Here is a 230,686-nt window from a genome sequence, read left to right on the forward strand (position 1 = left end):
TGGTGATGTAGCTGGCGATCCATCTGCTCAAACAGCATGGCGACCAGTTCAACGGTATCGCCCTGCTCGTCGGTCAGCTGCATGTGCGTCGAGCCATCAGGCCGCCCGGCGTTGAGCTGGCCAAGCAGCTCTTCCCGCAACGCACGCGCACTGAGCAGCTCGCGTCGCGCATGGTCGGCGACATCGCTGACGTGCAATTGCAGGGCGTCCAATGCCAGTTGCAACTCTTCGGGTGTCGCGGTGCGGCCGCCATCCGGGTTGTTCAGCGCACCCTGGCCCGCGCGGTGCTGCGCGAGCATTTCGCGCAAGCTGTCGAGCACGGCGATGCTGTCGCTGCGCGGCTGGCCGGGTGCAGCGGGTGTGGTCGCAGTAGACGGCTGGCGGTTGAACGCGGCTGGCTGAGTGTCGCTGTCGGCAGCGCGCGGCTGCCGTTCCTGCGGCGCGCGCGACGCGGTCGGGAACGCGCGCAACTGCGGCAGGATGCCGTCAGCGCGCAGGTGTTCGTTGACGGTGTCGTACAGCGTCGATAGGCCGTGCACCACGACGGTGTCGAAACTGTGCAGCACCAGCAAGCTGTGCTCGATGGACAGTTCCAGTGATGTCAGCGCCCCACGAAATGACGCGGCCAGGGCATGTGGCCCCAGCGGCAGGCGCTCACCCTCCAGGGGCGGCAGGCCCACCAGCACGGCAAGGCGATAACCCAGCTCGAACAGCGATGAGCCATGGCGGGCTTCGCCGCGCGCGACCAGCTTGTCCAGTGCCACGGTCTGTTCATGCTCGGTGGTATCGAGCAGTTCCAGGGGGCGACGCGGTGCGTCGGTGGTTGCTTCGGGCTCCGGTACGGCGCCCACACCGTTGAAATATTGCCGGACGCCTTCCATGAAGCTTCGCTCCATGCCGCCGCGCCGTTGTTGCAGCAGTTGGCGGGAATACAGGCACTGTTGCTGTTCGTTCGGGTTGCGGGACCGCTCCGCCAGTGCATAGAGGCGTTGCTCTGCATCGCTCAGGCACTGGCGCAAGGGCATCTCCAGCCAGCTGATGCACAGCGCGTGCGTTTCTTCGATCAGTCGACGGGCACGCGGCGCCCAGCCTGCACGATCAGGACGCAGCTCCCGATCGGGTGCAAGCGGTGGCCGTCGACCCTGCTGTTCGACTTCCATACAGACCCTGAGATTCATTCCCCCCGGATGGCTGAGAGTCTAAAGCCCGCGCTCTGGGCACGCCATCGGCCGGACGGTGGACTCAGTCAAGAAATCCGGAAATGACGTCATTGAGAAAGCGCTGGCCGAGTGCCGTCGTCTGCAGCTGGTCGGGACTGTCGGTGAGCCAGCCTTTCCGGTGCGCTTGGGCCATGGCGTCGGCGATACGCTCCGGGGGCAGTCCGGTGCGTTCGGCGAAGTCGGTCATGGGCACGCCGTCAATCAGGCGCAGGGCGTTGAGCATGTACTCGAACGGCAACTCGTCGCGGGCTACCGGACCGCTGCCTCCGATGCGCTCCGCGCCACCAGGGGCGGCCAGGTAAGCCTTGGGGTGGCGGGTCTTCCAGCGCCGGATGATCTCGCCCTGGGCAACATCGGTGATCTTGCCGTGGGCGCCGGCACCGATGCCGAGGTAGTCGCCGAAGCGCCAGTAATTGAGGTTGTGCGCGCAGCGGCGATCGGGGCTGGCATAGGCGGATACCTCGTATCGCCTATAGCCGGCTGCGCCCAGCTGTTGTTCGCAGGCCTCTTGCATGGCCCAGGCGTGGTCGTCGTCGGGCAGTGGCGGCGGGTTCGCGGCGAAGGCCGTGTTCGGCTCCAGGGTCAGCTGGTAGTGCGAGATGTGTGTGGGCTGCAGGGTGATGGCACGCGCCACATCGGCTAGCGCACCTTCCTGCGATTGCTCAGGCAGGGCGTACATCAGGTCGAGATTGATGTTCGTGTAGCCGGCGTCCTGCGCTGATTTCACAGCGGCTTCGGCTTCGCTGGCCGAATGGATGCGCCCCAGGCGGCGCAGTTTGGCGTCGTCGAAACTCTGGATGCCGAACGATAGGCGGTTCACGCCTGCCGACAGATAGCCGTCGAAACGGCCATGCTCCACGGTGCCGGGGTTGGTCTCCAGCGTGACCTCCGCACTGGGTGCCAAGGACAGCCGGCCACGCACGCCATCGAGGAAACGATCGATCAGTTCAGGCGTGAACAGGCTGGGCGTGCCGCCGCCAAAGAAGATGGTGTGCACGACGCGACCGTGGACGGCGCTACCGAAATCGCGCAGGTCGGCATCGAGGTCGGCGAGCAGGGCGTCGACATAGGCGTCATACGGCGGTTCGCCGCGCAGGCCGTGGGAGTTGAAATCGCAGTAGGGGCACTTCTTCACGCACCACGGCATGTGGACGTACAGCGACAGCGGTGGTGCGATCAGGGACATGATTTACGTGTGTTTCTCGGCAAGCTGGCTACGCAGCAACGCCAGCGCGCGACCGCGATGGCTGATGCGGTTCTTCATGCCGGGTGGCAGTTCGGCGGCGCTGACGGTCTCGTTCTCCGGCAGGAACAGTGGGTCGTAACCGAAGCCGTGTGTGCCGCGCTCTTCGGTCAATACATGCCCATACCAGCGGCCCTCGGCGATCAGTGGCGCGGGGTCATCAGCGTGCTGAAGCAACACCAATACGCTGATGAAGAACGCGCCGCGCTGTTCCGTCGGCACGCCATCCAGTTCCCGCAGTAGCCGCGCGTTGTTCGCTGCGTTGTCGCCGTGCGCGCCGCTGTAACGCGCAGAGTAGAGCCCCGGCGCCCCACGCAGGTGGGCCACACACAGGCCCGAATCGTCGGCTAGTGCGGGCAGCCCGCTGATGCGCGACGCGTGGCGCGCCTTCAGCAGTGCGTTCTCCACGAAGGTGAGTCCGGTTTCTTCAGCATCCGGCACGTCGTAAGCGGACTGCGGTTCGGCGTGCAGCCCGCTGTCGGCCAGCAGGGCGTTGAATTCGGCCAATTTGCCGGGATTGCTGCTGGCGAGAACGATGCGTGTCATGGGCCTTTCGCTCGGTGTTACGGCAGTTCCAGCGCGGCGCGCTGGGCGGCCACCAGTTCGGCGATGCCCTTTTCGGCAAGGCCAAGCAGTGCGTCCATCTCGTCGCGACGGAAGGCATGACCTTCAGCGGTGCCCTGCACCTCGATGAAGCCACCGCCGTCGTTCATCACGACGTTCATGTCGGTATCGCAGTTGGAGTCTTCGGCGTAATCCAGGTCGAGGACTGGCACGCCTTGATAAATACCCACCGATACCGCTGCCACCGCACCCATGATCGGGTTGCGGCGCAGGTTTTCGCGCTTCATCACCGTGGTCACGGCATCCACCAGTGCCACGTAGGCGCCTGTGATGGCCGCCGTGCGTGTGCCGCCATCGGCCTGGATGACGTCGCAGTCGAGCGTGATCACGCGTTCACCCAGTGCCTGGCGATCCACGCAGGCGCGCAGGCTGCGGCCGATCAGGCGCTGGATCTCCATCGTGCGCCCGCCTTGACCGCCGCGTGCGGCTTCGCGCTGGGTACGGGTGTTGGTCGCACGGGGCAGCATGCCGTACTCGGCCGTGACCCAGCCTTCACCTTTGCCGCGCAGCCACGGCGGCACGCGGTCTTCGATGCTGGCGGTGCACAGCACGCGGGTGTCGCCGAAGCTAACCAGCACCGAGCCTTCGGCGTGGCGCGTGAAGTGGCGTTCGATGGTGACGGTGCGCAGCTGGTCGCTGGCGCGCCCACTGGGGCGGCTGGGTGAACTCATGGAATGGGGGCCATTGGGCAAGGCAGGGCGGGAAAGTTTACCATTGCCCCCTTTCCAACACCCGCAGGCTCCCAATGACCCGCAGCATGACGGCTTATGCCTCCGCCGAGACGACTGGCCCTGCCGGCACGCTCAGCTGCGAGTTGCGCACAGTTAACCACCGTTACCTGGAGCTGAGCCCGCGCCTGCCAGACGAGCTGCGCGTGTTCGAATCGGCTCTGCGCGAGCGCATCGCGGCCAAGCTGTCGCGCGGCAAGGTGGACGTCACGGTGCGCCTGCGTGGCGAGGCTCGTTCCGAATCCCTGCAGGTCAACGCCACTGCGTTGGCGCGCCTGTCCGAGCTGGCGATGGATCTGGAAGCGCGTTTCCCGCGCATGAATATCGAATTCACCGAACTGTTGCGCTTTCCAGGTGTGCTGCAGCAATCGGATGTGGACCCTGACGTGTTGCAGGCAGCCTTGCTCGATGTGCTCGAACGGGCGCTCGACGCGCTCACCGCGACTCGCGAGCGTGAGGGTGACAAGTTGGCCGAGTTGCTCAAGGAGCGACTGGATGCCGTCGAGCGCATTGTTGCGGACGTGCGCAGCTTCATGCCGCAGATCCGTGAAGGCTTGCGCACCCGCCTGGAATCGCGTCTGGCCGATCTGAAACAGCCTGCTGACCCGGGTCGCCTGGAGCAGGAGCTGGTGCTGCAGATCACTCGCAGCGACGTCGACGAGGAGCTGGATCGCCTGGCCACGCACATCGCCGAAACACGCCGCGTGCTGGGAACCAAGGAGCCGGTCGGTCGCCGCCTGGATTTCCTCATGCAGGAATTCAACCGCGAAGCGAACACGCTCGGCTCCAAAGCCGTCGACGTGCGCAGCACCAATGCCGCCGTTGACCTGAAGGTGCTGATCGAGCAGATGCGCGAACAGGTGCAGAACATCGAATGAATACGACCACGTCTCCTGCTGATAGCGCCCCGTGTACCTTGTTTGTGGTGGCTGCGCCCTCGGGCGCGGGCAAGTCCACGCTGGTCAACGCGCTGCTGGAGCGTGAGCCGTCCATTTCGCTGTCGATTTCGCACACCACGCGCCCGCCGCGCCCGGGCGAGCAATATGGCCGCCATTATTTCTTCGTGGAGCGCGGGGTATTCGAGCAGGAGATTGCCGACGGCATCTTTCTCGAGCACGCCGAAGTGCACGGTAACCTTTACGGCACCTCGCGCAATACGGTGAATACGCTGCTGGGCGAAGGCTGCGATGTGCTGCTAGAGATCGATTGGCAGGGCGCGCGGCAGATCCGCAAGAGCAAGCCCGACTGCGTGAGCGTGTTCATCCTTCCACCATCGCGTCCTGAGCTGGAGCGACGCCTGCGTGGCCGCGGCTCGGACAGCCCTGAAGTGATTGCGCGCCGGTTGCATAATTCGCGCGAGGAAATCGCCCACGCGCACGAATTCGACTACATCATCGTCAACGACAATTTCGAAACCGCGCTGCAGGACCTGCAATCCATCGTGCGCGCCGTTCGCCAGCGCTCGGCACCGCAATGGAAGCGTCATGAGGCATTGATCCAGGAATTGCTGGCCTGACCTCCGTTTCCGCCGTAGGAGCGCAGGCTGCGCGACTGGCAGGGAACTGTTGCCCGTAAGCAAGGTCTTGTTTCGTTAGCCATTCCTGAGCCGCCTGACCACGGGCTCATGGCCTTCGCGCCCCTATTCAGCTAACTTGCCCTCTTTCCCCCAGCCTTGTGCCGCCCATGACCGACTCCGTTAGCGCCAAGCCCGACGACAGCGCCCTCGTGCGCGTCCGTGGCCTGACCACGGTGCTCAATGGCAAGAAAGTCTTTGATGCGCTGGATATAGACATCCCGCGCGGAAAGATCACCGCCATCATGGGTCCCAGCGGCACTGGCAAGACCACCTTGCTCAAGCACATTACCGGGCAGATGCGCGGCGATGCGGGCGAGGTACGGGTGGATGGTCAGAACGTTCCGACGCTGTCACGAGAAAAGCTGTTCGAGCTTCGCGAGCGTATTGGCTACCTGTTCCAGAATTCCGCGTTGCTCACCGACTTCGACGTGTTCGAGAACGTGGCGTTTCCGCTGCGTCAGCACACCTCGTTGCCGGAAGTGCTGATCCGCAACATCGTGCTCACCAAGCTGCAGGCCGTGGGTCTGCGTGGCGCGGCAGGGCTGATGCCGACGGAGCTGTCAGGTGGCATGGCGCGTCGCGTGGCACTGGCACGTGCGATCGTGTTCGACCCGATGCTGATTCTGTACGACGAACCCTTCGTCGGCCTCGATCCCATCGCGCTCAACCAGGTGCTCAAATTGATCCGCACGCTCAACCAGACGCTCGGCATCACCAGCGTGTTGGTAGCGCACGAGCTGGAGGCCATCAAGCAGGTGGCCGACCACATTTATCTCATCGCCAACGGCAAAGTCGTGGCGCAGGGCGATCCGAAGACGATTGCCGATGACGGCTCGCCGTGGACGCGCCAATTCTTCGGCGGCGACGCCGACGGCCCCGTACCGTTCCAGTATCCGGCGGGTGACCTTGGCAAGGCGCTCGGTTTTCCAGGGAGTGGCGCATGAGCGCGGTGCGTTCTGAAAACATCGTGACGCGTTCGCTGTCGCAGATCGGCGAATGCGGCCTGTTCCTGCTGCGTATGCTGGCAGCGGTGCCGCGCAGCATGCGCCACTATCGCGAGACGATACGTCAGCTGTGGTTCGCTGGCGCGATGAGCTTGATCATCATCATGGTCTGCGGACTGTTCGTGGGCATGGTGCTGGGCCTGCAGCTGTATGACGTACTGTCGATCTTCGGTGGCACCTCGGCGACCGGCACGGTAGTGGCTATCGCCATCTATCGCGAGCTGGGCCCCGTCGTCACCGCTTTGCTATTCGCAGGCCGCGCAGGCACCTCGATTACCGCCGAGATCGGCCTGATGCGCGCCACCGACCAGATCGCCGCGATGGAGATGATGGCGGTGGACCCGATCGCCTACGTCGCCGTACCGCGATTCCTTGCCGGCGTGATCGCCATGCCGCTGCTGACCTGTGTGTTCTGCGCGCTGGGCATCTTTGGCGGCCATCTGGTGGGCGTGACGTGGCTGGGCATCGATAACGGCACCTTCTGGTCGAACATGACCGCCACCGTCGACCTGGTGAAGGACGTCATCAATGGCGTGCTGTGGAAGAGCGTCGTGTTCGGCATCGTGGTGTCGCTGATCGCCGTGTTCCAGGGCTACACCACGCCACCCACCAGCGAGGGCGTGGCCTATGCCACTACGCGCACCGTGGTCGCCTCGTCCATCGCCATCCTGGCGCTCGACTTTGTTCTCACCGCATTCCTGATGTGAGTAGTCCGATGAGTGCTGCCCAGACCCTATACAACCATCTATTCATGAGGATCGTGCCGTGAGCCAGAGACAATCCTATGCCGTCGGCACCGGCCTTTTCATCGTGCTCGGCTTTGCCGCGCTTGGCTATCTCGCCACGCAGACCACCTCGGTGGCCAACAGCAGCCGTGGCCCCAGCTACACCGTCGAAGCGCACTTCGCCAACATCGGCCAGCTCAAGGAGCGCGCGCCGGTGAAGGTGGCCGGTGTGCGCGTCGGCCAGGTGCAGTCGATCGTGCTCGACCCGGGCAAAGAGACGGCCGACGTGAAGCTGTCCATCGACAAGCGCTACGACCAGATTCCTGATAACTCGGTCGCGACTATCTTCACCAGCGGCTTGCTGGGTGACCAGTACGTGGGCCTGCAGTACGGCACCTCAAAGAAGAGCCTCGCCGACGGCGGCACGCTGGCGCTCACGCGTCCGGCGCAGCAGTTGGAAGAGATGCTCGGCAAGTTCTTCGGCGCCGGCGGCGTGGCGGACAACCTGGGCGGCAGCTATGCGGTCAAGGGCCGCTTCACCAACGTGGGCTCGCTGTCCGTGGGTGCGCCGGTGAAGATGGCCGGCGTGGCCATCGGCACAGTGCAGTCGATCGTGGCCGACCCGGTGAAGCTGGACGCGGAGGTCACGCTCTCCATCGACAAGCGCTACAACCAGATCCCCGACGATTCGGCCGCGGCCGTGTTCACCAGTGGTTTGATCGGCACCTAGTACGTTGCCATCCAGCCCGGCGGTTCGCCCGACATGCTCAAGAACGGCGATGAGCTGGTGCTGACCCAGTCGGCCATGCAGATCGAGGATCTGATCGGCAAGTTCCTGGTGAGCGGCTCGTCCTCCGGAAAGCCGGCTGACGGCGCCAAGCATTGAACCGGCGCATCGCGTACCGATATTCCAACGACATCTTCTTCAGGAGTTTCCCCATGTTGCGCAGTCTGGCCATTGCCACCGCCATCGCCTTCGGCAGCGTGATTGCTGCCCCTGTGTTAGCGCAGGACGCTGCCACCCAGGGCGCCGCTACCCAGCAGACGCCGGTGCAGGTCGTGCAAGCGGTGTCCGACGATCTCGCCAAGGCGATCGACGGTCATCAGCAGGAGCTGAAGAGCAACCGCGAGAAGCTGATCGGCGTGATCGATGGCGCGTTCCTGCCGCATTTCGACATCGACTACGCCTCGATCCTGGTGCTGGGACAGCACGCCCGTGAGGCGACGCCCGATCAGCGTTCGCGCTTCGCCAAGGCCTTCTACAACTCCATCACCCATCGCTATGCCGAAGGCCTGCTCGACTACACCAAGGGTCGCGTGAAGGTGCTGCCGTTCACCGGTGACCTCAACGACAAGCGCACCATCGTGCGCAGCCAGGTGGTGATGGACGACGGCAAAACCGTCGCCGTTGACTACGCCTTCCGCAAGGACAAGAACGGCACCTGGAAAGCCTACGACGTGATCATCGAGGGCATTTCGTACATCACCAACTACCGCAATCAGGTGGATGCCGAAATCCGCAAGGTCGGCATCGAGAAACTGATCAGCAACCTGGAAACCCAGGGTGATCAGGCTCTGAAGGAAATGGAGCAGGACGATAAGGCACAGCCGGGCGCCAAGCAGTGAGCGCAGCGTCTGCCGCCGTGCGCATCGACGAGGCCACGCCAGGCAGCGTCCGCGTGTCCGGTGAGCTGACCTTCGGCAATGCGGCGGCGGCCCTGGCTGCCATCGGTGTGGCGGTGGGGCGCGATGGGCGCTCGGTGCTGGATCTTTCGGGCATTACCCGCAGTGATAGTGCAGGCCTGGCCTGCGTGTTGGCGGTGCTCGCACAGTCGGCAGAGCGTGGGCGCAAGCTCAGCGTGCAGAACATGCCTGAAGGTATGCATCTGCTGGCTAGCGTGTGCGAGGTCGAAGGCCTGATGGTCTGATCGCCGCGCTACGGCCGGACAAGAAAAGGGGCCTCTCGGCCCCTTTTTCTTGTCCGGAAGCCGGGCCTCAGTCCTTCTTGGGCTGGGCCGGCGCAGGCTGGTTATCGCTCGCCTGGGGCTTCTTCTCGCTGTTCTCCCACTTCTGCTGCTCTTCCAGCAGTTGGTCGGGGTCGAAGCTCTTGTCATGCAGGCCCTGCATCTGTTCGATCACATCTTCCGGCGGATTGCCGTCGTAGATCTGGTAGATGCGCTGCTGGCGATACGCGTCGCGAATGAAGGCGTAGGGATCGTAGGCCGAATTGAGGAAGCTTTCCGCGTCGATGGCACTGGAGCGGAGGGTCACCAGGTACATCAACTCAGGCAGGTATTGCTGGCCGTACTCGTAGTGGTTGTTCCGTGTGAAATAGCTGATCGGATCGAAGAAGTAGCCATCCACCGGCACGCGCCAGAAGTCGCGCCCCGTGGTCGGGCCGAAGAACGGAATCACCAGGTACGGACCGTCCGGTACACCCCAGCGCGCCAGCGTGATGCCGAAGTCGGTTTCCTTGAGCGGGATACCCAGTTGGCTGGCCGGGTCGAAGAAGCCGCCGATGCCCAGGGTCAGGTTGACGATGAAGCGGCCACTACCCTGCAAGGCTTCCTTCGGGCGGGCTTGCAGCAGATCGTTCGCCACCGAGATCGGCATATGGATGTTGGTGAAGAAATCACTCACGCAACGCCGCATGGTCGGATTGGTCACCTTGCGGTAACCCACAGCGACGGGGCGGATGACCGCCTTGTCCAGCGAGTTGTTGAACGAGTAAACCTTCCGGTTCATCTTCTCGTACGGATCGTCCGTACGAGGCTTGGCGATCGTGCAGCCGGCGAGCAACGCGATAGCCACCAGGGGCAGGCTTCGCATGACAAGGGAGCGGAGGGCGGACGGCATGGAGGCGACTGTCCCGAGGGGGTAGAGGGAGTACAATATTGTACTGTCTGGTTTTTTATTGTGTACAGGCCCCCATAAGTCTAGGAGGCTCTGCGATGAGCGGTGTGAACCGCGCATGATAAGCCTTGCTGCATTGCCAGCAAAGCCGCCTCTGGCTACACTGACAGATGATAAGTCGTTTTATTTTCTGAGGATTTCAGATGGCCCGCATTACCGTGGAAGACTGCCTGCAGGTGGTCGACAACCGCTTCGAACTGGTGCTGATGGCGACCAAGCGCGCCCGCCAGCTCGCTAACGGTGCCGAGCCGGCAGTCAGTCCCGATCATGACAAGCCGACCGTGCTCGCCCTGCGCGAGATCGCCGATCGCCGTATCGACCAGGCTACCATCGACGAGATCGACAAGGCCGAGCGCGAGCGCGCCGAGCGCGAAGCGCTGGAGTGGGCCGCCGCCGAAGTGGACGACGACCTCTCTAAGGGTGGGGATGACTGATGGAAGGCAGCGGCTGTAGTCAGCAACGCCACGGCGCCGGCTTGTCCGGCGCTTTGCGCTGCGGGCTTTACGCCGCCACCCTCGCGCCACTCAAACGCAGCGAGGCGGTCGCCTGAGCGGGGACCGAACATCCATGCCGGCTGTCACGGACTCCACCCCTTTGGATACGTCGACGCTGCCCCCGTATGTGCTGGCCCTGAAGGAGCGCGTCGCCTACCTGCCCGAAGCGCAGGTTGCCAAGGTGATCCGCGCCTACGAAGTGGGCGCCGTCGCGCACGAGGGCCAAGCCCGCAAGAGCGGTGAGCCCTACATTACGCACCCTGTCGCTGTGGCTGGCATCCTGGCCGAGCTGGGGATGGACGCCGAGACCATCATCGCGGCGATTCTGCATGACACCCTGGAAGACACCTCGCTGAGCCGCACCGAGCTCGCCGGCGAGTTTGGCGAAACGGTCGCCGAACTGGTCGATGGCGTCACCAAGCTGGACAAGATGCGCTTCTCCAGCCGCCAGGAGGCGGATGCGGAAAGCTTCCGCAAGATGCTCCTGGCCATGGCGCGCGATCTGCGCGTCATTCTGATCAAGCTGTCCGATCGCCTGCACAACATGCGCACGCTGGGTGCGAAAGACGGCTCGTCACGTCGCCGCATTGCGCGCGAGACGCTGGAAATCTACGCACCCATCGCCCAGCGCCTGGGTATGAACAAGTTCAAGGCGGAGCTGCAGGATCTGGGTTTCCGAGCACTCTATCCCGACCGCTACCGCGTTATCAGTGAGCGCATCCGCGCCGCGCTGGGCAATCGCCGCGAAGCGATGGGCAAGATCGAGACCGCGCTGTCCACGCGCCTGGCCGCCGACCACATCACCGCCAGGGTGGTGGGTCGCATCAAGTCGCCGTGGAGCATCTATTCGAAGATGCGTAACGAGCATAAGAGCTTTGCGCAACTGATGGACGTGTACGGCTTCCGCGTCGTGGTCGACTCGGCGATGAGTTGTTACATGGCGCTGGGCGCAGTGCACGGGCTGTATAAGCCAGTGGATCGCCGCTTCAAGGATTTCATCGCTATTCCCAAGGCCAATGGCTACCAGTCGCTGCACACCGTGCTGCTGGGGCCGTTCGGTGCGCCGATCGAGGTGCAGGTCCGCACGGCGGAAATGGATTCGGTGGCGGAGCGCGGTGTTGCCGCGCACTGGGCTTACAAGACCGATTCCGGCCCTGCGAACAGCGCGCAGGCGCGTGCCCGCGAGTGGCTGTCGTCGCTGGCGGACAGCCAGGCCAATACGGTGTCCTCGTCCGAGTTCATCGAGAACGTCAAGATCGACCTCTTCCCGGACGAGGTCTACTTGTTCACGCCGCGTGGCGACATTCTGGCGTTACCGCGCAACGCTACTGCGCTCGACTTTGCCTATGCCGTGCATACCGATGTGGGCGACCACGCTGTGGCGGCCCGCGTGGACAAGAAGCTCGTGCCGCTGCGCACGCGCCTGGAATCGGGCCAGTTGGTCGAAATCATCACCGCGCCGTCGGCGCTGCCGAACCCAGCGTGGCTGGAATCGGTGGTCACCGGCAAGGCGCGCACAGCAATTCGCCAGTACCTGAAGCATCTGCAGCACGAGGATGCCGTGGACTTTGGCCACCGCATGCTGGATCGCGCACTCGATGCGCTAGGTACCAGCCTGGACGCCATTCCGCCGGCGGTGTTGGATCGCTTCCTTGAGACCTCCAAGCTCAAGCGGCTGGAAGAGTTGCTCTCGGATATCGCGCTGGGCAACCGCATCCCGCATCTGGTTGCGAACCAGCTGGTGGCTGCGCGCGGCAAGAAGGCCACTGATGTGCAGCAGTCGCCGCACGCGATGGAAAAGATCCACATCACCGGTGCCGAGCGCGGCGTGCTCAGCTTCAGCAATTGCTGTCATCCGCTGCCGGGCGACGAGATTATTGGTTACCTCTCCTCGGGTAAGGGCATCGTGGTGCACCGCGTCGAGTGCCCGAACGTGGTCGAGCTGCGCAAGTCGCCTGAACGCTGCGTGGCGATCGAGTGGGATCGCGACGTGCAGGGTGACTACCGCGCGGAGCTGCGCATCGAGGTCATCAACCGTCCGGGCGTGCTCGCCACCGTGGCAGCGGCCATCGCTGCCGCCAACTCGAATATCGAGAACGTGGAGTACGTCGAGCGCGATGCCGCGGCGGCCACGCTGCTGTTCGCGCTCGAAGTGAAGAACCGTAAGCATCTGGCCGACGTGATCCGCCGCGTGCGCCGCACTGGCGTGGTAAGTGGGGCGTACCGCTACCCCCTCTGAGCGGATGGCGTCGTCGCGCATTCCTCAAGGGGCGGGTCTGGTTCTAGACTGTCAGGCCTGAGCAACCACGAGGCTTTCCCATGTCCCGCAGCATCATCACCACCGACAAGGCGCCCGCCGCCATTGGTCCGTACTCGCAGGCCGTGCGTACCGGTAATACCGTGTATTTCTCGGGCCAGATCCCGCTGGATCCGTCGACCGGCAACATGGTTGAGGGCGACATCGCGCTGCAAGCGCGCCAGGTGTTCGTGAACCTCAAGGCAGTTGCCGAGGCGGCAGGTGGTTCGCTCGAAAAGATCGTGCGCATCGGCATTTACGTGACCAATCTCGGCCACTTCGCCACCGTCAACGAGATCATGTCCGAGTACTTCAAGGCGCCATTCCCTGCGCGCTCGACCATTGAAGTTTCCGCGCTACCCAAGCTGGCGGCCATTGAAATCGACGCCATCATGGTGCTCGACTGACCGATCCGCAGGTTCCACGCTGACAGCCGGATCATCATGACCGGCTGCGGCTGGACGGCTCGCTCGGTTAGGCTTTGTCGATGCCGCCCTCTCGCGCCAACGCTGCCACGATACTTTCCGATCCCGGCGCTACGCCGGTGTCGTCGTTGCCGGGTGTGGGCCCTGCACTAGCGGAAACGCTGTCACGGCTTGGGCTGGAACGCGTGCAAGACCTTTGGTTCCATCTGCCGCTGCGTTACGAGGACCGCACACGCGTCACGTCGATCGCCGATCTGCGTCCCGGTGAGCGCGCGCAGGTCGAGGGCGTCATTGAGGCCGTCGAGCGGGGCTTCCGCTATCGGCCGCAGTTAAAAGTCGCCATCACTGACGGCTCGCACCAGACCCTGGTACTGCGTTTCTTTCATTTCAATCGCAATCAGGCGGAGCAGCTGAAGCTTGGCGCGCGCCTGCTTTGTTACGGCGAAGTGCGACAGGCGGCGCAAGGGCTGGAGATGGTCCATCCGCAGTATCAGCGCCTGGTTGGTGACGAGCCGGCGACGGTCGATGATCTGCTGACACCGGTCTATCCGACCACGGAGGGGCTAGGCCAAAAGCGCCTGGCTGGCGTGATTGCGAAGGCGTTGGCGCTGTTGCCGCCCGATGCGCAGCTTGAGCTGATTCCCGCCGAGCTCTGCGTCGAGCATGGCCTGGCCTCGTTGCGTGAGGCCCTGCTTTACGTGCACCGTCCTCCACCCGATGCGCACTTGGGTCAGCTCACCACCGGTCGCCACCCGGCACAGCAGCGGCTGGCGTTCGAAGAACTGCTTACCCAGCATCTGAGCCTCAAGCGCATGCGTGCCGCGGTGCGCCGCCGTCACTCGCCTCGCCTGAAGGGTACGGGTGAGCTACGCAAGCGCCTGCTGGCGAGCCTGCCTTTCGGGCTTACGGGGGCGCAGCAGCGCGTCAGTGGCGAGATCGCCAAGGACATCGCCGAGCCGTGTCCCATGTTGCGGCTAGTGCAAGGTGACGTCGGCAGCGGCAAGACCATTGTCGCCGCGCTCGCAGCACTTGCCGCCGTCGAGTCGGGCCAGCAGGTCGCGTTGATGGCGCCTACGGAGCTGCTGGCCGAGCAGCACTTGCAGCACTTCCGTCACTGGCTGACCCCGCTGGGCATTGAAGTGGCGTGGCTTGCCGGCAAGGTGACGGGCAAGGCTCGCCAACAGGCATTGCAGCGCGTGGCGTCGGGTGCGCCTGTGGTGATCGGCACGCACGCTCTGATGCAGGAAGGCGTCGAGTTCGCACAGCTTGGTCTGGTGATCGTGGACGAGCAGCATCGCTTCGGTGTGCAGCAGCGCCTGTCGTTGCGTGACAAAGGAGCAGATCGTGAATCCGGACTAGTGCCACATCAGTTGGTGCTGACGGCTACGCCGATTCCACGCACGTTGGCGATGAGCGCTTACGCGGATCTCGATGTGTCAGCCATTGATGAGCTGCCGCCAGGGCGTACACCTGTGCAGACCATCGCCATCTCCAATGCGCGTCGCTTCGATGTGATTGAGCGCATCCATGCCGCGTGCCTCGAAGGGCGGCAGGCCTACTGGGTGTGCACGCTGATCGAAGAGTCCGAGCAGTTGCGGGCACAGGCTGCCGAGGTGGCTCACGCAGAGTTGTCGACGGCGCTGTCCGAGTGTCGCATCGGTCTTATCCATGGGCGTATGAAGCCCAAGGAAAAGCAGGCGGTGATGGACGCCTTCAAGGCTGGCGAACTATCGGTGCTGGTGGCCACGACGGTGATCGAAGTGGGTGTGGATGTACCCAATGCCAGCCTGATGGTGATCGAGAACAGCGAACGGCTTGGGTTGGCTCAGCTCCACCAATTGCGCGGGCGGGTGGGACGCGGCGCGATCGCTTCCAATTGCGTGCTGTTGTACCAGCCGCCGCTTGGTCAGCTCGCACGTGAGCGCCTGCAGGTGATGCGTGAAACCAATGACGGATTCCGTATCGCCGAGAAAGACCTCGAATTGCGCGGCCCTGGCGAAGTGCTCGGCACGCGACAGACCGGCCAGTTGAATTTCCGTATTGCTGACCTCGCGAGGGATGCGCATCTGCTGCCTGCCGTGCAGGAGGTTGGTGCGGAGTTGCTGGCGCGCCATCCAGGGCAGGCCGAATTGCTCATTACTCGCTGGATCGGCGCCGCTGCCCGTTACGCGCACGCGTAAACGGGGTTTCATGATGCGGGCGCATCCTGCCAAGCAGGGCCTCGCAAGGCTTTGCGCAGGGGCTGCAAGGCCCTAAGCTAACCAATCCCTCATCTGAAAGATCGCCATGAGCCAGCTGCAATTGTTGATCGATACCGACCCGGGCGTGGACGATGCGCTCGCCATCCTGATGGCTCATGCGCATGCCGACGTGCTTGGCCTGACGATCGCTGCGGGCAATGTCGGTCTCGATCACACCGTGCGCAATGCGCGCACGCTGGTGGATCTGGTTGGCAAGCCGACTCCGGTGTTTCCTGGGTGCCCAACGCCGCTCGTGCGTATGCCGGAAGAGGATGCAGTGCACGTGCATGGTTCTGATGGCCTGGGTGACGTCGGCTTTTCGGAGCCAGTTAGTCGCGCCGCTGACGAGCATGCGGTTCACGCGATCCTGCGTTTGACGCGCGAACAGCCCGGTCTGACGCTGGTGGCGCTTGGGCCTCTGACCAATCTCGCGCTGGCCGTGCGGCTTGATCCTACGCTGCCGCAGCGCGTGAAGCGCCTTGTGATCATGGGTGGCGCCGTCACCGGCCTTGGCAACACCGGCAAGATTCCCGCGGAGTTCAACATCGGTTTTGACCCCGAGGCTGCGCACGTCGTTTTCGAGGCATTCCCGACGTTCGATCTTGTCGACTGGGAAGTGGTGCTGCGCCACGCGTTCGATGACGAGGAATTCAATACGTGGATTGCAGCGGGCGATAAGCGCGCGACTTTCTTCGATCAGGTATTCGGTACGGCGCGTGCCTTCAACGCTAAGCGCGGGCGTCGCGGTGTGATCGCGGCAGATGCGCTGGCGATGGCGGTGGCCATTGATCCGAACATGGTTACTCGCTTCGAAGAGCGCCATGTCGCGGTGGAGATGGACGGTCGTCTGACCCGCGGAGCCACGGTAGTCGATTGGACCGCGCGCCTGGGTAGGTCGGCCAATGCCCGCATCGTGATGGAGGTCGACCAGGCCCGTTTCGGGGCGATGGTGCGGCGGGCGCTGGGGGCCTGAAAGGCCCCACTGTGCGGGGCTGGCGGGTCCAAGTGACTGACCGGCTTGCCAATGGGTAGGGGCTGTGGTTAAAATGCCGCTCTTTTCACCCAACGCTTTGAGTCAGTCATGAAGCCCGATATCCATCCGAATTACCGCCCGGTGGTGTTCCAGGACCTGTCGTCGGAATTCGCGTTCCTGACGCGTTCGACGATTACCACCAAGGAAACCGTCAAATGGGAAGACGGTAACGAGTACCCGCTGATCAAGGTGGATATCTCGAGCCAGTCCCACCCGTTCTACACCGGCAAGCAGAAGACGCTGGACGTTGGCGGTCGCGTCGACAAGTTCCGTAAGCGCTACGCGCAGAAGTAATCGCGCGAACGCATCTGCTGTCACGCTGCGGCCACGCGGCGTAAGCATGCTAGATCGCACGGGGCGAGCATTAGCTCGCCCCGTGCTTTTTTGCGTTCGCCATCCGACCATCCGCTAGGGCATGTTGGCGAATCGATATGCGATAATTCGTGGCGAGGTGTCGCAGCCATCCCCCATACGCGACATCAACCCTACCTCGCCGGCCATCGCTTACCGCGATACGTCGACGATGACATTTCGTGAAGGAGGTTTTCCGTGTCCGATTCCAAGATCGTCAAGTTGGTGGATGAGTCGACCAACCGCAGCAGCGAACTACCCCTGCTGAGCGGTACGCTCGGTCCCGCATGCATCGACATCGGAACGCTGTACAAGGACACGGGCCATTTCACCTATGACCCGGGTTACGGCAGCACTGCCAGCACCAAGAGCGCCATCACCTACATCGATGGCGACGAGGGCGTGCTGCTGTACCGTGGTTACCCGATCGAGCAGCTGGCCGAGAAGTCCAACTTCCTCGAAACCTCGTACCTGCTCCTCAACGGCGAACTGCCGACCAAGGATCAGTTCGTCAAGTTCGAAGACCAGATCACGCATCACACGATGATGCACGAGTCCCTGAAAGACTTCTTCAAGGGCTTCCACCACGACGCGCACCCGATGGCCATGCTCGCCGCCTCGGTGGCTTCGCTGTCGGCCTTCTACCACGACGACATCAACGTCGATAACGCCGACGACCGCAAGTTGGCCGCGATCCGCCTGATCGCCAAGATGCCGACCATCGCCGCCGCTTGCTACCGCTACTCGATCGGCTGGCCGTTCCGCTATCCGCGCAACAACCTCGAGTACGTCGATCGCTTCCTGCACATGATGTTCGAAGTGCCGAGCGAGCCGCTGGAAATGAGCCCGGTCGCCGCCAAGGCGTTGGACCTGCTGTTCATCCTGCACGCCGACCACGAGCAGAACGCTTCGACCTCGACCGTTCGCCTGGTCGGTTCGACCGGCGCCAACCCGTACGCCTCCATCGCTGCGGGCATCACCGCGTTGTGGGGTCCGGCACATGGTGGCGCGAACGAAGCTGTGCTCAAGATGCTGGAAGAGATCGGTACGGCCGACAAGGTCGAGACCGCCGTCAAGCGCGCGAAGGACAAGAACGATAACTTCCGCCTGATGGGCTTCGGCCACCGCGTGTACAAGAACTTCGACCCGCGCGCCAAGATCATCCGCGAGATGTGCCATAAGGTGCTCAACGAGCTGGGCGTCAACGACCCGCTGCTCGACGTGGCCATGAAGCTGGAAGAGGCCGCGCTGAAGGACGATTACTTCGTCGAGCGCAAGCTGTACCCGAACGTCGATTTCTACTCGGGCATCATCTACAAGGCCCTGGGTATCCCGACCGAGATGTTCACAGTGATGTTTGCCATCGCGCGTACGTCCGGCTGGATCTCGCATTGGATCGAGCAGCACGAAACCCCAGGTTCGCGCATCGGTCGTCCGCGCCAGATCTACACCGGTGCCGACGTGCGCAACTACGTGGCTGCCGACAAGCGTTGATCGCCGCGGTCGTCGCGTAAGAAAAAAGCCCCGGGTTTCCGGGGCTTTTTTTATGGGTGATGCTTTCGGTGGGCGCGCGTTGCGCAAGTCGTGCTTCAGCGCAACGCAGAAGACAGCATGCGTTCGAACTCGTCATCGTTGTCAGCGGTGGCGAGCAGTTCCTCGACAACGGCGAGTGACGCGCGGCGCATGGGCTTTTCGTCGATGCGGTCCAGGGGTGGCTGTTTCAATGCATCGCGTGGCAGCACGGTGATGTCGAAGGGAAGGCTATCTGCTGCGAACAGCAGTACGGGATATTCCTTCTGTTCGTCACGCGTGATGCGCAGGCGACGCGTCTGCTGAGTGAGAGGGATGCCGCGCTCCTGCAGGAACAGCACCACACTTTCCGGTGTGTCGCTGAAAACGTGCAGGCATACGGCCGAATGCGTATCGGCGGTGCCTTCGAGTACCGCGCCGACCAGGCGGGGATCGAACCGTTCGAGGAAGCGCATGGCTTCCGCGGCTGCTTCGCGGCGTTCTTGCAGCAGCTGGGGTTGGGACTCGGCGTGGAAGATGCGCTGGTGTTCGCGCAATGCATCTTCGATTTCGTTGTTGCGCGGCAGTGCCTGCGCGTCGAGGATGCCGAGCCGTTCGGCAGCTTTGATCTTGGCGTGGTGGAAATCGCGGATGCCGTGTTCGCTCATCAGTCGCGCCGCCTCTTGGGCGACGCGCAGACGGTTGCGCTGAAGGCGATCCTGCGCGTGGATGCGATGGTGCTGACCTCGTGCCATGCCTCATTCCTCCGGCGATCTGACGCCCACGTGGGTGGGCGCGAGCGGCAGGGCGGTCTGGGGAACGAATCCGCGCTGCCGACGATTAGAAGATGTCGTAGGCGTGCTGCTGATCCTGATCCTCCTGTTCCTGGTTGGCTTGCTGCTTCATGCGGTCTACATCCTCGACCTTCATTATTTCCGACTTGCCATTGATCTGCACGGTCGAAATACCCGGGGGCATGGGCAGGGTAGTGGGCGGCTGGTCCTTCAGGACGGTGCCCATGTACGACATCCAGATCGGCAGGGCCGCCTTGGCGCCGAACTCACCCTTGCCGAGCGAGCTGAAGTCGTCATAGCCCACCCACACCGTCGCCACCACGTCGCCGTTGAAGCCTGCGAACCAGGCATCGCGGTGGTCATTGGTGGAGCCGGTCTTGCCGGCCAGGTCGGTGCGGCCCAGGGCCATCGCAGCCGAGCCTGTGCCGCGCTTGATCACGTCCTGCATCATCGAGGTGATCAGGTAGTCATTGCGCACGTCGATGACCGGCGGGGCAAGCACTGGCGGGTGCGTACCTTCGCCGTGGGCATCGGCCGGGAGCACCGCGTCGCCCACACCGGCCACGCTGCCTGACGTCGTTGGGGCACCCGCAACGCTGCCGGCAGTAGCCAGGGCATTGCCCGGGGCAGCGCTAGCATTGGCTGGCGGCAGGCCCGGAGCCCGGGTGTCCAGCAGGCGCTCGGCGCAGGTACGGCAGGCGCGGGCCGGATTGGCTTGGTAGACCGGCTTGCCGTCGCGATCGTCGATCTCGCTGATGAAGTACGGCGTCACCAGATAGCCGCCGTTGGCGAACACCGCGTAGCCGCGGGCCATGCTCATCGGCGAGACCGAGGCGGTGCCCAGGGCCATCGACAGGTTGCTCGGCAGCGAATCCAGGCTGAAGCCGAAACGGGTCACGTACTCGCGGGCATAGCGCACGCCAATGGCGTCCAGCAGGCGCACTGAGACCAGGTTCTTGGATTGCACCAGGGCTTCGCGCAGGGGGATCGGACCGTCGAACTTGTCGTCGTCGTTGGACGGCGTCCACAGGCCGCCCGGTCGCGAGGGGTCGGGCAGGGCCAGCGGTGCGTCGTTGACGATGGACGCCGGGGTGAAGCCCCGTTCAAAAGCTGCCGAATAGATGAACGGCTTGAAGCTGGAGCCCGGTTGGCGGGCTGCCATGACGGCACGGTTGAACTTGCTGCGCAGGAAGTTGAAGCCGCCAACCAGTGACTGCAGGGAGCCGTCCTCCGGGTTGAGCGAGACCATCGCGGCCTGCGCGCCCGGGATCTGGGTGAGCTGCCATTGCCCCTTGTCGTCACGCGCGACGCGCACGATGTCGCCACGCTTGAGCACCGTCGACACACTCTTGGGTGTTGCGCCGACGCGCGTGTCATCGATGCGGGGGCGTGCCCAGCTCATGGCATCCAGGTTGAGTTTGATCTGCTCGCGGCTGACCAGATAGACACTGGCTTCGGTGGCCGATACCTGGGTGACGATGCCGGGGTCCATGCCGGAGATGTCGGTATAGCCAGCCAGGGCGCGCTCCAGCTCGTCCGTATCCGCATCGGCGGCAAGTTCCTGATGAGCCTCCGGGCCGCGCCAGCCGTGGCGGTGGTCGTAGTCGACCAGTCCGGCACGGACGGCGTCTACGGCCGCCTGCTGGCGCTTGCTGTCGATGGTGGTCTTGACGATGTAGCCCTCGGTCAGGGCGTCGTTGCCGAGGCGGTCGAGCACCTGCAGACGCACCATTTCCGCCAGGTAAGGGGCATCCACCTCAATCGGCGGCTCATGCGGCGAGGCGTTGTTCGGCTCGGCGATGGCCTGGTCGTACTCGGCCTTGGAGATGTAGTGGTTCTCCAGCATCTGGCCCAGCGTCCAGTTGCGGCGCGCGATCATGCGCTTGGGGCTGTTGAGTGGGTTCACCAGCGACGGCAGCTGGAAGGTGGAGGCGATGGTGGCGCATTCGGCCACCGATAGCTGGTCCAGCGTCTTGCCGTAGTAGTAGGAGGCGGCCGCAGCTACGCCGTAGGAGCGGTGGCCCAGGAACATCTTGTTGAGGTAGAGCTCCAGGATCTGGTCCTTGGTCAGCTCGCTCTCCATGCGCAGGGCGATGAAGATCTCCGTCAGCTTGCGCGAATAGAGCTTTTCCGGGCTCAGAAAGAAATTGCGGGCCACCTGCTGGGTGATGGTGGAGCCGCCCGGCCCCTTGTCGCCGCCCGAGACGATGACATGCCAGCCGGCACGGGCGATGCCGTGCCAGTCCACGCCGGGGTGCTGGTAGAAGCTGGCATCCTCGGCAGCTAGCACTGCGTGCTTGAGCCGCTCGGGAACCTCGCTGATGGCCACCGGGATGCGGCGCGTCTCGCCGAAGCTGGCAATCAGCTTGCCATCAGCGGAGAGCACCCTTAGGGGGACCTGCATGTGGTAGTCCTTAAGGACGGCCACGGAGGGCAGGCGGGGCGAAATAAGCCAGTAGGCCACGCCGACCGCCGCGACACCCAGCAGCAAACCCGTAAAGGCCAGGACGAGGATCCAGCGCAGCAACCGCTTAAGAATTTGCATGATTTGGGTGTTTGCGAGACGTGAGTCAAAACAATACAGAGTATAGATGTAGCAGTATCCACGGCATGAACCGTGGTCGTCACAGCAAAAAACAGGCCACCGACCCATTCGTTAAAGCTGTGCATGCCGTCACGCGAATGAGTCGAGAAAAAGCTCGTAGGCCGTTGCCAATACGTTAATTTTTGGATTAAATGCCGTCGCGCACTGTGTCAGTCTCTGACCCGGGCGCCCAGGGGCAAGGGGGAAAACGTGGGGCTTTTTACACCCAAGAAGCCGCCGCTTGTTGGCGTCGACATCAGTTCGACGGCCGTCAAGCTGCTGCAGCTCAGTCAAGCCGGCGGTCGCTATCGCGTGGAACACTACGCGGTCGAGCCACTGCCCCCCAATGCTGTGGTCGAGAAGAACATCGTCGAGGTCGAGGCGGTGGGCGAAGCCATCCGGCGAGCGCTTTTCCGCTCCGGCTCCAAGCTCAAGCATGCGTCCGCGGCGGTGGCGGGATCGGCGGTCATCACGCGCGTGATCCCGATGCCGAGCGAACTCTCCGAGGATGATCTCGAAGGCCAGATCCAGGTCGAGGCCAACCAGTACATCCCGTATCCGATCGAAGAAGTCAGCCTGGACTACGAAGTACTCGGTCCGGTGCGTGACAACCCGGAAATGAATAACGTCCTGCTCGCTGCCTCGCGTACCGAGAACGTGGACATGCGCGTGGCCGCACTCGATCTGGGCGGCCTGGCCGCCAAGGTCATCGACGTCGAAGCCTTCGCGATGGAGAACGCCTTTGCGATGGTGGCCGACCAGTTGAACGTCGGGCGCGATGCGCTGGTCGCCGTGGTCGACATCGGCGCCACCATGACCACGCTGTCGGTGCTGCGCAATCAGCGCACCATCTACTCGCGCGAGCAGGTCTTCGGCGGCAAGCAGCTCACCGATGAAATCATGCGCCGCTATGGCCTTTCCTATGAGGAAGCGGGTCGCGCCAAGCGTAAGGGTGGTTTGCCCGACTCCTACGAGAGTGAAGCGCTCGAGCCCTTCAAAGAATCGCTGGTGCAGCAGATCAGCCGCCTGCTTCAGTTCTTCTTCGCAGGCAGCGAGTACAGCAAGGTCGACCAGGTGGTGCTGGCCGGCGGCTGCGCGTCCATCGAAGGCATTGGCCCCATGCTGGAACAACAGCTCGGCGTGCCGTGCGTGGTGGCTAATCCGCTCGCTCGCATGTCGCTGTCGCCTCGCGTGCAGGCCCAGTCGCTGGCACAGGACGCCCCCGCCTTGATGATCGCGGTCGGCCTCGCGCTGAGGAGTTTTGACTGATGGCACACATCAACCTACTCCCTTGGCGCGTTGAGCGCCGCAAGCAGCGCGAGCGTGAGTTCTTCATGCAGTTGGGCGCCGCGTTCGTCGCGGCGGTGCTGGTCGTATTGGTGTGGTCGCTCTGGATGGATGCGCGCATCAATACCCAGAACGATCGCAACACCTACCTGCAGGGTGAGATCAAGCAGCTCGACGAACGCATCGCAAAGATCAAGGATCTGGAAAAGGTCCGTGAGAGCCTGCTGGCCCGCAAACAGATCATCGAGCAGCTGCAAGCCAATCGTTCGCAGATGGTCCATCTCTTCGATGAGCTGGTGAAGACCATTCCTGCGAGCGCGCGCCTCAACGGCCTCAAGCAGACGGGCGATTCGATGTCGCTCGACGGTGTGGCGCAGTCCAACGCCAGCGTCGCCGAATACATGCGCAACATCGAGACCTCGCCGTGGATGGGGCATGCCGATCTGCGCAAGACCGAGAACACGCACGGCGATAGCCGACTGCCCTATTCCTTCGGGCTGGACGTTGCGCTGAATCGTCCCAAGGCGGAGGAGGACAGTGGCAGTGCCGACGAAGCCAAAATGCCGCCGCCACCCGTTGCCAAGACGCCGGCAGAGCGCGCGCAAATTGAAACAATGGTAAAGGCGTTGGATGCCGGGTCGGCAAACTCCAGCAAGTCGCCCGCCGAGCGCGCCAAACTCGGTGCGATGGCAAAAGCGCTGGAAGGTGCGCAGACGGTACCGAACCCTGGCGCGCCAGCTAAATCGGAAGTCAAACCGGCGAGTGCGACGACTGCAGGAGGAGCCAAGTAATGAACTTCCTCCAGGAATTGCAGAACCTCGATCGCAACAATATCGGTGGTTGGCCGAAGTCGGTGAAGATGTTTTTCACCGGTCTGGTGCTCGCCATCATCGTCTTCTTTGGCTGGTATCTATTCATTGGCGACCAGCAGGATCAGTTGCAGGCGGCGGTGGCCAAGGAAGACCAGCTGAAGAAAGAGTTCTCCGACAAGCAGGCCAAGTCGGTCAATCTCGAAGCGCTTCAGCAACAGTTGGACGAAATGCAGGACATGCTGCGCCAGTTGCTGCGCCAGCTGCCGAGCAAGACGGAAATGCCTGAGCTGTTGGTCGACGTCTCGCAGACAGCCTTGTCGGCGGGCCTGGAAACCGAGCTGTTCCAGCCAGGCCCGGAGTCACCGAAGGACTTCTACGCGGAGAAGCCGATCCAGCTGCGCATGGTGGGTACGTATCACCAGTTCGGTACCTTCATCAGTGGCGTGGCCTCGTTGCCTCGCGTGGTGATCTTGACCATGCATGACGTGTCGTTGACCCCGAAGGACAAGGCAGGTGGTGTGCTTGTGCTGCAGGGTACGGTCAAGACCTATCGCTATCTGGATGAAGACGAAGGCGCGTCGGCCAAGGCGGCCAATGCCAAGTCGTCGCACGGTGCGCCGGCGAAGACAGGGGGGGCAGAAATGAGCAAGTTGACTGCCGTTACGCCTGCCTTCCTGGCAAAAGCGTCGCTGGTGTTGTGCGTGGGCCTGATGCTCGCCGGTTGCAGCGGGCAAGACGACCTGCACCAGTGGGTTGCGCAGGAAAAGCAGAAGAAGGGCGCGCCGATCCCGCCGCTGCCTGTGATCAAGACGTTCGAAACCTTCCAGTACGCCGACCAGGACAAGCGTGATCCGTTCAGTCCGAGCACGGCTGAGCTCCAGACCAACGCCAATACGGGTCCGCGGCCGGACGAAAACCGTGCCAAGGAGCCGCTGGAAATGTTCGCGCTGGACAGCCTGAAGATGGTGGGCACCGTAGGGGCCGGTGCCGGCATGGAAGTGCTCGTGAAGGATCCGGGGGGCGTGATCCATCGCGTGCATCGCAACGAATACATGGGCCAGAACTATGGTCGGGTCACCGCGATAGGCGATGACCATCTCGACCTGGTGGAACTGGTTTCCAACGGCAATGGTGGCTGGATGGAACGTTCCGCCAGCATCGCGCTCAGCGAGAAATAAGAAACAGGGGCTGATGCAATGAGCAACCAATCCAAAACTGTTCGGGGTCGCGTGATGCGCCAGGCTAGCCGTTATGTGGTGGTGAGCCTGCTGGCGCTGGGCGCTGCCTGGTCGAACGCGGCGGCAGCCGCCACCAGCACCCTCAAGGACATCAGCTACGACGCGCTGCCCGGTGGCCGCATCGAGTTGCGCCTGAACTTCGCCCAGGGGCCCGTGCCGGAACCGAAGATCTTCACGACCGGCAATCCGCCGCGCATCGCTGTGGACCTGCCGGATACCGACAATGCGGCAGCCCGCCATCTGGATATCGGCAAGGGCGCGGCGACGGGTGTGTCGGCGGTGTCCGCCGGTGGGCGTACCCGCGTGGTGGTCGAGCTGGTCCGTGATTCGACCTACCGTTCACGCGTGGAAGGCAACAGCCTTGTGCTGACCGTCAACAACGGCACGGATGCACAGACCACGACGACGGCCGCAACGATCGACCCGTCCAAGGCGTTGCCGTCGATGGCTAACGGCCCGGCCGTGTCCAATATCGACTTCCGCCGTGGTCCGAATGGCGAAGGCCGCATCCTGATCGATTTCAGCGGTGCTGGCGCCAACGCCGACATGAAGCAGCAGGGTGACAAGGTCGTGGTCGACATCGATCATGCCAACCTGCCGTCCAACTTGGCTCAGCGCCTGGACGTGCTCGACTTCGCTACGCCGGTGCAGCAGATCGTCACCAAGGCGGGCCCGCGTGGCGGCGCGCATATGGAAATCAGCGTGAAGGGCGCCGTGGATACCTCGGCGTACCAGAGCGGCAATCAGTACGTGGTGGAAGTCGCGCCGAAGAAAAAGGATGCCAAGACCGATCCCGTGCTCGCCAAGGGTCAGGATCCGGTCTACACGGGTAACCGCGTGACCTTCAACTTCCAGGACATCCCGGTGCGCTCGGCCCTGCAGCTGCTGGCCGATATCTCCGGCCTCAACCTGGTGGCTTCGGATACCGTGGGCGGCAGCGTCACGCTGCGACTGGTTAATGTGCCGTGGGATCAGGCGCTCGATGTGGTGCTGCGTGCCAAGAGCCTGGACAAGCGTCGCAACGGCAACGTGATCTGGATTGCGCCGCAGGAAGAGCTGGCCAAGTACGAACAGAGCATTGCCGACGCCCGCATGAAGGCGGAAGACAACGCCGAACTCGTGACCGACTACGTACCGATCAGCTATGGCAAGGCGAAGGACATCGCCAAGTTGCTGACCACCGGCACTACGCAGGGCACGGGTGGCGGTGGTAGTGGTGGCTCCAACGGTTCGCGTGGATTCCTCTCTTCCCGCGGCAGCGTGTCGTTCGATGACCGCACCAACACCCTGCTGGTCAACGACAACCCGCAGAAGATCCGCGAGCTGCGCGCTCTGATCGCGGTGCTCGACAAGCCGGTGCAACAGGTGTTGATCGAATCGCGCATCGTGATCGCGACCGATACCTTCACTCGTGAGCTGGGCGCCAAGTTCGGTGCGCAGGCCAAGCGCGTCAATCCGAGCGGTCAGACCATCTCCACGGGTGGTACGGACCTGGGGAACGGCACGGCGAGCGGCACCAACGTGAATCTCCCGGTGGCCAGTCCGGCCGGTAGCTTTGCGCTGGGCGTCCTGGGCAAGAACTACGCGCTCGACCTGGAGCTCTCTGCTGCGCAGACCGAGGGTCGTGGCGAAGTGATCTCCAGTCCGCGTGTCATCACCGCCAACCAGCAGGAAGCGGTGATCCGCCAGGGTCAGGAAATCGGCTACGTGACCTATCAGAACAGTGCGACCGGTGCGGCCGGCAGCGGTACCGCCACCGTGCAGTTCAAGGACGCCGTGCTGGAACTGAAGGTGACGCCGACCATCACCTCCGACAACCGCGTGTACCTGATGATCAACGTGAAGAAGGATGCGCTGGCCGGTTACATCACCGTGCCGGGCAGCGGCCAGGTGCCGACCATCGACACACGCGAGATCAACACCTCGGTGCTGGTCGACAACGGTCAAACGGTGGTGCTGGGTGGCATTTACGAGATCACCAAGCAGAACAACGCGACCAAGGTGCCGGGTCTGGGCGACATTCCGGGTATCGGTGTGCTGTTCCGCAACACCTCGCGTCAAAGCGATAAGGCGGAACTGCTGATCTTCGTGACCCCGCGTATCCTGAGCGAAAGCCTGCAGTAACCGGCGCAAGCTCGACGATGGAGAAAGGGGCGGCCTTGGCCGCCCCTTTTGTTTTCAGGGAGTTGCTGTGTGACGACAGGGGCCGGAAGTCATGGGCATTAAACTTCCGGCGCAAGTTAAGGTCTGTCGTACGTTCAACCCCCTGATGGAATTCCCCGATGGATATGCCCGAGGCCTCCCCCTCAACCCGCCTGCAGCAGGCGTTCCTGCACGTTCGAGATGAGCTGCGGCGTGGCGTCATCGGCCAGCCGCACCTGATCGACTGCCTGCTGGTGGCGTTGCTGGCGGATGGTCACCTGCTCGTCGAAGGCGCACCGGGACTGGCCAAAACCACGGTGGTGAAAGCGCTGGCGGGCTGCATCGAGACGGATTTCCATCGTGTGCAGTTCACTCCTGACCTGCTGCCTGCTGATCTCACCGGCACCGATGTATTTCGTCCCCAGTCAGGCAATTTTGAATTCGAGAAGGGGCCGTTGTTCCACAACATCGTGCTGGCCGATGAGATCAATCGGGCTCCCGCCAAGGTGCAGTCCGCCCTGCTCGAAGCCATGGCCGAACGCCAGATCACTGTTGGCCGCAGCACCTGGCGCTTGCCGCAACTTTTCATGGTGATGGCGACGCAAAACCCGATCGAGCAGGAGGGCACGTTCGCGCTGCCTGAGGCCCAGCTCGACCGCTTCGTCATGCACGTGACCATCGGTTATCCGGATGCCGCAGCGGAACTGGCGATTCTTCAGCTCGCCCGCGAGCAGGCGCGTACGAGCCTGCATCCGGCGCCCGCAGCGCGCCCGTCGTTGAGCCAGGCGGACGTATTCAGCGCGCGTGATGCCGTCCTCGACGTTCACATGGCGCCGGCGCTGGAGGAATACATCACGCAACTGGTGTTGGCCACGCGCAACCCGGGCGCCTACGGACCGGAGCTGAAGCGCTGGATCGCCTGGGGCGCAAGCCCGCGCGGCACCATTGGGCTGGATCGCTGCGCGCGTGCGCATGCCTGGTTGGCAGGCCGCGATTACGTACTGCCAGAGGACGTCCATGCGATCGTCCACGAGGTGCTGCGCCATCGCGTGCTGCTCAGCTACGAAGCGGAGGCAGAGGGTGTGCGCAGTGATCAGGTGATTCGTCGCGTGCTGGATCTCGTGCCGTTGCCGTGAGCGCCATCGTCGATATGAACACGGATGCGGATGGCCGCACGCGCGTCCGCCTGGCCGAACTGGTGGCCCTGCGCGCTCGTGTCGCCAAGGCGGCCTTGCCGAGGTTGGAAAGTCGCGCCATGCGCTCGGGGCAACAGTCCAGCCGGCTCTACGGCCGTGGTATGGATTACGCCGAGTCGCGGATCTACCAGCCGGGCGACGATGTGCGTCGCCTCGATTGGCGGCTGACGGCGCGTAGCGGTCGCTTGCACACCAAGTTGTTCCAGGAGGAACGCGAAGGCCGCCTGCTGATCTTGCTGGATGCGCACGAAAGCATGCGTTTCGGTACGCGCGTGCGCCTGAAATCCGTACAGGCTGCGCGCTCTGCGGCACTGGCCGCATGGTATGCGGTGCGCGCGGGTGAGCGGGTAGGCCTGATGTCGTTCGGCAATGGACACCACCTGCTGCGGCCCTTGGCGGGTACGCGCGGTGCGCTGTCGGTGTGCGGTGCGCTCGCTGATTGGGACGCGAACGACGCGCCCGTGCCCGGTGAGTTGTTGTCGGATGCCTTGTTACGCGCGGGACGGTTGATGCATGGAGCGAATCGTGTGCTGCTGATCAGCGATGGCCTGAGTACCGACGAGGCCGCGCGTGGGCGTTTGCTGGATCTCTCGCACAAGGCGGGCATACGCGTGTTGATCGTGGCTGATGCGTTGGAATTGGGCATGCCTCCGGCCGGCCGGTATCCAATGGAGCACGATGGCGTGCGTCGCGACGTGGCTTTGTTCGGCGAGCGCCAGCGCCGTGAGTTCCAGCAGGCGTTGGGCGCGGGTCAGGCCCGGCTCAAGGGCATGGCGCAATCGCTCGGGCTTCCCTGTGCAGTGCTGGATACGGCAGCCGATCCGCTGGATGCCGTGATGTCGCTGCTGGCTCCCGGGGTTCGTCGATGAGCGCATCCACGCCAGCGGCACAGAACGGCCCTTTGCTACGGGACATCCATTTGCCGCCTCAGCCATCCTGGTGGCCGCCGGCACCGGGATGGTGGGTGCTCGCTGCGCTGGTGATCGTGGCTGTCGCTGTAGGCATCTGGTGGTGGCGGCAACAGCGACAGCGTCGCGCCCTGGAGAGCCAGGTGCTGGCGGAGGTCGATCGCGTGCTCGCCTTGTGGCGCGAGCAACCGCAGGCGTTGGCGTCGGCGTTGCATCAGTTGTTGCGTCGTGGCGCGTTGCGCATCGATCCTCTCGCCGCACAACACCGCGGTGACGAATGGCGTCAGACCTTGGCGCGTGTTCCCGTCGATGCGTCAACGCTTGAACAACTACAGGCTCTCGAGGCTGCGATGTACCGGCCTTCGGCATCACTGGATGTCGAGCACGCGGCGAGTGCAACGCGTCGCTGGTTGCAGCTGGCCTGGCGCCAGGGTGCATCGCCGCGCGCGCGCGCCTTGGAGAAGGTTGTCGAGGTGCGGTCATGACCGAACTCGCATGGCCGTGGGTATTCGTGCTGGCGCCGTTGCCGTGGCTTCTACGCTGGTGGTTGCGGCCTGCCGCGCCGGAACAGGCGTTGCATCTTCCGCATCCGGGTCTGCATTTCGACGCACCCGAGCGTCAGGGCAGCGGCGGTTGGCGGACATGGTTGCTCGTGCTCGCCTGGCTGGCGTTGCTGGTTGCCGCGGCGCGGCCCCAATGGGTGGGGCCCCCGCAGGCGCAGCAGCGCAGCGGGCGCGCGCTGATGCTCGCAGTCGATCTTTCTGGAAGCATGCGAACCGACGACATGCAGCTGGGCGGACAGCCGGTAAGCCGTTTCGGTGCTGTCGAAGCGATTGCCGGCGACTTCATCGCGCGCCGCAGTGGCGACGAAATGGGGTTGATCCTGTTCGGCAGTCGAGCCTTTTTGGTCACGCCGTTGACCTATGACCTTCACGCGGTGCAGGCGCAGTTGCAAGGTGCGGCCGTTGGCCTGGCCGGCACGGAGACGGCGATCGGCGATGCTATCGGCGTGGCCGTCAAGCGCCTTGCGGGCCAGCCGGAACAGGCGCGCGTGGTCGTGCTGCTGACCGATGGCGTGAACAACGCTGGCAACATCGCCCCCCCTTGATGCGGCGCACGCGGCCAAGGCGGCGGGTGTACGCATTTACACCATCGGCATTGGCGCCACCGAGATGAGCATTCCCGACTTGTTTGGCACGCATACGGTCAATCCGTCGGCGGATCTGGATGAGGGCATGTTGCGTTCGATTGCCACGCAGACCGGTGGCCACTATTTCCGCGCCACGGATTCGAAACAGCTGGCCGAGGCCTATCGCGCCATCGATGCGCTGGAGCCGATGCCGCAACAAGGTCCCTCGTTGCGTCCACGCCATGAGCTGTTCCGTTGGCCGCTCGCCTTTGCGGTGGCGGTCTGGCTGCTGGCGTTCGTGCCGCGGACGCGTCGACGGGAGGCATTCGCATGAGCGAGGCCTTGCAGCAGTTCCATTTTCTTCGTCCGTGGTGGTTGCTTGCCTTGTGCGCGCTGCCGCTATTGGTCGCCTTTGCCGCGCGCCACCAGGGTGCCCGTGAGCAACTCTCGCGCCTGGTCGACCCGGAGTTGTTGCCGTTCCTGCTGAAAGGGAAGGTGGCGAGCCGGCGCGCTTCGCCATGGTTGCTCGCCAGCGCGTGGCTACTCGCCACGCTGGCCATGGCGGGACCCACTTGGAGTCGCGTGGCGCAACCGCTCTACGCGAAACGCGCGGCGCAGGTGGTGGCGGTGTCGATGTCGCAGCGCATGCTGGCACGTGACGTGACGCCGAGCCGGCTGGATCGCGCGCGTTACAAGGTGCGCGATCTTCTCGCCGCCAATCATGATGGATTGAATGCGCTTATCGCTTATGCGGGCGAAGCCTTTGTGGTGGCTCCGCTGACGTCCGACGTCTCTGCACTCAATGATCTGCTTGATGCACTCGCACCCGACACTATGCCGGTCGACGGCGACAACGCCGCGCAAGCCATCGAGCGCGGCGTCGCGTTGATTCGCGATGCCAAGGTGGGTGGCGGCTCGCTGGTGCTGGTGACCGACGATGCCGATGCCGCGGCACAGGCCGCAGCGGGCAAGGCGGCGGCCGATGGCGTGCGCGTATCGGTACTGGGCATGGGCACCTCGCAGGGCGGCCCGGTGCCACTGGCGGACAACGGTTTTCAGCGCGACTCACAGGGGGGTGTGCTCCTTGCCCGCCGCAACGACGACGCCTTGCGCGCCTTGGCGGCAAGTGGCGGTGGCGAATACGTCCCGATGACGGATGACGATCGCGATATACGTGCCCTCGCGGCAGAGCTGTCGGCCAGCGGCCCGACGACCCTGGCTACCGACATGCAGGGCGACGAGTGGCAGGATCGTGGACCGTGGTTGCTGCTGTTGTTGCTGCCTCTTGCTGCGGCCTCGTTCCGCCGCGGTTGGCTGATGATCTTGGCATTGGCGTTTCTACCCGCCCTGCCAGGCAATGCGCGAGCGAGTGCGTGGAGCGACCTGTGGCGTCGTCCCGACCAGCAGGCCGCCGCTGCCTTGCAGCAAGGCGATGCCGGGCATGCGCAGCAAGTGGCACGTGATCCTGCATGGCGTGGGGCCGCAGCCTATCGCGCGGGTGACTATGCGGCGGCGAGCAAGGATCTACGGTCTCTTCCCAGTGCGGATGCGCAGTACAACCTCGGCAACGCGCTGGCGAAACAGGGCGACTATCAGGGAGCGCTGGACGCCTACGATCGCGCGCTCAAGGCCGACCCCAACAACGCCGACGCGCGCACCAATCGCAAGGCAGTGGACGACTGGATGAAGCGCCAGCCGAACCCGCCCAAGAACGACAACGGCGCGAAGGACAACAAGGGCAAGGCAGGGTCCGGCCCGACGACCACGCCGCCCGACAACGCGCAGGGCCAGTCAGGCCAGCAGCACGAACAAGGCAAGAAGGACCAGGATCAGAGCCAGGGTAAGCCGCCGCAGGACGCGCACGGCGACTCGCAGGGCAACGGTAGCCAGCAAAACCAGCAGGCCGGCCAACAGCCCATGGATCGTTCCCCCGACCAAGGCTCCGCCAATCCGTCGCAAACGCCCGAGCAGCAGGCCCAGGAGCGCGCGCGCCAGGAACAGGCCCAGCAGGCTCTGCAGAAGCAGATGGATGCGGCGCTGGGCAAGGAGCAGGGCAAGGACCATCCGCAGCAGGGCACGCATGAACTAGGTGCCGTCGAAAAGGACGATGCCCAGGCCCGGCTGCCGGCCGACGTACGGCAGGCGCTGCAACGCGTTCCCGATGATCCGGGCGCGCTCTTGCGGCGCAAGTTCGAACTTGAATACCGGCAGCGTCATGGTGGCGCCGGACCGACAGAAGGTGATTCGCCGTGAAGCTGCGTGTGCTGATGTTCCTGTTGTGTGGCTTCGCGCTGTTCTGGCCGGTGGCATCGCTGGCGGCCGATGTGCAGGCGACGCTGGACCGCCAGCATGTGACGCTGGGCGAGACTGTCACGCTCAACTTGCGCGCCAACGGCGGCGGTATGGTTTCCGTACCTGACTTGCATGCCTTGTCGCAGGACTTCGCCGTACTGGGTTCGTCCAGCAACACCAGCATCAGCATCATCAACGGCCAGCGCACCTCGCAGGTGACGGTGGGCGTAGCGTTGCGACCGCTGCACGCCGGCACGCTGCGCATACCTTCGTTGTCGTTCGCAGGAGGTGCCACCACGCCGATCGATCTGGAGGTGGTGCAGGCCACTGCCGATGCCGGCACGGGGGCCGCAGCGACAGGGCAGAAAGACGTCTTCGTCGAGGCCACCATCGATCCAGCGAGCGCTTACGTCGGCCAGCAGATGGTCTACACCGTGCGGCTGTTCTTCGCGACCGATCTGACCAGCGGCGCACTGGAAGATCCGCAAGTGACGGGCGTCGACTTGCCTCGCCTCGGCGGTGAGATCAACTATCAGGCGGAGCGAGGCGGCCGACGCTACAACGTCATCGAGCGCCGCTACGCCGCCATTCCGCAGCGCGAGGGCCACATCCAGATTCCATCGGTGGCGTTCCAGGGCGAGTCGGTCAATATGGCCAACCCGGATGCCTTCTTCGGCAACGGCACGCCGGTTACCGCGGCGTCGCCGGCGGTCGATATCGACGTGCGCGCCGCTCCCGCGCAGGCATCGCAGGGTGCATGGCTACCAGCGCGCGCACTCAGCCTCAGCCTGGACGGCGGCCCCGCGCATGGTGACTTGCATGTCGGCGAGCCGCTCAATGTGGTGATGAGCGTGCAGGCCACAGGCCTGCCCTACGAGGCACTCCCCTCGCTCAGTATGCCTTCGCTCGACGGCGCCACGGTGTATCCCGACAAGCCGGTGAACGGCACGCGAGTGGAGGGACAGTGGCTGGTGGGTCAGCGACAGCAGGGCTTCGCCGTGGTGCCCAACCGGGCCGGCACGCTCACCATTCCCGAAACCACGCTCACCTGGTGGAACGTGGTGGAGAACCACGCCGAAACGGCGCGCGTCCCCGCCCGTACCTTCAACGTGCTGCCCGGCGCGGGCACGCCGCCCTCAGCGCCGCCGCCGGTTGCTGCGGCCAATGCCGTGCCAGCCGTGGCCGCAGCCAGCCAGACGCCGGCTGCGACGGGCGAGAGCGGCATATGGCGCACCGTGGCCGTGGTCAGCCTGGGTTTGTGGGTGTTGAGCCTGCTGGCGTGGTTTCTGTGGCGCAGGCGCCATCCAGCGTCGGCTCGCATCGCTGGCGCACACACAGAGGGCGTGGCGGGATCGGCATCCCGTCTTCGCACAGCCTTCCTGGCCGAGGCCCGTGACAACGACGCGGGCCGGATGGCCATCGCCCTGCTGGCCTGGGCCCGGGCAGAGCGGCCGTCGCTGCAGAACCTGGGTGAACTGGCGCAGGCGCTATCGGCGGGTCTCCAGCCGGAGGCGATCGACGCGCTGCAACGCAAACGGTATGCCGGCGCGGAGGAAGCCAATCTGGGTCAACGGTTCGCCGCGGCTTTCAAGGATGGCTTTGCATGGCAGCCAGCCACGGAAACCAAGGATGCATCGCCCTTGCCACCGCTCTATCCGTTCAAGCTTCGTCGTTGAGCGCGTTCCGCCAGATGTCGGCCATCGCGTCGCTGAAGCAGCAAATCAGCACGCGTTCCGGGCCACCATTCGGTGTATCGAGCAGGCTGCGCACCGCCACGCGTGACGCCTGTTCGGGCGGGTAGCCGTAAACCCCGCAACTGATCGCGGGGAAGGCGATGGAAGCAAGGTCATACTCCATGGCCAGGGTCATGCTTTGTCGATAGCAGCGGGCCAGCAGGTCCGGTTCGCGGCTCCCGCCGCCGTTCCACACCGGGCCCACGGTGTGGATGACGTACTGTGCTGGTAGGTCAAACCCCAGCGTGATGCGGGCCTCACGGGTTGGGCAGCGCACGCCGGGGCTGACCTCCGGGATGGCTCGGCAGGCTTGCAGCAGGCGGGGCCCTGCGGCACGGTGGATAGCGCCGTCCACGCCACCGCCGCCCAGCAGGGTGGGGTTGGCGGCGTTCACGATCGCATCTACATCCAGGCTGGTGATATCGCCAGTAATGATTTGTATGTCCATAGGCATTGGATTCGTAAAATGTTGCGACGTATGCTTGACCTTCCATCCGGCCCGCAGGGACTGATCCATCGCCATGACTAAGGCAGAAGACATTTCCTTCGGTTACTTGCTCAACGACGTGACCTTGCTTATCCGCAAGCACTTCGACAGACGCGCCGTGAAATTCGGGTTGACCCGTGCACAGTGGCGGGCCACCAAGATGCTCTATCACCGCGAAGGCATGCGGCAGACTGAGTTGGCCGAATCACTGGAAATGGAACCGATCGCGGTCGGGCGGGTGATCGACCGACTGCAGGCCGCCGGCTTCGTGGAGCGTCGCCCCGACCCCGAAGACCGGCGCGCATGGCGCCTGTACGTTACTGACCAGGCACGCGGTGTCATCGCGGACATGGAGCTCATTGCGCGAGGCATCCGCAAGGATGCCGCCAAAGGCATTTCAGTACCTGAGCTGGAGCAGGCGCTTGGCGTGCTCAACCGCATGAAGGAAAACCTGCAGGCGCTCGACACCGGTTCGGTGGACGAAGAGGGCGAGGTCTAAAGCCTCGCTCCTCAAAAAAACCACATAGTCCAGGCCTTCTGGCAGGTGCGCGTCATCGGCGCGCCACATTACTTTGCCAGCAATATTGCGTCTGCCTGACGGCAGGCGTTAGCCGGTTGCTGTCGGTCGATCATGCGGTCCACGGACGCGGGATGATGTTTCTCCTGCCCGCGTCGTGCACCGGCGAGGACGTCCGCGCACAGGCAAACCTCATTCATTGGCAGGCGGGCGGCCGATAAGGGCACTCCAGCGCATCACGCGCGCGGGTGACGAAGGGCGGTCGGAGAGATCATGCAGGGTAAGTCACGCAGGAAAGGGATAGCGCTCGCGGTGATCATCATCGCGGCCGTCGTTGCCGCACAGATGTTCCGTGGTGGTGAGCGCGCACGGGCGAAGACGCCTGCCACGCCGGCCTCCGTACCTGTGAAAGTCGTCTTGGCGCATCGCGGCGACTTGGACCTCACCCTCAAAGTGATCGGTCGTGCCGAGGCGTTCTCCACGGTCAATGTGCAGGCGCGCGTCAGCGGCCAGCTGCAGTCGCTGCTGTTCACGCCGGGCGGTCAGGTGAAGCAGGGCGACACCATCGTCCGCATCGATCCCAGTTTGCTGCAGGCACAGTTGGATCAGGCGCTGGGCAACCTCGCCAAGGATCAGGCACAACTCGACAACGCCAACACCATCATCAAGCGCTACCAGCCGCTGCTCGGCAAGGGCTATGTCGCGCAGTCGGACTACGACACCTACAAAGCCAACCAGGGCATCTATACGGCCTCGGTCAAGGCAGATCAGGCCGCGGTAGAGCTTGCACGCACGCAGTTGAGTTATGCGCAGATCCAGGCGCCGTTCGACAGCATCGCCGGTGCGCCGCTGGTGTATCCGGGCGCGCAGCTCACGGCAAACGACACCTCCATCGTCGTGTTGAACCAGATCCGCCCGATCAACGTCACCTTCTCCATACCGGAGACAGGCCTGGATGGCATCAAGGCCACCATGGCGCGCGGCAAGGTACCGGTGACGGTGAACATCCCCGGCTCAAAAGGTGCCGCGATGGAGGCCGAGCTCAACTTCATCAACAACGCCGTAGACGCCACCACCAGCACCATCCAGCTGAAGGCGCATTACGCCAACGACGACGTGCGCCTCACGCCGGGCCAGTTCGTGGAAGTGTCGCTGCCCACCACTCGCCTCACCAACGTAGTGACGGTACCCGTGGTGGCCTTGCAGAACTCGCCGCTGGGCAACTTCGTGTTCATCGCCAACGCGAATGGCACGGTGGAGCAGCGCATGGTGACGGCTGGCCCGACGACGGGCGCGCAGATCGTGATCGAGAAGGGACTCGCCGGTAACGAGAGCGTGGTGACGGACGGCCAACTATTGCTCGTCGACGGCACGCACGTGCACGTCGTCACCGACAACGGTTGAGCCGGCCCTACGCATGAATCTGCCCGCTCTCTGCATTCAACGCCCGGTGATGACCACGCTGCTGATGGTGGCGTTGCTGGTGTTTGGTGTCGCTGCGTATCCCAAGCTGCCGGTCAACGAACTGCCCAACGTCGACTTTCCCACCATCAGCGTGAGCGCGAGTCTCCCCGGCGCCGCGCCGGAAACCATGGCAACCGCCGTGGCGACGCCGTTGGAGAACCAGCTCTCCACCATCGCCGGCATCCAGTCGATGACCTCGACCAGTGCCCTGGGTTCGACGTCGATCACGCTGACGTTTGAGCTCGACCGCAACATTGATGGTGCCGCGCAGGACGTGCAGGCCGCCATCTCGGCGGCGCAGCGGCAGCTGCCCACCAACATGCCCACGCCGCCGACGTTCCGCAAAGTGAACCCGGCCGATGCGCCCATCCTCTATCTCACGCTGCGCTCCCGCACACAGCCGCTGTCGGTGGTGGACGACTACGCAGAGACGCAGCTCGCGCAGCGCCTGTCGATGATCGATGGCGTGGCACAGGTCAGCGTGTACGGTGCGCAGAAGTACGCCGTGCGCATCAGCGTGGATCCGCAGAAGCTCGCCGCCAGTGGCATCGGCATCGACACGGTGCAAAATGCTGTCTCGGCATCCAACGTAAACCTTGCCACGGGCTCGCTCAACGGCAATCGCCAGTTGCTGCAGATCCGTTCGGATGGCCAGCTGCAGCGCGCGAATCTCTACAACAACGTCATCGTCGCTTATCGCAACGGTGCGCCAGTGCGACTGTCCGATCTCGGCAAGGCCGAGGACAGCGTGCAGAACGACCAGGTGGCGAGCTGGTACAACGGCGAGCGCGCCATTGTGCTGGCCATCCAGCGCCAGCCGGGCTCCAACACGGTGGCCACCATCGACCGTATCCGCGGCGTGCTGCCCACCTTCGAGGCCACCCTGCCGCCATCCATCAAGTTGGCCGTGCTGTACGACCGCTCCGAGTCCATCCGCGAGTCGGTGAACGACGTGCAGTTCACGCTGATGCTGGCGGGCGTGCTGGTGGTGTTGGTGATCTACCTGTTCCTTGGCAATGCGTCGGCCACGCTGATCCCTGCGCTGGCATTGCCGGTCTCTATCGTGGGCACGTTTGGCGGGATGTTCGCGCTGGGCTACAGCCTGGACAACCTCTCCTTGCTGGCGTTGACGCTGGTGGTCGGTTTCGTGGTGGACGATGCCATCGTGATGCTGGAGAACATCGTGCGCCATGTCGAAGACGGCATGGACCCGTACGAGGCATCGCTCAAGGGCGCCAGCGAGATCGGTTTCACCATCTTCTCGATGACGCTGTCGCTGGTGGCGGTGTTCCTGCCCGTGATGTTCATGGGCGGCATCGTCGGCCGTCTGTTCCACGAGTTCGCAGTGACGCTGAGCGTGGCGATCCTGATTTCGGGCTTTGTCTCGATCACGCTTACGCCGATGTTGTGCAGCCGCTTTCTCAAGCACGCCGAGCACGAGAAGAAGGCGCGCATCGTGCTGTGGTTCGATGCCGGTTTCGAACGCGTGCGCCGCGGCTATGTGAGCTCGCTGACCTGGGCGGTGCATCATCCGCGGAGCATTCTGGGGTTGTTCGCAGCAAGTCTGTTGGCGACCGGCCTGCTGTTCGTGGTGGTCGACAAGGACTTCATTCCGGCCGGTGACTCGGGCCAGCTCAACGTCAACGTCGAAGGGCCGGACGACACCTCGGTCAAGGGCATGATGCAACGCCAGCAGCAGTTGGCGAAGATTGTCGCGGACGATCCCAATATCGACAGCTATATGTCCTCGGTGGGCAGTGGTGGTGCGCGCACCACGACCAACAACGGCTCGCTGTCGCTTACCCTGAAGCCTGCAGCGGAGCGTTCGCTCGACGTCAACGGCATCATGCAGGAACTGCGAGCGAAGTTCGCCGCGGTGCCGGGCATACGGGCGTACATCCAGAACCCACCGTCGATCCAGGTCGGTGGCCGCCAGTCGAAAGCGCAGTACCAGTACACGCTGCAGTCGATCGACACGCAAGCGCTGTACGACTGGTCGGGCAAGGTGATCACCGCCTTTGCGAAGCTGCCCGGCTTCCAGGATGTCACCAGTGATCTGGATCTCAACGGTCCATCCATCGTCGTCAATGTGGATCGCGACAAGCTCGGTACGCTGGGCTTGACCATGGATCAGGTGCAGACAGCGCTGGGTTCGGCGTTTGGTGCCAGCCAGATCTCCACCATCTACGGTTCGGCGTCGCAATACTGGGTGATTCTGCAGGTCTACTACGCGTTGCAGAACGATCCCGACGTGCTGTCGCAGCTCTACGTCACGTCGAGCAGCGGCACGCTGGTGCCGCTCAACGCCGTGGCGAGTTTCGAGCGTAAGCCACAAGCGCTCACGGTGAATCACCAAGGGCAGATTCCGGCGGTGACGGTGTCGTTCAACCTCGCGCCGGGTGTGAGCCTGAGTGAGGCGGTGGGCAGCATCAACGGTGCGATGAAGCAGATGAACCTGCCACCGTCGATCACCGGCAGCGTGCAGGGTACGGCCCAGGCTTTCCAGGATTCGATGCAGGGCATGGGCCTGCTGCTGGTGCTGGCGTTGTTCGTGATCTATCTGGTGCTCGGCATCTTGTACGAGAGCTTCATCCACCCGCTCACGATTCTTTCGGGTCTGCCCTCCGCAGGCGTGGGTGCACTGCTCACGCTGATGATCTTCCGCGCACCGCTGGATCTGTTCTCCTTCGTCGGTATCGTGATGCTGATCGGCATCGTGAAGAAGAACGCGATCATGATGATCGACTTTGCGCTGGAGAAGCAGCGCAGCGAAGGCACGGATCCGGCATTGGCCATTGTCGAGGCCTGCCACGTACGCTTCCGCCCGATCATGATGACCACCATGGCGGCGTTTGCAGGCACCTTGCCGATCGCGCTGGGACTGGGCGCGGGCGCGGAGACGCGTCGCCCGCTGGGGCTCGCCGTGGTCGGCGGTCTGTTGGTATCCCAGGTGCTGACGTTGTACCTGACGCCGGTGATCTATCTGTATCTGGATCGTCTGCATGCGCGGTTGTCGCGCAAGCGGCGATTGGTTGAAGCAGAGGCGGCGCACTGAACGATGCGCGGTCCCATCAAATAAAAAAAGGGCGGCCATGGGCCGCCCTTTTTTATCCTGAAGCCGAAAGATTACTCTTCCGCGCCATCGTTCTTGAACGCCCCCGGCTTCGAGCCGAAGTCGCCGTCCGCTTGCGCGGCCATATACGAGAACGCTGCATAGACGGCCGCGTTCTGTGCCAGTTCCTTCGGGTCGATCTTGTCGAGCGTGTCGTTAGCGGTGTGGTGGTAGTCGAAGTAGTCGGTACCGTCCTGTACCAGTGTCAGCGCGGCCATGCCCTTACCGTGCATCTGCGACAGGTCGGAGCCGCCACCGCCCGGCTTGGTGGCGTCGTAGTCGACGCCAATCGGGGCGAGCACCTTGGCGATCTGCTCGATTGCGCCGCGCGCTTCCGGTTTCACGCTGGCGCTCATCAGCCAGACCTTGCGTGCGCCGAAATCCGACTCCGTGCCGAGCTGGAACTTCGCAACTTCCGCGGCGTGCTTGTCCGCATAGGCGCGACCGCCCCACAGGCCCATCTCTTCATTGGCAAAGGCGATGACGCGGATCGTGCGATCCGGGCGTTGCGGCATGTCGTGGATCAGCTTGCCGGCGGCCATGGCAATCGCTACGCCCGCGCCATCGTCAATGGCACCCGTGCCCGGATCCCACGAGTCGAGGTGGCCACCGATGGCGACGACCTGCTCAGGGTGCTTCTTGCCGGTGATTTCGCCGATCACGTTAGCGCCGGTGTAGGTGCCGTTGAAACCGCAGTCCAGATCGAGCTTGATGCTCACCGGCTTGCCGTAGCCGAGGATACGGGTGAGCTGGTCGGCATCGGGGTTGGAAAGCGCGGCAGCGGGAATGGCGTCCTTCGGGTTCTCGAAGCCGGTCACGCCCGTATGGGGCGTGCGGCTGTTGGCGTCGGTACCGGCGGAGCGCAGCAGGAAGGCGGCCGCGCCCATCTTGGCGGCGATCACCGGGCCACCCACGCGCACGCCCGAACCGATGGCGTAATCATGGCCGTCCTTGTGGCGCTCCATGCGCGCGTCCACGTAGACGATCTTGCCCTTCACGCTGGCGGGGTCGGCCTTCTTCAGCGCATCGAGGCTGTCAAAGCGCACCACGTCGGCGGTCAGGCCGCCCTTGGGCGTGCCTGCGGAATAGCCAAGTGCAATCAAATCCAGCGGCTGCGGGAACGGCGCGACGATCTCGGCGTGTTCGCTCCGGCGCTCCCACAGCGGATAGGTGACTTGCTCGGTATAGACCTTGTCGAAGCCCAGTGCCTTGAACTTGGCAATGGCCCACTCACGACCGCGCACATCGGCGGGCCCACCGGCCAGGCGCGGGCCCACTTCCGTGGTTAGCGAGGTGACGATGTCGTATGCCGTGTTGTCGTTCATTGCCTTATCGCGCAGCTGTTCGGCCGTCTTTACGGCTGCTGCGGGAATGGTGGTCTGGGTGGCTGCGTTCGCCGTGCCGATGGCAAGCATCAGGCTGGCGGAAAGCAGGGTGAGCGACAGTCGGCGCATGGGGTAGTCCTTGGGCGGAAACGGCGATTATGGCCCGCCCCCATGTGGCTGCTTAGGCCAGAAGTCATGGTGCGGGAAACGCAAAAGCAAGTGGTACGAAAAAGGCGCCCGCAGGCGCCTCATTCGCGCATCGTTCCCCGTCGCTTACTTGGGGTTCTGCGACTTCAGCAGGTCGCGGATCTCGGTGAGCAACACCACGTCTGCCGGCGGCGCCGCTGGCGCGGCTTCCTGCTTGCGGGTGAGCTTGTTGATCGCCTTGACCACCAGGAAGATCGCAAACGCGATGATGAGGAACTGGATCAGGGTATTGATGAAGGTGCCGTAGCCAATAGCCACTTCCGCGATTTTGTGCGCTGGATCGGTATTGTCAGCCGCCTTGAGCACCCATTTCATCTGCGTGAAGTCGATGCCGCCGGTGAGCAGGCCGATAGGCGGCATGATGATCTGGTCCACCAGCGACGTGACGATCTTGCCGAAGGCGCCGCCGATGACCACACCGACCGCAAGGTCGATCACGTTGCCGCGCATGGCGAATTCTTTGAACTCTTTGAGCATGCTCATGCTTTTCTCTCCCTGGGCCGGATGGCGTGGAAACTCTAACGCAGTGGACGTTGGACGCGACAGGCAATCGCGTCCATGGATTCAGGCAACCTTGCCTTCCAACGTGGCGACACCGGCGAGTTCCGCACGGAAGTGGTCGCCGCGTTGCAACGCCGATACACCTGCGGGCGTGCCGGTGAAGATCAGGTCGCCCGCCTTCAGCTCGAACAGGGTCGACAGGATGGTGATGATCTCGTTCACGCCATGCACCATGTCGCCCAGGCGGCCGTGCTGGCGCTGCTGACCGTTGATGGCGAGCGTCAGTGAGGTATCAGCATCGAGCTCCACCTCGCTGGCGGGCCGCAAGGCGGAGACCGGCGCCGAGTGGTCGAAGCCCTTGGCAACGTCCCACGGGTGGCTCTTGGCCTTGGCGATGGCCTGCAGGTCGCGACGGGTCAGGTCCAGGCCCACGCCGTAGCCCCAGATCCGCTCGGCCGCCTGCTGGGCGGTCAGGTCGCGGCCACCACCACCCAGTGCCACCACCATCTCCACCTCGTGGTGCAGATCCTGCGTAGCTTGCGGGTAGATGACGTCGGCGCCATCAGTCACCACGGCATCGGCGGGCTTGGTGAAGAACAGCGGGGTGTCCTTGTCCACCGTGGCGCCCATTTCGCGGGCGTGCTCGGCGTAGTTGCGGCCGATGCAGAAGATCCGGCGCACCGGGAAGCGTTGGTCGCTGCCGATGATCGGCAGGCTTGGAACGGCAGGGGGCGTGATGATGTATGACATGGGCCGAAAGGGTACCACCGTGGGCCATACGCGCCAGTCACTTGTCACGTCAGCTTTTTTCGGAGGCGGCTTGCGAGTACAACCGGCCCGGCTTTCGGCCTGTGGCATCGGTGGCGTGACATCTGTCACCGCGTTTGACTGATGAGGGCCTCTGGAGACGACAGCGCCGCTCCAGCATCGTGTGTTACATCGAGGAACCGGCGCGGACCGGCAGGGAGAGCGTGTGGCTAATGCGGATCTGTTGAAAGAACTGCGCATCGAGAAACACCTGCGCGAAGAGCACGGCCAAGGCCCAGGGCGTTGGCCGTGGATTGCCGGTGGCGTGCTGCTCGTAGTGGTGGTCTCAGCGCTGGTGGCGTGGCTGGTGATGGGGCATCGCGCCATCGAGGTGCAGACCGCGCAGGCGCAATCCCCGGTGGCCAATGCCGCGGCCGGCGCCGTGCTGCAAGCCACGGGCTATGTCACCGCGCGGCGGCAGGCCACGGTATCGGCGCAGATCACCGGCACGCTTACCGATGTGCTGATCGAAGAAGGCGACCACGTGAAGCAAGGCCAGATCGTGGCCCGGCTGGACGACTCGCAGTACAAGGCGGCATTGGATGCGGCCCGCACGGCCGCGGCCGCCGCGCATGCACTGGTGGCGCAGTACCAGGCGCAGTTGGCGCAGAACGAACGCGACGCCGTGCGCAACGAAACACTCGCCAAGCGGGGGCTGGTTCCCGAGCAGGTGGCTGAGCAAGCGCGCACCCTGGTCGACAGTACCCGCGCGCAACTCGTGTCGCAGCAACGCAGCGCGGACTCCGCCGATGCGCAGGTGGTGGAAGCGCGCGTCAACTTCGACTACTGCGTGATCCGCGCCCCGTTCGACGGCGTCATCACCACCAAAGATGCACAGGTCGGCGAAATCGTGTCGCCGTTCTCCGCCGGTGGCGGCTTCACCCGCACCGGCGTCGGCACCGTGGTCGACATGGATTCGCTGGAAGTGGACGTGGACGTCAACGAGGCGTACATCGGCCGCGTGAAACCGAACATGCCCGCCGAGGCGGTGCTGGACGCGTATCCCGACTGGAAGATTCCCGCCCACGTCATCGCCATCGTTCCGGCCGCTGACCGTGGCAAGGCCACCGTAAAAGTGCGCGTGGCGATGGAGAAGAAAGATTCGCGCATCGTGCCCGACATGGGCGTGCGCGTGTCCTTCCTGGAACAGAAACAGGACGAGCCGCAGGCGCAGGCACTGCAGGGCGCGCTGGTGCCGGCGGCGGCCATTGCCCAGCGTGACGGCCGTGGCGTGGTGTTCATCGTGCGGGGCGACACCGTGCAGCAGCACGACGTGCCATCGACAGCATCGAAAGTCGGCGACCAGAGCTTGCTGCCGACGGGTGTGGACGTGGGTGACACCGTGGTGGTGTCGCCACCGGCGGAACTGAAGGACGGCGACCGGATCAAGAGCGCAGCCAAGCCTGCGCAGTAACCGGTTGGCAGTGCGTGATCGGGAGCATCGCCACCGGCGATGCCTGGCAATTCGCATCGGGAGTTAGAGCCATGGGCACGTTGATCGAAACCCGCGACCTTTCCAAAGTGTACGAGCGCGGCAGGCAGAAAGTCGAAGTACTGCACCACATCAACCTGGACATCGCCGAGGGCGATTTCCTCGCGCTGATGGGGCCCTCCGGCTCGGGTAAGACCACCTTGCTCAACCTGATCGGCGGCCTCGACACGCCGACCGGTGGCAGCATCACCGTCGCCGGGCAGCGCCTGGACCAGCTTTCGGGCGGTCAGCTTGCCAAGTGGCGCGCTTCGCACGTGGGCTTTGTGTTCCAGTTCTACAACCTGATGCCGATGCTGTCGGCGCAGCGCAATGTGGAACTGCCGCTGCTGCTCACCAAGCTTTCCGCCGCGCAGCGGCGCAAGAACGCATCCATCGCGTTGCAATTGGTGGGTCTGGGTGAGCGCGCTTCGCACAAGCCGAGCGAGCTTTCCGGTGGTCAACAGCAGCGCGTGGCGATTGCGCGTGCGATCGTGTCCGACCCCACCTTGTTGGTGTGCGATGAGCCGACCGGCGACCTGGACCGTCAGTCCGCCGAGGAAGTGCTCGGCCTGCTGCGCGTGCTCAACCGCGAACACGGCAAGACCATCGTGATGGTCACGCACGATCCCAAGGCGGCCGAATACGCCAACCATACCCTGCATCTGGACAAGGGCACGCTGGTCGAACAGGCATTGGCGTGAGGATGCGACGATGAAATATCTCCATCTCATCTGGGCGGCGCTATTCCGGCGCAAGGCCCGCACGATACTTACGCTGGTATCGATCATCGCCGCGTTCTTGCTGTTCGGCATGCTCGATGCGGTGCGTACCTCTTTCAACCAGGCGGGACAGAGCGCCAACGGTGCACAACGCCTGCAGACCGGCTCCAAACTGTCCTTCATCCAGACCTTGCCGCAGTCGCTGGAAGCGCAGATCGCGCAGGTGCCCGGGGTAAAGATGGTCACCTACGCCAACTGGTTCGGCGGTGCGTATCAGGATCCGCACAACCAGGTCTTCAGTTTCGCGGTTGAACCCAATTACATCGACCTCTACCCCGAGATCGACGTGAGTCCGGCCGAGCGCAAGGCGTTCGACGATACGCGCACGGGCGTGCTGGTTGGCGAGGTGTTGGCGAAGCGGTTCAACTGGAAAGTGGGTGACAAGATACCGCTGCAGTCGACCATCTTCCCGAACCGTCAGGGCAGCAAGAACTGGACGTTCGACATCGTTGGCATTCTGCACTCCAAGGACAAGAAAGCCGGCGGCTTCTATGACCAGATGCTGCTCCTGCATTGGAAATACTTTGACGAAACCACACCATTCAATCGTGGCACCGTGGGCTGGTACGTCACTCGCGTGGCGGATGTAAATCAGGCCGATCGCGTCGCCAAGGCCATTGATGCGATCTCCGCCAACTCCGACCATGAAACACGCACGCAGACCGAGCAGGCAGCCACGGCCAGTTGGATGAAACAGCTCGCAGACATCGGTCTTATCGTGGGGTCGATCATGGGTGCTGTGTTTTTCACCCTGCTGCTGCTATCCGGCAACACCATGATGCAGGCGGTGCGCGAGCGTACCAGCGAGCTGGCCGTACTCAAGACGATTGGTTTCTCCAACCACGCGGTGCTCGGCATCGTGCTGGCCGAGTCGGTGTTGCTGTTGTTGATCGGTGGAGTGATTGGACTGGCATTGGCGTCGCTGATCATTCCAGGGATAAGCGCGAACAGTGGCGGCATGCTCAATCTGCCCGTCGTGGGCGCGAGTAGCTGGATTCTTGGCGTGGTGCTGATGATCGCCATCGGCCTGCTGGTGGGCGCATTGCCGGCCATACGGGCGATGCGACTGAACATCGTCGACGCGCTCGCGGGCCGCTAAGGAGAGTGACATGACCAATTTCCTGATCAATCTCGGCCTGTTCATCCTTGTCGTGGCGGCCATTGCCTTCTGGATTGCGCTGCCTTGGCAGGGAGCCATCGTGCTGGTGGTGCTGTTTGCTCTGTGGATGGCCTTCACGCGCTCCGGCCGTCGTGCCGCCTCGGTAGCCAGCGTAGGCATCAGCACGCTGGGCCAGCGACTGGGTTCGTCGGCAGTCATCGTGGTCGGCATTGCCGGTGTGGTGGGCGTGCTGGTCGCACTGCTCGCCATGGGCGAGGGTTACGGTGAAACGCTGCGCAACACGGGCAGTGCCGACACTGCCATCGTGATGCGCGGTTCGTCTGCCGCCGAAGTGATGTCGGTGCTCGATCACGACAGCGTGACGTTGATTCCACAGGCCGTAGGCATCGCAAAGGATGCGAAGGGTCAGCCCATCGCTTCACCAGAGATCGTCGTGGCGGCAAACCTTCCGCTCAAGGGCAGCACCGCGGACGACGAAGGCAGCGTGCAGCTGCGCGGTGTGGGAGAGCAGGCGTGGGCCGTACGTCCGAATGTAAAGATTGTCGAAGGGCGCAACTTCCAGCCGGGCATGCGTGAGCTAGTCGTGGGCAAGGGCGCCGCCAAGCAGTTCGATGGGCTCTCACCGGGCCGCACCGTCAAGCTGGGCAATCAGCAATGGACGGTGGTCGGCGTGTTCTCCTCGGGTGATGCGATGGACTCGGAAGTGTGGGGCGATGCCAGCGTCGTGGCCGACACGTATCGTCGTGGTAGTAGCCGTGCCTCGGTGACGGTACGGCTGACCGATCCCAAGGCTTACGTCGCCTTCAAGAAAGAGCTGGAAGACAACCCGCAACTGAAGGTCGATGTCAGCACTACCATCGATTACTTCAGCAAGCAGTCCGAAGGCATGACCAAAGTGATCCGCATCATGGGCATCGCGGTGGGCCTGATCATGGCGATCGGTGCCATGTTTGGCGCGCTCAACACTATGTTCGCCGCCGTGGCTTCACGTGCAAGGGAAATCGCCACGTTGCGCGCCATCGGCTTCCGTGGTTTTCCCGTGGTGGTGGCAATCATGCTGGAGACCATGTTGCTCGCGCTGATCGGTGGCGTGCTGGGTGGTTTGCTCGCCTGGTTGATCTTCAACGGTTACAGCGCCTCAACGCTAGCCGCCGGTACGGTGGGCAAGCTTAGCTTCGAGCTGCGTGTGTCACCAGAGCTGTTGTGGACCGGCCTGAAGTGGGCGTTGGCCATTGGTTTTATCGGTGGCCTGTATCCGGCCATGCGTGCGGCACGACTACCGGTAACGACGGCTTTGCGCGAGCTTTGATCAACACATCGGGAAGCATGAAGGGCGCAGCTTATGCTGCGCCCTTTTCTATTCGCTAAGGCATCACTGGCGGCACATAGGCCAGGGTCAGGCCCAATACCCACAACAAGCCCAGCACCAGTGGCACGTGAACCAGTAGCTGCATAAACGTGAAGCCGACGACATCGCGCGCCTTCAGTCCGAGTACGCCGAGCAGCGGCAGCATCCAGAACGGATTGATCAGGTTGGGCAACGCCTCGGCCGCGTTGTACACCTGTACCGCCCAACCCAGGTGTACGTGCAGGTCGTTGGCGGCCTGCATGACGTAGGGCGCTTCCACCAGCCACTTGCCGCCGCCCGATGGCACGAAGAAACCGAGCACGGACGAATAAACGCCCATCACCAGCGGAAAGGTGTCGGTGGTGGCGATATGCACAAACAGGCCGGATAACCGGTGCGACAAGGTCACGTCACCGATGCCGGGTGCATGCGTGAGCAGGGCGGCGATGCCGCCGTACAGCGGAAACTGGATCAGTACGCCTGCCGTGCTGGGCACAGCGCGCGCGACGGCGTTGAGAAAGCTGCGCGGACGCCAATGCAGCAGCAGCCCCACGGTAAGGAACAAAAAATTGTAGGTGTTGAGGTTGGCGATGGCGGTGATCGCCGGCTTGGTGACGAATTCATGGCCGAGCCAACCCAATCCAAGCAATCCGATCAGCACAGAGAGCAACGGGCTGTATTCAAGCCACTCGCCGGGGCGCTGGCGCGGCGGCAGGGCAGGTGTCGCCGTCTCGCTGACACCGAAGTCGTTCGCCGTGCGTGCGTTGTGATCGGATGGTGCGGTCAACCAGCAGACCAGCAGCGACACAGTGATGAGCACGGCCGTCAACACGATCGATTGCCACAGGAAAATCGTTTCGCTGAAAGGCAGAACGCCGGTGATGTTGATCAGGCCCGGTGGCATGCTCTTGGGATTGGCCTGCAACTGGGCAGCGGACGACGACAGTCCCATCGCCCACACGGCGCCCAGACCGAGGTACGCCGCCGCGCCGGCTGCGCGATAGTCCATGCGCAGATCCTCGCGACGCGCCAGAGCGCGCACCAGCAATCCGCCGAACACCAGCGAAAAACCCCATGACAGCAACGAGGCGAGCATGCTGATCAGGCCCACGTAGCAGATTGCGCCACGCCCTGTTTTTGGGGCGCGTGCCAGCCATTCGATGAAGCGCGCCACCACGGGCGCAGTGGCGACCACGTAACCGCCGATGACCACGAAGGTCATCTGCATGGTGAAAGGGATCAAGCTCCAGAAGCCGTCGCCGAACGCGCTGACGGCGACGGTGGGCGTAGCACCGAAGGCTAACGCGGCGATGGCGACGATGATCACGCCCAGCGCAGCAAACACCCATGCATCGGGAAACCACTTTTCCGACCAAGCTGCGCTACGCAGCGCGGCGCGGGCCATCAGACCTTCGTTCGTCGCGTTCATCGGCGTGTCCCCGTCCGGATCGGGGTATGGTGACCGCCCCGCCAAAGGCGAGGCAAGCCTACCAAGGTCGAGGCGCCTCAGCGACGCTGGCGGGCCAGCGTGATGGCGCCCACGCCGAGCAGGATGATGGCCATGCCGATCAGGTCATAGGGCCCGACGCTCTCGCCGGCCAGTAACACACCAAACAACACCGCCACTGGCGGGTTCACGTAGGCGTAGCTGGTCGCCAACGCCGGGCGCGCGTGTTTGAGCACGTACAGGAAGGCGCTGAAGGCGATGATGGAACCAAACACTGCCAGGTAGACCAGCGCCGCCGTAGCGCGAACGGTGGGGTGCGCGGGCAGGCGCTCGCCGCTGGCGAACGCCACGATCAAAATGGCCACGCTGGCGCACAGCATCTGGGCCGCCGTATTCATCGGGCCGGTGGGCATGTCCTGCCTCCGGCTCCAGGTGGCGCCGAAGGCCCAACTCATGGCGGCGATCAGCAGGGCGATGGCGCCGATGCGCGAGCCGGAGAGGCTGCTACCCAGGTTCAGCACGATCACGCCAACGAAACCGATCACCAGGCCTACGCTTTCGCGTCGCGTCGGCCACTCACCGTACAGACCGGAGAACATGGCCGCGAACAACGGCATGCTCGCTACGGCCACCGCAGCAATACCTGAGCTCACGCGCTGTTCCGCGAAGCAGACCAGTCCGTTGCCGAAGCCCAGCAGCAAGATGCCGGTGATGGCCGCATTGCGCCATTGGCGTGGCGTAGGCATGGCTACACCGCGCAGGCGCAGGAAGGCGAACAGCGCCACGCCGGCACCAAGGAAGCGGATGCCCGCCAGTAAGAACGGCGGATAGCTCTCCAGGGCGTAGCGAATGCCGAGGTAGGTCGAGCCCCAGATGATGTACAGCGCAAACAGACCCAGCGGTACAAGCACGCGGGCGTCAGCAATGGGCGATGGCACCGCGGGGGCGGCGGTAGTGGTCGTCGTGTCGGTCATGTCAGGGTGCGCGGGGAGCATCGCGGGGCGGATGCCGCCTAGAGTTTACAGGCAGCGCAACATTAATCCGGGCGAGGCGATGGCAGAAGCGAGGCTTCAGCAAGGTAGTCTTGAATGGCGCTCAAGTCAGGCGGCCGAGCGCTTCCTTAGGGGTTCCTCGTGATGCTGCTCGTTGGCGAGCAATTCGCGCTTGCGCTCCACGCCCCAGCGCCAGCCGCCCAGCGAACCGTCCTCGCGGACAATGCGATGGCACGGCACGATCAACGCCAGTCGATTGTTACCGCAGGCGTTGCCGATGGCGCGGGCGGCTTTGGGCATGCCCAGTTCGGCGGCCAGTTCGCCATAGCTCTTGGTGGTGCCGGAAGGAATGCGCGTCAACGCGTTCCATACCCGCCACTGAAAGGCGGTGGCGGCCACATCGAGTGGTGGTAGTTCCGGTGCGGCGCCATCGCTCCAGCCCAGATCGCTGGCAATGCGCGCGATCACTGCATCGAGCCACTCTTCGCGACCGGCGTCCACTCGCTCGCGTGTGGCCTTTGGAAATTCATTGGCCAGCCGTTGCTCGAGTTCCGCATCGGTGTCGCCCAGTGTGACCGAGCAGATACCGCGCGAGGTCGTGGCGACCAGTAGCCGCCCCAGCGGGGTGCTGGTGGTGGTGTAGCGGATGTCCGCACCTGCACCTCCCGCCCGGTAGCTGGCGGGCGTCATGCCAAGCAGGCGGTCGCTGTGTTCGTAGACACGGCTGCCGGAACCGAAGCCGGCGTCATACACGGCATCCGATACGGCGGCGCCTTTGCGCAACGCGTTCTTGAGCTGGCCGAAACGGCGCGCGCGGTGATATTCCGCTGGACTCATGCCGTAGCGGCGGCGGAAGGCGCGTTGCAGATGGCTGGGGCTGAGGCTGGCGGCCTCGGCCAGGGCCAGCAGAGTGGGGGCCTCGTCCGCGCGCTCCAGCAGCTGGCGGACGTGTTCGAGCGTCGTTTCGTTGGCGCGGGCATTCATGATCGACATCCAGGAGAACCGATGGATCCAGCCTAGTGCCTCGGTCCGGCACCAGCTATCCGGATCTTGCGCAGGCATCCCTGCGCCGGAATGCTGAACCCGTGAGAGCGCAGCCCGCGCGCGACCGCAGCCTCGCGGTCAGCCTCGATTGCCGGTATCAGCCAGGAGCAGGCAAAGCTTTCAGCGCGCCGCGTGGCGCGTCTGTTGCAGCACCACGAATTCGCCCTCGATCACCTCGGGCTGGTGCGCACGGCCGCCTGCGGGCGACACGGCGCCGCGCTTGCGCGACCATTGGCGCAGGGCGAACACCACAGCGCCTCCCACCAGGAGCACGCCGGCCACCACGAGACCGAACACCATCAAAACACCGACAACGGCCAGCCCCACGAGAAGCGAGAGGGCGCGAACCAACGGGTGGCGGGAACGACGCGGCATGGGCAATGAAAAGCGCATGTGTTAAAAATCCGTGTGGTAAAATCAACGACTTACGAGCGTAACGATGGGGCCTTACGGCCAAAGAGGCAAGTGCCGATGGATACAGCAACACCCGACCAGGCGCTTTGCCGACTGGACGATATCCCCGAAAACGGCGCGATTGCCGTCGACGCCGTGCTGCGCGACGGCGAGGAAAGCGTGATCGTGCTGCGTCGTGATGACGCGGTGCACGCCTACCTCAACATCTGCCCCCATGCGGGTCGGCGGCTGGATTGGGCGCCCGGCAAGTTTCTGCTGAAAGACAACCTGCTGATCTGCGCCGCGCATGGCGCGTCCTTCCAGGATGTCGATGGCCTGTGCATTGGCGGCCCGTGCCGCGGCGAGCACCTGCGTCGGGTCGGCGTGCGCGTGACGGATGGGGAAGTCTGGCTCGACGACTGAGATCGATGCTGGCCTCAGGCTCTCAGTGATACATCAAGTTGATGGTCACCAACGTCAGCACCAGGACCAGCGCTGTGAGTGGTAAGCCCACGCGCAGGAAATCCTTGCCGCGATAACCGCCCGGGCCCGCCACCATCATGAGTGCGGGATGGCCGGAGCTCAGCAAGAAAGTATTGGACGAGGAGACGGCCACGATCAACGCGTAGGCCGACGGGTTGTTGCCGGTGGCGATCGCGACGCTGATCGCAACGGGCACCATCATCACGGTGGCGCCCACGTTGGACATCACCTGCGAGAAAAGCAGCGTGAGGATGGCCAGCGCCAGCTGCAGTACCCAGTGGTTGGTGTGACCCAGATGTTGCAACACCACCTGCGCGATCCACGCGGCGGCGCCGGTGGCGTCCATCGACCAGCCCAGCGGAATCAGGCAGGCGGTGACGAAGATGGTCTTCCAGTTGATTGCCTTATACGCCTCGTCCATGTTCAGCACGCCGGTGAGCAGCATGCCGATGGCGCCGGTCATCATGGCCACGGACAGGTCGAGATGCGTGAACAGGGCCAGGCACTTGGCTAGCAGAAAGAAGCCCACGGCCTGCCAGATCTTGCCGGGGCGCTGTTCTTCCTTCGGAATGTCAGTAACCACGACGAGGTCGCGGTCTTCGGTGGCTAGCGCCAGGTCGCGCCAGCTGGAATGCAGCACCAGCGTGTCGCCCGCGCGCAGGCTCACCGAGCGCACGTCGTCGCGATATACCTGGTCGCCGCGGTTCACCGCCAACACCGAAATGCCGTAGCGCTTGCGCAGTCGTAGTTCGCCAACGGTCTGTTTGAGGAAGCGCGAACTCGGCGGGATCACCGCTTCGGAAATACCGGCGCGTGAGGGGTTAAACAGCTCGCCCAACTGCCGCATGCGTGGCGAGAGCTTGCATAGCTGATTGTTGGCGAACTGATTCAATTGATCGCGCGGCCCGAGCACACCGAGTACCGAGCCCACCCAGATTATGTGGTCCGCCGGTGGCGCCATGCGTGAGTCGTTGCCGCTCTTGATGGCGAGGATCAGCGGCGCGCCGTACAACTGCTCCACCTCGCCAATGCTCATGCCTACCAGCGGGCTTTCCGCCGTCACCGTAAGTTCGGCGGTCTCGCCGACGATGCCATAGGTGTCAGCGAAATAGCTCTCCGTGCGGCCCGGCGTGACCTTGAGGCGCTCGTCCTCACGTTCTGGCAGGAGCTTCTTGCCGAAGAAATAGAAAAAACCGACGCCTGCGAGGGCGAGCACGAGGCCGACCGGCGTGACGCTGAACAGGCCGAACTTCGGAATCGTGTGCGCACCCGCCGGCAGGTTGGCATTCGAACTGGCCACCAGGTCATTCAGCACGATCAGCGGAGAGTTGGCGATCAGCGTGGTGTTGGTGGCGGTAAGAATGCAGAACGCCATCGGCAGCAGTAGCCGCGAGATCGGCACACCAGTACGGGCGGCAAGACGGCTCGTGACCGGGATCATCAGCGCCGCCAGCGCCTGACTGGGAATCACCGCGCTGAACAGGCTGGTGACGAGGTTAATCACCACGCCCAGGCGCGATTCCACGCCACGGGCCATGCGCATCACGAAGCTCGCCGTGAGCGTGAGCACGCCAGCGCGATCCAGTCCCGCGCCCATGATCATGATGGCAATGATGGCGATGACCGCGTTACCGGCAAAGCCATTAAAGACACGGTCGGAAGGAATGAGCCCGGTGAGGCCGATCACGACCACTACCAGCAGAGCCACCATGTCGGCGCGGATCCACTCCAGCACCAGCATCAGCATGGTGAAGCCCACGAGCCCCAGCACCAGGATCATTTCGGGGGTGAGGGCGAGTCCCACTAGCGAACGCCCCTCGGCTGGGCGTCTTGGCGACGACTGGATGTGGGCAGTGGGAACTTCACGCTGCGACGACTCGTCCCTGTTTGAGACGTGAGTATAAGCGTGTGGTGCGGCGGTCTGGTGAACCTAGGCTGCAATGTGGAACGTGGTGGTGTTTTTGTTTGTTGGGTTGTGAGGCGAGTGGTTGCGCAGCGGCGCATGTTTTCTCCCTCTCCCCGTAGGGGAGAGGGAGAAACGCCGCGGCGTTATGCGTACCGCGCTTGTTCGGCTCTTTCAGCCGAAAATAGCTAGAAATGACGACTCGAATGAAGCGGCCAGCTCGGATTTACCCTCAGCCAGAAATCATCCCAACCACCCTGTGGGCCAGAACCAGCAAAACCGTAACCTCACACCTTGCGATAAAGCAGATCCCACACCCCATGCCCCAACTTCAGCCCGCGACGCTCAAAGTGCGTCTCGATGCGCCACGCGGGCTTCTCCGCGTACTGGCCTGGCCCGATGTCGTTGCGCCAATCCGGCGCAGCCTCCATCACTTCGAGCATGTGCTCAGCGTAGGGCTGCCAGTCGGTGGCCAAGTGCAGCAGGCCGTTCGGGGCCATGCGTGAGGCGAGTAGGGCGACAAACTCCGGCTGGATGATGCGGCGCTTGTTGTGGCGCTTCTTGTGCCAGGGGTCGGGAAACCAGATGCGTGCTTCGGCGAGCGTGCCGGGCGGGATCTCGTTTTCCAGCACTTCGACGGCGTCGTGCTTGTACAGGCGCACGTTGGTCGCATCGCGTGCCGCCAGCGCATTCATCAGGCGGCCCACGCCGGGACCGTGGACTTCGACGCCGATAAAATCGCGGCTGAGGTCGTTCTCGCTCGCCCACGCGAGCGCTTCGCCGTTGCCGAAGCCGATTTCCAGCACCAGCGGCGCGTGGCGACCATAGCGGGTGGCATAGTCTTGCGGCGTAGCGGTGTAGTCGATGCCGAAGCGGGCCCAGTGGTCGTCGAAGGCGCGCTGCTGGGCCGGCGTCATCCGGCCTTCGCGCAACACGAAGCTGCGGATGCGGCGCATGAACTGCGGATGCTCGGCGGCGTCGTGTTCGCCGTTGTGGTCGTGCTGGTCAGTCATGGATCAACCGATGGTGCCGTCGATCGGGCTGGACGCGGAGGCGAAGCGCTTGCGCGGAATGCGGCCCGCTTTGAACGCGGCGCGGCCGGCCTGGATGGCGAGCTTCATCGCGTGCGCCATCAGTACCGGATCCTTTGCACCGGCGATGGCTGTGTTCATCAGCACGCCGTCGCAGCCGAGTTCCATCGCGATGGCAGCGTCGGAGGCCGTGCCCACGCCGGCGTCGACGATGATCGGCACCTTGGCGTTCTCAATGATTTCCAGCAGGTTGTAGCGGTTCTGGATGCCAAGGCCCGAGCCGATCGGCGCCGCCAGCGGCATCACAGCCACGCAGCCGATGTCTTCCAGGCGCTTGGCCAGGATCGGGTCGTCGCTGGTGTAGACCATCACGTCGAAGCCGTCGGCCACCAGCGTTTCGGCGGCCTTGAGCGTTTCCACTACGTCGGGGAACAGCGTGCGCTGATCACCGAGCACTTCCAGCTTCACCAGCTTGTGGCCATCGAGCAGTTCACGGGCGAGCTTGCAGGTGCGTACGGCGTCTACGGCGTTGTAGCAGCCGGCGGTGTTCGGCAGCAGGGTGAACTCTTCGGGCGGCAGCGCATCGAGCAGATTGGGCTGGCCGGCATCCTGGCCGATGTTCACGCGGCGAATGGCGACGGTGACGATCTCGGCGCCAGCGGCTTGGCTGGCGCGGCGGGTCTCGTCGAAATCCTTGTACTTGCCGGTGCCGGTGAGCAGGCGAGAGCCGTAGCTCTTGCCGGCGATGATCAGCGGATCAGAAGAATCGAGCGTCTTGATGTTCATCGTGGGGTCTTCAGTCTGCGGCGACGCGCTGGCGTCGCGTGAACACGGATGCGGGGGCGATCAGCCGCCGCCGATGGCATGGACGATCTCCACGCGGTCGCCTGCGGCAAGGGCATGGCTGGTGTGCAGGCTGCGCGGGACGATCTCGTGGTTCACCTCCACGGCAACGCGGCGCTGGCCGTAACCGGCCTCGTCCAGCAGCTGGGCGACGGTGGTGGCGGGGGAGCAGTCGCGTGGAGTGCCATTGAGTGTGATTTGCATCGGGCCATTGTAGCGGCTGCTGGCGCCGATGCCGGCTCTGGCAAGAAAAAGGCCCGGCATCGCCGGGCCTTTCTGGGCGGGAGGCCTCGCGGGGCCTCAGTTGTGCTGGTCGTCCTTGTGCGGCGGAGGCGGCGCGCGATGTTCCTCGTGGCTGGGCTGCGGCTGACGTTGTTGCTGGGGCTGCTGCTGCGGCGGCTGGTAATTGCCCCGTGGCGGCTCATAGCCGCGCTGCTGCGGCTCCTCTCGCTGCATGGCTTGGCGCTGCTGCATTTCTTGCTGCTGCATAGCCTGACGCTGTTGCATCTCCTGCTGCTGGGCAGCCTGGCGTTGCTGCGAGGCTTGGCGTTGCTGTGCTTCCTGCTGTTGTTGCGCTGCCTGACGCTGTTGCATTTCCTGCTGTTGTGCGGCCTGGCGTTGTTGCATTTCCTGTTGCTGCTGGGCCTGGCGCTGCTGCATTTCCTGCCGCTGGATGGCGTTGTCCTGGTTCACTGGCTGGCGCGGCGCCTGTTGTTCGATACGCTGAACATTAGGCAGCGTGCCCTGGGCTTGCTGGGCGCGCTGGCGATCTTCGGCGGCGTTCGGGATGAAGCTCACGCCGGGGCGCGGTTGGGCGTTATCGTTGCGCTGGACTTGGGGCTGCTCGCTGTTCGGGTGAACGAAGCGCGCCGATGGCAATTCACCGGGTCGCGGCGCTGCGGTCGCGTTGTCGACGCGTTGGGCCGGGCGATTGACAGGGGCCTGCGCTTGAGCAGGCTGATTGCCGCGTACCGGTCCGTTCTGCTGTGCCGGAAGAGGTTGCTGGCGGTCAGGTACGCCCGTGCGCATGCCGGGGCCCGGGCTGTTGTTCAGAAGCCGCACGTTGCTGGGCGCCGCAGCGGCCATGCGCGGCGCGCCGGCCACGTTGGCAGGGCGTCCACCGAAGTTGGCAGCCGGCGGCGTGCGAGCCACCACTTCGCGCTGAAAGCCGCCGACGGGAAGCTGACGAGCGGTGGCCGGGCGCGGTGGCGCGAAGCTGGTGTGCACCGGCGCGATGCCGCTGACGCCGCGGGACATCACCGGTGCGTTCGCGAACTGGCGAGGGTCTACCGGGGCCATGTGCTGGCGCGCATTGCGCGCAGCGACGAAGTCCTGCGCAGACATGGCCCGGAACGCATGCGGCACATCGCGGTTCATGTAACGCTCGTTCGGCATGTCGTGGCCGCCGCGGAAGTAGTTGTAGTTGTTGTTGATGTTGTTGATCACCACGGTGCGGTTATTGCGCACGTAGATGTTGGTGACGTTGACGTTGGTGTAGTAGCCGCGACTGACGCGGTACCAGGGGTTGTAGACCTCGCCCGGACCCAGCGGGAACCAGCCCACCGGGCGGCCGGCGCTCACCGAAACGCTGAAGCCAGCGCCACCGACGAAGGCGACCAGCGCGGGCGCATAGACAGGGCGCACGCCGATCGGGCCCGGCACCCAGCACCAGCGTTCGCGGACATGGGCCCAGCGGCCGTAGTGGTAGGGCGCGAAGCCCCAGGGCGCTGCGTCTACCCACGTCCAGCCCCACGGGCCGACGTAGGACCAATAACCGTCGCTGTAGGGCGACCAGTCCGCGGCTACGTTCGTGGGATACCAGACCTGGCCGTAGTCCGGGTCGGACTGCCAATTGCCGTACTGGTCGAGATCCTGCGCGCCGACGACATCGGGCGACACGTACTGCTGGTCGCTCGGTGCCGCGGCATAGCGCTGATTACGGCTGTTGCACCAGGCGTCGAAGTCGTCGCCGCCTTGGATGTCGTTGATGCTCACCTCGTTGAGCGAGGAGTCGGCAAACTCGTACGAGCGGCCAGCGGCGACCATGCGCTGCGCCCCGCCTTCGCCGTACACCGTGGCCCGGCCATCGAAATCGGTCACGCGGGTGGACTTGCCGTCTTCGCTGATGTCTACGCGGTAGGTGCCGGGCTGGTTGATCACCAGCGCGACGGTGGGCGTGTCGATCTCGTAGCCTTGGCCGTCACCCAAATTGTTCACGGTCAGATTGGCCGTGCCTTGGGTCAGCTCGAGCTGCGTGAGCTGATCATTGAGGGTGAGAAAGCCGACATTGGAGTCGTCCGCGATGCGCAGCGTGCCGCTATCCAACTGCAGTTCGGCGCGGCCGTTGTCGCCGCTAGCCAGGCGGTCGCCGGTAGTCAGTGGCCGGTTCAGGCTGGCGTCGCCCCAGTTCTGTTCGCCAGACGGCAATAGGCTGACGTCGCCCTCCCGGTAGGAGAGCCGTGCGATGCGCGCAGGTGGATCGCCGGCCGTGTTGCCATCGTCCGGTGGCGTCTGCGTCTGCGCCAGTGAGAGTCCACTGACGCAGGTCAGCAAGGCCGCCGCCATCCATCGCCGGGCGCGCGGCGACGTCAGGGAAGCAGTAAGCACACGCATGGAGTTCTCCGGAGCTGGACGCGAAGTCATCGCGGAAGGATTCGTTGGGCATCCGCAAAAACACGTAGGGAAAAACGGATGCCGGCGGACGCATTATGCGGATGGGAGCTCCGTCCATCGCAAGGACCGGCGGCACCGTGGCAAAAAATGGTTCAGCCGGCCGCCATGTCCGGTTCACGCCGTATTTCGGCTGGAGCGTTTCCAGTGCTGCAGGGGGTTGTTCCCAAGTCCTGCGGAGGCGGGTTACCATCTTCCGGCGTTGCGGGTGTAGCTCAATGGTAGAGCTGTAGCTTCCCAAGCTACTGACGAGGGTTCGATTCCCTTCACCCGCTCCAGTCCTTGGTTGGGCCTCCATTTTTGGCGCAGTGCATGCGGATCTGCGAATCCCTGCAAAAACAAAGGGCCTCCAAAGAGACCCTTTGCATCAGACGCGTTCAACGGCGCTGATTCAGCCCGGCGGATAATATCCGTAGTAGACCACCACGCTTCCACCATCGGCAGCGAACTGCGCGACATAGGCCCCAATGTTCGGTCCGGTGGGCGGCGGGAAGGCGTTGCCGCCGTCGCTGTCGGTTTCCATCCCTTGATCGATGAGGTCGTTGAACGAAGTCACCGGAAGGTGGGCAACCACGAAGTAGTGATCGGTGATGGACCAGGCGCCATTGGGCTTGGTGGTCCGCCGCTCGATCTGGATCTCATCGCCCACGCTGACCTGATGGCCGTTACTGGCGGCCAGCGTGGAGCCGTTGTAAAGCGAAATCGCCGATTGCACATAACTGAGCAGGGCAGGGGTTTGCCCCGACACCACGCAGGTGGAGCACTGCAGGAAGACGCCGGTTGTTTGATTCGACTTCGGGGGGTGTGCGGCGTAGGCTTGCCCGAACAAGCAAGCCGTCACAATCGCCGAAAGTGCCAAAATTCCACGCTTAGCTTTCATGCCTTTTCCTTTGGCTATGGGTATGCGACGAGTCTGTCGCGCCGATTTATGTAGCGAAGGGAGGGTGAAGTAGCTGTCAATCCCGATGGCGTGGTCATCTGGTATCAATGACCAGGGCCTGCTTCTGTTGAGGCTCCAATTTCCATAGAATCAACTTTGCGTGCGTGTGCTGATCGATGATGTCGCATGATCGTCGATGCGCTTTACGTGCCTCTGTCCCGGCTCTCCAACCCCACTGAGCTCCCTTCTAGTAACCTGCGGCGCGCGCTGATCATGGCGGAAGTAACTATCCTCGGCTGGCGGGAGCGGCTGTCGTTGCCGATGCTCGGCGTTCCCTTGCTTAAGGCCAAGCTCGATACCGGCGCGCGCAGTAGTTCGCTGCACGTGGATACGCTGGAAAGTTTCGAGCGCGCGGGCGATACCTGGCTGCGCTTCTCCGTCACCGTTGGCGGTCGCCATCGGGTGGAGGTGACCTGCGAAACCCTGGCTCTGGATCGCCGCGCTGTGACTGATACGGGCGGTCGGCGGACCATGCGCTGGTTTATCCGCACCGACGTCGTGCTTGCCGGTGAACGCTTTGCGGTGGACATCAATCTGACCGACAGGCGTCATATGCTGTTTCCCATGCTGCTCGGACGCAGCGCCCTGCACGGTCGATTCGTGGTGGATCCCGCGCTTTCCTATACACAGCCCCGCCTCGTCAGGACGGGCACAACGGGTGTTTCATGAAGATCGCTATCCTTTCGCGCAACACCCGCCTCTATTCGACCCAGCGGCTTGTCGACGTAGCGCGCGAGCGCGGCCACGTGGTGCGGGTGCTCGACCCCTTGCGCTGCTATGTCCGCATTGCCCCGGGCAACATGTCTATCCGCTACAAGGGCAAGCCGGTCAAGGGCATCGATGCGGTCATCCCGCGCATCGGTGTCACCAGCACGTTCTACGGCACCGCCGTGCTGCGCCAGTTGGAAATGATGGGTGTGTACACGCCCAACTCGTCCGATGCTGTGCTCAGCGCGCGCGACAAGTTGCGCTCGCTGCAGATCCTGGCGGCCAAGGGCCTGGACATGCCGGCGACGGTGTTCGGCGATAACCCGGACGATACCGCCGACGTGCTCGCCATGCTGGGTGAGCCGCCGCACGTCATCAAGCTCAACGAGGGCAGCCAGGGCACGGGCGTGGTGCTGGCGGAAAAGCGCAGTGCCTCGCAAAGCGTTATCGAGGCCTTCCGTGGGCTTTATGCCAACTTCCTCGTGCAGGAGTTCATTGCCGAGGCCAAGGGTACCGATCTGCGTTGTTTCGTGGTCGGCAAGAAGGTCGTCGCGGCCATGCAGCGCGAAGCCGTGCCGGGTGAATTCCGCGCCAACATTCATCGTGGCGCTACGGCTCAGGCGGCGACGCTCAGTGCCGAGGAGCGCCGTATTGCCGTCCAGGCAGCGTCAGCGTTGGGATTGGGTGTGGCCGGCGTGGACATGCTTCGCTCGAAGCGTGGTCCGCTCATTCTCGAAGTCAACGCATCGCCGGGTCTGGAAGGCATTGAAGCATCCACTGGCGTGGACGTGGCGGGAGCGATCATTCAGTACCTTGAGGCGGAGGCGGGCGCTCCGCTACAGGTTCCTGCAAGGCGCCGTTCACAACGCGCCTAGAGCGTGGAAAGCCCTAGTTCCTTTGGCACTTTGACCTCCGCTTCACGCGAGATTTAACATCGGGACCTCCTGCAGGGCGCGTCCCGAGGGGGGATGCCGCAGGGTGGAGGAACACAATGAAGCGCAAGTACTGGCTGCCGGTCTCGGCGGCGATAATGCTCGTGTTGCAGGTGGCGTCGGTTCACGCAAAGGAAACCAAGCCTGACGTCAAGGCCAATACCAAGGACGAATTCGCCGCGGTGGCCGATCATGTTCGTCAGCAGATGGGACCCGGCGGCCGGTTCGATTCCGTCAATAAGGACGACCAGACGACCGTCAATCGCGACCTGAGCAGCATGCAGTCGCTGTATGACAAGTTCGGCACGGTCGACGCGATGGATCAACCTTCCAAGGTCGAGCTTTACAACAACCAGTCCGAGGTCAACGCGATCCTGACGCGCCATGACGAGGACCGCGAAGTCTGCGAACAGATCAAGCCGATGGGATCCAACATACCCAAGACGGTGTGCCGTACCCAGCGTCAGATCGACGATGAGAATGGCAAAGCGCAGCGTTACATGCAGGACGTGAGTCAAAAGCCCCAGACCAGGGGCGGCAACTGACGTTAACGCCGATGTGAGTACCGGTTAACCCCTGTGTAACCGCACGGCACCTATAAAGACTCCACTGCAATTTGTTGGCACTTCCGCGAGGTACGGTGACAGCAGATTTCGGTATCGGGGCAGTAGCTTGGGCCCAGGCGAGCGACCACGAGTCGACCAGCCTGGGCTTTTTTCTTGCCTGTCCCTCAACCCTGTTCAGGTTCCTGCCTGTCAGGCCCCCTTTCGGTGGCGCAAGCTTGTTAAGCTTGCTGCCTCAGCCGGCCCTGTTGCCGGCTGCGTATGGAGGACGCATGCGCGTACTGGTGATCGAAGACAACAGCGATATCGCCACCAACATCGGCGATTATCTGGAAGACCGTGGCCATGTGGTCGATTTCGCCGGAGACGGCGTCACGGGCCTGCATCTGGCTGTGGTGCATGATTTCGACGTGATCGTGCTGGACCTCACGCTTCCCGGCATGGATGGCCTGGATGTGGCCCGCAAACTACGCCACGAGGCGCACAAGCAGACCCCCATCCTCATGCTCACCGCGCGCGATGCGCTGGAGCAGAAGCTCACCGGCTTCGAGTCGGGCGCCGACGATTACATGACCAAGCCGTTCGCCCTGCAGGAGCTGGCGGCGCGCCTGGAAGTGCTGGCGCGTCGTGGCAAGGGGCCGCAAAGTCGCGTGCTCAAGGTGGGCGATCTCACCTATAACCTCGACACGCTCACCGTGACCCGCGAGGGCAAGTCGATCCAGCTGAACCCGATCGGCCTCAAGCTATTGCAGGCCTTGATGGAGGCCAGCCCGTCGGTGGTGACCCGTCAGGATCTGGAGCAGCGCGTGTGGGGTGAAGAGCTGCCCGACAGCGATTCGCTGCGCGTGCATATCCATGGTCTGCGCGCAGCCATCGACAAGCCCTTCGAGAAGCCGCTGATCCATACGCGGCACGGCATTGGATACCGGATGGTCGAACCGGATGCAGTCCAGGCGTAAGCTCAGGTTCCGCCTGGTCGTCTCCTTCGCGCTGTTCGGCTTCGGCCTCAGCGCGTTGTTTGCATTTGCGGCGCTCAATATCCGCAGCAGGGTGGAGGACCAGTTGGTCAACTCCAGCCTGATAGATGACGCCAAGTACGCCAATCAGTTTGCCCAGGCTCATCCCGATGCGCCTGGGCCGGGGTCGCGTCTGATCACCGGCATGACCAAGAGCGAGCGCACGCTCTACAAGGCGCCGTTGGCGTGGCAAAACCTCGATACCGGTGTGCACGACATCAACGAGATGGGTGAGGACGGTAGTTCCCACCACTACAAACTCGCGGTGTATCGCGAGAACGGCATCATCAGCTTCGTGCGCTATGACGTATCGCGCGAGGAGCTGGGCAAGCGGCAGCTGATCATTAGCGTGATCGGCGCGGTTTTCTTGTTCGGCCTGCTCTCGCTGGCGATCGGCCTGTGGCTTTCCCGCAAGGTGCTCAAGCCGGTGAGTGAACTGGCTCGCCGGTTGCGCGATTTCCGCAAGAACGGCAAAGCAGAGCCGCTGGCGCCACACTTCGCCGATGACGAAGTGGGCGAGCTGGCCTTCGCGCTCGATGAGTACTCGCAGCGACTCACCGCCATGGTGGAGCGTGATCGCGAGTTCAACTCCGACGTGAGCCACGAGTTGCGTACACCGCTGGCGGTGATCTCCAGCACGACCGAGTTGCTGCAAGGGTCGCCTGATCTCACCGACAAGTTGCGCGAGCGTCTCAAGCGCATCGAACGCTCTTCCCGTCAGGCGGCTGAATTGGTTGAGGCGCTGCTGTTGCTTTCGCGCGCAGAGCGTCGCGGGCCGACACGCGGCGAAACTACCGAAGTGTCGAAGGTCGCCGCGGACGTCATAGAAAGCCAGCGGCCGCAGATGCGCGACAAGCCGCTGGAAGTTGAGCTGATCGTCAAGCAGCAGGTGAGCGTGAATGCACCCGCGTCAGTACTGTCTGTGGCGCTGACCAACCTGATCGGCAACGCCATCAAGTACACGCTTGAAGGGCGCGTCACCGTTGAGGTGAGTGCTGGTCGCATCGAGGTCATCGATACCGGTCCGGGCATCAAGCCTGAAGATGCGGAACGCTTGTTCCAGCGGGGCGTCCGTGGCGAAGGGGCGGGTGGCAGCGGTGCCGGCCTGGGCCTGGCGATCGTGCGTCGCCTGTGCGACCTCTACGCTTGGGATGTCTCAATGCGGCCGCGCTCCGATACCAACGGCGCCATCGCGAGCATTGTGTTTTCCTGATTCTGTCGAGGCGCACGGTATGCGCCCCGACAGCTTTGCTTCCTTAGAGCGGCTCCAGCCAACCCCACTGGTCGTTCGTCTTGCCGCTGAACAGGCCGAAGAACAGTTCCTGCAAGCGACGCGTAACGCGGCCGGCTTTGCCATTGCCGATCTGCTTGCCGTCCACCGAGCGGATCGGCGTGATCTCCGCCGCCGTGCCGCACATCAGCAGCTCGTCGCACAGGTAGAGGTACTCGCGCGGAATATCGCGCTCCACCACTTCGATGCCGTCCTCGTGGGCCAGCGTCTTCAGCGTGTCACGGGTGATGCCGGCGAGGATGGATGCGCTGGCAGGCGTGGTGTGGAGCACGCCGTCGAACACCAGGAACAGGTTTTCGCCCGCACCTTCGCTGAGCAGGCCGGAGGAGGCCATGGCAATGCCTTCGCCGAAGCCCAGGCGACGCGCCTCGCGGGCGATCAGCTGGCCGGAAAGATAATTGCCGCCCGCCTTGGCGCCCGCCGGAATGGTATTCGGCGCGAAACGCTGCCAGCTGGAAACACAGGCCTCGATGCCGGTCTCAAGGGCCTCTGGGCCGAGATACGGGCCCATCGCCCACGCGGCGACGGCCACGTCGATCGGCGTTTCGGCCGACAGACCGAAACCGCCCAGGCCGCGGTAAGCCACCGGGCGCAGGTAGGCGGCGCTCAGGCCGTTCTTGCGTACCACTTCACGGCAGGCGGCGGCGAGCTCATCCTGCGAGTAGGGCAGCACCATGTCGTAGATCTTGGCCGACTGGTACAGGCGCTTGAGGTGATCCGTCAGGCGGAAAATTGCGGCGCCGTCTGGCGTGGCGTAGCTGCGGATGCCTTCGAAAACCGACGAACCGTAATGCAGGGCGTGCGCCATCACGTGGACGGTGGCGTCTTGCCAGGGCTTGATGGCACCGTTCTGCCAGATCCAATCGGGGTACTGCTGCGCCATGGGGGGATCTCCGGGGGGAAAAAATCGCGCCATGATACCGCGCTCGCCCGCGCGGCGATTTTGCGTAGCACCAATGCCCTTGGGGTCAGCCCGAGGCGCGCAACCAGAGGCAGCCCGAGCGGCGCACGATGGTGAAGCGGCTTTCGCGGGGGCTGCCGCTGCCGTCGTTCGAGGGGGTGTGCACGATCAGTTGATCGCCCTGTCCCGTATCGCGCCGTTGTGTTGCGTGATCATCCGCCGCGTTTGCTGCGTCGCTGGTATCCGGGGGCGGGGAGTCGTCATCGTTTGATGCGCGGACATCCAGTAGCGGCTGCTGCATCAACGCTCCCAGCGAGCGGATGTCGGCGACGACAGCGTCACGACCGTAACCGTTCCAGATCATCAGGCCGGCCAGTCGATTCGGATCGCGCGTAGCGAACGCATCCACCATGCTCTGGCGCAGCTCGGCAACAGAGGCAGCGCAGGTAATCGCTGGCGGGGCGGCAGTCGCGATATCCGACGGCCCTTGCGTGGTCGTTGGTTTCAGCGGCGACGGCGGCGCATTCACCGGAGTTGCCTGCAGGGCTGCGCAAGGCTGGTCGGTGAACAAGGGATTGCCGTCGGGCCCGATACAACGATGGATGCCGTCCTGCGCCATGGCGCAAAACGGCAACAGGAACAGCAGCAGCGTCAGCGTCAGGCAGGCTCGGATCATCCGCCGAGCTTACCCTTCGCCTCGTCGCTTATCCGTGCAACCGGTCCAGAATCGATCGCGTGGCGCGTGCGCGATTCAACGTATAGAAGTGCAGACCCGGGGCGCCGCCTTCCAGCAGCCGGCGGCACAACTGGGCCACCACATCCGCGCCCAGTTCACGGATTGAGGCGGCATCGTCGCCATGCGCCTGCATGCGCTTGACGATCCATCGGGGAATCTCCGCACCGCAGGCGTCGGAAAAGCGCTTGAGCTGGGAGAAATTCGAGATCGGCATGATGCCCGGCACGATCGGAACCTTCACACCAAGTTTCCGAGCGTCGTCCACGAAACGGAAATAAGCGTCGGCGTTGTAGAAATACTGCGTGATGGCGCTATTGGCGCCCGCATCGACCTTGGCCTTGAAGTGGCGAAGGTCGGCCAGCGCGTCGTCGGCCTGCGGATGTACTTCAGGATAGGCCGCCACTTCGATATGGAAGTGATCGCCCGAGTGCTCGCGGATGAAGCGCACCAGTTCCGATGCATAGCGGAAATCGCCGGGGGTGGCCATGCCGGAGGGCAGGTCACCGCGCAATGCGACGATGCGGCGATAGCCGGCGGCACGGTAGTCATCAAGCAGCGCCGCCAACTCGGCCCGGGTGCCGCCCACGCAGGAAAGATGCGGCGCCACGCTCAGCCCGTGGGAGGTGTGCAGGCGGTACACCGTTTCGCCCGTGTAGCTGAGTGTCGACCCGCCCGCGCCGAAGGTGACGGAGACGTATTCAGGAGCGTGCGATTTGAGCAGCTTCGCGGCCTGGTCGAGCTGGTCACGCTGTTCATCGGTCTTCGGCGGGAAGAACTCAAAGCTGATGGACGACATCGAAGCGATCCATGGTGGGTGATGCGCGGAGTATATATCTCTTTTTCGCGATATAGAGATATCTACCCGTTGCTCCAGGCCCATGGCTCCAGCGGTGGGATCCCCTGCGACAAACCGCGGCAGCACACTTCAGGCCTGTCCTTGATCCAGATCAACTGGCCCGCCAGGGCTGCAGCTCAGACTTCCCGCCGTTCAGTTATGGCTAGGAGTGGGCCTCATGGTGGGCGTCGAGGGGAGTTACAACGACAAGGTCATACGGCAGTTCTCCGTGATGACCGTGGTCTGGGGTTTGGTCGGCATGCTGGTGGGCGTCTTTATCGCCGCACAGCTGTACTGGCCCGCCCTCAATTTCGACGTGCCGTGGCTCAGCTATGGTCGCCTGCGCCCGTTGCATACCAATGCGGTGATCTTCGCCTTTGGCGGTTGTGCGCTGTTCGCCACCAGCCTCTACACGGTGCAGCGCACCTGCCACGTGCGGTTGATCTCCGACAAGCTGGCCTCGTTCGTGTTCTGGGGGTGGCAGTTGGTGATCGTGGCCGCCGCCGTCTCGTTGCCGCTTGGCTACACGCAGGGCAAGGAGTACGCCGAGCTCGAATGGCCGATCGACGTGCTGATCACCATCGTGTGGGTGGCGTACGCTGTGCTGTTCTTCGGCACCATCGTCAAGCGCAAGGTGAAGCACATCTACGTCGCCAACTGGTTCTACGGCGCGTACATCCTCACCATCGCCTTGCTGCATGTGGTCAACAACCTGGCGATTCCCGCCGGTTGGATGAAGTCGTACTCGGTCTACTCCGGCGCCGTCGATGCGATGGTGCAGTGGTGGTACGGCCATAACGCCGTGGGCTTTTTCCTGACCACCGCTTTTCTCGGCATGATGTATTACTTCGTGCCCAAGCAGGCTGGCCGGCCGATCTATTCGTACCGCTTGTCCATCGTGCACTTCTGGGCGCTGATCGCCATCTACATGTGGGCCGGTCCGCACCACTTGCAGTACACGGCACTGCCCGACTGGGCACAGAATCTGGGCATGGTGTTCTCGCTGGTGTTGCTGGCGCCTTCGTGGGGCGGTGCGATCAACGGCATCCTCACGTTGTCGGGTGTCTGGTACAAGCTGCGCACGGACCCGATCCTGAAGTTCCTCGTCGTCTCGCTCTCGTTCTACATGATGAGCACGTTCGAGGGGCCGATGATGTCCATCAAGACGGTCAACTCGCTCAGCCACTACACCGACTGGACTATCGGCCACGTGCACGCCGGCGCGCTGGGCTGGGTCGCGATGATCTCCATCGGCTCGATCTACGCCATGCTGCCGCGCTTGCTGCGCCTGCCGAAGATGTACTCGATCAAGCTGATCGATACCCACTTCTGGCTACACACTATTGGCGTGGTGGTTTACATCGCCGCCATGTGGATCGCTGGCGTCACGCAGGGTCTGATGTGGCGTGCTACCGATCCAGAAACCGGCACGCTGGTCTACTCGTTCGTCGAAGCATTGAACGCGACCAAGCCGTACTACGTGTTCCGCCTCGGCGGCGGGTTGATCGTGTTGTCCGGCATGTTCGTGATGGCCTGGAACGTCTTCAAGACCTTCCGCCTCGCCGCCGCGAACACCGAGCCGCAACCGCTGCTCGCCCCCGATGCCGCCGACGCCCGTGCCTGAAGGAACAGACATGAGCCAGACACACGCGAAACTCGAAAAGAACATCGGGCTGATGGCCATCCTGGTAGCCGTGGCGGTTTCCTTCGGCGGCCTCGCCGAGATCGTGCCGCTGATGTTCCAGGCGGAAACCATCAAGCCTCTGCCAGGCATCAAGCCTTATCCCGCGCTGGAGCTCGCCGGTCGCGACGTCTACGTCCGCGAAGGTTGCTACAACTGCCATTCGCAAATGGTGCGCACGCTTCGCTTTGAAACGGAGCGCTACGGCCACTACTCACTCGCCGGCGAATCCGTCTACGACCATCCGTTCCAGTGGGGTAGCAAGCGTACCGGTCCGGATCTTGCCCGCGTCGGCCTGCGTGGCTATTCCGACGACTGGCATCGCGCCCATCTGCACAACCCGCGCGACGTCGTGCCGGAATCCAATATGCCGGCGTACCCGTGGCTGGCCGACAACAAGCTGGACGGCGCGGAAGTTACGCAACACATGCGTGCACTCAGGCGCATCGGTGATCCGTACAGCGATGCGGACATCGACGGCGCGGCCAAGGCCGTGGAAGGCAAGACCGAGCTAGATGCCGTTGTCGCCTATCTCCAGGGGCTGGGCACGCACGTGTCCCAGACCGACCTGAAGGCTGGCGAGGGAGCAGAGTGACATGGTGCCAGGACTGATTACGGCCGTGCTGCTGGTGCTGTTTGTCGGCGCCACCGTCTATCTCTGGAGGCCCAGCGTGAAACCGGAAATGGACGCCGCGGCACAGATGCCGCTGGACGATGACAAGGAGGAGATCGCATGACTTCCGGTTGGACGTGGTATGTCATCGCCATCGTGGTGATCAACCTGATCGGTTGCGTATGGCTGTTGCGCGGTAACACCCGCCGTAGCCCATCCGATCCCAAGCCGGACGAAACCGGCCATGTGTGGGACGGCGACATCACGGAGTACAACAAGCCGCTGCCGCGTTGGTGGATCAACCTGTTCTACATCACCATCGTGTTCGCCGTCGGCTACCTCTTGTGGTTCGGCGTGGGAACGTTCCGTGGCTACGGGCACTGGAGCTCCCAGAAAGAGTGGGCACTGGACGAGGCGGCGGAGGATGCGCGTCTCGACGACACGCTGAAACTCTATGCAGGAAAGCCCATCGACGAGCTGGCCAAGAATCCCCAGGCCGTCGCCATCGGTCGCACCATCTTTCTGAACCGGTGCGCGGCCTGCCACGGTTCTACTGGCCACGGCGCAACGGGCTTCCCCGATCTCACGGACGACATCTGGCATTGGGGTGGTACGCCGCACCGCATTCTGGAAACCATCCAAGAGGGACGGCAGGCCGTCATGCCCGCGTGGGCAACGGTGCTCACTGCGCAAGGCGGCCCCACGGCGGTCGACGACACCATCGCGTACGTCTTGTCGTTGTCCAAACCAGCGCAACCGAAGGACGAAGCCACCGATCGCGGTGAGAAGCTATTCGCGACCATTTGCGTGGCCTGCCATGGGCCGCAGGGCAAGGGCAATCAGGTTGTCGGCGCGCCGGATCTCACCGACAGTTATTGGTTGTACGGCAGCAGCAAGGCATCGCTGCATAAGACGCTGAACGACGGGCGTCAAGGCGTTATGCCGGCATGGAAGCCCGTGCTCGGCGATACACGCACGCGTCTGGTCGGTGCGTACGTATGGACCCTGTCGCCGCACAGGGATCCGCCACCTGCTGGCGCCGTGGTGGCCGAATGATCCACAAGAACAGCTCCGTTGCCCCACACGGCTCGTCCATGCCGATGTCTCAACGCTTGGGTGCGCTCCTCTGGCCAAGCTTCTTCGTGGCTGGCGTGGTGACGGTGGTGTTCTTTTCCTTCATCGACCCCATGGCATTGCGGGACATCACTTTCCCATCGCTGAAGATGGGGCGGGAACTGGGCTACACGCTTGGTTTCTTCCTGATCTGGTTGGCGACGGCGTCGTCGAGCCTGTTCACGTGGATACTCCTGCGCCCCAGCCGCGAAGTGAAATCAACTACGCGTTCCGGTAAAGCATCATGAGTCGCCGTATCCCACTACAGGTCATCCAAGACGAGAGCGACTCGTACTACGTCAGTGAGCGCAAGGTCTATCCGCGCGACGTGTCGGGTCGCTTCAATCGCCTTCGTGTGGCGGCCGTCATCTGGCTGCTGGGCATGTTCTATCTGTTCCCCTGGCTGTCGTGGCAGGGTCGTCAGGCCGTGCTACTGGATCTTCCAGCGCGCAAGTTCTACGTATTTGGCTGGCTGTTCCTGCCGCAGGACTTCCTGTTCCTGTCAGTGCTTTTGATCATCGCGGCGTTGGCGCTGTTCTTCTTCACGGCCCTGGCAGGGAGGCTCTTTTGCGGTTACGCCTGCCCGCAGACGGTGTGGACGGAAGTGTCGCTGTGGGTCGAACGCTGGTTCGAAGGCGATCGCAACAAGCGCATCAAACTCGATGCGGGTCCGTGGACGCGCGAAAAAATTCTACGCAAGAGTTCGCGTCATGCCGCTTGGGTGTTGTTCTCATTGTGGACAGGCTTTACCTTCGTGGGCTACTTCAGCCCCATCGGCGATCTCGCGCGCCGCATGCCTTTCGGTTGGGGTAGCTGGGAAACGTTCTGGATACTGTTCTATGCGTTCGCCACGTGGGGCAATGCCGGTTTCCTGCGCCAGCAGGTGTGCAAGTACATGTGCCCGTATGCGCGCTTCCAGAGCGCTATGTTCGATCGCAATACCCTGATCATTGCCTATGATCCGATGCGTGGCGAACCCCGCGGCCCGCGCAAGCGTGGCCTGCATAGCGTGCTGGAACGGGCGCGTGGTTTGCTCAACAAAGTCACCGCCTACGACTATGTCTTTCGTGCCAGCCAGCATCCATCAGCGGCCGATCATCGTGCGCAGGCCGGTGGCACCATCGCGTTGGCGGGTATCGGGGATGCTGCCGAGCCGCTGCCGACGTTCACGCTGGAACAGTTGGGCGACTGCGTCGATTGCACCATCTGCGTGCAGGTGTGTCCCACGGGCATCGATATCCGCAACGGCTTGCAATACGAATGCATCGCCTGCGGCGCATGCATCGACGCCTGCGACGAGGTCATGGGCAAAGTGGGTTATCCCAAGGGACTGATCCGTTATTCCACCCAAAACCAGATCGACGGCAAGCCGGGCAAGGTGCTGCGTCCGCGGGTATTCGTCTATGGCGCGCTACTGCTCGCGCTCATGGGGGGCTGGCTGTACGGCGTGACCCATCGCAGTCCGCTGATGGCGGAGGTACTGCGCGACCGCAACGCCATGTACAGCGAAACGCCGGACGGCAACATCCAGAATGCCTACACGCTCAAGCTGGTGAACAAAGCACAGCAGTCCCATCGGTTCGTGATTGATGTCACGTCGAAAGATGTCTCTGGCATCAGCCTCAACGGCGGTCCGAAAAGTGTAAGCGCCGAGAGCGGCGAGGTGCTGTCAGTACCGGTCACCGTCGTGAGCACATCGGAAGTGAGCGGACGTCACGAGGTGGCTTTCCACGTGCGCGATCTCGATGGCGATGCGTCCGTCACCATCAACAGCAGTTTCTTCGGGCCTCTTCCATGACTCAGACACGCAGTACCTGGCGCGAACCCATGGTGTGGATGCTGATCGGTCTACCGCTCGCATCGGTGGTGATCGGTTTTGCGCTTCTGTTCGCCGCCGTACGGCCCGGCCCGGAGGACATGGAGACCGTAGGTCGCGTCACCCAGGTGGGCAAGCTGCTCGTGTCTGCTCAGGATCGCGAGCCCGCCACGCAGGTCGATACCATGGGATTGTTGCTTCGACTCAAGGGGGACATGGTCGAGGCTGTGCCGATGGATGGTGATTTCCCCCGAGGCGGCAAGCTGCGTTTGACGCTTTCCTCCAACAACCCGGCCATCCAGACGCGTGTTTTCCATCTCTCGCCTAGCGAATTGGGTTGGCGTGGCGTGGGTTCGATGGACGGCGGGCATGACTGGGTTGTCGAGCTTCAGCCCGACAACGCGTCCTGGTCGTTGCATGGGCGCTGGACGGCACAGGCGCGGTCGCTTCGCCTGACGCCCTGATCGTGGATGCGGCGGCTGACATCGGCATAGCAGGTCGCACCACGGCGTGTTACCACTGCGGCGAGATGCTACCGCCGTCGCCGGTTCGCTTTGATGTCAACGGCAAGCCACAAGCTTTCTGCTGCCATGGCTGTGCTGCCGCAGCAGAATGGATCAGGCAATCGGCACTCGATGACTACTATCGGCTGCGCAGCATGGCCGGCACCCGAGTGGAGGATGTGACCGACCTTTCGAGTTGGGATCGTGACGATCTGCTCAGCGAGCACGCGACGCCCATCGCCGGTGGTCTGGAGATCACCTTGCTGACTGACGGCATGCGCTGTGCAGCGTGCGCTTGGCTGATCGACCGTGCCCTGCAGGCTGAGCCGGGCGTGTTTGACGCAGGCGCAAATGCGGTGACGGGACGCATCCGTATCGGCTGGGATCCGACGCGCACACGATTGTCGTCACTACTCGCCCGGCTCGCGATGCTTGGTTACCGGCCCTATCTAGCCACGGGGGCCGCGCGTGAGCGCGAACGTGTGGCCGAGCAGCGCCGATGGCTGATGCGTCTGGGCGTAGCCGGACTCGGCGCCATGCAGACGATGATGTTTTCCGAAGCTCTGTACCTGGACTTTGGTCATCACATGGCCGGGCCGACGCGCGACTTCTTCCGCTGGGTGGCGCTGCTGGTCGCCACGCCCGTGGTGTTCTATGCAGGTTGGCCATTCCTACAGGGCTGTTGGCGTGAGTTACGGCAGCGCCACCCAGGCATGGATACGTTGATAGCAAGCTCAACGTTGCTTGCCTATCTGGCGAGCGTGGTGGAAACGTTACGTGGCGGTGCGCAGGTCTGGTATGACGCCGCGACCATGTTCGTGTTCCTCTTGCTCGCTGCGCGCTTGCTGGAACAACGCGCCCGTCGCATCGCCAGTGCACAGGTGGATGCGCTGGCGCGTGCACGCCCCATGCTGGCGGTGAAGGAGCTTGCCGATGGGACACGTACCACCGTGCCGGTGGCGTCCCTCTCAGTAGGCGAGATCGCCTGCGTGGCCGTGGGCGAAGTGGTGCCGGTCGATGGTTGTCTGCTCGATACGCAGGCCTCCTTCGAAGAGGCACTGCTAACGGGCGAGTCCCGGCCGGTGAGCCGTTCGCGCGGCGCGACGATCTATGCAGGTACGACCTGCCGGGAAACGCCCGCGCGCATAGCGGTGACGCAGGTAGGCAGCGCCACCCGTTTATCGCAACTGGCTAGATTGGTCGATCAGGCGCAATCGGAGCGACCCGCGCTGGCACGCGTGGCAGACCGTATTGGCCAAGTGTTCGTATCGATCCTTCTTGTGCTGGCGGTGGTCGTCTACGTTTGGTGGCGCCTGCACGATCCTGCCCGTGCTTTCGAGGTCACCCTGTCCCTGCTGGTGGTGAGCTGTCCCTGTGCCTTGTCGCTCGCCGTACCGGCAGCGCTGGCGGCGTGCCATGGTGCGCTGGCGCGGATGGGTGTGCTGTCGGTTCGCTCGGGCAGTCTGGAGAATCTCGCGCACATCACGGACGTGGTCTTCGACAAGACCGGCACCTTGACCCGCGTGCAGCTGGCGGTGGGCGATGTGCGTACATTTGATGGATTCAATCCCGCACTGGCTTTGCAGATCGCCGCGGCGCTGGAGCGAGACAGTCGCCACCCGGTGGCCGAGGCATTCGCTGGCGTGCCGTCTCCGCTGTCCGCGCAAGATATGCGTGAGATCACCGGGCATGGTGTCACCGGGTGTATCGATGATCGGGTCTGGCGATTGGGCCGGGCTTCGTTCGCAGGGCATGGTGAAGACGATGGCCAGCTCTGGCTAGGCGATGAGCAAAGTGTCGTCGCACGGTTCTCTCTGCAGGAAGCGCTGCGCCCGCATGCCTTGGAAGCCATCGTTGCACTGCGCGCCCTCGGCTTGCGGCTCCATCTTGCCAGTGGCGACTCGGCAAGCGCAGTGGAAAAGCTGATGCGGAAACTACCGCTGGACGACGCTCATTCGCGGCAGTCATCCGAAGAAAAGTTGGCTCTCGTGCGCGCGCTGCAGGCGGAGCGGCGCGTTGTGGCGATGATCGGCGACGGCCTCAACGATGCTCCCGTACTGGCCGGTGCCGATGTGTCCATAGCGATGGGCGAGGGTGCTTCATTGGCACAGCGTGCGGCGGATATGGTGCTGACCGCGCCTTCGTTGCTGCGCGTTCCATCGGCCATCCGCCTCGCCCGCAGGACAAAGCGCATCATCCGGCAGAACTTCGCCTGGGCAGTGGGCTACAACCTGCTGGCGCTTCCGTTGGCGATGACTGGCCACGTCACGCCGGCACTCGCCGCGCTCGGCATGGCGTTGTCGTCATTGACGGTAACGGCCAATGCCTTGCGGCTGATGCGACAGCATGGTGAGGAGAAGGCGTCTTGATCATCCTGCTCATGCTCATACCGCTGAGCTTGATGTTGCTCGCGCTTGCGATCGGCGCCTTCGTATGGGCGGTCCGCAAGGGGCAGTTCGACGATATGGACACGCCGGCGCTGGATATTCTGACCGACGACGAGCGCGGCCCCGCTCCCATCGCCGCGCAGACCAGGGGTGCCATCAACGATATCGGCGACCATGGCGATTGACCTGCTCGCCTTGTCCGCAGCGCTGCTGAGCGGGTTGCTGGGCGGTGTGCATTGCGCCGCGATGTGCGGCGGCATCGCCACCGGGTTCTCGATGTGGTCACCCAGGCACGGCCTGTTGGCCTCGTTGCAACTGAACGTAGGTCGCGTGCTCGGATACGTGTTGGCGGGCGCGCTGGTGGGGGGGTCTCGGTGACGGTTTGCTGCGCTTGTTCGAATGGCATGCATTCGTCGTGGCAGCGCGCGTGGCGATGGGGCTGGTGCTGATGGTTGTGGCGCTACGCCTGCTGGACCAGCAGGGGCGGTTGCGTTTTCTGGGTCGTCCTGGCGCTCATCTGTGGCGTTGGTTGCAGCCGCTGCAACGGCGGTTGCTGCCTGCGAATACGGTGTGGCGTCGTCTTCTCGCCGGCATGCTCTGGGGCTGGATGCCCTGCGGCCTGAGCGCCACCATGCTGGCCGCGGCCTGGTTGCAGGCGAGTGCGATGAAAGGGGTGGTCACCATGGCCGCCTTTGGCGTGGGTACCTGGTTGGTGATGGTGCCGTTGACCTGGTCAGGCGCACGTGTAGGGCGTTGGTTGCAGCGACCGGGCGCACGGCGCGGCGCAGCAGCGTTCGTGCTGCTAGCCGGTGTGATGACGATGGCGGGGCCGTGGTTGATGCAGGTGCCATCGTTGCATGGAGTGATGGGGTGGCTGGGCTGCGGGCCGGACGCGCGTTGAGGCACGCTTGTGTGCAGCACAAAAAAAGGCCGCCTTTCGGCGGCCTTTTCGATTCACCCGAAGGTGTGATCAGTAGCGGTAATGATCCGGCTTGTACGGACCTTCCACCGGCACGCCGATGTAGTCGGCCTGATCCTGCGTGAGCTTGGTCAGCTTCACGCCGATCTGCTCCAGGTGCAGGCGGGCCACTTCTTCGTCCAGCTTCTTCGGCAGGCGGTACACCGTGTTCTCGTAGGTGTCCTTGTTCGCCCACAGGTCGAGCTGGGCCAGCGTCTGGTTGGAGAAGCTGTTGGACATCACGAAGCTCGGGTGGCCATGGGCGCAGCCCAGGTTCACCAGACGGCCTTCGGCCAGCATGTAGATGCTGTGGTTCGACTTTTCAAACGTGTAGCGATCCACCTGCGGCTTGATGGTTTCGCGCGACACACCCTTGGCGGTGTTCAGGCGATCCATCTGGATCTCGTTGTCGAAGTGGCCGATGTTGCACACCAGCGCGTTGTTCTTCATCGCCGCCATGTGCTCCAGCGTGATGATGTCCTTGTTGCCGGTGGTGGTGACGTAGATGTCGCCGATGCCCAGCGTGTCTTCGATGGTGGTGACCTGGAAGCCTTCCATCGCCGCCTGCAGCGCGTTGATCGGGTCGATCTCGGTCACGATCACGCGGGCGCCAAAGCCCTTCAGTGAGTGGGCGCAACCCTTGCCCACGTCACCGTAGCCGCACACCACGGCCACCTTGCCGGCGACCATCAGGTCGGTCGCGCGCTTGATGCCGTCGGCCAGCGACTCGCGGCAGCCGTACAGGTTGTCGAACTTCGACTTGGTGACCGAGTCGTTGACGTTGATGGCCGGCACCAGCAGCTTGCCGGCTTCGGCGAGCTGATAGAGGCGGTGCACGCCGGTGGTGGTTTCCTCGGAAACGCCCTTCCATTCGGCGGCGATCTTCTTGAACCAACCCGGACGCGCTGCAGCGGTGCGCTTGACCAGATCCTTGATGACCTGCTCTTCGTGGTTGCTGCTCGGGGTGTTGACCCAGTCGCTACCGTCTTCGAGTTCCACACCCTTGTGGATGAACAGGGTGGCATCGCCGCCGTCGTCAACGATCAGCTGCGGGCCAAGCTCACCCGGATGGGTCAGCATGTCGAGCGTGCATTCCCAGTACTCCTCCAGCGTCTCGCCCTTCCAGGCGAACACCGGCAGGCCGCCGACAGCCAGTGCAGCGGCCACGTCGTCCTGGGTGGAGAAGATGTTGCACGAGGCCCAGCGCACGGAAGCACCCAGTTCGCGCAGAGTCTCAGCCAGTACGGCCGTTTCCTTCGTGCAGTGCAGGGAGCCGGAAAGGCGCACGCCCTTCAGCGGCTTTTCCTTGGCGTAGCGGGCGCGGATCTGCATCAGGCCCGGCATTTCCTCTTCCGCCATGCGGATGCGGCGGCGGCCGAGGTCGGCCTGGGAGAGGTCACGGACCTTGAAATCCTGCTGGGCGGAATCCTTAGTAACTGCGTTCATTTGGCTTAGCTCCGGATGTTGTGCGACCCAGGGGTCGCATCGTTAACCGGGCGCCGTTGCAGGAAAAATCCATCGAGCCTGGCCGGTTTCGCAAGTTCACGAAGCCACGGTCGCAGCGCCCCTCGACGGGACATTGGAGTATAGCTTCCCCGAATGATGGTTTCGTGGCCATAAGAGCCTGTTCGGTTCAGTCCGACCCATGACTGATGGCGGGGTTGGGCCGGGCGCGGAAGCGTTAATGTCGCAAAGTATTACGACTCAAGGGGTTCCCTCCGATGGATATGTCGCTCCGACGCTTCGCGCTGGTTGGCTTGCTGCTGGCCGTTTCTCCGCATGTCCTGGCGGACCAGGCGCCCAAGACGCCGATGGCCGCCGCGACCTCCGGCTATCTCACGCCGCCTGCGCCGCTACAGGCGTTGGTGGATGCCCCGCGCCCGCCGCAGCTCTCGATCAGCCCGCACCGTGACCTGCTGGCGCTGACCCAGACGCCGCCCTTACCGGGTATCGACGTCGTTGCACAGCCGGAACTCAAGCTTGCCGGTCTGCGCATCAATCCCCGCACCTATGCGCAGAGTCGCTTCGTGTTCAGTACGGATCTGTGGTTGATGGATGTGGCTTCCGGCAAGGACATCCGCCTGCAGGGTCTGCCGCAACCCTTGTCCATTGCGACCTCGTCGTGGTCGCCGGACCAGCGCTATCTCGCCTTCAACCAGGTGAACGCGCGTGAGGGCACCAACGAATTGTGGGTGGTGGATGTGGCCGCTCGGTCCGCGCGCCGCCTGATCGCGTTGCCTTTGAATACCGTCGCGGGCCGTGGCTATCGCTGGATGCCTGACGGCAAGCAACTGCTCGTCCAGTTGCAACCGCAAGGGCAGGGCAGTGCGCCTGTCGCCAGCATCATCCCGACCGGTCCGGATACGCAGCAGACGCAAGCGGGTGGCGGCGTAAAGGCCATCCGCACCTATCAGGACATGCTGCGCAATGAAGATGATGCCAAGCTGTTCGAGTACTACCTGCGCTCGCAGTCCGCGCTGGTGGACCTGGACGGCAAGGTCACCCCGCTGGGCGAGCCGTCGCTGACGATCGCCATCGCGCCGTCGCCTGACGGGCGTTATTTGCTGCGCCAGCGCGTGGAGCGCCCGTTCTCGTATCTCGTACCGGTGGATAGCTTCCCGCGCCGCATCGAAGTGCTCGACCGTGACGGCAAGCTGGTGAAGGAGATCGCCCATCTGCCGTTGCTGGAAGGCCTGCCCACGGGCAACGACGCCGTGGCCACGGGTGTACGCGACATCAGCTGGCGCGCCGATGCGCCCGCTACGCTGGTTTGGGCGGAAGCGCAGGACGGCGGCGATCCCGCGCGCAAGGTGGACATCCGCGACATCGTGCAAATGCAGGCGGCACCGTTCGATCAGTCGCCGGTGACGCTCGCGAAGCTGGGCAGCCGCTACGCCGGTGCGTACTGGGCCAACGGTGGCCTCGCGTTGGTGGAGGAGTTCTGGTGGAAAACGCGCCAGGTGAAGGAGTGGCGTGTATCGCCGGATCAGCCGTCGCAGGCGCCGGTGCTGGTGCGCGAAGGTTCGTCGGAAGATCGCTACCGTGATCCCGGCACGCCCGCGACCATGCTTGACGAGCACGGCGAGCAGCGGCTCATCGTTACGACGGATGGCCAGAGCATCTATCGCCTTGGCGAAGGCGCCTCCCCGCAAGGTGACCGACCCTTCATCGACCGCGTGAGCCTGCAGTCTGGTCAGAGCACGCGACTGTTCCAGTCGCAGGCGCCGTACTACGAAGACCCCCAGGTGCTGCTGGACGCGGAAGGCACGCGCGCACTCATCTCGCGCGAGTCGCCCACCGAGCCGACCAACTTCTACGTGCGCGAGCTGGCTTCCAACGGCAAGCTGCGCGAGCTCACCCACTTCCCGAACCCGCTGCCGCAACTGAAGGGCGTGAAGAAGGAGCAAATTCGTTACAAGCGAAAGGATGGCGTGGAACTCACCGCCACGTTGTACCTGCCGCCCAACTACGACCCAAAGAGGGATGGTCCGCGCCCGATGTTGATGTGGGCTTATCCGGCCGAGTTCAAATCGGCGGATGCAGCGGGACAGGTGAAAGACTCACCATACAAGTTCAACCGCATCAGCTACTGGGGGCCGCAGGCCTTCCTCACCATGGGCTATACGGTGCTGGACAACTTCTCCGTGCCGATCGTGGGCGAGGGCGACAAGGAACCTAACGACACCTATATCCCGCAGCTCGTGGCCAGTGCCGAAGCGGCCGTGGATGAGGTGGTTCGGCGTGGCGTCGCTGATCGCAACCGCATCGCGGTTGGTGGCCACTCCTACGGTGCGTTCATGACCGCCAACCTGCTCGCTCACACGCGCCTGTTCAAGGCAGGCATCGCACGCAGCGGCGCTTACAACCGCACGCTGACGCCATTCGGTTTTCAGGCGGAGGAGCGCAACTACTGGCAGGCGCCCGACGTCTACAACGCCATGGCGCCGTTCAACTACGCGGATCACATCAAGGACGCGTTGCTGATGATCCACGGCGAGCAGGACAACAACTCCGGCACCTTCCCGATCCAGAGCGAGCGCATGTACGCAGCCGTCAAGGGCCTGGGCGGCACCGCGCGGCTGGTGTTGTTGCCGAACGAGGCGCACGCCTATCGCGCGCGCGAATCGATCATGCAGATGCTGGCGGAAATGAACAACTGGCTGGAGACGTATGTGAAGCAGGCGAAGCCGGCTGAAAAGGCGACTACCTCGCATTGAGCAATCGTGATGGTTGCCAGGGAAACGGGGCGCCTTGGCGCCCCGTTTCTTTTTGAAGTACCGATTGTTTTTGTGGCGGTGCACAAATCCGCGTGGCTTGGGGTAGTCTTGGACGTCCAGACATCTGCAACGTGGCATTGATGAACCAGCACCGCAGTCCTGAGTTCGCCCCGCACGACGCGCCCCTGCGCGAAGACGTCCGCCGCCTCGGCACCCTGGTCGGCCATATGCTGGCCGAACAGGTTTCCCCGGCCTTCCTCGACGAAGTCGAGCGCATCCGCACCGCTGCCATCGAGCGACGTGTAGAAGATGCGCCGTTGGACGTGCTCGGTGGCCTGCTCACTGGCCTGGACACGGACAAGGCCGAGTCGCTGGCGCGGGCTTTCGCCACGTATTTTCAGGCGGTGAACATCGCCGAGCGCATCCACCGCATCCGTCGTCGTCGCGACTACCAGCGCGAGGGTGGAGCGCCGCAGCCCGAATCGCTGCTCGATGTGCTCACGCGCCTGAAAGCGCAGGGTGTGGAGGCAGGCGAGCTGATCGAATGGCTGGAACGGTTACAGGTGGAACCAGTTTTCACGGCCCACCCGACCGAAGCGGTGCGTCGCTCGCTGCTGGAAAAAGAACAGGCCATCGTGCGGGCACTGGTCGACAACTTCGATCCCACGCGCACGCCGCAGGAACGCAAAGAAGACGACGACCGCATCTTCATGGCGCTTAGCGCGGGTTGGCAGACGGCCGAAGCATCTGCCGTCAGTCCCACCGTGCAGGATGAGCATCACCACGTCGGCTTCTATCTGGCCAATCCCATCTATCGCATCGTACCCGCGCTGTACGAGTCGCTGGCCGATGCGTTGCAGGTGGTATACGGCGTGGCCGTACCTATCCCCCGCTTGTTGAGCTTCGCTACATGGGTGGGTGGCGACATGGATGGCAACCCCAATGTGGGCGCCGCCACCATCGCCAGCAGCCTGTCCACGCAGCGCGCCCATGTGCTGGAGCATTACATTGAGGACATCGCGGGCCTCTCACGCTTGCTTAGCCAGACGGAAGATCGCGTCCACGTCGGTAGCGACCTGGCCAACCGCTTGTTTGACTATCGAGTTCGCTTTCCCGAAGCCGCCGCCAAGGTGCGCCCGCGCCATGCCGACATGCCTTACCGCAGCCTGCTCACCATTATCGGTGCACGCCTGGGCGCGACGCACGACGATAATCATCCCGAAGGCTATACGTCGGTCGACGAATTGTTGGATGACCTGCATCTGATCGCGGTCAGTCTGCTTGACCATCGTGGCCTGCATGCGGGTGCTTATGCGGTGCGCCGATTGATCTGGCGCGTACGTACGTTTGGTTTTCATCTTGCGCGCCTCGACGTACGGCAGGATTCGCGCGTGCATGACGATGCGCTGTCGCAACTTCTGCGGGATGTGGACTGGTCAACGCGCAACCCATCGGATCGCGCGGAGCGTCTGCGAGCTTATGCCAGCGGTGAGGAGAGACTGCTAAATAGTGATGACCCCACCGCCGTTGCGCTGCACGATGTGTTCGCCACACTACGCGAGGCACGCGGGCGCTATGGCGCGGAATCGTTGGGCTTGTACATCATCAGCATGGCGCGCTCTGCTGCGGACGTGCTTGCGGTACTGGCGCTCGCACGCCATGGCGGCCTCACCCAAGAGGGTCGCGTTCCGCTCGACGTGGCACCGCTGTTCGAAACCGTGGACGACCTGACCAACGCACCCGCGACGTTGCGGGCGTTACTGGATGATCCTGTCTACCGCGATCATCTCGCCTCGCGTGGTAACCGCCAGTGGGTGATGCTCGGTTACTCCGACAGCGGCAAGGATGGCGGCACGCTCGCGTCGCGCTGGGGATTGCAGCGTGCGCAGGTGGAGTTGTTGGACGTGGCTGCGCAAGCCGGTATCCGGCTGTCGTTCTTCCATGGGCGTGGCGGGTCCGCCAGTCGCGGTGGTTCACGCATTACGCCGGCGCTGATGTCTTCGCCACGTGGCTCCGTCGCCGGTGTGTTGCGCGTCACCGAGCAGGGGGAGGTGATCCATCGCAAGTACGGCATTCGTGCGCTGGCCTTGCGCAACCTCGAGCAAACGGTGGGCGCGGTGCTGCGTGCGTCCTTGCGGCCGCGCACGGACGAACCTCGCGAAGATGCATGGCGCGAGCTCATGAGCCGCCTAGCGGCGCGCAGCCGCGAGCATTACCGCGCGTTCGTCGATCGCGAGGGCTTCGTCGACTATTTCCGGTCCGCCACACCCATCGACGTGATCGAGCGCATGACGCTCGGCTCGCGTCCCGCACGTCGACGCAGCATGCGTGGCGTGCAGGACTTGCGCGCCATCCCGTGGGTGTTTGCGTGGACGCAGTGCCGCTCCATCCTGCCCGGTTGGTACGGTCTTGGCACGGCGCTGGATTTCGGTGCGAGCGAGTACGGTGAGGCCGCGATGTCGGAAATGGCGCATGACTGGCCATTCTTCGCCAACATGCTCGACGATGTATCGATGGTGCTGGCCAAGTGCGATCTTGGTATTGCCGAGGCATTCTCGACACTTGCCGGTCCGCTGCACGAACCGTTCTTTGCGCTCATCCGCGAGGAGTTCGAACGCACCCGTTACTGGCTGATGCGGCTCAAGCACAACGACACTCTGCTGCAGAGCGCACCGCGGCTGTCGACATCGATCGACCTGCGCAATCCGTACGTCGATCCCATGAGTTTGCTACAGGTAGATCTGCTCAAGCGCTGGCGCGCGGGTGGCGAGAGCGATGATGCGCTGCTTACGGCCTTGGTCGCGTGCGTCAATGGCGTGTCGCAGGGGCTGCAGAACACGGGTTGATAGTGGCCAAGCCCCTTGTGAAGAGCACGCAACCGCTCCATGTCATGCCTTCCAGTGGAAGGTGGCGTCGATGATCGAGCTATATCAGTTGCGGTGGTCGCACTATGTGGAGAAGGTGCGGTGGGCGCTGGATTTCAAGGGTCTCCCGTGGCGGGCTATTGATATCGTGGCCTACAAGAAGCAGGAGATGAGTCGTTTTCCCTGCGCGCAAACGGTGCCACTCATTTATGATGCATCGACGGGCGTAGCGCTGAGTGATTCGTCACCCATCCTTCGTTATCTGGATGAGGCCTATCCCGAGCAACCGCTGTTGCCTGCGGACCCGGTTGCGCGCGAAGAAGCCTGGCAATGGATGCTACGTCTCGACTCCACGCTAGGCCTGCACGCACGTCGGCTGGGCTATACGCAATTGATTATGGAGTGCCCGGACGCACTGCCACGCCTGTTCATGACCCAACCATTCGGTGGCTTGTTCGCGCGTCCCGTATGGCGCTCCCTGGCTGCACCGGTGCTCGGCATGATGCTGACCAAGCGCTTTCGCTTCGACCGCAATCGACAGGATCGGATCTACGAGCGGTTGGAGAACTTGCTGTTGCCGCTTGCTCAGATGCTTGAGCGCAACGCCTACGTGATGGGCGAAAAACTGAGCGCCGTAGATATCACATTGGCCTCGCTGTTGCGGCCGCTGCGGATCGTCCCTCACTTCAGCCATCATCCGCGTTTGCAGGGGCTGTTTGTATGGCAACAACGCCTCTTTCGCAGCCACGGCCGGGACGCGGCCTATCCGTACGAAACCATGATCGAGGCGCAGCGGCAACGCAGTGGTGCGATGCGGGGACGCGTGAGTTGGATGGAGACGCCTTCGACCACGGCGGCGGATGCGGAATGCTCACGAGCAGTGGCGGCCAATGACCAGCATTCAGTGAATGGGCTCAGTTTGTTTAAGGCTTGGCCGGGTTATCTGAAGTTGCGTTGGTTCAGTGGCGTCGGCAAGCAGGTCTACTCGCCAGCACCTTATCTCGAAGCCTAAGTTCATCCTTGCCGTATGCCGACGACGGGGTAACCCGTCGTCGGCATGTTTGCCATCGGCACCTACGGCGCCCCGACCTGGAAGCGTCCGATCTCGATCAGTTCCTTCTGATCTTCCAACCGTCGAGTGGTGGCCATGCGCTTGCTCTCGCCGGTATCGAACTGGGTAAGGAATTCGGCTTGAACGGTGACATCACCTGCAAGCTTCTGCTGGTGGTTGCCAAAGTAATGGGCCTTGACGATATAGGTGCCGGGGATAGGGCGACGGATCGTGTAGACCTCCGGGCCGTAGCCCTGGGTGAAGTCACGACTCAAGTGGCCGCCAATCTGCGTACGATTGTGGCTGTAGATCGCCACTTCGCCGGTCGGATCAATCACCCACAGATCGACGTCGGTGTTGTCGGCATCCCACGTGAGGGCTACGCGGAGTTGCACGGGCAATGGCTTGAGCATGTCGTCGCTGGCGCCGTCGTGCGCTAGCTGTTGGGTCAATGCGGCTCGCTCGTTAGCGGGGGCGCGCATCAACACGTCGTTGAGTTCATGCAGGGCAATCGTTTCCACCTCGGGGAAGCGCGCATCCCAGGCATGGTCGACGACATGCCACAGCAACTGCGAGGCACGCGCATAGTCCGGCGTTGGCTGGCGTGACAGCGCCAGGCCAAGGTCACGATAGCTTTGCGGTTCCTCGCCGCGCAGGTGCAGCGCCTGTTCGAACAGCGGCACGGCCAGTTCAAAGCGCTCCCACTGCTCCAGGCGATAGGCAAGGATGCGCAGGAGTGGTGCATTGTCTATGTCGATCTCCGCCAGGTTGGATAGCACGCGCAGCGCCAACCGCGGTTGTTTGGCCTTGTCGCGAAGGTAGTCCGCGCAGTCGAGGTAGAACGATGGCGACTTGGCATAAGCCTCGCGTTCGCTCAGGTAGGCGGCGTACGGATCGGCCGCTGCACGCAGGTGAGCCATATAGGGTTTGTCGGAGGTGGCGGGTTGCAATTGGATCGACGCGGTTCCTGTTCCTGCGTCGGCGGGTCGGGTGGAGGCTGCCTTATGGGCAGCGTCCGCCACCTGAAGTCCTGCCATCGGTTCGGCCATCGCGCTCATCATCGGTGCGGGTGCGGGCATGGATGGTGGTGCTGGCGGAGCCGGCGGTGCGGGCATGGGGGAGGCGCTGCTCTCCACCACGCTCGGTACAGGTATGGCCCGCCGGTTGGCAGATCCAATTGAGGCCACGCTCGCATCGACGTTGTCCGAATCGGGGGCCAAGGCTAGCCGCTGCATGCGCAAGGCATCGAGCTTGAGCATCAGTAACGATGCCGAGTGTTCCCATGGTTTACGCGTGGCATCGCTGGCGCCGTCTTTCAGCCAGTGCTGTTGCAATGCATGCGCCTGGGTGGCGATAGCCTTGGCTTCGGCCAGGGCCACCAGCGTTTGCTTGTGCGAATCGAGTGCGCGCCAGCGCACTATTTCGGCATCCGCCGTGGGCACGAGCACGGTTTCCAGCCAGGGATGCTGCTCATCGTGCCACTGGCGGAAATCGGCCCATTGCTTCGCGACCTGTTCCCGGTGTGCCTGCTCTGTGTCCTGCGTGGTGTTGGTTTTGGGGTGCGTGGCCTGCCACTGGCGGTATTGCGCCAGTAGTTCCGGTTCGCGCGGCTCGACGCCGTAGTGCACGTAGTCTTCGATACGGTCCAGCACCAGCATCGACGTGTTGGTGGTGACGATGCCGTAGCGCTTGGCGAGCGCGGTGATGGCCGCGTCGTCAGGATGGGCGGTGGCCTGTAGATCGAAGATGCGCGCGTTCGCCCAGGCGCGCTGGACGAAGTCGCCCTCCGCTGGGTCAAGCAGGCTTGTGTCATCAATGCGCAGTTGCTGGTGTGCGGTGGCGCCGGCCGCGTCGCCGAAGGTCAGATCCAGCGTCGCCTGGTCATGGCAACGGCCAGACACCACGATCGCGTTCTCGGCGGACGTCGGCAGGGCGGGCGTGAGATCACGGCATTCGCCTGAGACGACACGCACCTGCTGTAGCAACCAGGGAAGGTGATTGAGCTCGCGTAGCGCATCGTCCTGCGTAGTCTGCAGCAGATTCACCACCTGCCCATCGTGGGCCAGCGCGAGCCGGGACAACGCGGCGCCGTCAGCCATCTGCGCTGCATGCAGCACCATCACGCGCGGAGAGGTTCCACTCGCCTGGCCTAGTTGAGGTTCGCTGGCGCCGAAGTTGCTCAGGCCATCGCCCATCACCAGCACAAGGTCGGGGTGGGTGTTCGCGTCAAGACGGATCGCTCCGTAGGAGCTGCCACCATCCAGTGGCAAAGCCTCGATGGCTTGGCGCAATGCGCGTGTGTCACCGTTGTGGATGGGGAAACTGCGTGTCGGGTCCGCGTCGTTACGGAAGGCGATAAGGTCCACCTGCACGTTGCCGAGCTGACTGAGCCACGCCGTCAGCGCGTCCAGCTCCCGTGGCCTGTCACGTCCTTGCGCACTGCCGGAGGCGTCGTAGTAGAGCGCGATGCGATGCGGAGCTGCGGGGGCGGGCCTGGACGGCTGCGTGGCAGGCACCTGTGCGGTAAAGGTGCGCCACGAAGGATCGAGTATGTCCTGCACGGCGAATATCGTGCCGGCCTGTGCGGGCTTGGGAATAGCGAAGCTCAGCTCGCGCTCCGGACGATAGTCGTGGCGCGCCAGCTTGGCGACATAGTTGTTCTGCCACTGCGTGAAATCCAGCGCGCCGGATGCCGCATCGCCGGTAGCAGGCATATCACCACGCAACACCTGCGCATTCACTCGGAAATCGCGAATGGTCTGCGCGAACTGCAAGGGCAGTACATAGCGCCACTGGTTCGCCACATCGAGCAGTGGCTGATCGAACGATACGGATACGCGCTTGGTGCCATGTGCGGGAATCGGATACAGCCGCGTACGAAACACGTTGCCCTGCGTCAGCTCGGCAAGGCCCGGATCGATGCCGCGGGGGTGGTGGCCTCGTAGGCCACGCGCGCGGTTTCCTTTTCCACCACCACGCCCTGGCGCAGTGCGCCGTTCACCTCCAGCGCGTAGCCGCTAACGCTCTGTCCATCCGCCAGTGGAAACACCAGCTCGCCTTCCAGCACGCGCCCGTTCGGGTTGAAGAAGCTCAGCTCCATGGTGGTGCTGGCCATGAAGCCATGGACCTTCACGTCGATGGCCACGTCCTGCAACTGGATGGGCTGCAGCTTGCCCTGGCTCGGGTCGAGCCAGATCTGGGGCGGTCGCGGAGGGATGGGGCGGCGGGTGGTGAGGTCTTGCGCGTTGGCCTGCGCAGCGCAGGCCAGCATGGTACCGAGGACGAACAGCTTCCATGTCTGCATGATCAACTCCGAGGGTGACAGCCGAAGGGGCATATCGGTTGAAACGGAGCGACCGGTGAAAAGGGGTTAAGCCGGCGGTGCGGCTCTACCCCGGTCGGGCCGGCTCGGCCCAAGGAGGCGCATCTTGCTAGACGACGCCTCTCTGGCCCCTGGGACGCGTCCTATCCTTGAGACGCGTCCTTGGTGGCGGGGCGACTCGCGTCAGCCGTCGAGTTCAGCCCAACGGGCGTACGCCGTGTCCAGTTCGGTCTGCAGCTTCGCCAGCGCCTCGTTGGCCTTCAGCACGGTGGCGTTGTCCTGACGGAAGAACTCGGCATCGTTCATCGCCTCGGTGCGCGCGGCGATATCTGTTTCCAGTACTTCGATGCGGCCGGGTAGCTGTTCCAGTTCGCGCGCTTCTTTGTAGCTGAGCTTGCGCTTCGCTTCGGCCACCGGGGCAAGTGTCGCCGCTTGTGCGGTGATGTTCTTGGCCTCCGCCGGCTTGGACGCGGCCGCCATCGCGGCGGGCCGCTGGCGGAGCCAGTCGGTATAGCCACCCACGTACTCGCCAATTCTGCCGTGGCCCTCGAGCACCAGTGTGCTCGACACAACGTTGTCGAGGAACTCGCGGTCATGTGACACCAACAGCAACGTGCCCTGGTATTCGGTGAGCAGTTCTTCGAGCAGCTCCAGGGTTTCCACGTCGAGGTCGTTGGTCGGTTCGTCCATCACCAGCAGGTTGGACGGCTGTGCGAACAGCTTGGCCAGCAGCAGGCGATTGCGTTCGCCGCCGGACAGTCGCGTGATCGGTGCACGCGCACGCTCCGGCGAAAACAGGAAATCCTGCAGGTAGCCGATGATGTGCTTGCGCGTGCCGTTGAGCTCGATGTATTCGCGTCCTTCGGCCACATTGTCCAGCGCGTTGAGCTGGTCGTTGAGCTGCACGCGATGCTGATCGAAGTAGGCGATCTGGATGCCGGTGCCGAGCGTGGCGTGGCCGCGCTCCGGCTTGAGTTCGCCCAGCATGATCTTCAAGAGGGTGCTCTTGCCGGCACCGTTCGGGCCGATGATGCCGACGCGATCACCGCGCATGATGGTGGTGCTCAGGTTCTCGATCAGCACACGCCCGCCATAGGCTTGGTGCACGTGTTCCAGATCGATCACCTTCTTGCCGGACGCTTGTGCGGTGGCAAGCGTCATCTTCACGTTGCCGGAAAGCTCGCGGCGCTCTCCGCGTTCGACGCGCAAGGCCTTGAGTGCGCGCACGCGTCCTTCGTTGCGGGTGCGGCGTGCCTTGATGCCCTGGCGAATCCACACTTCTTCCTGCGCGAGCTTTTTGTCGAACAGCGCGTTCGCCTGTGCTTGGGCATGCAGGCGTTCTTCGCGGCGGCGAAGGTAGTTGTCGTAATCGCCCGGCCAGTCGGTGAGCTGGCCGCGATCGATCTCGACGATGCGTGTGGCGAGTGCGCGCAGGAAGCTGCGGTCATGCGTGACGAACACGATGCTGCCTTCGAACTGGCGCAGGAAGTTTTCCAGCCAGCCGATGGCTTCGATGTCGAGATGGTTGGTGGGCTCGTCGAGCAGCAGCACGTCGGGTTTGCGTACCAGTGCCTGTGCGAGCAGCACGCGACGCTTCATGCCGCCGGACAATGCGGCGAAATCGGTATCGCCCGGGAGTTCGAGTCGGGTCAATACGTCAGTGACGCGGCGGTCGAGATCCCAACCGTGTTGCGCCTCGATCTGCTCCTGCACATCGCCGAGTGCATCCATGTCGCCTTCGGCGAGTAGGTGGTGATAGCGCGCGAGCAATTGGCCAAGATCGCCAAGGCCTTGCGCGACGACATCGAACACGCTGCCGGCGGTATCTTGCGGCACCTCCTGAGCCATGCGTGCAACGACGACGCCCGTCTGCACACGTACTTCGCCATCGTCGGACTTGAGGTCGCCGGCGATGAGTTTCATCAAGGTGGATTTGCCTTCGCCGTTACGACCGACGATGCACACGCGCTCGTTCGCCTCGATGGAGAGGTCGACGTGTTCGAGCAGGAGAGGGCCGCCGATGCTGAAGTCGACGCGCTGGAGTTGGATAAGAGACATCCGGACATTTTAGGCGATATGACGCCGAGGCCGGTCCGTTGGTGGCAGATTCAATCTCGGCAGCGTACGGCCGATAGGGATTTAGGGTGGGGTGCGTTGTCAGGAAAGAGGTGGCGAGGCCATTGCTTTTTCTGACAAAAATGTGGCGATTTTCAAAAAAAAGAGCTTTTCCCCTACCTCGTTTGAAGGCACACTCGCTTGACACGTAGACAAAGCCTTCACGGTGAAATTTGCGTTACGACGGCGCCAGCGGCGCCGTTATGATTTTATCGTCCATGTAAACATGGACTTATGTGACCTAATTCAAGTATTGTCTGGGCCTGTGGCGATGACGTTGCAGTTCAGGGTTTGTAACGTCGGATAAAACGGCGGCGAAGCGAGGAATCGGGTGGCTATCAAGTCCAACACGCCGGCCAGGGGGGGCAACCTGGCGCCAAGGCCTGCTTGCACTGCTCGTGAGCGTCGCAGGCAGTTTCGCGAGCGTGGCCCATGCCGGCTATGCCGCCATCGTCATCAATGATGCCGACGGCCAGGTCATCACTGCAGTCAATGCGGACGAGCCGAACCATCCGGCGTCGCTGGCCAAGATGATGACGCTGTATCTCGCCTTCCAGGCGATCCAGAACGGCACACTCAAGATGGACCAGGAACTGCCTGTGTCCTCGTGGGCTGCGGCTAAGGCGCCGACCAAGCTGGACCTGCGCAATGGCCAGACCATCACGGTCGAAGACTGCGTGCTCGGCATGATCACCAAGTCTGCCAACGACGCCGCCACCGTCGTCGCCGAAGGTCTTGGTGGTTCCGAAGGCCACTTCGTCGAAATGATGAATGCCCAAGCTCAGCTGCTGGGCATGAGCAACACCCACTTCGCCAACGCGTCGGGCCTGCCCGACCCGGAAGACAGCACCACCGCCCGCGACATGAGCAAGCTGGCCATGGCGCTGTATCACAACTTCCCGCAGTACTCGCACTACTTCTCGACCAAGGACTTCATGTTCCGTGGCCGGCTGGTGCGTGGCCACAACAATCTGATGGACAAGTACCCGGGCATGGACGGTCTGAAGACCGGCTTCACCAACGCATCGGGCTTCAATCTGGCTTCCACCGCCGTGAAGGATGGCCACCGCCTGTTCTCCGTGGTGATGGGCGGACGCACCGCGGGTTCGCGCGACAAGTTGATGGCGCGCCTGCTCGACGACGGCTTTGATAACCAGGAAACGCCGGCAGAGCTGGTGGCCCAGGCAGGCGAAAGGCCCGCTGCTACCGCCGTTGCCAGCACCAAGGCCCGCCGTACGACCAAGGGTGGCGTAGCCACCAAGGCCACAGCCGTCGCAGACGCCTCGTCGACATCGCGCCGCCACCATCGCCGCGGCGCCAAGACAGAAGCGGTCGCCAGTGCGGCGACGTGCTCAAAGAAAAGAAGGGTGCCACGTGTCCGGCATCCACCACGCGCACCAAGGCCGCCGCAGGCCAGAAGGTAGCTTCGGCAGGTGCTTCGCCGGACAAGTGAGTCTGGTGGTTGCAGCAGGATTGATGAAAACGGGCCGCGCAAGCGGCCCTTTTTTGTTTCACTCCCTCTCTCCCAAAAGGGGACTACCTTCGGGTCGCCCGGAGGGAAGAGGGAGCTAAGCATAGTCACGCCCACAAAAAAACGGGCCGCTTGCGCGGCCCGTTTTCGTAGCGAAGCAAGCGTGGCTTACTTCAGCTTGGCATCGGCGCGCAGCGCCTCGGCCTTGTCCGTCTTTTCCCACGAGAACGTGGTGTAGGTCTTGCCGTCCGGACCCTTCACTTCCTGCGGGGTACGGCCGAAGTGACCGTAGCTTGCCGTCTGCTGGTACATCGGATGCACCAGGTCGAGCATCTTGATGATGCCGTACGGGCGCAGGTCGAAGTGCTTGCGGATCAGCTTCTCGATCTTCTCGTCGGCGATCTTGCCGGTGCCGAAGGTGGTGACCGAGATGGAGGTCGGCTCGGCCACGCCGATGGCGTAGCTCACCTGCACTTCGCAACGGTCGGCGATGCCGGCGGCCACGATGTTCTTGGCCACGTAGCGGGCAGCATAGGCGGCCGAACGGTCCACCTTGGACGGATCCTTGCCCGAGAACGCGCCACCACCGTGACGGGCCCAGCCGCCGTAGGTGTCGACGATGATCTTGCGGCCGGTCAGGCCGCAGTCGCCCACCGGGCCACCGATGACGAACTTGCCAGTCGGATTGATGTGGAACTTGGTGGCCTTGTGCAGCAGCTTCGCCGGCAGCACGGGCTTGAGGATGTGCTCGCGCACGGCCTCGACGAGGTCCTTCTGCTTCACGCTCGGATCGTGCTGGGTCGACAGCACCACAGCGTCGATGGCGGTGGCTTCACCGTTCTCGTAGCGCAGGGTGACCTGGCTCTTGGCGTCCGGACGCAGCCACGGCAGCGGCGAGTTCTTCTTCTTGCGGACCTTGGCCTGCTGCTCGACGAGGCGATGCGAGTAATAGATCGCCGCCGGCATGTAGTCCTTGGTTTCGTTGGTCGCGTAACCAAACATCAGGCCCTGGTCGCCAGCGCCCTGTTCTTCCGGCTTCTTGCGGTCCACGCCCTGGTTGATGTCCGGCGACTGCTTGCCGATCAGGTTCAGCACGCCGCAGGTCTCGCCGTCGAAACCGACGTCGGAGGAGTCATAACCGATGTCGGTGATGACCTTGCGGGTCAGCGCTTCCAGGTCGATCCAGGCGCTGGTGGTGATCTCACCGGCGACGATCGCGACGCCTGTCTTCACCATCGTTTCGCAGGCCACGCGCGCACGCGGATCCTGCGCGATGATCGCATCGAGGACGGCATCGGAGATCTGGTCGGCGACTTTGTCCGGATGGCCTTCGGAGACCGACTCGGAGGTGAAGAGGAAGTTGCTCATCGCGGGTTATATCCTTCCTTACGGATGAAGAGATGAAAGAGGGTGCCGCATGATACACGGCCTCCCTCGGGTTTGCAGCCTCAGCATGGGGTGCGGAGATGACGATTTCATGCCGATTCAGCCATTTGGACGGCTTTTCGGCTCTCTTCCGGGGCTGTGCCGGAGGCGCTAAAGCCGCTCAGGGAGCGGCAGCGCAAGCGGTCAGGATACCCCAAGGATGTCGCAGGATCTGCTCGATGGGCAGGAGCTGGGACGCCCGGGTCAGGCGTCTCGCCGCAGGCGGGTGAAGCCGTCGTCACTCCAGTCCTCGCCACCCACACCATGGCGAACGAAGAACAGCCCGTCCGGGTCGTAGTGGCGTTTGGCAGCGGCTAGGCGTGGGTAGTTCGCGCCCCAGAACGAGGTCTGCCAATCGCGTTCGAAGTAGTCGCTCTCAGAGACGTAGGAGCCGGCGCGCGGCGCGACCTTCAGCAGGGCGTCTATGCATTGGTCGATGCGTGCCTTTTCGTCACGCGCCTTGTCCAGGTTCGGCTCGGCGCCGGGCATGCCGGGAAAGGCCGGCTCGCTCTCGCCACCCGTGATGACGAGCGCGAAGGCGTCCATCGCACCGGGATTCATGGCCGTGTCGCGTGAACGCGCGATGGCGTCGGCCGGCGCGCCTGCCAGCCCCTTGTTGAAGTGGAATGAGAAACCCCAACGGCGGGTGGCCGCGAACATCGCGTCGACCAGTGCGTCCAGTTGCCGTTGGTCGAGCAGTGACTGCGGCAGCCAGCCGGAACGGTAGCCGTGGATGAACTGGCCGACTTGTCCCTCGTCGCCAGCCCACAGTATGTGATCGCTCGGCGCGCCCGGACGGCGGTCAGACACGATGAAGTCGGGCGCATGTGCGCGGAAGAAATCGGCATCCCAAAAATGGCGGGCGGGCAACGCGACGATCTGCACGTCATCGTGGATGTGCCAATCGGCGCGTGCGCGCACGGCGGCGAGATAGGGAGTCCACACCTTCTCGGCCTCCTGTTTGCTGAGGCCCTGGAACACCATGGAGAGCTTCACTAGGTTATTGCCACGGAAGTTGATTTGCTCGCCCCAGTGGGGATTGAACAGGGCATCGCGATAGAAGCGCATAGTGAAGGCGAGAAGGGCGCGGTAGGCCTCGTCGGAGTCGGCCTTGATCGAGCCAAACACAGCGCCAAACGTTTCCGGTAGTTCGTGCGTGCGCAGCGTCAGCCGCGTCACCACGCCCAGGCTACCGCCGCCGCCACCCTTGATGCCCCAGAACAACTCTGGATCCTGGCTCGGGTTGACCACGTGGACCTTGCCGTCCGCCGTCACGACTTCCGCTTCCAGCAGGTTGCTCGACGCGCTGCCGAAATTCTTGGAGAAACTGCCGAAGCCACCGCTTTGCACCAGCCCGGCGACGCCCACGGTGGTGCAGCCGCCGCCCTGTACATAGCGCCCACCCTTTGTGGTCACGGCGTTGTAGGCGTCGATCCACATGGCGCCGGCTTGTACCGAGACGGCGGGGACCGGCGCCTGTTTGCCTTCGCAGCCTTGCGGAATAAAGGCGTCGTGCAGGCTCACGGCATTCATGTGGCGCGTCCATATCAGCAGTGAATCCGGAGCGGCAGACGTGCCCTGGTAACTGTGGCCGCCGCCTTTCACCACCAATCGCAGGTGGTGCTTACGAGCGAAGTTCACGGCAGCGACGACATCCTGTGTGTTCTCCACGGCCACCGCGTAGGCGCTGGGGTGCGAGGTCCACGCATCCACCCAGCCACTGCTCTGCGTGAGCGCCGGTTGGTCGCCGAGGTAGAACGGATTCTTGATCTGCGCGAGCGCCTCTTGGCATGCCGCGTTCTGCGCGCTGCAGGCGTCGAAAGGCGAGTGCAGCGCCTGCAGCCGGCCACCCACCGCATCCTTGAGCTGCTCCCACTGCGTGGGCTTCGGGCCAGGCGGGATCACTCGGCCGCACCCGTGAGCGCAGCCCAGTGGTAGCGGCACTGGCTCCCAGCGCGCGAGCTCGGATCGGCGAGAACGCCAATGGCAGCAAGGGGAGCGTAAGGGCGGCCTTGAGCAAATCGCGACGATGCATGGCGGACTCCGGGAGGGTGATGGATGCCCCCACTCTGCCCCCGCTGCACCAGGGAACAAGTACAAGGTGATGAATCGCCGTCGTTTTGGGACGAGCGGACAGGCAACAGGGACCGTCGTTGGACATGCTTGCCGAGACACCCATAATCGAACGCTCCCCACCTCACGTAGGAGCGAGCGGATGAAGCGACTGACCTGGCTGGCATGCTTGCTGACGTCTCTGGTGGCCTTGGCCATCACTCACGCGGATGGCGCGCCGCCCTCGCACTGGCAGCCGGACATTGCCGCCTTCGAAGCGAGCGACCACACGCATCCGCCGGCGCAGCACGGCGTGCTGTTCATCGGCAGTTCGTCCATCCAGTTCTGGAAGTCGCTCGCGCAGGACTTTCCGGGGATTCCAGTGATCAACCGTGGCTTCGGTGGCTCGGCGCTAACGGACTCCACCTATTACGCGGACCGCATCGTGTGGCCATACAAGCCCAGCCTGATCGTGATGTACGCCGGCGATAACGACATCAACGAGGGCGCCACGTCCAACCGGGTGCTGGCCTCGTTCCAGTCGTTCGTCGCCCGTGCCCGCGAAGGCGTGCCCGGCGTACCCATTGTCTATGTCTCCATCAAGCCGAGCCTTGCGCGTCTCGCGCTGTGGCCGACCATGAAGGCGGCCAATGACAAGATCCGCGACTGGGCCGCCACGCAGAGAAGCATCCGTTTCGTGGACGTCGCCCCCGCCATGCTCGACGCGCAGGGCAAGCCGCGCCCAGAGCTGTTCCGTCCCGATGGCCTGCATATGCAGCCGGCTGGCTATGCGTTGTGGATCGCTGCGTTGAAGCCGGTGCTCGCCGATTACGGGTTCGTGGTGAAGCACGGCGCGTAAGCCCGCTACGTGTTTCTGGCCAACGCGGCGGCACAGATTCCTGCGGTTTTACCGCATGAACGTGCTCGAGCCTTCGGCTAGCCTGCCTCCACAACCAACAGGGGGATGGAACATGAAGCGGTGGTGGCTTGTGGCAGTAGGGATGCTGTGTGGATCGGTGCATGCGCAGTCCGTGAACGCTCCGGCGCTGAAGGCGGGCGATAGCTGGGTCTACGCCGATACGGTGGAAACCGGCCCACAGGGTTGGTCGCGCAAGAACATCGCCGTCACGGTTGAGCGTGTCGACGGCGATAGCATGCTGGTCTCCGACCGGCAGGAAGGTTCTACCCAGCCAGCTGTCGAACGCCTCGTCGGTCTCGACTGGAGCCGCTCGCGCGACATCAACGGCAAGCAGCAAGTGGTGAATCGCCCGATGGTGTTTCCGTTGACGCCGGGCAAGAAGTGGCACGTGGAATATACGGAAGCCAACCCCAACCGGCAGCACAGCAGCGAAACCGTCGGCGACGACTACAGCGTCGTGGGTTGGGAAGAAGTGCAGGTACCTGCAGGCACCTTCAAGGCCGTAAAAATCGAGGCACAAGGTCAATGGACGGCCATCGTGGCGCCGTCGGTGGCCACCGATTCGCATGGCCAGGTGGATGCGAATGGCGCGTTGAGCGTGTCGCAGAGCCAGATTACGCGTCCACGCACCGTCAGTGGGCGCTTGTACAAGGCTTTCTGGTACGTGCCCGAACAGAAACGCTTCGTGAAGTCGGTGGAGGAGTACTACAACAGCAAGGGTGTGCGGTCCTCCCGCTATACCGAAGAACTGCAGTCGTCGAAGCTGGCGGGCTAATCCTCCTGCCTCAGTAAACCAGTGCCCGCGCCTGCACGAAGGCGAAGAAGAACACCGCATTCGGATCGTTGCGCACGGCTTGCAGTTCCCGGCGCATGCCTTCGACCGTTGCGGTGTCCACCTTGCCGGTGGCTATCAACTGGTCGGCGGCCGACACCAGCAGTTCTTCCCAGAACTCGATCATCTGTTTGCGCTTGCCTGGCTGGCGGTTATCCAGGTGGAAGTTCTTCACCTCGGTCTGCACGTCGCGGTAGCCGCCGGCTAGCAGCAGGTTGCCCAGCTTGGCTCCGATGAACGGATCGCCGCCGTTGTCGTACTGATGATCGTTGAAGGCCAGCCAGTAGCGCAGCAGGTTCGGCGAATACGGATCGAGGAAGAACGACGAGTTGAGCACCTCGGTAACGTAGATGACCGCACCGGGGCTCAGCACTCGGCGCAGCTCGCTCAACACCCGTGCCGGGCTCGGCATGTGTTCCAACACCCAGCACAGATAGGCCGCGTCAAAGCTGCGATCGGCGAAAGGCAGGTCGGTGGCGTCGGCCAGTTGCAGGCTATAACGCGCCGTACACCAGGCGGTGGCGGCGAGGTTCTGCTCCGCCGCTGAAAGCTGCGCGGCGGAGCGGTCGACACCGGTTACGTGCAGGTTGGGAAACCGGCGCAACAGGATTTCCGTCTGTGCCCCCACGCCGCAACCGACTTCGAGCAGGCGCGAGGCTTCGCTGTAGTCGATGCGGCTGAACAGGGTGGCTTCGAACATGCGCGCCTGGCGCATCAGGCGTGACTGTTCTTCTGAAGAAAAGCCGTGGATATAGGGAAATTCACCCGTGACGATGCTGTTCACGGCTGTGGCCCTGGGGTGGCTGAGACTACCCCGAACGCTACGCCGGTCAGCGTTTAGAGAAGGTCGCCGCAGCCTTTAGGGCGTGCTGGCCACTGGGATGGCTTGCGGGTGCGATTGGATGAAGGCCAGCACGTCGTGCAGCGTCGGCGCGGCATTCCGCATGGGTCGAGATAGCGCGAATAGCAGGGCCTCGTGCCCGATGCCGGGGTAGGTTCGCAGGGTGCTATCCCCATGGACAGTTTGTGTGGCGCGATAGAGCGAGATCGCGTTGGAGGGCTCCACCTCGTCGTCGTCCGTGCCTTGCAGCAACAACATGGGCGGCTCGGCGCCGCGCACATAGGAAACCGGCTGGCCCCGTCGCTGTTGCGCAGGCGTCGCGCCGAACACGCCGAGCATGATGGGGTCGTCCTGCGGCACCGGCACGAAGTCATAGCAGCCGGCCAGGCCAATCAGGCCCGCAAGATCAGCGGGTTTCAGCCCATGGGCCCCCAGCCATTCTGGGTCAGTGGCCAACAGGGCGGCGATCTGGCCGCCGGCGGAATGGCCCATGACGAAGACATCGTCGGGCGCGCCGCCCAGTTCGGCAGCGTGCGCATGCGCCCAGGCGACGGCACTCGCCGCGTCCTGCATGAAACCGTCGAGCTTCACCCCGGGGTACTTGCGGTAGTCGGGGATGATCGTCACCACACCTTGCGCAGCGAGCGCCGTGCCCACGAAGCGGTACCACGCGCGTTCGCCACGCACCCAGGTGCCACCGTAGAAGAACACCACCACCGGTGCGTGCGTCGCGTGCGCTGGCATGTACACGTCCAGGGCTAGCCCGTGCTCGCTGTCGAACACGATGTCCTGGCGCGTGATGATGGCCCGATGCTGATCGGTGGTGTTGAGTCCCGCGAACAGCGTTGCCTCACAGCCTGCCAGCAGCAGGGCGGAGGTGAGCAGCAATGCCCGGCTCAACGACCGCAAGGGCAGGGGCCGGAACAAAAACGAAAGACGCATGGGGCGTGGCGTGGCGGGCGGCGTGGTCATGATGCCTTGAAGCGCCCCGCAGGGGTTTGCGTCGGGCCGCAGGGTTCTTCGGGATTGTAGGAATTCGCCTACATGTTTTTGCGATATCCGCCGCTACTGCTATAGCCCTCAGGCTGGGAACGTTCTCAAGTTTGTAGGGGCCTCGCCATCAGGCGGGTGAGTTAATTTCATCAAGAAGGAAGGGGCAAATGGATTTTTGTAAGAAGGCCGCCATCAAGGGCGGAGCATGGAGCGTGGCGCTCATCGTGGCCGTATCGATGTCGGCCCATGCGGAGAGCGCCCAAGATCAGCGCGCCGAGCAGATGACGCAGATTCCCACCTGTACGACGAAGCTCGGCACGCTGGCGGTGGAAGAGCCCGAGCGCGGCGTGGACTGGTGGAGCGAGCGTCAACTGCCCGCCCCCACTAAGCTGATCAAGGTGTTCGTGGCCAAGTCCGGCTGCTTTACCTTGGTCGATCGCGGCGCCGGCATGGCGATGGCCCAGCAGGAACGCGATTTGGCCGCTAACGGCGACTTGCGTGTGCGTTCCAACGTGGGCAAAGGCCAGATCAAAGCGGCCGATTACGTGCTGGTACCCGATCTGATCTCGAGCAACAAGGACGCGGGTGGCACCTCGGTAGGTAGTGTGCTCGGTGGTCTGCTGGGTGGCAGCAAGGTCGGTCGCCTCGCCGGCAACATCAGTGTCTCCAGCAAGACGGCGGACGTCGTGCTAACGCTCACCGACGTGCGTTCGTCCGAGCAAGTAGCTACCGCAGACGGCAGCGCCAAGAAGAACGATATTGGCTTTGGCGCCAGCGGTGCCCTGTGGGGCGCTAGCGGCGTGGGTGGCGCGGGCGTGGGTGGCTACGCGAATACCGAGGTCGGCCAAGTGATCACCATGGCGTACCTACAGGCCTTCAACAAGCTGGTGGCCCAGATCGGTTCGCTGCCGTCCAACGCGGCCCAGTCGAATGCACAGCAGGCCGTGACCATGCTCAAGCCGGGCCGTCTGCTCGCGACCGCCACCGGCGGCGCGGCGGTACGCACGCTTGATCCGGGCATGATGCTTTACCCCACCGGCAACAAGCAGGGCACCATGTGGGAAGTGGAAGACGAACTGGGCAACAAGGGCTGGGTGTCGTCCACCCTGTTGGAACTGTCCAAGTAATCGTTGCATGCCGGGTCGCCGTGAGGCGGCCCGGCACCTGCGATCAGGCGGCGAGGCGCACGCCGTTCTGCAGGCTGTCGAAATAATCGCGCGTGAGGCGCAACTGGTCCTGCGCGTTCTCCGCGCGATTCACTACGTCGCGGAACGCGGCGTTCTCCGGACGATCCTTTGCGTACCAGCCCAGGTGCTTGCGCGCGATGCGCACGCCCTGCAGCTCGCCGTAAAAGGCGTAGAGATGTTCCAGATGGTGCACGAGGATCTCGCACACTTCGGCTGGCGTCGGCTCCGGTAGCGTTTCGCCGGTCGCGAGGTAATGGGTGATCTCGCGGAAGATCCAGGGGCGACCTTGCGCTCCGCGCCCCACCATCACCGCATCAGCGCCGGTCGCGTCGAGCACGTGTTTCGCTTGCTGCGGCGAAGCCACGTCGCCATTGGCGAAGATCGGAATGCGTACCCTGGCTTTCACGGCGGCGATGGTGTCGTATTCCGCCTCGCCTTCGTACTTGTCGGCGCGCGTGCGGCCGTGCACGGCGAGGGCCGCTATGCCGGAGTCCTCGGCGATTTTCGCGATGGTGAGTGCGTTCTTGTTCTGGCGGTCCCAGCCGGTGCGGATCTTCAGCGTTACCGGTACGTCCACCGCGTCCACCACGGCTTTCACAATGCGTGCCACCAGCGGCTCGTCTTGCAGCAGTGCCGAGCCAGACCACACGTTGCAGACCTTCTTGGCCGGGCAACCCATGTTGATATCGATGATCTGCGCACCATTGTCCGCGTTGTAGCGCGCGGCCTCAGCCAACATGGTGGGGTCGTAGCCGGCGATCTGCACGCTGACGGGCTCGGGCTCACCGGCGTGGTCCATGCGCTGGCGCGACTTGCGCGTCTGCCACAGGCGCGGATCGGCGTTGGTCATTTCCGAGACGGCCAAACCCGCGCCCAGCCGTTTGCACAGCAGGCGAAAAGGCTTGTCGGTGACGCCGGCCATGGGCGCGAGCACCACGGGCGGGTCGATGCGGTAGGGGCCGATCTGCATCCGCCTATTGTACCGGCTGTCGGGAATGCCCTCCCGGGGCGGATTCATGGCTCCGCTCAGGGGGAGCGTGCTAGCGTCAGCACTCCTTTCGGAGGGCGCTATCCGCATGTTTATACGAAGATTTTTCCTCATCCTTTGCTGCCTGCCGACCATCGCGCTGGCACACCATGACGACAAGGGGCTGCGCGATGCCACCGTGTTGATCGTGCGGCATGCGGAAAAAGCGGAGCAGGGCGATGGCTTGAGCCCGCGCGGTGAGCAGCGGGCAGCCGCTTACGCGACTTATTTCGATCCCTGGCGCGAGCAAGGCGAAAGCCTGCTGCCGCAGCGCCTGATCGCTACCCGAGACAGCAAGGAAAGCGTCCGTCCGCGATTCACGCTCACGCCCTTGTCGCAGCGCTTGGGGCTGCCCATTGAGCAACCGTATGCGGATGAGCAGGTGGATGATCTCGCACGTTCGTTGCGCGAGGACAACCATGCCAATGTTCTGCTGATCGCCTGGCACCACGGCCACATCGACAAGCTGATCGACGCACTGGGCGGCAAGGCCGGCAAGATCACCGGCCGCAAGTCATGGCCGGAAGACGTCTACGATTGGGTGGTAGTGCTCCACTTCGACCATCACGGCGACATCGACCCATCGCGTAGCGGCGTGGTTGTGGAGCACTTGCTGCCCGGTGACGGCAATTAGTGCGCGATGGCGGCGTTCTCGAGGCGGGCGCGGTCGTGCTTGTGGCGGAACAGCACTAAGAACAGCACGGCCACGATCAGCGAATAGGTCGCGAAGGTCATCCAGATGCCGTGCCAGTCTTTGCTCTGGTCCGGATGGGTAAAGAACGCCTCAATCACCAGGCCACTGATCGAGCTGCCCAGCACCGCGCCGATGCCGTTGGTCATCAGCATGAACAGGCCCTGCGCGCTGGCGCGGATCGACGGATCGCTCTGGCCTTCCACAAACAGCGAGCCGGAGATGTTGAAGAAGTCGAATGCCATGCCGTACACGATGCATGACATCACGATCATCCATAGCCCCGATCCCGGGTTGCCATAGGCAAACAGGCCAAAGCGCAGTGTCCATGCCAGCATGCTGATCAGCATCACGGTCTTGATGCCGAAGCGACGCAGGAAGAACGGAATGGCCAGGATGAAGAGCGTTTCGGAGATTTGCGAAATGGACATGATGATGGCGGGGTAACGCACCGCCACCAGATCCTTGTACTCATCCATCTGCGCGAAGTCGTGCAGGAACGTATCGCCATAGGCATTGGTGAGCTGCAGCGACGCGCCCAGCAACATGGCGAACAGGAAGAACACCGCCATGCGCGCGTCACGGAACAGCTTGAACGAGGTCAGGCCGAACGTATCCAGCCACGACTGATTTTCCTTGCGCTGGAAACGCGGCGGGCAGGGCGGCAGCGTGAACGCGTAGAGGCCCAGCACCAGCGCGGCGGCCGCGGCTACATAGAACTGGCCCGACGAGGTTTCCAGGCGTAGCAGGCTCACCGTCCACAGCGCGGCGATAAAGCCCACCGTGCCCCACACGCGGATCGGCGGATAGTCACGCACCACATCCTTGCCGTCGCTCTTGAGTGCGTTGTAGGCCACCGCGATGGCGAGCGAGATGGTCGGCATATAGAACATCATGTTGATCAGCATCACCCAGAACATCAGGCCGGGCGACTGGATCATCGGGACGGCACACAGGATGGCGGCGCCACAGATATGGAAGATGCCGTAGAGCTTCTCCGCATTGATGTACTTGTCCGCGATCACGCCCGCAATCGACGGCATGAACAGTGAGGCGATGCCCATCGTCGAGAAGATCGCGCCGAACTGCGCGCCCGACCAGTGCTTGGTCTGGAACCAGTACGCGCCGATAGTGATGAGCCACGACCCCCACACGTAATATTGCAGGAAGTTCATGGCGGTCAGGCGCAGTCGCAGGTTCATCAGCGTATTCGTGTGTATCAAACGGTGGTGGACAAAGGGACGGCGCGCTCGTGCCCGCAGGCCGGGTACGGGCCGGGCCTGGTTGGGCGAGCCAATGATCCCCTGCAGACGGCCTGGGACAAGCCCGGACCGTGCCAAAATAGCGGCCAGACTAGAGGACCGCCGCAGTGGCGACAAGCTGCGCCGCCGCGAAATACTGCGGTCCGATTTCCCCAGGAGAGCCTTGTGAGCCTGTTTCTGACCATTGCGTTGGTGCATCTGGTGGCCCTATCGAGCCCGGGCCCGGACTTTTTCTTCGTGTCGCAGACCGCCGTGAGCCGCTCGCGGCGACAGGCCATGTTCGGCGTTGTCGGCATCACCCTTGGCGTCGTCGTGTGGTCTGCGTTGGCGCTGGCGGGTCTTCAGTTGGTGCTACAGCGGCTGGCCTGGCTGGAGCGGCTGATCGCGGTCGCCGGTGGCCTTTACCTCGTGTGGATGGGACTGAAGATGCTGCGCGGCGCGCTCAAGGCGCCGACCACGCAGGGCGAGCCCGTGCAGGTTCTGCAGCAAAGCGATTGGGCCACCTTGCGTGCTGGCCTGCTCACCAATCTGTCCAACCCCAAAGTGGTGATCTACTTCGGCAGCGTGTTCTCCGCCTTCCTGGGTGATCGTGTCGATGCCGCCACGCGCTGGGGGCTGTGGACGCTCGTTATCGTGGAAACGCTGTTGTGGTTTTCGTTGGTCGCTGGCGTGTTCGCCCTGCCGGCGATGCGCCGCGGTTACCTGAAACTCTCACGCTGGATCGACGGTTTTGCCGGTGCTGTGTTCGTGGCGTTCGGCTTGCACCTGATCTTTGCCAAGCGCGCGCTCTGATCTTTCGGCGGGCACGCTTGCACCCCGTGACAGAGCCCGGCAAAAGCATGGATTCGTGATGAACGGGCGCAACGAGTCCGACCTGCGTCGCGATTTCGGCGCATAGATGCCATGTACACTCGGCCGGTGCGGTGGTACCGCACCGGCGCGTGCAAGGGGACGCGGCCGTCCCATGCATGGAGATGCTCATGGAGAAATACGCGATCACAGGCGCTCTCGCCTTTTCGCTGCTGATGGCCGGCCATGTCGCCGTTGCCCGCGCCGACGCGCCATCCCCCGACGTGAATGCCATCGTCAAAGCGGTGATGGAAGACCAGTACGGCACCCAGTACGACAGCAAGCACGCATGCTGGGCCTTTGCGCATACCTCCGAGCAGGGGAATGCGTTGACCTATTGCATGAGTGCGGGCAAGCCACAGATGGTGGATACGGCAAAGGACAAGTTGCTCTACGTCTATGCGGCCAACCGGTACGACATCCACGACGACGATCGCTATAACTACGGTCACGTCGATCCCGGCTTGATGGGCGCTTTCGCCGTGCGGATCGATGCGAAGGGGCAGTGGACCTATCAGTCGCTCAATAACGCCATGGAGTTTGGCTCCAACGGTTATTGCGGCTGCAACAAGGCGGATTTCGTCACCTTGAGCCAACAAGGCGATGCCGGTTGGTTGTTCATCAGTGGCGGGGTGTGGCAGGGCACCGTCGTCGCTGACTACAACATCGTGATGGCGCACAAGGGTGGCTTTGTCGACGTCAGCAAGATTCCCCAGGTTAAGGAATCCGCGCAGGACGTCGAATACAACGTCAAGGTTGCCTCTGCTCCGGCTGGGTCAGGCATGTTTCCGCTCGATGTGACCAAGACCAAGGGCGGTGCAACCGTCAAAACCTTCCAGGTGAAGTTCGATCCCAAGGCTTTCGCATACGTGTTGCCTGCGGGAGATTGAGCGCGAAACGCCCGCGCTACTTTTGACTATTCAAGGACGAAGACATGTCAAACACTACTGACGACCGCTGGAACACTGCCAGGCAGGACTTGGCCAATGCCGCCGCCAGGGCGGGTGTCGATCCAGGGGTGCTGGCCAAGATTGCCGGCTTCGAATCACAGTACAACCCGCATGCGCGTCCCATTGCGTCCCACAAACATGCGGAACTGAATTCGGTGACGCAGTTCGATGGCGTCAAAGCCATGTCGTCTGCCTACGGCTACGGCCAGTTCACCAATGACACGTGGACGGGCATGGTGCGCCAGTACGGCGAAAAGTACGGCGTGATCGATGCTCGTCACCTGACCGAGGCGCAGGCCAACACGCCTGAATTGCGCAACGACACGACGTTGCAGGCCGGCATGCTGGCCGAGTTCACTCGCGAGAACATCGTGAAAGGTGCCTGGCTCGGCGGCGCGGATGCCGACGCGAACGTGTATGCCCTGCATAACCTGGGCGGCGCGGGTGGCGCCGCCTTCCTGAAGGCGGTGCGCGAGCATCCAAACGAGCGTGTGGACGCTGTGCTCTCTGCCAATGTCATCAAGCGCAATCCGGGACTCTATGGCGACGGCACTGGAACAGTGGAAGCTGCCTATACGCGCATGGGACAGCAGATGGAGCGCTATGAGCACTACGCGGAAGACATCCGGCACGTGACGCCCAGTCAGACAGCCGCCGCATCCTTGTCGAAGTCGCAGCCGGCGTCGGCACCGCATGTGCAGGAGCCGCCGCACGCCTCGCCGACACATGCAACGCGACCCGCAGATGTGCTGAGGGAAGGTGCCCATGGCGAGGACGTTCATGCACTGCAGGAACGACTCGAGAAGCTCGGCTACACCGGCGCCCGGAACACCCACCTGCATGTGGACGGCCACTACGGTCCCGTCACGCGCAACGCCGTCGAGGCTTTCCAGCGCGATCACCATCTGACGCCCGATGGCGTCGCCGGCCCTTTGACCATGAAGCAGCTTGACAACCAACTCCGCCTGCACGCACAGGACGCATCCGCCAAGACGCAAGGAACGCCGCTACTGAACGATCCGGCGCACGCTAACAACGCCTTGTTCCAACAGACCATGGCGGGTGTCCGTACGGTCGACCAACAACAGGGTCGCTCCTCCGACCAGCACAGCGAGAACCTGGCGGCTGCGCTGACCGTCGCTGCGCAGGGCAAGGGGTTATCGAAAGTTGATCACGTCGTGATGAGCGACGACGGCAGTCGTGCCTGGGCAGTGCAGGGCAACATCGATTCGCCATTCAAGCAGATGGTTTCCGTCGATGTGGCGAAGGCCGTCAATACGCCGGTGGCGCAGAGCACGGAAGCGCTCGCGCAGACGGCCAAGGTGGCGCCCGATGCCGCCCAGCAGCCAGCGATGCAGGTTCTTCAGCCCTCTGCCGAGGGGCCGCACCGCTGAGTGTGATCCGGCACGGGTCATTGCCCGTGCCGGATCACGGCGCCTGTGACGGCGAGGCTGGGTGGGCGCGCGATATCAGGGCAACAGCTTGCCCGGATTGAGAATGCCATCCGGATCGAAAGCGGCTTTCACGTTGCGCATCAGGTGCAGCGTGGAGGGCTGCAAGGCGAGCGGCATGAATTCCTTTTTGACCAGCCCAATGCCGTGCTCGCCCGATAGCGTGCCTTCAAGCGAAATCACCAGCGCGAAGATTTCAGCGAGGCAGGCATGTGACCGCTCGCGTTCCGCATCATCGCGTGGCAGCAGGTTGACGTGCAGGTTGCCGTTGCCGGCATGGCCGAAGCTGACGATCAGCACGTCGTGCTTTTTCGCTAGCGCCTTGATGCCATCCACGAGTTCCGGCAGATGGCTGACGGGCACCACCACGTCTTCGTTGATCTTGTTCGGCGAGATGGTGCGCTGGGCGGGCGATAGTGCCTTACGCGCGGACCACAGCGCCTGGGTTTCCTCAGCGGTTTCGGCGACGCGCAGTTCTTCCAGTCCATCCCCGCGCGCCGCACGCGACACGGCATCCACGGCGCTAGGTAGCGTTTCCGGCTCACCGTCCACTTCAATCATCAGCATTGCACCGGCCAGCGGCACGCCATCGCCGCCGTAATCGCGGGCGAGTTTCAGCGCCACGTCGTCGATGAATTCTAACGCGCAGGGCGTGACTGGCTGGGCCATGATCCGCGCGACGGCTCGCGCGGCGGCGGATACGTCGCGATAGGTGGCGCGAAGCGTGCGCAACGCAGAGGGCTTGGGTGTGAGCTTGAGCGTGGCTTCCGTGATGAGTGCCAGCGTGCCTTCCGAGCCGATCAGCAGACGCGTGAGGTCGTAGCCCGTCGCGCCCTTGCTGGTGTACGTGCCGCAACGGAAGCCGTCGCCGGTGCCGGCCACTGCGCGCAGGCCTAGCGTGTTCTCGCGCGGACTGCCGTACTTCACCGTGCGCGGCCCCGCTGAGTTGCAGGCGAGGTTGCCGCCGATGCTGCACCACGGCGAGGACGACGGATCGGGTGGCCAGAAGAAGCCGTGTGGTTTCAACGCCTGCTGCAGGTCACCGTTGAGCACGCCTGGTTCCACCACGGCGAGTCGATTGTCCGGATCGATACGCAGAATGCGGTTCATGCGCTCGAAGCTCGCAACCACGCCGCCGTCCACCGGCACCGTGGCGCCCGTCGTGTTGGTGCCACGCCCGCGTCCGATCAACGGCACGCGATGTTCGCGACAGGCTCGCACCAAGGCTTCCGTCTGCTCGTGCGAAGTGGGAAACACCACGGCATCGGGCAGGGCGTTGCGCCGCGAGTTGTCGTAAGCGTAGGCAAGGCGCTCGGCCATGCCCGTGGCCATCGCGTCGCCAGGAAAGTGTTCACTCAGCGCGTTGAGCAGGGCGTCGGGGAGGTTCATAGGGCCAGTATCCCACTCTCCCGCCATGATCGCCGCCTGCCCGTCGGATCAATCCGCTGGCGGCGTTTGCGGCGCCGTCATCTTGGCCGGCGGCAGTGCTAGCTCAGCCGGAAGCAGCGCATCGACCCGTTGGCGGATATAGGGATAGAACGGGTTGGAGCTGACCCGCAGGATGTCGTCCAGGTTGAGTATCAATGCCCCGCGCTCGCCACGCGGTGCGGCCGTGCCCAGGCGGATACCGAAGTCCTCCGACATGTCCGGCTCGGTGCCGTAGAGCGGATCATTGGATGGGAACGGTAGAGCGATGTGTGAGAGCGAGAAGATGTTGTCCGGATACAGAATGGATAGCGGCACGGTCGTGGCTGTGGTCTGGCCGGCGTCGGTCGTACGTGCAACGGTATGGTCGTCGTTCTCCGCCGCATTGCTGATAACGGTGGTCGTGAAAGCCTGAGGGCCAGACGGCAACATGCGGCTGAGGGCGGTGAGTGAGCTCGCCTTGAGCAGCGTGTCGAAGCGGTGGTCGCGATTGACGTCGAACAGCACCACCTCGCTGCCGTTGGCTGGCACATGCGCATAAAGCGTGTGCATCACCGCGGAGGCGCTCACCGTATCGTCCACCACGGACTGAAACGTGAGGATGGGTGGCAGGCGGGAGAGCTGCTTGTCGCGCGCCATGCGCAGCATCTGGCTGCGGATCGCATCGGTAAGCAGATAGGTCTGGCGTGCCGCATTCACCGGGAACGAGTTGTACTTATACGGGTTGTATTCCGGCAGCAAGTCCAGCCACGCGGCCTTGGCAAATCGCGGCAGCATGGCGGGCAGGCCGGCGAGCCCGGCGAAGCGGGCGAAACTGGTCACGCCGATCATTGGCGACAGCAGCACAAGTCGCGTGGGCATGGTCAGGTCACTGTGCTCGCAGGCATCGAGCGTGTACTTCACCGCGAGCGCACCGCCGTTCGAATAGCCGACCATATGGATGGGCGCATTCGGCCCCACGCGCCGGCGCGCCTCACGCATGGCAAGCCGCGTAGCGGCCAGCCAATCCGGCCAATCCACCTTGGTAAGCGCCGCCGGTACTGTGCCGTGACCCGGCACGCGCAAGCCGATAGCAACAAACCCATGCGCCTGATACAGCTCAGCGATGTCGCGCAGGCTGTACGGCGAGTCGGTCAGGCCATGGATAAGCACCACCGCGCCCACCGGTGTCCCCACCGGTTCCAACACGTATGACCGGTTCCAGTCGTGAGCAAAATGGCCCGGATACATCGGCGCGCCGTCGAAATACCGGTTGGAGACGACACGCTGAGAAGGCTCCAGTTTGTCGGTGACCTGCGTTTTCACCTCATCAAAAGCGCGCTGTTCGGCAGCCAGATAGCCGGGCCAGTCGCTGGCGTCGAGCTGCGAGGGAGACAGTTCGTCCGGGACGAAGGTCTGCCACGGAGCAAGCGGTTCACCCTGCTGCGAATCCCAGGCGCGGATGCCCAGCAGCGAAACGAGGAAGACCAGGACGACGACGGCCGTCCATTTGCCCAGCTTGATCAGTACCCGAACCATGGCTTCCCCGCGAACGATGCCGCCATCGGCGGCAGGCGGCAGCAGTCTGCCTCAAAAAGCATGGGGAAACCGTAGAGGAAAACCGATGCCGGCCGTACGCCGCCGGCTCGATATCGATGTTAGGCCACTGGGCTGGCTCAGATCGCCAGCTTGGGAATATCCACCTTGGGCAGCAAGCGCGCGGTGAAGTAGCGATCCTCGTAGTAGCGGATCTTGTCGCACAGCACCGGGTGAGGGATGCCTTCGTAGAAGAACACCTCCTTCTCCGGGCCCATGGCCTTCAACTCCTGCGGAAGCATCAGAGCGCGGCGTTCTTCCGACTGGCTGCGCGACTTGTCGTTGCGCCCCTTGGTCACGTTCTCCTTGCGCACGGTGGTATAGCCGAGCATCTCGGAGTAATCGTTGGCGTCCTGTTGCTCGCGCGGCGCGTAGACAATCTGCAGTGCGTGGTTGGTGATAAGGGCGCGGGATATGTCCTTGCCGTAGGCGGCATCGAGCTGGGCCATGCTCTGGATGATAGGCAGCAGACGAATGTTGTAACCCGCCATATAAGCCACGGCGGTGGCGATGATCTCCACCTTGCCGATCGAGGTGAACTCGTCCATCAACAGCAAGCACTGGTGCTTCAGCTCAGGGTTGTTCTGCGGCAGCTCTTTGGTATTGAGGTTGATCAGCTGGCTGAAGAACAGGTTCACGATCAGCCGGCTCTCGGCTAGCTTGTTGGGCTGAATGCCGATGTAGATGGTCATCTTCTTCTTGCGCACATCGGTGAGCAGGAAGTCGTCCGTGCTGGTGGCCTCATCCAGCACCGGATTGATCCAGGCGTTCAACGGCTCCTTGAAGGTGCCAAGAATGGAGGCGAAGGTTTCGTTGGCCTGCGAGAGCAGATTGGCGAATGCCGACTGCGCGTTGCCGCTGAGGAAGGGCTGCTGCGCCAGATGGCCGTATAGCTGCCGCAAATCGGTGCCGTCGCCGGAAGAGAGTCGGTACACATTACCCAGCGTTGGCTTGACGCGCAGCGCCTGCGGCAGGCTTTCACGCTCGTCGGCGTCCCATTTCTCGAACAAATAGAGGGTGAAGGCCATGAACGCATTACGCGCCTGACTGACCCAGAACTTCTGGTCGTCCGAGCCATCTGGATAGAGCATGGCCGAGATGCTCATCAAGTCCGATACGCGGAAGGCGGGGTCGTTGGACACATAGCTCAACGGATTCCAGCGGTGCGTGCGGCGGTCTTCGGCGAACGGGTTGAACAGGTAGATCTCGTGGCCCTGGCTCGCTCGCCAGCCGCTGGTCAGCTCGAAGTTCTCCTGCTTGATATCCAGCACCACCGCGGACTCGCGGTACTCCAGCAGATTGGGAATCACCACGCCCACGCCCTTGCCCGAGCGGGTAGGCGCCGCGAGTATCACGAACTGCTGGCCGCTCAGGCGCACCAGGTCACCCTTGTACTTGCCCACCAGGATGCCGTTGTCGGACGCCTTGAGCATGTCCTTCTTGCGCAGGTCGCCGCCATGCGCGAAACGAGCATCGCCATGCATCGCCTGCTTCTTGCGGCGAGACAGCGGATACAGCGATACCAGCCACAACAGCACGGGAACGCCAAAGCCGAGATAGCCTGCCCAGCGGAGGCGACCGACATAGGGCTGCACCTGCGGCAGGTCGAGTGCGCGCACGTAGTTGAGGTAGGTATTCCAGGCGAGCGGCTCGTTACCGAGGCCCAGGAACTTCAGCGCGAGAAATCCAGACAGGTACTCGCCGGCGATGATCGCCAGCAGGGCCAGTCCAATGGCAACGTACACTTTGGTCTTGCTCATGCAATCTTCCTGAAGCGTTTCCTGGCGCGTCCGCGCCGGGTCCCAGAGTAGATACGAATGTCGGTCGAGCCGTTGGATTGGGGCCTGTTAGGGGCCAGCCATCGGTGTGTTCTGCTGCAATTGCTGGGTGGGTGCGTTTTGCGCCAGCGCGTGCCCTGCTTGCGGCTGAGCCTGCTGCTGCCATGTCGCACTGCTTCGTTCAATCGGAGTAGCCATGGCCTGTGCCGTATCCACCTGCGCAATGCGCTTGAAGGGCGACTTGATGTCGCCTTCTACTGCATAGGCGCGCGAGGCATCGTCGCTGAGCACCACGTGGTGAATTTGGTTCATGCCGCCCTGGCGCGCCGCCACCGTCAATGCCGCCGCAAGATTGTCGCTGCGTTGGTCTGATGAGCGCTGATGCGAAGCGTCGAGTTGCTGGACGGCACCGCGCGCCTGCTGGAAGAGCGCATGGTCGGGATGCGTGGCCTCGTTGAGCATGGATTTCTCCGCGGCCGGCTTGTTGTCAAACCATGAGCCCGGATGGCTCAAGGTATCGAACACTTTCGAGGCCTTCTCGCTTGTGGCTTCCTCTGCAGCGTGCAGCGCCTTGCCTGCGCTCTCGAACGCATGCTCAGCACCCGCGGCGACGTTCCTTGCGGCGTCACCGACCCTATGCGCAGCCGATGTCGCTGCGTGCTCGACGGCAGCTACATCACGTACCACCTCGTTCTTGACCGCAGTACCCGCACGCTCGGCGGCTTCGACAGCTTCGTGCGCCACATGCGTTGCCGCATGCCAGCCTTCGGTCGCTTTCTCGGCCACGGTGTGGCCCACTGCCTCACCGGCATCCACGATCGTCTTGGGAATCTCCCAGCCAAGGGACAAGCCCTTGCGCAAGTCGCCCACGTCGTTGCGATAGCGGTCGATCATCTGCTGGTGCTCGCGATACAGCGCCTCACCTTGCGGCCCGACGATCGAATGGCCAAGCAGCTTGCTGTCCGGCACAAAGTTATCGATGGCGTGAGCGTTGAAGTCGATCGCCTTGAACGGATTGCGCGGGCTCGATAACGTGCTGTCATCGCGATAGCCGGCCTTGGTTAGCGTGTCGATATCCTGCTGCACGGCATAGGTGCGCACCTCGCCAAAGTGCGGGCTGGCTGCGCTCACCACGTCCGTGGCGCGCACGTGGTCGATCACCTGATGGCCGCCCTCGGGCACGCCCTGCCACAGCCCGGCAGCACCATAGGCGTTGAAGGTTTCGCCCTTGAGTCCGAACTTGGATGCGTTGATTTCCGCAAGCGTGCCGCCAAGGGAGTGGCCGGTTACCGTCACCGGCATGGGGCCGGTTTCCTTCTCCAGCGCATGCACCTGATCGAGAACGCGCTGGGTGAAGGCGATGGCATCGGGCGATTGGACATTGACGCCCGCGATCACCATGCCCGCATCGGTACCACCGTCCTTCAGTGGCTCGCGATCGAACTCCGTGCCGCGGTACGCAATGATGACTTCATGCGTATCCAGGCGCTCGTAGGCCGTGGCCTGAAAGCCCGTGCCAGTGTCCGCGTAGTCGAGGGCCTTGTAACTGACCCCGCCCAGTTCGACGCGCTGCCCTTTGACCGGTGTCTGGTAGGCGTTCTGCGAGAGCAGGGCGTAGTCGGATGTGCTGACCGTCATGGGGTGATCTCCTCGGCGGTCAACGTAGCGGAGAAGGTGCTGGTGGGATCTTTGTAATCCTCACGACGCGCGCGGCCGCTGTCCGTCAGGGAGGGCGCGTCTGGCTTGGTCGAGTCTTCGTAGAAATGTTTGGAGAAGTAAGTGACAACCGGTGTACCGGCCTTGATGTCCTTCAGGAAGATCGACGGGCTGAAATCCATCTTGCCGACTTTCAGCTCAATGCCGGCCGCCACCAGTTCCCACTGGCAGACGCCAAGGCCGTAGTAGTCCTCATCGACAAAGCGATCCGCATACAAAGTGCCCTTGTAGACGTTGTCGCTCACATGCGTGAGCGTCAGGGGAATGTGCTCCTGCGGCACGATGGTGGCGCCACTGATGGGCGTCAGCGGTACGCAACGACCATTGCTGACCTGGTAATCGACCGAGCCGGCCACGCTGTCGAAGGGGCCTGGCGCTCCGTCGATCCTGAGCGTGATGTCGTAACGCTGCTTGGGAGTCGGATTCTGCTTGATGTCGGGCTTTTTCATAGGGCTACCGCAGGCGGAAGAGGTCAGGGCAAGGAACAGGGCAAATGCGATCCCGTTGGACGAGTGTCGCCAGCTCCTTGGTCTCAGGGATAGCTATCGACATGATCGATACCTCCGAGGTGTGCAATGAGCCTTCCAGGTCGGAGCCATGGCGATGATGTTGCATATCATCATTGCTGGCACTCCTCGGCGGTCAGCGTCGTGGAGAAGGTATTGCCGGAAACCCCATAGTCTTCCCGGCGCGGGTTGCCGCTGTCGTTGAATGGGGGCATCGCGAGATGGTGTGCACCGGCATCGACTTGCTTCGACAGGTAGGTGAGGACTGAGCTGCCGGATCGAACGTCCTTCACGAAAAATCCTGGACTGAAGCTCATCCTGCCGACTTTCATATCGAAATCTGCGGCCATGATCTCCCAGTGACATACGCAAAGCCCGTAGTAATCCTCGTCGACGAAGCGGTCCACATGAAGCTTGGCCTTGTAGACCTTGGTGCCCGCCTTCGTCAGCGGATCTGTGTACGGCTGATTGGCGAAGACCGGTTTTCCGTCAGCGTCGTGAGCTGAAGACGAGGCCGGCTTGGCCGAGCTCAGTACCTATTTTATTTGCCAAAAGCAAAAGGACAGACGGCGGTATACAGCTTCGCCGATACCGGGTTGAAGCACTCTTCGTCGGTAACCACGTATGTGCCGGTGGCCGGATTCAAGGGGGCCCAGCAGTCCGCCGGCCAGCCCAGCGTACAGAACAGGAAGGGGTTGTTGTCGTAGTACGGTATGAACTTGTAGAACGGCGTAGCAATGGCGCTAGTGCCTATCGCCATCAGAACAACGGCAAGCAGCGGTTTGAACAGTCGCATATAACGGTCCTTCGTCAGCGGGTGGAGTTGGCATCTAGCCGGTGGTCGTCCCTTCACTTAGGTAGACGCGAGGGTTCGACCCGGAGGCTTTCAACGTATATGTTCCGCGGTAGGTACGGGCTGTTGGTGCGCTAGCGTGGCGGAGTGTTCTCGCTCCAGGTCTAATGAACTTGGATAGGACGGCTGCAGGCGGTGTAGTAAGTGTGGCAATTGTTGGCGCCGGCGCTTTTGCATGTGCTCATGCCTCTCTGCGACGCTTTCTCGATAGTGGTGTCGGCGGCAGCGTTATACCCGGAATCACTTACCGTGAACGCAACGCAGCCGTTCTCGTAGGGTATTTCTACTTTGCATGCGGCCCCGCCTTTTCGTTTGCAATCAGCCATGGCTGCTCGCTCTGCAGCGCTCTGGCTTAGTTGGTCGATGGCGACGCCAAGCACACCATGTGGTTCATCCGACGCGATGGCGCCCCATCGCGATTCCCACTTAGGGGGCGGGGGTTGGAGTGCTTGAGATTGCTCCGGAGGTGGCTCATTGCCTGGTAAGCAGGTGCTCACGCCTCCGGCGGTCGAGAGGATATCCCCAGGAGCGCATCCGGCAACTTGTGCGTTCGCGTGCAAGGACATCGCGCTCATGACAAGCATTAGGCACATCAGAGTGAAGGCTTTCATATTTGCGTGCCCCCGGATTTGACGGCGTCTTGGTTGGCTACAGATTGAGCGAGACCGCGAGGCGTTGTGGCGGGGTTGCTGAACCCACCGCTGCCGTGCTGCTGTGTTTGGCTGGTTTGACTGGTGGCAGGAGCCCCGCCTCCGGCGTACGCAGGGTTGTATCCGCCGCCGCCACTATAGGCAGAACCGCCCGCTTGCTTGCCCGCGCTCACCTGTGGCGCCGGAATGAAGTTACCCATAGCGCCGTTGAAGAAAGCCGCCGCCATCGGTGGCGTGGTGATGATGATTACCGTCATCAACAGGCCGACACCACCCTGCTGCATGGCGGCGGTATTGAAGCCGGGGTTGCCCAAGCCCGCGAGGCGGGTGATGAGGTCGGCCGACCAGATGGCACCGGCGACGCGATAGGTGAGGTCAAGCACGATGGCGATCATGCCGCTGAGTACGGCCATGGAGAACATGGTGCCGACAGCATAGGTGAGCCATCGCCGGAAGAGGTCTTTGGTCTGATCAAACATCAGGCTGAGTATGAACAATGGACCGAGGCCTACGATAAGCGCGAGCGCCACCTGATACATCAATAGCATGGCGCCCGCAGTCATCGCCGGTGCAGCAATACCCAGGGTGGCGAGCAGCGAGGCGCGCGCTTTGGCGTTGTCGGATACGACATCGCCAATAGGTACCTGCACCATGTCGATGGCGCTGGAGGCGGCGGACACGAGCACGAGATTTTTATCGATCTGCGATGCGGGCGAACTGTCCGATCCGTTGACGATCTGATTGACGGCTTCCGGTAGCTGTTTGTAAAGCAGGTCGTACAGGTCGCCGCCGCCGACCGACCAGGCTTTGGCTGCCGCAACGATCAGTGAAACTTTGATCATGTGCGTCACCGTGGTCATCATGGACTCGTGCGACTGCCCCGTGACCATGCGATAGCCCCGGAAGAAGACCCACAACGTCACCAGGATGAACGCGAAGTTCGCGACCCAGCCGGTGGCGTTGCCCATCATGTCAACGCCGTACTGCTCAACCTTATTGGTGAGGTAGTTGTAGATCAGTGCAAAGTATGCGGAGTCCATGGGCTTTCACGATGTTCAGGTGGGGCCTCGGCGCAACATGATGGAGTGGTTTTCCATCACGTCACGAGCGCTGGCTTTGGATCAGTTGCCGACGGACAGTGCTGCGCCGAAGGTGACGACCTGCATGGCATTGCCGAGCATGGTGCCTTTCATGGCGGTCTGGGCGAGCATGGACTGTCGTTCCTTGAGGGTGGCGATGATCGCGTCGTCCGCCTTGATCTGCTGGTCGACATTGGCCATCTCTACGCTCAGTGCGTTCTGCGACTGGCTGGTCTGGGCCTGTGAAACTTGGCGGCTGCCAGAGGCGAAGGCGTCGAGACTGTTCAGGCCACTGACGAGACTGCTCAGATTGTTGGAGTAGTCATTCATGCGGTTGAGCATCCCAGCCACGATGTTGTACTTGTGGATCTGCCGCATCACGATCTGGTAGCAGATCTGGGTCTGCTGGGACTTGATATCACTGCTCATGTCCACGCCGAAGACATTGGCGACCATGCTAACGGGATCGGCGCCCGGACATTGGTTCGTTGCCGTGGTCTGCGCATCGGAGTCGCTGATGATTGGCAGGCTATTCGAGATGGGCAGCAGATTGAGACCCATGCTGCTGATGGTGTTCTTGATGGTGCTGTAGGTCTGTTCCAGCTGGCTCAGCTGATCGGCCAGGCTGGTGATCTGCGTCGCCTGGTTTGCCGTTACCAAGCCCTGCATGGTGGGGTCGTTCACAATCCACTGGGCATTCGCCGGCATGACCGTGAACCCGCCAACGGAAAGACAAGCCAGAAGCGCCACAATCTTGATTTGTATGCGATGCGTGAGTGGACGAATCATGTCGGATGCCTCTTTGGGTGGCGGGTAAAGTGTTGCGGTTAAAACTCAATGGGCCGCGCGGCGAAGCGGTGCTTCAGTCTTGGTCTTGCCCTTGCCGCTGCCTTTGCGCTGGTCGTAGAAGGTCTGCAGCCATTGTTCCGGGCCCAGGCTGTCGACCGGGGCGCCTGCAGCATCCGCATGCTCCTTGAGTACGCGATGCATGATGTCGATGTTGTCGGTAGATGCGGAGATCACTGCCAGGGAGTCATCCATGCCGCGCAGGTTCAACTGGCAAACAGCTGATGCGTGGCCTTGTTTGACCAGGAAGCAGCGCGAACGCTCGTCCAGGCTGACTACCACCTGATACTCCGCCTCAGTCAGCTTCAGCCCCTCCACGTAGTCTTCGCGGCTCGCATTGGGGTTGGGCAACAGAACCATCGTGGCGGTCTGCTCGATGAGCGAGGCAGCGATGTCGCTGGCCAGTGCGTCTTCCGGGCTTTGCGTGGCGAAGATGCCAAGGCCGTTCTGCTTACGGATGGTCTTCTGCTTGTTCTTGGCGAACTCCTTCAGGCCGCCCTGGCCATCGAGGATCTTCCAGAACTCGTCCATCACATAGATGAGCGGCCGACCGTCGATGAGCTCTTCCAGTCGGTGCAGCAGGTAGTTGATCACCGGTACGCGCACTTCCGGGTTATCGATCACGTCGGTGTAGTCGAAGCCGATGATCGGGGCCTTCCTGAGGTCGATCGTATCTACCGGGTTATCGAACACCCAGCCCAGCGAATGGCCCGTGGTCCACTTGCGCATGCGGATGAACAAGCCGTCGTCACCCATGTTGGGCAGGCTCTTCTGGAAGTTGGCCATGGTTCGCAGGTGCATCGGCGTATCGAGGATGTTCTCCACCGCGCGGTGGATGTCCTCTTCCTCGCGGGAGCTGTAGATCGTTTTGCCGGCCAGAACTTTGATGAGCTCAACCAGGAACTGGACGTTGGCTTCTGTACGCTGGCACTGGAAAGGATTGAAGCCGGTGGGCTGTCCGTTCTCCAGTGCCAGGTAGTTACCGCCACAAGCGCGCACGAAGATCTCGGCGCCACGATCCTTGTCAAAGAAAAAGATGGTCGGCGTTGGCGAGAGCTTCTGCACTTGGCTGAGCAGGAAGTTGATCAGTGCGGTCTTGCCGGTACCTGACTTGCCGATCACCATCGTATTGGCGATGGCTTTTTCACCCAGCGAGTTCTCGTTGGGATGGGTGGCATGGAAGTTGAAATAATAGGCCTGACCGTTGGTGGTCTGCAGCGTAGTAACGCAGTCCCCCCCACGGGTTGTTGGCCTTCTTGCCGGTGGCGAAGTTGTGCAGCGGCGAAAGCCCAAGAAAGTTCAGTGAGCTGACGTTGGCCAGACGCGTGCGGTACTTCCAGTTGCCTGCGAATTGCGCATAGAACGCCGAGGTGACAGCAAGATCTTCCTTCACCGAGACGAAGCCCGCGTTAGACAGCTCTGCACGTGTGACGGCAAGCTGTTGCGCCAACAACTCCTGACTAGTCGCGTAAACCGCCATGGAAAAGTGATACTCGCCGAGCACAAAGTTGCCGGACGCCAACTGGTCCATGGCGTGGTCTAGCTCGATGATCTGGCTTACGGCCTTGTCACCGGAGGAGATCATCATGCCCTTGGTACGTTCCAGCGCCTTGATCGCATCGTGGCGGCCCATAGGGCTGAACGAGTGGGTGATGACGTACTCGAAGTCCAGGTACTTCAGGCCGTTGAGAATGCCGGGGTAGGTGCCCTCCGGGTATTCCTTGACGTTCAGGATGGCGCCGAAATGGTTGACGCCGCTCGGCGTGGTGATTGCGAAGTCGCCACTTTTGGCCGAAAAGCGCAGACGGCTGATCGGCAGATAGGCGGGCACGGGTGCAGATAGCACCGGCACAGGTTCATCCATGCGGTTCAACAGATAACCGAACAGCTCTAATGTTTCGGAGAACACCAAGCCGTTGGACGCTTCGTACATACCGAGGCGGTACGGAGCATAGTCCTTGAGTACAGCCTCCACGTTGCCGGCTAGCTCGTTGACCGTGGCGACCGCGTGGGCCTGCGCGGACTCGAGCTGACCGACATCCGACGTCTTATCCTTGAAGCGTTTGCCGCCGACTACCGGGCGGTAGATCAGCGTCAGGTACAGCTCGTTCTGCATCAGCTTCTGACTCGACAGTGCATCGTAGTACTGGTCGGACATCTGCTGATTGAATGCTTGCTTGAACTCGCTGTGATCACGCAGCCGTCGACGACGTCGTACGTCGTGCACCCAGAAGGCTACGTTAACGAAGTCGGGCGCACGCAGCGTCTGCAGCATGCGATTGAAGGTGTTATGGCGGTGCTCCAGCTCCCACTCGTCGCGCCCGACGAAGGGTAAGCCTTCAAGGCGCCACGTCATCAGGTAGTCGCCCTCAACGGTCTTGATCACCGTTGGCGATACATGGGTGGACAGCGGAACGTGTGCGCTGATGGGGGCGTCTGGGGTAAACATGAGAGGAGCTGCCGGTCAAGGGTAAGGGTGAGGTCTTCGACGGAGCAAAACAAAACGTGGAGTAGAGGCATGGGCTGCTATCTGGCTTGCCGCCCATGCCTTACGCCATTACTTCTTCCTGTCGCGCGAATCGCGGTAGCTGTTGGGAGTGAACGCCCACATGCCGTCATGCAGCTGCAGATTCCGTACGCGTGTGCGGAACTGAAGACGCAGGCCAAGCAAGCGGAAGATCAACTCGTCTCGCTTGGCCATCTGGCGCATCACCATGATGGCTGGCGGTATCAGCAACAGAAAGTAAAGATTGAAGTACATGCCAAGCAGCAGCCCGCCGCCCGCGACCAGAAAAAAGGGCACGTAAGGTACGCCCATGAACATGGGCGGACGGGTGCAGCCGCGAAACAGCACGTTCTTATGCATAGTGCTGCAGAAACTGCACGGCCGAATGCACGTGATCCAGCAGCATGGTGGTGTTGTTGGAGGTGCCGCCGCAGGTGGTGCTGGCACTGGAGCTGCCGCCGATGACCATCTTGGCGATCTGAGCGGCAGCGCCGATGAGCACGCCGCCGATGAGTGCCGGCGCCACCTCGGTGATGCGCTTATGCGCAAAGGCGATCTGATAGCCGGAGAAAATGATGGCGATCGTCACGATGGCAAACGATGCGACGTTTAGCAGCGTGTTGACGGTACCGAGAACGCCGCAGAGGTTGGATTGCGCATCATCGGCGAACGCCATGCCCGGAAGGATGATGGCAGCCGTCATGGTCAAGATGACGGCGCGATCCAGCATGCGCTTGCGCTGGGCGGTGGTATTGATGAAGGGTTTGATTGCCATGGGTGTCTTTCCTTGTCGATCGATTGAGAGTGGTTGGAAGTGGGCACCGCGACGCGTCTCGCTGCACGTCCGTAGCATTGGCCCTGCCGGGACTCGACCATTCCGCGATAGCGGAACTATCGGTGCTTGGTATCCGAAGGAAGTCGCGGCGTCTTGCGAGTCATGACGTCGCGGGCTTTCCGTCGGTGTATGTCAGGTTTCAAAACACGAAGGCATCGTCATGCCCTCCCAGTCGAAGATCTGCTCGATCGACTCCCGGCTGTGATGCCGCTGTTTCCTGCTTGGGGGCTGCCACGGGATCGTTAGGGCCACGCACTTGCGGTTCGAAGATGTCGTTATTCGACGGTGAGGCGGGTACTGCAGGATCAGGGGCGGGCAGTTGCGTGCCTGCCACCGCGGCGGCCTGGATATCCAGCGCCGAAGGCTGTGATCCCGAAGCTGCCGGTTCAACCTCGGCTGCATTTGCTGGTAGATGGGTACCCGCAACGGCCGCGGCCTGGATATCCAGGGCGGAAGGTGGCGTATTGGTAGGCAACTCCCTGCTGGGTATCGCCTGCGCTTCCGGCATCAGGTTCTGCGCGATCTTCGCTACGGCAGCGGCGCCGGCATTGTCAATGACCGAACTGCGCATGCGGACCAAGTACTCGGACGCGGTCATGGGTTGGGTACGCGTGGTTTGCGCGAGTTGGATCGGAACGGCGCGCGTCTGTCCGGATATCGCGGACGACGAGCGATTCATCGAGTCAAACACCTTCTGCACGTAGCCGTCTTCGTAGCCCTTGGCGAAGTTGCCCGAGTAGTAGCAACTGAAGGCCTTGCCCCAATCGCCGCCGGCCTGTGCGTAACACTGGGCCAGGATCTGGGTGCCTGCCACCAGGTTGGGGCACACATCGAAGGCTTTCTCGTACGAATCGAGGCCGAACTTTGCGAAGTTGGTGCGATTGACCTGGGCGATGCCCAACGAGTAGTTGTAACCCTGGCTTTCCAGCATGCGTGCCGTGGCTACAGCTTCGTCAAGGTTTTGTGGCTGTCGCTCGAGGTGCGCGCCGACCACTCCGATGGCGAACGGGTTGCTGCCGGATTCCACGTTGACCACGTGCTGCATGACCTGTGCCGGAACGGCGAGTTCATGACAACTGGCGATGTTGGCGATGGGCATCATCCGTGTCTCCCTTATCCGTGGTTGCCTTCGGCCTGGCGGCCAGGGTTGAAGTCGATACCGGTGATGTAGCGACGGCCGGCATGTGCCTTGATATGCACGACGATGTCGATGGTCATCATCAGCAAGCGTTTGATCGTGGAGAACTCGAGCCCCGAACCTTCATTGGAGGCTTTCACCATCAGCGCCAGCTGGTCCCAGGTCTGCTCGGTGCTGCCGGCATGGCAACTGGTGATGGAACCCGGGTGGCCTGAAGCGCAGTTGCGGATGAAGTAGAACGACTCATCGCCACGCAGCTCCGCGAGGATGATGCGGTCGGGCTTCATGCGAAGGCAGGCTTCCATGCAGCTCTTGGCCGTGACATTGCTGGCGCTCTGGCCGCCCTTGGAATAGAGCAGGTGTACGACGTTGGGCTGATCAATGAACAGCTCACGGGCATCCTCGATGGTGACGAGGCGTTCATTGGCCGGGATGTGGTGCACCAGCGACTTCATGAAGGTCGTCTTGCCGCTGCCGGTGGCACCGGAGACGACGATGTTCTTCTTGTTGAGCACCGCCTGGCGGAAGAAATCCGCGTAGCGACGTTGGGAGCGCAGTTGCAGTAGCTCGCGATCCTGCTCGCTGATGCCGTGGGTGTCTTCAAGAATCTCGTCGAAGAAGCCGTCATCCTGGTACTGCGCCAGCGTCTTGGTCTGCTTGGAGGGCAAGCGAATGGTGATGGAAATGCTGCCTGCCTCCACCGCCGGTGGAATGACAAACTGCGCGCGTTGCCCTGTGGGAAAAGTCAGGGACACCACCGGATCGACATCGGTGATGCGCTGGCCGGTGTTGCTCTCATTGACCACGGCTGTGCAGAACTGGCGGGCACGATCGAAGGTCAGCGAGGGCATCTCCACCTTTTGCCACTGGCCGCCAGCCTCCAGATACAGCTCTCCCGGCCGATTGACGCAAATCTCCGTGACCTCGGACGAGGCCATGAATTCCTGGATGCCCAGCACGGAGTACTGGTACTCCAGGAATTCGTTCGGAATGTTGGCGAGGGTTTCGTCGGCCATGGTCGTTGGGCAGGATCGATTAGTAGCGGGCGAGCACGCCGGTGAAATCCACGTCTTTGGCGACGTAGATGGTCACAACGGTGCCTTGGTTGATGGTGACGGTCGCGGGGCGATTGGCGGACCGGCGAACGGCCTGGTTTGCAAGATCCTGGACGGTCTGCGCGGTGTTGCTTTCGAACGGCTCCTGGACCACGACGCCGTTGGCGGCAACGGAATTGGTCTTGGGGCCATGTTCGGCCGCCTCATACTTGAACGCGTCGCTGAGCATGCTGATCAGCAGTGCGGAACTGATTCGACTGGCCCAGTGCGCGTTGTAGTAGCCCGGATGGCCTGCGCCGCCCAGGTTGTCCACGCCAGGGCTGGCCATGTTTACGTCGATGCCGGTCGGAGTGACGATGCGATCCCAGATGACTGCAACGCGGGGGCCGTTGGGCTCTTGGCTATAGCTTCCCAGCACTTTCGAGCCCTTGGGGAGCAAGAGATGCTTGCCGTTGAACGAGTACACGGGCTCAGTGACGATGCAGGAAGTGAAACCCGGGATATCGGTGATGATGTGGGTTTCCAGCACGCAACGGATGTAGGTGCCCCGCAGCATGAGGCTGTCCGGGTGCGTCAAGGGTTGCGCGTTTGATACATCGGGGAGTGCTTTGGCGCCATACGCCGAGTTGCCGGGCATGCGGAAACGATTGGTGCCGTCATCGCCGCCAGGCATACCTGGGATGCCTGGCATCCCAGGCGGGAAGGGCCCACCATTGCCGCCTTGGGGCAAGGCCTGTCCACTGCCGTCCACTGAACTGACGCCCGAGGCACGCTCTGCAGCGGCAATGCGACGTTCGAGCAGCGTCGGCTCATGCGGACCGACGGGGCCTGCGGGCCTGCTGTTTTGCGGCAGCGGGGGCGCTAAGGCAATCGGCTGCTGTACAACTTGTTGTGGCTGAGCGGGTGCGAGCGGCAGGGGCGGAGCCTTAGGGGCCTCCGGTACGCGGACCGTCTCCTCTTTCTGCGCTTGGGGCTTAGCGTTCTTCTGGGAATTGCCTGCGAAGAACATCCATGCCCCGGCGAATACGAGCAGCCCCGCCAGTGCGGCGAGCATGCCCATCGCGCTGCGGTTCATGCTGCGCAGCTCATTGGATTTCAGCTGCGGCGCGCCTGCATCAAGGTCAGGCGAGGATTGCTGCTGGTGATGGGCAGCATAGGGATTCGCGTTACCACTCGGCTCACGTGGTGGCACGCCCTGGCCAGAGCCGCCGTTGCCCTGCTGTTCTTCTTCGTAGTGGTTCATTTGGCGGTGTTCCTGCGCAAACCAACGACGTTGTCGCCGTGACGAATAACCAAGAAGGGATACGTCCCGTGGACAACGATGGTGTTGCCCTCCACGGTCGTATTGACGACGGAATCTTCGCCGTGCGCGGTCTCACGCATATAGACGGAAGGGAAGTTTCCAGTAGGAAACTGCTTCATGTCGCTCATCTTGATGTAGGTGAACTGGCCGTCGTCATACACATTGACGGGCACCAGCCACGGCGCCGCCTTCGAGCGTGTCGCATAGTCGTAGTTGAAGTTGTAGTAGCGCCCTTTCACCAGGGATGTATTCAACTCCGGCGTTTGCGAGGCCTTGATCGCTTCGTTCGAGAACGAGGTGTCGCCGGGGTAGGTGAACGTGATCTTGTATTGCACGCCTTTCGTACGCGCCTGATCCAGCGTGTGCCAGTCCGTGGCGACCACTTTGAGCTCGAAGATGTACGAGTGGGTGGCCGTACGTATCATCAGATTCGTGTCGACATCGACGTTCTTCGGCTTGATGTAGAACACGTTGTCACGACGATTCAGCTCCCATCCGCTGCTGAAGCCGGTGCTATAGTCGAGGATCTTTTCGTTGGGGCTGAGCTCGATCTGCGTGGTAATGCCAAGGCCAGTGCGGACCTGATACACGCGATCAGCCTGATAGTCGTATTGCTGCACTGCCTGCGCGTGGACGTTGCGAGGCGTAGTGACTGCCGCGAGGCAAAGCGCGGTAGCCAGGGCGAATTGACTCAGTCGGTTCATCACCCACGCCCTCCGTTAGGGTTGGTCCGAGCGCTGGTGGCGGGTGTTTGGCGTGGCGCGGACGGTTCCTGGTTACTTTCAGGAATCGTCGGTGGCGGAGGGATCACGCCGGGCTGCAGTGCTTCACCCGCACTGGAACTACTGGCGGGTGCACCGGTGCCGGGCTGGTGGGCAGCACTTTCATCGCCAGTGGCAGGCACTTCGTCTGGTGGCGCGGTCGCATAATCGCTGTCGACGCGATACTCAGTCACCTGGAACCCGAGAGGGTTTTCGATGCGGTACTGCTCGTCCATCCGCAAGTTGGTCTTGTAGGTGAAGGAGATCGTCGCGATCTTGCTGTCGAGTGGTACGGTGGCACCCGTCTGCTTGTCGTACACGCTGCGTTGGAAACGTACCGTGGCGCCCTTCGGGGGCGTGTCGGGGCCGCCGCCCAGTAGCACGATGCTGAGAATCTTCACGCGAACGGCGCGATTCCTTCCGTAGATCTTGGATGGGCTGGCTTCGTTGCGTGGCGAATACAGCTCGGTATACGCGGACGCCACGCTGGACGCCGACATGGTTTGTACGGTTGCCCAGTCGCGCAGGTTGATCATCGCCGAGTCATACGATTCGCGCGCGAGAACGAAGTGCGCGATGTTGCTGCGATTGATCGCCTCGCTCGTCGTGATGCGCTTGTTGTTGAAGTCGTCGGTGAGGCGCGCGACGGTGCTCGTGCCGGTGTAGGCATCAGCCATCACCACGAACGGCACCTTCTCTTTCAGCGGCAGCATGTAGAAATAGCCGCCGGCCAGGATCAGCGACATGCCGATGGCCGAGAACGCGACCCACCACGCGCGACGTTCGCTGCGCCTGGCGAGATCCGCCACGGTGATCTCGAAGTTGACCGACTTGGCTACGGCCTCATCGATCTTGGTGGAAGTCTTTTTCTTTAACATCTGCGAAAGCCCTGCGCGGTCATCTCAACGGTTCCCTGGTCGACGTTATTTGGCCTGTGCAGGCGTGGTGTTCTGAGGAGGGGCAGTGCCTTGTTGGGTCTCGCTCGTGGGTGCTGCGGCGCCACCGCTCGCAGCGCTTGCAGCGCTTACGCGTATCTCATGGCCGTCCGTAGTGACCGACACGCCCTGAGCCGCATAGATGGACGAAAGCTCAGACGCAGCCGAATAGACGTCCGTGGTGTGGATCTGCGTGACCGCCTTGTACAAGGTGTAGTCCGACTGCAGCTGATAGGAGAACTGCAGGCCGGCGTCCTTGGTCCAGCGCCTGAGCATGGTGCGAAGCGTTTCGTCCATCGGCGCGGCGTAATAGGTATAGGCCTGGTTGAGCGGGATTTCCGAAGGGGTGTCCTGGAAATGGTTCACTGGTTTCCACGAGCCGCGGAAGTCCTTGGCCGGTGGTGTGCCGCAAGCAGCGAGGCTCGCCGCGGCCAGCAGCACACAGCACGAGAGGGCACGCTTGGAGAGTTCCTTTTTCACGACGTACTCGCAGACTGGATAGAGAGGGTGGTTACGTTGGAGAACTTCAGTGGCCCGGTGTTTCGATCACGCACATCGGCACGCGCCAGCCTTGGGGGTGGCGTTGGAAAGCGACGGATTCAGTGTTGAGGCTGTATGAGTTGCGAGAAAACATGTGCCACGTGAGCACGCATGCGATCAGCGCCAGCCGGCGAGCGCATGGGGTTTGACGCAACAGCGGGCAGCAAGCGTGTCCGCAAGATGATGACTGTAGATTCCATTCCGAGCTCCCTGTTCCTTGGTCCAGCGACGCTGTGGGCGTTCTGGAATTCCCGCCGGTGCCCGCGATATCGCCGCGTGGCAGCGGTAGGCACCTTATTTAGTAGATCGCACAGATTCTTCTCATGACTACCGTCAGCACCGAAAAATGTGACGGAGTCTGCTTACTTTTTCCCGCATGTCGCTTGTGTTGCCGAATATGTGCAGGCGTATGACGCCACCACTGCGGTCGTGGTCTTCACATTCAAACGTTTGGATAGCCAGCGCCCCTGTCCCAGAAACACGCAAAACAAGTGCATTTCAACTCGACGGACACATGCCTGCTTTTGCAGACTGGTTTGAAGCCGTGAAGCGGTGTCTGGGAAAACGGTTTCACATGTAAGAAAGCAACGGTCTTGCGTTGCTGACTATTGTGCTGAGAAAACTCTTAAAGTGTGTCAGCAATGAAACGATTGACGTGTAGGGTTTTGACTACGCGTGATGAGAGGATTCGTATCCTGTCGTGTCAGATTCTTGATGAACCTGAATTTGGTGGCGCGTTGCGTTCACGTTTGACGCATGCGGCCATGGTGCTGAGGCGCGAAGTGCTCAGCAGCTTTCAAACGCGTTGCGCCAATGGTTCATGCGCGCGTTGGTGACAGGGCCGTCGTAACTAATTACGTCGAAACGGCAGGGGTGTTGCGCGCGTTTCGGATGGGCGGCGAGCCATAGTTCTGCGGCGGCGATGAGGCGAGCTTGTTTGCTCGCGGTGACAGAAATGGCGGCGCCGCCATGAGTGGCGTGGAGTCGGTGGCGAACTTCTACGAAGACAACGGTGCCGCCGTCGAGCATCACCAGATCAAGTTCGCCGTAACGCGTGGTGTAGTTGCGATCGAGCACAACGAAGCCCGCGCGTTGGAGTTCCGCGCAGGCGCGTTGTTCAAAGGCGGCGCCAGCCGCGCGCATCAATGCTGCGTGGCGGGCTGTTCGGTCTGCGGCTGGGGCGTGCCGGTTGCATCGGTCGGCGGTGCCAGTGCGGGCTCGGTGTCCATCTGCAGGCTGCCGTTGATCGGATGGGCAAGGCCATCCTGGAACTTGGCCCATACCAATACACGTCGAATGCGACCGAACTGATCCGACGTCAGCTGTCCGCTCGCGCCCGGTAGGTAGCTGCCCGCGTGTGCGCGGAGCCAGTCGAGGTAGGGCGCGAGGTTCCATGCGTCCATGCCAAAGGCGAACAGGCGTGCGGAGGTGCCTCGTGCGGCGGGCAGCTGTGAGGCGATGTCGGCGTGGTTGGGCAGGCCTGGCTGCGCGTCGAACATCCACGGCGCATCGCAAAACTCTACGCCTTCGAGATCGCGATTGGCGCTGGCGTCATCGGTGCCGGCATAGATATGCGAGGTGCCAAACACCGGCAGGTTCACGCGGGCGAGTTTGATCTGCGGCAGCAGCAGACGTGCCTGCTGGGGGCGCATGCTGATGAACAGGCCTGTGTTGCTACTGGTGCTGGCGTCGCCGTTGTCCGTGGGCATGCCGAGGCCGGAAATGGTGGAGGCAAAGTTGACGCCGCTGCCAGCCAGATTGCCGCTGCCGGCCACTTTTCCGCCGCGCGCTTCAAACTCGGCCTTGAACGATTTGGCTGCACGCTGCGCGAAATCGTCGCTGCTCACGATGACGAAGGCGTTGGTGATACCACCTTCCGACATGTGGTCGGCAGCTTGCGCACCTTCGGTCTCGGGTAGCAGGCCAAACTCGCTGACGCCATTGGATGGCAGGCTCTTGTCGTCCGGATGGTTGAGCGCAAGCAGCGGCACGGGCAGCTCTGGCAGGCTGAACAGCGCGGACACCTCACCGCGGGTCAGCGGTCCTATGACCAGCTGCGCGCCATCGGTCACCGCCTGCTGGTAAGCCTTCACTGCACCATTGGTGGTGCCACCGCTGTCGTAGATGCGTACAGGCGGACGTGGTGTGTGGTTACGCGCGGAATCGGCATAGGCCGCAAAAAAGCCTTCCCTGATCGCCGTGCCCGCTACCGCGAGATTGCCGCTGGTCGGAAGCAGCAAGGCGATATGGGCGGGCATCTTGAAGCCCTCGCGCACGTTGGCACCTTCGCCCGGGATCATGGTGCCCACTTCCTGTTCGAGCGTGGGTGCCGGGCGTGCCACGGCCACGCCGAGCTGCGTCAGCGCTTCGTTGACCCAGGGCAGCATGCGATCGCTCGGCTGCATGGCTGCAGCGCGCTGCTTGAGCGGGTCAACGCCAAGTTTGCTGAGCAGGGAGACGATCTCCTTGCGATTCTGCGCTTGGTCCAGGCCGCTCAATTGAGCATCCATCTCCACGCGCGAGCGCGCGGCACCCCACAGATCGCCGGTTTGCTGCATCGCCTGGGAGCGCAGCTCCAGCAGTCGTAGCTGGAGCGCGGGAGGTACGCTGATGTTGGGTTGGGTGGTGAGTTGCAGGGCGCGCGGCGCGTTGTGTTGCTTCAGCGCCCACTCGGCCTGCAGCAGATCGAGTCGGGAAGGCTCATCACCGGTGAGGCGCTGGCGGCGGATGCCATCAAGCAACGAGGCGGCGCGATCAAGCTGGCCTTCCTGGCGGTAGGCCTCGGCGGCAAGCAGTTGATAGTGATCGCGGTTGCCGCCGGTCTGAGCCAGTGCGAGATACGCCTGAGCGGCTTCATCGAACTTGCCCTGCTGCACCAAGGCATCGGCTTGCTGGCTGGCCGCGATTTCGGCGGGCGACTTTTGCGCTGCCGGTGGTACGCAACCAACGAGTGCAAGAGAAATCAGCAGGGCAACGCCTGCGGCGCGATACAAGCGCATGGCCAAATCCCTTCGAGCTTTTTTGACGACGTGGTGGAGCGGATGGGCGATGATAGCCCATTGGCTCGCCGCACTAATGTCCAGGAAACAGCAAGATGTCACAGATTCAGCCCGGCCTGCTATGGGTGGTCGCCACGCCGATCGGTCATCGGGATGACTTTTCCGCGCGTGCTGTGGAGACCTTGCGTTCAGTTGCGGTGATTGCCGCCGAGGACACCCGGCACAGTCGACCCTTGCTCATGCACTACAACATCGGCACGCCGCTCGTGGCGCTCCACGAGCACAACGAGCGCGAAATCGTCGATGCCATCGTTCGTCGTTTGCTGGGTGGTGAATCGGTGGCGCTGATTTCCGATGCGGGTACTCCACTTATTAGTGACCCCGGGTTTCGTATGGTGCGCGCGGCTCGCGCGGCGGGCATCCGTTGCGCGCCGGTGCCCGGTGCTTGCGCGGCCATAGCGGCGCTTTCCGTGGCTGGATTGCCCAGTGACCGCTTCGTGTTTGAGGGTTTTCTGCCGCCCAAGACGGCCGCGCGCCGTACGCGCCTGCAGGAACTTGCGGGCGATGCGCGTACGCTGATCTTTTACGAGTCTTCGCATCGCGTGGCCGAAAGCCTGGCCGATATGCGCGATGTGTTTGGTGAAACGCGCGAAGGCGTGCTGGCGCGTGAGCTGACGAAATTGTTCGAGACTGTCATCGATGTGCCGCTCGGTGAGCTAGCGGCTCGCGTGGCCAGTGACCCGAATCAGCAGCGCGGCGAGTGCGTGATTCTCGTCGCGGGGCGTGGCGAAGAAACGGATGCGCGCGAAGCGGAGGGGCGGCGTGTGTTCGCCATCCTGCGCGAAGAACTGCCGCCGGCGAAGGCGGCCAAGCTGGCGGCGGCGATCACGGGCGCGCCGCGCAAGCTGCTCTATGAGGGTTGATGGGGCCTCAGGCCGGCATCGCCCGTAAAAAGCCCGATTCTCATGGGGCTTTGCTCGCTGTGTTCCTTTAGATAGGCGGTGGAGTCGGCCGGACAGTCGCGTCGCGCGCAAGCGCATCGAGGAAAGTCCGGGCTCCATAGGGCAAGGTGCCAGGTAACGCCTGGGCAGCGCGAGCTGACGGCCAGTGCAACAGAGAGCAGACCGCCGAACGGCGCCTTCGGGCGTGCGTGGTAAGGGTGAAAGGGTGCGGTAAGAGCGCACCGCGTGCGGGGCTAACGCCGCATGGCACGGTAAACCCCACCTGGAGCAAGACCGAATAGGGGAACGATAACGCGGCCCGCGTTGTTCCCGGGTAGGTTGCTGGAGCCTGGCGGTGACGCCAGGCCGAGAGGAATGACTGTCGCGTCGCAAGGCGTACAGAACCCGGCTTACAGGCCGACTCCACCTCCTTCACGACCGATCGTCACCGTCGCGCCCCAGTCGGCGCGGCGGTGACGGTTGCGTCTGATGCGCCATGAATGGCGATTCATGTCCGGGCGCTTTCCAGGCGCACGGAAGCGTGACGGATGGCACGGTCGCGGAGCAAAAAATCCTAGCCATTCAAACACCTTGAGGTGTTTCCTCAGAAATGGCTGGAATTACTGCCAGATCTCCGCCTTTCTCATTGATTCACAAGAAAAATTTCCTTGACAGTCTCAGGGGGCGAGACTATCGTGGGTTCCTGTGTGAAATCGTGGGAATTAGTGGAGTCTTAGCGTCGTGTTCCAGGGCGAAACCGCCATCACCGTTGACGACAAAGGCCGGCTGGCCATACCGACCGCGTATCGCGAGTTGGTGGCCGATGCCTGCGCCAATCGTCTGGTGATCACCTACAACCCCTTCGAGTCGGGCTGCCTCTGGCTGTTCCCGTACGCGGAGTGGGAAAAGGTGCGCGACCAGGTCAACGCACTTCCCAAGGTCAAGGCGGCGCATCGCGACATGCAGATGAAGCTGGTGGGTGCCGCGGCCGTTGTCGAGCCCGACTCCGCCGTGCGCATCCTGCTGCCGGCGAGCCAACGAGCGACCACGGGCATCGAGAAGAAGGCGGTTCTGTTGGGCATGGGCAACAAGTTCGAGCTTTGGAGCGAACTGGCGCACTTGGCCAAGATCCGCCAGACCATCGGCGAAGACGAGATCACCAACGAGATGGCGGAGCTGCAGCTGTAACCGGCAACGGTGGCGGCGCGCAGTGGAGTGAACGGGACGCGAGCGGGAGTGCGGCGGCATGGCCGAGCAGTTGAAGCACATCCCGGTGATGCTGGGTGAAGCAGTGGAGGGTCTCGCCGTGCAGGCTGGCGGGCGTTATCTCGATGGCACCTTCGGACGCGGCGGCCACGCTCGCGCCGTGTTGTCGCGCCTGGGCCCCGATGGTCGGCTGTTGCTGATGGATCGGGATCCCACCGCCATTGCCACGGCGCAGGCCGAGTTCGCCAGCGATCCGCGCGTGTCCATCCGCCATGCCAATTTTTCCAGCATGGCTGAGTGGGATGAGACCGCCGGCGGTCTTGACGGCATCCTGCTCGACCTCGGTGTGTCCTCACCCCAGCTCGATGAAGCCGCCCGCGGCTTCAGTTTCATGGCCGACGCACCGCTGGACATGCGCATGGACACGACGCAAGGCGAAAGCGCTGCGGACTTCCTCGCCCATGCGTCGGAAAAAGAGATCGCCGATGTGCTGTGGAACTATGGCGATGAGCGCTTCAGTCGCAAGATCGCTCGCGCCATCGTCGAAGACCGCACAGAAAGCCCCATCACGCGTACCGGTCAACTTGCGGCGCTGATCGAGCGCCTGATCGGTCGCCGTGAACCCGGCAAGCATCCAGCCACCCGCAGCTTCCAGGCCTTGCGCATCCGTGTGAACGGCGAGCTGGAAGCGCTTGAGCATGGCCTCAACGCGGCGCTGGAGCTGCTGAAGGTGGGTGGTCGCCTGTCCATCATCAGCTTCCATTCGCTGGAAGATCGCGCTGTGAAGCTGTTCATCCGCGATCACTCCGGTCGCGTGCAGGGCAGTCGCCGCGGTCCGCCGGTGGTCGCCGCACCTGCCCGCCTTGCCGCTGTTGGCAAGGCGCAGTTCCCGTCGGAAGAAGAGCTGTCCGTCAATCCGCGCGCCCGTTCGGCGGTGCTGCGCGTGGCGGAGAAGCTCGCATGAAGGTACTCGGCGGCCTCTTCATGTTCATCCTGATCGCGGCGGTGCTTTCCAGCGCCATTGCCGTGGTGTGGACGCGCCATGAGAGCCGCGTGTTGTTCGTCGAGCTGACTCGTCTGCAGAATCAGCGCGACGACCTCAACATTGAATACGGCAAGCTCGAGCTGGAGCAGGCTACCTGGGCCGAACCGCGTCGCGTAGACGACGAAGCGCGCCAGGTGCTCGGCATGGTCAATCCCAAGCCGCAAGACATCCAGTTGGTGCGCCGATGAAGCCGCGCCCGCGCACATCTTCTTCGTCCCGCCGCCACGCTGCAGCTCCCAGCGCGCGCCGTCGCATGTTGCTGGTGGGCGGCGTACTCGCGGTCGCCTCGCTGGCCCTGGTGGCCCGCGCATTCGATATGCAGGTGGTGCGCAAGGACTTCTACCAGAATCAGGCTGACGCCCGCATCCTGCGCGAAGTGCCGATTGCGGTGTCGCGCGGCACCATTTTTGATCGCAATGGCGAGCCTCTGGCGGTATCCACGCCGGTGGTGTCGATCTGGGCCAATCCGGCGGAAGTGCTGGACAACGAGGACAAGCTGCCGGCGCTGGCCAAGGCCATCGGCATGGACCCGGATGCGCTCAAGCAATATCTGGCGCAGCGCTCCGAGCGTGAGTTTGTCTACCTCAAGCGGCAGATGCCGCCCGATGCTGCGCAGGCGGTGCTGGATCTGGCCGTGCCGGGCGTAAATGGACAGCGTGAGTTCCGCCGCTTCTATCCGTCAGGCCCGGTGACGTCGCACGTGCTTGGCTTCACCAACATCGACGACCACGGCCAGGAAGGCTTAGAGCTGGCCTTCGACGACTGGCTGGCCGGCAAGGAAGGCCGCAAGCGCGTCATCCGTGATCGCCAGGGCCACGTGGTGGAAGACCTGGACCTGGTGCGCGCGCCGCAGCCGGGTCGCGACATCACGCTCAGCATCGACCGCCGCATCCAGTTCCTCGCCTACAACGAACTGAAGAACACCATCCAGCAGTCGAGCGCCGACTCTGGCTCGATGGTGATCATCGACGTGCGTACGGGTGAAGTGCTGGCCATGGTTAATTGGCCGACCTACAACCCGAACGCCCTACGCGGCAGTGATCCGTCCAGTCGGCGCAACCGCGCGATGACCGACGTGGTAGAGCCAGGCTCCACCATCAAGCCGGTCTTGATGGCCGCCGCACTGTCCAGCGGCAGGTACACGCCGACCGGTCCGCTGGTCGATACCGGTAACGGTCACTTCTTCTATATCCGCAAGGACATTCGCGATACGCACTCGAACGGCATGCTGTCGCCCACCGGCATCATCGCCAAGTCCAGCAACATCGGTGCTGCCAAGGTGGCGCTGACGCTGGATACCGGCCTGATGTATGACACCTATCGCGCGTTCGGCTTCGGCGCCAGCACCAACAGCGGCTTCCCCGGCGAAGCGTCCGGCTATCTCAGGCCGGGCAAGAGCTGGGGCATGCTGGAGAAGGCGATTCTGGCGTATGGCTATGGTCTCAACGTGACGCCGCTGCAGCTTACAAACGCCTACGCCACCATTGCCGACAACGGCGTGATGCACTTGCCCACGTTCGTGAAGGGCTCGGATAACGAAGCCAAGCAGATCATCGATCCCAAGATCGCCAACGAACTGGTGCAGATGATGGTGGCGGTGACGCAGCCGGGCGGTACAGGCGCGCCGTACGCATGGATTGCCAACTACGGCGTCGCCGGCAAGTCGGGAACGGCGCACAAAGCGACGGCCGGCGGCTATTCCAGCAGCAATTACAGTTCCGCCTTTGCGGGCATCGTACCCGCATCCAATCCGCGTCTGGCGGCGGTGGTGATCGTCGACAATCCGAGGAAAGGCAGCTACTACGGTGCGCTGGTTTCCGGTCCTGTGTTTTCCAAGGTTCTGGATGGCGCACTGCGGCTTCTGGACGTGCCACCGGACAACATTGGCCGCTGGTACGTCGGCGGACCTCTGCAAGGACAGAACGGCCTAACAGGAAGCAAGCCGCCCGCTGTCGAAACCGTAGATGACGCACCGGTCGATGAGACTCCCCAATGACCGCGCGCCTTGATCAGCTACTCAAAGGCATCGCCGAGACCCCAGGTGTCGGCGATATCGTCGTTTCAGGGCTTACGCTTGACTCGCGCCAAGTGCGTCCGGGTGATGCCTTCTTCGCTCTGCGCGGCACGCGCGAGCATGGCATTGCCTTTGCCCGTGGCGCTGTCGAGCGCGGCGCGCGCGTGGTGTTAGCCGAAGCACCGGCGGCGCATGTCGAGGGCATCGACGCGCCGGTGCTGTGGGTGGATGGCCTGCACGGCAAGGTCAGTGAGATCGCCTCGCGTTTCTTCGGTCGCCCATCCGAATCGCTGCGGGTGATCGGCGTGACCGGCACCAATGGCAAGACCTCAACGGTTCAGCTGCTGGCGCAGGCGCTGGAACATCTGGGCCATCGTGCCGCCACCATCGGTACGCTGGGCGCCGGTCTGCATGGCCGACTCCAGGAAGGCGAGCGGACCACGCCGGATGCGATCAACGTGCAGGGCCTGCTGGCCTCGTTCCGCGATGACGGCGCGACGCACGTGGCGATGGAGGTGTCCTCGCACGCGCTGGAGCAGGGACGCGTGGCGGCGGTGGCGTTCGATGTTGCCGCTTTCACCAACCTCACCCGTGATCATCTGGATTACCACGGCAGCATGGAGGCCTACGGCGACGCCAAGGCCAAACTGTTCGCATGGTCCACGCTCGATGCCGCCGCCATCAATATCGATGATGCCTTCGGCCGCACGCTGGCGCATCGGCTGCCGCAGGGCGTGCGCGCCTTGTGCCTGAGCGCTGAAGGTGACCTGGACGCCGACGTTCGCGCCACCCACGTGGTCACTTCGGCGGAAGGCCTTGCCTTCGACCTGCAGACGCCGTGGGGCAGTCACGACATCCGCAGCCGTCTGCTGGGCCGCTTCAACGTAGCCAACCTGCTTGCTGTGATCGCCTGCCTGGGCGCACTGGGTGAGCAGTTCGAGCGCATCGTGGCTGCGATCGAGGTGCTGGAGCCGATCAACGGTCGCATGAATCGCCTCGGTGGTGTTTCCGACTTGCCGCTGGTGGTCGTCGACTACGCCCATACGCCGGATGCGTTGGAGCAGGCGCTCAACGCGCTGCGTGCGCACTGCGACGGCAAGCTGATCTGCGTATTTGGCTGTGGCGGCGAGCGTGATGCAGGCAAGCGTCCGCAGATGGGCGCCATCGCCGAACGTCTGGCGGATCGCATCGTCGTTACTGACGACAATCCGCGCGGCGAGGACGGTGACGTCATCGTCGCGCAGATCGTGGCCGGGCTGAGCCAGCCCGACATGGCCATCGTGGAGCGTGATCGGGCGAAGGCTATCGAATTCGCGCTGTCCTCGGCCCAGCCGGGCGACGTCGTGCTGATCGCCGGCAAGGGTCACGAGACATATCAGGAGGGCGCGCATGGCAAGCGCCCGTTCGACGACCTGGCCGTTGCGCGTCAGGTGCTGGAGGTACGCGCATGATGCGCTTGAGCACCATCGCGCTTTGGACTCGCGGTCGCCTGGTGGGCGGCGATGTGGATGTGACCGGCGTGTCCATCGATACCCGTAAGGTGCAGGCCGGCGATCTGTTCGTCGCCATCAAGGGCGAGCGCGTTGACGGTCACGACTTCCTCGCTGATGCGCAGGCCCGCGGCGCCATTGCTGCGCTGGTAACGCGTAAGGTCGATTCCTCGCTGCCGCAGGTGGTGGTGGATGACACCGCGTTGGCGTTGGGCGACCTGGCGAGTGCGGTACGCGCGCAAAGCAATGTGCGCGTGATCGGTATTACGGGCTCCAACGGCAAGACCACGGTGAAGACGCTAACAGCGTCCATTTTGTCGCGCCACGGCCGTACTCACGTCAACGCTGGCAACTACAACAACGAACTGGGTTTGCCGCTCACGCTACTGGCCATGCCGCAGGACACCGAGTACGCCGTGCTCGAGATGGGTGCGGGGAAGCCGGGTGACATCGCCTATCTCGCCGCCATTGCACGGCCTGATATCGGCCTCGTGAATACCATTGCGCCGGCGCATCTTGAGCGCATGGGTAGCGTGGAAGGCGTGGCCGAGACCAAGGGCGCGCTGTATCAGGCGCTGCCGGTGGACGGCGTGGCGATCATCAATGCGGACGATGCATTCGCCAGCTTCTTCGCGGGGCTGGCCGGCTCACGTCGACAGTTGCGTTTTGCACTCAGCCACAAGGCCGACGTGGGCGCCGACATCGTCGATCAGCGCGTGGATGGCTCACACTTCGTGCTGAGCACCCCGGCTGGTGATGCCGATGTGCATCTGCCATTGGCGGGCCGCCACAACATCGCCAACGCGATGGCGGCTGCGTCGATCGCGCTGGCGCTTGGCGTGCCGCTCGACACCATTGTGGAAGGCCTGGAGCAAGTGCCGGGCGTGGCCGGGCGTCTGCAGCTCGAGCACATGCCGGGTGGCTGGACGTTGATCGACGACAGCTACAACGCCAATCCGGGGTCCGTCGGCGCCGCCATCGACACGCTGGCGCTCGCCGAGGGCGAACGCTGGCTGGTGCTGGGCGACATGGCGGAGTTGGGGGATAACGCCGCCGCGCTTCACGCGGGCATCGGCGAGCGTGCCCGCAAGCACGGCATCAATCGCCTGTTCGCTGTTGGCCCGCTCAGCGCATCGGCGGTGAAGGCGTTTGGAGAGCACGGCGAGCATTTCGCCGACAAGGCGGCGCTCTCGGCGGCGCTCAAGCAACAACTGCATGGCGGCATCACGTGCCTGGTCAAGGGCTCGCGTTCCGCCGGCATGGATCAGGTCGTTGCCGCACTTCGCGACAACAAGGGAAAAGGGGAGGGCGCATCCGATGCTGCTTGAATTCGCAGACTGGATGGCACGGCACTTTACCGCCCTGCACCTGTTCCAGTACATCACGTTCCGCACCATCATGGCCGCGCTTACCGCATTGGCGATGTCGCTGCTGTTTGGTCCTGCGCTCATCCAGAAACTGGCGGATCTCAAGGCCGGACAGGTGGTACGCAAGGACGGCCCGCAGACGCATCTGTTCAAGGCCGGCACGCCGACCATGGGGGGCGTGATGATCCTGCTCGCCGTGACGGTTTCGACCATTCTGTGGACCGATCTGCACAACCGCTACGTCTGGCTGGTGCTGGCCGTGATGCTGTGCTTCGGCGTGATCGGTTTTTACGACGACTACAAGAAGCTGGTCTTGAAAGACAGTCGTGGCCTTGCGTCGCGCTGGAAGTATTTCTGGCAGTCGGTGTTTGGCCTCGCCGCCGCGCTGTTTCTCTATTACACGGCTCCGCAGGCGACGGGTGTGGCGCCCGTGGCGGAAACTGCCTTGTACGTGCCGCTCTTCAAGCAGGTGGCGATTCCGCTGGGCATCCTGTTCGTGGTCGTTGCCTACTTTATGATCGTGGGCTTCTCCAACGCGGTGAATCTCACCGACGGCTTGGATGGCCTTGCCATCATGCCGACTGTGCTGGTTTCCGGAGCGCTGGGCGTGTTCGCGTATCTCGCGGGTAACCGCCTGTTCTCCGAATACCTGGGCATCCCGTCGATCCCCGGCGCGGGTGAGCTGGCCATCTTCTGTGGTGCGCTGTCAGGCGCAGGGCTGGGTTTCCTCTGGTTCAACACCTACCCGGCGCAGGTGTTCATGGGTGACGTTGGCGCGCTGGCCATCGGCGCGGCGCTGGCGGCCATCGCGGTGATCGTGCGCCAGGAGATCGTGTTGCTGGTGATGGGCGGCGTGTTCGTGATGGAAACCGCCTCGGTGATGATCCAGGTGGCTAGCTTCAAGCTGACGGGCAAGCGCGTGTTCCGCATGGCGCCCATCCATCACCACTTCGAGCTGAAGGGCTGGCCTGAGCCGCGCGTGATCGTGCGCTTCTGGATCATCAGTGTCGTGCTGGTGTTGATTGGCCTCGCCACGTTGAAGGTGCGCTGACATGATCTTCGACGCCACCCAAGCCAAGCGACGACAAGGACCCCGCGGCAGTTTCGACATGCCGCTGGTGATCGCGCTCGTCGGTCTGGCTTGCGTCGGTGTCGTGATGGTGGCGTCTAGCTCGATCGCAGTGGCCGAAAGCCAGCACATCGGCGCGTTCTACTTCCTCAAGCGTCACCTGCTGTTCCTCGCCATCGGCGTGGTGCTGGCCAGCTTCGCGATGCGCACTGAGCTGAAGCTTTTGGAGAAGCACGCCTACCTGCTGTTTGGTGGCGCTGTTGTCTTGCTGATGCTCGTGTTTGTGCCAGGCATTGGCATGAGGCTCAACGGCGCACACCGTTGGCTCAACTTCCGCATCACGAGCTTCCAGCCGGTGGAAGCGGTCAAGTTGATCCTGGTCATCTACACCGCCAGTTATCTGGTGCGCCACCGCGAAAGCGTGGAGTCGAGCTTCTGGGGCCTGTTCAAGCCGATCATGGTCGCGGGCATGTTTGTTGTGCTGCTGCTGGCGCAGCCGGACTTCGGTTCGGCCACGCTGATGATTGCGGTGACCATCGGCATGATCTGGCTGGGTGGCGCCAAGCCTGTCTATCTCGGTGGCATGGGCCTGCCGGTGGTAGCGCTGCTTTGGTTCGTGGCGAAGTTCGAGCCATACCGCATGCGTCGCCTGACCTCGTTTGTCGACCCCTGGGCCGACCCCTTCAACGACGGATTCCAGCTGACGCAGTCACTCATGGCGATCGGCCGTGGCGAATGGACAGGCGTCGGCTTGGGTTCGAGCGTGTTGAAGCTGTCGTACCTGCCCGAAGCACATACCGACTTCATCTTTGCCGTGATCTCCGAGGAGTTCGGCCTCGTTGGCATCCTGGTGGTGATGGGGCTGTTCGCCCTCACCGTAGGGCGCGGCCTCATCATGGGTGTCAAGGGCATGGAACTCGGCCAGCGTTTCGCCGGTTACGTGGCTTGCGGCATCTCGCTGATGATCGGCCTGCAGGCGATGGTGTCCATTGGCGTGAATCTCGGCGCATTGCCCACAAAGGGCCTGACCTTGCCACTGATCAGTTACGGTGGCTCGTCGATCGTGCTTACTTGCGCGATGGCGGGCGTGCTGCTGCGTACGACCTACGAGATCAACCGCGCCATCGATGCGCGCCAGATGGCTGCGCGCATGCCGGCCAGTGCGGTGCCCGATGCGAACATAGCCGCCGCCCCCGGGCGCGAGGCGGTGACCACATGACTGAGCAGCGACCCGTGCTGATCATGGCTGGCGGTACCGGCGGCCATATCTTTCCTGGCCTTGCCGTGGCCGAGGCGCTGCGTGCACAGGGCGTTCCTGTGGTTTGGTTGGGCGCAGAAGGCGGCATGGAAACCAAGGTGGTGCCAGCGCACGGCATTGAACTGGTGACCGTGCCGGTTGGCGGCTTGCGCGGCAAGGGCTTGAAGACGCGCCTGATGGCGCCGCTGATGCTGGCGCGAGCGCTGTTCTCTTCGTTGTCCGCATTGCGCAGGATCAAGCCGCGTAGCGTGCTGTCGATGGGTGGCTACGTGGCCGGTCCTGGTGGTGTGGCGGCACGCATGACTCATCTTCCGCTGCTGGTGCACGAACAGAACCGCGTCGCGGGCTTCACCAATCGCAAACTCGCGGGTCACGCGCAGCGCGTGTTGGAAGGCTTCAGCGATACATTGCCCAATGCCGAATGGGTGGGCAACCCGGTGCGTAGCGCCATTGCCGCCTTGCCGGCGCCGCGCGAACGCATGGCCGGTCGCGAGGGCCGTCCACGCCTGTTGGTGTTGGGTGGCAGTCTCGGTGCACGCGCGCTCAACATCGCCCTGCCGCAGTCGCTGGCGCTGATGTCGCCCGCGCAGCGTCCGGAAGTGTTGCACCAGTGCGGCAGCCGCGGTATCGACGAAGCACGCGCGGCCTATGCCAAGGCCGGCGTCGAGGCACAGATCGTGCCCTTCATCGAAGACATGGCCGGCACGTACGCGTGGGCTGACCTGGCCGTCTGCCGTGCAGGCGCGCTGACGTTGGCCGAACTCACGGCTGCCGGGCTCGGCGCCATGCTCGTGCCGTTCCCTTATGCGGTGGATGACCACCAGACCCGCAATGCGGAGGCGCTGGTCGCCGCGCATGCGGCCGAATTGATTCAGGAGAAGGATCTGGACGTACAGCAGTTGGCGCAGCGCCTGGAAGCGTTGTTGGATGATCGCGAGCGCATGATCGCGATGGGTGAGGCTGCGCGCACGCTGGCCAAGCCCGACGCGGCGGAAGTGATCGCCCGTGCCTGCGTGGAGGTGGCCGCATGACGCCGCGCCGCCTGCTTGCGCACGAAGACCTGATGACCACCTTCCGCCGCGTGCACTTCATCGGTATTGGCGGTGTAGGCATGAGTGGCATCGCCGAAGTGCTGCACAACCTTGGCTATGCCGTGTCGGGCTCTGATCGCTCTAACTCGCCGACGGCACAGCGCTTGGCGAGCCTGGGTATCGTCGTCCACGTGGGTCACGAGGCCGGGCACATTGGCGACGCCGATGTCGTGGTCACGTCCAGCGCCATCCGTTCGGACAACCCGGAACTGCAAGCCGCGCGTGCCGCGCGTATACCGGTGGTTCCGCGCGCGGAGATGCTGGGCGAACTGATGCGCTTCCGTCGCGGTATCGCCATCGCGGGCACGCATGGCAAGACCACCACCACCAGTCTCGTCGCCAGCGTGCTGGCGGAAGCCAACTACGATCCGACGTTCGTGATCGGCGGCCAGCTCAATGCCGCAGGCGCGAATGCGCGCTTGGGCACGGGCCAGTACATCGTCGCCGAAGCCGATGAGTCGGACGGATCGTTCCTGATGTTGTCGCCGGTGATTGCCGCGATCACCAACATCGATGCGGATCACCTCGAGAACTACAACAACGACTTCGCGCAGGTAAAGAAGGCGTTTGACGACTTCCTACATCGCTTGCCGTTCTATGGCCTTGCCGTGCTGTGCGTGGATGATCCGGAAGTGGCCGCGCTGGCCAAGTCCACCACCCGCCGCGTGATGACCTATGGCATCGATACCCAGGATGCCGACGTGCGCGCGAGCAACCTCTCGCAGCATGGTTTCGAGATGCATTTCGACCTGTGGCTGCCGGGCCGCAACGACGCATTGCACATCAAGCTCAACCTGCCGGGCAATCACAACGTGCTCAACGCACTGGCTGCAGCCACCATTGGTTGGCAGCTGGGCGTGGAGGCCGAGGCGATTGCGCATGCGTTGCAGAACTTCCAGGGCGTAGGCCGTCGCTTCCACCGTCGTGGCGAGATCGCGCTGGACAAGGGCTCGGTGCTGTTGGTCGACGACTACGGCCATCACCCGCGCGAGCTCGCTGCCGTGTTTGCGGCTGCGCGTGGCGGTTGGCCAGATCGCCGCCTAGTGGTCGGCTTCCAGCCGCATCGCTACAGCCGCACGCGCGACCTTCTGGACGATTTCGCCAACGTATTGGCCGAGGCCGACGTGCTGGTGCTGACGGAAATCTATGCGGCGGGCGAAGCGCCGATTGCTGGTGCCGATGGCCGCGCGCTGGCGCGCGCCGTGCGTGCACGCGGCAAGGTTGATCCGGTGCTGATTGATCATCCTCGCGACTTGAAGGACACACTGCCCGCGCTTCTGCGCGACGGCGATCTATTGCTGTTGCTCGGCGCCGGTGACATTGGTGCGGCAGCGGTGGAGCTGGCGAATGCCGGCAACCTGAGGACGAACAAGTGAGCAAGACGATGACCGATCCCGCACAGTTTGGCCGCGTCGCCGTCGTCTTGGGCGGCAGCTCGGCCGAGCGCGAGGTGTCGCTGGATTCCGGCCGCAACGTGCTGGCCGCGTTGCAGGCCCGTGGTGTCGATGCCCATGCGATCGATGGCATTCCGGCGCTGCTGGACGCCGTGCGCGCGGGTCACTTCGCACGTGTGTTCAACATTCTCCATGGTGGCGGTGGTGAGAACGGCGAGCTGCAGGGTGCGCTGCAAGCATTGCGCGTTCCCTTCACCGGCTCGGGCGTGCTGGGTTCCGCGCTGTCGCTGGACAAGGTCCGCGCCAAGCTGGTGTGGCAGGCGCTTGGCTTGCCGACGCCGAAGTTCAAGGCGCTGCCGCGCGGCGCAGACGTGCACGCCGCCGCCCGCGCGATCGGTTTCCCGCTGATCGTGAAGCCTGCTTGGGAAGGCTCTAGCGTGGGCGTCACTCGCGTGTTCAAGGAAGAAGATCTCGACGCTGCCGTGGCGTTGGCACAGAAATACCCCGGCGACATGCTGATGGAAACGCTCATCGAAGGTGGCGAGTACACCGTCGGTATCCTCCATCGGCAGGTGCTCGCCAGCATCAACATCGTGCCCAAGGGCGAGTACTACGACTACAACGCCAAGTACATCGCCGAGGACACCCAGTACATCTGCCCGGGTCTGCACGGTGACGCCGAACGCGAAATGCAGGAACTTGCCCTGCGCGCGTTCGATGCGTTGGCGTGCTGGGGCTGGGGGCGCGTGGACATCATGCGTGATAAGCAGGGCCGCAACTGGCTGCTGGAAGTGAACACCGCGCCGGGCATGACCTCGCATTCGCTGGTGCCCAAGGCGGCAGCGGTGGCTGGTATTGATTACCAGACGCTGTGCTGGCGCATTCTCGAAACGAGTTTCCGGGAGGACGTGTGAGGGGAACCGTCCGCCTCATTGCCTGGGTTTTGGCCATTGCGCTCGTGGCGCTGCCGATCGTCGGCGTGCTGCGCGGATGGTTTGCGGCCAATCGTTGGCCGGTGACCCAGCTGATGGTGCAAGCCGAGTTCAAGCATGTGACCGAGGACGAGCTCCGCACGGTCGTCATGCCGCGTCTCGGCAAAGGGTTCTTCGCGCTCGATATCGATGGCGTGCAGAAGGCCGTGGCCACGTTGCCTTGGGTGGAGTCGGTGGAAGCGCGCAAGCGCTGGCCCGATACGTTGATCTTGCGCATCTACGAGCGCCAGCCGTTCGCACGCTGGAACGAGAAGCAGTTGATCAGCCGCCAGGGCCTGGTATTCGACGTGCCGGATGTGTCCGCCAACACCGATCTTCCGGACCTGCGTGGTCCTGACGCACGCCTTGCCGAGGTGGTGAGCTTCTATGCGGAAACGCAGAAGGCCTTCACCAACACCAAATTGAAAATCACTGGCGTCTCGCTGACCGAGCGCGGCAGCTGGAGCCTCACCACGAGTAGCGGTGCGCAGATCATCATCGGTGATCGCGATCAGGCCGGTCGCCGCCTGCGCCGCTTCCTCGATGTCTATCCACAACTGATGGCGGGCCATTCCGATGGTTTCGCCTATGCCGATCTTCGTTATACCAATGGATTTGCCGTTCGATGGCCGCCCCAGGCGAGCACCGTGAACGCTGGAGGCTCCCCCCGCACATGAAGACCAAGAACGACAAGCAACTGGTGGTCGGCCTCGACATCGGCACCTCGAAAGTGGTGGCGATCGTCGGCGAGTACGAACCGGGTGAGCCGATCGAAGTGATCGGCATCGGCACACATGTGTCACGCGGCATGAAGCGAGGATCGGTGGTGGATATCGAGTCGACCGTGCACTCCATCCAGCGCGCCGTGGAAGAGGCCGAGCTGATGGCGGGCTGCGATATCCGCTCAGTCTATGCATCCATTTCCGGCAGCCACCTGGAAACCAAAAACTCCCACGGCACCGCGCCGATCCGTGATCGCGAAGTGACGCCGGGTGACCTGGAACAGGTGCTGGAAGCGGCGAGCGCCGTGGCGATCCCGGCTGATCGCAAGGTTCTTTATAAGGAGTCGCAGGAGTACCGCATCGACGGCCAGGACGGCATTCGCTCACCGGTAGGCATGAGCGGCGTGCGCCTGGAGGCGAGTGTGCATCTGGTCACCGGCGCAGCGGCGGCGGTGCAGAACATCAGCAAATGCATCCAGCGCTGCGGCCTCACTGTCGATGAGCTGGTGCCGTCGGCTGTGGCCAGCGCCAAGTCTGTGCTGACCGATGACGAACGCGAGCTGGGCGTGTGCCTGGTCGATATTGGCGCGGGCACCACCGACATCTCCATCTATACGCAGGGCGCGATCCGCTACACCAAGTCGCTACCGGTGGGAGGCGATCAAGTCACCAACGACATCGCCTATGGCGTACATACGCCGACCGCTCATGCGGAGGAGATCAAGATCAAGTACGCCTGCGCGTTGGCGCAGCTGGCCCATGCCGAAGAAACCATCCAGGTGCCGAGCGTGGGTGATCGCCCGCCGCGCCGCCTGGCTCGCCAGTCGCTGGCCCAGTCGGTGCAGGCGCGCTACGAGGAAATCTTCGAAATGGTGCAGGACGAGCTGCGCCGCTCCGGCTACGAGAGTCTGGTGGCGGCGGGCGTGGTGCTCACCGGCGGTGCTTCGCGCATGGAGGGTGCACTGGAGCTGGCCGAGGAGATCTTTCACAAGATGGTCCGCATCGGCGTGCCGCAACACGTCTCGGGCCTTGGCGAGGTTGTCGCTAATCCGCTGCACTCCACCGGCGTTGGCCTGCTGCTGCACGGCGCGCGCTCCGGCGGCATGCGCGTGAGCGGGCCGAGCGGCGGCAGCGTGGGTGGCCTGGTCGACAGGCTGCGCGGTTGGATCACCAAGAATTTTTGATTTTCGGATGGGGCAGGAAGCCCCGTCCAGGACGAATGGATATTCGTCCACCACCAAGGGGCGACTGGAATGTCGACACCTGCGGTTACAACGACAACGAAGCTCTACGGAGGACGGGAAATGTTTGAACTGATCGAAAAACTCGCACCGAATGCAGTCATCAAGGTCATCGGCGTGGGCGGCGGTGGTGGCAACGCCGTGGCTCACATGCTCAATGCAAACATCGAAGGCGTCGACTTCGTCGTCGCCAACACCGACTCACAGGCCATGAAGGCCTGTGGCTCTCGCACGCACCTGCAGCTTGGTGCCAACGTAACCAAAGGCCTGGGTGCCGGCGCTAACCCGGAAGTGGGTCGTCAGGCTGCGCTGGAAGACCGCGAGCGCATCGAAGAGATGCTCGAAGGTGCCGACATGGTGTTCATCACTGCCGGTATGGGTGGTGGTACCGGCACTGGCGCTGCGCCGGTCGTGGCCCAGCTGGCCAAGGAAAAGGGCATCCTTACGGTGGCCGTGGTCACCAAGCCGTTCCCCTTCGAAGGCCGCCGCCGCATGCAGGTTGCCGCCAAGGGTATCGAAGACCTGTCGCAGCACGTCGACTCGTTGATCACCGTGCCGAACGAAAAGTTGCTTTCGGTGCTGGGTCGCGAAGTCACGCTTCTTAATGCGTTCAAGGCCGCCAACGACGTGCTGCTTGGCGCCGTGCAGGGCATTGCTGACCTGATCACAGCCCCGGGCCTGATCAACGTCGACTTTGCCGACGTACGCACGGTGATGTCCGAAATGGGCATGGCGATGATGGGTTCGGGCACCGCTCGCGGCGACGACCGCGCACAGGCCGCCGCCGAAGCCGCCATCAACAACCCGTTGCTGGAAGACGTCAACCTCAACGGCGCTTGCGGCATCCTGGTGAACGTCACCGCGGGCCCGAACCTGACCATGCGTGAGTTCGACGAAATCGGCCGCATCATCCACGACTTCGCCAGCGAAGACGCCACTGTGGTGATGGGTACCTCGCTCGACCCGGAAATGCAGGACGACGTGCGCGTCACGGTCGTGGCCACCGGCCTCAACCGCGCCACCGCCCGCCAGACGCAGCGCCCGGTCGTCACCCAGCAGGTGGAGATACGCCAGCGTCCGCGCCCGGTCGTGCTGCGTACCGGTACCGGCAACGAAGTGGTCGACTACGCTCAGCCCGAAGTCACCATGACCAGCCGTGTTGAGGCCAGCAGCCAGGCCAAGAGCGCTGATCCGAGCTTCGATTACCTGGACATCCCGGCTTTCCTGCGTCGCCAGGCCGACTGATAAAGCTGACAGGGCAAATAATTTGAAGAAAAATTGAACAAACGGCCGGTTTCACTTGTCAGTAACGAATCGCGCATGGGATCCGCCTCGGCGGAACCCTTGTCCGAGCCCGCTTTCCCTGCCTTTTGAGGGCAGAGGGCGGCTTGTCTGACGCTGTTCCGGCGCTCGTTCTTGAGATGTAGGGCCATGCTTCATGGATGAGCATGACCGGCCTGGAAATGATTTCCGCGGCCGGTCCGACGCCCCGAGACCGGATCCCGTCCCGGTCTTGGGGCGTTGCGCTTCATTCAAGTCATTGAAAGTGCTTGGAAAAGTACTGATCGCCCCACGAATGGATTTCATTCGTGAATGAAAGGAACATGAAAGGGTGAACAGTGTGTGTGGCGCGGATCGCCTTTTCACAGGTTAAGACTGTGTTAGCATCCGTTCCCTAATTTGGCTGCTGCCCCTTACAGGTACCAAAAAAATGATCAAGCAGCGTACGCTCAAGAACATTATTCGCGCCACAGGCGTCGGTCTGCATACCGGCGACAAGGTGTACATGACGCTTCGCCCCGCTGCCCCGAATACGGGCATCGTGTTTCGTCGTACCGATTTGAATCCGCCGGTCGAAATCCACGCGCGCCCCGACAACGTCGGTGACACGCGTCTGTCGACCACGCTCGTTAATGGCGATGTGCGCGTCTCGACGGTGGAGCATCTGCTCTCCGCGATGGCCGGCCTCGGCATCGACAATGCTTACGTCGATCTTTCTGCGCCGGAAGTGCCGATCATGGATGGCAGCGCAGGTCCGTTCGTGTTCCTGCTGCAGTCTGCCGGCATCGAAGAGCAGAACGTCGCCAAGCGCTTCATCCGCATCAAGAAGCCGATCAAGGTGCAGGACGGCGACAAGTGGGCGAGCTTTGAGCCGTTCGAAGGCTTCAAGGTTGGTTTCTCGATCGAGTTCAACCACCCGATCATCAGCAAGCGCACGTCGCGCGCCGAGATCGACTTCTCCACGACATCGTTCGTGAAGGAAGTGAGCCGCGCCCGTACCTTCGGTTTCATGCGTGACATCGAGATGCTGCGCGAACATAACCTCGCGCTCGGCGGCTCGATGGACAACGCCGTGGTGCTCGACGACTACCGCGTGCTCAACGAAGATGGCCTCCGTTACGAGGATGAGTTCGTCAAGCACAAGATCCTCGACGCGATCGGCGATCTCTACCTGCTGGGCCACAGCCTGGTTGGTGCCTACTACGCCCACAAGTCGGGTCACGAGCTCAACAATAAGCTCCTCCGTACCCTGATGGCCGATGCCTCGGCCTGGGAAGAGGTCAGCTTCGCGGACGATCCGGCGACCTCGCCGATCTCCTACGCCCACCCGGCGCAGGCGATCTGATCGTTCCGCCGATCAGCTAAGTCCTCGACAAATCTGAACAAACTGAACGGCCGCGTCCAAAAGACGCGGCCGTTTGTTTTGTGATATATCTCGCGCTTTCTCTCGGCAGCTGTTCACGTACTGATGACATCGGGGTCTGTCAGGTCCGTGGGGGCGTGGTATAAACCCATGCGCACCGATCGAAGGGTCGGTGTCAGGGATGTATCGCTTTTGAGTACGTCGGAGCCCAGAGTCATCGGGTTTCGTCGGATTGGGAATCAGAAACTTCGGCGACGGACGCCAACTCAAGGAACAGTTCCCGTAATTCGGGGTCTGTGGTTGAGGCCGCGGCGGCTCTCAGGTGAGAGGCGGCGGCTGGCGAAAGCGGTTTTGACCGATCCGGCACGATGTCTACCGGTAGAGGGGGGGGCCACTTTCACGGTGACTGAATTGGCGTACGTGCCTACGGCGCGTGCGGTCGAGAGGATTTGTGCCTGGAGTAGGCGCAGCCTGGCGGCCAGAGCCGATGACGGAGCCAAGAAAATAAGACGGCCGTCTTGCAGGTTGGCGAAACGAACTTGCTCGCGGAGTGGTGACGGTAACGTCTGGCGCAGTGCGCGATCCAACGCATCCAGCTTCCGGGCCTTGCGGGCCAGTGAAGCAATGGGACCATACTCGGTGATGGCTTTTAGTCCAGAACCGGTGCGGCGAGAGGGTTTTGGAGCGTCGCGCTGCATGGATGCCGACATCTTCTGACGTAGAACAACATGCAAATCATACTTGTGTCCCGCACCAAAAAGGTGCCCAAAACTTTCAATCTCGCCGACCGGCGCCTGCGCTATCGCCTGATGGGGGCGGCTGCTGCGGCGATCCTGGGGTGTGCGGGATTGGGCGGCGCGGTGGCCATGGTCGCGGCCAGCCCGCATGACCGGGCGTTGACGGAGATACGCCGGCTTCGTCAGCAAGTGCAGCAGCAGAACGATCAGCTCGCCGGTATCCGTAAGGATTCCCAGCGCGACATCGACGCGCTGGCCGTAAAGTTGGGTCAGCTTCAAGCACAGTCCACCCGTCTCAATGCCTTGGGTGAGCGCCTGACCCAGGTCGGCAAGCTCGACGATGGCGAATTCAATTTCGACGAACAGCCGGCGGTCGGTGGTGTGGAGGATGCGTCGGACAGCGGGTATTTGCTGCCCCAGAACCTGGATACCAGCATCAATCAGCTCGCCAACCAGTTCGACAGTCAGCAGGCGCAGCTTTCAGCGCTGCAAAGCCTGCTGCTGGATGCCAAGATCGAGTCCAATCTCAAGCCCACTGGGATGCCAGTCGAGGGCTACATTTCCTCCTACTTCGGTGGCCGGCCCGATCCGTTCAGTGGGCATAGCGCTTACCACACGGGCCTGGACATCTCCGCTCCGAAGGGGACGCCGGTACACGCCGTGGCCGAGGGCATGGTGACCTACGCCGGTGACCGTACCGGCTATGGTGAGGTCATCGAAATCGACCATGGCAACGGCTACATGACTCGCTATGCCCACAACAGCAAGCTCGAGGTCCACCCGGGCCAGCGCGTCCACGTGGGTGACGTGGTGTCCGAGGCGGGCTCTACCGGCCGCTCGACCGGTTCGCACGTGCATTTCGAGGTCTGGTACAAGGGCCGCGTGGTCAATCCGCTGGCTTTCGTGAAGAACCATCGCTGAGCCGCGTCCCAAGGGCGTCCGATGGCGCCCTTGAAAGCCTTTGTGCCCGACGCCACTCCATGGTCGGGACGATGATTTGGGGGAGTCCGCGGTGGTCGCCCGTTAGGGAGAACCACGTTGCGACGCTGGCAGGAACCTGCGGCGGCAGGGCGTTTGGGATAGCTGGCTGACCCTAGTATCATCAATCCTTTCGTCCTGCCCGGATTTGCCGTGGCAGGCGTTCACGAATCCTGATCCGGAAGATCGATGCTCAACCGTGCCCTGACGAGCCTTTTCGGTAGCCGCAATGAACGCGTGCTGCGCCAGCTCTCCAAGAATGTCGCGCGCATCAATGCGCTGGAACCCGAGTTCGAGAAGCTGAGTGACGACGCCCTGCGCGCCAAGACCGACGAGTTCAAGCAGCGCATCGCCGCCGGCGAGTCGCTGGACAAGGTCCTGCCGGAAGCCTTTGCCGTCGTGCGCGAGGGCGCCAAGCGCGTGCTCGGCATGCGCCATTACGACGTACAGATGATCGGTGGCATGGTCCTGCATTCGGGGCGTATCGCCGAAATGCGTACGGGTGAAGGCAAGACCCTGGTCGGCACCCTGCCGGTGTACCTCAATGCGCTGGAAGGCAAGGGCGTGCACGTGGTCACCGTGAACGACTATCTGGCTCGACGCGACTCGGCGCAGATGGGCAAGCTGTATGGCTTCCTGGGCTTGTCCACGGGTGTGGTTTGGCCGGGCATGGATCATTCGGAAAAGCACACGGCCTACTCGGCCGACATTACCTACGGCACCAACAACGAATTCGGCTTCGATTACCTGCGCGACAACATGGCGCTCAGCAAGGACCAGCGCTACCAGCGCGGTCTGCACTACGCCATTGTCGACGAGGTCGACTCCATCCTGATCGACGAGGCGCGCACCCCGCTGATCATTTCCGGCCCGGCCGAGGATTCTCCGCAGTTGTACCTTGCGGTGAACAAGATCGTCCCGAAGATGATCCGCCAGGAGAAGGAAGACAGCACGGGCGATTATTTCGTCGACGAGAAGCAGAAGCAGGTGCACCTGTCCGAAGAGGGCATGTCGCACGCTGATGAACTGCTGCGCCAGGCCGGTGTGATCGATGCTGATAGCGGTTTGTACGATTCCAAGAACCTAGCCGTCGTGCACCACCTCAACGCGGCATTGCGTGCCAACGCCATCTACCACCGCGACGTCGACTACATCGTTCGCGACGGCGAAGTGATCATCGTGGATGAATTCACCGGCCGCACGCTGGCGGGCCGTCGCTGGTCCGATGGCCTGCATCAGGCGGTGGAGGCGAAGGAAGGCGTGCCGATTCAGCGCGAGAATCAGACGCTCGCCACGATCACCTTCCAGAACCTTTTCCGCATGTACAAGAAGCTGGCCGGCATGACCGGTACAGCCGATACGGAAGCCTACGAATTCCAGCAGATCTACGGCCTGGAAGTGGTGGTGATACCCACCCACAAGCCGATGATCCGCCAAGATAATCCCGACATGGTTTTCCTTGCCCAGAAGGCCAAGTACGGCGCTGTGATCGAGGACATCAAGGATTGCCACAAGCGCGGCCAGCCTGTGCTGGTGGGCACCACGTCCATCGAAGTGTCCGAACTGCTGTCGGACCTGCTGCGCAAAGAAAAAATTCCGCACGAAGTGCTCAACGCCAAGCAGCATGAGCGCGAAGCGCACATCGTGGCCCAGGCGGGCGCGCCGGGTTCGGTGACCATTGCCACCAACATGGCGGGCCGTGGTACCGATATCGTGCTGGGCGGCAGCCTGGAAGCGGCGTTGGCTACGTTGCCGGAAACGGCGACCGACGCCGAGCGGGCCAAGGCCCGGGCCGAGTGGAAGAGGCTGCACGAGAAGGTGCTGGAATCCGGCGGCCTCCATATCGTGGGTACTGAGCGCCACGAGTCGCGCCGTATCGACAACCAGTTGCGTGGCCGCTCGGGCCGCCAGGGTGACCCGGGCTCCTCGCGCTTCTATCTGTCACTGGAAGACAACCTGCTGCGTATTTTCGCCGGCGATTGGGTCGGCCGCTGGATGCGCATGTTCGGCATGAAGGAAGAAGATGCGCTGGAAGACCGTATGGTCAGCCGCCAGATCGAAAAGGCGCAGCGCAAGGTCGAGCAGCACAACTTCGACATCCGCAAGCACCTGCTGGAGTTTGACGACGTTGCCAACGACCAGCGCAAGGTGATCTACAGCCAGCGCGACGAACTGCTGGTGGTGGACGATGTGTCGGACGCCATCGCTGACATCCGCGACGACGTGGTCACCGACCTGGTACGCCGCTACGTGCCGGTTGACAGCATCGACGAACAGTGGGACCTCGCCGGTCTCGACCGCGAGCTGGAAAGCGAATTCGGTTTGTCGCTCAGCCTGAAAACCTGGGTCGATCAGCAGCACGAGATCGACGACAAGATGATCCTTGAGCACGTGCGCGAAGCCGTGGAGCAGCTGTTCAAAGCGAAGGAGCAGCAGATCGGCAGCGACACCATGCGTCAGCTCGAAAAGCACATCATGCTGAGCGTGGTGGATAACGCGTGGAAAGAGCACTTGGCGAGCATGGATTACCTGCGTCAAGGCATCTATCTGCGCGGTTACGCGCAGAAGCAGCCGAAGCAGGAGTTCAAGCGCGAGTCGTTCGAGCTGTTCTCCAGCATGCTTGATCGCATCAAGTCCGAAGTGGTGCAGATGCTGGCGCGTGTTCGCGTTCGCAGCGAGGAAGAAGTCGCCGCGATGGAAGCCGAGCAGCAGCGTCTTGCCGACCGCCTGCAGCGTCAGATGCTGGCCAGTGGTGGCGGTGCGCCAGTCGCGGCGCTTGGTGCCGATGCCGAGGCGGTGGCTGCCGGGAGCATGTCTGCGCCCGTGGGTGGACCGGAGCACGATGGCCCGCGCGTGGGCCGCAATGATCCGTGTCCTTGCGGGTCGGGCAAGAAATTCAAGCATTGCCACGGTCAGCTGAACTGATACGAGAAACCCCGCTTCGGCGGGGTTTCTTTTTGGCGTTGCTGCTGGCGAGAGACGGGATTTTCGTTCGTTACATCAGAGCTCGGTGCTGAAGTGCATCGACGTGTTGGTCCCTCAGCATCGAGTTCAGCGCCTCGGCGGGCAGCAACAACGAGTCGACTCAGTCCCCGCCCGGAACCTTCTTCCGATATGGCTCCGCATCCACTGTCAAATACTGCGGCTCCTCCACATCCAGTCGAAGTGCAGTGAGTTGCCCGCCCCACACGCATCCGGTGTCGATGGCATAGATGCCCAGGCCAGCGAAGCGACCCAGCGCCGACCAGTGCCCGCATACGATGCGCGTCTCGCGCCGGCGCATGCCAGGAACTTCAAACCAGGGATACATGCCAGGTTTTTGCGTCCCGGGTATGCCCTTGCTTTCGAAATCGATACGTCCCTGGATATCGCAGTAACGCATGCGGGTGAGCGTATTGATCGAGGCACGCATGCGTTCGACGCCTTGCAGGCGACTATTCCATGCGGCCGGGCGATTGCCGAAGAGGTTCTTCAACAGGCGCGGGTGGCGTGGGCTGCCGAGTTCCCGTTCGATTTCCTGGGCCGATCGCTGTGCCTGGCGCAAGGTCCACATCGGGGCGAGGCCCGCGTGCACCATTGTCCAGTTGAGCTGCTCGTCGTGATGCAGCAGCTTTTGCGAGCGCAACCATTCCAATAGCACCGGCGCATCATCCGCGAACAGCACTTCGCGCAGTTCGGGATTGACCTTCGACTGCGCTTCCGGACGTCGTTGCGCGATGGCGAGCAGGCTCAGATCGTGATTGCCAAGCGTGATGATCGATTGCTCGCGCAGACTGTGGATCAGACGCAGGGTCTGCAGAGATTGTCCGCCGCGGTTGACCAGATCGCCGCAGAACCACAAGCGATCACTGGACGGGTCAAAGCGGATCTTGTCGAGCAGGCGTTGGAGTTCGGGATAGCAGCCCTGCACATCACCGATTGCGTACGTAGCCATCAGTGCAGAGTGCGCGGAATCGAAAGCGTGAACGGCGGGATCGGCGCTTCGAAGCGCGTGCCGTCGTCGGCCAGCATCTGATAGCTGCCCTGCATGATACCCACGGAGGTCTCCAGCACGGCACCCGAGGTGTATTCGAACTGGTCGCCGGGACGGATCCACGGTTGTTCGCCGACGACCCCCCTCGCCAGTGACTTCCTCAACCTTGCCGTTGGAATCGGTGATGATCCAGTGACGGGTCAGCAGGCGCGCGGCGACGTCGCCCGCATTGTGCAGCGTGATCGTGTAGGCGAAAACATAGCGGTTGTCGCCGGGACGGGATTGGTCGGGGACAAAGCGGGGTTCGACCTGCACGTCGATCGTGTAGGAAGATCGTTCATTCATGCCCCGATTGTAAGGGTTGTCGTGCCGCATGGGTGAAGCTTGCAGGCGACTCGCTGAATACGAGAAGTCCCCCGAACGGCCGATGGTCGATCAGCCAGCGGGCACGCGTGCGAGGCGGACGTAATCGTGCGGGGAAAGTGTTTCGGCGCGTGCCTTAGGGTCGACGTCGGCGCTCATGATCGCGTTGGCATCCATGAGGTTCTTCAGAGCGTTGCTTAACGTCTTGCGACGTTGCGCGAAAGCGGCCTTCACGATCGCGTAAATGCGCTCCGGGTCAGCATCGGGCAACTGCTCAGGGGGCAGCGGTACCAGCCTCACCACGGCCGAGTCCACCTTCGGCGGCGGCCGGAAGGCACCGGGCGGCACCACGAAGAGGGGCTCTACGCGGCAGGCTAGCTGCAACATGACCGAAAGGCGTCCATAGACCTTGCTGCCCGGCTCAGCGGCCATCCGGTCCACCACTTCCTTTTGCAGCATGAAATGCATGTCCTGGATCGCACGCGCGTGTTCCACGCAGTGGAACAGGATGGGGCTGGAGATGTAATACGGCAGGTTGCCGGCGACGCGCAGCCGTTCCACGCCGTGGCGGTGCGCGAGAGCAGTGAAGTCCACCTTCAGCACGTCGGAGTGGATGATGTTGAGTTCACCGACGCTGGCGGCGCGTGCCTGCAGGCCAGGGATCAGGTCCGTGTCCAGTTCGATTGCCGTGAGTTTGCCCGCCGCCGCGAGTAGAGGAAGCGTGAGTGCGCCTTCGCCGGGACCGATCTCCACCACGAAGTCGTCAGGGCGCGGAGAAATCGCGCTGACGATGCGCTCGATGTAGCGCTTCTCGTGCAGGAAGTGCTGGCCGAAACTTTTCTTGGGGCGGGCGTTCATGAAATTCCTTGCAGATGGGCGCGGCGTCGTGCCACGAGCTCAAGCGCCATCTTCGCTGCTGCGATCAGGCTGGACGGATCGCCGCGACCCGTACCGGCGAGATCGAGTGCAGTGCCGTGATCGACGGACGTGCGAATGAAAGGCAGGCCCAGCGTGAGGTTCACCGTGCGATCAAATGCTTCGCTCTTGAGTACCGGCAGCGCCTGGTCGTGATACATCGCCAGCACGGCGTCGTAGCGCTCTCGCATCGAGGGCACAAAGGCCGTATCGGCGGGTAGGGGGCCGAGCAGCCGCATGCCTTGAGCGCGGAGCTCGTCAAGCGTGGGAATGATGGTGTCGAGCTCTTCGCGTCCGAGGTGACCGCCTTCGCCCGCGTGGGGGTTGAGGCCGAGCACGGCGATGCGTGGCTCAGGCAGGCCAAATTTATCGTGGAGTTCGCGATGGACGATGCGCAGCACGCGCACGAGCGCGTCGCGGGTGATCGATGCCGGCACGGCAGAGAGCGGGAGGTGTGTGGTTGCCAGCGTCACCCGTAGCTCCGGACTCGCCAGCATCATCACCACGTCGGCGTTGGTGCGCTCGGCGAAGAACTCCGTGTGGCCACTGAAGCGAATGCCGGCTTCGTTGATCGAGGATTTCTGCAAGGGCGCCGTGACGATGGCGGCGTAGCGCCCACTCATGCAGCCGTCAGCAGCTTCGGCCAGCGTGGCGAGTACGTGCCGGGCGTTGGCTGGGTCGGGTGTGCCGGGAGTCTCTGCGGCATCCAGCGGAATATGCCGGATACGCAATTGGCCGGGTCGGCGCTCGGTGATGTCGGTGCCGTCATCGTCGATTAGCTGGACGGGCTGACCGCAGCGCATGGCGGCGCGCTCCAGCAGGTTTCGATCCGTGACTGCAACGAAATTGGCCGCCAGCGGAGTGGCGGCCAATCGGATAAGCAGTTCGGGACCGATCCCCGCTGGCTCACCTGCGGTGATGGCCAGCCGGGGGAGGGTCTGGGCGTTCAACGTGGCCTCAGGAGGACTTCTGGCTCTGCTGGGCGTTCGGGTCGCGCAGTTCGGGTACCAGAATGTTCACGTAGGCGCCGGAACGCATCTCGCGCAGGTAGTCCTCATACGCCTGCTCGGCCTTGCGGTTACCAATGGCTTGGCGGGCCTGGTTGCGCTCCAGCTCGTCCGTGCGGTCGCTCTGGCGGGTGCCAAGGCGCTCAAGGATGTGCCAGCCGGCTTCGCTCTGGAACGGCTGCGAAACCTGCTCGTCCTTCAGATCGTTCAGGTGCTGGGCAATGGTGGAGCCCCAGTCGTTCTGCATGAACCAGCCCATGTCGCCGCCGTTGTTCGCGGTGGTGTCGTCCTTGGAGTTCTCCTTCGCCAGTTTCGCGAAGTCCTCATGTTTGTTGACGAGGCGGTTATACAGATCCTCGGCCTTCTGATGGGCCTGCTCCGGCGTCATCAGCTCGCTCGGGCGGATCAGGATCTGGCGGGCATGGAACTCCTGCACCACCTGACGGCTGGGCTGGCGCTGCTCGATCAGCTTCAGGATATGGAAGCCGGTCGGACCGCGCATGGCGGGGGAGACGTCGCCGGGCTTCATGTTGCCCACGGCGTCGGCAAATGCCGGCGGGATTTCGTCCATGCGACGCCAGCCAAGGTCGCCGCCTTCGAGGGCATCCTGACCGTCCGAATAGCGGATGGCGGCCGCATGGAAGTCCATGCCGCCCTTGATGGCGTCCGTGGCTTGGGTCGCCTTGTCCTGGGCTGCCTTGATATCGGCGGCGCTGGCGCCGGCCGGCACGCTGACCTGGATGTGCGCCAAGTGGACCTCGCCCGCCTTGTAGGTGGGGCTTGCCAGCATGTTGTTGATTTCGCTATCGGTAATGGTCACCTGATCGCGAATCACGCTGTCATGCAGACGCTGGGCCACCAACTGGTCGGACAACTGGTGGCGAAACGCGGCAAAGCTGCCGCCGTCGGCCTCCACAGCCGCACGCAGCTGTTCCGGTGTCATGTGGTTCTGCTGAGCCACGGCATTCACTGCCTGGTCGACGTCGGCATCAGACACGCGGATACCCTGGTCGTCGGCGCGTTGCACCTGCAGTTTCATCAGGACGAGGCGATCCAGTACCTGGCGCTGCAGCACGTCCATCGGGGGCAGCTGGCCTGGGTTGCTGGCGTACTGCTGCTGGACCGAACGCACGGCCTCGTTCAGCTCGCTCTGCAGGATCACCCCTTCGTCCACCACCGCCACGATACGGTCGAGCGGCTGGTTGCCCTGAGCCGCCTGCGGCAACAGTTGGGCATGAGCGGGCAGGGCGGTCGCGGTGGCGACCGCAAGCAGGAACAACGCGAGAGGCTGCTTCATCAGAGTCCGGGGCCTTCAATCGCCGTAGGCGACAGGGAAGTTATTGATAACCAAGAATACCATTGCGCAGGATGTTTTCCGACTGACCGGAGAAGTTACCCATGCCCTTGAACTGCACCTCGAACATGATCGCTGTATTGGTCGTCCCAACCTGCGTCGTGGTGTCGTAGGTGTTCACGTAGCGGCGCCCTACCAGGCGCAGCGCCACGCAACAGCTGTCGTACTGCACGCCGGCCGTGGCCTCCACGGTCTTCTTGTCAAGTACTGAATAGGCCCAGTGGCCGATCAGGCGCCAGCGGTCGGAGAGGGGGTAGACCACAGAGGCGTCGTATTGTTCCAGCAGGGGCGTTTCCGCGCCGGGCTGCCGACGGTAGCGGTAGGAGAAGTTGATCACGCCGTCGGTCTTGAGACGGTACTGGACGCCAATGGCGCCAAGATCCGTGAGACTAGTGTTGGGGTTCCACTGGTACTGGGAGGTCACCTTCCAGTTGTCATTGAGCTGACTGGTGAGATCGATGACGTAGTCGGAGCCGGACCAGTTGGTGGCGGGCGTGACCTGATTTGGGCTGCCGTACTTGGGTAGCTGAACTCGTTGCTGCGTGAAATAACGGATCTGTCCGAAGTCGATCGATAAGCGCTCTACGCCGTTGTTGTCCAGCAGGCGCGTGGTCAGCATGGCGCTGAGGTTGTTTGCGTTGATCTGGCGGTCAGCACCGGAGTACGTATTGGGTGTGAACAACTCCCACGTGTCGAACGACATGATATTGGTGTCGAACAGCGGGATATTGTTCTGATTGCGATACGGGACATAGAGGTAATACAGGCGCGGTTCGAGCGTCTGCGTATAGTCGGTGCCGAACAGCGATGTGCTTCGATCAAAGATCAAGCCGTTGTCGATGCTGACGATGGGTAGCGAGCGGCTGGGGGAGCCGTTGGTAAAGGGTGAGGCTACCCCTGGCGCGAGCAGACTAGTCGAATTTGGCCCATATCCGGTGTAACCGTACTGCTGGTAGTTGCCGATCAAGTCGTAAGCGGTGTAGCGGTAGGCCACCCTCGGCTTCACGAACCAAGCGGCACCCTGGAAATTGGCCTGGATATAGGGGTACAGATCCAAGCGGTTGCCCTCGACCGCTTCATCCTTGCGGAATGCGACGGCCTCGGTATTGGCACCGACATCGAGCCAGCGGTTGATCGGGTAGTCCACGGTGAACGTCGCGCGCGGCCAGCGTTTGTACTGCACGCTCGCGTCAGGCAACGAGTAGTCGACATTCTGGTAGTAGTCCGCGCCGAAGGCAGCGTTCCAGTACACCTTGTCCCACCACTTGCCACCGCCCGAAATGTAGGTGGACGAGGTCAGCTGGCCGACGGATGTTGTGTAGAGATCGCTGCCGAAGTCGCGGAGATAGTTGCGATCGGACGCACGGTTGATGCCGATATTGAGCGACCACGGCCCATAGATCTGCGTGTGGTCGTAGTACTTGAGCAGCCAGCGGTTCTTGCCGTCGGTATTGGCGGTGCCGTCCGGATCACTCTGGCCGTTGTCGTGCGGCAGAAACTCGAAATTGATCTGTCCCAAGCTGCCGGGGACCAGGTAGCGGAATTCGCTCGCCAGCATCACGCCACGATCGGCATAGAGGCGGGGGTCGAGCGTGGCGTCGTAGTTGGGCGCCAGGTTGAGGTAGTACGGCGCGCTGATCGTGAACCCCGAGCGGCTGGAGCTGCCGAAGGAGGGCGTCAGGAAGCCGGTCTTGCGGTCATCGTTGATCGGAAACGAGAAGGTCGGCAACCAGAAGAACGGCACGCTGTACAGATACATCGTGGCGTTGTGCGCCACGCCCTCGCCAGTCTCCTTGTCCATGCGGATGTCCTTGGCATGGATCTCCCACACGTGGTTGCCGACGTCGCAGGTGGAGTAGGTGGCGACGAAGTAGCGGCTACGCTGGTCGTCCAGCATCTGGCCCTGCACCGCCACGCCGTTGCCGCGGTTGGTCAGCATCTGATAGGCGACGTTGTCGGCAATGGCCGTGCTGGCATCTTGATTGCCGCGGATATGGTCCGACGAGGTGAGCTGCCCGGCTTCCTGGTAACGGACGTTGCCGCGCGCATCGAAGTCCGTGGTGTCCTGGTTGTAGTCAGTTACGTCCGACTGAATGCGCTGGTCAGCCCGGTCTACCTTCACGTTGCCTTCCAGGTGGTAGATGCTCTGGTTAGAGCTGTCCACGCGTTCAGCCACAACGTACGTGTTTGAGGTGTTGCGGACCGAGCTGTCCTTGCTCATCGTCGGGTCGTAGAACGACAGCATGGCGTTAGGCCGACACATGCTGTAGTTCAGCGGGCGCTGCGGGCAGCGGTACGTGCCCAGCGGGCAGGACGGCACTGTCGACCGCGGAGCGTTGCTCGGCGGAGACGTCGGTGAAGGCTGATCGGGGTTAGTCGGAGCCGTCGGGCTGGGCTGATCCAATGCCGACTGTGCCTCGACCGGGCCACCGAACAGGGCGAGGGCGGCGGCAACCGCCAACAGGCGGCGAGGGGGCAGGTGGCGCGGAGGGAGCTTGGGCGTCACGATGGCAGTCTATCGGCTGGGAGGCTCGTAAAACTAGCAGAAAGGCCCCATGGACGGCAGTTGGTAGGGTCACTCTCCAGAACAGGATTCAGCATGACTGATCAGAAAGCAGCCAAAAGCGATGACCAGTGGCGTGCTGAGCTGACGCCGCAGCAATATGCGGTGTGCCGGTGTTCGGCGACCGAGCCGCCGTTCAGTGGCAAGTGGTACCGCCACAAGGTCGCGGGGACTTACGTCTGCGTGGCTTGCCGGGTGCCGCTGTTTGCGTCCGAGGCAAAGTACGACTCGGGCTCAGGCTGGCCAAGCTTTTTTCAGCCGCTGACCCGTCAAGCTGTTGGTCTCCGGCAGGACGAGAGCCACGGCATGCGCCGCACCGAGGCGCGCTGTGCTGCATGTGAGTCGCATCTGGGGCATGTCTTTCCGGATGGCCCCAAGCCCACTGGCTTGCGCTATTGCATCAATTCGGTGGCGTTGGATTTCGTGCCCGCCGGCGATTGATTCAAGCTTCGAGCAGTTCGCCTACGTGGGCGGCGACGCTGGTGGAGAGGGCGAGCAGGTTGTAACCGCCTTCCAGGGTCGACACTACTCGCCCCTGGGCATGGGCGTGCGCGACATCGACCAGCCGCTGGGTGATCCAGGCGTAGTCTTCGCTGCCCAGGCGCAGATCGGCCAATGGGTCGTTGCGATGCGCATCGAAGCCCGCCGACACCAGCAGCAGCTGCGGCCGAAAGGCGTGCAGTCTTGGAATCAGCACGCCTTCCCACAACTCGCGAAATTCATAGGAGCCATCTCCCGGTGATAGCGGCGCGTTGACGATATTGCCCACGCCGTGTTCATCAGGGCTTCCCGTTTCCGGGTACAGCGGCATCTGATGGCTGGAGATAAACAGCACGCGCGGCTCGCGGGCGAAGATGTCCTGCGTGCCATTGCCGTGATGGACGTCGAAATCGGCGATGGCCACGCGCTTAAGGCCGTGCTCGGCCATGGCATGCGCTGCGCCCACGGCCACGTTGTTGAACAGGCAGAAACCCATGGCCCGCTCAGGCGTCGCGTGGTGTCCGGGCGGGCGCACCGCGCAAAAGGCCTTGCCGCCCTGGGCGCTCAGCACCGCGTCCACGGCCGCTACCACGGCGCCAGCCGCGCGTAGCGCGGCTTCGGCTGAGCCGGCCGACATCAGTGTGTCTTCGTCAAGGCGGATTGTGCCGTCCTGAGGTGCGATGCCGAGAATGTGCTCTACGTGTTCGGCTGCATGCACGCGCAGCAATTGCCCGCGCGTGGCGCGAGGCGCCTCGATACGGTCGAGCGCGGCGAAGCGATCACTGTCCAGTGCCTGCAGGACGGCGCGAAGGCGGGCCGGGGATTCAGGCCGGGCCGGGCCGGGATCGTGCTGCAGACAACTGGCGTGGGTGTAGAGCCGCAGCATCGAGGATCAGGCCTGAGGCTTTCGCCGACGCTCGTGATTCCAGAGCACCTCGCCGTGGCCGCTGGTGCGGGCCAGCACGCGAGACACGACGAACAGCAGGTCGGAGAGGCGGTTGAGGTAACGCTGCGCTTGGGGACGCACTTCCTCCACACGCCCAAGTCCAATCACTTCGCGTTCGGCGCGGCGGCACACGGTGCGCGCAAGATGGCAGCAAGAGGCCGCCATGCCGCCGCCGGGCAGGATGAAGTCTTTAAGCGGCGGCAGCGGGTCGTTGAACGCATCGAGCACCTGTTCCAGGCGCTCGATATCGGCATCGTGGACCATCGCCATGCCGGGAATGCACAGCTCACCGCCGAGGTCGAACAGATCGTGCTGCACCTGCGTCAGCGCTTCCCGCACATCGTCGGTAACACCGTCGGATGCGAGCACCATGCCTAGCGTGCTGTTGAGTTCGTCCACGGTGCCGTAGGCGGAAACACGCAGCGAATCCTTGGCGACGCGTGAGCCATCGCCAAGGCCGGTGCTGCCGTCATCGCCCGTGCGGGTGTAGATCTTCGAGAGGCGGTTACCCATAGAGATCAGCGCGACAGCCGGGAGGAATCGGCATGACCCAGCAGGCGCGACAACTGCACCACCAGGCCGTGCATCACCAAGCCAAGCGCCACATAGAGCACCGTGGTTTCGAGGAAGAAACCGTACCAGTCGGTCATGTTGGAGAGCCACGCGGCGACGCTGCGCGGCTGCGGCACGCTGTTACTCAGCCAGTAGAAGCTGCCATTGGATATCACGTAGCAGGCCAGCCAGCTCACCAGTACGGCGCTGACGGTGAGCGCGAGGCTGCTGGCGTTGAAGCCGAGCTTGCGTCCGGCCAACCAGCTACCGCCCAGCCACAGGCTGAGATACGACGGCACCAGGAACCAGTAGGCCGCGGAGACGCAGTAGTGATCCCAGAAGTTGATGCCCTGGTTGCTGATGACCAGATAATCGACCAGCACGGCCTCGACCATCAGCAGGGGGAACGCCCAGCGTGCCGAACCGCGCAGCCAGAAGCCGGCTAGAAAGAAGATGCCCCAGGATGCATCCCAGATGTCGTGATGGAACAGCGAAAGATGGATGCGCGTGGCAGCCATCACCGCGGCCAAGGCCAGGAAGATGCCCAGGCGCTGGGTCTGCGTCTTAGCCATGAGTTGCTCCAGAATAAGGTCGCGTCGTAAGCAGAGACTGAGTTTAGCGCAATTGCGCTAAGCCCAGATGGGGCAGGCCCCGGGCGCGTATGATTCGGCGCCATGACGAACTCATCCTTTCAGGCGGCTGCACGGCAGCCGGTGCTCATCGTTGGCGGCGGGCTGGTTGGTGCCAGTCTGGCCATCGCCCTGGACGCTGCGGGCATCGACGCCGTTATGGTCGAGGCAGCCGCGCCGCGGGTGGGCGAGCAGCCAAGCTACGACGAGCGCAATCTGGCGCTGGCTCGATCTACCGTGAACGGCCTGACCGCCATTGGCGTGTGGAAGCACGCACAGGCGCAGGCTACGGCGATCCGTCATATCCACGTCACGCGGGCTGGCGAGTTCGGCAGCGTGCAGATGGATGCCGCGCGCCAGGGCGTCGATGCGATGGGCTGGACACTGCCCGCGCGCGAACTCGGTGCGGCGTTGTTGCGTCGGCTCGATGAATGCACACGCCTGCGCCGCCTGGCGCCGGCCCGCGTCGAGTCACTCGAACCGTTGGCCGAGGGTTGGCGTGCCCGTATCCAAACCAGCGAAGGGCCCGTCGATATCGACACCCCCTTGCTGGTTGGTGCCGATGGCACGGGCTCCTTCGTGCGCGAACGTCTGGGCATCGAGGCGGAACGCCACGATTACCGGCAGACTCTGTTCGTCTGCACGATGACGCCGGAGCGCGATCACGCGCATCGTGCCTATGAGCGTTTTGCCGACAACGGCCCGATTGCACTGCTTCCCCTTGCCGGTCGCCGCTGCGGACTGGTGCTTACCGTGCCGCAGCATGAGGCCAAGTCGGTGGAGGCGATGGACGATGAAGCCTTTGTCGCGTTGGCGCAGGAGCGATTCGGCTGGCGTCTGGGCCGCCTGGGCCGACCGGGCAAGCGCCACCCTTATGCGATCCAGCGCGTCGCCGCTCGTTCGCTGGTGTCTGGACGTGCTGTGCTGGTCGGTAATGCCGCGCAGACGGTGCATCCCATTGGCGCGCAGGGCTTTAACCTCGGATTGCGCGACGCGCTCACGTTGGCCGAGTTGCTCACCGGTGCTGCCGATCCCGGCGCGGAAGGGCTGCTAGCGAACTACGCCGCCCGCCGCGCGCCGGATCGCGAAGGCACCATGGTCATGAGCCACGGACTGGTGCAACTGGCTTGCCTGCCGCAACCGCTGCTGGGGCCGTTGCGCTCGATGGCCATGCTGGCATTCGATCGCGTGCCACCGCTACAACGCCTGATGGCCCGTCGTGGTATGGGTTTTCGCGGCGAGCCGCCCAAGGCCGTGCTGGAGCGCTTGCCATGAACGCGACGGCTTCTTCTCGCCACGAATCATCGCGTCGTCGCGGCCCGGCCTTCGATGTCGCGGTAGTCGGCGGTGGCATGGTGGGTGCGGCGGCAGCACTGGCACTGGCCCGTGCCGGATTCGCCACGGCACTGATCGAGGCGCGCGCACCGGCACCGTGGTCCGCGAATGACGATGTAGATCTTCGCGTGGTCGGGCTGGCGCCATCGTCGATCGCGCTCCTGCACGAGATTGGCGTCTGGACGTCCATCCGCACCTCGCGCGCAAGCCCTTATGCAAACATGCACGTGTGGGACGCGGCGAGTGGTTCGGCCATCCATTTCGATGCTGCCGACGACGATCGCGACCTGCTGGGCTACATCGTGGAAAACAACCTCGTGCAGTGGCAGCTTTGGCAGGCGCTGGATGCCGCCGGCGTGCGTCGCCTTTGCCCCGCAAAGATCAGTAGCTATGAGGTGCTTGAAGATCGTGTGCAGTTGTCCCTGAACGGCGCCGAGACCGACGCGGTTTCCGCCCGTTTGCTGGTCGCCGCCGATGGCGCGGCCTCACCCTTGCGCGCGATGGCGGGTATCGAGACCACGGGGCGCGATTACGCACAACGTGGCGTCGTTGCACACGTACAGACCGAGCGGCCGCACGAGGGAACAGCGTGGCAGCGCTTTCTGGACACTGGGCCGCTGGCCTTGTTGCCGCTGGCCGATGGCCGCAGCTCCATCGTGTGGTCCTTGCCGGAAGACGAAGCGCAGCGTGTGCTTGCGCTGGACGATGAAGCATTCTTTGAGGAGCTGGGCGTGGCTAGCGATTTCCGCCTTGGCCGCATCACAGGCGCCACGCCGCGCGCAGCGTTCCCGCTGCGGCTGCAACTGGCCGAAACCTATCAGGCCGAGCGCTTCGTGCTGCTCGGCGATGCGGCGCATGCGGTGCATCCGCTGGCGGGGCAGGGCGTGAATCTTGGCTTGCGCGATGTCGCCGAGTTGCGCGACACGCTGGTCGCCGCCCGCGACGCGGGCAGTGATATCGCGGCTGCGCACGTGTTGCGCCGATACGCACGTCGCCGGCGCAGTGCCGATACCGTCGATGCCCTCGGTTTCGACGCGCTGGCGCGCATCTACGCATGGCAATCGTCGCCATGGGTGGCGGCGCGCGGTCTCGGGGTGAAACTGATCGACAAACTGTCACCCATCAAGCGCAGACTGGCGAAGCACGCCGCTGGTCTATAGACCTGCAGGGAAGTGACATGGGTGGCAAATACGTTTGCAAGGAACATGATTCCCTGGGGAAGATGGCCTGCGTCAGCGCCTCACTGGGCCCGCTGATACTCCAAGGATCGCTGGCGGGGGCCAGTGTCCATACGATTCGGACGCTTAGCCCCGATCGTGACGAAGCTCATCGAGTAAGCAGCGCCTATTTGGACGCCCAGGACTTCGAGCGGGTTGTGGCTTATCTCAAGTCAAACGATCGGGCGGAACTTTGCCTAGTAGATCGGGAGCGATCAGCGAAGGCATTGAATGATCGCCTCTTCATGCAAAAAATGAAGCGCAGTTTTCGTTTGGCATGTCCCGCTTGTCTGGCTCAAGCGCTGGAAAAAAGTATCTGATTTACCCGTGGTAGTCACCGCAATAAGGAGATCCTCATGCGCATTGCCCGCCTTTGCAGTTTTCTATTGTTTGCAGGATTCACCGTTGCCGCGCAGGCGAAGATGGTGGAAAAGCCGATCGAGTGGACGCAGGACGGCACCACCTTTCACAGTGTGCTGGTCTATGACGACGCGGTGACCACCAAGCGCCCGGGTCTGGTCATGGTGCCCAACTGGTACGGCGTGAACGATCTCGCCATCAAGAAGGCGGAGATGATCGCCGGCAAGGACTACGTGATCCTGCTCACCGACATGTACGGCGCAAAGATCCGTCCGACCAATGATGACGAAGCCAAGGCCGCGATCAAGCCGCTCTACGGCGACCGCGTACTGATGCGCAAGCGCGCCAATATGGCGCTGGATCAGTTGAAGGCGCAGGCTAAGACCGCACCCATCGACCTCAGCAAGCTCGCTGCGATCGGCTTCTGTTTCGGCGGCACGGCGGTTCTTGATCTTGCGCGCAGTGGCGCCGACGTGGCCGCCGTCGTGTCGTTCCATGGTGGCCTGCAGACGGATGATCCGTCACTGGCCAAGAACATCAAGGCGCGCGTGCTAGTGATGAACGGCGCCGATGACAAGGGCACCATGCCCGACGCCGACAAGTTCATGGACGAAATGCGCGCTACCAAGGTCGACTGGCAGTTCGTTGTGCTGGGCAATGCCGTGCACTGCTTCACCGAGACAGACCAGCACAGCGCCGGTTGCGCCTATGACGAACGCGCCGCCCAGCGCAGCTATCGCATGATGCGGGATTGGCTGCACGGGGCGTTCAGCGGTACGCCGTAATCCAGTCGTGAATCGGGGCGCACACTTCTTGTGCGCTCCGTAGGCTTAGAAGCTGCGCTGCACCGAATAGTCCGCCAGCGTCGCCATGGCATCGCGCCAGGGTGAATCGGGCAGCACGCGCAACGCGTCGCGCGCAGCGTCAGCGTGCATCACCGCGCGCTCGTGGGTGCGCTCCAGTGCGCCGGAATCGCGGATGGCCGCGATGATGCGGTCCAGCGAATCCAGCCCGCCGTGCTCGATGGCATGGCGCAGCGACTGTTTCTGTTCGGCATCCGCGCGTTGCAGCGCGTAGATCAGCGGCAGCGTGGGCTTGCCCTCGGCGAGGTCGTCGCCGATGTTCTTGCCCAGCGTGCCCGCGTCGGACACATAGTCGAGCAGGTCGTCGGCGATCTGGAACGCATAACCCAACTGCATACCGTAGTGGCGCAATGCAGCGCATTGATCCGCTGGTAGCCCGCCGAGCAGCCCGCCGAGTTCCGTCGCGGCGGCGAACAGCACTGCCGTCTTGCGTTCGATCACATTGAGGTAGGACGCCTCGTCGACGTCGGCATTGCCGATGTTGAGCAATTGCAGCACCTCGCCTTCGGCGATGGTGTTGGTGGTGTTGGCCAGGATGCGCATGATGCGCATGTCATCCAGCTCAACCATCATCTGGAACGAACGCGAGTAGAGGAAGTCACCCACCAGCACGCTGGCAGCGTTGCCCCACAGCGCGTTGGCAGTCTTGCGGCCGCGACGCAGGTCCGACTCGTCCACCACGTCGTCGTGCAGCAGGGTGGAGGTGTGGATGAACTCGATGACAGCCGCCAGCTTGATGTGGTGTTCGCCGTGGTAACCCGCCGCGTTGGCGGCCAGTACATGCAGCATCGGACGCAGTCGCTTGCCACCGCCCGCGATGATGTGGTCGGCGATCTGGTTGATCAACACCACGTCCGACGAAAGGCGTTGGCGGATCAGCGAGTCGACCCGGTGCATGTCTGCGGCGGCGAGCCCTCGGACGGCGGCAAAGTCGGCAGAGCGGCGGGTGTCGGCTTGGGTCGTGGTCATGAGGCGATCGTAGCGTCGTATCTCAGGGATTATAGAGAGAGAACGGCGCAAGAAACCGCCGCGACACGGCACCACGGTTGGTTTTTTGGACCGAAACGTAATAATCGCTGGCTGATGCGACCCTTTTAAGAAGCCCCCGGTGAGCAAACTAACCCCACTTGAGCGGCGCAGTGCGTTGACCCTGGCCTGCGTGATCAGCCTGCGTTTGTTCGGCCTGTTCCTGATCATGCCGGTGTTTTCGCTGTATGCGCAGCGCCTGCCGGATGCAACGCCGTGGCTGATCGGGTTGGCCCTGGGTGTGTATGGGTTAGGGCAGGTCCTGCTGCAGATCCCGCTGGGGCTGCTGTCTGACCGCATCGGCCGTAAGCCCGCGATTACGCTAGGTCTGCTGGTGTTCGCGGCCGGCGGGCTGGTGGCTGCGATGTCGCACACGCTGCTCGGCATCGTGATCGGGCGGGCCCTGCAGGGTATGGGCGCTGTCGCCGGGGCGGGAACGGCGCTGGCCGCCGACCTGACCCGGCATGAGAACCGCAGCAAGGTGATGGGCATCATTGGCGTCTCTATTGGCGTGGCGTTCCTGCTGGCGCTGATCCTGGGGCCGCCGCTGGAAGCACTTGGCGGGTTGCCGGGCCTGTTTGCTGCTACCTCCGCCCTTGCGCTGGCAGCCCTGGTGTTGCTGTGGTTGATCGTGCCCACACCGGAGCGACCCTCGGCACCGGCGTCGGCCTCGCTCGGTGGCGTTCTATCGATGCTGCGTGACGGCCGCCTGCTGGTGCTCAACGGCTCAGTGTTCTTCCTGCACCTGCTGTTGACGGCCAGTTTCGTGGGCTTGCCGCTGCTGTTGGCGGACCGTCTGCAGTTGCCGGTGAATCGCCATTGGGAGCTCTACCTCCCGGTGATGGTGATCGCCGCCTTCGTGATGGGCGCCTGTCTGCGCCGCATGCGCGATCTGACGCAGAGCCTGCGAGTAGTGGCCGTGTGCGTGGTGGCGGTGGGGCTCGGGTTGCTCGGCCTAGGCGTGGCCGGGACCCACGTTGCTGCGCTGGGGCTGGCGGCCGCCGTGTTCTTCTCGGCCTTTAACCTACTGGAAGCGGCCTTGCCCAGCCTGGTCTCCCAATTGGCGCCGGGGGCATTACGCGGCGCGGCCATGGGGGCCTATTCGACCAGCCAGTTCCTGGGTGCTTTCGTGGGTGGTGCCGTGGGAGGCATAGCACTGGGGCGCCTGGGTATCGAGGGCATTTTCCTGTGCTCTGCGGCCCTGACTTTGCTTTGGTTGCCGCTGGTTCTGCTGGGTGCCCGGCGGATGGCCGGTGCGGCAGGTCTGGCAGGCGGCACCGCCGAAGCCTCCAGCGGCGCCTGACTGGCTAAAAAGAGCGCAAAACCGCATTGCGTTTGCGCCCCGTAACCCCAATCATCGTGGCGCTGGGCGGCATGTCGCCGCCTGATAGGGCGGCGAGGTTGGCGTCCATGGCTCACCACATCATCGAACTCATCGCGCAGTACGGACTGCTGCTGGTTTTCGTCAACGTGCTCGTCGAGCAGGCGGGCGTTCCCGTGCCCGCCGTGCCCACCATGATCGTGGCCGGCGCGCTGGCGTCGATGGAGCGGCTTCCATTGACGGGCGTGGTGGCGGCGGCTGTGCTCGCCTGCCTCCTGGCCGATTACGCCTGGTATGCGGCCGGCCGCTATTTCGGCGGCAGCGTCATGCGTACGCTGTGCCGTATTTCCTTGTCCCCCGACTCTTGCGTCAGGCAGTCGGAACTGCGATTCCAGAAGTGGCGCGGAAGCATCTTGCTGCTGGCCAAGTTTGTGCCAGGCCTGTCCACCGTGGCTCCGCCGCTGGTCGGTGCGATGGGATTGCGCACGGCGCCTTTCATCCTGTTCGACGGCCTGGGTTCGCTCATGTGGGTGGGCACGGCAGTCAGTCTTGGGTACATCTTCGCCAATCAGATCGATGCCGTGCTGATGGCCTTGGCCAATGCCGGCAGCGTGGCGCTCATGTTCATCGGCTGTCTGCTCGCGCTCTACATCATCGTCAAGTGGTGGCAGCGGCATCACCTGATGCGCACCCTGCGCATGGCGCGCATCACCGTGGAAGAACTCAACGACGTCGTGAACAACGGCGGCAACCCGGTGATCGTGGATGTGCGTTCGGATGGCGCGCGGCTGGTTGACGCGCGTGTCATTCCCGGTGCCTTGCTGGCAGATATCAACAGCATCGAGCGCATCGCCGATACCGTGCCACCGGACACGGAGCTGGTGCTCTATTGCACCTGCCCCAACGAATACTCCGCGGCGCTGGTGGCCAAGGCGCTGATGCTGCGGGGGTACAAGCGCGTGCGTCCGCTGCTGGGCGGCCTGGACGCCTGGGATGCGGCAGGCTACCCGGTGCATCGCATGTCGGTGGCGGAAGAGGTCGTGGTTTCTCACGCCGTTTGATTCGCGTGTCCTGGGCGCTGTAACCCAGGTACGGGGCAAATTTTTACGGCTTCTATACGCGGCCGATGGAAATCACTACCCCTTTCTTATGCGCCACTGCCGACAATTTTCATCGTTAACTAACACGGTGAATCGGGCATCCATGGACGCCATCTACCTCCTTTTTTCGATCGTGCTGTTCGCTGCGGCGCTCGGCTTCCTGCTGATCTGCGACCGCCTGGGCCGCCGCCCCTGACGACCGCCGGTCGCCGCTGTTGGCGACCGGGTCCGCGCCTTTCCTCCGGGAGACTCCTTCAATGAACGCGTTGTATTTCGTGGCTGCCGTCATTGCGGTGGCCCTGACGGGCTACCTGTGCGTGGCCCTGCTCAAACCGGAGTGGTTCGAATGACCACCTTTGACATTTTTCAGGTTGTGCTCTTCGTGGGCGTGCTGCTCGTGCTGATCAAGCCGGTCGGCGCCTATATGGCATTGGCCTTCGCCGATACGTCCAACGGCGTAAATCGCGTGGGTGGCAAGGTCGAGCATCTGCTCTACCGTCTCTCGGGCGTGAGCGCCGACGACCAGATGAGCTGGAAGCGCTATGCCATCGCCATGTTGCTGTTCAATATGGCTGGCCTCTTCCTGCTGTACGCCTTGCAGCGCGTGCAGCAGTGGCTTCCGCTGAACCCTCAGCATTTCGATGCGCTGTCGCCGGATCTGGCGATGAATACCGCCATCAGCTTCGTCAGCAACACCAACTGGCAGGCTTACGGCGGTGAAAACACCATGAGCTACCTGACCCAAATGGTGGGTCTGGCGGTGCAGAACTTCCTGTCGGCCGCCACGGGCATTGCCGTGCTGCTGGCGGTGGTGCGTGGCTTCACACGCCGTAGTGCCGATAGCGTCGGCAACTTCTGGGTCGATATGACCCGCAGCACGCTCTATGTGTTGTTGCCGTTCTCGCTGGTGGTCGCGCTGCTGCTTTCCTCGCAGGGCGTGGTGCAGAACTTCAAGAACTATGTCGATGTTCCGCTGATGCAGAACACGACGGCCGTGGAAACGGTGAAGGACGCTGCCGGCAACACGGTGAAGGACGCTCAGGGCAAGGACGTGACCAAGTCGAGCACGGTCTCCACGCAGACCTTGCCGATGGGCCCGGCCGCCTCGCAGATCGCGATCAAGCAGCTCGGCACCAATGGCGGCGGCTTCTTCAACGCGAACTCCGCCCACCCGTATGAAAACCCGACGCCGTTCAGCAACTTTATCGAGATGCTGGCGATCTTCCTGATTCCTGGGGGACTTTGCTACACGTTTGGCAGCATGGTCGGCGACCGCCGCCAGGGCTGGGCGATCCTCGCCACCATGCTGCTCATTTTTGTCCCTCTCGCCTTCGGCGCAATCGCCGCCGAACAGGCCGGCAACCCGGCACTGCACGGCCTGGCTGTCGACCAGCAGGCCTCCGCGCTGCAGGCCGGTGGCAACATGGAAGGCAAGGAAACGCGCTTCGGCATCGCTGCCAGTGGCCTGTTCTCCACCGTCACCACCGCGGCCTCGTGCGGCGCAGTGAACAACATGCACGACTCGCTTACCCCGCTGGGTGGCCTGGTGCCGATGTGGCTGATGCAGTTGGGTGAAGTGATCTTCGGCGGTGTCGGTTGCGGTCTCTACGGCATGCTGGCCTTCGCGGTGGTCGCGGTGTTCATCGCTGGCCTGATGGTGGGCCGTACACCCGAATACCTGGGCAAGAAGATCGAAGCGCACGAAATGAAGATGGCCAGCCTCGCCGTGCTGGTGCCCTGTGCGCTGGTGGTGATCTGCACGGCTATCGCGGTGATGACGCCGGCGGGTGTGGCAGGCGTGGGCAACCCGGGTGCGCACAGCTTCAGCGAGATCCTCTATGCGGTGTCGTCGGCCTCGAACAACAACGGCAGCGCATTCGGCGGTCTCTCGGCAAATACCCCGTTCTGGAACGTGTTGCTGGGTGTGTGCATGTACCTGTCGCGCTTCCTGCTCGCCATCGCGATGCTTGCCATGGCCGGCTCGTTGGCCGCCAAGCGCCACGTGCCACCGTCGGCCGGCACGCTGCCTACGCATACACCGCTGTTCGTGACCCTGCTTGCTTGCGTGGTGGTCGTGGTGGGCGCGCTCACCTTCCTCCCCGCGCTGGCTCTCGGCCCCATCGCCGAATTCCTGATGTCGGTGCGCTGATCGGCGCACGAAGGAACATTGATCCATGACAACGACTCATACCCCCGTCCACGGCGTTCGCAGTTTCGACCGCGACCTGATCGTGAAAGCCATCGCGGACTCGTTCCGCAAACTGTCGCCGAAGCAGCAGTTCCGCAATCCGGTGATGTTCGTGGTGTTCGTGTGCAGCGTGCTGACCACTTTGCTGTGGGTGCAAGCACTGACCGGCCACGGCGAGGCGCCAACCAGCTTCATCTTCTGGGTGACGATCTGGCTGTGGTTCACCCTGCTGTTCGCGAACTTCGCCGAAGCGCTGGCAGAGGGCCGCGGCAAGGCACAGGCTGCTGCACTGCGCAGCTCGCGCAAAGATGTGGTGGCCAAGCGCCTCGCTGCGCCGACCAAGGACGCCGCCGTGACGTTCACGCCGTCCTCCGAGCTGCGCGTGGGTCATCACGTGCTGGTCGAGGCGGGTGAACAGATGCCCGGCGACGGCGAAGTGGTGATGGGCGCGGCTAGCGTCGATGAAAGCGCTATCACCGGCGAATCCGCGCCGGTGATCCGCGAATCCGGCGGTGACCGCAGCGCGGTGACCGGTGGCACGCGTGTACTGTCGGACTGGCTGGTGGTGCGCATCACCGCCAATCCCGGCGAAAGCTTCCTGGATCGCATGATCGCCATGGTGGAAGGCGCATCGCGTCGCAAGACACCCAACGAAATTGCACTCACCATCCTGCTGGCGAAGTTCACCCTGATCTTCCTGCTGGCCTGTGCGACGCTGCTGCCGTACTCCATTTACAGCGTGCAGGTGGCTGGTTCGGGTAACCCCATCACGCTCACCGTGCTGGTGGCGCTGCTGGTGTGCCTGATTCCCACCACCATCGGCGCGTTGCTCTCGGCCATCGGTATTGCGGGCATGGATCGCATGATCCGCGCCAACGTCATCGCCACCTCCGGCCGTGCGGTGGAAGCGGCGGGCGATGTGGACGTGCTGCTGCTCGACAAGACCGGCACCATCACGCTGGGCAACCGCCAGGCTGTCGCCTTCGTACCGGCTCCGGGCGTCGAGGAAGCCAGGCTCGCCGATGCCGCGCAGCTGGCCTCGCTGGCGGATGAAACGCCGGAAGGCCGCAGCATCGTGGTGCTGGCCAAGGAGCGTTTCGGCATCCGCGAGCGTCAGCTGGAAGAAGGTCACGCTGAGTTCGTGCCGTTCACCGCACAGACCCGCATGAGCGGCGTGAACCTCGGTGAGCGCCTGATCCGTAAGGGCGCGCTGGACGCGGTGGAACGCTACCTGGAATCTTGTGGTAGCCATTTGCCGCCGCTGGTCAAGCGCATGGCCGAAGACATCGCGCGTCGTGGTGCCACGCCGCTGATCGTCACCGAAGGCGCTGTCGCCCTGGGTGTGATCGAGCTGAAGGACATCGTGAAGGGCGGTATCCGTGAGCGCTTCGCCGAAATGCGCCGCATGGGCATCAAGACCATCATGATCACCGGCGACAACCCGCTGACGGCCGCCGCGATCGCGGCAGAAGCCGGCGTGGACGACTTCCTCGCCGAAGCCACCCCGGAAGCCAAGCTCAAGCTGATCCGCAAGATCCAGGCCGAGAACCGCTTGGTGGCCATGTGCGGCGACGGTACCAACGATGCTCCTGCGCTGGCCCAGGCCGACGTGGCGGTGGCGATGAACACCGGCACCCAGGCGGCCAAGGAAGCCGGCAACATGGTGGATCTGGATTCCAACCCCACCAAGCTCATCGAGGTGGTGGAGATTGGCAAGCAGATGCTGATCACGCGCGGTTCGTTGACCACGTTCTCCATCGCCAACGACATCGCCAAGTACTTCGCCATCATCCCGGCTGCCTTTGCGACCACGTACCCGGCGCTGAACACGCTCAACGTGATGAAGCTCGCCACCCCGCAGAGCGCCATCCTGTCGGCGGTGATCTTCAACGCGCTCATCATCATCTTCCTGATTCCATTGGCGCTGAAGGGCGTGAAGTACCGCGCGCTGGGTGCGGGCGCCTTGCTTCGTCGCAACCTGCTCGTCTACGGCCTCGGCGGCATCGTGGTTCCGTTCCTGGGCATCAAGGTGATCGATATGTTGCTGGTGCTTTGCGGCTTGGCCTGATCAACGCGCCAAACCGTCTGGAAACGTCATTCCCGCAGGGCGGGAATGACGGCTCGACAAACCAATCGCACTCGACTCCTGGAGTCATTGCCATGCAGATCCTCAAGCTTTCCGTTTCGCTGCCCGACGACACCCATCCGGACATGGAGCTTCGGCTTTCCTCGAACGACTCCGCCTGCGACGTGGTGATCGCACTGCCGGCGCAGGGACGGACGCGCATCCAGCCGCGTGACACGGATGCGCCGCACAGCGAGCAGGACGACTACGTACTCGGCGGCTACGCCGGCATCTGATACGAGGCCGCAAGAAAGCGGCCCATCATTCTCTACTCACAAAAAGGACGGCTCGCCCCGGGCCGGTTTCAGGAACACCCATGATGTCCAAGAAGGTTCTTTCAGTTGCGTTGTTGTTGGCGCTTGCCCCGGCGGGTCAAGTCTTCGCCGAAGGCATCACCGCTGCTGCGACTGACGTCGCTCCCGCGGCCAGCCTCGACGACGGTACCACCCACAACAATATGCCGCCGGCATCGAGTGATGATTGTTCGCAGGGTTTCTTCTCCCGTCTTGGCGCCGCCTATCGCGAAGACGCACAGCCGGCCGATCCGAATGCACCTGCACCCACCCGCCGCGCGATGGACGCGCCGCTCGACTCGCCCCCGTTCCCCAGCAGCGAATGGCAGCTGGGTGGCGTTGCTGCGCCCATCGGCGTCCCGACGTCCTATGGGCAATATCCGCTGCAGAAAGCGCTCTCGTGCACCAAGCTCGGCAACTGGATGAAGCGCAACCGCATCGAGATCAACGGCTGGATCAATCCTTCGGCCAACGTGAGCTCATCCAGCTTCACCAACTACCCGTTGTCGTACGCCACACGCCCCAATCGCGTGGAGTTCGACCAGCTTGTGTTCAACATCACCCGCGTCGAAGACACCGTGCAGACGGATCACGTGGACTGGGGTTTCAACATCTCCACGCTGTACGGCTACGACTATCACTACACGGTGAGCAAGGGCGTATTCAGCAACCAGCTGTTGAATAACCCCAAGTCGAACAGCGCGCTCAACGGCAAGATCTACGGCGTCGACCCGATGCTGTTCTACTACGATCTGTACATCCCGTCGGTCGCGGAGGGCATGGTGATCCGTATCGGTCGCTATCTGTCACTGCCCGACATCGAGGCGCAGTTCTCGCCGCAGAACTACCTGGTGACGCACTCCATCCTTTACACGGTGGACCCGTACACCCAGACCGGCATCATGACCACCACGCGTCTGAGTCAGCAGTGGACCGTGCAGTTGGGCATCAATGCGAGCAACGACACGGCGCCGTGGAACCATTCGGCACGGCCCACGCTGCAAGGTTGCGTGCGCTGGGTATCGAAAGACAACAACGACATGCTTTACCCCTGCATCAACAGCTGGAACACCTCCGACTACAACTACAACAACGTGCAGATGTACGTGATGACCTGGGGCCATCGCTTCAGCCAGAGCGTGCACATGCAGACCGAGGCCTACTACATGTACGGCCGCAACATTCCTGGCTTTGGGCCAGATGGCGAGCCGGGCGTGGTGGCCTCGTCACCGTATCCGGGCAAGGCCGGCGAGTACGGCGTGGTGAATTACCTGAACTTCGAGTTGAACTCCAGCAACATGCTGTCGTTCCGCAACGAGTTCTACAACGACCAGAAAGGTCAGCGCACCGGTTACGCCACCAAGTACAGCAGCCACACGCTGGGCCTGACGCACTGGGTGTCGTCGGACCTGGAGATCCGCCCGGAGATTCGCTACGAGCACTCGTACGATGTGAACGCGTACAACGGCGGCAAGAAGAACTACCAGGCAGTCGCTATGGTCGACGCCATCCTTCACTACTGAGGTCATGAACATGGGCAAGCTGATTCGCAGCGCCATAGTGATGCTGCTCCTGATGACGGTGATAACCGGCGTGGCGTACCCGCTGGTCGTTACCGGCCTGGCTCAGGTGCTGTTCCCGTCGCAGGCGAACGGCAGCCTGATCGTGAAAGACGGCAAGCCAGTCGGCTCCACGCTGATCGGCCAGTCCTTCGACGACCCCAAGTATTTCTGGGGTCGTCCGTCGGCCACGGCGCCGCAGCCGAACAATGGTGCGTCGTCGACCGGATCGAACCAGGGTCCCACCAATCCGGCGTTGGCAGATGCCGTCAAGCAGCGTATCGACGCGCTGCGTGTGGCCGATCCGGGCAATACCAAGCCGGTGCCGGTGGATCTGGTAACGGCCTCGGGTAGCGGTCTCGACCCGGAGATTTCGCCCGCTGCGGCGGATTACCAGGTGGCGCGTGTGGCGAAGGTGCGTGGGATGAGTCCGTCGCAGGTGCAAGCGATGGTGGCGATGGCGACCACAGGACGTCAGTTCGGCATGCTTGGTGAGCCGCGCGTCAATGTGCTCAAGCTCAATCTGGCGTTGGATGGTCGGTGAAGCGGCATTCCGCCCTCTCTCCTGAGGGGAGAGGGCGGGGGTGAGCCCCGAAAAGGGAAGTAAAGGGTGTGTGCTCGTGGCGGAGTAGCAGGCCGACGATTTCACTTCCGGTCCTATCTCCCACGTCCTACCCTAACTCCACACCTACCATCACCTGCGAACCCATGTCCGAACCCTCCCGCGACGCACGTGCCGATGCCTTGCTTGATTCCGTGCAGGAGGAGCGCACGCGTCGCCTGAAGATCTTCCTGGGTGCCGCGCCGGGCGTGGGCAAGACGTACGCCATGCTTTCTGCGGCGCGCGAGCTCAAGCGGCAGGGTGTGGACGTGGTGATCGGGTTGGTAGAAACGCATGGCCGGCAGGAAACCGCGGCCTTGCTGGAAGGGCTCGAGCAGTTGCCCCGCCGCACGGTGAACTACAAGGGACGTGATTTCACCGAGTTTGATCTCGATGCGGCGTTGGCGCGTCGGCCGGACATCATCCTGGTTGACGAGCTTGCGCACACCAACTTGCCGGGTGGTCGCCACGAGCGACGTTGGCAGGATATCGCCGAGCTGATCGAGGCCGGTATCGAGGTGTACACCGCGCTCAACGTGCAGCATCTCGAAAGTCTCAACGATCAGGTGCGACGCATCACCAACGTCACCGTTCGCGAAACCGTGCCGGATGCCTTCCTGGATCGGGCACGCGACATCGTGCTGGTCGACCTGCCGCCACGCGAGCTGATCCAACGCCTGAAGCAGGGCAAGGTCTATGTGCCGGAGACGGCCGCCGCCGCGCTCGATGCGTTCTTCTCGCCCACCAACCTCGTTGCCTTGCGTGAACTGGCCGTCGACACCGTCGCGGGCCATGTGGACAGCGACCTGCGCGAGCACATGCTGGCGCGCGGTGGCGTCATGCCCGTGCGTCGTCGCGTGCTGGCCGCCATCGATGGGCAATCGCAAAGTGAATACCTCGTGCGTATTGCGCGCCGCATTGCGGAGCGTCGCGGCGCGCCATGGAGCGTGGCTTTCGTCGATACCGGCATCACGCTCGACAAGGCACGCCGCGAGCGGATGGATGCCGCCATGCGTCTGGCTCGCCGGCTGGGCGGTGACACCGTCGTGTTGCGTGGCCATGCCATCGCGGACGAACTGATCGCGCACGCAGATCGCGAAGGTATCGGCCAGATCATCCTGGGTCGTACACGCGAGCGACCGTTGGCACGCATGCTGGGTCGATCGCTCACGCAGTTGCTGCTGCGTCGCGGTGCGCACCTGGAACTGACCATCATTGCCACGCCCGCCGAGCGGGCCAAGTCGCGCCTGCGCCTGCGCATGCCGGGTGGTAGGGGGCGTCGTGGCGAATACATCTACGCCACCCTCGCCACACTGGTCGCGTTTGGTCTGTCCTTCATTGCCGATCGCTATCTGTCGGTCGCCAACCTCTCGCTGATCTTCTTGACCGCCGTGCTGGTGGTGGCGGTGCGCACGCGCATGGCCGTGGCGGTGTACACCGCGGTGCTGTGTTTTCTCGGCTACAACTTCTTCTTTGCACCGCCGCGCTACACCTTGATGATCGCCAACTTCGACGACGTACTGGCAGTCTGCCTGTTCCTCGTCGCGGCGCTGGTGGCGAGCCGGCTGGCTACCAAGCTGGCCAGCCAGGTGGAATCCCTGCGTATGGCGCACGCGCAGGCGCGTGCGCTGTTGGCGCTGGGGCAACGACTTTCCACCAGCACCGATGCCGAAGGCATCCGCCGGGTGGGTGCAGCAGCGTTGGCGGATGTCCTGCGTTGCGACGTGGCGATGCTCGCGCGCGATGCCAGCCAGGTGCTACGCGTGGTGGCTGCGGCGCCGCGTGATTTCGATCTGACCGCACAGGATCTGGGCGCCGCTGCCTGGTGCGAAAAACACACCGAACAAGCGGGCCGTTACACCGATACGCTCAATGCCGCGCCGTGCTGGGTGTTGCCATTGGGCAGCGATGACAATCATCTCGGCGTAGCGGCGCTGCGTTTTCCGCCAGGGCAGGGCGAGCCATCTACCGATGAGCGCAGCCTTGCGCTGACTATGGTGCAGGACATTGGGCAGGCGCTGCAGCGCGCACGTCTGGCGGAGGAACTGGAGGGCGCGCGCGTGCAGGGCGAAACCGAGCGCCTTCGTAATGCCTTGTTGTCGTCGGTATCGCATGATCTGCGCTCGCCGCTCGCCTCGATGATCGGTTCGGCCGGCACGCTATCCAGCTATGGCGACCAGCTGCCGCCGGAGGAACGCCGTGAACTGCTGGAGGCGATCCTCGGCGAAGGTCAGCGCCTGGACCGCTATATCCAGAACCTGCTGGACATGACCAAGCTTGGTCACGGCACGCTCAAGCTCAATCGCGACTGGACGGATGTCGCCGAAATCGTCGCGGCGGCCACCACGCGTCTGCGCAAATTGTTTCCCGATCTGCGGGTGGACATAGCGTTGCCGCCGCAGACCTTGCTGCTCTACGTGCATCCCGCGCTGATCGAACAAGCGCTGTTCAATATCCTTGAGAACGCCGCGCGCTTCTCGCCACCGGGCGAAGCTGTGCGGGTGGTGGCACGGGCAAAAGGCGAACAGGTGCAGATCGACGTGGTCGATCGCGGCCCCGGCATTCCAGAAGACGAGCGTGCGCGTATCTTCGACATGTTCTATTCGGTATCGCGTGGTGATCGCGCGCCGCAGGGTACCGGCCTTGGCCTGGCCATCTGCCGCGGCATGATCGGCGCGCACGGCGGCAGCGTGGAGGCCTTGCCCGGCGACGGCGTAGGCACCAACATTCGCATTACCTTGCCGCTCCCGGCGCCGCCCGCGAACCCTGTATGACCTCTGCTGCGCGTGTCCTGGTCATCGACGACGAGGCGCAGATCCGCAAATTCCTCGACATCGGCCTGCGTGCCGAGGGTTACGAGGTGCTGCTCGCGGCGAATGCGGCGGAAGGGCTGGCGCTGGCGGCCACCCGCTCGCCGGATCTGGTGATTCTCGATATCGGCCTCCCTGACAAGGAAGGGCACGAGGTGCTGGCCGAGTTGCGCCAGTGGAGCCACGTGCCCGTGGTGATGCTGTCCGTGCGCGATGCGGAAAGCGAGAAGGTCAAAGCCCTGGATGCAGGCGCCAACGACTACGTCACCAAGCCCTTCGGTATCCAGGAGTTGATGGCCCGCCTGCGCGCCCTGATGCGCAACCGCCAGGGCGAACCGGAAGCTACCCAGCGCTATGACGATGGACACCTCGCCATCGATCTGTCCCGCCGCGAAGTGTTCCTTGACGGTGTGGTGCTTTCGCTCACCCGCAAGGAGTACGCGGTGCTGGCCCTGCTGTTGCGCCACGCCGGGCGCGTGGTGACCCAGCAACAGCTGCTGCGCGATATCTGGGGCGCCACCCACACCCAAGACAGCCACTACCTGCGCATCGTGGTCGGCAAGCTGCGCCAAAAGCTGGGCGACGACCCGGCCACCCCCCGCTGGCTCAAGACCGAGCCGGGTGTGGGCTACCGCTTTCTTGGCGGCTGAACGATCGGGTGCGTGTCGCAGCCGGTGAGAGCCGGTAGTGGTCTGATTTCCGGACTTTTTCCGCCCATTCCGGACAGCCGGGCAGGGCGAAGGCTGGCCTGATTCATAGATCCCCGGCCCCGGTCAACGCCTGTCTCCAGGGCCGGGGCACGGTTATGATGGCCGCCTGTACAACCATCCGGTGCTGACTGCTCAAGAACGCAGCGCCGGCTCACAGAGGAAACAACATCCATGGCACGCGGCGTCAATAAAGTCATTATCGTCGGCAATCTCGGTGCGGATCCGGAAACCCGCTACACCGGTAATGGCACGGCCATCACCAGCATCCGCATCGCAACGTCCGAAAGCTGGACCGACAAGCAGAGCGGCGAAAAGCAGGAACGCACCGAGTGGCACCGCGTGAAGCTGTTCGGCCGCCTCGCTGAAATCGCCGGCGAGTACCTGAAGAAGGGTCGCCAGGTTTATATCGAAGGCTCGCTGCGTACCGACAAGTACACCGACAAGGACGGCGTCGAGCGTTTCAGTACCGACATCGTCGCGGCTGAAATGCAGATGCTCGGCGGTGGTTCGGAAGGCGGCTCGGGCGGCGGTGGCGGTGGTAACTTCCAGCGCTCGCAGGGCGGTGGCGGCGGCGGTGGTCAGCGCCAGGGCGGCTACAGCGGTGGCCAGCAGGCCCGTGGCGGCGACAACTACGACGGCGGCTCGCGCGGCGGCGACAACTACGGCAACCAGAACCAGCAGCGCCAGTCCGCGCCGCCGGTGCAGAACAACAGCTTCGACGACGACGATATTCCGTTCTGATTTTCATCGGCGACAACATCGTTGCGTAGTTTCAAAAAGCCCATGGTCACCATGGGCTTTTTGTTTGCGCATGGCGCTGGTTTGCAGTGGGCGTCAATCAGTTACCGTGGGTAACCGATAAGCGCACACTGGGCCATCCCAGAGTGCGCTTTTCCTGGCTGTTTTCATGGAAAGTCCACTCTGACCCTGATTTTGGCTGGTTTTGCTGGTTTTCGCCGCAGGTGTTCGCTGCTGATGAAAGAATTGCCTCTCCTGCACTAACGACGCTTTGCTGTGCGGCACTATTCGCGGCAAGCTTGGCATGTCCACTTTCTATCTACTTGACCCAGTGAAGCCAGAGATACTCAAGCATGCAAAAGCCAACAACGACGCTTCATATCTTTCTGGATACGAACACCATCTACGTTAACGAAAAGCCAGAGTCCAATGCGTCACTGGACGATTTTTTTTCGCATAAAGCGCGGATCGTCATTGAATCCCTGCAGCAAAAGAAATTAGCGCTCAAATGGGTGATACCGCAAATGGTGCGAGCCGAGCGCGAGTATCAGTTGTGGGAAGCCGCGAAGCATGTGGTATCACACGCTAAAAAGATGCCCGAGGTGTTTGGAAGTGCCTGGATCAGTCGCGTCGAGGAAGTCCAGCAAAAGATTTCTGAGGTGGCTCAGAACGCTCTGCATCGATTGGGCGTGAGTGTGCGCGAGTGCAACTACACGCTCGTCAACTGGGCAGAGATCGCTGACGGCGCTGCCTTTCGTAAGCCTCCCTTTGAGGTGGGAAATTCAAAGGAAAAGGGCTTCAGAGACGCCATCATTGCGCAGACCTTTTTCCAATTTTGTGAGGAGGTCATAGATGGGGGTACAGATTCCGCGATATTTGTGACAAGCGACGGCCTGCTTAGCGAACACGTAAGTGAAAAATGCAACGCACGTCGAGTAAAGGTTCTGGAAAATCTTGACGCACTAACAAACGAACTCAACGTACTGACTTCTGATATCCCGGAGAAATTCGCTTACAAAATGCCGCATCTTGCGGGCGCGCTGCTTGGTCGTGCCAATGATCTTTGGCAGGCGGTCGATGCGGAATGTACGAATAAGTTCTCCTACGTGCTTGATATGGTCCCAGGCGCAGTCAACATACGTATTGCTCGACGCACATATCAAGTGCCTATCTTTCTGCGCAAAGAACTGACGCGCGTCATCTTCCAGACGCGTTACGACGTTGAACGCATTGGGACCGTCTTTGCGATTACCGCTTCGTCGGGAATGAACCTGGCGTATGGCGAGGCGGGTGGATACAACGTGGCCGGGGGATATGGCTCTGCACTACCACCATTGCCGATCATCAGCCCGCCTACGACGCTCAATTTGGGCCCCTCGGGTCTCGTGCCATCTCTCCCTCCGCCCACACCACCTCTTCCGCCTGTTCCACCCGTCGTCCCTTTGCCTCCTCCGGCTAGCAGCGCACCTCTCGGTTGGAACCATGGGCTGCCGGGCCAATGGGAGGAAGCAAATCTTCCGACTATCTCTTTTGAAATTACTTGGAGTGCAGACTATTTCCAAGGTCTCGACGAAAACGGAAATCCGACGCCCATAGTGTCGGCACCAAAACTCGAGGAAATTGCGCTCATGCCAATGACCTGACTGCCCTCTGCGCCACTCCAGAACTCGATAGGCCGAGAGGTGAGTGGTTTTTTCAAGGACTCCCGTATGACTATTTCGGACGCACTGCAGAAGCACGCCATTGATCCCAAAGCCCATCTGGCGCGGGCAAGCGACTTATTCAATGCCGGCGGCTTAGACAATTTGCTGTACGCGGCGTTAGAGATCCGACTTGGCACCGAAGCTCGCCAAGCCCAATATGCCAGGAGCTGGGACCATATTCCCAAGCGGTTCAAGGACAGCTATCGCACAACTGAGGTTGGGCGAGCTCTTGAGGAGGCGTTCCAGGTTGGTGACAAAGTCGTCCGAATGACCCACGTTGTGGATGATGAAGGCACGTCAGTGTCGTTCACCTATACGCCAGTGAGCCGCGAGCTTCGTAGGGTATGCGAGCAGTTCGGCAACTATCTGCACCATCGAGGGTGGCATCGCGCCTACGAAGAAGATGCGGAGGGTTGGGTGGAAGCCTTACGCCGACTGGTGGTCACCGGGCTGATTCACCTAAAAGTTGCCACGAGTGGCGAGCTGCTAGGGCCCGCATTGACGGAACCATGCGATGGGCCGGTGCGGTTCACAATTAAGATGGAACTGGAGGGGCAGCGAGCGCAGGACGTGTACGCAGTTATGAATAACGGGCGTGTTCATAAGGTGGGGGTCCAGATGGAGGACATCACCGTTGTTGCGGAGTTCGTACGTGCAAGGGTGTCAGTGGATTCGTTTCCGGTGGCCTTGGGGGGCGATGCCAAGTACGAGCGGATAACATCCTTGCGTGGCACCGACATCGAGGAAGCAATTACTGCATGCGATTCCATTTCGCTAAAACTTGATCCGCCGAGTGCTGCTCTACCTGCCTGAAGCACACAGGACGGCGTGCAACTCGGTGCTTTACTCCGGGTCATGGGGCTTGCGCTTGAAAGAAGGCTTCGCGTCCAGTCGTCTGAACTCCAGTACTGAAGCCATCGGGGACATCATCGGCGTACGGTTTTGCTCGCTGTGGGATATTTGAGTCGGGCACCGATAAATGGCCACCCTCCAACACCCGTAGGACGAATCTTGGCCTCATACAATTCGGTAAATGGTGCAGAAAGGAAGCTCTCTTTTACGGGCTTGGTCGTTGCCGGAGAGATCTCTGACGATGCCGGACAAGAGTTGTTACCTCTAGGGTCCGGCTTTTTTGTCGCTCCGTACATTGCTCTTTCTGCCCGTCACGTGATTGATGAAATCACGAAAAGGTTCCACGGTTGCACACTCCCCGAGATCAAGGGCGAGCTCGCATTCGGGATCGACTTTGCAGTACTGCATCCACAGTACGGGCTGATGAAGTGGGCGGTTATGGGCTACGGATACACCCCCACCATTGATGTCGTCGCTCTCCTTGTTGAGCCCCGCGATCCCGTTCAACTGCCGGAAGGCTTCAACTGGGAGACCCCTACTTTGTCATTCGCCCAGGCGGTGGAAGGAGAGGAAATATCAGCCCTTGGTTACCCTCAGTCAGATCATCGATTTGACAGTGAAGTCGGTAGTAGAGTCCGAATTCAGGCATATAGCTCGGACGGATACATTACGCAGATCCATGAACTACGAAGGGATAGCACGATGCTGCCCTATCCGTGCTACGAAACGGACGCGCGCATTGAAGGTGGAATGAGCGGCGGGCCAGTATTTAACTCGGCGGGTCAGGTTTGCGGTGTCATAAATTCAAGCTTTGAATTGGAGCCTGGGAGTGGCGAATCAGTCTCGTACGTTGCGGCCCTTTGGCCTTGCGCCGGAATTGAGTTAACGGATACCGTGAACCCAATTTCAAAGAGCCCCAAACCATACTATTTACAGATGCTTGTTGACGTCGGATTGATCAAGGGCGTGGATCGCATGACATCGGTCGATCCGAGCGGAAAGGTAACAATCCTCGTGCCTTCGGGGCGAGCTCGTGGAGCCCAGGGCACGGATGGTCATTTTTGACTGTCATCGTCTTTGAAGCCGTCGAACGCGCGTGGGTAGCGCAGGTTTGTTGCGTTTAACCTAGCCAGACGTTCGAAATTTGACAGAATCACGCCCTGCTGTAAGGTTTTCGGCGTTGGAATTGGCACGTAGGCTTGCGTCGTAGCAAGTGCAAGGTACTCTCAGGTACAAGGAACCGTTCTAAAACACACCTTAAAACGGTTTTGTGAACTTAAACCCCCGAGGAATCGGGGGTTTTTGCTTTCCTGGGTGGCGCGTTCCTGCTTCGCTTCCGGGAGCTGGCCGAAGCGCAATCTTCGCCTTAGGTGCCTTCAACGATGCGAACGTCACGTTCGGCTGCGCCGACGAGGTACTGCACTGCCGCCTGATACTCGGGGCTACGGTACGCGGCATCAGCTGCTTCGAGATTGCTGAACTCAACGATGGCTACGCGCTGCATCGTGCCGGCTTCATACGAAAAACTTGGCAGACCTGCCGCTAGAACTCGCCCACCATGAGCACGGATGACCGGCCCCGCGACAGCCGCATATCTGTCGACGCCGGTCTGGTCCGAAACTGATCGAAATGTCATTACCCAATATCCACTAGCCATCGTTCGACTCCGTTCGGCGACACATCGCCTTCGCATGATTTTTAAAACACGGATCTATCCGTAGAAATAAACTCCACTACCGTTTCACGCCCAGCGCAGCATATGTCTGCCGTGCTGGGTGTGGGACAACGTGTAGTTAGGCAATCAATAGTTCGACATCGATGTTGCCGCGCGTAGCGTTCGAGTACGGGCACGCCTGGTGCGCCGCATCCACCAGTTGTTTCTTTTGGACGCTATCGAGGCCCGGCAGGCTGATCGCCAGCTTGACCGCGATACCGTACCCTGCGCCACCGTTGATGGCACCGAGAGACACATGCGCATCGATAGCCACATCATTCGGCACTTTGATGTTCAGCTTCGCTGACACTGCCTTCATCGCACCGATGAAACAGGCCGAGTAACCGATAGCAAACAACTGCTCCGGGTTGGTGCCAGGCTTGCCCGAGCCGGGCGAGCTAAGCACCACGTTGAGTGCACCATCGCTGGTCTTTCCTGCGCCGTCGCGCCCGCCCGTGGTGTGGGATTCGGCGGTGTACAGCACCTTTTCGAGTTTCTTGATCATGGCTATTCCTTCAGGTTGGCTGGGGAATCTGCTTCGTCTTTGTTAGTGACCGGCACTCTGCCCACCATCGACGTGCAGAATCTCGCCCGTTACGAAAGTGGCTGAGTCGAGATAGAGCACAGCTTCGACGACGTCGGAAATCTCGCCCATCCGTCCCACTGGATGCAGGCTGGCCAGCGCGTCGTACGTTTCGGGCGCGTGCATCGGCGTTTTCATGATGCCTGGTGCTACTGCGTTTACGCGGATGCCACGCTTGGCGTACTCGATGGCGAGCGACTTGGTCGCTGCGTTCAGGCCACCCTTGGTAAGCGCGGCCAGCACTGACGGTACGCCATCGATCGCGTTATCGACCAGGCTCGCCGTCAGGTTGACTACATGGCCGCTGCCTTGCTTTTCCATCTCGGCGATGGCGAGCTGGGTAATGTGGAAGAAACCGTCGAGGTTGACCGACAGAACGCTACTGTAGTCATCCGTCGTGTACGCGGTGAATGGCTTGGCGATAAAAATGCCCGCATTGTTGACCAGCGTATCGATGCGCCCGAACCGCGACAATGCCTCGTCAATGATGCGTGCAGCCACGGAGCGGTCAGCGATGTCACCGGCCACGGCGATCACGTTGGGATCGCTGGACGGCTTGATCGAGCGGGAGTTCGCGATCACGCGGTAATTGCGGTCGACAAAGCCTTTCACCAGGCCGGCGCCGATACCCTGCGATGCGCCGGTAATGACGGCGACTTTCTGTTGACTGTTCATTCTCTGTCTCACTCGTAGAAGGGGATGTCCGGCGTCGTGCAGATAGGCCTGCGTTGCCGACGTCATCAATCTACGAGTGCGCAGCCGATAAGCGAATCCCCGCTACTCGGCAAACACTTTTGCGCGCCGCGTTGTAATCACCTTGGCTGGCGAGGTCGCGGCGTCCTTGGCGAGGGACGCGAAGCGAGAGCGCAGGCGCGGAAGCGCGAAGTCGACAAACGCGCGGACCTTGGGCACGGCGAGGCGCCCATACGGAGAAATGATGTGTGCGGGTACGGGTGCTGGCTCTGCATCGGCAAGCACAACCTGAAGCAAACCCTGCTTGATCTCAGGCGCTACGTGATAGGCAAGCAGACGGGTTACACCATGACCTTCCACCGCCGACGCAACAACGCCGCGAACGCTGTTGATGACCAGCCGAGGCGTGAACGAAATGGATCGCGGCACTGACGATCCCTCCAGCGGTGGAAAGCTCCACGAGGCCAGGCCCATATGGTCCATGGCAATAATCTGGTGTTTGCCGAGGTCGGCTGGCTCGGTGATGCGCGGATGCGACGTCAGGTAGCGCGGCGATGCCACCACCAACCTGCGCACCTCGCCGATTTTGTGTGCCACGAGTGTGGAGTCCGACAGATGCGTGACGCGCAAGGCCAGATCCATTCCCTCGTCGATCAGGTTGACCTGTCGCTCCAGCAAGTACAGTCGCACGTTGACGGTTGGATATTCGTCCAAGAAGGCATCGACGATGGGCCGCAGTATCTCTGCGCCAACGAAAACGGTGGCGGAGATGGTCAGCGTGCCGCGGGGAACGGAGCGCTCACCGGCCGCGATGCGTTCGGCCTCCTCCAGCTCCATCAGCAGTCTCCGGCACGCGATGGCGTAGCGTTCGCCTGCCTCGCTCAACTTTATCGAACGCGTAGTCCGATGCAGCAAGGGCACGCCCACTCGCGCCTCAAGGAATGCAATAGCGCGACTTACTGCTGCTACGGAGCGACCGGTCTTCCGACTGGCCCCGGTAAGACTTCCTTCGTCCAGCGTGGCGACGAAGACTTTCATGGCGTCCAAACGATCCATAGGGGCAGTCTCACTTGCTCGCGGCGAAACCGAGATTACGCCCATTGTGCATGACGTCACGACCCGGCCGCCTCCAGGTATCCGTGGCCCTGATTTGCGGGGAGTCGGCACTTGAACAGGAAGCTCTACTTCCATCTGACTGAAATCAACGAGGGCGCTTCAATCCGATGGCACCCTTGGAATCCAAGCAAAGAAGCCGATTTCTCGCCAATTAAATCAGATCATTCTCGTTGACGCGAAAGTTCGAGGACGTTTCACTGCCGCTCGGTGCCGATGTGCTTAACGACAGGTGGGAGGCCTGAGCGTGACCGGTTTGATACGTGGTGTTTCTCTACCGTGCGTCCATCAGCCATGGTCGATGGACGACGCTGCACTCTGACCCCTGCTTTCATGCCGTTCGGTGCCGATCTTCTCAACGAGAAGAGCGACACCGTGGGTATGGTGGGTCAGGGCGGACAGTTGTTTGTCCGCGGCGCGGAAGACGGCGGCACCTTGCTGGTGCGCTGGGGCAGCGAGGCGGCGGAGCAGTGCCACGTCAGCTATCAATTGTCGGTGCGTGCCAAGGAAGCGGCGTTCAGCGCGCTTGAAAATGTCGATGCGACGTGTCGATAAATGGCGTTGAAGCAACAACATTGGCTCTAGCCTAATTTGCAGTGCCGGGGGGGCACTCCACCACTCCGCGACTGCATCACCTAGGGCATTTCGTGATGCCCCTGAGCACAGTGGGTTCATTATGAGCACAGCTATTCGACATCTGATTCTGTTTGGCCTGTTAGCGTTGGCGCCGATCATGCCTACCTTGGTGCATGCCGCCGGCACGACATGTTCCAGTCCCATCATTGCTCTGGTCACGGGGCCTGCCGTTACTGTGAACAACAGTGCCGCTATTGGCGATGTGATCGGTACGATTACGACCACATTCCCCGGAGCTAACAACCCCAACTGCACGTCCACGGGGACGCCGGGGGGGAATAGTTACTTTGGCGGCGGGTTTCTTGGGTCTGCCCCCGATTTGGGGCCCACTTATGGTAACGGCGGCCATTTGTATGCAACCACCATTCCGGGTGTGGGATTCCGAGTCAATATCACGGGTGGTAGCGCCATTTTTTGGGGCTATATACCGAGCCCGTTCATGCCCTACCAGGTCGCCGCGACTGGTATGGCGGCGCGCCAAGTACTTGTTGAACTGGTCAAGATCGGTCCCATTGCCCAGGGCGGTACGTTGAGCGGTGATATTGCCTACTTTCAAATGACCGACAGCAATGGTGCCTACACGACCCGGTTTGTCACCTATCAGTGGTCTTCGTCGGTCGTTGTGACACTCAAAAGCCCGGCCTGTAGCGTCAGCACGCCGTCCGTGAAAGTGGGCATGGGTACGGTTGCCAACCCTCATGTGGCCGTGGGCCAAACGTTCGATCCAGTGGATTTCAACGTGCAGCTCAACTGCTCGGTGGGCGATGTAGGCCAGTCGACCAGCGTCTACATGACCATAAGTGACGCCACAAATCCTGGTAACACCAGCAACATACTAAATCTTGGCGCGAGTTCCACCGTCACCGGCTTAGGCATCCAACTCGTTCGAAACGGCACACCAGTGAGCTTTGGACCGGATTCTGCCGTGGTGGGCTCGCAAAACCAGTTCAGCGTTAGCAGCACCACGGGCGGCACCATCAATATTCCATTTATCGCGCGGTACATCGTCACCAGCAATACCGTGACCCCGGGCATCGTGAATGCCTTTGCCACGTTTACTTTCGCTTACCAGTGATATGGGTATTCGGCAGTTGATGGTTTAATTCATCGTGTCAGAGGGGTGCTTCAGCACCCCTTTTCATTTCTTAGAGCTGAGGTGACGTCCTTGAGCGCGGGATGCGTATTCATCATCGCCCTCTTTCTGCCATCCTCAGTTTGGGGCTTCCAGGTCGATGCCTTGACCAAGTAGAAACGGCTGGGATGACTAGAATGTCCTCATCCATGACGTGACTGGAGCCTTGAATGCCCAAAAGATCTCGGCGATCCGTGGCCTGGCCTGGCACCGTCGTATCGCGGCCATTCTTCGAGCGCCCATCAACGGACGTGGCTCCCCAACTGCTCAACAAGATCCTCGCGGGCGCGGATGGTCGTGCCGGTCGCATTGTGGAAGTGGAGGCCTATGTCGGCTCCATGGATCCCGCCGCGCACACGTATCGCGGCCAGACGCCGAGAAACGCCGTTATGTTCGGCCCCGCAGGGCATATGTATGTGTACTTCACCTATGGCATGCACTGGTGTAGCAACTGCGTCTGTCAGGTGGGCGAGGGCGTGTTGATCCGCGCACTGGAACCCTTGCATGGCGTAGACCTGATGTACGAGGCGCGTTCGTGGGGAATGAAGGAGCGCGATCTTTGCCGCGGCCCAGCGCGTCTGACGCAGGCCATGGGCATCACGGGGGCGCAGAACGGCATCGATCTGGTTGGTGCGCGCGATGGTTTTGCCATCCTCGATGACGGCATGCCGCCGCCCAAGGCGCTGGTCGGCGGACCGCGTATCGGTATCCGCGTGGGCGTCGATTTGCCGTGGCGATGGAGCGTGCCGGATAACCGCTACGTGTCTGGGCCTGTAGCTCGCGGCGCCTGACGAAAGTGATGACTCGGCACCGGGGATGTTCTAGCTCTTCGGGCGCGATGCCTACGGCGTTGTTGCAGACGTTGCCCACCAGTGCACGATTCGGTCGACGATGACGTCGCTTGATTCGGTAGCGTCGATAGTTACTACACGCGATTCGCCGGTCGGTGGTTCCAGATCACGGAACTGGCTGTCGATCAGCGACGCGGGCATGAAGTGACCGGTGCGGTGAGCGACGCGCCGACCAGCTTCCTCAGGTGCAAGCTGCAGGAAGACAAAGCCAAGGCCCGGCAGCGCGGCACGCAGCGTATCGCGATAGCGCCGCTTCAGCGCCGAGCATGTCAGTACGACGATATCGTCGCCCTGGGTCATACGTTGCAGTTCGCGCCCCAGGGTTTCCAGCCAGCCCTGGCGGTCGGCATCCGTCAACGGGATGCCGGCCTCCATCTTTCGGATGTTGTGCTCGGGATGGAACGCATCGCCCTCGATCATGTGTGCTTGGATATGCGCGCACAGCGCTGTGGCGATGCTGGTTTTTCCGCAGCCGGAAACTCCCATCACCACCACAGCGCGCATGCTCTTATCCAGGGCGCCGCTCACGATCACACCTGTTCGCTGGCCGGCTTGCCGTAGCTCGGCGGACGATCCGCTGCCGCAGCGCCGAACGCGGTGTTCGGCTTGTCGCCCATCACGAACAACAGCGTGCCGCCGGCGGTGAGTTCGGCGTGGCTGATCCAGCTCTTGGTCCACGGCTTACCGTTCCAGGTGACCGACTGGATGTAAGGGCGGCCCTTGCCGTTGCCTTGCGTCTGCACCACCAGCTTCTTGCCGCCGGCCAGTTGCACTTCGGCGCGATCCAGCAAGGGGCTGCCGAACACGTAGTGCGTGCTCACCGGGTCCACGGCGTAAAGTCCCAGAGCGCTCATCACGTACCACGCGCTCATCTGGCCGCAATCTTCGTTGCCGGGCAGGCCGTCGGGTTCCGCGCGGTACATGGTCTCCAGCAACATGCGCACGCGCGCCTGGGTTTTGTGGTGCGCGCCGGTATATGCGTAAAGGTAGGGCACGTGGTGGGCGGGTTCGTTGCCGAAGGCGAACTGGCCGACCATGCCGGCGATGTCCGGCGGTGCGTCCGCGGGTAGTTCGCTGTCGATGTTGAACAACTCGTCCAGCTTCTTCTCGAAGGCATCCTCGCTGCCGAACAACTTCATGTAGGCATAGAGGTCGTGCTGGTTGAGGAAGGTGGCCTGCCACGCGTTGGATTCAGTGAAATCGCGCCACTTCTTCGAATGGCCGATGGCGCGCGGGTCGAACGGTTCCAGCCACTTGCCGTCGCTACCGCGCGGACGCGTGAACGTTGTCGCCTTGTCGAATACGTTGCGGTAGTTCTGCGAACGCGCCTTGAGCGCGACGGCGTCGTCGTGATGGCCGAGCTTTTCGGCGTAGTGCGACATCACCCAGTCGTCGTAGGCGTACTCGAGCGTCTTGCTGACCGCTTCACCCTCGACATCGCTGGGGATATAGCCGCGCTTGCGGTACTCAGGCAGGCCGAAGTAATCGTCCTCCATGGCGCGCTTGCGGAACACCGGCCATGCCGCGGCGTAGTCGATGCCGGTAAAGCCCTTGGCCTGCGCTTCGGCAACGACCACGGCGGAGTGGTAGCCGATCATGCACACCGTTTCGATGCCCTGCAGCGGCCACACGGGCGGACCGGCGGGACTCTCCTGCGCCATACGCACCAGGCCGTTGACGAGATCGGGCACGCGATCGGCCTGATACAGCGTGAACAACGGATGCTCGGCGCGGTAGGTATCCCACAGCGAGTAGGTGCTGTAGTTGTGCTGCCCCTTGGCCAGTTGGTGCACCTTCATGTCCATGCCGCGGTAGCGGCCGTCCACGTCGCTGAACAGCGTGGGCGCGAGCATGGTGTGGTACAGCGAGCTGTAGAAGGTGCGCTTGATGGTTTCATCCGGCGTATCCACGCGGATGCGGCTGAGTTCGCGCTCCCAGGCGGCTTCGGCAGCCGCCTGCACGCCGTCGAAATCCCATGCGGGAATCTCGCTGGTCAGGTTGCGCAGCGCACCTTCGATATCCACGCCGGAAATACCCACCTTCACCAGCAGCGGCGCGTCGTTGAGCGTGTCGTAGTGCAGCGTGGCTTTGAGGTTGGTGCCGCTGGCCTGTGTGCTGCCGGCGGCAAGCGCGGTGTCATTGTTGTAGAGCGTGCCGCGCTTGAACGGGCGCGACACCTTCATCGCGAAATAGATATGGCGACCGTTGGCCCACTGGTGCACCACGCGACTGCCGACCAGCGTGTCGTTGCCGACCAGTTTCAGTTCAGCATCGGTGACCTTGGTCGGCGTCTTCGCGTCATCGTGGAAGCCATGCGCGAAGTCGACCAGCAGATGGGCGTCACCCGGTTGCTGGAAGGTGTAGCGATGGATGCCCGCGCGTTCGGTCGTGGTCAACTCGGCAAGCACATGGCTGTCGGTGAGCTGCACGCGGTAGTAACCCGGGCGTGCCTCTTCACCGGTGTAGTGCGAGCGGTAGCCCTTGACGCCGGTGCGGTAACCCTTGGGCTTCGGTCCGTTGTCCGCGTGCACGCCGTCATAGCGCGAGGTGTAGTTGACCCCGTCGTAGTCGCGGTCACCGGGCTGCAGGAGTACGGCGCCCATCGCTGGCACCACCAGCACGTCCAGCATGTCGCTTGCGCCCGTGCCGGACAGGTGCGTATGCGAGAAGCCCATGATCGAGCCGTCGCCCTGGTGATAGCCGGAGCTGCTGTCCCACTGCCAGTTGTTGGTATCGGGACCGAGCTGCACCATGCCGAAGGGCATCGTGGGGCCGGGGAAGGTGTGGCCGTGGCCGCCGGTGCCGACGAACACGTCGACGTGGCGCGAGACGCCATCGGCGAGTGCGGTCTTCTTGCCGGCGGCAGCAAAGGACGGCAGGGCATTGGCGGTGCTGCCCAGGACGGAAAGTGCGGCCATGCCTTGCAGAAAGCGGCGGCGCGTAACCATGGTCTGACTCCTTTGAAGCAAAACGAAGGCCGCCAGCAGCGGCCGTAGAGATATCGAAACGGTGCTACGCCTTGCGCAGCACCTCGGGGTGGCTATCGGCCAGATGCACGATCAATTCGCCGAACAAGGTGTTGGCCCAGGCGAACCAGGTGCGTGTGAATTTGGCGGGATCGTCCTGATCGAACGACTCATGCATAAAGCCTGTGCCCGCATGCGTGGTTTTCAGCCACGTCAGGCACTGGGCGATGTCGCGCGTGTCGTCGCTGGTGAAGGCGCGCATCATGATCGACATCGGCCAGATCATGCGCAGCCCTTCGTGCGGGCCACCGATGCCTTCCGCCGCACTGCCTTTGAAGAAGTACGGATTGTGCGTGCTCCACACTTGCGCGCGCGTGCGCAGGTAGCGCGCGTCGTTCTGTTCGCAGGCGTGGAGATAGGGCAGGGCGAGCAAGCTGGGAACGTTGGCATCGTCCATGAACAACTGGTTGCCGTAGCCGTCCACCTCATAAGCCCAGTAGTCACCCTGGTCGCCGTGAATCACGCCGTAGGCTTCAACCGCGCGCTGGATCTCATCGGCCAGCGCCACGCAGTCGGACGCACCAGCATCGTCATGGCGGATGGCGCGGAGCATCTCCGCGAGCTGGCGCAGGCTGGTGACGGCGAACAGGTTGCCGGGGATATTGAACGGATAGACCGTCGCATCGTCCGACGGGCGGAACATCGCGTGGATCATGCCCACCGGGCGCGTCGGATTGCCGTAGCCCTGCAGGAACTGCGACTCGGTCGGGATCGGCGAGCTGCGCTGGAAGTGGTACGGCCCTGGGCCGTCTTTGCGCTGCTGCTCGCGGAACGTCTTGAGCACCGTGCGCATGGCGGCATGCCAGTCGTCATCGAAAGCCGTCGTGTCGCCCGTGGCCTTCCAGTACCCATGCGCGAGGCGGATCGGGTAGCACAGCGAATCGATCTCCCATTTGCGCTCGGCCACACCGGGTTTCATATCGGTGATGTCGTGCTGGGACCAATCCAGGTTGGACTTCGCACCCGGATCGGGCATGAACGCATTGGCGTAGGGGTCGATGCTGATGCACACCGCGTGGCGATGGATCAGGCCGCGGAATAGCCGTTGCAGCGCCTTGTCCTGCTTCGCGAGCTGCACGTACGGCCACACCTGCGCGGACGAGTCGCGCATCCACATGGCGTCGATATCGCCGGTGACGATGAAGGTATCGGGCTTGCCACGCAGCGTGCCTACTTCGACCGTGGTGTCCAGCGTGTTCGGGAAACAGTTCTCGAACATCCACGCCAGTTCCGGATCACTGATCTTGGCCTTGGTCTGGGCGAGCAATTTTTCCACGGCGGCACTGGTGAACTTGCGCTTGCCGATGGGCGGTCGCTGGCTGACGAAGGCGCTCGTACCTGTCGCTGCGAAGACACCATCCGACAGCCATGCAGCAGCGGGCGCAAGCGCCATCCATTTGAGCAGGTTGCGGCGAGAGGTGATCATCGCGTGGTCTCCGGTTTGACGGTGTCGATCAGCGAGGTCAGCTTGAGCGCCGTCTTGAGGGCATGCAGGTCTGCCTGGCTGTTGACGGCGATATCCACATGCTCGCCCGGCAGCAGGTCAAAGGCATTGTTGGAAAGGGTGGCGTCGAGCTTGCCCAGGTCGATCCACACGCCACGAGCGAGCTGCTTTGTGCTGACGCGCAACACCGTGCTGTTGTCGTCCTTGATCCACTCGGCGCTCAGGCCGGGGTGCTTGGGCAGATTCAGTGTCTTGGCAAGACCAAAGTAGAGCAGGTGATGCGCCACGACCTCGTCGTTCTCGATCACATCGAAGGAGGCGACGCTTTGCGTGGGTTTGGCACCGTGCAGCAGCTCTGCGTCGCTGAACTCGCCAACGGATGTGCTGCTAAGTGCGGCGGCTTCCACCGGCTCGCTCTTCTCGCTGAGCAACTTGCCCGCCATGTCATAGACGCGTGTGCGCAGCGTGGCGTTGAAGGGCGTGGTGCGATCGGAGACCAGATGCAGCGTGGTGTGGCCATCACGGCGGATCGGCACCACATCCACCGGTGCATAGAAGCGCTTGGCGTGGAACTGCAGCGCCTTCCAGCGGCCGTAGTAGTCGATGCTGGACCAGGACGACCCCGGCCATACGTCGTTGAGCTGCCAGTACAGCGAGCCCATGCTCTGCGGTCGCGCGCTGCGCAGGTGTTCTGCCGCAAGCTCGATGCCCTCGGCCTGCATCAACTGGCTGAGGTAGACGAAGGAGGCGAAGTCCTTCGGCTCGCCGTAGTTGGCGCGGATGTACAGCAGCAAGCGGTCGTTGCCATTGCCATTGGCGAACTTCTGGTGCGCACGCATCACCGGCGAGTTCGGCGTCATATCGGCCGGCGTGGCGAAACTCTCGATGGTCGACATCACCGGGAAGGACTGCAGGCCGTACTCAGACTGGAAGCGCGGCGTGATGTCCAGATAGTGATCGATGGGCTCGGAACCCGACCACACCTTCCAGTAGTGGTAATCGCCGTCGTTCAGCACGTTGGCTTCGCCATCGAAATCCGTGCTGGGCGAGCTGGCCCAGTAGGGCACGTCGGGATCGTTGGTCTTCACCACTTCGCGCAGCGTGTGACCGAATAGCTCGCGCATGCCGTTCTCGATGCGCTGGCGTTCGTCGGTGCTGATCGCTTTCTTGAAGTCGATACGGTCTGGCCAGGATTCCCAGCCGGTCTGCACTTCGTTGTTGCCACACCACAGCACGATGCTGGGGTGGTTGCGCAAGCGGCGTACCTGTTCCTCGGCTTCGACGCGCGAGTTGCCTAGGAACTCGTGGTCATACGGCGTAATCGCGCCGCCAAACATGAAGTCCTGCCAGATCATGATGCCCATCTGGTCGGCCAGGTCGTAGAACGCATCGCTCTGGTAGTAACCGCCACCCCACATGCGCAGCATGTTCATGTTGGCATCGCGGGTGGAGGTGAGCAGCTGCTTGAGTTGTTCCGGCGTGGTGCGCTCCGGGAAGCTATCGGTCGGGATGAGATCCGCGCCCTTGGCGAAGATCGGCACGCCGTTCACTACGAAGGCGAAGCCGCGCCCCCACTGATCACGATCGCGGCGCAGTTCGACGCTGCGCAGGCCGGTGCTGCGATCGGCGCTGGCGAGGGTGTCATTGCCGCGCTTCACTTCCATGTGGAAGCGATAGAGGTTCTGCATGCCGTAGCCGGCAGGCCACCAGCGTTCGGGCTTGGCGATGGCGAACGGTACGCGCAGCGTGTTGTCGCCGGATTTGAGCGTGGCATCCTGGGCTATCTCGCCTTGGCTGCCATCCGGCGCGGTCCAGCTCACCGTGACGCGTGCACGGCCAGCCTTGCCTGCCTGTAGCGAGACTTCCGCGGCGAGTTCGGCGTTGTCGGCATCCACGTGCGGCTGGGCAATGTGGAAATCCTCCAGTCGCGCGTCGGTCCAGCTTTCCAGTTGCACCGGCTGCCAGATGCCCATCGTGACGAAGCGCGGGCCCCAATCCCAGCCGTACTGGTAATTGGCCTTGCGCACGTAGTTGGAGGTCTGCTTGCCCTTGGGCTCGTCGCCGAAGGCGGAGTCGAATTCGCCGGGCAGGGCATATGGCTGCATTAGCAGCCACGGTTGCAGTTTCGCGATGGGCGAATGCAGGCGCACGGTGAGCGTGTTGCTGCCGGCGTGCAGCACATCCTTCACGGGCAGGCGCCAGCGGCGGAACATGTTGCCGGTTTTCAGTAGTGGCTTGTCGTTGAGGCTGATGTCAGCAAAGGTGTCCACGCCGTCGAATACCAGGTCGACGTGGTCCTGCTTCAGCGTGGCGGCATCGACGTTGAAGACTAGCTGGTAGTCCCAGTCGGCCAGGCCGATCCATTGCTGTTGCGCTTCGTTGTCGCGGAAGAACGGGTCGCCGATGTTGCCGGTGGTCAGCAGATCGGTCTGCACGCTGCCAGGCACGTGGGCAGGGGTCCAGGTCGTCTGGTCAGGGTGCTGAGCAACCAGCGCTGAGTCGGGCGCCAGGCGGAATTGCCAGCCGTCGTCGAGCGGCGTCACGGTGGTGGCGCCCAGCGTGGACGCGCGTGCGAAGGCGAGGGCGGCCAGCAGGCCAACGGAAAGACGTGTCAGGGATGACAAGGCAAGGCGCTCCGCTTCTTGCTGAAAGGTCTCTTATCGCACAGGGCGAAAGAAAGTGGATATCGCCCCAAAAAAACGGGCGCTACGAGAGCGCCCGGAAGTGGGGGGTCTTACAACTTGAATCCGAGATTGACTGTGTACGTGCGGCCGTTCTTGTAAGCGTTTAGTGGCTGAGCCGGTGTGTTGTTGTAGACGAAGTAGGTGGAATCCAGCAGGTTGGTGCCATCCAGCGAGACACGCATGTGGTCGTTGATCTGGTAACCCAGCGACGCATCCAGTTCGCGGAAGATGCCGGTGATCTGTGAGGACTGCAGCTGTGCGATCTGCGTGAAGTAGTGCGAGCGCCAGCTATAGGTGACGCGCGCGCTCCACGGTCCGTTCTCGAAGTAAGGCGTGAGGTTGAACGCGTTCTTCGAGTTGTACGGCAGCGGGAACCCGTTGCTGGTGTCCGCATCGGACAAGGTGTAGTTCGCCAGCAGGCCGAAGCCGTAGGCAAAGTTGCCCTGGTAGGTCAGCGACAGGCCCTTCACCTTGGCGACGCCGGCGTTCACCGGGATCTCCATCTGGTACACGTCGTCCTGCTGGTCGGTGACGTTGTAGTGCGTCTGCGGCACGTTGGTATTGAGGATGTAGCCGGAGATGCGACGGAAGAAGAATTCCGCCGACAGCAGGCTGTTCTCTGCGAAGTACCACTCGGCCGTCGCGTCGTAGTTGGTCGACTTGTACGGCTTCAGATCGGTGTTGCCACCCGAACCGGTAAGGGTGCGGTCATCCAGTGCGACGTACGGCGTCATTTCCTGGAAGCGCGGGCGCGCGACGGTCTTGGCGGCGGCAAAGCGCAGCGTGACGTCTTCAATGGGGTCGTACGCAATGTTGAACGACGGCAGCCATTCGCCATAGCTGCTGCGCTTGTCCACCGGTGCGTACTGGTTGTTACCGATGAAGTTGTAGCCGGTGACGGTATCGCGCGTGTGGAAATAGCGCATGCCGAAGTTGCCGCGGTAGTCGGTGCCGGCGAAATCGGCCTGCCAGTAGAACGCGCGATTCTGCTCCTGGATACCGTAGGTGGCCTTCGGGTCCATCGGCGCATTGCTATAGAGCGACTCGACGTAGCTCTTCAGGCCACCGCGGTTGATCTGTGTCCAGTTGGCCATGCTCGCGGTCGGGTCGAGGCCGTCGAGGTAGCCGCCAGGCGTGCCGCCGCCGTTGAGGTCAGCCAGTGATACACCGGAGCCATCCTGCGTGGGGATGCTTGCCTGGTAGCCGGTCTGACCGTTGTAGTGGTTGCTTGCCTTGATGCCCACTTCGATCTCGTTCAACGGGCCCCAGCTGAGGTCGTGGTTGAAGTCGGCCTGGAAGTAGCGCTCCTTGTCGTAGCTCGGCGCGTAGCTGAAGCCGGCGCCGTGGGCCAGCATGTCGCTCGGGTCGTTCGCGGCGTTGTAGTTGATCTGCGGGTTCTGGCCGTTGAGGTTCCAGTTGTAGCCGCCGTAGCCGCGGAACTGCACGTTGTAGATGCCCTGCGAACCACCGGTGGAGCTGGTGTAGCCCAACTGGCTGGATGCGTTCCAGCCGTCGCCGTGCCAGTCGGCACGCAACTGTGCGCTGCCGGTGTTGACCTTGGAGAAGCGCTCGTAGCCGTCCAGATAGGTCGGCGCACCTGCGCCGTACGAACCGCTGGTGGCCACGCCGTTGGAGAAGTTCATCGCCGTCGCGTCAGGCGCGCTGCCGGACCAGTCGCCGTAGCGGCTCTGGTTGAAGTTGTTGAACTTCTCGGTGACGTAAAGGCCGGTGAAGTTCAGCTCGAACGCTTCGTTCGGCTTCCACTGGATATCGGTGGACACACCGTCGCGCTTACGCTCCTGCTTGAACAGGGCGGTGTTGATGGCGGTCGGGTACACGCCCGTCTGGCCCGGCGGCACCACACCCGGCGCGAACTGGTGGTTGGGGTCCGTATCGGTCGGGTCATTGGCGCGCTGGTAGCCGAAGATCTCGGTGCCTTCGCGCTGGATGACGCGGTCCGAATGCATCACCGAACCCAGCACGCCGAACGTGCTGTCGTTGTTTTTCCAGCTGTACAGCAGCGAACCCTGCGGCTCGCCCTTGTCGGCGCGGTCGTTGTACTGGTAGCCCAGCGTGCCGGTCAGCGTGTTGGCTTTCAGGTCCAGCGGGCGACGCGTGTTGATGATCACCGTACCGCCGATGGAGCCTTCATCGATGCGCGCCTGCGGGGTCTTGTAGACCTCTGCCGTACCGATGATTTCGGAGGTGAGCAGGCTGTAGTCGAACGAGCGGCTATCCGGGTTATTCGGGTCAGACGTCCAATTGGTCGACGCCAGCGTCTGGCCGTTGAGCAACAACCGGTTCAATGCCGGGTCGGTGCCGAGAATGCTGACCTTGTCACCCTCGCCGAAATTGCGGTCCACGCTGATGCCGGGCAGGTGCGAGAGCGATTCGGCCACGTTGGTGTCCGGGAACTTGCCCACGTCCTCAGCCGAGATCGCATCGACGATGGAGTCGGAGTTGCGCTTGAGATCCAGCGACTTCTGCAGGCTGGCGCGGATGCCGGTAACGGTGACGCCTTCCAACTGCTTGGCCTTGGCCGGGTCCGTCGGATTGGACTGCCCGTTCGCCGTCTGTTGCGTGCTGCCATTGGGTGCCGTGCCCTGGGTGCTGGCGGCGTCCTGTGCCATGGCTGTTGCGCTCGCGAACAACGCGCTGGCCAGGCTCATCCAAAGTGCGGTCTTGCGATACGTCACGCCTATCTCCCTGCAACGACAAAGCGCTGAGCGGGCTGGGGGAGACGCGGGGGAGCGCGTATCCCGGATTGTTCGGGACGAACTCGCCTGCACTACCTTGCGGTGGTGGTCCTGACGGTTCGTATGAATTGGGTCGATGGGGCCGGCGAGGGGGCCGGTCGTTGCGGCCGTTGATGCTGGTGCCGGTGAGGCGACTGGTCGCCGTGGCTGGCGGGTTCGCCCTTCCGGTGTCACACGACTCAAAACCCCTCGCCGCACCGCCGGCTACGTGTGGAGGTCACCGACGACCAGACCATTCTTGAAGTCCGCTGATAACGTTGTCAACAAAAAATTTCACTCGATCTAAAGAAGAGACCAGTATCCCAAGGTATTGATTTTTCTGGGTGGATGGATAGGGCCAAATATTGCGCTGCAATATAGAAACAGGCCTTCTTGAATCGATCTAAGGAGTGCTGTCTGACGGGCACATGGGCCCACCCTCGGTGGGATCAGGCCATGCCTGCGTTTGGCGGTGGTCAGGGCATTCCGGACCGCCGGTGATCGGCTCGTGCGGGTCTTTGTTGCAATGCATCGCAAATCGCTGCGATCGGTGCCCGTACGGGCCTGTTGCCGGTGAATCGAGGGCGGACGACCTTACGCTTTACGGCATCTATACGAGTTGCCGTGTGCCCCATACCCCAACTTTATGGCCGCCCCCACAGAATGGCCGCATGGATTGCAGTGACACCCACGGACGTCGGCGCGAGCGGGCGGCGACATGCATGTCTAGGGCCGGCATCGCGACGCGCGGCATGCGCGTGCCCGTGCCGGCCGAATAAGCCGCGATGTTGGCGACGCGGTTGGCGCGCTTTATGGTTCCGGAGGCATCCGCGTATCGCCGATGGCCCGGCAGGCATGCCGCCGGCGTGGAGACGCTGCGGGGAGTCCTGATGGCGCTGCTGGCCTGCGCTATCGCCACCTTGCTTGGCGAACTCCTGGTGCGGGTGTTCGACATCTCCAACGTTGTCGCCTTGTTCCTGTTCACCGTGGTGGTGGTGGCCTTGCGCTGGGGCAAGCTGGCGGGCAGCGTTGCCGCGTTGGTCGGCGTGACGTGCTTCGACTTCTTCTTCGTACCGCCGGTGCTCGCGTTTCGTCTTTCCGATGCGCAGTACCTGTTCACCTTTGTGCTGACGCTGGTGATTGCCTTGGTCACCGGCCAGCTTGTGGCGCGCATACGGGCGGAAGCCGCCTCCGCATTGGCGGGCGAGCGCCGAGCCGTCGCGCTGGCGGACGTGGCGCGTGATCTGTCCGCCACATCGAGGGTGATGCAGATCGCCAGCGTCTGCAGCCATCGCATCGCGCCCTTGTTCGGCGCGACCGGCGTTCTGCTGCAACCCGATGTGGAAGGCGGAATGGCCGATATCGATGGCGCCATCGTGTCGGCGTCAGCCAGTGGACACCGGATGCACTACATCCCCTTGATTTCACCCACGCGCACGCACGGCGTGCTGGCCTTTCACCGCGAAGCGGCATGGGTGCTGGACGAGGATGATCAGCGGCAGTTGGAAGCCTGTTGCGCCTTGGTCGCGCAGGCGCTGGACCGCGTGCATTTCACCGACGAGGCGCGCGACACGCTGGTCAGGATGGAGGGTGAGCGCTTTCGGCACACCTTGCTTGCAGCGGTATCGCACGACCTGAAGACGCCGCTGACTGCCATACGCGGGTTGGCGGAAACGCTGGAGCTTGGCAACGCTTCATCGTCCGCCGAGGGGCGCGACATGGCGCGTGCCATCCATCGTCAGGCCGATGCCATGCACCGCCAGGTCAGCAACCTGCTCGATCTGGCGCGGATGCAGGATGACGGCACGCACCTCGAACTGGACTGGCACGACGTGGGCGAGGTAGTCGGCAGCGCGCTGGCCGCCATGGATGTGGTGCTCGGCCATCGCCCCGTAAACATCGAATGGCCGCCGGGGTTGCCGCTGGTGCGCATGGATGCGCGCCTGTTCGAGCACGTCATCGTCAATCTGCTGGATAACGCAGCCAAGCACACGCCTGCATCAGCGTCGATATGGATCCGTGCGCAAAAGAATGAAGACTGTTTGATGATCGATGTGGAAGATGATGGGCCGGGGTTGCCGCCCGACATGGCCAGACATATCCCGACCGCCACATGTGCGCGCAACGCGCCGGGCACGGGCTTGGGGCTGGCCTTGTGTCAAAGCATCGTGCAGGCACACGGCGGATCTATGGATGTGCTTGGTGGTAAATCGCGTGGCGTGTGCTTCCGGGTGAGCTTGCCCATCGCAGACATGCCCGAACTGGAGCGTGAAGTTCTATGAATCGTCCACGCGTCCTCGTTGTCGAAGACGAATCGGACATCCGCCGCTTCGTGCGCTTGTCGCTGGAGCGCGAAGGGATGCAGGTTTTCGAGGCGGGCAACGCCTGCGATGCGCGCATCGACTCCGCCTCGCGACAGCCGCAGTTGCTTATCGTGGACCTTGGCCTTCCCGATGCGGATGGCAAGACCCTCATCCGTGAAGTGCGCCGCTGGTCCAGCGTCCCTGTGATTGTCCTGTCCGCACGCGAGCACGAGCAGGAAAAAGTGGAAGCGCTTGAAGCGGGTGCGGACGATTATCTGGTGAAGCCCTTCGGCGTGCCCGAATTGCTCGCCCGGGCCAAGGCACAGCTCCGACGTGCCAGCATGGTGTCTTCTGGCCCCGAATCCTCCGTGGTGTGCTTCGGCGACGTGCGGGTGGACCTGGCCACGCACGAAGTGGTTCGCCACGATGAGCTGATCCATCTCACACCCATCGAATTTCGCCTGCTGGCGGCGCTGGTGCGCGGCCAGGGCAAGGTGATGACCTATCGCCAGTTGTTGCTGGATGTGTGGGGGCCGGGTTATGCAGCTCGTGCCCACTACGTGCGCGTCTACATGACCAACCTGCGCCAGAAGCTGGAAGAGCATCCACCCCGGCCACGTCATCTGCTCACCGAGCTGCAAGTGGGCTATCGACTGGCCGGGGTGGCGCGGGAAAGCGCGCAGGCAGCGGGTCAGAACGCGAACTTCAGTGCGGCCACCGCGTGAGAGCCGTAGATGTGGCCGGAGTCATGCGCGTTGGTATCCCAGTAACGCAGGTCCAGTGACAGGCCGTCGCGAATCGTCCAGGTGACGCCGGCATTCCACGTGTTGTAGCTGAAATCGGCGCGTGAGCCGTCGTCGCGCATCACGGAGCTGCCAATGGTCTGTCGGCCCATGGCCACGGAAACAGTCCACGCTGGGTCTATCGTGTACGCGACATTGCCTTCCGCATACATCGCATGTCGAGCGATGCCCGGGAAATTCGGCGAGTAGTACACCGCGCCACCCAATGTCACCGGACCGAAGGCGTGGCTAGCCCGCAGATAGGTTTCGGCATACGACTCGGTCATATCCTTGGGTTGGTGCAGATAGCCGTAGTGGATATAGCCCAGATCGAAGGTGATGCCCGCGAACGTGGGGCGCCAGCCGCCGTACAGGTCGACCTCCTGCCGGGTGCGGGTGTCGCCAGAGGGACTGAAATCCACATTGGACGTCCACACGCCGGCGTAAAACGCGCCCTTGGCGGTAACGTCCAGCCCTGCAAAGCCTGACGGACGTTGGTTGGTCTGGCTGATGCCGCGAAAGATGTAGTCGGATTGTGCGCCCACGTTGAACGCGACCTGCCAAGTATCCGGCGCGGGTTGTGAGGGGATAGGGGGTGGGGTGCCGCCATCGGCCGGACCGCCGCCTAGGGTGTCTTGCGCATGTAACAGACTGGATGCGCCAGCCAGCATGGAAACGAGGGTGAAGCTCAGTATTTTTTTCATGTCCTGCATCCGCGTGGAGGCACTTACGGAAGCTGTCCGAGTGCCGAAATTCCTGAGGAATGCTAGGGATGGGGATACAAAGACGACGCTGGATTTCAGCCTTCCGTATCAAGGCGGCATCAAGGCGTGCATCAGGCTTTCGTGGTTGTCGTGGAGGGAGTGAGAAGACGTTGGCGAGCGCCACGTTTCATCTAACCGTCACAACGGCACCCTAGGCTCCGAGGCTGACGCAGAGCCGTAGCCTTCCTCGGCGAACACGGTCGAAGGAGGCGGTGTGCGCGAAAAGCATGGGGCGTGGTCGGCGTTATTCGCCGAAAAAGGCGCGATGCTGAGCAAATACTTTCTGCGGCGCGTGGCGCACCGCTGGGATGCTCAGGACTTGGTGCAAGAGGTGTATCTGCGCTTGTTGCGCATCGAGCCCGACGACGCGGCCAACATTCGCAGCCCCGAGGCCTACCTGTTCACCGTGGCCGCGAACCTGGTGAAGGAGCATGCCGTGCTGCGCCAGCAGCAGCCGTTGGGTAGCGACGAGCTCGAGCAAGTGGTGGAGCAGCTTGCGGCACCGGCCAACCCCGAGGCGGACATGGATAGCCGGCTACGGCGGGAGCGCCTCGGCGCCCTGATCGACCGGCTCTCGCCCAAGTGCAAGGCCGTGCTCGTCATGCACTATCGCGACGAGATGTCGTATCGCGAGATCGCCGAGCGCATGTCTATCTCGACGAACATGGTGAAGAAGTACATCGTCAAAGGCTTGGCAGCATGCCGGCAAAGGATGGCCGACTATGAGTGATTCCACACAATTCGATGCCGCACGGCAGGCGCGGCGCATCACTGAACAGGCCGTGTCCTGGTACATCGAGCAGCAGGAGCCGCTGAGCGAGCGCCAGCGCGTCGCGTTCCTCCATTGGCTGCGTGCTTCGCCGCGCCATGTGGCGGAGTACTTCGCGGTGGCGCAGATGCACGGCGACCTGAAGGCTGCGGCCTCATTGCAGGCGCTGACAAGTGAGGCGCTGGTGGAGCAGGCGGCCCGCGATAACCCGGTGATCATGTTTCCGGGGATGGGCGGCGTCATGCGGAAGCCGGACGAGCCACGTGCGGGACGCGTGCGACGCGCAGCCATCGCCTTGGCGGGGCTGGCAGCCGCCGTAGTCATGGCGTGGCTCGGCGTTGGCTACTGGCGCACTGCCGATGGTCGTGTTCAGCAGAGCTACGCGGGTGACGCATCCGTACGCTCGGTGACCCTGCCTGACGGCACGCTGGTCCAGTTGGATCGCGACAGCCTCATCGATGTGCATTTCGACGGACGCCTGCGCCGGATCGAAGTGGTGCGCGGCAACGCCTTGTTCGATGTGGGTAAGGATCCGAAGCGGCCGATGCTGGTCAGCGTGGGCGGCCATGTGTTGCAGGATATCGGTACCGTGTTCGACGTGAGGCGAGAGAGCAGTGGCGATACGCTGACCGTCATCAGCGGCCGCGTGCGCGTGCTCAATGTGCCGGATGCGTCGCTTAAGGGCTTTGACATCGCGTTGCTCGGTGGTGACGCCGTGGCGGACCTCACCGCGGGTCAACAGATCTCACTCGGCAACACTGACGTGGGCGGGAAGCGGCCAGCGCAGATGGCGAAAGTGACCGCTTGGCTGCCAACGGACATCCGTTTTCAGCATGAAACCATCGGCAACGTGGCACGGCGCTTCAATGCCTACACCATCAAGCCATTGGTGATCGAGAACGAACACATCGCCGGCGAACGCATCAGCGGCATCTTTCACGCGAACAATCCACAAGCGTTCGCGGCCTACCTGGCGACGCTGCCGGATGTGCGCGTTATCGAAGAGAGCGACCGTGTGCGCGTCGTGGCTTCAAACCAAACTGAAACGAAAAACAGCCATCTGTAAGAAAAGATTCATGCAATCGGAGGTACCCGGTTTCGCGTCGGGCGGCTCTTGAAGGGTATGGGCTGGCGAAAACTCATGTCGCCAACCGTTGACTAACCCACTCAAGGCTTCTTTCAAAATGCGACATCGTTTGGCTTTCCATATCGCGCTGGCGCTTGGCGTCAGTCTTCCTCTGGCGGTTTTCGCCCAAGCCGGTGCATTGCATACGACGGCTATTGCGCCGATGCCGCTCGCCAAGGCACTGGAGAACTTCTCGCACGAAGCGGGCATGCAGATCGTCTATGGTTCAGATATCGCCGATACCGTGCGCAGCCCGGGTGCCGACGCCGGCCTAGCGCCGGAACAGCAACTGCGTCAGTTGCTGGCAGGCACGGGCCTGACCTACCGTCTGGTCACGCCGAATACGGTGTCGATCATCTCGGGAAACGTGGCAGCCAATGCGGGCAATCCGGCCTCCGCTGCGGTGACGACGGCCGGTAACGCAAGCTCCAATCCGGTCGGTGACACGGCTGCTTCATCCGGCGGCAACAAGAGTGCAAAGGATCTCGATCAGGTGGTGGTGACGGCGCGTTCCGGCGTGGACGAGCGCACCAAGGCACAGACCAGCTACTCCATCACCACCATCGACGAAGACCGCCTGCGCATGCAGAACCCGACCAGCGTCACCGAGGCGATGAAGTCGGTGCCGGGTTTCTGGGTGGAGTCGTCGGGTGGCGAAGCGAGTGGCAACATTCGCGCACGTGGTATTCCGGTGGACGGTTTTGGCTCGGTGAACCTGCTGGAAGACGGCATTCCGGTGCAGCACGATCCAGCACTTGGCTACCTCAATGCCGATCAGGCTTTTCGTCTGGATGAAACCATCGATCGTATCGAAGTGGTGCGCGGTGGTCCGTCATCCATCTTCTATTCGAATGCGCCGGCCGGTGCGATCAACTTCATTCCGCGTCAGGTCGGTGACTCCGCCGAAGGCCTGGTGAAGTACACCGTGGGTAACTACGGGCTCAATCGCCTCGACTTCTGGTACGGCACGCCCATCGGCGATGGCTGGAAGCTCAGTGCGGGTGGTTTCTTTCGTCAGGATAATGGCGTCCGCAGCCCCGGCTTCACGAACGATCAAGGCGGCCAGTTGCGCGCCTCGCTTTCCAAGCAGTTCGAAAACGGCAGCATCAGCTTCGACGTGAAGCACATGGACGACAAGGTGGCGTTGGACCTTGGCATCCCGATGTATCGCAATGCCAGCGGCGATCTGCAGGCCGTGCCGGGTTTCAATGGCAACTACGGCACGCTCGCCGGGCCGGAGACCGAACACATCCAGATGATTCAGGGCAACGGCAGCCTGTACAACTTCGACAACTCGCTGGGCACGCAGGTCAAGCGCACGCAGTTCACGGTGAAGTTCGACTACAACCTGGGCGCTGGCTGGAAGATTGCGGAGAACCTGCGCTACAGCGATACCGATACGCAGCGCAACGGTGTGTATCCGAATGCCGTGCAAACGACCGCGGGCTTCCTCAGCACCGCCCAGAGCCGGCTTGCCCAGTACTATCCGAATGCGGCTGGCATGCAGCTGCAATACGTGGATAACGGGCAGGCGTACAACGCCAGTCCCAATAACGGCCTGGTCGTGACGGGCGGCTTGCGCGGCATCACCATGCCGATGAACGAGTTCACCAGCGACACGCGCCTTCTACGCAAGTTCGAATTGGGTGACCAGACGCACGACGTGACGTTCGGTTACTACTACGCGCACTTCAACCAGAGCTTTGATCGCTACTCGTCGACGGCGATCCTCACCGCGACCGACAACGCACGCCTGCTGGACGTAGTGGCGGTGGGTGCCAACGGCAATGCGCTCGGCAAGCTGACCAACAATGGCATCTATGGCTATGGCTACGAGTGGGCACATGCCAGTGGCACATCTAACACCAGCGCGTTCTATGCCTCGGACGAATGGCAGGTCAACGACAAACTCCGCATTGATGGCGGCGCGCGCTGGGAGCGCGTGAATACGACGGGCTGGACCGAGCTGTCACAAACCGTGAACCTGGGTACGCCTGCGACGAGCAACATTCTCACTGGCAGCGGGCAGTACGCCGATTACGACCACAGCTTCAACAAGCTGGGTTGGACCTTGGGCGCCAACTACCAGTTCAGCGAGCATCAGGGTGTGTTTGCCCGCTACACGTCCACGTTCCGTTTGCCGAACCTTAGCTCGTACATCACCTCGCCGACGGCTACACCCATCACGCAGACGATGATCCTGCCGGAGATGGGCTACAAGTACAGCAACCGTTACATGGATGCATACGCCACGCTGTTCTATACCAAGTACAACAACGTCAGCTTCAGCAACTATGTGTTCAACCCGAACACCGGTGTGTCGACGCCGCAGACCGGCTATGCGAACACCGAAACCTATGGACTGGAGCTGGAAGGTACGTTCTATCCGTCCAAGTGGTTCGACGTGCAATACACGGCCACGGTGCAGGATCCGAAGTACAAGGGACTGAGCTACACCACCGTTACGGCGGGTGCGCCGGTGTTGCTCAACTACGACGACAATCAGCTCATTCGCGTGCCGAAGAACAGCTTTCGTATCGTTCCCGGCGTGAACCTGCTCGACGACAAGCTGCGCTTGCAGATGTCCTACGAGTACGAGGGTCGGCGCTATGTGGATACGGCTAACTCGGTGGTGTTGCCGCAGTACCACACCATCGGTTTTAGCGCGCGCTACCAGATGACGCCGGAGCTGTCGTTCTTCTTCTATGCCGACAACCTCAACAACTCGCTGGGCCTGACCGAAGGCAACCCGCGTGCCGGCGAGCTGGCGAGCAGTGACGCGACCAAGAGCGTGTTCATCGCGCGTCCGTTGCTGGGTCGCTCGTTCCGCGCCTCGGTGATGTACCGCTTCTAACGGCGTTTGGCGTCCCGCGCGTCGCTCCGCATGGCGGCGCGCGGGATGGTTTTCCTGCTACAGGAAGAAAGCCATGCATAAAAGCTCACTTTGTCGTCATCGGCTTCTGGCGCTGGCCGCACTCTGGCTGGCGGTTATCGGCGTGGCGTGCGCCACGGATACTGCGCCGGACGTCGTGCTGCGCGGCCAGTTGCAAGGCGCCGACGACCATACCTATCGCGAGGTGCCGTTCAAGGTGCCTGAGGGTGTCAATCGCATCACTGTGCAGTTTGAATCCACAGGGCGTGATGAGCACACCACCGTCGATCTTGGACTGATAGATCCGGCAGGCTTTCACGGCCAGCAGGGCCTCCGTGGGTGGACGGGTGGAAGCAAACAGCTTTTTACCGTGGGTGCCATCGATGCCACGCCATCCTTCGCTCCCGGTCCGATTCAGCCCGGCCGCTGGGCACTCCTGCTCGGCATCCCCAATATCCGCCCGGCATCGAAAGCGGAATTCACCGCCAAGATCTGGTTCGGCCATCCGGGCGATCCCGCATGGTTGCCTGCCGTGCTCAACCCACCGCTGCGCAAGGAGGCGGGTTGGTATCGCGGTGATCTTCATATGCATGGCGCTCACAGCGACGGAAGCTGTCCTACGCAAAGTGGGGGCGCACGTGCGCCGTGCCCGCTGTTCTTTACGGTGGACGATGCGGCCAAACGCGGGCTCGACTTCATCGCGCTGAGCGATCACAACACGGTATCGCAGGCCAACGACATCCGCGAATTGCAGCCGTACTTCGACCGATTGCTGCTGATTCCTGCGCGCGAGATCACGACGTTTGAAGGCCACGCCAATCTTTTTGGTACCACGGAGCCGCTGGATTTTCGCCTCGGCAGCGTACCCGTACCGGACTGGAACGCGCTGCTGGCGCAAGCAGCGACCTTGCATGGTGTGCTTTCCATCAATCACCCCATCCGCCCGAATGATGAAACTTGCATGGGCTGCGGTTGGACGCCCTCAAAGCCGGTAGATATGCGGCGCGTGCAAGCCATCGAAGCAGTAAACGGAATGGACGCGCTCAGTCCGACCTACACCGGCATCCCTTTTTGGCAAGACCAGTTGAATAAAGGCTTCCACCTCACCGGCATCGGCGGCAGCGACAACCACAGCGCGAAGGTGGCGCTGCCCATTCCTGGCGGAAGCACGGCGATCGGTCTGCCGACGACGGTGGTGCATGCCAGCGAGTTATCGATGAAGGCGATTCTCGACGCCATTCGTGCGGGTCACGTCTTCATCGATGTGCAAGGCAGTCGCGATCGTCTGTTCGACATGGTGGCGAGCGTGGGCAATCAGGCGGCCGAGATGGGCGACGCGTTGAGTGCATCCGCTGGAAGCACCGTTCGCGTCACCATGCATGCGACCGCGATGGACCAGGCAAAGGCAGAAATCATCATGGACGGCAAACTCTTTGAGCCAGAGGAGAACTTGGCTATTCACGGGGCAAAGCAGACGTTGTCATTTGATTGGCCAAGCGACGGCAAGCGCCACTGGATTCGCGCGAACGTGCGTGATGCGGGTGGAGCCTTGTTGATCGTTGGTAATCCGATTTACATCAACTGAGTGCGCGCCGATCCGTCTCTTTCCTTCGAGTTTTCTTCCGCTTCTACGGGCCGGAGAGGTCGTTCTTCGGTTGGATATGGACATTGCCTGAGGTGACGCCAGAGGCGTGACATACCCGCGCGAGTGGCTTCCAGGTCGAACGAACGAGCTGGAAGCCTCCGGCGGGAAAGGCGTCATGGAACGGAGAGGCGCCGTATCTTTATAATGCGTGGCCGTTTGTGCAAAGCGGTGCCGCTTACCGGTGTTTTATCCGGTGCCTTCCGCGATTGCCCTGTTCAGGACCCGGCCGATATGAAGCTCTTAGCTATCTCAGGTAGCGCGCGCCAGGAATCCACGAACACCACGTTGCTCATGGCGATGAGAGGCCTTGCTCCCGTCGGCGTGGACGTGTCGGTGTTTCACCGGCTCGATACGTTGCCCGTGTTTTCGCCCGATCTGGAAGGAGAGCGGACGCCGATGGCAGTGATTGATTTTCTGAGTCGCATCGCCGGCGCGGATGGCATCATTATTTCCAGCCCGGAGTACGTGAGGGCCATTCCCGGCGGCTTGAAGAATGCCATCGACTGGATGGTTTCTCGCTACGAGATCATTGGTAAACCGATTGCGCTCGCCCACGCCTCACACCGCGGTGACGACATGCTGGCCTCGCTCAGGGTTGTGCTCGGGACGGTCAGTGACGGCTTCCTTCCCCAGGTGTTCCTCCGCCTGCCGCTGGTCGGCAAGTCGGTGGAGGACATCGCGCTGCTGATGCGTGAACCCGGCTACGCATCGCAGATCACGGACTTCCTGTCCGAAGTTGCTGCCGCCATCGAGGCAAGGTCGCTGGGCCGGTTGTAGGGCGTTTGTCGGTGGTTGCCGAGTCGGTGCGCACCATCATGTGGCAAATCCACTTTCACTCGCCCCTCACGCGGTGACACCGTGCGGCGCATGGTGTTCGCTTCATGCACTACCGTATTTTTGCTTAGCGCACCTACGTAGTCTCTCGAATTGTCAGTGCCGTCCAAATCCGCGACCGTGAGAATTGTCGCGCATCGTCAGCGCGCGTAGCTCGGGCACAGTCCGTCGGGCGTGTTCTTCATGCATCGCGGCGGTGGCCAGGAAAGGCCTGGCCGGTTGTCGCGATGGAGTCAGGATATCGGGAGAAGTGTGGATGTATGCGGCATATCGCTCTGACATAAGCAGGGTAGGGGCACGAAAGAACGGGAAGGCGTGTTGGGGATCGCTATGCATGCTTTTGGCGCTGGTGTGGGCCAACGCGTGTATGGCCGCGCAGGATCCGTTGCCATCCTGGAACGACGGTGGAACCAAGCAGCAAATCGAAAGCTTCGTCACTAAGGTCACCAAGCCGGGCTCGCCCGATTTCGTCGAACCAGCCAAACGCATCGCCGTATTCGACAACGACGGCACCTTGTGGACGGAGCAGCCCATCTACTTCGAGTTCTTCTTCGTACTGGATCAGGTGAAGGCTCAGGCCCCGCAACATCCGGAGTGGAAGACAACCGAACCCTTCAAATCTGCGCTGGCCGGCGACATGAAAGGGCTGGCTGCGTCAGGCGAGAAAGGTGCCATTGAACTTATGGCAGCCACGCATGCGGGTATGTCCACCGAGGAATTCGCGCGGCGTGTCAACCAGTGGGTGTCCACGGCGCGTCATCCGAAGACGCACCGTGTGTTCACCGAAATGGTCTACCAGCCCATGCTGGAGCTGCTTCACTACCTGCGCGAGAACGGCTTCAAGACCTACATCGTTTCCGGCGGTGGCCAGGACTTCATGCGCGCCTGGGCTGAGGCCGTGTATGGCGTCCCGCCTGAGCAGGTGATTGGCAGCGAGGCCGAGCTCAAGTACGAGTTGCGCGATGGTCAGCCCGTATTGATCAAGGAGGCCAACGTGGCCCTTGTCGACGACCACGCAGGCAAGCCGGTCGGTATTGAACGCTTCATCGGTCGCAAGCCCATCTTTGCATTCGGTAACTCCGATGGCGATCAGCAGATGCTCGAGTGGGCGACGTCGGGCGATGGCGCGCGCTTCGCGGGGCTGGTGCATCACACCGATGCCGCGCGCGAATACGCCTACGACCGGAAGTCGCCAGTCGGTACGCTCGATAAGGCGCTGGATGAAGCCACGGCCAAGGGTTGGACCGTAGTGGACATGAAGCAAGACTGGAAGGTTATCTATCCCGCAGAAAAGCAGTAGCGCAATACGACGGCGCCGCCCGTGTGCGCCGTTGCGGATTGAACGATGTGGTCCCCGTTGGCTGCCCCGCGCAGTCGTGTACACCTGGAGGTTCCCATGTTTCGCCCGTGGCAGCGCAGTACCTTGTTGAAATCACTGACGACGGTAGTCACGACAGCATTGCTGGTCGTGGCCGCCGTCACTCTCCAGCCACCCGTGGCAAAAGCACAGCCGCCGGCACAGGATCAGCAGGAGTCATCGTCCGACAACGGCAAGCCGAACATCCTTGTCATCTTCGGTGATGACGTAGGTATCTCGAACCTGAGTGCTTACTCCATGGGTCTGGTCGGCTACCGCACGCCCAACATCGACCGTATCGCCCGCGAGGGCATGCTCTTCACCGACTACTACGGTGAGAACAGCTGCACGGCTGGCCGTTCAACCTTCATCACGGGCCAGACTGTGTTGCGCACGGGCTTGTCGAAGGTGGGCGCACCCGGTGCGCCGCAAGGCTTGCAGGATCGTGACGTCACCATTGCTCAGGCACTCAAGGGGCTGGGTTATGGCACGGCGCAGTTTGGTAAGAACCACCTGGGCGACCAGGATCGCTTCCTGCCGACCAAGCACGGTTTTGATGAGTACTTCGGCAATCTCTACAACCTCAATGCAGAGGAAGAGCCGGAGCGTCCGTACTGGCCTAAGAACGACCCGGAGTTCCTCAAGTCCTATAATCCTCGCGGCGTCATACACAGTGTCGCGGACGGCAAGATCGAGGATACCGGCCCGCTGACCAAGAAGCGCATGGAGACGATCGACGACGAGACGACAGGCGCCGCGATCTCCTACATCAAGAAACAGGCCGATGCCAAGCAGCCGTTCTTCGTGTGGATGAACTTCACGCGTATGCACGTCTTCACCCATGTGCGGCCCGAATTCAAAGGCAAGGCCGGATTGGGCGATGGGCATGAATATGCCGATGGCATGTGGGAGATGGATCAGAACGTGGGCAAGTTGCTCAAGTCGCTCGATGATGCCGGCATCGCCAAGAACACCATCGTGGTTTTCACCACGGACAATGGTCCGAACTTCTTCACCTGGCCTGACGCCGCCAATACACCTTTCCGGAGTGAGAAGGACTCCAATTGGGAGGGCGCCTTCCGTGTGCCGGGAATGGTTCGCTGGCCCGGGCACATTCGCCCCAACACGGTGAGTATCGCGTTGATCTCTGGCCTCGATTGGTTCCCCACCTTGGTGGCAGCCGCCGGCGATCCCGATATCACCAACAAGCTGCTTAAGGGAGACAGCATCGGCGGAAAGACTTTCAAAGTCCATTTGGACGGCTACAACTTCCTGCCCTATCTGACCGGCAAGACGAATGTCTCGCCGAGGCAAGAGTTCTATTACTTCAACGATGATGCCGAAATGGTGGCTGTGCGTTGGGATCCCATCGAGACGGGTGGTGTGAGACCCGACGCATGGAAAACCGTTTTCTGCGAACAGAAAGCGCAAGGAGGCCTGGATATCTGGCAGGAGCCCTTTGTGTGTCTGCGCGTGCCACGGCTATTCAATCTGCGAATGGATCCGTATGAACGGGCCAATATCGGTCCGACGACGGGCTACGAACAATGGATGACCGAGAACGTTTACCTGATCGCTGACGGTACCCGCCGGGCCGCCACGTTCTTGCAGACCTTCAAGGACTATCCGCCGAGCCAGTCGCCCGGCTCGTTCACCATCGACAAGGCAATCGACTCCCTAAAGATGCAGTTGGAAAAGCAGGGCAAGTAATCGCCCGCGAAGTGGCCACAGGGAAGTGGCATAGAGAGCTCCAAGCAAACGCCAGTCGAGGATATCGGTTGGCGTTTTCTTTTGAAGATGGTCTGGTCGTGGCCCGCAGAAGCCCCATGAGTAGCTGCTAGTACAGACGGCTATTTGGATTGTCATCCATACTCCTGATGCTCCTTTCGATGTTCAACGCGTGCATCGCGATGCCGAACGAAAGCGTTGAGTCCATCCGGTGGCATAGCTTGGCGTGAGTGAGATGTTTCCTGTTTTGCGCAGGATATCTCTTGTGACCGCGCATGCTTTTCGCGTCCGCTTCGCGAAGCACCGAGCGTTGCGCAAAAACCCTACACGGCGTTGAGGGTTTGAGCGATGTCACGCATCGCTGAGCTTGGGCACTCTAGTCGACCTTCTTTCGTTCGAGGAACTTTGATCACCTTGCTCATGGTGACAAAGTGATTTCGTGGGCGGTGTCGTTGGATCTTCACTGGCTCGTCGGTTCCCGGAGGAGGAAGGGATGCATCGACGTTGGCTGCATGGCGCGGTCAAGTCCAATCAGGAGCACAAGCATGTTTCCATCACGGAAGCGAAGTACTTTGATGAGATCACTCACGGCGATGATTGCGACGACCGTGATCGGCGTTGCTGCCTTTGCCATGCAGCCACCCGCCGTCCAGGCGCAGTCCGCGGCGGACGACGCGTCTGCTGGCAATGAAAAGCCGAACATCCTCGTCATCTTTGGCGACGACGTGGGCATCTCCAATCTGAGTGCCTACTCGATGGGCATGACCGGCTATCGCACGCCTAATATCGATCGCATTGCCCGTGAAGGCATGATCTTCACCGACTACTACAGCGAAAACAGCTGCACGGCTGGGCGCTCCACTTTCATCACGGGCGAAAACGTCCTACGCACTGGCCTGTCCAAGGTGGGCTTGCCGGGTGCGCCAGTGGGCCTGCAGGACAGCAACGTCACCATCGCTCAGGTGCTGAAGTCGATGGGCTACGGCACGGCGCAGTTTGGCAAGAACCATTTGGGCGACCAGGATCGCTTCCTGCCGACCAAGCATGGTTTCGACGAGTTCTTTGGAAACCTCTATCACCTCAATGCGGAAGAGGAACCCGAGCGTCCCTATTGGCCGGCGAACAACCCCGGGTTCCTTGCTCACTACAACCCGCGTGGCGTGATCCATTCCTATGCGGACGGCAAGATCGAGGACACGGGCCCCTTGACCAAGAAGCGCATGGAGACGATCGACGACGAGACCACCGGTGCGGCGGTCTCCTACATCAAGAAGCAGGCGGATGCTAAGCAGCCGTTCTTCATGTGGATGAACTTCACGCGCATGCACGTGTTCACGCATGTGCGCCCGGAATACGAGGGCAAGGCGGGTCTCGGCAAGGGTCAGATGTACGCCGATGGCATGTGGGAAATGGACCAGAACGTCGGCAAGCTGCTGCAGACGCTGGAAGAAGCGGGTATTTCCAAGAACACCATCGTGGTCTTCACTACCGACAACGGCCCGAACGAGTTCACTTGGCCAGATTCCGCCACCTCGCCGTTTCGTAGCGAGAAGGATTCCAACTGGGAGGGCGCCTATCGCTCGCCGGCCATGGTGCGCTGGCCTGGGCACATCAAGCCGAATACGGTGAGCAATACACTAGTTTCCGGCCTTGACTGGTTCCCGACACTGGTGGCTGCAGCCGGCGATTCGGACATCACCAACAAGCTGCTCAAGGGCACCAGCGTCGGAGGCAAGAACTTCAAGGTGCACCTGGACGGCTACAACTTCCTTCCCTACCTCACGGGCAAAACCAACGAAGGGCCTCGCAAGGAGTTCTTCTACTTCAACGACGATGCACAGGTGATGGCAGTGCGTTTCGATACGATAACGCCGGGAGGGAAGGTGCCTACAGCGTGGAAGGTCGAGTTCTGCGAGCAGCGCGCTCCAGGCGGGCTGCAGATCTGGATGGAACCATTCGTTTGCTTGCGCGTACCGAAGATCTTCAACTTGAGGATGGACCCGTACGAGCGTGCCGATGTCGGCCCAACCAATGGCTACTATGGTTGGGAGACGGAGAACGTCTATCTGGGCGCCGAAGGTGTGATGCGTGCCACCCAGATGTTGCAGACGTTTAAGGAGTATCCACCTAGTCAGATCCCGGCGACTTTCACCATCGACCAGGCGACCGATGCGCTGAAGCGTGAGCTGCAGCAGAAACAAGGCAAGTAACTGCCTGTTGGACGCGAGTGATCCAATTATCACTCGCGTCCTCTTTTCGATACCGGTCATTCTTACTTAAGTAGTCAGTGGCGCGCTGTTTGTTCTCTATACTCCGGAAGAACCAGCCTCGCGCGAGTTGCATGCCTGCCATGAAACCTCCCCGTGTTGGAAAACAAGCCTTTGTGGCCACACCTGCCATCTCTACGACAGGCGTTGTGCCGGCACTGCTTCTCTTTGGTTCCGGAGCGGCCTCGCTGGTTTATCAGCTGCTTTGGATCAAACAGCTTTCATTGGTGGTCGGCGTCGAGGTCTATGCCGTCACCATTGCAGTAAGTGCTTTCTTCGCTGGTCTGGCTCTGGGTGGGGCGTGGTTCGGACGCAAGGCGGATCGCCTTGAACACCCACTTCGTCTCTATGCATGGCTGGAAGGTGCGGTTGCCGTTCTCGGCGTGGCCGCGACTTTCTTGCTGGCGCACAGCGCCTCTTTGTTCGCCACGCTTGAGCAGCAGATGGGTTGGCTCGCGTGGTCGCTTCCTTTTCTTCTGGTTGGCGTGCCGGCGGTTGCCATGGGCGGCACGCTGCCGGTTCTCGTGCGTACGGCTGCACGCGACAGTGTGGCTGGCATAGGCGGTCGCCTTTACGCAGCCAACACTGCGGGTGCGGTGTTCGGCGTGTTGGCCGCGCCCTTCCTGCTACTTCCTGCATTGGGTGTGCAGGGTTCTGCTTGGGTGGCCGCTGCGGTCAATGTGCTGGCCGCGCTAGTGGCGTTGGCGCTGGACCGTCGTTTGGAGCCACCGCCATCCATGGTTGCGAATCAGGGGGTAACTCCCCAGTCGGCTCGTATGGCGCTTGCGCTTTACGCCATTGCCGGTGGCATCGCGCTTGGCTACGAAGTGGTGTGGTCGCAAACCGTGGTGCAGTTCATGAGTACGCGTTCGTTTGCGTTTGCCATGATGCTCGCTGTTTACTTGATTGGCTTGATGGCGGGTAGCGCGATATATGCGCGCTTTGCCGATCGCGTTCGTAATGGCTGGGCGGCTTTCGGGGTCCTGATCGCTCTCGCCGGTTTTGCGGCATTGCTGCAGGTAAGCCTGCTTGGCGATTGGTTGCCGACGTTGCAAGGCCAGGCATCAAATCTGGTGATGTCGATAACAGGCAGTCGACTAGCCTCCATGTGTGCGCGCTTTGCGACAGCGGCAAGCGTGATCGTGTTGATTCCCACCCTGCTGTTGGGCGCCGCCTTTCCCGCGGTCCTTCGCCTTTCTGCCCGCGCCGACAATACGGGCCAAAGCGTCGGCTTGGCGCTCGCTTTCAACACGCTTGGTGGCATAGCGGGTACGGCATTGACGGGTTTCCTGCTGGTGCCGACGTTTGGGCTTGTGCGGTCGCTCGCGCTACTGGCGATGCTGGCAGCGCTGGTTGGTCTGGTGGCCGTGTTCGTAGGATCCCCGCAGCGCGGCCGGGCTCGCTGGGCCGTGGTGGCGGTGACCGTGTGCTCTATGGCCGCTGCGGTGCTGACGCCTCCGCAAAAGCTGGCCAGTCTCCTAACGCAGAGCCGCGGCGGAGAGATCACCTATTACGAGGAAAGCCGAGGCGGTACGGTCGCTGTGTTGGCGCAAGGGCAGGGCGATCACATATTTCATCGCCTGTATATCCAGGGCGTATCGAACTCGGGAGACACCTTGCCTTCGCTGCGTTACATGCGACTGCAAGCGCTGTTGCCGTTGATCATCCATCGTGGGGAGCCACACTCGGGCCTGGTGATCGGGGTCGGGACGGGTATTACAGCCGGTGCCTTGTCGCAGTACCCGGGCCTCTCCACACGCGTCTGTGCGGAGTTGCTGCCGGCCGTGGTACGCGCCGCGTCGCAGTTTCAGGGCAACTACGGGGCGGGACAGGACCACGGCCTGGATATCCGGCTACGCGATGGTCGACGCGAGCTGCTGGCCAGCGAACAGCGCTACGACGTGATCACGCTGGAGCCGCCGCCACCCTCGGCGGCAGGCGTGGTAAACCTCTATTCGCGAGATTTCTACCAACTGGCGGCAAGGCGACTTGCGCCAGGGGGTGTGCTGGCACAGTGGTGGCCGTTGCCGACGCAGAACGACGAAGATTCTCGCGCCATGGTGCGGGCGTTCCTCGATGCGTTTCCCCACGCCACGCTGTGGACGACTGAACTGCACGAAATGTTGCTGGTCGGCTCGAACGACCCGATCGAACTCGACGCGTCGCGGATTGAGCAGCGTTTCAATCAGCCGTCCGTCGCCGGTGCGCTGGGTGAGGTCGGCGTGAGTTCGCCAGCGGCGTTGTTGGCGACCTGGGTGACTGATCGCGCCGGTCTTGAGCGCTATGCGGGAAGCACGCCACCCGTCACCGACGATCATCCAAGCATCGAGTACGCGACCTGGGTGCGACGCAACGAGTTGGTTCGAGTGCTTCCCGAACTGGTGGCGCTGCGGACGGAACCGCCGCTACGCGGCGCGAGCCCCGAACTGATCGAAGCCATGCACCGCCAGCGCGATGTGCTTTTCACGTTTTACGCCTCCGGGTTGGCGGCCTACCAGGGTGATCGCGACCAATGGTCCGAAGCACTGGGCTTGGTGATGCAGGCAGATGGCCAGAACCCGTATTACCGCTGGATTGCCGGTGGCGGTCCGTGATGCACGCTAGGCAAGGGAGCCGAGAAGACACATGAACGCCAAAGAGGCCATGTCAAACCTGCAGACGCAGATGGAAGCGTCCATCATCGGGCAGACGGACTTGATCCGGCAGATGATTGTCGGCCTGCTGGCGAACGGGCATCTGCTTCTGGAAAGCTTGCCCGGTCTCGCCAAGACCCGGGCAGTCAAGAGCATGGCGAAGCATCTTGATACCGAGATGCGCCGCATCCAGTTCACACCCGATCTGCTTCCTTCGGACATCACTGGTGCGGAAGTGTTGCATCAGCAGGGCGGTCAGAACATTTTCCAGTTCCAACCTGGGCCCATCTTCGGCAACGTCATCCTGGCCGACGAGATCAACCGCGCACCGGCCAAGGTGCAGGCGGCGTTGCTGGAAGCGATGGAGGAACGGCAGGTCACCGTGGCGGGAACCACGCACAAGATGTCCGATCTGTTCATCGTGATGGCCACGCAGAATCCCATCGAACAGGAAGGTACGTATCCCCTGCCAGAGGCTCAGCTCGACCGCTTCTTGTTGAAGGTGCTGGTGGACTATCCGGACCGTGACAGCGAGGTCGGCGTGCTGAAACTGGTACGCAGCGAAGAGGTGGGTGGCTCGTCCAGCGCTGCTGGTGCGACGATCACGCGCATCGAGCCAGCAAGCATTTTCGACGCGCGTGGTGAGATCCATGGCCTGCATGTGGCTCCGACCATCGAGCAATACATCATGGCCCTGGTCGATGCCACGCGGCATCCGGACCAGTACGACAAGACGCTGGCAACCTGGATCCAGGTTGGCTCCAGCCCGCGCGGCGGCATTGCACTGGAGCGCACGTCGCGCGTCCACGCGTGGCTGGAGGGTCGCGACCATGTAACGCCAGATGACGTGCGTGCGATGGCCCATCCGGTGCTGCGTCACCGCATCATGCTTTCCTACGACGCCAGCGCAGAAGGTATCCATGCCGATCAGGTGATCGACAAGATCCTTGAACTCGTGGCCGTGCCGGCCTGAGGCCATCGATGACCACGGTAGAGGCCAGCGACGTCGGCACCGTTTACGTCACTCCCGCGCATCTGGCGCGCATGGAGTACGACGCGCGCCGCCTGCGCGCCACACCGCATCGTCCCCATCACAGCGTGCTGGCCGGGCGGCATGCTTCGCGGCTGCGAGGGCGTGGACTCAATTTCGAGGAGATTCGCGCTTACGTGCCCGGCGACGACGTACGCCACCTCGACTGGAAGGTATCGTTGCGTGTCGGGCATGCGATGGTACGGTCGTATACGGAGGAGCGCGACCGGCCCGCGCTGATCGTGGTGGATCAACGCATGTCGATGTTCTATGGCACGCGTCGCGCGATGAAATCGGTGGTAGCGGCGGAAGTGGCCGCACTGGGTGCCTGGATGGCATTTCAGGCGGGGGACCGCGCCGGCGCCGTGGTGTTCGACGACAGCGAGATCCACAGCCTGCGCGCGCGACGCAGCCGTTCGAGTCTCCAGGCCGTATTGGGTGCACTGGCGCGCAGCAACCAGGCGCTTCGCGCCGACAGCTCCACGCGCATCAACCCGGCACAATTGAACGGTGCGTTGCGTGCTGCGCTCCATTTGGCGACCCACGATTACCTGGTCTTCATCGTGAGCGACTTCCTCGGGGCGGATGAAGAAACCCTGCAGCTCATCCGCGAGTTGGCCACGCACAACGACGTCATCGCCGCACTCGTGTTCGATCCTTCGGCGCGCGCCGTGCCCGATAGCGGCAAGATTGTCGTGACCGAGGGCGAGTTGCAGGTGGAGCTGGATTTCGGTCGCAAGACCATCCGCGAGCCGCTCAGCGCCATGTTCGAGCAGCGTCTGCAACAGACGGTGGAGCTGGTGCAGCGCTGCGGCGTGCCCACGCTGGCGATCGATACCGAGCAGCCTACGCTGTTGCAGGTGGCGCGCCTGCTCGGTCACTTTGCGCAGATGCGGGGTTAGCCGCATGTATGTGTTTGTCGACCCCATCAAGATGGCATCCATCGCCGATCTCAAGGACATTCCCGCCCCGCCCCCGGTTTCCTGGATGCCGCAGACCGCAGGCTGGTGGGTGCTGGGTGGGCTCGTGTTGCTAGGTGTTCTTGTGTATGCCTCCCTGCGGTGGCGCAGGTGGTGGCGCAATCGCTACCGCCGCGAGGCACAGGCGGAGTTGGCGGCCATCGAGCGCGCCATCGTCGACCCCGCCACACGCACGGAGGCGCTGATGGCTATTCCTGCGCTGGTGAAGCGAACCGTGCTTGCCTGGGCGTCACGTCGGGAGGTGGGGCCGATGAGTGGCGAGGCATGGCTACGCTACCTGGATCGTACGTATCCCTCCGGCGGCTTTGTGCAGGGGCCCGGCCGGCAACTGGACGCGCTGGCATACGGGCAAGGTGTCATCGGCAACGACGACCTGGCTTCACTCATGGCGTTGCTGCATCAGTGGATCGATAGCCATGTTGCAGCTTGAGTATCCCTGGCTGCTGACCTTGTTGCCGCTGCCTTTGCTGGTGTGGTGGCTGATGCCGCCCTATGGCGAGCGTACCAAGGCGGTTCGCGTACCGTTTTTCGAAGAACTGGCCAAAGCGACAGGGCAGCAGCCGGCCCGTGGTGCAGTGGTGCTACGCGGGAACTGGCTGCGCCGCCTCCTGGCGCCGCTGTGTTGGGCATTGGTTGTGCTTGCACTTGCCGGCCCCCAGCGATTGGAGCCACCGATCGAACGAACCGAGGCGGCGCGCGACCTGCTGCTGGCGATCGACCTGTCGGGATCCATGGCGACGCCGGATTTCCTGGATCCTCAGGGGCAGCGCATTTCCAGGCTTGATGCGGTGAAAGGCGTCGTGGACGATTTCGTCCGGCGTCGCAACACCGACCGCATCGGTTTGATCGTGTTCGGTACCAATGCCTTTCCACAAGCTCCGCTGACACTGGACCACGTGGCCGTACGCGAACTGTTGGATGAACTGCGCGTAGGTATGGCCGGCGAGCAAACCGCCATCGGTGACGCCATCGGCGTGGCGGTGAAGATGACCGCGCATTCGCAGCAACGCGAGCGCGTGTTGATTCTGCTGACCGATGGCAACGATACCGCCGGTCGGATTCCCGCAGAGACAGCTGCGGGAATCGCCAAGGCCAACCATATCGTTATCCATACCATCGGTATCGGCGATCCGAACGCCAAGGGCGAAAATCGCGTGGATCTGGATGCGCTCAAGCGCATCGCGTCGGCGACGGGTGGGCGCAGTTTTCGCGGCGAGAATCGCGAACAGCTGGCCGATATCTATGCGCTGCTCGATCGCATGACGCCCAGTAAGGTGAAGCACTCAGTTTACCGGCCCAAGGTCAAGCTGTATTACCTGCCGTTGGGTGCGGCCCTGCTGCTGATGATTTTCTATCACCTGCTGATGCTTGGCCTCTTCGCGCCGCTCGCGCGAAAGCGCGTCGCGGCGTCACTCGCATCCAGGCCATCGGAGGGCTAAACGATGGACCAGGGCTTCCATTTCATCCGCCCGCTATGGCTTTTGCTGTTGCCGCTGGGCCCACTGTTGCTGTGGTGGTGGCAGCGGCGAAATGACCCGCTCCAGCGATGGAAAGGCATGATTGCACCGCATCTGCTGGCGCATCTGGTGGTGGGTGACAGCGAGCATTGGCGCGCGCGTCCCATCCATCTGGTATGCGCTGTTCTGGTCATCGGAAGCATTGCCTGCGCCGGGCCAACGTGGGAGCTGGAATCGCCGCCGTTCGCCGAGGATCGAGCCCCGATGATGGTGGCCATGGATCTGTCGCCCGCCATGAATGCCATGGATGTGTCGCCGACACGGCTGGAGCGCGCCAAGCAGAAAGTGCGCGATCTGACGGCGCTGCGCGTGGGCGGCCGCACCGGCCTCATCGTGTACACCAATACCGCGCACATGGTGTTGCCGCCCACAGACGATGCCGCGCTGATGGAGATGTTCCTTTCGGCACTGAGCACCGACCTGCTGCCGGGCAAGGGGAGCAATGCCGGCGCTGCGCTGGCACTGGCCGATCGGTTGCTCGACGCCGAGCACGACCCCGGCACCATCGTGTTCTTCACCAGCGGATTCGACGATGCGCAGATCCCCGCCTTCGTAGCGCACCACCAGCATTCGCGGCAGCAGGTGTTGATGCTTGCGGTGGGTACGACCAGAGGCGGCCCGCTGCGCACGGCGAATGGCGGTGAACAGACGGGGGAAGACGGCGCGCCCGTGGTAGCGAAGCTTGATGACAAGGCGCTGCAACGGCTCGCATCGCAGGCACATATTCCATTGGCCAGCATCACCTCGAGCAATGACGACATGCAGTGGGTGCAACGCGAGGCGGTGCATCACCTGCAGATCGTCAACGATAAATCGTCCGTGCACTGGAAAGAGTACGGCTACTACCTTTGCTATCCCCTGGTGCTGATCGCTTTGTTCTGGTTCCGGCGCGGCTGGATGGTGCGCTGGGTGTTCATACTGGGGTTCGTCGGGCTGAGTGCTTTGCCGTCACCCGCCACTGCCGCCGACTGGCACGTGGCCGATTGGTTCTTCACCCCCGACCAGCAGGGGCGCTGGTACTACGAGCACCGGGATTTCGGCAGTGCGGCTGAGCATTTTCAAAGCCCTTATTGGAAGGCGTGGGCGCTCTATCAGCATGGACGCTGGGACGAAGCACAGAAGATCTTCGAGACGTTGCCCGGGTCGGATGCGAAGTTCATGTCCGGCAATAGCTACGCGCACCAGTTCGAATATCAGGAGGCCAAGGATGCCTACAACGACGCGTTGCGCCTGCGTTTTCCCTTTCCCGAAGCCGAAGCCAATCTACGGTTGATGGACACGCTGATGAAGCAGCGGGCGGAGGTGCCACCGGAGACCAAGGACGAGGACAACACGCCCGACAAGATCAAGGAAGACAAAGAGGGCAAGAAGGGCGATGAGAAGGAAGAAGCCATGGGCAAGCGCCCCATCGCGTTGCCCGCGGACGTATGGATGCGCAACCTGAGCGTGTCGCCCGCGGACTTCCTGCGCACCAAGTTCAGCATCGAGAACGGACCGCCAGCGCCCCGAGTGCCGGCACCCGCGACAAGCGCGCCGGGGCCATCGCCATGAGGATCTGGTGGTGCTGCCTGTTGTGGCTGGTCGTGGCCATCGCTCATGCCGATGCGTTGCCTCCATCGATGCCACCCATCCAGGTGCGTGTGCATCAGGAGCCGCCTGGCTCGCTGATGCAGGGCGAGACCACGCGCATCGTGGTGGATCTGCTCACCCCCGATTTTTTTACCGACGCGCCGGTATTACCCGAGTTGCACATAGACGGCGCCTATTTGTCGCTTTCGGACGAAACCCCCGGGCATCTGGTGGAGACGATCAACGGGCAGACCTGGTCCGGTGTATCGCGCACTTACCTCATCACCCCGTTGATGTCTGGGGCGATGGAAATCCCCTCGTTCGAGATCACCGCCCATATCGGCGCGCAGCGCACCCCAGTCGCAGTACAGACCCAGCCGCTCGCATTGCAGGTACGCGCGCTGGTTTTGCCGGTGGGCGTGACGGAAGCGCTGATCGCCGGCTCGGTGAAGGTCACGCAGACGGTAACGCCGCAGGACGGAAGTCTGCACGTGGGCGACACGGTGACGCGGCGCGTGGAGATATCCGCGGAGGGCGCTCCCGCGATGATGTTGCCTCCCACCGCTTTCGCGCCGGTGAATGGTCTCACCCTGTATGCCGCATCGCCGGTCACGCGAGATGCTGTCGATAATCACGGCGGTTTTGTCGGTGGCAGTCGCGTGGATACCGCCAGTTACGTCATCGACCATCGCGGCCGTTACACGTTACCGCCGGTGTCGGTGCGCTGGATGGATAGCCGTACGCGCGAATGGCGCGAAACCACAGCCCCAGCGGTCCATTTCCACGCATGGTGGGGAGGCACCGATAAGCCGCGTTTTGCCCTGCCGAAAGGCGGCTTCATGCCCAGGCTGATCGGGTGGTTGTCGAGTGATGAGGGTCTTGGTGTCCTCTTGCTGGCCGTGTTGGCATGGTTTGGCTGGCGGTTCCGTGATGCATGGCAAGCTCGCTGGGCTCAATGGAAGGCATGGCGATATCGACGCCGACATTCAGAGGCCGCAGCGTTCCGCGCTGTTTCCCGACAGCGCCACACGACCTCAGCCGTGGCGCTGGCTGGAGCCGTCGACGCATGGGTTCGGCGCGCTGCGGATGATGGTGGGCCGAGCAGTGTGACGGCCTGGGCCGCTCGTTACGGCGATGCATCCCTGCAAGCGCATTGGAATGCATTGCAGGATGCGCTTTACGGGCAGAGCGCTTCGACATGGTCGGCCCCGGGTCTCATCGACGGGCTCGCGTTGGCACGGCGGCATTGGAAACACAGACAGCGATGGTGGCAGCGCCGGCCCGCATTGCCGCCACTAAACCCGACGTCTTGATCGACAGCATCGCATTCACGGCTTCATCGCGCGCGCCGGCTACCATGCCCGCGCGCGACGGTGGAAAACAGCATCCCAGGAAGGGATGCACGACATTCATACCGTAGGTATCGGAGAGAGCAGGATGGGGCGTTCCAGGAAGAGCCACGGCAAGCGCTCAGGTAAGGCAGCGGCTGCGCCATCAGCGCCCGCTGCCGCAGCGACGGCATCCGTGGCTCAGCGACGGCATGTGTGGTGGTTGCCGTTGGGTGTGGCCGTGCTGGTGCTTGTCCTGCTCGGTATCTGGTGGTCGCGTGTGCCTGCGCCGGGTGTGGCGACCACGCCGGTGGCTACGGTTACTTCGTCTTCCGCGCAGCCAACTGCCGCCTTGCCACCTTCGCACTACGTGGGCGCGCAGACATGTGCTGCATGCCACGCCAAGGAAACGCAGGCGTGGCAATCATCGCATCATGCATTGGCCATGCAGGTGGCCGATGACAAGACTGTCGCGGGTCATTTCGATGGCGCGCTGAAGCAGGACGGCTCCGTCGCAAGCTTCTTCAAGCGCGACCATGCGTATTTCGTCAAGACCGATGGGCCGGATGGCAAGCCTGGCGAGTTCGAAGTGAAGTACACCTTTGGTGTCTATCCACTCCAGCAGTATCTGGTTGCCTTTCCCGACGGCCGGCTGCGGACCTTGCGCGCGGCATGGGATGCACGTCCCGCTGCCGAAGGTGGCCAGCACTGGTTCAATCTCTATCCCGGCGAACGTATCGACGTGCACGACACCCTGCACTGGACGCGCTTGAACCAGAACTGGAACTACATGTGCGCCGACTGCCACTCCACGAACGTGCAACGCAACTACGACCTGGCCAGCAACACCTTCAAAACGAGCTGGAGTGAGATCAACGTGGCCTGCGAGGCATGCCATGGCCCGGGCTCGCGCCATCTTGAGTGGTCGAAGGCCACCGACGAGAAGAGGCGCGCCGATCCGTCGATGGGTTTGGGCATTGCGCTGGACGAACGCAAGGACACGCACTGGATTCCCAACCCAACGACCGGCAACCCGGTGCGCAGCACGCCGCTGGCATCGCATCGCGAAGTGGAAACCTGCGCGGTCTGCCACTCACGCCGCAGCATTATCGCCAAGGACACGGCACCCACCGGTCGGTTGATGGATACGCACGATCCGGTGCTACTCACCGAAGGGCGCTATCACTCGGATGGCCAACAGCTTGACGAGGTTTACGTGTATGCCTCGTTCCTGCAGAGCCGCATGTACGCCAAGGGTGTGACCTGCAGCGATTGCCACGATCCGCATACAGGCAAGACACGGGCCCAGGGCAATGCGCTGTGCGAGAGCTGCCACACGCCCGCTGTCTACGACACGGCAGCTCACCATATGCACAAGGAGGGCAGTGCGGGGTCGCAGTGCGTGGCGTGCCATATGCCATCGAAAAACTACATGGTCATCAATGCACGGCCGGATCACTCCATCCGTGTTCCGCGCCCTGACCTCACGGTGCAGTACGGTGTGCCCAACGCCTGTGCGAACTGCCATGCCGACAAAGGTGCCCAGTGGGCGGCAGATGCGATTGCGAAAGCACACGGCCCCGAACGCAAGGGCTATCAGCATTTCGTTGAAGCACTCGATGCCGCGCGCCGTGGCAAGCCAGGGGCGGCATCACTTCTGACCACGTTGGCCGGTGATGCCAGCTCGCCGACCATCGCACGCGCTACGGCGGTCGACGAACTTCGCCACTACGCCAGTCCCGATGCGTTGCCCGCCATCCAGACGGCGCTGGGTGATGCTGATGCGCTTATGCGCGCGGCTGCGCTGGATGCGCTGCTGGCGTTCCCAACCGACGTACGTGGACCACTGGCGGCATCGTTGGCTGACGACCCGGTGCTGGATGTACGCGTCAAAGCCGGGCGTGCGCTGGCCGGTGTGCCCGATGCGCAACTCGACGCGAACCAGCGCACGGCACGTGACCGGGCGTTCGCTACGTATCGACAGGCACAGGACGCCATTGCCGATCGCCCGGAATCGCATTTTGACCTGGGCTTGGTCTATGTCGAGCGCGGCGACGCCGCGGCGGCGGAACAGGCCTTCCGGCAGGCGTTGAAGCTGCAGCCGGATTTCGTACCGGCCTATGTGAATCTGTCTGACATGTATCGCGCCATGGGACGGGAAGAGGACGCCGAAAAGATCGTCGACGAAGGGCTGAAGGTAGTGCCGGGTAACGCCAACCTGCTGCATGCCAAGGGGCTTGCGCTGATTCGACAGAAGCAGCCGAAGGAGGCACTGATCTGGCTGGAGCGTGCGCATCGTGCCGAGCCCTCCAACGCGCGCTTTGCCTATGTGTATGGCGTAGCGCTTGATTCGGCGGGGCAGGGCGAGCAAGCGCGCAAGCTGTGGGAGGAAAGCCTGCGTACGTCGCCGTACGATCCTTCGTTGCTTTTCGCCCTGGCCGGGGCGGAGCGTGACGCCGGCAACAAGGACAAGGCACGCGAATACGCCGAGCGGCTGGTGGCGGTGGCGCCGCGTTCCCGCGAGGCGCACGAACTGCTGCAAAGCCTCGGGGGCGACAACATGCCGGCCTTCCATTGAAGGTCTTCAGGCCGGCCGGGCAGCGCCACCAAGATGGACGTTGCAGGGCAAGCGTTGCAGCACACACTTGGCCAGCCCTGACGCGAGGGTATATCGCGTCAGGGAAGCACACGGCGGGGTCAACGTCGGTCGAGCGAGTATTTGCCCGGGCCGGCAATGCATAGCAATAGCAGCCCGCCAGCGATACTCATGTTCTTGTAGAAATTGATCATGGCGCCGATGCGCTCGGGATCGACCAGGTTCCAGAACTGGTGACCGATCACCGCCGCCGCAATGGTGTAGAGCCCCAGCACGATCGCCAGCGGACGCGTGTAGAAACCCACGGCGATGGCAATGCCGACGAAGAACTCCATGATTACCGCGATGGCCGCTGTCACCGCCGGCATCGGGACGCCGACGGAGCCCATATAGGCGACCGTATCCGAAAAGCCGATGAGCTTGCTCCAGCCGAAGATGACGAAAAGGATCATCAGCAGAAGGCGGGCGAGTAGCAGCATGCCGTCTCTGCTGCCTGCCAGTAACGTATATCGCATGGCGGTTCTCCCATGACTCTACGCAAGGCATGCGGGGCATGCCCACATGCGCCGCGCCGCCCATGCGGCACGGTCATGGACACTATATGCCTGCGCGCGACGGATGGCGCAGCCGGCTTTGACAGATCAGGCGTCTTCGGGGATATCGCTCTTGTAGCGGTCGGCGGCCACGCTACGCGAGAGTTCGGGCAGCATGCGCCGACGTGCCTCTTCGAAGCGCTTCCATTCCACGCTGTCGACCAGGGAGGGAATGGTGACTACCTCGCCCTGGTCATAGCCGGCCAAAGCCGCATCCACCAGTTCGTTCACTTCCATGATCATGCGCGGCGGAAACGACTCGAGTCCGCCAGCGACATTCCAGGTCGCTGTGCGCGTGACGCCCGGCAACACGCATTGCACGCGAATGCCGTGGTGGGCAACTTCCTCATGCAAGGTAAGGGTATAGGTCAGCACGTAGCTCTTGCTGGCGGCATAGGCACCGACGGAAAGCTCCGGCGCCAGCGCCAGTATCGAACCGACGTTGATGATGCTGCCCCTGCCGCGCGCGACAAGGCGGGGCAACAGTGCGGCCACCAGCCGTGATGGTGCGGTGACGTTGAGTTCGATCATCGCTGCCACCGCGTCCGGCGACGCCTGGGCCAGGGCTGGCCCCGCCTCTACCCCAGCGTTGTTCACCAGGATGCCGATGGTGTGGTCGGTGCGCAGGCGCTCTTCCACCCGTTGGCGTTCGGCTGGCGATGTCAGATCTGCTGGAAGCACCTCTGCTTTCACGTGATATTCACGCGAAAGTCGTTGGGCCAGCGCTTCGAGCTGTTGTTGGTTGCGGGCTACCAGCACCACGGGATGGCCGCGCTGCGCGAAACGGTCGGCGTAAGCCGCGCCGATGCCGGCGGAAGCGCCGGTGATCATGACGGTATCGGGTTGCTCCACCACGGCCATGCAGGTGTCTCCGAAAGAGGGGAAGTCGCTTGAGGGAAGCGTTGCCGCTCAAGCTTGCGCTTGACCGCACACCCTGTCACCTCTCCGGGGGAAGGATGTTTTCCCGGTAGAACTACGTAGCGTCTTTGCGTGGTTTTTCGCTCGTGGCGCGCGGCCTACTGGTCGAACATGGTCGAGTGAGGGATGCCCCATCGCGCTGGCCTGGCGTGGGGCCTGCCCTCCCGCATAGAACCCGGCATCGGGCGAACGATACTCAAAGGAGAAACCATCATGAAGAAGTTCCAGCGTTCCACCCGTTGCCTGCTCGGTGCGGCGATCGCCCTCTCGGCGCCGATGTTCGCGTGGGCACAGCAGGCCACCACGGAGGCCCCCGTTAACTCGACCGTGCATGAGTTAGCCCGCGAGGACAAGATGATCACCGCAACCGTGGTGCACGTGGACCAGGCAGAACGCTTCGTTACGTTGAAGGGTCCCAAAGGCAAGGAAGTCACCATCCAGGCAGGCCCCGAAGTGAAGAACTTCGACCAGTTGAAAGCTGGCGACCACGTGACCGCGCACTATCAGTCGGCCGTCGCCGTACAGATCATGCCGGCCGGTAGCGCCAAGCGGGATGTAACGTATGAGGCCGGTCAGGCGACTGCCCCGCAGGGCAGTGCGCCTGGCGTCAAGGAAGGACAGGCCGTCACGGTGACGAGCAAGCTCACGGCGATCGACCTGAAAAACCACACGGTGACCCTGAAGGGACCGGATGGCAACGAGCGCACCATCGAAGTGAAGGATCCCGATCGTCAAGCAGCGATGAGCAGCTTGAAGGTGGGCGACATGGTGGTCGCAACGTATGTCGAGGCGTTGGCAGTGACGGTGACGCCGAAGGCCAAGGCGGGCGCATCAAAGTAAGCTAAAGAAAAGGGCCGCGATGCGGCCCTTTTCTTTCAACGGTGTAATCGCCTTTTACGGAACGCCGCCGTCCCGGATCAAGGCCATCACTTCGTAGCATGCGCCCATGGTGTGGTAGTCGGTTTTGCCGGCAGGGCTCTTCTCGTCGTCGACCTTACGGTTGTCGCGCGTGAGGATGCGAAACCACGCACCATACTTGTGATCGACGAAGTGTTCCCACGAATACGCCCACAACTTGCCGTACCACGCGTCGTACTCGGGCAGCCCGGTACGGGCATGCAGCAGGGCGGCGGCGGCTAATGACTCGGCCTGCACCCAGAAATACTTGTCGTCGTCGCACACCGTGCCGTCGGGGGCGAAGCCGTAGGCCATGCCGCCAAATTCGCTGTCCCACGAGCGCGCAAGCGCGGTATCGAACAGGTGCTTGGCGGTCGGCACCAGCCAGTTCTCTTCACGGCCGCGTTCAAGCAGCAGCGGCTCCATGATCAGCAACAACTTGGCCCACTCGGTCTGGTGGCCGGGCTGGAAGCCCCACGGGCGGAACAGGTGCTTGGGATTGTCGAGGTTGTACTTCCAGTCGACATTCCAGTTCACGTCGTAGTGTTCCCACACCAGGCCGTCGGCCTTGGCGGCTTGCCGGCGCGTCATGTGGTCGGCCAGTTGCAGGGCACGTTCGAGGTAGCGCGGCTCGTCGCTGGCCTGGTATGCGGCGAGCATTGCCTCGCACATGTGCATGTTGGCGTTTTGGCCGCGGTAATCGGTGAACTGCCACTGGTCGTTGGCCTCGTCGCGATACAAGCCGGCCTCGGCATCCCAGTAGCGCAGTTCCAGCAGGTTCCAGGTTTCGTCCATCCACGCACTGGCTTCGCGCACGCCGGCCTTCAGGGCGGTGGAATAGGCGAGCAGCACAAAGGCCACGCCATACGCGTGGTACATGGTGTCCTCGGGCTTGCCATCACGGATGGTCCAGGCATAGCCGCCGGTGCCCGGGTTGCGATGTACGTCGCGCAGATAGCGCAGACCGTGATGCACGGCATCGAGGTATTCGGGGTTGCCGAATTCCATGTGCGCCATTGCATAGTTGAAGACGAAGCGCGTGCTGCTTACCAGGTGACGATGGCTGCGGTCGTAGATCGTGCCGTCGTCTTTGTAGTAGTGGAAGAAGCCGCCGGCCGGATCGATCGCGTGCGGATGATAAAAGGCCATGGTCTGCGCGATGTGTTCGCGCAGGAACGCCTCGCTGCGGAAATCAGGCGTCGTGGTCATGCGTAGGTCTCCATGAAGCTCAGCACTTCGGCCTCGTCGGGAATGGCCGAGAACGAACCCTGACGCGTCACGGTGAGTGCGCCGCAAGCCGATGCAAAGCGCAGGGCTGCATGCAAGCGGGGCAGTTCGGTGATGAGGTGGTCGATGCGGTCGTCGGTATGGGCGAGCGTGGCGAGCTGGTACAGCAGGCCACCCACGAAAGCGTCGCCGGCGGCGGTCGTATCCACGGCAGGCACGGTGTACACCGGCAGCTCGCCTTCCACGTCTGGATGGAACCAGCGCAGCGGGTTTGCACCGTCGGTGATGATGACCAGACGCGTGCGTCCCTCCCACAGCTTCTGCAGTGCCGCCTCTTCACCATCGACGGCCAGCCACGCGAACTCTTCGGCGCTTAGCTTCACCACGTCGGCCAGTTGCAACGCCGGCCAGATCAACGGGCGCGGTTCCACATCGCGCGGCCACAGGGCCGGGCGCAGGTTGAGGTCGAAGCTGACCAGCGCACCGGCGGCGTGCGCGCGACGCATGCCCTCGCGGGTGGTTTCGGCCAGCGCGGGGTCGGTCATGCTGTTGGAGCAGACGTGGAACACCGCGGTGCCGTCGAAACTTTCCGCATGGAAATGTATCGGGCGGAACAGCAGGTCGGCCGACGGCGGGCGATAGAAGCTGAAGCTGCGTTCGCCACTCGCGTCCAGCGACACGAAGGCCAGCGCGGTGTTCGCTTCATCAGTGCGGGCAACGCCGTTCGTGTTCACCCCGGCGCGGTGCAGGCTGTCCAGCAGGAAATCGCCGAACATGTCCTTGCCAAGCATGCCGGCGAACGCGGCATCGCCACCGAAACGCGCGACGGCGACGGCAACGTTCGCGGGCGCGCCGCCGGCGTAGGGAACGAAACTGCGTGGAAAGCCGGCTTCATCGCCGCCTTCGCTATGGAAATCGATCAGGGCTTCACCGAAGCAGAGGATGGTGCGTGACATCAGCGTTTGCGACTCAACTTAATGGTGGGATGCGGGCGTGACGGGGTCGCGAACGAGCGAACCGCGCAGTCCGTAGAAAACGATGTAGCCGTAGCAGAGCAGCGGCAGAATGAAAGCGTGTTGGATGCCCATGTGGTCGGCCAACACGCCTTGTGCCAGCGGCAGTAGAGCGCCGCCGACG

195 protein-coding genes, 1 tRNA gene, 1 other RNA gene, 5 pseudogenes and 1 riboswitch (2 of these 203 running past the window's edge) are annotated in these 230,686 nt (G+C 62.7%); of the genes and pseudogenes, 121 read left to right on the forward strand and 81 right to left on the reverse strand.

Annotated elements, in window-relative coordinates; translation table 11 throughout:
• The 4 genes from DYST_RS18255 to rph form a co-directional block, all read right to left on the reverse strand.
• Window positions 1–1,160 carry the 5' portion of a DUF1631 family protein gene (locus tag DYST_RS18255; RefSeq protein ID WP_239947311.1) on the reverse strand. 1,150 nt of this gene lie to the left of the window's left edge, so 1,160 of the gene's 2,310 nt are visible here — the first part of the coding sequence; its start codon is at window positions 1,158–1,160; its stop codon lies off the left edge, out of view.
• Window positions 1,161–1,242: 82 nt separating this feature from the next.
• Window positions 1,243–2,406 carry a radical SAM family heme chaperone HemW gene (gene hemW, locus DYST_RS18260; protein WP_239947313.1) on the reverse strand — a complete coding sequence of 388 codons (1,164 nt, stop codon included), beginning with the start codon at window positions 2,404–2,406 and terminating at the stop codon, window positions 1,243–1,245.
• A gap of 3 nt (window positions 2,407–2,409) precedes the next feature.
• Complete coding sequence (gene rdgB, locus DYST_RS18265; protein ID WP_102304819.1) at window positions 2,410–3,009, reverse strand: RdgB/HAM1 family non-canonical purine NTP pyrophosphatase; 600 nt, start codon at window positions 3,007–3,009, stop codon at window positions 2,410–2,412.
• A gap of 17 nt (window positions 3,010–3,026) precedes the next feature.
• Window positions 3,027–3,758 (reverse strand): ribonuclease PH, encoded by a 732-nt coding sequence (gene rph, locus DYST_RS18270; protein ID WP_102304820.1) that lies wholly within the window; start codon window positions 3,756–3,758, stop codon window positions 3,027–3,029.
• Window positions 3,759–3,832: 74 nt separating this feature from the next.
• Here rph and DYST_RS18275 point away from each other — a divergent pair, with 74 nt between their 5' ends.
• The 7 genes and pseudogenes from DYST_RS18275 to DYST_RS18305 all read left to right on the forward strand — a co-directional run bounded on the left by DYST_RS18275 (window position 3,833) and on the right by DYST_RS18305 (window position 9,048).
• Window positions 3,833–4,693, forward strand: a complete 861-nt coding sequence (locus tag DYST_RS18275; RefSeq protein WP_102304821.1) for a YicC/YloC family endoribonuclease — start codon at window positions 3,833–3,835, stop codon at window positions 4,691–4,693.
• Window positions 4,690–5,331 carry a guanylate kinase gene (gene gmk / locus DYST_RS18280; RefSeq protein ID WP_239947317.1) on the forward strand — a complete coding sequence of 214 codons (642 nt, stop codon included), beginning with the start codon at window positions 4,690–4,692 and terminating at the stop codon, window positions 5,329–5,331. Before DYST_RS18275 ends, gmk begins: the two co-directional genes overlap by 4 nt.
• 167 nt (window positions 5,332–5,498) lie before the next feature.
• On the forward strand, window positions 5,499–6,335 hold the full coding sequence (locus DYST_RS18285) for an ABC transporter ATP-binding protein (RefSeq protein ID WP_239947319.1): 837 nt from the start codon (window positions 5,499–5,501) through the stop codon (window positions 6,333–6,335).
• Complete coding sequence (mlaE, locus tag DYST_RS18290) at window positions 6,332–7,102, forward strand: lipid asymmetry maintenance ABC transporter permease subunit MlaE (RefSeq protein WP_102304824.1); 771 nt, start codon at window positions 6,332–6,334, stop codon at window positions 7,100–7,102. The genes DYST_RS18285 and mlaE overlap by 4 nt, the downstream gene beginning before the upstream one ends.
• 58 nt (window positions 7,103–7,160) lie before the next feature.
• Window positions 7,161–8,006, forward strand: a pseudogene (gene mlaD / locus DYST_RS18295) (outer membrane lipid asymmetry maintenance protein MlaD).
• 53 nt (window positions 8,007–8,059) lie between these two features.
• Window positions 8,060–8,746 (forward strand): MlaC/ttg2D family ABC transporter substrate-binding protein, encoded by a 687-nt coding sequence (locus DYST_RS18300; protein WP_239947322.1) that lies wholly within the window; start codon window positions 8,060–8,062, stop codon window positions 8,744–8,746.
• A complete protein-coding gene (locus DYST_RS18305; RefSeq protein ID WP_239947326.1) occupies window positions 8,743–9,048 on the forward strand; it encodes an STAS domain-containing protein in 306 nt (101 codons plus the stop codon). Before DYST_RS18300 ends, DYST_RS18305 begins: the two co-directional genes overlap by 4 nt.
• 67 nt (window positions 9,049–9,115) lie before the next feature.
• Here DYST_RS18305 and DYST_RS18310 read toward each other — a convergent pair whose 3' ends face one another.
• Window positions 9,116–9,976, reverse strand: a complete 861-nt coding sequence (locus DYST_RS18310; protein WP_102304828.1) for an MlaA family lipoprotein — start codon at window positions 9,974–9,976, stop codon at window positions 9,116–9,118.
• 200 nt (window positions 9,977–10,176) lie between these two features.
• Here DYST_RS18310 and rpoZ point away from each other — a divergent pair, with 200 nt between their 5' ends.
• The 7 genes from rpoZ (at window position 10,177) to DYST_RS18345 (ending at window position 18,366) form a co-directional block, all read left to right on the forward strand.
• On the forward strand, window positions 10,177–10,467 hold the full coding sequence (gene rpoZ / locus DYST_RS18315; protein ID WP_102304829.1) for a DNA-directed RNA polymerase subunit omega: 291 nt from the start codon (window positions 10,177–10,179) through the stop codon (window positions 10,465–10,467).
• Between the two features lie 112 nt (window positions 10,468–10,579).
• Entirely contained in the window at window positions 10,580–12,766 is a 2,187-nt protein-coding gene (locus DYST_RS18320; protein WP_428993994.1) for a RelA/SpoT family protein, read from the forward strand.
• A gap of 80 nt (window positions 12,767–12,846) precedes the next feature.
• Window positions 12,847–13,230, forward strand: coding sequence for a RidA family protein (locus tag DYST_RS18325; protein ID WP_102304831.1), 384 nt, complete (start codon window positions 12,847–12,849; stop codon window positions 13,228–13,230).
• An 80-nt stretch (window positions 13,231–13,310) separates the two neighbouring features.
• A complete protein-coding gene (recG, locus tag DYST_RS18330) occupies window positions 13,311–15,428 on the forward strand; it encodes an ATP-dependent DNA helicase RecG (RefSeq protein WP_239947328.1) in 2,118 nt (705 codons plus the stop codon).
• Window positions 15,429–15,534: 106 nt separating this feature from the next.
• Entirely contained in the window at window positions 15,535–16,461 is a 927-nt protein-coding gene (locus DYST_RS18335; protein ID WP_239947330.1) for a nucleoside hydrolase, read from the forward strand.
• A gap of 108 nt (window positions 16,462–16,569) precedes the next feature.
• Window positions 16,570–16,815, forward strand: a complete 246-nt coding sequence (locus tag DYST_RS18340; RefSeq protein ID WP_102304834.1) for a type B 50S ribosomal protein L31 — start codon at window positions 16,570–16,572, stop codon at window positions 16,813–16,815.
• Window positions 16,816–17,070: 255 nt separating this feature from the next.
• Window positions 17,071–18,366 (forward strand): citrate synthase, encoded by a 1,296-nt coding sequence (locus DYST_RS18345; RefSeq protein ID WP_239947340.1) that lies wholly within the window; start codon window positions 17,071–17,073, stop codon window positions 18,364–18,366.
• Between the two features lie 95 nt (window positions 18,367–18,461).
• Here DYST_RS18345 and DYST_RS18350 read toward each other — a convergent pair whose 3' ends face one another.
• Window positions 18,462–19,136 (reverse strand): hypothetical protein, encoded by a 675-nt coding sequence (locus tag DYST_RS18350; protein ID WP_102304836.1) that lies wholly within the window; start codon window positions 19,134–19,136, stop codon window positions 18,462–18,464.
• Window positions 19,137–19,221: 85 nt separating this feature from the next.
• Window positions 19,222–21,720, reverse strand: coding sequence for a penicillin-binding protein 1A (locus DYST_RS18355; protein WP_239947342.1), 2,499 nt, complete (start codon window positions 21,718–21,720; stop codon window positions 19,222–19,224).
• A 249-nt stretch (window positions 21,721–21,969) separates the two neighbouring features.
• Here DYST_RS18355 and DYST_RS18360 point away from each other — a divergent pair, with 249 nt between their 5' ends.
• The 11 genes and pseudogenes from DYST_RS18360 to DYST_RS18410 all read left to right on the forward strand — a co-directional run bounded on the left by DYST_RS18360 (window position 21,970) and on the right by DYST_RS18410 (window position 34,439).
• The gene (locus DYST_RS18360; protein ID WP_239947343.1) at window positions 21,970–23,028 is read left to right on the forward strand and encodes a pilus assembly protein PilM; all 1,059 of its coding nucleotides are present in this window, start codon (window positions 21,970–21,972) and stop codon (window positions 23,026–23,028) included.
• Window positions 23,028–23,837: a PilN domain-containing protein gene (locus DYST_RS18365; RefSeq protein ID WP_239947351.1), complete on the forward strand. Its 810-nt coding sequence runs from the start codon at window positions 23,028–23,030 to the stop codon at window positions 23,835–23,837. The genes DYST_RS18360 and DYST_RS18365 overlap by 1 nt, the downstream gene beginning before the upstream one ends.
• A pseudogene (locus tag DYST_RS18370) lies at window positions 23,837–24,493 on the forward strand (type 4a pilus biogenesis protein PilO); the annotation flags it as partial. The gene DYST_RS18365 and the pseudogene DYST_RS18370, both read left to right, overlap by 1 nt.
• A 6-nt stretch (window positions 24,494–24,499) precedes the next feature.
• The gene (locus DYST_RS18375; protein ID WP_239952148.1) at window positions 24,500–25,036 is read left to right on the forward strand and encodes a pilus assembly protein PilP; all 537 of its coding nucleotides are present in this window, start codon (window positions 24,500–24,502) and stop codon (window positions 25,034–25,036) included.
• 54 nt (window positions 25,037–25,090) lie between these two features.
• The gene (gene pilQ, locus DYST_RS18380; RefSeq protein WP_239947354.1) at window positions 25,091–27,220 is read left to right on the forward strand and encodes a type IV pilus secretin PilQ; all 2,130 of its coding nucleotides are present in this window, start codon (window positions 25,091–25,093) and stop codon (window positions 27,218–27,220) included.
• A 158-nt stretch (window positions 27,221–27,378) separates the two neighbouring features.
• Complete coding sequence (locus tag DYST_RS18385) at window positions 27,379–28,374, forward strand: AAA family ATPase (RefSeq protein ID WP_239947355.1); 996 nt, start codon at window positions 27,379–27,381, stop codon at window positions 28,372–28,374.
• A gap of 14 nt (window positions 28,375–28,388) precedes the next feature.
• On the forward strand, window positions 28,389–29,303 hold the full coding sequence (locus DYST_RS18390) for a DUF58 domain-containing protein (protein ID WP_428993995.1): 915 nt from the start codon (window positions 28,389–28,391) through the stop codon (window positions 29,301–29,303).
• Window positions 29,300–29,827, forward strand: coding sequence for a DUF4381 domain-containing protein (locus DYST_RS18395; RefSeq protein WP_239947359.1), 528 nt, complete (start codon window positions 29,300–29,302; stop codon window positions 29,825–29,827). Before DYST_RS18390 ends, DYST_RS18395 begins: the two co-directional genes overlap by 4 nt.
• Window positions 29,824–30,805, forward strand: a pseudogene (locus tag DYST_RS18400) (VWA domain-containing protein). The gene DYST_RS18395 and the pseudogene DYST_RS18400 overlap by 4 nt, the downstream one beginning before the upstream one ends.
• Window positions 30,802–32,724 (forward strand): VWA domain-containing protein, encoded by a 1,923-nt coding sequence (locus DYST_RS18405; RefSeq protein ID WP_239947360.1) that lies wholly within the window; start codon window positions 30,802–30,804, stop codon window positions 32,722–32,724. The pseudogene DYST_RS18400 and the gene DYST_RS18405 overlap by 4 nt, the downstream one beginning before the upstream one ends.
• Window positions 32,721–34,439 carry a BatD family protein gene (locus DYST_RS18410; RefSeq protein ID WP_239947361.1) on the forward strand — a complete coding sequence of 573 codons (1,719 nt, stop codon included), beginning with the start codon at window positions 32,721–32,723 and terminating at the stop codon, window positions 34,437–34,439. The genes DYST_RS18405 and DYST_RS18410 overlap by 4 nt, the downstream gene beginning before the upstream one ends.
• On the opposite strand, the gene DYST_RS18415 is transcribed toward DYST_RS18410, so the two are convergent.
• Window positions 34,423–34,944 (reverse strand): O-acetyl-ADP-ribose deacetylase, encoded by a 522-nt coding sequence (locus tag DYST_RS18415; RefSeq protein ID WP_239947362.1) that lies wholly within the window; start codon window positions 34,942–34,944, stop codon window positions 34,423–34,425. The two genes, DYST_RS18410 and DYST_RS18415, sit on opposite strands and share 17 nt — an antisense overlap.
• Window positions 34,945–35,017: 73 nt before the next feature.
• Between DYST_RS18415 and DYST_RS18420 the strand changes: the two genes are divergently transcribed.
• The 3 genes from DYST_RS18420 to DYST_RS18430 all read left to right on the forward strand — a co-directional run bounded on the left by DYST_RS18420 (window position 35,018) and on the right by DYST_RS18430 (window position 40,019).
• Entirely contained in the window at window positions 35,018–35,482 is a 465-nt protein-coding gene (locus DYST_RS18420; RefSeq protein ID WP_239947363.1) for a MarR family winged helix-turn-helix transcriptional regulator, read from the forward strand.
• 291 nt (window positions 35,483–35,773) lie between these two features.
• On the forward strand, window positions 35,774–36,904 hold the full coding sequence (locus DYST_RS18425; protein WP_239947364.1) for an efflux RND transporter periplasmic adaptor subunit: 1,131 nt from the start codon (window positions 35,774–35,776) through the stop codon (window positions 36,902–36,904).
• Window positions 36,905–36,917: 13 nt separating this feature from the next.
• Complete coding sequence (locus DYST_RS18430) at window positions 36,918–40,019, forward strand: efflux RND transporter permease subunit (protein WP_102304851.1); 3,102 nt, start codon at window positions 36,918–36,920, stop codon at window positions 40,017–40,019.
• Window positions 40,020–40,090: 71 nt separating this feature from the next.
• Here DYST_RS18430 and DYST_RS18435 read toward each other — a convergent pair whose 3' ends face one another.
• The 3 genes from DYST_RS18435 to DYST_RS18445 form a co-directional block, all read right to left on the reverse strand.
• Window positions 40,091–41,530 carry a M20/M25/M40 family metallo-hydrolase gene (locus DYST_RS18435; protein ID WP_239947365.1) on the reverse strand — a complete coding sequence of 480 codons (1,440 nt, stop codon included), beginning with the start codon at window positions 41,528–41,530 and terminating at the stop codon, window positions 40,091–40,093.
• Window positions 41,531–41,674: 144 nt separating this feature from the next.
• Window positions 41,675–42,091, reverse strand: a complete 417-nt coding sequence (gene mscL, locus DYST_RS18440) for a large-conductance mechanosensitive channel protein MscL (protein WP_102304853.1) — start codon at window positions 42,089–42,091, stop codon at window positions 41,675–41,677.
• An 81-nt stretch (window positions 42,092–42,172) separates the two neighbouring features.
• A complete protein-coding gene (locus DYST_RS18445) occupies window positions 42,173–42,859 on the reverse strand; it encodes a fumarylacetoacetate hydrolase family protein (RefSeq protein WP_239947372.1) in 687 nt (228 codons plus the stop codon).
• A gap of 223 nt (window positions 42,860–43,082) precedes the next feature.
• Here DYST_RS18445 and DYST_RS18450 point away from each other — a divergent pair, with 223 nt between their 5' ends.
• The 4 genes from DYST_RS18450 to DYST_RS18465 all read left to right on the forward strand — a co-directional run bounded on the left by DYST_RS18450 (window position 43,083) and on the right by DYST_RS18465 (window position 47,595).
• Window positions 43,083–44,330 carry an efflux RND transporter periplasmic adaptor subunit gene (locus tag DYST_RS18450; RefSeq protein WP_239947374.1) on the forward strand — a complete coding sequence of 416 codons (1,248 nt, stop codon included), beginning with the start codon at window positions 43,083–43,085 and terminating at the stop codon, window positions 44,328–44,330.
• A gap of 71 nt (window positions 44,331–44,401) precedes the next feature.
• Window positions 44,402–45,088 (forward strand): ABC transporter ATP-binding protein, encoded by a 687-nt coding sequence (locus tag DYST_RS18455; protein ID WP_239947376.1) that lies wholly within the window; start codon window positions 44,402–44,404, stop codon window positions 45,086–45,088.
• Window positions 45,089–45,098: 10 nt separating this feature from the next.
• On the forward strand, window positions 45,099–46,265 hold the full coding sequence (locus tag DYST_RS18460; RefSeq protein WP_102304857.1) for an ABC transporter permease: 1,167 nt from the start codon (window positions 45,099–45,101) through the stop codon (window positions 46,263–46,265).
• A gap of 10 nt (window positions 46,266–46,275) precedes the next feature.
• A complete protein-coding gene (locus DYST_RS18465; protein WP_239947384.1) occupies window positions 46,276–47,595 on the forward strand; it encodes an ABC transporter permease in 1,320 nt (439 codons plus the stop codon).
• A gap of 55 nt (window positions 47,596–47,650) precedes the next feature.
• Here DYST_RS18465 and DYST_RS18470 read toward each other — a convergent pair whose 3' ends face one another.
• The 4 genes from DYST_RS18470 to DYST_RS18485 all read right to left on the reverse strand — a co-directional run bounded on the left by DYST_RS18470 (window position 47,651) and on the right by DYST_RS18485 (window position 51,510).
• Window positions 47,651–49,039 (reverse strand): short-chain fatty acid transporter, encoded by a 1,389-nt coding sequence (locus tag DYST_RS18470; RefSeq protein ID WP_239952149.1) that lies wholly within the window; start codon window positions 49,037–49,039, stop codon window positions 47,651–47,653.
• 101 nt (window positions 49,040–49,140) lie between these two features.
• Window positions 49,141–50,055, reverse strand: a complete 915-nt coding sequence (gene yedA / locus DYST_RS18475; protein WP_239947386.1) for a drug/metabolite exporter YedA — start codon at window positions 50,053–50,055, stop codon at window positions 49,141–49,143.
• Between the two features lie 126 nt (window positions 50,056–50,181).
• A complete protein-coding gene (locus tag DYST_RS18480; protein ID WP_239947387.1) occupies window positions 50,182–51,057 on the reverse strand; it encodes a methylated-DNA--[protein]-cysteine S-methyltransferase in 876 nt (291 codons plus the stop codon).
• A 180-nt stretch (window positions 51,058–51,237) separates the two neighbouring features.
• The gene (locus DYST_RS18485) at window positions 51,238–51,510 is read right to left on the reverse strand and encodes a hypothetical protein (protein WP_239947388.1); all 273 of its coding nucleotides are present in this window, start codon (window positions 51,508–51,510) and stop codon (window positions 51,238–51,240) included.
• A 78-nt stretch (window positions 51,511–51,588) separates the two neighbouring features.
• Between DYST_RS18485 and DYST_RS18490 the strand changes: the two genes are divergently transcribed.
• Window positions 51,589–51,933, forward strand: coding sequence for a Rieske (2Fe-2S) protein (locus DYST_RS18490; protein WP_239947389.1), 345 nt, complete (start codon window positions 51,589–51,591; stop codon window positions 51,931–51,933).
• Between the two features lie 22 nt (window positions 51,934–51,955).
• Here the strand turns inward: DYST_RS18490 and DYST_RS18495 are convergent, their stop codons facing one another.
• The 5 genes from DYST_RS18495 to DYST_RS18515 all read right to left on the reverse strand — a co-directional run bounded on the left by DYST_RS18495 (window position 51,956) and on the right by DYST_RS18515 (window position 58,383).
• The gene (locus DYST_RS18495; protein WP_102305225.1) at window positions 51,956–53,773 is read right to left on the reverse strand and encodes an SLC13 family permease; all 1,818 of its coding nucleotides are present in this window, start codon (window positions 53,771–53,773) and stop codon (window positions 51,956–51,958) included.
• 410 nt (window positions 53,774–54,183) lie between these two features.
• Window positions 54,184–54,909, reverse strand: a complete 726-nt coding sequence (gene trmB, locus DYST_RS18500; RefSeq protein WP_239947390.1) for a tRNA (guanosine(46)-N7)-methyltransferase TrmB — start codon at window positions 54,907–54,909, stop codon at window positions 54,184–54,186.
• A gap of 3 nt (window positions 54,910–54,912) precedes the next feature.
• A complete protein-coding gene (locus tag DYST_RS18505; protein ID WP_019466276.1) occupies window positions 54,913–55,713 on the reverse strand; it encodes a thiazole synthase in 801 nt (266 codons plus the stop codon).
• Window positions 55,714–55,773: 60 nt separating this feature from the next.
• On the reverse strand, window positions 55,774–55,974 hold the full coding sequence (gene thiS / locus DYST_RS18510; protein WP_102302998.1) for a sulfur carrier protein ThiS: 201 nt from the start codon (window positions 55,972–55,974) through the stop codon (window positions 55,774–55,776).
• 96 nt (window positions 55,975–56,070) lie between these two features.
• Window positions 56,071–58,383, reverse strand: coding sequence for a DUF6600 domain-containing protein (locus tag DYST_RS18515; RefSeq protein ID WP_239947391.1), 2,313 nt, complete (start codon window positions 58,381–58,383; stop codon window positions 56,071–56,073).
• Window positions 58,384–58,644: 261 nt separating this feature from the next.
• Here DYST_RS18515 and DYST_RS18520 point away from each other — a divergent pair.
• Window positions 58,645–58,718, forward strand: a tRNA-Gly gene (locus DYST_RS18520).
• Window positions 58,719–58,831: 113 nt separating this feature from the next.
• Here DYST_RS18520 and DYST_RS18525 read toward each other — a convergent pair.
• Entirely contained in the window at window positions 58,832–59,320 is a 489-nt protein-coding gene (locus DYST_RS18525) for a hypothetical protein (RefSeq protein WP_239947392.1), read from the reverse strand.
• A gap of 273 nt (window positions 59,321–59,593) precedes the next feature.
• Between DYST_RS18525 and DYST_RS18530 the strand changes: the two genes are divergently transcribed.
• The 5 genes from DYST_RS18530 (at window position 59,594) to DYST_RS18550 (ending at window position 63,812) form a co-directional block, all read left to right on the forward strand.
• Window positions 59,594–60,049, forward strand: a complete 456-nt coding sequence (locus DYST_RS18530; RefSeq protein ID WP_239952150.1) for an ATP-dependent zinc protease family protein — start codon at window positions 59,594–59,596, stop codon at window positions 60,047–60,049.
• Entirely contained in the window at window positions 60,046–60,963 is a 918-nt protein-coding gene (gene rimK / locus DYST_RS18535) for a 30S ribosomal protein S6--L-glutamate ligase (RefSeq protein WP_102302980.1), read from the forward strand. Before DYST_RS18530 ends, rimK begins: the two co-directional genes overlap by 4 nt.
• A gap of 116 nt (window positions 60,964–61,079) precedes the next feature.
• Window positions 61,080–61,565, forward strand: a complete 486-nt coding sequence (locus tag DYST_RS18540) for a hypothetical protein (RefSeq protein ID WP_239947395.1) — start codon at window positions 61,080–61,082, stop codon at window positions 61,563–61,565.
• A 290-nt stretch (window positions 61,566–61,855) separates the two neighbouring features.
• A complete protein-coding gene (locus tag DYST_RS18545; protein WP_019466282.1) occupies window positions 61,856–62,542 on the forward strand; it encodes a response regulator transcription factor in 687 nt (228 codons plus the stop codon).
• A complete protein-coding gene (locus tag DYST_RS18550; RefSeq protein WP_239947397.1) occupies window positions 62,526–63,812 on the forward strand; it encodes a sensor histidine kinase in 1,287 nt (428 codons plus the stop codon). The genes DYST_RS18545 and DYST_RS18550 overlap by 17 nt, the downstream gene beginning before the upstream one ends.
• A gap of 43 nt (window positions 63,813–63,855) precedes the next feature.
• On the opposite strand, the gene DYST_RS18555 is transcribed toward DYST_RS18550, so the two are convergent.
• From DYST_RS18555 to metF, 3 genes are all read right to left on the reverse strand, one after another.
• Window positions 63,856–64,773 (reverse strand): branched-chain amino acid transaminase, encoded by a 918-nt coding sequence (locus DYST_RS18555; protein WP_102302977.1) that lies wholly within the window; start codon window positions 64,771–64,773, stop codon window positions 63,856–63,858.
• An 85-nt stretch (window positions 64,774–64,858) separates the two neighbouring features.
• Entirely contained in the window at window positions 64,859–65,467 is a 609-nt protein-coding gene (locus DYST_RS18560; RefSeq protein ID WP_239947399.1) for a DUF4124 domain-containing protein, read from the reverse strand.
• A gap of 28 nt (window positions 65,468–65,495) precedes the next feature.
• Window positions 65,496–66,323 carry a methylenetetrahydrofolate reductase [NAD(P)H] gene (gene metF, locus DYST_RS18565; RefSeq protein WP_239952151.1) on the reverse strand — a complete coding sequence of 276 codons (828 nt, stop codon included), beginning with the start codon at window positions 66,321–66,323 and terminating at the stop codon, window positions 65,496–65,498.
• Between the two features lie 217 nt (window positions 66,324–66,540).
• On the opposite strand from metF, the gene ccoN reads away from it, so the two are divergent.
• From ccoN to DYST_RS18615, 11 genes are read left to right on the forward strand one after another with little or no spacing between them, the layout of a single operon-like run.
• Window positions 66,541–67,986, forward strand: coding sequence for a cytochrome-c oxidase, cbb3-type subunit I (ccoN, locus tag DYST_RS18570; protein ID WP_239947401.1), 1,446 nt, complete (start codon window positions 66,541–66,543; stop codon window positions 67,984–67,986).
• A 10-nt stretch (window positions 67,987–67,996) separates the two neighbouring features.
• Complete coding sequence (gene ccoO, locus DYST_RS18575; RefSeq protein WP_239947403.1) at window positions 67,997–68,638, forward strand: cytochrome-c oxidase, cbb3-type subunit II; 642 nt, start codon at window positions 67,997–67,999, stop codon at window positions 68,636–68,638.
• A 1-nt stretch (window position 68,639) separates the two neighbouring features.
• Complete coding sequence (locus DYST_RS18580; RefSeq protein ID WP_239947405.1) at window positions 68,640–68,780, forward strand: cbb3-type cytochrome c oxidase subunit 3; 141 nt, start codon at window positions 68,640–68,642, stop codon at window positions 68,778–68,780.
• Entirely contained in the window at window positions 68,777–69,712 is a 936-nt protein-coding gene (gene ccoP / locus DYST_RS18585; RefSeq protein WP_239947407.1) for a cytochrome-c oxidase, cbb3-type subunit III, read from the forward strand. The genes DYST_RS18580 and ccoP overlap by 4 nt, the downstream gene beginning before the upstream one ends.
• On the forward strand, window positions 69,709–70,017 hold the full coding sequence (locus tag DYST_RS18590) for a hypothetical protein (RefSeq protein ID WP_428993926.1): 309 nt from the start codon (window positions 69,709–69,711) through the stop codon (window positions 70,015–70,017). The genes ccoP and DYST_RS18590 overlap by 4 nt, the downstream gene beginning before the upstream one ends.
• Window positions 70,014–71,567 (forward strand): 4Fe-4S dicluster domain-containing protein, encoded by a 1,554-nt coding sequence (locus tag DYST_RS18595; RefSeq protein WP_239947408.1) that lies wholly within the window; start codon window positions 70,014–70,016, stop codon window positions 71,565–71,567. Before DYST_RS18590 ends, DYST_RS18595 begins: the two co-directional genes overlap by 4 nt.
• Entirely contained in the window at window positions 71,564–72,049 is a 486-nt protein-coding gene (locus DYST_RS18600; protein WP_239947409.1) for a hypothetical protein, read from the forward strand. The genes DYST_RS18595 and DYST_RS18600 overlap by 4 nt, the downstream gene beginning before the upstream one ends.
• Before the next feature lie 2 nt (window positions 72,050–72,051).
• On the forward strand, window positions 72,052–74,457 hold the full coding sequence (locus tag DYST_RS18605) for a heavy metal translocating P-type ATPase (RefSeq protein ID WP_275666870.1): 2,406 nt from the start codon (window positions 72,052–72,054) through the stop codon (window positions 74,455–74,457).
• A complete protein-coding gene (ccoS, locus tag DYST_RS18610; RefSeq protein ID WP_239947410.1) occupies window positions 74,454–74,660 on the forward strand; it encodes a cbb3-type cytochrome oxidase assembly protein CcoS in 207 nt (68 codons plus the stop codon). The genes DYST_RS18605 and ccoS overlap by 4 nt, the downstream gene beginning before the upstream one ends.
• A complete protein-coding gene (locus tag DYST_RS24075) occupies window positions 74,650–74,853 on the forward strand; it encodes a sulfite exporter TauE/SafE family protein (protein ID WP_275666871.1) in 204 nt (67 codons plus the stop codon). Before ccoS ends, DYST_RS24075 begins: the two co-directional genes overlap by 11 nt.
• 4 nt (window positions 74,854–74,857) lie before the next feature.
• Window positions 74,858–75,376, forward strand: coding sequence for a sulfite exporter TauE/SafE family protein (locus DYST_RS18615; protein ID WP_275666872.1), 519 nt, complete (start codon window positions 74,858–74,860; stop codon window positions 75,374–75,376).
• A gap of 69 nt (window positions 75,377–75,445) precedes the next feature.
• Here DYST_RS18615 and ahcY read toward each other — a convergent pair whose 3' ends face one another.
• On the reverse strand, window positions 75,446–76,879 hold the full coding sequence (gene ahcY / locus DYST_RS18620) for an adenosylhomocysteinase (protein ID WP_239947411.1): 1,434 nt from the start codon (window positions 76,877–76,879) through the stop codon (window positions 75,446–75,448).
• Between the two features lie 41 nt (window positions 76,880–76,920).
• Window positions 76,921–77,009: riboswitch (S-adenosyl-L-homocysteine riboswitch) on the reverse strand.
• Window positions 77,010–77,154: 145 nt separating this feature from the next.
• Here ahcY and DYST_RS18625 point away from each other — a divergent pair.
• From DYST_RS18625 to DYST_RS18635, 3 genes are all read left to right on the forward strand, one after another.
• Window positions 77,155–79,650 (forward strand): S9 family peptidase, encoded by a 2,496-nt coding sequence (locus DYST_RS18625; protein WP_239947412.1) that lies wholly within the window; start codon window positions 77,155–77,157, stop codon window positions 79,648–79,650.
• 140 nt (window positions 79,651–79,790) lie between these two features.
• Window positions 79,791–82,496, forward strand: a complete 2,706-nt coding sequence (ppc, locus tag DYST_RS18630) for a phosphoenolpyruvate carboxylase (protein ID WP_239947413.1) — start codon at window positions 79,791–79,793, stop codon at window positions 82,494–82,496.
• A gap of 70 nt (window positions 82,497–82,566) precedes the next feature.
• Window positions 82,567–83,526, forward strand: a complete 960-nt coding sequence (locus tag DYST_RS18635; RefSeq protein ID WP_239947414.1) for a glutathione S-transferase family protein — start codon at window positions 82,567–82,569, stop codon at window positions 83,524–83,526.
• Between the two features lie 62 nt (window positions 83,527–83,588).
• On the opposite strand, the gene DYST_RS18640 is transcribed toward DYST_RS18635, so the two are convergent.
• The 3 genes from DYST_RS18640 to DYST_RS18650 form a co-directional block, all read right to left on the reverse strand.
• Window positions 83,589–86,450 (reverse strand): DUF2135 domain-containing protein, encoded by a 2,862-nt coding sequence (locus DYST_RS18640; RefSeq protein ID WP_239947416.1) that lies wholly within the window; start codon window positions 86,448–86,450, stop codon window positions 83,589–83,591.
• A gap of 11 nt (window positions 86,451–86,461) precedes the next feature.
• Window positions 86,462–86,869, reverse strand: a complete 408-nt coding sequence (locus DYST_RS18645; protein ID WP_239947418.1) for a VIT domain-containing protein — start codon at window positions 86,867–86,869, stop codon at window positions 86,462–86,464.
• A 201-nt stretch (window positions 86,870–87,070) separates the two neighbouring features.
• On the reverse strand, window positions 87,071–88,945 hold the full coding sequence (locus DYST_RS18650) for an ATP-binding cassette domain-containing protein (RefSeq protein WP_239947420.1): 1,875 nt from the start codon (window positions 88,943–88,945) through the stop codon (window positions 87,071–87,073).
• 455 nt (window positions 88,946–89,400) lie between these two features.
• On the opposite strand from DYST_RS18650, the gene DYST_RS18655 reads away from it, so the two are divergent.
• Window positions 89,401–90,426: a D-alanyl-D-alanine carboxypeptidase family protein gene (locus tag DYST_RS18655; RefSeq protein WP_239947422.1), complete on the forward strand. Its 1,026-nt coding sequence runs from the start codon at window positions 89,401–89,403 to the stop codon at window positions 90,424–90,426.
• A gap of 215 nt (window positions 90,427–90,641) precedes the next feature.
• Here DYST_RS18655 and metK read toward each other — a convergent pair whose 3' ends face one another.
• Together metK and DYST_RS18665 are read right to left on the reverse strand one after the other, a co-directional pair.
• The gene (metK, locus tag DYST_RS18660; protein WP_102302959.1) at window positions 90,642–91,841 is read right to left on the reverse strand and encodes a methionine adenosyltransferase; all 1,200 of its coding nucleotides are present in this window, start codon (window positions 91,839–91,841) and stop codon (window positions 90,642–90,644) included.
• Window positions 91,842–92,102: 261 nt separating this feature from the next.
• Window positions 92,103–93,803 carry an FAD-binding oxidoreductase gene (locus DYST_RS18665; protein WP_239947424.1) on the reverse strand — a complete coding sequence of 567 codons (1,701 nt, stop codon included), beginning with the start codon at window positions 93,801–93,803 and terminating at the stop codon, window positions 92,103–92,105.
• Window positions 93,804–94,113: 310 nt separating this feature from the next.
• Here DYST_RS18665 and DYST_RS18670 point away from each other — a divergent pair, with 310 nt between their 5' ends.
• Together DYST_RS18670 and DYST_RS18675 are read left to right on the forward strand one after the other, a co-directional pair.
• Window positions 94,114–94,809 carry an SGNH/GDSL hydrolase family protein gene (locus DYST_RS18670; protein WP_239947426.1) on the forward strand — a complete coding sequence of 232 codons (696 nt, stop codon included), beginning with the start codon at window positions 94,114–94,116 and terminating at the stop codon, window positions 94,807–94,809.
• Between the two features lie 112 nt (window positions 94,810–94,921).
• Window positions 94,922–95,644: a hypothetical protein gene (locus tag DYST_RS18675; protein ID WP_239947428.1), complete on the forward strand. Its 723-nt coding sequence runs from the start codon at window positions 94,922–94,924 to the stop codon at window positions 95,642–95,644.
• A gap of 10 nt (window positions 95,645–95,654) precedes the next feature.
• Here DYST_RS18675 and DYST_RS18680 read toward each other — a convergent pair whose 3' ends face one another.
• Window positions 95,655–96,476 carry a methyltransferase domain-containing protein gene (locus DYST_RS18680; protein ID WP_239952154.1) on the reverse strand — a complete coding sequence of 274 codons (822 nt, stop codon included), beginning with the start codon at window positions 96,474–96,476 and terminating at the stop codon, window positions 95,655–95,657.
• Between the two features lie 84 nt (window positions 96,477–96,560).
• Window positions 96,561–97,514, reverse strand: a complete 954-nt coding sequence (locus tag DYST_RS18685; protein ID WP_239947430.1) for an alpha/beta hydrolase — start codon at window positions 97,512–97,514, stop codon at window positions 96,561–96,563.
• A gap of 188 nt (window positions 97,515–97,702) precedes the next feature.
• Between DYST_RS18685 and DYST_RS18690 the strand changes: the two genes are divergently transcribed.
• Window positions 97,703–98,662, forward strand: a complete 960-nt coding sequence (locus DYST_RS18690; RefSeq protein WP_428993927.1) for a CsgG/HfaB family protein — start codon at window positions 97,703–97,705, stop codon at window positions 98,660–98,662.
• A 43-nt stretch (window positions 98,663–98,705) separates the two neighbouring features.
• On the opposite strand, the gene dusB is transcribed toward DYST_RS18690, so the two are convergent.
• Window positions 98,706–99,692: a tRNA dihydrouridine synthase DusB gene (dusB, locus tag DYST_RS18695; protein WP_239947432.1), complete on the reverse strand. Its 987-nt coding sequence runs from the start codon at window positions 99,690–99,692 to the stop codon at window positions 98,706–98,708.
• Between the two features lie 106 nt (window positions 99,693–99,798).
• Here dusB and DYST_RS18700 point away from each other — a divergent pair, with 106 nt between their 5' ends.
• On the forward strand, window positions 99,799–100,383 hold the full coding sequence (locus DYST_RS18700) for a flagellar basal body-associated protein FliL (protein ID WP_239947434.1): 585 nt from the start codon (window positions 99,799–99,801) through the stop codon (window positions 100,381–100,383).
• Here the strand turns inward: DYST_RS18700 and DYST_RS18705 are convergent.
• Entirely contained in the window at window positions 100,380–101,642 is a 1,263-nt protein-coding gene (locus tag DYST_RS18705) for a nucleoside permease (RefSeq protein ID WP_102302955.1), read from the reverse strand. The two genes, DYST_RS18700 and DYST_RS18705, sit on opposite strands and share 4 nt — an antisense overlap.
• Window positions 101,643–101,867: 225 nt before the next feature.
• Here DYST_RS18705 and rhtC point away from each other — a divergent pair, with 225 nt between their 5' ends.
• The 3 genes from rhtC to DYST_RS18720 all read left to right on the forward strand — a co-directional run bounded on the left by rhtC (window position 101,868) and on the right by DYST_RS18720 (window position 104,895).
• Window positions 101,868–102,494, forward strand: coding sequence for a threonine export protein RhtC (gene rhtC / locus DYST_RS18710; RefSeq protein ID WP_239947436.1), 627 nt, complete (start codon window positions 101,868–101,870; stop codon window positions 102,492–102,494).
• Between the two features lie 188 nt (window positions 102,495–102,682).
• Window positions 102,683–103,441: a hypothetical protein gene (locus tag DYST_RS18715; RefSeq protein ID WP_239947438.1), complete on the forward strand. Its 759-nt coding sequence runs from the start codon at window positions 102,683–102,685 to the stop codon at window positions 103,439–103,441.
• Window positions 103,442–103,485: 44 nt separating this feature from the next.
• Window positions 103,486–104,895 carry an XVIPCD domain-containing protein gene (locus DYST_RS18720; protein ID WP_239947440.1) on the forward strand — a complete coding sequence of 470 codons (1,410 nt, stop codon included), beginning with the start codon at window positions 103,486–103,488 and terminating at the stop codon, window positions 104,893–104,895.
• A gap of 75 nt (window positions 104,896–104,970) precedes the next feature.
• Here DYST_RS18720 and DYST_RS18725 read toward each other — a convergent pair whose 3' ends face one another.
• The 21 genes and pseudogenes from DYST_RS18725 to DYST_RS18820 all read right to left on the reverse strand — a co-directional run bounded on the left by DYST_RS18725 (window position 104,971) and on the right by DYST_RS18820 (window position 127,452).
• Entirely contained in the window at window positions 104,971–106,341 is a 1,371-nt protein-coding gene (locus tag DYST_RS18725; RefSeq protein WP_239947442.1) for an FAD-binding oxidoreductase, read from the reverse strand.
• Between the two features lie 48 nt (window positions 106,342–106,389).
• Complete coding sequence (locus DYST_RS18730) at window positions 106,390–107,895, reverse strand: alpha/beta hydrolase (protein ID WP_239947444.1); 1,506 nt, start codon at window positions 107,893–107,895, stop codon at window positions 106,390–106,392.
• Window positions 107,896–108,032: 137 nt separating this feature from the next.
• A complete protein-coding gene (locus DYST_RS18735) occupies window positions 108,033–109,712 on the reverse strand; it encodes a type IV secretory system conjugative DNA transfer family protein (RefSeq protein WP_239947446.1) in 1,680 nt (559 codons plus the stop codon).
• Between the two features lie 87 nt (window positions 109,713–109,799).
• The gene (locus DYST_RS18740) at window positions 109,800–111,368 is read right to left on the reverse strand and encodes an XVIPCD domain-containing protein (RefSeq protein ID WP_239947448.1); all 1,569 of its coding nucleotides are present in this window, start codon (window positions 111,366–111,368) and stop codon (window positions 109,800–109,802) included.
• Window positions 111,365–111,895: a hypothetical protein gene (locus DYST_RS18745; protein ID WP_239947450.1), complete on the reverse strand. Its 531-nt coding sequence runs from the start codon at window positions 111,893–111,895 to the stop codon at window positions 111,365–111,367. Before DYST_RS18745 ends, DYST_RS18740 begins: the two co-directional genes overlap by 4 nt.
• A 170-nt stretch (window positions 111,896–112,065) precedes the next feature.
• Window positions 112,066–112,359: a hypothetical protein gene (locus DYST_RS18750; RefSeq protein ID WP_239947455.1), complete on the reverse strand. Its 294-nt coding sequence runs from the start codon at window positions 112,357–112,359 to the stop codon at window positions 112,066–112,068.
• A gap of 134 nt (window positions 112,360–112,493) precedes the next feature.
• Window positions 112,494–112,748, reverse strand: a complete 255-nt coding sequence (locus DYST_RS18755; protein ID WP_239947457.1) for a hypothetical protein — start codon at window positions 112,746–112,748, stop codon at window positions 112,494–112,496.
• 161 nt (window positions 112,749–112,909) lie between these two features.
• A complete protein-coding gene (locus DYST_RS24385) occupies window positions 112,910–113,416 on the reverse strand; it encodes a DUF4189 domain-containing protein (RefSeq protein ID WP_428993928.1) in 507 nt (168 codons plus the stop codon).
• Window positions 113,413–114,495: a type IV secretion system protein gene (locus tag DYST_RS18760; protein ID WP_102302943.1), complete on the reverse strand. Its 1,083-nt coding sequence runs from the start codon at window positions 114,493–114,495 to the stop codon at window positions 113,413–113,415. The genes DYST_RS24385 and DYST_RS18760 overlap by 4 nt, the downstream gene beginning before the upstream one ends.
• An 81-nt stretch (window positions 114,496–114,576) precedes the next feature.
• The gene (locus DYST_RS18765) at window positions 114,577–115,323 is read right to left on the reverse strand and encodes a hypothetical protein (RefSeq protein ID WP_239947459.1); all 747 of its coding nucleotides are present in this window, start codon (window positions 115,321–115,323) and stop codon (window positions 114,577–114,579) included.
• A gap of 45 nt (window positions 115,324–115,368) precedes the next feature.
• Window positions 115,369–117,829, reverse strand: a pseudogene (locus DYST_RS18770) (VirB4 family type IV secretion/conjugal transfer ATPase).
• A 108-nt stretch (window positions 117,830–117,937) separates the two neighbouring features.
• Window positions 117,938–118,246: a type IV secretion system protein VirB3 gene (locus DYST_RS18775; RefSeq protein ID WP_102302940.1), complete on the reverse strand. Its 309-nt coding sequence runs from the start codon at window positions 118,244–118,246 to the stop codon at window positions 117,938–117,940.
• Window positions 118,239–118,661, reverse strand: coding sequence for a TrbC/VirB2 family protein (locus DYST_RS18780; protein ID WP_102302939.1), 423 nt, complete (start codon window positions 118,659–118,661; stop codon window positions 118,239–118,241). The genes DYST_RS18775 and DYST_RS18780 overlap by 8 nt, the downstream gene beginning before the upstream one ends.
• Before the next feature lie 199 nt (window positions 118,662–118,860).
• A complete protein-coding gene (locus tag DYST_RS18785) occupies window positions 118,861–119,823 on the reverse strand; it encodes a lytic transglycosylase domain-containing protein (RefSeq protein ID WP_239947464.1) in 963 nt (320 codons plus the stop codon).
• A gap of 11 nt (window positions 119,824–119,834) precedes the next feature.
• The gene (gene virB11 / locus DYST_RS18790) at window positions 119,835–120,875 is read right to left on the reverse strand and encodes a P-type DNA transfer ATPase VirB11 (RefSeq protein ID WP_239947466.1); all 1,041 of its coding nucleotides are present in this window, start codon (window positions 120,873–120,875) and stop codon (window positions 119,835–119,837) included.
• A 19-nt stretch (window positions 120,876–120,894) separates the two neighbouring features.
• Window positions 120,895–122,157: a TrbI/VirB10 family protein gene (locus DYST_RS18795; protein ID WP_102302936.1), complete on the reverse strand. Its 1,263-nt coding sequence runs from the start codon at window positions 122,155–122,157 to the stop codon at window positions 120,895–120,897.
• Window positions 122,154–122,921 carry a TrbG/VirB9 family P-type conjugative transfer protein gene (locus DYST_RS18800; RefSeq protein WP_239947468.1) on the reverse strand — a complete coding sequence of 256 codons (768 nt, stop codon included), beginning with the start codon at window positions 122,919–122,921 and terminating at the stop codon, window positions 122,154–122,156. The genes DYST_RS18795 and DYST_RS18800 overlap by 4 nt, the downstream gene beginning before the upstream one ends.
• A complete protein-coding gene (locus DYST_RS18805; protein WP_239947469.1) occupies window positions 122,921–123,856 on the reverse strand; it encodes a virB8 family protein in 936 nt (311 codons plus the stop codon). The genes DYST_RS18800 and DYST_RS18805 overlap by 1 nt, the downstream gene beginning before the upstream one ends.
• Before the next feature lie 45 nt (window positions 123,857–123,901).
• Window positions 123,902–124,393 (reverse strand): toxin co-regulated pilus biosynthesis Q family protein, encoded by a 492-nt coding sequence (locus DYST_RS18810; protein WP_239947472.1) that lies wholly within the window; start codon window positions 124,391–124,393, stop codon window positions 123,902–123,904.
• An 846-nt stretch (window positions 124,394–125,239) separates the two neighbouring features.
• Window positions 125,240–125,596 carry a YraN family protein gene (locus DYST_RS18815; RefSeq protein ID WP_239947474.1) on the reverse strand — a complete coding sequence of 119 codons (357 nt, stop codon included), beginning with the start codon at window positions 125,594–125,596 and terminating at the stop codon, window positions 125,240–125,242.
• Window positions 125,596–127,452: a penicillin-binding protein activator gene (locus tag DYST_RS18820; protein WP_239947475.1), complete on the reverse strand. Its 1,857-nt coding sequence runs from the start codon at window positions 127,450–127,452 to the stop codon at window positions 125,596–125,598. The genes DYST_RS18815 and DYST_RS18820 overlap by 1 nt, the downstream gene beginning before the upstream one ends.
• Before the next feature lie 95 nt (window positions 127,453–127,547).
• Here DYST_RS18820 and rsmI point away from each other — a divergent pair, with 95 nt between their 5' ends.
• From rsmI to lpxC, 17 genes are all read left to right on the forward strand, one after another.
• Window positions 127,548–128,375: a 16S rRNA (cytidine(1402)-2'-O)-methyltransferase gene (gene rsmI / locus DYST_RS18825; protein ID WP_102302931.1), complete on the forward strand. Its 828-nt coding sequence runs from the start codon at window positions 127,548–127,550 to the stop codon at window positions 128,373–128,375.
• Window positions 128,376–128,455: 80 nt separating this feature from the next.
• Window positions 128,456–128,822, forward strand: an RNA gene (rnpB, locus tag DYST_RS18830) — RNase P RNA component class A.
• A 312-nt stretch (window positions 128,823–129,134) separates the two neighbouring features.
• Window positions 129,135–129,581: a division/cell wall cluster transcriptional repressor MraZ gene (mraZ, locus tag DYST_RS18835; protein WP_102302930.1), complete on the forward strand. Its 447-nt coding sequence runs from the start codon at window positions 129,135–129,137 to the stop codon at window positions 129,579–129,581.
• Between the two features lie 58 nt (window positions 129,582–129,639).
• Window positions 129,640–130,563 carry a 16S rRNA (cytosine(1402)-N(4))-methyltransferase RsmH gene (rsmH, locus tag DYST_RS18840; RefSeq protein WP_239947478.1) on the forward strand — a complete coding sequence of 308 codons (924 nt, stop codon included), beginning with the start codon at window positions 129,640–129,642 and terminating at the stop codon, window positions 130,561–130,563.
• Window positions 130,560–130,832, forward strand: a complete 273-nt coding sequence (gene ftsL, locus DYST_RS18845) for a cell division protein FtsL (RefSeq protein ID WP_074545733.1) — start codon at window positions 130,560–130,562, stop codon at window positions 130,830–130,832. The genes rsmH and ftsL overlap by 4 nt, the downstream gene beginning before the upstream one ends.
• Window positions 130,829–132,640, forward strand: a complete 1,812-nt coding sequence (locus tag DYST_RS18850) for a peptidoglycan D,D-transpeptidase FtsI family protein (RefSeq protein ID WP_239947479.1) — start codon at window positions 130,829–130,831, stop codon at window positions 132,638–132,640. Before ftsL ends, DYST_RS18850 begins: the two co-directional genes overlap by 4 nt.
• Window positions 132,637–134,109 (forward strand): UDP-N-acetylmuramoyl-L-alanyl-D-glutamate--2,6-diaminopimelate ligase, encoded by a 1,473-nt coding sequence (locus DYST_RS18855; RefSeq protein WP_239947480.1) that lies wholly within the window; start codon window positions 132,637–132,639, stop codon window positions 134,107–134,109. The genes DYST_RS18850 and DYST_RS18855 overlap by 4 nt, the downstream gene beginning before the upstream one ends.
• On the forward strand, window positions 134,106–135,476 hold the full coding sequence (locus DYST_RS18860) for a UDP-N-acetylmuramoyl-tripeptide--D-alanyl-D-alanine ligase (protein ID WP_239947481.1): 1,371 nt from the start codon (window positions 134,106–134,108) through the stop codon (window positions 135,474–135,476). The genes DYST_RS18855 and DYST_RS18860 overlap by 4 nt, the downstream gene beginning before the upstream one ends.
• A complete protein-coding gene (gene mraY, locus DYST_RS18865) occupies window positions 135,466–136,566 on the forward strand; it encodes a phospho-N-acetylmuramoyl-pentapeptide-transferase (RefSeq protein ID WP_239947483.1) in 1,101 nt (366 codons plus the stop codon). The genes DYST_RS18860 and mraY overlap by 11 nt, the downstream gene beginning before the upstream one ends.
• A gap of 1 nt (window position 136,567) precedes the next feature.
• Entirely contained in the window at window positions 136,568–137,803 is a 1,236-nt protein-coding gene (ftsW, locus tag DYST_RS18870) for a putative lipid II flippase FtsW (protein WP_239947485.1), read from the forward strand.
• On the forward strand, window positions 137,800–138,873 hold the full coding sequence (murG, locus tag DYST_RS18875; protein ID WP_239947487.1) for an undecaprenyldiphospho-muramoylpentapeptide beta-N-acetylglucosaminyltransferase: 1,074 nt from the start codon (window positions 137,800–137,802) through the stop codon (window positions 138,871–138,873). Before ftsW ends, murG begins: the two co-directional genes overlap by 4 nt.
• Window positions 138,870–140,309, forward strand: a complete 1,440-nt coding sequence (gene murC / locus DYST_RS18880; RefSeq protein WP_239947489.1) for a UDP-N-acetylmuramate--L-alanine ligase — start codon at window positions 138,870–138,872, stop codon at window positions 140,307–140,309. The genes murG and murC overlap by 4 nt, the downstream gene beginning before the upstream one ends.
• Window positions 140,306–141,241 carry a D-alanine--D-alanine ligase gene (locus DYST_RS18885; RefSeq protein WP_275666873.1) on the forward strand — a complete coding sequence of 312 codons (936 nt, stop codon included), beginning with the start codon at window positions 140,306–140,308 and terminating at the stop codon, window positions 141,239–141,241. Before murC ends, DYST_RS18885 begins: the two co-directional genes overlap by 4 nt.
• The gene (locus DYST_RS18890) at window positions 141,238–141,975 is read left to right on the forward strand and encodes a cell division protein FtsQ/DivIB (RefSeq protein ID WP_239947491.1); all 738 of its coding nucleotides are present in this window, start codon (window positions 141,238–141,240) and stop codon (window positions 141,973–141,975) included. Before DYST_RS18885 ends, DYST_RS18890 begins: the two co-directional genes overlap by 4 nt.
• Window positions 141,972–143,204 (forward strand): cell division protein FtsA, encoded by a 1,233-nt coding sequence (gene ftsA, locus DYST_RS18895; RefSeq protein WP_239947493.1) that lies wholly within the window; start codon window positions 141,972–141,974, stop codon window positions 143,202–143,204. The genes DYST_RS18890 and ftsA overlap by 4 nt, the downstream gene beginning before the upstream one ends.
• 120 nt (window positions 143,205–143,324) lie before the next feature.
• On the forward strand, window positions 143,325–144,506 hold the full coding sequence (gene ftsZ / locus DYST_RS18900; RefSeq protein ID WP_102302918.1) for a cell division protein FtsZ: 1,182 nt from the start codon (window positions 143,325–143,327) through the stop codon (window positions 144,504–144,506).
• A gap of 466 nt (window positions 144,507–144,972) precedes the next feature.
• On the forward strand, window positions 144,973–145,887 hold the full coding sequence (gene lpxC / locus DYST_RS18905; RefSeq protein WP_102302917.1) for a UDP-3-O-acyl-N-acetylglucosamine deacetylase: 915 nt from the start codon (window positions 144,973–144,975) through the stop codon (window positions 145,885–145,887).
• A gap of 284 nt (window positions 145,888–146,171) precedes the next feature.
• On the opposite strand, the gene DYST_RS18910 is transcribed toward lpxC, so the two are convergent.
• Complete coding sequence (locus DYST_RS18910; protein ID WP_343214838.1) at window positions 146,172–146,615, reverse strand: DciA family protein; 444 nt, start codon at window positions 146,613–146,615, stop codon at window positions 146,172–146,174.
• An 18-nt stretch (window positions 146,616–146,633) separates the two neighbouring features.
• Here DYST_RS18910 and DYST_RS18915 point away from each other — a divergent pair, with 18 nt between their 5' ends.
• Both DYST_RS18915 and secA read left to right on the forward strand, forming a co-directional pair.
• Window positions 146,634–147,563: a M23 family metallopeptidase gene (locus tag DYST_RS18915; RefSeq protein WP_102302916.1), complete on the forward strand. Its 930-nt coding sequence runs from the start codon at window positions 146,634–146,636 to the stop codon at window positions 147,561–147,563.
• A 246-nt stretch (window positions 147,564–147,809) separates the two neighbouring features.
• Window positions 147,810–150,545, forward strand: a complete 2,736-nt coding sequence (secA, locus tag DYST_RS18920; protein WP_239947497.1) for a preprotein translocase subunit SecA — start codon at window positions 147,810–147,812, stop codon at window positions 150,543–150,545.
• Between the two features lie 160 nt (window positions 150,546–150,705).
• Here secA and DYST_RS18925 read toward each other — a convergent pair whose 3' ends face one another.
• The 6 genes and pseudogenes from DYST_RS18925 to DYST_RS18950 form a co-directional block, all read right to left on the reverse strand.
• On the reverse strand, window positions 150,706–151,554 hold the full coding sequence (locus DYST_RS18925; protein WP_239952157.1) for a symmetrical bis(5'-nucleosyl)-tetraphosphatase: 849 nt from the start codon (window positions 151,552–151,554) through the stop codon (window positions 150,706–150,708).
• Window positions 151,554–151,938: pseudogene (gene apaG, locus DYST_RS18930) on the reverse strand (Co2+/Mg2+ efflux protein ApaG). Before apaG ends, DYST_RS18925 begins: the two are co-directional and overlap by 1 nt.
• Before the next feature lie 90 nt (window positions 151,939–152,028).
• On the reverse strand, window positions 152,029–152,814 hold the full coding sequence (rsmA, locus tag DYST_RS18935) for a 16S rRNA (adenine(1518)-N(6)/adenine(1519)-N(6))-dimethyltransferase RsmA (RefSeq protein WP_102302913.1): 786 nt from the start codon (window positions 152,812–152,814) through the stop codon (window positions 152,029–152,031).
• Window positions 152,811–153,821 carry a 4-hydroxythreonine-4-phosphate dehydrogenase PdxA gene (gene pdxA, locus DYST_RS18940; protein ID WP_239947499.1) on the reverse strand — a complete coding sequence of 337 codons (1,011 nt, stop codon included), beginning with the start codon at window positions 153,819–153,821 and terminating at the stop codon, window positions 152,811–152,813. The genes rsmA and pdxA overlap by 4 nt, the downstream gene beginning before the upstream one ends.
• 7 nt (window positions 153,822–153,828) lie before the next feature.
• Window positions 153,829–155,175 carry a peptidylprolyl isomerase gene (locus DYST_RS18945; RefSeq protein ID WP_239947501.1) on the reverse strand — a complete coding sequence of 449 codons (1,347 nt, stop codon included), beginning with the start codon at window positions 155,173–155,175 and terminating at the stop codon, window positions 153,829–153,831.
• A gap of 40 nt (window positions 155,176–155,215) precedes the next feature.
• Window positions 155,216–157,738 carry an LPS-assembly protein LptD gene (locus tag DYST_RS18950; protein WP_239947502.1) on the reverse strand — a complete coding sequence of 841 codons (2,523 nt, stop codon included), beginning with the start codon at window positions 157,736–157,738 and terminating at the stop codon, window positions 155,216–155,218.
• A 93-nt stretch (window positions 157,739–157,831) separates the two neighbouring features.
• On the opposite strand from DYST_RS18950, the gene msrB reads away from it, so the two are divergent.
• Window positions 157,832–158,236, forward strand: a complete 405-nt coding sequence (gene msrB, locus DYST_RS18955) for a peptide-methionine (R)-S-oxide reductase MsrB (RefSeq protein WP_239947510.1) — start codon at window positions 157,832–157,834, stop codon at window positions 158,234–158,236.
• Window position 158,237: 1 nt separating this feature from the next.
• Here the strand turns inward: msrB and DYST_RS18960 are convergent, their stop codons facing one another.
• Genes DYST_RS18960 through DYST_RS18970 form a run of 3 tightly spaced genes read right to left on the reverse strand, consistent with a single transcriptional unit; the run spans window position 158,238 to window position 160,345 of the window.
• Window positions 158,238–159,161 carry a histone deacetylase family protein gene (locus DYST_RS18960; protein WP_239947512.1) on the reverse strand — a complete coding sequence of 308 codons (924 nt, stop codon included), beginning with the start codon at window positions 159,159–159,161 and terminating at the stop codon, window positions 158,238–158,240.
• A gap of 6 nt (window positions 159,162–159,167) precedes the next feature.
• Window positions 159,168–159,734 carry a cob(I)yrinic acid a,c-diamide adenosyltransferase gene (locus DYST_RS18965; RefSeq protein ID WP_239947513.1) on the reverse strand — a complete coding sequence of 189 codons (567 nt, stop codon included), beginning with the start codon at window positions 159,732–159,734 and terminating at the stop codon, window positions 159,168–159,170.
• A gap of 5 nt (window positions 159,735–159,739) precedes the next feature.
• Window positions 159,740–160,345 carry a hypothetical protein gene (locus DYST_RS18970; RefSeq protein ID WP_239947516.1) on the reverse strand — a complete coding sequence of 202 codons (606 nt, stop codon included), beginning with the start codon at window positions 160,343–160,345 and terminating at the stop codon, window positions 159,740–159,742.
• 102 nt (window positions 160,346–160,447) lie between these two features.
• On the opposite strand from DYST_RS18970, the gene ubiH reads away from it, so the two are divergent.
• The 4 genes from ubiH to DYST_RS18990 are packed head-to-tail and all read left to right on the forward strand — an operon-like array spanning window position 160,448 to window position 164,099.
• The gene (gene ubiH / locus DYST_RS18975) at window positions 160,448–161,677 is read left to right on the forward strand and encodes a 2-octaprenyl-6-methoxyphenyl hydroxylase (protein ID WP_239947518.1); all 1,230 of its coding nucleotides are present in this window, start codon (window positions 160,448–160,450) and stop codon (window positions 161,675–161,677) included.
• A complete protein-coding gene (locus DYST_RS18980; protein ID WP_239947525.1) occupies window positions 161,674–162,897 on the forward strand; it encodes an FAD-dependent oxidoreductase in 1,224 nt (407 codons plus the stop codon). The genes ubiH and DYST_RS18980 overlap by 4 nt, the downstream gene beginning before the upstream one ends.
• Window positions 162,898–162,914: 17 nt before the next feature.
• Window positions 162,915–163,274, forward strand: a complete 360-nt coding sequence (locus DYST_RS18985) for a hypothetical protein (protein WP_239947527.1) — start codon at window positions 162,915–162,917, stop codon at window positions 163,272–163,274.
• A gap of 36 nt (window positions 163,275–163,310) precedes the next feature.
• Window positions 163,311–164,099, forward strand: coding sequence for a dienelactone hydrolase family protein (locus DYST_RS18990; RefSeq protein ID WP_239947529.1), 789 nt, complete (start codon window positions 163,311–163,313; stop codon window positions 164,097–164,099).
• Window positions 164,100–164,144: 45 nt separating this feature from the next.
• Here DYST_RS18990 and DYST_RS18995 read toward each other — a convergent pair whose 3' ends face one another.
• On the reverse strand, window positions 164,145–165,146 hold the full coding sequence (locus DYST_RS18995; RefSeq protein ID WP_102302901.1) for a polyprenyl synthetase family protein: 1,002 nt from the start codon (window positions 165,144–165,146) through the stop codon (window positions 164,145–164,147).
• Window positions 165,147–165,285: 139 nt separating this feature from the next.
• On the opposite strand from DYST_RS18995, the gene DYST_RS19000 reads away from it, so the two are divergent.
• The 14 genes from DYST_RS19000 (at window position 165,286) to DYST_RS19065 (ending at window position 182,268) form a co-directional block, all read left to right on the forward strand.
• A complete protein-coding gene (locus DYST_RS19000) occupies window positions 165,286–166,506 on the forward strand; it encodes an MFS transporter (protein ID WP_239947531.1) in 1,221 nt (406 codons plus the stop codon).
• 107 nt (window positions 166,507–166,613) lie between these two features.
• A complete protein-coding gene (locus tag DYST_RS19005) occupies window positions 166,614–167,585 on the forward strand; it encodes a VTT domain-containing protein (RefSeq protein ID WP_239947533.1) in 972 nt (323 codons plus the stop codon).
• A 296-nt stretch (window positions 167,586–167,881) separates the two neighbouring features.
• Complete coding sequence (gene kdpF, locus DYST_RS19010) at window positions 167,882–167,974, forward strand: K(+)-transporting ATPase subunit F (RefSeq protein ID WP_074545624.1); 93 nt, start codon at window positions 167,882–167,884, stop codon at window positions 167,972–167,974.
• The gene (gene kdpA, locus DYST_RS19015; protein WP_102302898.1) at window positions 167,971–169,773 is read left to right on the forward strand and encodes a potassium-transporting ATPase subunit KdpA; all 1,803 of its coding nucleotides are present in this window, start codon (window positions 167,971–167,973) and stop codon (window positions 169,771–169,773) included. Before kdpF ends, kdpA begins: the two co-directional genes overlap by 4 nt.
• Before the next feature lie 25 nt (window positions 169,774–169,798).
• Window positions 169,799–171,880, forward strand: a complete 2,082-nt coding sequence (gene kdpB / locus DYST_RS19020) for a potassium-transporting ATPase subunit KdpB (protein ID WP_239947535.1) — start codon at window positions 169,799–169,801, stop codon at window positions 171,878–171,880.
• A 92-nt stretch (window positions 171,881–171,972) separates the two neighbouring features.
• Window positions 171,973–172,173, forward strand: a complete 201-nt coding sequence (locus DYST_RS19025; RefSeq protein ID WP_239947537.1) for a hypothetical protein — start codon at window positions 171,973–171,975, stop codon at window positions 172,171–172,173.
• An 80-nt stretch (window positions 172,174–172,253) separates the two neighbouring features.
• Entirely contained in the window at window positions 172,254–173,753 is a 1,500-nt protein-coding gene (locus DYST_RS19030) for an outer membrane beta-barrel protein (protein ID WP_239947538.1), read from the forward strand.
• 10 nt (window positions 173,754–173,763) lie between these two features.
• Window positions 173,764–174,333 (forward strand): potassium-transporting ATPase subunit KdpC, encoded by a 570-nt coding sequence (gene kdpC / locus DYST_RS19035; protein WP_102302989.1) that lies wholly within the window; start codon window positions 173,764–173,766, stop codon window positions 174,331–174,333.
• 164 nt (window positions 174,334–174,497) lie between these two features.
• Window positions 174,498–177,164, forward strand: coding sequence for a sensor histidine kinase (locus DYST_RS19040; RefSeq protein ID WP_102302895.1), 2,667 nt, complete (start codon window positions 174,498–174,500; stop codon window positions 177,162–177,164).
• A complete protein-coding gene (locus DYST_RS19045; RefSeq protein WP_239947540.1) occupies window positions 177,161–177,850 on the forward strand; it encodes a response regulator in 690 nt (229 codons plus the stop codon). Before DYST_RS19040 ends, DYST_RS19045 begins: the two co-directional genes overlap by 4 nt.
• A gap of 231 nt (window positions 177,851–178,081) precedes the next feature.
• Window positions 178,082–178,651: a single-stranded DNA-binding protein gene (gene ssb, locus DYST_RS19050; RefSeq protein ID WP_239947548.1), complete on the forward strand. Its 570-nt coding sequence runs from the start codon at window positions 178,082–178,084 to the stop codon at window positions 178,649–178,651.
• A 350-nt stretch (window positions 178,652–179,001) separates the two neighbouring features.
• On the forward strand, window positions 179,002–180,291 hold the full coding sequence (locus tag DYST_RS19055) for a PIN domain-containing protein (RefSeq protein ID WP_239947550.1): 1,290 nt from the start codon (window positions 179,002–179,004) through the stop codon (window positions 180,289–180,291).
• A gap of 66 nt (window positions 180,292–180,357) precedes the next feature.
• Complete coding sequence (locus DYST_RS19060; protein WP_239947552.1) at window positions 180,358–181,164, forward strand: hypothetical protein; 807 nt, start codon at window positions 180,358–180,360, stop codon at window positions 181,162–181,164.
• A gap of 198 nt (window positions 181,165–181,362) precedes the next feature.
• Window positions 181,363–182,268: a S1 family peptidase gene (locus DYST_RS19065; RefSeq protein ID WP_239947554.1), complete on the forward strand. Its 906-nt coding sequence runs from the start codon at window positions 181,363–181,365 to the stop codon at window positions 182,266–182,268.
• 301 nt (window positions 182,269–182,569) lie between these two features.
• Here DYST_RS19065 and DYST_RS19070 read toward each other — a convergent pair whose 3' ends face one another.
• From DYST_RS19070 to DYST_RS19085, 4 genes are all read right to left on the reverse strand, one after another.
• Window positions 182,570–182,896, reverse strand: a complete 327-nt coding sequence (locus DYST_RS19070; RefSeq protein WP_343214839.1) for a DUF1330 domain-containing protein — start codon at window positions 182,894–182,896, stop codon at window positions 182,570–182,572.
• A 100-nt stretch (window positions 182,897–182,996) separates the two neighbouring features.
• Entirely contained in the window at window positions 182,997–183,422 is a 426-nt protein-coding gene (locus DYST_RS19075; protein ID WP_239947555.1) for an organic hydroperoxide resistance protein, read from the reverse strand.
• Window positions 183,423–183,464: 42 nt separating this feature from the next.
• Complete coding sequence (locus tag DYST_RS19080; RefSeq protein ID WP_239947556.1) at window positions 183,465–184,175, reverse strand: SDR family NAD(P)-dependent oxidoreductase; 711 nt, start codon at window positions 184,173–184,175, stop codon at window positions 183,465–183,467.
• A 102-nt stretch (window positions 184,176–184,277) separates the two neighbouring features.
• Entirely contained in the window at window positions 184,278–185,231 is a 954-nt protein-coding gene (locus DYST_RS19085; protein WP_239947557.1) for a LysR family transcriptional regulator, read from the reverse strand.
• Between the two features lie 354 nt (window positions 185,232–185,585).
• Between DYST_RS19085 and DYST_RS19090 the strand changes: the two genes are divergently transcribed.
• The 3 genes from DYST_RS19090 (at window position 185,586) to DYST_RS19100 (ending at window position 187,865) form a co-directional block, all read left to right on the forward strand.
• Entirely contained in the window at window positions 185,586–185,861 is a 276-nt protein-coding gene (locus DYST_RS19090) for a FimD/PapC C-terminal domain-containing protein (protein ID WP_239947558.1), read from the forward strand.
• A gap of 121 nt (window positions 185,862–185,982) precedes the next feature.
• Window positions 185,983–187,017 carry a fimbrial protein gene (locus tag DYST_RS19095; protein WP_239947559.1) on the forward strand — a complete coding sequence of 345 codons (1,035 nt, stop codon included), beginning with the start codon at window positions 185,983–185,985 and terminating at the stop codon, window positions 187,015–187,017.
• Between the two features lie 227 nt (window positions 187,018–187,244).
• A complete protein-coding gene (locus DYST_RS19100; protein ID WP_239947560.1) occupies window positions 187,245–187,865 on the forward strand; it encodes a DNA-3-methyladenine glycosylase in 621 nt (206 codons plus the stop codon).
• A gap of 51 nt (window positions 187,866–187,916) precedes the next feature.
• Here DYST_RS19100 and DYST_RS19105 read toward each other — a convergent pair whose 3' ends face one another.
• The 5 genes from DYST_RS19105 to DYST_RS19125 form a co-directional block, all read right to left on the reverse strand.
• Entirely contained in the window at window positions 187,917–188,453 is a 537-nt protein-coding gene (locus DYST_RS19105) for a gluconokinase (protein ID WP_239947561.1), read from the reverse strand.
• A 2-nt stretch (window positions 188,454–188,455) separates the two neighbouring features.
• Window positions 188,456–190,873: a GH92 family glycosyl hydrolase gene (locus DYST_RS19110; RefSeq protein WP_239947562.1), complete on the reverse strand. Its 2,418-nt coding sequence runs from the start codon at window positions 190,871–190,873 to the stop codon at window positions 188,456–188,458.
• Between the two features lie 64 nt (window positions 190,874–190,937).
• Complete coding sequence (locus DYST_RS19115; RefSeq protein ID WP_239947563.1) at window positions 190,938–192,377, reverse strand: glycoside hydrolase family 125 protein; 1,440 nt, start codon at window positions 192,375–192,377, stop codon at window positions 190,938–190,940.
• Entirely contained in the window at window positions 192,374–195,019 is a 2,646-nt protein-coding gene (locus tag DYST_RS19120) for a beta-mannosidase (protein ID WP_239947565.1), read from the reverse strand. Before DYST_RS19120 ends, DYST_RS19115 begins: the two co-directional genes overlap by 4 nt.
• 110 nt (window positions 195,020–195,129) lie before the next feature.
• A complete protein-coding gene (locus tag DYST_RS19125) occupies window positions 195,130–197,775 on the reverse strand; it encodes a TonB-dependent receptor (protein WP_239947567.1) in 2,646 nt (881 codons plus the stop codon).
• A gap of 929 nt (window positions 197,776–198,704) precedes the next feature.
• Here DYST_RS19125 and DYST_RS19130 point away from each other — a divergent pair.
• Entirely contained in the window at window positions 198,705–200,096 is a 1,392-nt protein-coding gene (locus DYST_RS19130) for a DUF4118 domain-containing protein (RefSeq protein ID WP_239947568.1), read from the forward strand.
• Window positions 200,093–200,842 carry a response regulator gene (locus DYST_RS19135; protein WP_239947570.1) on the forward strand — a complete coding sequence of 250 codons (750 nt, stop codon included), beginning with the start codon at window positions 200,093–200,095 and terminating at the stop codon, window positions 200,840–200,842. The genes DYST_RS19130 and DYST_RS19135 overlap by 4 nt, the downstream gene beginning before the upstream one ends.
• Here the strand turns inward: DYST_RS19135 and DYST_RS19140 are convergent.
• Window positions 200,809–201,603 (reverse strand): TorF family putative porin, encoded by a 795-nt coding sequence (locus DYST_RS19140; RefSeq protein ID WP_239947579.1) that lies wholly within the window; start codon window positions 201,601–201,603, stop codon window positions 200,809–200,811. The genes DYST_RS19135 and DYST_RS19140 overlap by 34 nt on opposite strands.
• A 274-nt stretch (window positions 201,604–201,877) precedes the next feature.
• Between DYST_RS19140 and DYST_RS19145 the strand changes: the two genes are divergently transcribed.
• The 16 genes from DYST_RS19145 (at window position 201,878) to DYST_RS19220 (ending at window position 225,896) form a co-directional block, all read left to right on the forward strand.
• Window positions 201,878–202,393, forward strand: a complete 516-nt coding sequence (locus DYST_RS19145; RefSeq protein ID WP_239947589.1) for an RNA polymerase sigma factor — start codon at window positions 201,878–201,880, stop codon at window positions 202,391–202,393.
• On the forward strand, window positions 202,386–203,498 hold the full coding sequence (locus DYST_RS19150) for a FecR family protein (RefSeq protein WP_239947591.1): 1,113 nt from the start codon (window positions 202,386–202,388) through the stop codon (window positions 203,496–203,498). The genes DYST_RS19145 and DYST_RS19150 overlap by 8 nt, the downstream gene beginning before the upstream one ends.
• A gap of 118 nt (window positions 203,499–203,616) precedes the next feature.
• Window positions 203,617–206,412 carry a TonB-dependent receptor gene (locus DYST_RS19155; protein ID WP_239947594.1) on the forward strand — a complete coding sequence of 932 codons (2,796 nt, stop codon included), beginning with the start codon at window positions 203,617–203,619 and terminating at the stop codon, window positions 206,410–206,412.
• 73 nt (window positions 206,413–206,485) lie between these two features.
• Window positions 206,486–208,015, forward strand: coding sequence for a CehA/McbA family metallohydrolase (locus tag DYST_RS19160; protein WP_239947596.1), 1,530 nt, complete (start codon window positions 206,486–206,488; stop codon window positions 208,013–208,015).
• A gap of 204 nt (window positions 208,016–208,219) precedes the next feature.
• On the forward strand, window positions 208,220–208,852 hold the full coding sequence (locus DYST_RS19165) for an NADPH-dependent FMN reductase (RefSeq protein WP_239947598.1): 633 nt from the start codon (window positions 208,220–208,222) through the stop codon (window positions 208,850–208,852).
• A gap of 391 nt (window positions 208,853–209,243) precedes the next feature.
• The gene (locus DYST_RS19170; RefSeq protein ID WP_239947600.1) at window positions 209,244–210,209 is read left to right on the forward strand and encodes an HAD family hydrolase; all 966 of its coding nucleotides are present in this window, start codon (window positions 209,244–209,246) and stop codon (window positions 210,207–210,209) included.
• Between the two features lie 96 nt (window positions 210,210–210,305).
• Window positions 210,306–211,976 carry an arylsulfatase gene (locus DYST_RS19175; protein WP_239947602.1) on the forward strand — a complete coding sequence of 557 codons (1,671 nt, stop codon included), beginning with the start codon at window positions 210,306–210,308 and terminating at the stop codon, window positions 211,974–211,976.
• 593 nt (window positions 211,977–212,569) lie between these two features.
• Window positions 212,570–214,204, forward strand: a complete 1,635-nt coding sequence (locus tag DYST_RS19180; protein ID WP_239947604.1) for an arylsulfatase — start codon at window positions 212,570–212,572, stop codon at window positions 214,202–214,204.
• A 140-nt stretch (window positions 214,205–214,344) separates the two neighbouring features.
• Window positions 214,345–216,855, forward strand: coding sequence for a fused MFS/spermidine synthase (locus DYST_RS19185; protein ID WP_239947605.1), 2,511 nt, complete (start codon window positions 214,345–214,347; stop codon window positions 216,853–216,855).
• A 31-nt stretch (window positions 216,856–216,886) separates the two neighbouring features.
• Entirely contained in the window at window positions 216,887–217,867 is a 981-nt protein-coding gene (locus DYST_RS19190) for an AAA family ATPase (RefSeq protein ID WP_239947607.1), read from the forward strand.
• Between the two features lie 8 nt (window positions 217,868–217,875).
• Complete coding sequence (locus DYST_RS19195) at window positions 217,876–218,826, forward strand: DUF58 domain-containing protein (RefSeq protein WP_239947609.1); 951 nt, start codon at window positions 217,876–217,878, stop codon at window positions 218,824–218,826.
• Between the two features lie 4 nt (window positions 218,827–218,830).
• Window positions 218,831–219,334 (forward strand): DUF4381 domain-containing protein, encoded by a 504-nt coding sequence (locus DYST_RS19200; protein ID WP_239947610.1) that lies wholly within the window; start codon window positions 218,831–218,833, stop codon window positions 219,332–219,334.
• The gene (locus DYST_RS19205; RefSeq protein WP_239947612.1) at window positions 219,321–220,343 is read left to right on the forward strand and encodes a vWA domain-containing protein; all 1,023 of its coding nucleotides are present in this window, start codon (window positions 219,321–219,323) and stop codon (window positions 220,341–220,343) included. The genes DYST_RS19200 and DYST_RS19205 overlap by 14 nt, the downstream gene beginning before the upstream one ends.
• A gap of 3 nt (window positions 220,344–220,346) precedes the next feature.
• Complete coding sequence (locus tag DYST_RS19210; RefSeq protein ID WP_239947614.1) at window positions 220,347–221,972, forward strand: VWA domain-containing protein; 1,626 nt, start codon at window positions 220,347–220,349, stop codon at window positions 221,970–221,972.
• Window positions 221,969–223,303, forward strand: a complete 1,335-nt coding sequence (locus DYST_RS19215) for a BatD family protein (protein ID WP_239947616.1) — start codon at window positions 221,969–221,971, stop codon at window positions 223,301–223,303. Before DYST_RS19210 ends, DYST_RS19215 begins: the two co-directional genes overlap by 4 nt.
• Before the next feature lie 124 nt (window positions 223,304–223,427).
• A complete protein-coding gene (locus DYST_RS19220; RefSeq protein ID WP_239947618.1) occupies window positions 223,428–225,896 on the forward strand; it encodes a tetratricopeptide repeat protein in 2,469 nt (822 codons plus the stop codon).
• 119 nt (window positions 225,897–226,015) lie between these two features.
• Here the strand turns inward: DYST_RS19220 and DYST_RS19225 are convergent, their stop codons facing one another.
• Entirely contained in the window at window positions 226,016–226,429 is a 414-nt protein-coding gene (locus DYST_RS19225) for a DoxX family protein (RefSeq protein ID WP_102302864.1), read from the reverse strand.
• 126 nt (window positions 226,430–226,555) lie between these two features.
• Window positions 226,556–227,368: an SDR family NAD(P)-dependent oxidoreductase gene (locus tag DYST_RS19230; protein ID WP_239947620.1), complete on the reverse strand. Its 813-nt coding sequence runs from the start codon at window positions 227,366–227,368 to the stop codon at window positions 226,556–226,558.
• A 270-nt stretch (window positions 227,369–227,638) separates the two neighbouring features.
• On the opposite strand from DYST_RS19230, the gene DYST_RS19235 reads away from it, so the two are divergent.
• The gene (locus tag DYST_RS19235; protein ID WP_239947622.1) at window positions 227,639–228,265 is read left to right on the forward strand and encodes a hypothetical protein; all 627 of its coding nucleotides are present in this window, start codon (window positions 227,639–227,641) and stop codon (window positions 228,263–228,265) included.
• Between the two features lie 54 nt (window positions 228,266–228,319).
• Here DYST_RS19235 and DYST_RS19240 read toward each other — a convergent pair whose 3' ends face one another.
• The 3 genes in view from DYST_RS19240 to DYST_RS24390 are tightly spaced (at most 18 nt apart) and all read right to left on the reverse strand, a layout consistent with a single transcriptional unit that may run on beyond the window.
• A complete protein-coding gene (locus tag DYST_RS19240; protein ID WP_239947624.1) occupies window positions 228,320–229,531 on the reverse strand; it encodes an AGE family epimerase/isomerase in 1,212 nt (403 codons plus the stop codon).
• Window positions 229,528–230,505 carry a carbohydrate kinase family protein gene (locus DYST_RS19245; protein WP_239947626.1) on the reverse strand — a complete coding sequence of 326 codons (978 nt, stop codon included), beginning with the start codon at window positions 230,503–230,505 and terminating at the stop codon, window positions 229,528–229,530. The genes DYST_RS19240 and DYST_RS19245 overlap by 4 nt, the downstream gene beginning before the upstream one ends.
• Before the next feature lie 18 nt (window positions 230,506–230,523).
• Window positions 230,524–230,686 carry the 3' portion of a sugar MFS transporter gene (locus tag DYST_RS24390; RefSeq protein ID WP_102302860.1) on the reverse strand. The gene runs 1,541 nt beyond the window's last position, so the window shows 163 of its 1,704 coding nt (coding positions 1,542–1,704); the start codon falls outside the window, past its right edge — the gene reads right to left on this strand; the stop codon is at window positions 230,524–230,526.

The organism is Dyella terrae, assembly GCF_022394535.1.
Lineage (GTDB): Bacteria > Pseudomonadota > Gammaproteobacteria > Xanthomonadales > Rhodanobacteraceae > Dyella.

Coding starts and splice junctions, on each gene's coding strand:
- hemW (WP_239947313.1), bottom strand. CDS start 2,406: ATGTCCCTGATCGCACCACCGCTGTCGCTGTACGTCCACATGCCGTGG.
- rdgB (WP_102304819.1), bottom strand. CDS start 3,009: ATGACACGCATCGTTCTCGCCAGCAGCAATCCCGGCAAATTGGCCGAA.
- rph (WP_102304820.1), bottom strand. CDS start 3,758: ATGAGTTCACCCAGCCGCCCCAGTGGGCGCGCCAGCGACCAGCTGCGC.
- DYST_RS18275 (WP_102304821.1), top strand. CDS start 3,833: ATGACCCGCAGCATGACGGCTTATGCCTCCGCCGAGACGACTGGCCCT.
- gmk (WP_239947317.1), top strand. CDS start 4,690: ATGAATACGACCACGTCTCCTGCTGATAGCGCCCCGTGTACCTTGTTT.
- DYST_RS18285 (WP_239947319.1), top strand. CDS start 5,499: ATGACCGACTCCGTTAGCGCCAAGCCCGACGACAGCGCCCTCGTGCGC.
- mlaE (WP_102304824.1), top strand. CDS start 6,332: ATGAGCGCGGTGCGTTCTGAAAACATCGTGACGCGTTCGCTGTCGCAG.
- DYST_RS18300 (WP_239947322.1), top strand. CDS start 8,060: ATGTTGCGCAGTCTGGCCATTGCCACCGCCATCGCCTTCGGCAGCGTG.
- DYST_RS18310 (WP_102304828.1), bottom strand. CDS start 9,976: ATGCCGTCCGCCCTCCGCTCCCTTGTCATGCGAAGCCTGCCCCTGGTG.
- rpoZ (WP_102304829.1), top strand. CDS start 10,177: ATGGCCCGCATTACCGTGGAAGACTGCCTGCAGGTGGTCGACAACCGC.
- DYST_RS18325 (WP_102304831.1), top strand. CDS start 12,847: ATGTCCCGCAGCATCATCACCACCGACAAGGCGCCCGCCGCCATTGGT.
- recG (WP_239947328.1), top strand. CDS start 13,311: ATGCCGCCCTCTCGCGCCAACGCTGCCACGATACTTTCCGATCCCGGC.
- DYST_RS18335 (WP_239947330.1), top strand. CDS start 15,535: ATGAGCCAGCTGCAATTGTTGATCGATACCGACCCGGGCGTGGACGAT.
- DYST_RS18340 (WP_102304834.1), top strand. CDS start 16,570: ATGAAGCCCGATATCCATCCGAATTACCGCCCGGTGGTGTTCCAGGAC.
- DYST_RS18350 (WP_102304836.1), bottom strand. CDS start 19,136: ATGGCACGAGGTCAGCACCATCGCATCCACGCGCAGGATCGCCTTCAG.
- DYST_RS18355 (WP_239947342.1), bottom strand. CDS start 21,720: ATGCAAATTCTTAAGCGGTTGCTGCGCTGGATCCTCGTCCTGGCCTTT.
- DYST_RS18365 (WP_239947351.1), top strand. CDS start 23,028: ATGGCACACATCAACCTACTCCCTTGGCGCGTTGAGCGCCGCAAGCAG.
- DYST_RS18375 (WP_239952148.1), top strand. CDS start 24,500: ATGAGCAAGTTGACTGCCGTTACGCCTGCCTTCCTGGCAAAAGCGTCG.
- pilQ (WP_239947354.1), top strand. CDS start 25,091: ATGCGCCAGGCTAGCCGTTATGTGGTGGTGAGCCTGCTGGCGCTGGGC.
- DYST_RS18385 (WP_239947355.1), top strand. CDS start 27,379: ATGGATATGCCCGAGGCCTCCCCCTCAACCCGCCTGCAGCAGGCGTTC.
- DYST_RS18390 (WP_428993995.1), top strand. CDS start 28,389: ATGAACACGGATGCGGATGGCCGCACGCGCGTCCGCCTGGCCGAACTG.
- DYST_RS18395 (WP_239947359.1), top strand. CDS start 29,300: ATGAGCGCATCCACGCCAGCGGCACAGAACGGCCCTTTGCTACGGGAC.
- DYST_RS18405 (WP_239947360.1), top strand. CDS start 30,802: ATGAGCGAGGCCTTGCAGCAGTTCCATTTTCTTCGTCCGTGGTGGTTG.
- DYST_RS18415 (WP_239947362.1), bottom strand. CDS start 34,944: ATGGACATACAAATCATTACTGGCGATATCACCAGCCTGGATGTAGAT.
- DYST_RS18420 (WP_239947363.1), top strand. CDS start 35,018: ATGACTAAGGCAGAAGACATTTCCTTCGGTTACTTGCTCAACGACGTG.
- DYST_RS18425 (WP_239947364.1), top strand. CDS start 35,774: ATGCAGGGTAAGTCACGCAGGAAAGGGATAGCGCTCGCGGTGATCATC.
- DYST_RS18430 (WP_102304851.1), top strand. CDS start 36,918: ATGAATCTGCCCGCTCTCTGCATTCAACGCCCGGTGATGACCACGCTG.
- DYST_RS18435 (WP_239947365.1), bottom strand. CDS start 41,530: ATGCGCCGACTGTCGCTCACCCTGCTTTCCGCCAGCCTGATGCTTGCC.
- mscL (WP_102304853.1), bottom strand. CDS start 42,091: ATGAGCATGCTCAAAGAGTTCAAAGAATTCGCCATGCGCGGCAACGTG.
- DYST_RS18445 (WP_239947372.1), bottom strand. CDS start 42,859: ATGTCATACATCATCACGCCCCCTGCCGTTCCAAGCCTGCCGATCATC.
- DYST_RS18455 (WP_239947376.1), top strand. CDS start 44,402: ATGGGCACGTTGATCGAAACCCGCGACCTTTCCAAAGTGTACGAGCGC.
- DYST_RS18460 (WP_102304857.1), top strand. CDS start 45,099: ATGAAATATCTCCATCTCATCTGGGCGGCGCTATTCCGGCGCAAGGCC.
- DYST_RS18465 (WP_239947384.1), top strand. CDS start 46,276: ATGACCAATTTCCTGATCAATCTCGGCCTGTTCATCCTTGTCGTGGCG.
- DYST_RS18470 (WP_239952149.1), bottom strand. CDS start 49,039: ATGGCCCGCGCCGCGCTGCGTAGCGCAGCTTGGTCGGAAAAGTGGTTT.
- yedA (WP_239947386.1), bottom strand. CDS start 50,055: ATGACCGACACGACGACCACTACCGCCGCCCCCGCGGTGCCATCGCCC.
- DYST_RS18480 (WP_239947387.1), bottom strand. CDS start 51,057: ATGAATGCCCGCGCCAACGAAACGACGCTCGAACACGTCCGCCAGCTG.
- DYST_RS18485 (WP_239947388.1), bottom strand. CDS start 51,510: ATGCGCTTTTCATTGCCCATGCCGCGTCGTTCCCGCCACCCGTTGGTT.
- DYST_RS18490 (WP_239947389.1), top strand. CDS start 51,589: ATGGATACAGCAACACCCGACCAGGCGCTTTGCCGACTGGACGATATC.
- DYST_RS18495 (WP_102305225.1), bottom strand. CDS start 53,773: ATGATCCTGGTGCTGGGGCTCGTGGGCTTCACCATGCTGATGCTGGTG.
- trmB (WP_239947390.1), bottom strand. CDS start 54,909: ATGACTGACCAGCACGACCACAACGGCGAACACGACGCCGCCGAGCAT.
- DYST_RS18505 (WP_019466276.1), bottom strand. CDS start 55,713: ATGAACATCAAGACGCTCGATTCTTCTGATCCGCTGATCATCGCCGGC.
- thiS (WP_102302998.1), bottom strand. CDS start 55,974: ATGCAAATCACACTCAATGGCACTCCACGCGACTGCTCCCCCGCCACC.
- DYST_RS18515 (WP_239947391.1), bottom strand. CDS start 58,383: ATGCGTGTGCTTACTGCTTCCCTGACGTCGCCGCGCGCCCGGCGATGG.
- DYST_RS18525 (WP_239947392.1), bottom strand. CDS start 59,320: ATGAAAGCTAAGCGTGGAATTTTGGCACTTTCGGCGATTGTGACGGCT.
- DYST_RS18530 (WP_239952150.1), top strand. CDS start 59,594: ATGGCGGAAGTAACTATCCTCGGCTGGCGGGAGCGGCTGTCGTTGCCG.
- rimK (WP_102302980.1), top strand. CDS start 60,046: ATGAAGATCGCTATCCTTTCGCGCAACACCCGCCTCTATTCGACCCAG.
- DYST_RS18540 (WP_239947395.1), top strand. CDS start 61,080: ATGAAGCGCAAGTACTGGCTGCCGGTCTCGGCGGCGATAATGCTCGTG.
- DYST_RS18545 (WP_019466282.1), top strand. CDS start 61,856: ATGCGCGTACTGGTGATCGAAGACAACAGCGATATCGCCACCAACATC.
- DYST_RS18550 (WP_239947397.1), top strand. CDS start 62,526: ATGCAGTCCAGGCGTAAGCTCAGGTTCCGCCTGGTCGTCTCCTTCGCG.
- DYST_RS18555 (WP_102302977.1), bottom strand. CDS start 64,773: ATGGCGCAGCAGTACCCCGATTGGATCTGGCAGAACGGTGCCATCAAG.
- DYST_RS18560 (WP_239947399.1), bottom strand. CDS start 65,467: ATGATCCGAGCCTGCCTGACGCTGACGCTGCTGCTGTTCCTGTTGCCG.
- metF (WP_239952151.1), bottom strand. CDS start 66,323: ATGTCGTCCATCAGCTTTGAGTTCTTCCCGCCGAAGACCGATGAACAG.
- ccoN (WP_239947401.1), top strand. CDS start 66,541: ATGGTGGGCGTCGAGGGGAGTTACAACGACAAGGTCATACGGCAGTTC.
- ccoO (WP_239947403.1), top strand. CDS start 67,997: ATGAGCCAGACACACGCGAAACTCGAAAAGAACATCGGGCTGATGGCC.
- DYST_RS18580 (WP_239947405.1), top strand. CDS start 68,640: ATGGTGCCAGGACTGATTACGGCCGTGCTGCTGGTGCTGTTTGTCGGC.
- ccoP (WP_239947407.1), top strand. CDS start 68,777: ATGACTTCCGGTTGGACGTGGTATGTCATCGCCATCGTGGTGATCAAC.
- DYST_RS18590 (WP_428993926.1), top strand. CDS start 69,709: ATGATCCACAAGAACAGCTCCGTTGCCCCACACGGCTCGTCCATGCCG.
- DYST_RS18595 (WP_239947408.1), top strand. CDS start 70,014: ATGAGTCGCCGTATCCCACTACAGGTCATCCAAGACGAGAGCGACTCG.
- DYST_RS18600 (WP_239947409.1), top strand. CDS start 71,564: ATGACTCAGACACGCAGTACCTGGCGCGAACCCATGGTGTGGATGCTG.
- DYST_RS24075 (WP_275666871.1), top strand. CDS start 74,650: ATGGCGATTGACCTGCTCGCCTTGTCCGCAGCGCTGCTGAGCGGGTTG.
- ahcY (WP_239947411.1), bottom strand. CDS start 76,879: ATGAACGCAGTTACTAAGGATTCCGCCCAGCAGGATTTCAAGGTCCGT.
- DYST_RS18625 (WP_239947412.1), top strand. CDS start 77,155: ATGGATATGTCGCTCCGACGCTTCGCGCTGGTTGGCTTGCTGCTGGCC.
- ppc (WP_239947413.1), top strand. CDS start 79,791: ATGAACCAGCACCGCAGTCCTGAGTTCGCCCCGCACGACGCGCCCCTG.
- DYST_RS18635 (WP_239947414.1), top strand. CDS start 82,567: ATGATCGAGCTATATCAGTTGCGGTGGTCGCACTATGTGGAGAAGGTG.
- DYST_RS18645 (WP_239947418.1), bottom strand. CDS start 86,869: ATGCAGACATGGAAGCTGTTCGTCCTCGGTACCATGCTGGCCTGCGCT.
- DYST_RS18650 (WP_239947420.1), bottom strand. CDS start 88,945: ATGTCTCTTATCCAACTCCAGCGCGTCGACTTCAGCATCGGCGGCCCT.
- metK (WP_102302959.1), bottom strand. CDS start 91,841: ATGAGCAACTTCCTCTTCACCTCCGAGTCGGTCTCCGAAGGCCATCCG.
- DYST_RS18670 (WP_239947426.1), top strand. CDS start 94,114: ATGAAGCGACTGACCTGGCTGGCATGCTTGCTGACGTCTCTGGTGGCC.
- DYST_RS18675 (WP_239947428.1), top strand. CDS start 94,922: ATGAAGCGGTGGTGGCTTGTGGCAGTAGGGATGCTGTGTGGATCGGTG.
- DYST_RS18685 (WP_239947430.1), bottom strand. CDS start 97,514: ATGACCACGCCGCCCGCCACGCCACGCCCCATGCGTCTTTCGTTTTTG.
- DYST_RS18690 (WP_428993927.1), top strand. CDS start 97,703: ATGGATTTTTGTAAGAAGGCCGCCATCAAGGGCGGAGCATGGAGCGTG.
- dusB (WP_239947432.1), bottom strand. CDS start 99,692: ATGCAGATCGGCCCCTACCGCATCGACCCGCCCGTGGTGCTCGCGCCC.
- DYST_RS18700 (WP_239947434.1), top strand. CDS start 99,799: ATGTTTATACGAAGATTTTTCCTCATCCTTTGCTGCCTGCCGACCATC.
- DYST_RS18705 (WP_102302955.1), bottom strand. CDS start 101,642: ATGAACCTGCGACTGCGCCTGACCGCCATGAACTTCCTGCAATATTAC.
- DYST_RS18715 (WP_239947438.1), top strand. CDS start 102,683: ATGGAGAAATACGCGATCACAGGCGCTCTCGCCTTTTCGCTGCTGATG.
- DYST_RS18720 (WP_239947440.1), top strand. CDS start 103,486: ATGTCAAACACTACTGACGACCGCTGGAACACTGCCAGGCAGGACTTG.
- DYST_RS18725 (WP_239947442.1), bottom strand. CDS start 106,341: ATGAACCTCCCCGACGCCCTGCTCAACGCGCTGAGTGAACACTTTCCT.
- DYST_RS18730 (WP_239947444.1), bottom strand. CDS start 107,895: ATGGTTCGGGTACTGATCAAGCTGGGCAAATGGACGGCCGTCGTCGTC.
- DYST_RS18735 (WP_239947446.1), bottom strand. CDS start 109,712: ATGAGCAAGACCAAAGTGTACGTTGCCATTGGACTGGCCCTGCTGGCG.
- DYST_RS18740 (WP_239947448.1), bottom strand. CDS start 111,368: ATGACGGTCAGCACATCCGACTACGCCCTGCTCTCGCAGAACGCCTAC.
- DYST_RS18745 (WP_239947450.1), bottom strand. CDS start 111,895: ATGAAAAAGCCCGACATCAAGCAGAATCCGACTCCCAAGCAGCGTTAC.
- DYST_RS18755 (WP_239947457.1), bottom strand. CDS start 112,748: ATGCGACTGTTCAAACCGCTGCTTGCCGTTGTTCTGATGGCGATAGGC.
- DYST_RS24385 (WP_428993928.1), bottom strand. CDS start 113,416: ATGAAAGCCTTCACTCTGATGTGCCTAATGCTTGTCATGAGCGCGATG.
- DYST_RS18760 (WP_102302943.1), bottom strand. CDS start 114,495: ATGGACTCCGCATACTTTGCACTGATCTACAACTACCTCACCAATAAG.
- DYST_RS18765 (WP_239947459.1), bottom strand. CDS start 115,323: ATGATTCGTCCACTCACGCATCGCATACAAATCAAGATTGTGGCGCTT.
- DYST_RS18775 (WP_102302940.1), bottom strand. CDS start 118,246: ATGCATAAGAACGTGCTGTTTCGCGGCTGCACCCGTCCGCCCATGTTC.
- DYST_RS18780 (WP_102302939.1), bottom strand. CDS start 118,661: ATGGCAATCAAACCCTTCATCAATACCACCGCCCAGCGCAAGCGCATG.
- DYST_RS18785 (WP_239947464.1), bottom strand. CDS start 119,823: ATGATGCCCATCGCCAACATCGCCAGTTGTCATGAACTCGCCGTTCCG.
- virB11 (WP_239947466.1), bottom strand. CDS start 120,875: ATGGCCGACGAAACCCTCGCCAACATTCCGAACGAATTCCTGGAGTAC.
- DYST_RS18795 (WP_102302936.1), bottom strand. CDS start 122,157: ATGAACCACTACGAAGAAGAACAGCAGGGCAACGGCGGCTCTGGCCAG.
- DYST_RS18800 (WP_239947468.1), bottom strand. CDS start 122,921: ATGAACCGACTGAGTCAATTCGCCCTGGCTACCGCGCTTTGCCTCGCG.
- DYST_RS18805 (WP_239947469.1), bottom strand. CDS start 123,856: ATGTTAAAGAAAAAGACTTCCACCAAGATCGATGAGGCCGTAGCCAAG.
- DYST_RS18815 (WP_239947474.1), bottom strand. CDS start 125,596: ATGCGCGCGGCTGGCGCCGCCTTTGAACAACGCGCCTGCGCGGAACTC.
- DYST_RS18820 (WP_239947475.1), bottom strand. CDS start 127,452: ATGCGCTTGTATCGCGCCGCAGGCGTTGCCCTGCTGATTTCTCTTGCA.
- rsmI (WP_102302931.1), top strand. CDS start 127,548: ATGTCACAGATTCAGCCCGGCCTGCTATGGGTGGTCGCCACGCCGATC.
- rsmH (WP_239947478.1), top strand. CDS start 129,640: ATGGCCGAGCAGTTGAAGCACATCCCGGTGATGCTGGGTGAAGCAGTG.
- ftsL (WP_074545733.1), top strand. CDS start 130,560: ATGAAGGTACTCGGCGGCCTCTTCATGTTCATCCTGATCGCGGCGGTG.
- DYST_RS18850 (WP_239947479.1), top strand. CDS start 130,829: ATGAAGCCGCGCCCGCGCACATCTTCTTCGTCCCGCCGCCACGCTGCA.
- DYST_RS18855 (WP_239947480.1), top strand. CDS start 132,637: ATGACCGCGCGCCTTGATCAGCTACTCAAAGGCATCGCCGAGACCCCA.
- DYST_RS18860 (WP_239947481.1), top strand. CDS start 134,106: ATGATGCGCTTGAGCACCATCGCGCTTTGGACTCGCGGTCGCCTGGTG.
- mraY (WP_239947483.1), top strand. CDS start 135,466: ATGCTGCTTGAATTCGCAGACTGGATGGCACGGCACTTTACCGCCCTG.
- ftsW (WP_239947485.1), top strand. CDS start 136,568: ATGATCTTCGACGCCACCCAAGCCAAGCGACGACAAGGACCCCGCGGC.
- murG (WP_239947487.1), top strand. CDS start 137,800: ATGACTGAGCAGCGACCCGTGCTGATCATGGCTGGCGGTACCGGCGGC.
- murC (WP_239947489.1), top strand. CDS start 138,870: ATGACGCCGCGCCGCCTGCTTGCGCACGAAGACCTGATGACCACCTTC.
- ftsA (WP_239947493.1), top strand. CDS start 141,972: ATGAAGACCAAGAACGACAAGCAACTGGTGGTCGGCCTCGACATCGGC.
- ftsZ (WP_102302918.1), top strand. CDS start 143,325: ATGTTTGAACTGATCGAAAAACTCGCACCGAATGCAGTCATCAAGGTC.
- lpxC (WP_102302917.1), top strand. CDS start 144,973: ATGATCAAGCAGCGTACGCTCAAGAACATTATTCGCGCCACAGGCGTC.
- DYST_RS18910 (WP_343214838.1), bottom strand. CDS start 146,615: ATGTCGGCATCCATGCAGCGCGACGCTCCAAAACCCTCTCGCCGCACC.
- DYST_RS18915 (WP_102302916.1), top strand. CDS start 146,634: ATGCAAATCATACTTGTGTCCCGCACCAAAAAGGTGCCCAAAACTTTC.
- secA (WP_239947497.1), top strand. CDS start 147,810: ATGCTCAACCGTGCCCTGACGAGCCTTTTCGGTAGCCGCAATGAACGC.
- DYST_RS18925 (WP_239952157.1), bottom strand. CDS start 151,554: ATGGCTACGTACGCAATCGGTGATGTGCAGGGCTGCTATCCCGAACTC.
- rsmA (WP_102302913.1), bottom strand. CDS start 152,814: ATGAACGCCCGCCCCAAGAAAAGTTTCGGCCAGCACTTCCTGCACGAG.
- DYST_RS18945 (WP_239947501.1), bottom strand. CDS start 155,175: ATGAAGCAGCCTCTCGCGTTGTTCCTGCTTGCGGTCGCCACCGCGACC.
- msrB (WP_239947510.1), top strand. CDS start 157,832: ATGACTGATCAGAAAGCAGCCAAAAGCGATGACCAGTGGCGTGCTGAG.
- DYST_RS18960 (WP_239947512.1), bottom strand. CDS start 159,161: ATGCTGCGGCTCTACACCCACGCCAGTTGTCTGCAGCACGATCCCGGC.
- DYST_RS18965 (WP_239947513.1), bottom strand. CDS start 159,734: ATGGGTAACCGCCTCTCGAAGATCTACACCCGCACGGGCGATGACGGC.
- DYST_RS18970 (WP_239947516.1), bottom strand. CDS start 160,345: ATGGCTAAGACGCAGACCCAGCGCCTGGGCATCTTCCTGGCCTTGGCC.
- ubiH (WP_239947518.1), top strand. CDS start 160,448: ATGACGAACTCATCCTTTCAGGCGGCTGCACGGCAGCCGGTGCTCATC.
- DYST_RS18980 (WP_239947525.1), top strand. CDS start 161,674: ATGAACGCGACGGCTTCTTCTCGCCACGAATCATCGCGTCGTCGCGGC.
- DYST_RS18985 (WP_239947527.1), top strand. CDS start 162,915: ATGGGTGGCAAATACGTTTGCAAGGAACATGATTCCCTGGGGAAGATG.
- DYST_RS18990 (WP_239947529.1), top strand. CDS start 163,311: ATGCGCATTGCCCGCCTTTGCAGTTTTCTATTGTTTGCAGGATTCACC.
- DYST_RS18995 (WP_102302901.1), bottom strand. CDS start 165,146: ATGACCACGACCCAAGCCGACACCCGCCGCTCTGCCGACTTTGCCGCC.
- DYST_RS19005 (WP_239947533.1), top strand. CDS start 166,614: ATGGCTCACCACATCATCGAACTCATCGCGCAGTACGGACTGCTGCTG.
- kdpF (WP_074545624.1), top strand. CDS start 167,882: ATGAACGCGTTGTATTTCGTGGCTGCCGTCATTGCGGTGGCCCTGACG.
- kdpA (WP_102302898.1), top strand. CDS start 167,971: ATGACCACCTTTGACATTTTTCAGGTTGTGCTCTTCGTGGGCGTGCTG.
- kdpB (WP_239947535.1), top strand. CDS start 169,799: ATGACAACGACTCATACCCCCGTCCACGGCGTTCGCAGTTTCGACCGC.
- DYST_RS19025 (WP_239947537.1), top strand. CDS start 171,973: ATGCAGATCCTCAAGCTTTCCGTTTCGCTGCCCGACGACACCCATCCG.
- DYST_RS19030 (WP_239947538.1), top strand. CDS start 172,254: ATGATGTCCAAGAAGGTTCTTTCAGTTGCGTTGTTGTTGGCGCTTGCC.
- kdpC (WP_102302989.1), top strand. CDS start 173,764: ATGGGCAAGCTGATTCGCAGCGCCATAGTGATGCTGCTCCTGATGACG.
- DYST_RS19040 (WP_102302895.1), top strand. CDS start 174,498: ATGTCCGAACCCTCCCGCGACGCACGTGCCGATGCCTTGCTTGATTCC.
- DYST_RS19045 (WP_239947540.1), top strand. CDS start 177,161: ATGACCTCTGCTGCGCGTGTCCTGGTCATCGACGACGAGGCGCAGATC.
- ssb (WP_239947548.1), top strand. CDS start 178,082: ATGGCACGCGGCGTCAATAAAGTCATTATCGTCGGCAATCTCGGTGCG.
- DYST_RS19055 (WP_239947550.1), top strand. CDS start 179,002: ATGCAAAAGCCAACAACGACGCTTCATATCTTTCTGGATACGAACACC.
- DYST_RS19060 (WP_239947552.1), top strand. CDS start 180,358: ATGACTATTTCGGACGCACTGCAGAAGCACGCCATTGATCCCAAAGCC.
- DYST_RS19070 (WP_343214839.1), bottom strand. CDS start 182,896: ATGCGAAGGCGATGTGTCGCCGAACGGAGTCGAACGATGGCTAGTGGA.
- DYST_RS19075 (WP_239947555.1), bottom strand. CDS start 183,422: ATGATCAAGAAACTCGAAAAGGTGCTGTACACCGCCGAATCCCACACC.
- DYST_RS19080 (WP_239947556.1), bottom strand. CDS start 184,175: ATGAACAGTCAACAGAAAGTCGCCGTCATTACCGGCGCATCGCAGGGT.
- DYST_RS19085 (WP_239947557.1), bottom strand. CDS start 185,231: ATGAAAGTCTTCGTCGCCACGCTGGACGAAGGAAGTCTTACCGGGGCC.
- DYST_RS19095 (WP_239947559.1), top strand. CDS start 185,983: ATGAGCACAGCTATTCGACATCTGATTCTGTTTGGCCTGTTAGCGTTG.
- DYST_RS19100 (WP_239947560.1), top strand. CDS start 187,245: ATGCCCAAAAGATCTCGGCGATCCGTGGCCTGGCCTGGCACCGTCGTA.
- DYST_RS19110 (WP_239947562.1), bottom strand. CDS start 190,873: ATGGTTACGCGCCGCCGCTTTCTGCAAGGCATGGCCGCACTTTCCGTC.
- DYST_RS19115 (WP_239947563.1), bottom strand. CDS start 192,377: ATGATCACCTCTCGCCGCAACCTGCTCAAATGGATGGCGCTTGCGCCC.
- DYST_RS19130 (WP_239947568.1), top strand. CDS start 198,705: ATGGCGCTGCTGGCCTGCGCTATCGCCACCTTGCTTGGCGAACTCCTG.
- DYST_RS19135 (WP_239947570.1), top strand. CDS start 200,093: ATGAATCGTCCACGCGTCCTCGTTGTCGAAGACGAATCGGACATCCGC.
- DYST_RS19140 (WP_239947579.1), bottom strand. CDS start 201,603: ATGAAAAAAATACTGAGCTTCACCCTCGTTTCCATGCTGGCTGGCGCA.
- DYST_RS19150 (WP_239947591.1), top strand. CDS start 202,386: ATGAGTGATTCCACACAATTCGATGCCGCACGGCAGGCGCGGCGCATC.
- DYST_RS19155 (WP_239947594.1), top strand. CDS start 203,617: ATGCGACATCGTTTGGCTTTCCATATCGCGCTGGCGCTTGGCGTCAGT.
- DYST_RS19160 (WP_239947596.1), top strand. CDS start 206,486: ATGCATAAAAGCTCACTTTGTCGTCATCGGCTTCTGGCGCTGGCCGCA.
- DYST_RS19165 (WP_239947598.1), top strand. CDS start 208,220: ATGCGTGGCCGTTTGTGCAAAGCGGTGCCGCTTACCGGTGTTTTATCC.
- DYST_RS19170 (WP_239947600.1), top strand. CDS start 209,244: ATGCTTTTGGCGCTGGTGTGGGCCAACGCGTGTATGGCCGCGCAGGAT.
- DYST_RS19175 (WP_239947602.1), top strand. CDS start 210,306: ATGTTTCGCCCGTGGCAGCGCAGTACCTTGTTGAAATCACTGACGACG.
- DYST_RS19180 (WP_239947604.1), top strand. CDS start 212,570: ATGAGATCACTCACGGCGATGATTGCGACGACCGTGATCGGCGTTGCT.
- DYST_RS19185 (WP_239947605.1), top strand. CDS start 214,345: ATGAAACCTCCCCGTGTTGGAAAACAAGCCTTTGTGGCCACACCTGCC.
- DYST_RS19190 (WP_239947607.1), top strand. CDS start 216,887: ATGAACGCCAAAGAGGCCATGTCAAACCTGCAGACGCAGATGGAAGCG.
- DYST_RS19195 (WP_239947609.1), top strand. CDS start 217,876: ATGACCACGGTAGAGGCCAGCGACGTCGGCACCGTTTACGTCACTCCC.
- DYST_RS19200 (WP_239947610.1), top strand. CDS start 218,831: ATGTATGTGTTTGTCGACCCCATCAAGATGGCATCCATCGCCGATCTC.
- DYST_RS19205 (WP_239947612.1), top strand. CDS start 219,321: ATGTTGCAGCTTGAGTATCCCTGGCTGCTGACCTTGTTGCCGCTGCCT.
- DYST_RS19210 (WP_239947614.1), top strand. CDS start 220,347: ATGGACCAGGGCTTCCATTTCATCCGCCCGCTATGGCTTTTGCTGTTG.
- DYST_RS19215 (WP_239947616.1), top strand. CDS start 221,969: ATGAGGATCTGGTGGTGCTGCCTGTTGTGGCTGGTCGTGGCCATCGCT.
- DYST_RS19220 (WP_239947618.1), top strand. CDS start 223,428: ATGGGGCGTTCCAGGAAGAGCCACGGCAAGCGCTCAGGTAAGGCAGCG.
- DYST_RS19225 (WP_102302864.1), bottom strand. CDS start 226,429: ATGCGATATACGTTACTGGCAGGCAGCAGAGACGGCATGCTGCTACTC.
- DYST_RS19230 (WP_239947620.1), bottom strand. CDS start 227,368: ATGGCCGTGGTGGAGCAACCCGATACCGTCATGATCACCGGCGCTTCC.
- DYST_RS19235 (WP_239947622.1), top strand. CDS start 227,639: ATGAAGAAGTTCCAGCGTTCCACCCGTTGCCTGCTCGGTGCGGCGATC.
- DYST_RS19240 (WP_239947624.1), bottom strand. CDS start 229,531: ATGACCACGACGCCTGATTTCCGCAGCGAGGCGTTCCTGCGCGAACAC.
- DYST_RS19245 (WP_239947626.1), bottom strand. CDS start 230,505: ATGTCACGCACCATCCTCTGCTTCGGTGAAGCCCTGATCGATTTCCAT.